Annotated in this window: 215 protein-coding genes, 2 tRNA genes and 3 pseudogenes (2 of these 220 running past the window's edge); 131 read left to right on the top strand and 89 right to left on the bottom strand. The window is 70.8% G+C overall.

The genetic code is table 11. The features are described from left to right. Positions 1–418 carry the 3' end of an acyl-ACP desaturase gene (locus tag ACLJQM_RS31915; RefSeq protein ID WP_247013773.1) on the top strand. Its footprint begins 524 nt before the window's first position, so 418 of the gene's 942 nt are visible here — the last part of the coding sequence; its start codon lies beyond the left edge, outside the window; its stop codon occupies positions 416–418. A gap of 63 nt (positions 419–481) precedes the next feature. Here the strand turns inward: ACLJQM_RS31915 and ACLJQM_RS31910 are convergent, their stop codons facing one another. After that, positions 482–2083: a DEAD/DEAH box helicase gene (locus ACLJQM_RS31910; protein WP_410634045.1), complete on the bottom strand. Its 1602-nt coding sequence runs from the start codon at positions 2081–2083 to the stop codon at positions 482–484. A gap of 234 nt (positions 2084–2317) precedes the next feature. Between ACLJQM_RS31910 and ACLJQM_RS31905 the strand changes: the two genes are divergently transcribed. Genes ACLJQM_RS31905 through ACLJQM_RS31885 form a run of 5 tightly spaced genes read left to right on the top strand, consistent with a single transcriptional unit; the run spans position 2318 to position 6541 of the window. Then, positions 2318–4024, top strand: coding sequence for an acyl-CoA dehydrogenase (locus tag ACLJQM_RS31905; RefSeq protein WP_410634044.1), 1707 nt, complete (start codon positions 2318–2320; stop codon positions 4022–4024). Further along, on the top strand, positions 4024–4470 hold the full coding sequence (locus tag ACLJQM_RS31900) for a nitroreductase family deazaflavin-dependent oxidoreductase (RefSeq protein ID WP_410634043.1): 447 nt from the start codon (positions 4024–4026) through the stop codon (positions 4468–4470). The genes ACLJQM_RS31905 and ACLJQM_RS31900 overlap by 1 nt, the downstream gene beginning before the upstream one ends. Next, positions 4467–5231 carry a 2-keto-4-pentenoate hydratase gene (locus ACLJQM_RS31895; protein ID WP_360774745.1) on the top strand — a complete coding sequence of 255 codons (765 nt, stop codon included), beginning with the start codon at positions 4467–4469 and terminating at the stop codon, positions 5229–5231. The genes ACLJQM_RS31900 and ACLJQM_RS31895 overlap by 4 nt, the downstream gene beginning before the upstream one ends. After that, complete coding sequence (locus ACLJQM_RS31890) at positions 5228–5638, top strand: hypothetical protein (RefSeq protein ID WP_360774743.1); 411 nt, start codon at positions 5228–5230, stop codon at positions 5636–5638. Before ACLJQM_RS31895 ends, ACLJQM_RS31890 begins: the two co-directional genes overlap by 4 nt. Positions 5639–5674: 36 nt before the next feature. Next, positions 5675–6541, top strand: a complete 867-nt coding sequence (locus tag ACLJQM_RS31885; RefSeq protein ID WP_410634041.1) for a YwqG family protein — start codon at positions 5675–5677, stop codon at positions 6539–6541. A 1-nt stretch (position 6542) separates the two neighbouring features. Here ACLJQM_RS31885 and ACLJQM_RS31880 read toward each other — a convergent pair whose 3' ends face one another. Together ACLJQM_RS31880 and ACLJQM_RS31875 are read right to left on the bottom strand one after the other, a co-directional pair. After that, positions 6543–7259, bottom strand: a complete 717-nt coding sequence (locus ACLJQM_RS31880) for a hypothetical protein (protein ID WP_360774738.1) — start codon at positions 7257–7259, stop codon at positions 6543–6545. 214 nt (positions 7260–7473) lie between these two features. After that, the gene (locus tag ACLJQM_RS31875) at positions 7474–9867 is read right to left on the bottom strand and encodes a Tex family protein (RefSeq protein WP_247013756.1); all 2394 of its coding nucleotides are present in this window, start codon (positions 9865–9867) and stop codon (positions 7474–7476) included. 142 nt (positions 9868–10009) lie between these two features. Here ACLJQM_RS31875 and ACLJQM_RS31870 point away from each other — a divergent pair, with 142 nt between their 5' ends. Both ACLJQM_RS31870 and ACLJQM_RS31865 read left to right on the top strand, forming a co-directional pair. Next, on the top strand, positions 10010–11512 hold the full coding sequence (locus ACLJQM_RS31870) for a chitinase (protein ID WP_410634038.1): 1503 nt from the start codon (positions 10010–10012) through the stop codon (positions 11510–11512). A gap of 176 nt (positions 11513–11688) precedes the next feature. Then, entirely contained in the window at positions 11689–13401 is a 1713-nt protein-coding gene (locus tag ACLJQM_RS31865) for a BTAD domain-containing putative transcriptional regulator (RefSeq protein WP_410634037.1), read from the top strand. Here ACLJQM_RS31865 and ACLJQM_RS31860 read toward each other — a convergent pair. After that, entirely contained in the window at positions 13398–13880 is a 483-nt protein-coding gene (locus ACLJQM_RS31860; protein WP_247013750.1) for a pyridoxamine 5'-phosphate oxidase family protein, read from the bottom strand. The genes ACLJQM_RS31865 and ACLJQM_RS31860 overlap by 4 nt on opposite strands. 58 nt (positions 13881–13938) lie before the next feature. On the opposite strand from ACLJQM_RS31860, the gene ACLJQM_RS31855 reads away from it, so the two are divergent. After that, on the top strand, positions 13939–15279 hold the full coding sequence (locus tag ACLJQM_RS31855; protein ID WP_410634035.1) for a hypothetical protein: 1341 nt from the start codon (positions 13939–13941) through the stop codon (positions 15277–15279). Here ACLJQM_RS31855 and ACLJQM_RS31850 read toward each other — a convergent pair whose 3' ends face one another. Both ACLJQM_RS31850 and ACLJQM_RS31845 read right to left on the bottom strand, forming a co-directional pair. After that, positions 15280–16941, bottom strand: coding sequence for a GMC oxidoreductase (locus ACLJQM_RS31850; protein WP_410634034.1), 1662 nt, complete (start codon positions 16939–16941; stop codon positions 15280–15282). It abuts the gene before it with no gap. Beyond that, on the bottom strand, positions 16938–18407 hold the full coding sequence (locus ACLJQM_RS31845) for a flavin-containing monooxygenase (RefSeq protein ID WP_410634032.1): 1470 nt from the start codon (positions 18405–18407) through the stop codon (positions 16938–16940). Before ACLJQM_RS31845 ends, ACLJQM_RS31850 begins: the two co-directional genes overlap by 4 nt. A 146-nt stretch (positions 18408–18553) precedes the next feature. Between ACLJQM_RS31845 and ACLJQM_RS31840 the strand changes: the two are divergent. Further along, a pseudogene (locus ACLJQM_RS31840) lies at positions 18554–18757 on the top strand (barstar family protein); the annotation flags it as partial. On the opposite strand, the gene ACLJQM_RS31835 reads toward ACLJQM_RS31840, so the two are convergent. Next, entirely contained in the window at positions 18735–19829 is a 1095-nt protein-coding gene (locus ACLJQM_RS31835; protein WP_410634030.1) for a winged helix DNA-binding domain-containing protein, read from the bottom strand. The pseudogene ACLJQM_RS31840 and the gene ACLJQM_RS31835 overlap by 23 nt on opposite strands. 79 nt (positions 19830–19908) lie before the next feature. Between ACLJQM_RS31835 and ACLJQM_RS31830 the strand changes: the two genes are divergently transcribed. Beyond that, complete coding sequence (locus ACLJQM_RS31830; RefSeq protein ID WP_410634028.1) at positions 19909–20997, top strand: AraC family transcriptional regulator; 1089 nt, start codon at positions 19909–19911, stop codon at positions 20995–20997. Here ACLJQM_RS31830 and ACLJQM_RS31825 read toward each other — a convergent pair. Further along, positions 20888–21559, bottom strand: coding sequence for a TetR/AcrR family transcriptional regulator (locus tag ACLJQM_RS31825; protein WP_247013743.1), 672 nt, complete (start codon positions 21557–21559; stop codon positions 20888–20890). The genes ACLJQM_RS31830 and ACLJQM_RS31825 overlap by 110 nt on opposite strands. A 194-nt stretch (positions 21560–21753) precedes the next feature. Here ACLJQM_RS31825 and ACLJQM_RS31820 point away from each other — a divergent pair, with 194 nt between their 5' ends. Then, positions 21754–22065, top strand: coding sequence for a hypothetical protein (locus ACLJQM_RS31820; protein ID WP_247013742.1), 312 nt, complete (start codon positions 21754–21756; stop codon positions 22063–22065). A 1-nt stretch (position 22066) separates the two neighbouring features. Here the strand turns inward: ACLJQM_RS31820 and ACLJQM_RS31815 are convergent, their stop codons facing one another. Genes ACLJQM_RS31815 through paaI form a run of 3 tightly spaced genes read right to left on the bottom strand, consistent with a single transcriptional unit; the run spans position 22067 to position 24347 of the window. Beyond that, the gene (locus ACLJQM_RS31815) at positions 22067–22660 is read right to left on the bottom strand and encodes a TetR/AcrR family transcriptional regulator (protein WP_360774713.1); all 594 of its coding nucleotides are present in this window, start codon (positions 22658–22660) and stop codon (positions 22067–22069) included. Continuing rightward, entirely contained in the window at positions 22657–23934 is a 1278-nt protein-coding gene (paaK, locus tag ACLJQM_RS31810) for a phenylacetate--CoA ligase PaaK (protein WP_410634027.1), read from the bottom strand. The genes ACLJQM_RS31815 and paaK overlap by 4 nt, the downstream gene beginning before the upstream one ends. Further along, positions 23931–24347, bottom strand: coding sequence for a hydroxyphenylacetyl-CoA thioesterase PaaI (gene paaI / locus ACLJQM_RS31805; RefSeq protein WP_360774708.1), 417 nt, complete (start codon positions 24345–24347; stop codon positions 23931–23933). The genes paaK and paaI overlap by 4 nt, the downstream gene beginning before the upstream one ends. 169 nt (positions 24348–24516) lie before the next feature. Between paaI and paaZ the strand changes: the two genes are divergently transcribed. The 6 genes from paaZ to paaE all read left to right on the top strand — a co-directional run bounded on the left by paaZ (position 24517) and on the right by paaE (position 30216). After that, on the top strand, positions 24517–26547 hold the full coding sequence (paaZ, locus tag ACLJQM_RS31800; protein ID WP_410634026.1) for a phenylacetic acid degradation bifunctional protein PaaZ: 2031 nt from the start codon (positions 24517–24519) through the stop codon (positions 26545–26547). Continuing rightward, a complete protein-coding gene (gene paaA / locus ACLJQM_RS31795; protein WP_410634024.1) occupies positions 26544–27476 on the top strand; it encodes a 1,2-phenylacetyl-CoA epoxidase subunit PaaA in 933 nt (310 codons plus the stop codon). The genes paaZ and paaA overlap by 4 nt, the downstream gene beginning before the upstream one ends. 68 nt (positions 27477–27544) lie before the next feature. Beyond that, a complete protein-coding gene (paaB, locus tag ACLJQM_RS31790; protein ID WP_247025279.1) occupies positions 27545–27829 on the top strand; it encodes a 1,2-phenylacetyl-CoA epoxidase subunit PaaB in 285 nt (94 codons plus the stop codon). Continuing rightward, positions 27826–28683, top strand: coding sequence for a 1,2-phenylacetyl-CoA epoxidase subunit PaaC (gene paaC / locus ACLJQM_RS31785; RefSeq protein WP_410634022.1), 858 nt, complete (start codon positions 27826–27828; stop codon positions 28681–28683). The genes paaB and paaC overlap by 4 nt, the downstream gene beginning before the upstream one ends. After that, positions 28677–29165 (top strand): 1,2-phenylacetyl-CoA epoxidase subunit PaaD, encoded by a 489-nt coding sequence (gene paaD, locus ACLJQM_RS31780; protein WP_410634021.1) that lies wholly within the window; start codon positions 28677–28679, stop codon positions 29163–29165. Before paaC ends, paaD begins: the two co-directional genes overlap by 7 nt. A 1-nt stretch (position 29166) precedes the next feature. Continuing rightward, on the top strand, positions 29167–30216 hold the full coding sequence (gene paaE, locus ACLJQM_RS31775; RefSeq protein WP_410634020.1) for a 1,2-phenylacetyl-CoA epoxidase subunit PaaE: 1050 nt from the start codon (positions 29167–29169) through the stop codon (positions 30214–30216). 374 nt (positions 30217–30590) lie between these two features. Here the strand turns inward: paaE and ACLJQM_RS31770 are convergent, their stop codons facing one another. The 4 genes from ACLJQM_RS31770 to ccrA all read right to left on the bottom strand — a co-directional run bounded on the left by ACLJQM_RS31770 (position 30591) and on the right by ccrA (position 34984). Then, positions 30591–31727 (bottom strand): adenylate/guanylate cyclase domain-containing protein, encoded by a 1137-nt coding sequence (locus tag ACLJQM_RS31770; RefSeq protein WP_410634019.1) that lies wholly within the window; start codon positions 31725–31727, stop codon positions 30591–30593. 3 nt (positions 31728–31730) lie between these two features. Next, complete coding sequence (locus ACLJQM_RS31765; protein ID WP_247013732.1) at positions 31731–32183, bottom strand: universal stress protein; 453 nt, start codon at positions 32181–32183, stop codon at positions 31731–31733. A gap of 93 nt (positions 32184–32276) precedes the next feature. Further along, positions 32277–33479 carry a chromosome segregation protein gene (locus ACLJQM_RS31760; protein WP_410634077.1) on the bottom strand — a complete coding sequence of 401 codons (1203 nt, stop codon included), beginning with the start codon at positions 33477–33479 and terminating at the stop codon, positions 32277–32279. A 164-nt stretch (positions 33480–33643) separates the two neighbouring features. After that, a complete protein-coding gene (ccrA, locus tag ACLJQM_RS31755; RefSeq protein ID WP_410634018.1) occupies positions 33644–34984 on the bottom strand; it encodes a crotonyl-CoA carboxylase/reductase in 1341 nt (446 codons plus the stop codon). A gap of 205 nt (positions 34985–35189) precedes the next feature. Here ccrA and ACLJQM_RS31750 point away from each other — a divergent pair, with 205 nt between their 5' ends. Together ACLJQM_RS31750 and ACLJQM_RS31745 are read left to right on the top strand one after the other, a co-directional pair. Next, on the top strand, positions 35190–35558 hold the full coding sequence (locus ACLJQM_RS31750; RefSeq protein ID WP_410634016.1) for an SPW repeat protein: 369 nt from the start codon (positions 35190–35192) through the stop codon (positions 35556–35558). A 19-nt stretch (positions 35559–35577) separates the two neighbouring features. Continuing rightward, positions 35578–36150: a TetR/AcrR family transcriptional regulator gene (locus ACLJQM_RS31745; protein WP_247013728.1), complete on the top strand. Its 573-nt coding sequence runs from the start codon at positions 35578–35580 to the stop codon at positions 36148–36150. Between the two features lie 617 nt (positions 36151–36767). On the opposite strand, the gene mce is transcribed toward ACLJQM_RS31745, so the two are convergent. Continuing rightward, positions 36768–37223 carry a methylmalonyl-CoA epimerase gene (gene mce / locus ACLJQM_RS31740; protein ID WP_410634014.1) on the bottom strand — a complete coding sequence of 152 codons (456 nt, stop codon included), beginning with the start codon at positions 37221–37223 and terminating at the stop codon, positions 36768–36770. 137 nt (positions 37224–37360) lie between these two features. Between mce and ACLJQM_RS31735 the strand changes: the two genes are divergently transcribed. Next, entirely contained in the window at positions 37361–38548 is a 1188-nt protein-coding gene (locus tag ACLJQM_RS31735) for an acetyl-CoA C-acetyltransferase (RefSeq protein ID WP_247013726.1), read from the top strand. Further along, positions 38549–39514 carry a methylmalonyl Co-A mutase-associated GTPase MeaB gene (gene meaB / locus ACLJQM_RS31730; RefSeq protein ID WP_410634013.1) on the top strand — a complete coding sequence of 322 codons (966 nt, stop codon included), beginning with the start codon at positions 38549–38551 and terminating at the stop codon, positions 39512–39514. Here the strand turns inward: meaB and ACLJQM_RS31725 are convergent. Beyond that, on the bottom strand, positions 39511–40182 hold the full coding sequence (locus ACLJQM_RS31725; protein ID WP_410634012.1) for a TetR/AcrR family transcriptional regulator: 672 nt from the start codon (positions 40180–40182) through the stop codon (positions 39511–39513). The two genes, meaB and ACLJQM_RS31725, sit on opposite strands and share 4 nt — an antisense overlap. A gap of 121 nt (positions 40183–40303) precedes the next feature. On the opposite strand from ACLJQM_RS31725, the gene ACLJQM_RS31720 reads away from it, so the two are divergent. After that, on the top strand, positions 40304–41860 hold the full coding sequence (locus ACLJQM_RS31720) for an MFS transporter (RefSeq protein ID WP_410634011.1): 1557 nt from the start codon (positions 40304–40306) through the stop codon (positions 41858–41860). A gap of 234 nt (positions 41861–42094) precedes the next feature. Further along, the gene (locus ACLJQM_RS31715) at positions 42095–42820 is read left to right on the top strand and encodes a peptidylprolyl isomerase (protein ID WP_360774673.1); all 726 of its coding nucleotides are present in this window, start codon (positions 42095–42097) and stop codon (positions 42818–42820) included. A 58-nt stretch (positions 42821–42878) separates the two neighbouring features. On the opposite strand, the gene ACLJQM_RS31710 is transcribed toward ACLJQM_RS31715, so the two are convergent. Next, positions 42879–44273, bottom strand: coding sequence for a PLP-dependent aminotransferase family protein (locus ACLJQM_RS31710; protein WP_410634009.1), 1395 nt, complete (start codon positions 44271–44273; stop codon positions 42879–42881). A gap of 46 nt (positions 44274–44319) precedes the next feature. On the opposite strand from ACLJQM_RS31710, the gene ACLJQM_RS31705 reads away from it, so the two are divergent. Together ACLJQM_RS31705 and ACLJQM_RS31700 are read left to right on the top strand one after the other, a co-directional pair. Continuing rightward, on the top strand, positions 44320–44781 hold the full coding sequence (locus ACLJQM_RS31705; protein WP_247013719.1) for a carboxymuconolactone decarboxylase family protein: 462 nt from the start codon (positions 44320–44322) through the stop codon (positions 44779–44781). Continuing rightward, entirely contained in the window at positions 44778–45515 is a 738-nt protein-coding gene (locus ACLJQM_RS31700) for an isocitrate lyase/phosphoenolpyruvate mutase family protein (protein ID WP_410634007.1), read from the top strand. Before ACLJQM_RS31705 ends, ACLJQM_RS31700 begins: the two co-directional genes overlap by 4 nt. A gap of 61 nt (positions 45516–45576) precedes the next feature. Here ACLJQM_RS31700 and ACLJQM_RS31695 read toward each other — a convergent pair whose 3' ends face one another. From ACLJQM_RS31695 to ACLJQM_RS31640, 12 genes are all read right to left on the bottom strand, one after another. After that, positions 45577–47187: a cation acetate symporter gene (locus ACLJQM_RS31695; RefSeq protein WP_247013715.1), complete on the bottom strand. Its 1611-nt coding sequence runs from the start codon at positions 47185–47187 to the stop codon at positions 45577–45579. Then, positions 47184–47531, bottom strand: a complete 348-nt coding sequence (locus ACLJQM_RS31690) for a DUF485 domain-containing protein (RefSeq protein ID WP_247013713.1) — start codon at positions 47529–47531, stop codon at positions 47184–47186. The genes ACLJQM_RS31695 and ACLJQM_RS31690 overlap by 4 nt, the downstream gene beginning before the upstream one ends. A gap of 73 nt (positions 47532–47604) precedes the next feature. Then, the gene (locus ACLJQM_RS31685) at positions 47605–49329 is read right to left on the bottom strand and encodes a cation acetate symporter (protein WP_410634005.1); all 1725 of its coding nucleotides are present in this window, start codon (positions 49327–49329) and stop codon (positions 47605–47607) included. 85 nt (positions 49330–49414) lie between these two features. Continuing rightward, a complete protein-coding gene (locus ACLJQM_RS31680) occupies positions 49415–49765 on the bottom strand; it encodes a hypothetical protein (RefSeq protein WP_247013710.1) in 351 nt (116 codons plus the stop codon). Between the two features lie 37 nt (positions 49766–49802). Next, on the bottom strand, positions 49803–50558 hold the full coding sequence (locus ACLJQM_RS31675; RefSeq protein WP_360774657.1) for a LytR/AlgR family response regulator transcription factor: 756 nt from the start codon (positions 50556–50558) through the stop codon (positions 49803–49805). Beyond that, positions 50555–51607, bottom strand: a complete 1053-nt coding sequence (locus ACLJQM_RS31670) for a sensor histidine kinase (protein WP_410634004.1) — start codon at positions 51605–51607, stop codon at positions 50555–50557. The genes ACLJQM_RS31675 and ACLJQM_RS31670 overlap by 4 nt, the downstream gene beginning before the upstream one ends. Positions 51608–51652: 45 nt before the next feature. Then, positions 51653–52366 (bottom strand): hypothetical protein, encoded by a 714-nt coding sequence (locus ACLJQM_RS31665; protein WP_410634002.1) that lies wholly within the window; start codon positions 52364–52366, stop codon positions 51653–51655. Between the two features lie 199 nt (positions 52367–52565). Next, positions 52566–53561 carry an ABC transporter substrate-binding protein gene (locus tag ACLJQM_RS31660; RefSeq protein WP_410634000.1) on the bottom strand — a complete coding sequence of 332 codons (996 nt, stop codon included), beginning with the start codon at positions 53559–53561 and terminating at the stop codon, positions 52566–52568. A 30-nt stretch (positions 53562–53591) separates the two neighbouring features. Beyond that, the gene (locus ACLJQM_RS31655) at positions 53592–54641 is read right to left on the bottom strand and encodes an ABC transporter permease (RefSeq protein WP_410633999.1); all 1050 of its coding nucleotides are present in this window, start codon (positions 54639–54641) and stop codon (positions 53592–53594) included. After that, the gene (locus ACLJQM_RS31650) at positions 54638–55402 is read right to left on the bottom strand and encodes an ATP-binding cassette domain-containing protein (RefSeq protein WP_360774644.1); all 765 of its coding nucleotides are present in this window, start codon (positions 55400–55402) and stop codon (positions 54638–54640) included. The genes ACLJQM_RS31655 and ACLJQM_RS31650 overlap by 4 nt, the downstream gene beginning before the upstream one ends. Beyond that, positions 55399–56436, bottom strand: a complete 1038-nt coding sequence (locus ACLJQM_RS31645; protein ID WP_410633998.1) for a class I mannose-6-phosphate isomerase — start codon at positions 56434–56436, stop codon at positions 55399–55401. Before ACLJQM_RS31645 ends, ACLJQM_RS31650 begins: the two co-directional genes overlap by 4 nt. Then, a complete protein-coding gene (locus tag ACLJQM_RS31640) occupies positions 56433–57416 on the bottom strand; it encodes a LacI family DNA-binding transcriptional regulator (protein ID WP_247013694.1) in 984 nt (327 codons plus the stop codon). Before ACLJQM_RS31640 ends, ACLJQM_RS31645 begins: the two co-directional genes overlap by 4 nt. Positions 57417–57720: 304 nt before the next feature. On the opposite strand from ACLJQM_RS31640, the gene ACLJQM_RS31635 reads away from it, so the two are divergent. The 3 genes from ACLJQM_RS31635 (at position 57721) to ACLJQM_RS31625 (ending at position 63995) form a co-directional block, all read left to right on the top strand. Continuing rightward, on the top strand, positions 57721–60945 hold the full coding sequence (locus ACLJQM_RS31635; protein ID WP_410633996.1) for a GH92 family glycosyl hydrolase: 3225 nt from the start codon (positions 57721–57723) through the stop codon (positions 60943–60945). A gap of 67 nt (positions 60946–61012) precedes the next feature. Beyond that, positions 61013–63400, top strand: coding sequence for a GH92 family glycosyl hydrolase (locus tag ACLJQM_RS31630; RefSeq protein WP_410633994.1), 2388 nt, complete (start codon positions 61013–61015; stop codon positions 63398–63400). 229 nt (positions 63401–63629) lie between these two features. Continuing rightward, complete coding sequence (locus ACLJQM_RS31625; RefSeq protein WP_086673082.1) at positions 63630–63995, top strand: DUF3817 domain-containing protein; 366 nt, start codon at positions 63630–63632, stop codon at positions 63993–63995. A gap of 48 nt (positions 63996–64043) precedes the next feature. On the opposite strand, the gene ACLJQM_RS31620 is transcribed toward ACLJQM_RS31625, so the two are convergent. Beyond that, positions 64044–64544, bottom strand: coding sequence for a MarR family winged helix-turn-helix transcriptional regulator (locus tag ACLJQM_RS31620; RefSeq protein ID WP_247013688.1), 501 nt, complete (start codon positions 64542–64544; stop codon positions 64044–64046). Between the two features lie 78 nt (positions 64545–64622). Here ACLJQM_RS31620 and ACLJQM_RS31615 point away from each other — a divergent pair, with 78 nt between their 5' ends. Next, complete coding sequence (locus ACLJQM_RS31615; RefSeq protein WP_247013686.1) at positions 64623–64928, top strand: MTH1187 family thiamine-binding protein; 306 nt, start codon at positions 64623–64625, stop codon at positions 64926–64928. Here ACLJQM_RS31615 and ACLJQM_RS31610 read toward each other — a convergent pair. Beyond that, complete coding sequence (locus ACLJQM_RS31610) at positions 64925–65332, bottom strand: hypothetical protein (protein WP_247013684.1); 408 nt, start codon at positions 65330–65332, stop codon at positions 64925–64927. The genes ACLJQM_RS31615 and ACLJQM_RS31610 overlap by 4 nt on opposite strands. 94 nt (positions 65333–65426) lie before the next feature. On the opposite strand from ACLJQM_RS31610, the gene ACLJQM_RS31605 reads away from it, so the two are divergent. Then, positions 65427–66401 (top strand): tetratricopeptide repeat protein, encoded by a 975-nt coding sequence (locus ACLJQM_RS31605; RefSeq protein ID WP_410633992.1) that lies wholly within the window; start codon positions 65427–65429, stop codon positions 66399–66401. A 54-nt stretch (positions 66402–66455) separates the two neighbouring features. Here ACLJQM_RS31605 and ACLJQM_RS31600 read toward each other — a convergent pair whose 3' ends face one another. Then, positions 66456–67889: a neutral zinc metallopeptidase gene (locus tag ACLJQM_RS31600; RefSeq protein ID WP_247013680.1), complete on the bottom strand. Its 1434-nt coding sequence runs from the start codon at positions 67887–67889 to the stop codon at positions 66456–66458. A 131-nt stretch (positions 67890–68020) separates the two neighbouring features. Here ACLJQM_RS31600 and glgP point away from each other — a divergent pair, with 131 nt between their 5' ends. Then, complete coding sequence (gene glgP / locus ACLJQM_RS31595) at positions 68021–70549, top strand: alpha-glucan family phosphorylase (RefSeq protein ID WP_410633991.1); 2529 nt, start codon at positions 68021–68023, stop codon at positions 70547–70549. A 1-nt stretch (position 70550) separates the two neighbouring features. Here the strand turns inward: glgP and ACLJQM_RS31590 are convergent, their stop codons facing one another. After that, positions 70551–70787: a hypothetical protein gene (locus ACLJQM_RS31590; protein WP_360774627.1), complete on the bottom strand. Its 237-nt coding sequence runs from the start codon at positions 70785–70787 to the stop codon at positions 70551–70553. A gap of 337 nt (positions 70788–71124) precedes the next feature. On the opposite strand from ACLJQM_RS31590, the gene ACLJQM_RS31585 reads away from it, so the two are divergent. From ACLJQM_RS31585 to ACLJQM_RS31570, 4 genes are all read left to right on the top strand, one after another. Beyond that, positions 71125–71952: a hypothetical protein gene (locus tag ACLJQM_RS31585; RefSeq protein ID WP_360774624.1), complete on the top strand. Its 828-nt coding sequence runs from the start codon at positions 71125–71127 to the stop codon at positions 71950–71952. 17 nt (positions 71953–71969) lie between these two features. Beyond that, complete coding sequence (locus tag ACLJQM_RS31580; RefSeq protein WP_360774621.1) at positions 71970–72275, top strand: hypothetical protein; 306 nt, start codon at positions 71970–71972, stop codon at positions 72273–72275. A 19-nt stretch (positions 72276–72294) separates the two neighbouring features. Then, complete coding sequence (locus tag ACLJQM_RS31575; protein ID WP_360774833.1) at positions 72295–72891, top strand: putative T7SS-secreted protein; 597 nt, start codon at positions 72295–72297, stop codon at positions 72889–72891. Between the two features lie 63 nt (positions 72892–72954). Next, positions 72955–73941 carry an LLM class F420-dependent oxidoreductase gene (locus ACLJQM_RS31570; RefSeq protein ID WP_410633990.1) on the top strand — a complete coding sequence of 329 codons (987 nt, stop codon included), beginning with the start codon at positions 72955–72957 and terminating at the stop codon, positions 73939–73941. Here ACLJQM_RS31570 and ACLJQM_RS31565 read toward each other — a convergent pair. Then, complete coding sequence (locus tag ACLJQM_RS31565; RefSeq protein WP_410633988.1) at positions 73938–74333, bottom strand: rhodanese-like domain-containing protein; 396 nt, start codon at positions 74331–74333, stop codon at positions 73938–73940. The two genes, ACLJQM_RS31570 and ACLJQM_RS31565, sit on opposite strands and share 4 nt — an antisense overlap. Next, positions 74330–74890: a cysteine dioxygenase gene (locus ACLJQM_RS31560; RefSeq protein WP_410633987.1), complete on the bottom strand. Its 561-nt coding sequence runs from the start codon at positions 74888–74890 to the stop codon at positions 74330–74332. Before ACLJQM_RS31560 ends, ACLJQM_RS31565 begins: the two co-directional genes overlap by 4 nt. Before the next feature lie 341 nt (positions 74891–75231). Between ACLJQM_RS31560 and ACLJQM_RS31555 the strand changes: the two genes are divergently transcribed. From ACLJQM_RS31555 to ACLJQM_RS31525, 7 genes are all read left to right on the top strand, one after another. Next, positions 75232–76053 carry an ABC transporter ATP-binding protein gene (locus ACLJQM_RS31555; RefSeq protein WP_360774608.1) on the top strand — a complete coding sequence of 274 codons (822 nt, stop codon included), beginning with the start codon at positions 75232–75234 and terminating at the stop codon, positions 76051–76053. Positions 76054–76108: 55 nt separating this feature from the next. Continuing rightward, positions 76109–76888 carry an enoyl-CoA hydratase/isomerase family protein gene (locus tag ACLJQM_RS31550; RefSeq protein ID WP_410633985.1) on the top strand — a complete coding sequence of 260 codons (780 nt, stop codon included), beginning with the start codon at positions 76109–76111 and terminating at the stop codon, positions 76886–76888. A 4-nt stretch (positions 76889–76892) separates the two neighbouring features. After that, entirely contained in the window at positions 76893–77858 is a 966-nt protein-coding gene (locus ACLJQM_RS31545; RefSeq protein WP_247013658.1) for a class I SAM-dependent methyltransferase, read from the top strand. A 1-nt stretch (position 77859) separates the two neighbouring features. Beyond that, complete coding sequence (locus tag ACLJQM_RS31540) at positions 77860–79026, top strand: THUMP-like domain-containing protein (RefSeq protein WP_410633984.1); 1167 nt, start codon at positions 77860–77862, stop codon at positions 79024–79026. Between the two features lie 37 nt (positions 79027–79063). Then, positions 79064–79828 carry an HAD family acid phosphatase gene (locus tag ACLJQM_RS31535; protein WP_360774598.1) on the top strand — a complete coding sequence of 255 codons (765 nt, stop codon included), beginning with the start codon at positions 79064–79066 and terminating at the stop codon, positions 79826–79828. Positions 79829–79890: 62 nt separating this feature from the next. Then, positions 79891–80271, top strand: coding sequence for a DUF427 domain-containing protein (locus tag ACLJQM_RS31530; RefSeq protein WP_247013653.1), 381 nt, complete (start codon positions 79891–79893; stop codon positions 80269–80271). 1 nt (position 80272) lies between these two features. Further along, positions 80273–81115 (top strand): LysR family transcriptional regulator, encoded by an 843-nt coding sequence (locus tag ACLJQM_RS31525; protein WP_410634076.1) that lies wholly within the window; start codon positions 80273–80275, stop codon positions 81113–81115. 281 nt (positions 81116–81396) lie between these two features. On the opposite strand, the gene ACLJQM_RS31520 is transcribed toward ACLJQM_RS31525, so the two are convergent. Further along, positions 81397–82107, bottom strand: a complete 711-nt coding sequence (locus ACLJQM_RS31520) for a DUF2306 domain-containing protein (protein WP_410633983.1) — start codon at positions 82105–82107, stop codon at positions 81397–81399. Positions 82108–82217: 110 nt separating this feature from the next. Between ACLJQM_RS31520 and ACLJQM_RS31515 the strand changes: the two genes are divergently transcribed. Together ACLJQM_RS31515 and ACLJQM_RS31510 are read left to right on the top strand one after the other, a co-directional pair. Next, the gene (locus tag ACLJQM_RS31515) at positions 82218–83147 is read left to right on the top strand and encodes a TetR/AcrR family transcriptional regulator C-terminal domain-containing protein (RefSeq protein WP_410634074.1); all 930 of its coding nucleotides are present in this window, start codon (positions 82218–82220) and stop codon (positions 83145–83147) included. 9 nt (positions 83148–83156) lie between these two features. Then, positions 83157–83675: a GNAT family N-acetyltransferase gene (locus ACLJQM_RS31510; protein WP_410633981.1), complete on the top strand. Its 519-nt coding sequence runs from the start codon at positions 83157–83159 to the stop codon at positions 83673–83675. A gap of 8 nt (positions 83676–83683) precedes the next feature. On the opposite strand, the gene ACLJQM_RS31505 is transcribed toward ACLJQM_RS31510, so the two are convergent. The 3 genes from ACLJQM_RS31505 to ACLJQM_RS31495 are packed head-to-tail and all read right to left on the bottom strand — an operon-like array spanning position 83684 to position 86162. Further along, positions 83684–85108 (bottom strand): FAD-dependent monooxygenase, encoded by a 1425-nt coding sequence (locus tag ACLJQM_RS31505; RefSeq protein ID WP_410633980.1) that lies wholly within the window; start codon positions 85106–85108, stop codon positions 83684–83686. Between the two features lie 11 nt (positions 85109–85119). After that, positions 85120–85692: a PadR family transcriptional regulator gene (locus ACLJQM_RS31500; protein WP_410633979.1), complete on the bottom strand. Its 573-nt coding sequence runs from the start codon at positions 85690–85692 to the stop codon at positions 85120–85122. A 41-nt stretch (positions 85693–85733) separates the two neighbouring features. Then, entirely contained in the window at positions 85734–86162 is a 429-nt protein-coding gene (locus ACLJQM_RS31495; protein ID WP_410633977.1) for a MarR family winged helix-turn-helix transcriptional regulator, read from the bottom strand. Positions 86163–86297: 135 nt separating this feature from the next. Between ACLJQM_RS31495 and ACLJQM_RS31490 the strand changes: the two genes are divergently transcribed. Then, entirely contained in the window at positions 86298–87359 is a 1062-nt protein-coding gene (locus tag ACLJQM_RS31490) for an MFS transporter (protein WP_410633975.1), read from the top strand. On the opposite strand, the gene ACLJQM_RS31485 is transcribed toward ACLJQM_RS31490, so the two are convergent. Continuing rightward, positions 87336–87965, bottom strand: a complete 630-nt coding sequence (locus ACLJQM_RS31485) for a winged helix-turn-helix transcriptional regulator (protein ID WP_410633974.1) — start codon at positions 87963–87965, stop codon at positions 87336–87338. The genes ACLJQM_RS31490 and ACLJQM_RS31485 overlap by 24 nt on opposite strands. Positions 87966–88024: 59 nt before the next feature. Between ACLJQM_RS31485 and ACLJQM_RS31480 the strand changes: the two genes are divergently transcribed. Then, complete coding sequence (locus tag ACLJQM_RS31480) at positions 88025–88390, top strand: VOC family protein (protein WP_247013637.1); 366 nt, start codon at positions 88025–88027, stop codon at positions 88388–88390. A 111-nt stretch (positions 88391–88501) separates the two neighbouring features. Here ACLJQM_RS31480 and ACLJQM_RS31475 read toward each other — a convergent pair whose 3' ends face one another. The 3 genes from ACLJQM_RS31475 to ACLJQM_RS31465 are packed head-to-tail and all read right to left on the bottom strand — an operon-like array spanning position 88502 to position 91455. Next, a complete protein-coding gene (locus tag ACLJQM_RS31475; protein ID WP_410633972.1) occupies positions 88502–89344 on the bottom strand; it encodes an alpha/beta fold hydrolase in 843 nt (280 codons plus the stop codon). Between the two features lie 12 nt (positions 89345–89356). Further along, positions 89357–90475: an NlpC/P60 family protein gene (locus tag ACLJQM_RS31470; protein WP_410634073.1), complete on the bottom strand. Its 1119-nt coding sequence runs from the start codon at positions 90473–90475 to the stop codon at positions 89357–89359. Between the two features lie 17 nt (positions 90476–90492). Continuing rightward, entirely contained in the window at positions 90493–91455 is a 963-nt protein-coding gene (locus ACLJQM_RS31465; protein ID WP_360774572.1) for a nucleoside hydrolase, read from the bottom strand. Positions 91456–91508: 53 nt separating this feature from the next. Here ACLJQM_RS31465 and ACLJQM_RS31460 point away from each other — a divergent pair, with 53 nt between their 5' ends. Together ACLJQM_RS31460 and ACLJQM_RS31455 are read left to right on the top strand one after the other, a co-directional pair. Further along, entirely contained in the window at positions 91509–92261 is a 753-nt protein-coding gene (locus ACLJQM_RS31460) for an acyltransferase (RefSeq protein ID WP_410633971.1), read from the top strand. Positions 92262–92305: 44 nt separating this feature from the next. Beyond that, positions 92306–92683 (top strand): hypothetical protein, encoded by a 378-nt coding sequence (locus ACLJQM_RS31455; RefSeq protein WP_247013629.1) that lies wholly within the window; start codon positions 92306–92308, stop codon positions 92681–92683. A 1-nt stretch (position 92684) separates the two neighbouring features. Here the strand turns inward: ACLJQM_RS31455 and ACLJQM_RS31450 are convergent, their stop codons facing one another. Both ACLJQM_RS31450 and ACLJQM_RS31445 read right to left on the bottom strand, forming a co-directional pair. Then, positions 92685–94010: an APC family permease gene (locus ACLJQM_RS31450; protein WP_360774564.1), complete on the bottom strand. Its 1326-nt coding sequence runs from the start codon at positions 94008–94010 to the stop codon at positions 92685–92687. Further along, complete coding sequence (locus ACLJQM_RS31445; RefSeq protein ID WP_410633968.1) at positions 94007–94882, bottom strand: carbon-nitrogen hydrolase family protein; 876 nt, start codon at positions 94880–94882, stop codon at positions 94007–94009. Before ACLJQM_RS31445 ends, ACLJQM_RS31450 begins: the two co-directional genes overlap by 4 nt. A 75-nt stretch (positions 94883–94957) precedes the next feature. On the opposite strand from ACLJQM_RS31445, the gene ACLJQM_RS31440 reads away from it, so the two are divergent. Both ACLJQM_RS31440 and ACLJQM_RS31435 read left to right on the top strand, forming a co-directional pair. Then, the gene (locus ACLJQM_RS31440) at positions 94958–95662 is read left to right on the top strand and encodes a FadR/GntR family transcriptional regulator (protein WP_247013622.1); all 705 of its coding nucleotides are present in this window, start codon (positions 94958–94960) and stop codon (positions 95660–95662) included. A gap of 297 nt (positions 95663–95959) precedes the next feature. Then, a complete protein-coding gene (locus tag ACLJQM_RS31435) occupies positions 95960–97390 on the top strand; it encodes an alpha/beta fold hydrolase (RefSeq protein ID WP_410633967.1) in 1431 nt (476 codons plus the stop codon). Position 97391: 1 nt separating this feature from the next. Here the strand turns inward: ACLJQM_RS31435 and ACLJQM_RS31430 are convergent, their stop codons facing one another. Together ACLJQM_RS31430 and ilvA are read right to left on the bottom strand one after the other, a co-directional pair. Beyond that, complete coding sequence (locus tag ACLJQM_RS31430; RefSeq protein WP_360774552.1) at positions 97392–97961, bottom strand: NADAR family protein; 570 nt, start codon at positions 97959–97961, stop codon at positions 97392–97394. Between the two features lie 21 nt (positions 97962–97982). After that, positions 97983–99239, bottom strand: a complete 1257-nt coding sequence (ilvA, locus tag ACLJQM_RS31425; RefSeq protein ID WP_410633965.1) for a threonine ammonia-lyase IlvA — start codon at positions 99237–99239, stop codon at positions 97983–97985. Between the two features lie 88 nt (positions 99240–99327). Between ilvA and ACLJQM_RS31420 the strand changes: the two genes are divergently transcribed. Genes ACLJQM_RS31420 through ACLJQM_RS31410 form a run of 3 tightly spaced genes read left to right on the top strand, consistent with a single transcriptional unit; the run spans position 99328 to position 102513 of the window. Further along, positions 99328–99816 (top strand): SigE family RNA polymerase sigma factor, encoded by a 489-nt coding sequence (locus ACLJQM_RS31420; protein ID WP_410633964.1) that lies wholly within the window; start codon positions 99328–99330, stop codon positions 99814–99816. Further along, the gene (locus tag ACLJQM_RS31415; protein ID WP_360774543.1) at positions 99813–100793 is read left to right on the top strand and encodes a hypothetical protein; all 981 of its coding nucleotides are present in this window, start codon (positions 99813–99815) and stop codon (positions 100791–100793) included. The genes ACLJQM_RS31420 and ACLJQM_RS31415 overlap by 4 nt, the downstream gene beginning before the upstream one ends. A 49-nt stretch (positions 100794–100842) precedes the next feature. Then, a complete protein-coding gene (locus tag ACLJQM_RS31410; protein WP_410633962.1) occupies positions 100843–102513 on the top strand; it encodes a cation:proton antiporter in 1671 nt (556 codons plus the stop codon). Between the two features lie 7 nt (positions 102514–102520). Here the strand turns inward: ACLJQM_RS31410 and ACLJQM_RS31405 are convergent, their stop codons facing one another. Further along, a complete protein-coding gene (locus tag ACLJQM_RS31405) occupies positions 102521–103945 on the bottom strand; it encodes a short-chain fatty acyl-CoA regulator family protein (protein WP_360774538.1) in 1425 nt (474 codons plus the stop codon). Between the two features lie 228 nt (positions 103946–104173). On the opposite strand from ACLJQM_RS31405, the gene aceA reads away from it, so the two are divergent. Both aceA and aceB read left to right on the top strand, forming a co-directional pair. Then, on the top strand, positions 104174–105454 hold the full coding sequence (gene aceA / locus ACLJQM_RS31400) for an isocitrate lyase (RefSeq protein WP_247013608.1): 1281 nt from the start codon (positions 104174–104176) through the stop codon (positions 105452–105454). A 93-nt stretch (positions 105455–105547) separates the two neighbouring features. After that, positions 105548–107155, top strand: a complete 1608-nt coding sequence (gene aceB, locus ACLJQM_RS31395; protein WP_410633961.1) for a malate synthase A — start codon at positions 105548–105550, stop codon at positions 107153–107155. Here aceB and ACLJQM_RS31390 read toward each other — a convergent pair. Continuing rightward, on the bottom strand, positions 107125–110838 hold the full coding sequence (locus tag ACLJQM_RS31390) for a S8 family serine peptidase (RefSeq protein ID WP_410633960.1): 3714 nt from the start codon (positions 110836–110838) through the stop codon (positions 107125–107127). The two genes, aceB and ACLJQM_RS31390, sit on opposite strands and share 31 nt — an antisense overlap. 141 nt (positions 110839–110979) lie before the next feature. Between ACLJQM_RS31390 and ACLJQM_RS31385 the strand changes: the two genes are divergently transcribed. Then, a complete protein-coding gene (locus ACLJQM_RS31385; RefSeq protein ID WP_410633958.1) occupies positions 110980–111471 on the top strand; it encodes a SigE family RNA polymerase sigma factor in 492 nt (163 codons plus the stop codon). 10 nt (positions 111472–111481) lie between these two features. After that, positions 111482–112342, top strand: a complete 861-nt coding sequence (locus ACLJQM_RS31380) for a hypothetical protein (protein ID WP_410633957.1) — start codon at positions 111482–111484, stop codon at positions 112340–112342. Here ACLJQM_RS31380 and ACLJQM_RS31375 read toward each other — a convergent pair. Next, on the bottom strand, positions 112333–112866 hold the full coding sequence (locus ACLJQM_RS31375) for a TetR/AcrR family transcriptional regulator (protein WP_410633956.1): 534 nt from the start codon (positions 112864–112866) through the stop codon (positions 112333–112335). The genes ACLJQM_RS31380 and ACLJQM_RS31375 overlap by 10 nt on opposite strands. A gap of 90 nt (positions 112867–112956) precedes the next feature. Between ACLJQM_RS31375 and ACLJQM_RS31370 the strand changes: the two genes are divergently transcribed. The 4 genes and pseudogenes from ACLJQM_RS31370 (at position 112957) to ACLJQM_RS31355 (ending at position 114498) form a co-directional block, all read left to right on the top strand. Then, entirely contained in the window at positions 112957–113415 is a 459-nt protein-coding gene (locus tag ACLJQM_RS31370) for a nuclear transport factor 2 family protein (protein WP_410633954.1), read from the top strand. A 56-nt stretch (positions 113416–113471) separates the two neighbouring features. Beyond that, positions 113472–113813, top strand: a pseudogene (locus tag ACLJQM_RS31365) (class I SAM-dependent methyltransferase); the annotation flags it as partial. Between the two features lie 292 nt (positions 113814–114105). After that, positions 114106–114252, top strand: a complete 147-nt coding sequence (locus tag ACLJQM_RS31360; protein WP_410634082.1) for a hypothetical protein — start codon at positions 114106–114108, stop codon at positions 114250–114252. A gap of 117 nt (positions 114253–114369) precedes the next feature. After that, positions 114370–114498: a hypothetical protein gene (locus ACLJQM_RS31355; protein WP_281506188.1), complete on the top strand. Its 129-nt coding sequence runs from the start codon at positions 114370–114372 to the stop codon at positions 114496–114498. Positions 114499–114510: 12 nt separating this feature from the next. Here ACLJQM_RS31355 and ACLJQM_RS31350 read toward each other — a convergent pair whose 3' ends face one another. Beyond that, positions 114511–115788 (bottom strand): glycosyltransferase family 4 protein, encoded by a 1278-nt coding sequence (locus ACLJQM_RS31350; RefSeq protein WP_247013591.1) that lies wholly within the window; start codon positions 115786–115788, stop codon positions 114511–114513. A gap of 111 nt (positions 115789–115899) precedes the next feature. Here ACLJQM_RS31350 and ACLJQM_RS31345 point away from each other — a divergent pair, with 111 nt between their 5' ends. Beyond that, positions 115900–117663: a glycoside hydrolase family 2 protein gene (locus ACLJQM_RS31345; RefSeq protein ID WP_410633953.1), complete on the top strand. Its 1764-nt coding sequence runs from the start codon at positions 115900–115902 to the stop codon at positions 117661–117663. 82 nt (positions 117664–117745) lie between these two features. On the opposite strand, the gene ACLJQM_RS31340 is transcribed toward ACLJQM_RS31345, so the two are convergent. Further along, positions 117746–118861 (bottom strand): ROK family protein, encoded by a 1116-nt coding sequence (locus ACLJQM_RS31340; protein ID WP_410633952.1) that lies wholly within the window; start codon positions 118859–118861, stop codon positions 117746–117748. Between the two features lie 86 nt (positions 118862–118947). Here ACLJQM_RS31340 and ACLJQM_RS31335 point away from each other — a divergent pair, with 86 nt between their 5' ends. Next, positions 118948–120177 carry a YbiU family protein gene (locus tag ACLJQM_RS31335; protein ID WP_410633951.1) on the top strand — a complete coding sequence of 410 codons (1230 nt, stop codon included), beginning with the start codon at positions 118948–118950 and terminating at the stop codon, positions 120175–120177. Between the two features lie 191 nt (positions 120178–120368). Here ACLJQM_RS31335 and ACLJQM_RS31330 read toward each other — a convergent pair whose 3' ends face one another. Genes ACLJQM_RS31330 through ACLJQM_RS31320 form a run of 3 tightly spaced genes read right to left on the bottom strand, consistent with a single transcriptional unit; the run spans position 120369 to position 123142 of the window. Next, on the bottom strand, positions 120369–120857 hold the full coding sequence (locus ACLJQM_RS31330) for a glutathione peroxidase (protein ID WP_247013582.1): 489 nt from the start codon (positions 120855–120857) through the stop codon (positions 120369–120371). A gap of 9 nt (positions 120858–120866) precedes the next feature. Further along, the gene (locus ACLJQM_RS31325) at positions 120867–122372 is read right to left on the bottom strand and encodes a 1,4-alpha-glucan branching protein domain-containing protein (RefSeq protein ID WP_410633950.1); all 1506 of its coding nucleotides are present in this window, start codon (positions 122370–122372) and stop codon (positions 120867–120869) included. After that, positions 122369–123142, bottom strand: a complete 774-nt coding sequence (locus ACLJQM_RS31320; RefSeq protein ID WP_410633949.1) for a methyltransferase domain-containing protein — start codon at positions 123140–123142, stop codon at positions 122369–122371. The genes ACLJQM_RS31325 and ACLJQM_RS31320 overlap by 4 nt, the downstream gene beginning before the upstream one ends. A gap of 53 nt (positions 123143–123195) precedes the next feature. Here ACLJQM_RS31320 and ACLJQM_RS31315 point away from each other — a divergent pair, with 53 nt between their 5' ends. Then, on the top strand, positions 123196–123621 hold the full coding sequence (locus ACLJQM_RS31315; RefSeq protein ID WP_410633948.1) for a hypothetical protein: 426 nt from the start codon (positions 123196–123198) through the stop codon (positions 123619–123621). On the opposite strand, the gene ACLJQM_RS31310 is transcribed toward ACLJQM_RS31315, so the two are convergent. Continuing rightward, positions 123599–124444: a DegV family protein gene (locus ACLJQM_RS31310; RefSeq protein ID WP_360774497.1), complete on the bottom strand. Its 846-nt coding sequence runs from the start codon at positions 124442–124444 to the stop codon at positions 123599–123601. The two genes, ACLJQM_RS31315 and ACLJQM_RS31310, sit on opposite strands and share 23 nt — an antisense overlap. A gap of 242 nt (positions 124445–124686) precedes the next feature. Between ACLJQM_RS31310 and ACLJQM_RS31305 the strand changes: the two genes are divergently transcribed. From ACLJQM_RS31305 to ACLJQM_RS31290, 4 genes are all read left to right on the top strand, one after another. Next, positions 124687–125472, top strand: coding sequence for an electron transfer flavoprotein subunit beta/FixA family protein (locus tag ACLJQM_RS31305; RefSeq protein ID WP_247013572.1), 786 nt, complete (start codon positions 124687–124689; stop codon positions 125470–125472). Positions 125473–125500: 28 nt separating this feature from the next. Then, positions 125501–126460, top strand: coding sequence for an electron transfer flavoprotein subunit alpha/FixB family protein (locus ACLJQM_RS31300; RefSeq protein WP_410633945.1), 960 nt, complete (start codon positions 125501–125503; stop codon positions 126458–126460). A 160-nt stretch (positions 126461–126620) separates the two neighbouring features. After that, positions 126621–127403: a GNAT family N-acetyltransferase gene (locus ACLJQM_RS31295; protein WP_410633943.1), complete on the top strand. Its 783-nt coding sequence runs from the start codon at positions 126621–126623 to the stop codon at positions 127401–127403. Beyond that, positions 127400–128284 carry a lysophospholipid acyltransferase family protein gene (locus ACLJQM_RS31290; protein ID WP_410633942.1) on the top strand — a complete coding sequence of 295 codons (885 nt, stop codon included), beginning with the start codon at positions 127400–127402 and terminating at the stop codon, positions 128282–128284. Before ACLJQM_RS31295 ends, ACLJQM_RS31290 begins: the two co-directional genes overlap by 4 nt. Positions 128285–128335: 51 nt before the next feature. Here the strand turns inward: ACLJQM_RS31290 and ACLJQM_RS31285 are convergent, their stop codons facing one another. Further along, positions 128336–129238, bottom strand: coding sequence for an NADP-dependent oxidoreductase (locus ACLJQM_RS31285; RefSeq protein WP_410633940.1), 903 nt, complete (start codon positions 129236–129238; stop codon positions 128336–128338). A gap of 151 nt (positions 129239–129389) precedes the next feature. Here ACLJQM_RS31285 and ACLJQM_RS31280 point away from each other — a divergent pair, with 151 nt between their 5' ends. The 4 genes from ACLJQM_RS31280 to mnmA all read left to right on the top strand — a co-directional run bounded on the left by ACLJQM_RS31280 (position 129390) and on the right by mnmA (position 134439). Continuing rightward, positions 129390–130673, top strand: a complete 1284-nt coding sequence (locus ACLJQM_RS31280) for a helix-turn-helix transcriptional regulator (protein WP_410633938.1) — start codon at positions 129390–129392, stop codon at positions 130671–130673. 44 nt (positions 130674–130717) lie between these two features. Continuing rightward, positions 130718–132082 (top strand): MFS transporter, encoded by a 1365-nt coding sequence (locus ACLJQM_RS31275; protein ID WP_410633937.1) that lies wholly within the window; start codon positions 130718–130720, stop codon positions 132080–132082. Positions 132083–132146: 64 nt separating this feature from the next. Then, entirely contained in the window at positions 132147–133343 is a 1197-nt protein-coding gene (locus ACLJQM_RS31270) for a cysteine desulfurase family protein (RefSeq protein WP_410633936.1), read from the top strand. A 4-nt stretch (positions 133344–133347) separates the two neighbouring features. Next, positions 133348–134439: a tRNA 2-thiouridine(34) synthase MnmA gene (mnmA, locus tag ACLJQM_RS31265; protein WP_410633935.1), complete on the top strand. Its 1092-nt coding sequence runs from the start codon at positions 133348–133350 to the stop codon at positions 134437–134439. Positions 134440–134446: 7 nt separating this feature from the next. Here mnmA and ACLJQM_RS31260 read toward each other — a convergent pair whose 3' ends face one another. The 5 genes from ACLJQM_RS31260 to ACLJQM_RS31240 all read right to left on the bottom strand — a co-directional run bounded on the left by ACLJQM_RS31260 (position 134447) and on the right by ACLJQM_RS31240 (position 138857). Further along, a complete protein-coding gene (locus tag ACLJQM_RS31260) occupies positions 134447–135721 on the bottom strand; it encodes a DUF222 domain-containing protein (protein ID WP_396126594.1) in 1275 nt (424 codons plus the stop codon). A gap of 215 nt (positions 135722–135936) precedes the next feature. Beyond that, on the bottom strand, positions 135937–136389 hold the full coding sequence (locus tag ACLJQM_RS31255) for a GNAT family N-acetyltransferase (protein ID WP_410633933.1): 453 nt from the start codon (positions 136387–136389) through the stop codon (positions 135937–135939). A 10-nt stretch (positions 136390–136399) separates the two neighbouring features. Beyond that, positions 136400–136801, bottom strand: coding sequence for a GNAT family N-acetyltransferase (locus ACLJQM_RS31250; RefSeq protein ID WP_410633931.1), 402 nt, complete (start codon positions 136799–136801; stop codon positions 136400–136402). Between the two features lie 79 nt (positions 136802–136880). Continuing rightward, a complete protein-coding gene (locus ACLJQM_RS31245; protein WP_410633929.1) occupies positions 136881–137924 on the bottom strand; it encodes an MBL fold metallo-hydrolase in 1044 nt (347 codons plus the stop codon). A gap of 105 nt (positions 137925–138029) precedes the next feature. Further along, the gene (locus ACLJQM_RS31240) at positions 138030–138857 is read right to left on the bottom strand and encodes a phospholipid scramblase-related protein (protein ID WP_360774469.1); all 828 of its coding nucleotides are present in this window, start codon (positions 138855–138857) and stop codon (positions 138030–138032) included. 134 nt (positions 138858–138991) lie between these two features. Here ACLJQM_RS31240 and ACLJQM_RS31235 point away from each other — a divergent pair, with 134 nt between their 5' ends. The 4 genes from ACLJQM_RS31235 (at position 138992) to ACLJQM_RS31220 (ending at position 143493) form a co-directional block, all read left to right on the top strand. Continuing rightward, on the top strand, positions 138992–140029 hold the full coding sequence (locus tag ACLJQM_RS31235) for a methionine synthase (protein WP_360774466.1): 1038 nt from the start codon (positions 138992–138994) through the stop codon (positions 140027–140029). A 77-nt stretch (positions 140030–140106) separates the two neighbouring features. After that, complete coding sequence (locus ACLJQM_RS31230) at positions 140107–140811, top strand: hypothetical protein (protein ID WP_410633927.1); 705 nt, start codon at positions 140107–140109, stop codon at positions 140809–140811. Positions 140812–140822: 11 nt separating this feature from the next. Beyond that, positions 140823–143006 carry an NAD-dependent DNA ligase LigA gene (gene ligA, locus ACLJQM_RS31225; RefSeq protein ID WP_410633926.1) on the top strand — a complete coding sequence of 728 codons (2184 nt, stop codon included), beginning with the start codon at positions 140823–140825 and terminating at the stop codon, positions 143004–143006. After that, complete coding sequence (locus tag ACLJQM_RS31220; protein ID WP_410633925.1) at positions 142999–143493, top strand: GNAT family N-acetyltransferase; 495 nt, start codon at positions 142999–143001, stop codon at positions 143491–143493. The genes ligA and ACLJQM_RS31220 overlap by 8 nt, the downstream gene beginning before the upstream one ends. Before the next feature lie 66 nt (positions 143494–143559). Here ACLJQM_RS31220 and ACLJQM_RS31215 read toward each other — a convergent pair whose 3' ends face one another. After that, positions 143560–144213 carry an amino acid-binding protein gene (locus tag ACLJQM_RS31215; protein WP_247013516.1) on the bottom strand — a complete coding sequence of 218 codons (654 nt, stop codon included), beginning with the start codon at positions 144211–144213 and terminating at the stop codon, positions 143560–143562. 236 nt (positions 144214–144449) lie between these two features. On the opposite strand from ACLJQM_RS31215, the gene gatC reads away from it, so the two are divergent. The 8 genes from gatC (at position 144450) to ACLJQM_RS31175 (ending at position 152500) form a co-directional block, all read left to right on the top strand. Then, a complete protein-coding gene (gene gatC / locus ACLJQM_RS31210) occupies positions 144450–144749 on the top strand; it encodes an Asp-tRNA(Asn)/Glu-tRNA(Gln) amidotransferase subunit GatC (protein WP_247013514.1) in 300 nt (99 codons plus the stop codon). Then, positions 144746–146263 carry an Asp-tRNA(Asn)/Glu-tRNA(Gln) amidotransferase subunit GatA gene (gene gatA / locus ACLJQM_RS31205; RefSeq protein WP_410633924.1) on the top strand — a complete coding sequence of 506 codons (1518 nt, stop codon included), beginning with the start codon at positions 144746–144748 and terminating at the stop codon, positions 146261–146263. Before gatC ends, gatA begins: the two co-directional genes overlap by 4 nt. After that, positions 146260–147765: an Asp-tRNA(Asn)/Glu-tRNA(Gln) amidotransferase subunit GatB gene (gatB, locus tag ACLJQM_RS31200; RefSeq protein WP_410633922.1), complete on the top strand. Its 1506-nt coding sequence runs from the start codon at positions 146260–146262 to the stop codon at positions 147763–147765. Before gatA ends, gatB begins: the two co-directional genes overlap by 4 nt. 8 nt (positions 147766–147773) lie before the next feature. Next, positions 147774–148310, top strand: a complete 537-nt coding sequence (locus ACLJQM_RS31195; RefSeq protein ID WP_410633920.1) for a hypothetical protein — start codon at positions 147774–147776, stop codon at positions 148308–148310. A gap of 341 nt (positions 148311–148651) precedes the next feature. Continuing rightward, positions 148652–149731 (top strand): Gfo/Idh/MocA family protein, encoded by a 1080-nt coding sequence (locus tag ACLJQM_RS31190; protein ID WP_410633918.1) that lies wholly within the window; start codon positions 148652–148654, stop codon positions 149729–149731. After that, a complete protein-coding gene (locus tag ACLJQM_RS31185) occupies positions 149728–150648 on the top strand; it encodes a PmoA family protein (protein ID WP_410633917.1) in 921 nt (306 codons plus the stop codon). The genes ACLJQM_RS31190 and ACLJQM_RS31185 overlap by 4 nt, the downstream gene beginning before the upstream one ends. Next, complete coding sequence (locus ACLJQM_RS31180; RefSeq protein ID WP_410633915.1) at positions 150645–151358, top strand: cupin domain-containing protein; 714 nt, start codon at positions 150645–150647, stop codon at positions 151356–151358. The genes ACLJQM_RS31185 and ACLJQM_RS31180 overlap by 4 nt, the downstream gene beginning before the upstream one ends. Beyond that, positions 151358–152500, top strand: a complete 1143-nt coding sequence (locus tag ACLJQM_RS31175) for a Gfo/Idh/MocA family protein (RefSeq protein ID WP_410633914.1) — start codon at positions 151358–151360, stop codon at positions 152498–152500. The genes ACLJQM_RS31180 and ACLJQM_RS31175 overlap by 1 nt, the downstream gene beginning before the upstream one ends. A gap of 292 nt (positions 152501–152792) precedes the next feature. Here ACLJQM_RS31175 and ACLJQM_RS31170 read toward each other — a convergent pair whose 3' ends face one another. Then, on the bottom strand, positions 152793–154001 hold the full coding sequence (locus tag ACLJQM_RS31170) for a PQQ-dependent sugar dehydrogenase (protein ID WP_410633913.1): 1209 nt from the start codon (positions 153999–154001) through the stop codon (positions 152793–152795). A 64-nt stretch (positions 154002–154065) separates the two neighbouring features. Between ACLJQM_RS31170 and ACLJQM_RS31165 the strand changes: the two genes are divergently transcribed. Further along, positions 154066–154974 (top strand): 2-hydroxyacid dehydrogenase, encoded by a 909-nt coding sequence (locus ACLJQM_RS31165; protein ID WP_410633912.1) that lies wholly within the window; start codon positions 154066–154068, stop codon positions 154972–154974. Positions 154975–155019: 45 nt separating this feature from the next. Further along, positions 155020–155595, top strand: coding sequence for a DoxX family membrane protein (locus ACLJQM_RS31160; protein WP_410633911.1), 576 nt, complete (start codon positions 155020–155022; stop codon positions 155593–155595). Positions 155596–155801: 206 nt separating this feature from the next. Here the strand turns inward: ACLJQM_RS31160 and ilvD are convergent, their stop codons facing one another. Together ilvD and ACLJQM_RS31150 are read right to left on the bottom strand one after the other, a co-directional pair. Next, positions 155802–157646 carry a dihydroxy-acid dehydratase gene (gene ilvD / locus ACLJQM_RS31155; protein ID WP_360774426.1) on the bottom strand — a complete coding sequence of 615 codons (1845 nt, stop codon included), beginning with the start codon at positions 157644–157646 and terminating at the stop codon, positions 155802–155804. A gap of 96 nt (positions 157647–157742) precedes the next feature. Then, positions 157743–158174 (bottom strand): PH domain-containing protein, encoded by a 432-nt coding sequence (locus ACLJQM_RS31150; protein ID WP_410633909.1) that lies wholly within the window; start codon positions 158172–158174, stop codon positions 157743–157745. Positions 158175–158510: 336 nt separating this feature from the next. On the opposite strand from ACLJQM_RS31150, the gene ACLJQM_RS31145 reads away from it, so the two are divergent. The 4 genes from ACLJQM_RS31145 to ACLJQM_RS31130 all read left to right on the top strand — a co-directional run bounded on the left by ACLJQM_RS31145 (position 158511) and on the right by ACLJQM_RS31130 (position 162292). Beyond that, a complete protein-coding gene (locus ACLJQM_RS31145) occupies positions 158511–160403 on the top strand; it encodes an acetolactate synthase large subunit (protein WP_410633908.1) in 1893 nt (630 codons plus the stop codon). A 2-nt stretch (positions 160404–160405) separates the two neighbouring features. Continuing rightward, positions 160406–160912 (top strand): acetolactate synthase small subunit, encoded by a 507-nt coding sequence (gene ilvN, locus ACLJQM_RS31140; RefSeq protein WP_003080760.1) that lies wholly within the window; start codon positions 160406–160408, stop codon positions 160910–160912. 35 nt (positions 160913–160947) lie between these two features. Beyond that, complete coding sequence (gene ilvC, locus ACLJQM_RS31135) at positions 160948–161961, top strand: ketol-acid reductoisomerase (protein ID WP_410633907.1); 1014 nt, start codon at positions 160948–160950, stop codon at positions 161959–161961. Between the two features lie 73 nt (positions 161962–162034). Next, positions 162035–162292 carry a DUF397 domain-containing protein gene (locus ACLJQM_RS31130; protein ID WP_247013481.1) on the top strand — a complete coding sequence of 86 codons (258 nt, stop codon included), beginning with the start codon at positions 162035–162037 and terminating at the stop codon, positions 162290–162292. On the opposite strand, the gene ACLJQM_RS31125 is transcribed toward ACLJQM_RS31130, so the two are convergent. The 4 genes from ACLJQM_RS31125 to ACLJQM_RS31110 form a co-directional block, all read right to left on the bottom strand. Further along, positions 162289–163158 carry a nuclear transport factor 2 family protein gene (locus ACLJQM_RS31125; RefSeq protein ID WP_410633905.1) on the bottom strand — a complete coding sequence of 290 codons (870 nt, stop codon included), beginning with the start codon at positions 163156–163158 and terminating at the stop codon, positions 162289–162291. The genes ACLJQM_RS31130 and ACLJQM_RS31125 overlap by 4 nt on opposite strands. A 70-nt stretch (positions 163159–163228) precedes the next feature. Next, on the bottom strand, positions 163229–164545 hold the full coding sequence (locus ACLJQM_RS31120; protein WP_410633904.1) for an ankyrin repeat domain-containing protein: 1317 nt from the start codon (positions 164543–164545) through the stop codon (positions 163229–163231). 146 nt (positions 164546–164691) lie between these two features. Further along, on the bottom strand, positions 164692–165504 hold the full coding sequence (locus tag ACLJQM_RS31115; protein ID WP_410633903.1) for a TIGR03620 family F420-dependent LLM class oxidoreductase: 813 nt from the start codon (positions 165502–165504) through the stop codon (positions 164692–164694). Next, positions 165501–166400 carry a TIGR03620 family F420-dependent LLM class oxidoreductase gene (locus tag ACLJQM_RS31110; RefSeq protein WP_410633901.1) on the bottom strand — a complete coding sequence of 300 codons (900 nt, stop codon included), beginning with the start codon at positions 166398–166400 and terminating at the stop codon, positions 165501–165503. The genes ACLJQM_RS31115 and ACLJQM_RS31110 overlap by 4 nt, the downstream gene beginning before the upstream one ends. A gap of 90 nt (positions 166401–166490) precedes the next feature. On the opposite strand from ACLJQM_RS31110, the gene ACLJQM_RS31105 reads away from it, so the two are divergent. From ACLJQM_RS31105 to ACLJQM_RS31080, 6 genes are all read left to right on the top strand, one after another. Further along, on the top strand, positions 166491–167054 hold the full coding sequence (locus tag ACLJQM_RS31105) for a TetR/AcrR family transcriptional regulator (RefSeq protein WP_410633899.1): 564 nt from the start codon (positions 166491–166493) through the stop codon (positions 167052–167054). A 125-nt stretch (positions 167055–167179) separates the two neighbouring features. After that, positions 167180–168778, top strand: coding sequence for a phosphoglycerate dehydrogenase (gene serA / locus ACLJQM_RS31100; RefSeq protein WP_247013470.1), 1599 nt, complete (start codon positions 167180–167182; stop codon positions 168776–168778). A 230-nt stretch (positions 168779–169008) separates the two neighbouring features. Then, positions 169009–172371 (top strand): S8 family serine peptidase, encoded by a 3363-nt coding sequence (locus tag ACLJQM_RS31095; protein WP_410633898.1) that lies wholly within the window; start codon positions 169009–169011, stop codon positions 172369–172371. Between the two features lie 228 nt (positions 172372–172599). After that, the gene (locus ACLJQM_RS31090) at positions 172600–173640 is read left to right on the top strand and encodes a 3-isopropylmalate dehydrogenase (protein ID WP_247013466.1); all 1041 of its coding nucleotides are present in this window, start codon (positions 172600–172602) and stop codon (positions 173638–173640) included. Positions 173641–174387: 747 nt separating this feature from the next. After that, complete coding sequence (gene cimA / locus ACLJQM_RS31085; protein ID WP_410633896.1) at positions 174388–176076, top strand: citramalate synthase; 1689 nt, start codon at positions 174388–174390, stop codon at positions 176074–176076. A gap of 9 nt (positions 176077–176085) precedes the next feature. Next, complete coding sequence (locus ACLJQM_RS31080; RefSeq protein ID WP_247013462.1) at positions 176086–176856, top strand: fumarylacetoacetate hydrolase family protein; 771 nt, start codon at positions 176086–176088, stop codon at positions 176854–176856. 15 nt (positions 176857–176871) lie between these two features. Here the strand turns inward: ACLJQM_RS31080 and ACLJQM_RS31075 are convergent, their stop codons facing one another. Continuing rightward, a complete protein-coding gene (locus ACLJQM_RS31075; protein WP_410633895.1) occupies positions 176872–178110 on the bottom strand; it encodes an FAD-dependent oxidoreductase in 1239 nt (412 codons plus the stop codon). 399 nt (positions 178111–178509) lie between these two features. Here ACLJQM_RS31075 and ACLJQM_RS31070 point away from each other — a divergent pair, with 399 nt between their 5' ends. From ACLJQM_RS31070 to ACLJQM_RS31055, 4 genes are all read left to right on the top strand, one after another. Continuing rightward, a complete protein-coding gene (locus ACLJQM_RS31070; RefSeq protein ID WP_410633893.1) occupies positions 178510–179337 on the top strand; it encodes an HAD family hydrolase in 828 nt (275 codons plus the stop codon). A 49-nt stretch (positions 179338–179386) separates the two neighbouring features. Further along, positions 179387–179458 (top strand) — tRNA-Gln (locus ACLJQM_RS31065). 98 nt (positions 179459–179556) lie between these two features. Beyond that, positions 179557–179629, top strand: a tRNA-Glu gene (locus ACLJQM_RS31060). 155 nt (positions 179630–179784) lie between these two features. After that, entirely contained in the window at positions 179785–180432 is a 648-nt protein-coding gene (locus tag ACLJQM_RS31055; protein WP_410633891.1) for a hypothetical protein, read from the top strand. A 75-nt stretch (positions 180433–180507) separates the two neighbouring features. On the opposite strand, the pseudogene ACLJQM_RS31050 reads toward ACLJQM_RS31055, so the two are convergent. After that, a pseudogene (locus ACLJQM_RS31050) lies at positions 180508–180756 on the bottom strand (recombinase family protein); the annotation flags it as partial. A gap of 526 nt (positions 180757–181282) precedes the next feature. Between ACLJQM_RS31050 and ACLJQM_RS31045 the strand changes: the two are divergent. Next, complete coding sequence (locus tag ACLJQM_RS31045; RefSeq protein ID WP_410633890.1) at positions 181283–181444, top strand: hypothetical protein; 162 nt, start codon at positions 181283–181285, stop codon at positions 181442–181444. A gap of 40 nt (positions 181445–181484) precedes the next feature. Here ACLJQM_RS31045 and ACLJQM_RS31040 read toward each other — a convergent pair whose 3' ends face one another. Further along, positions 181485–181727, bottom strand: a complete 243-nt coding sequence (locus tag ACLJQM_RS31040; RefSeq protein ID WP_410633888.1) for a hypothetical protein — start codon at positions 181725–181727, stop codon at positions 181485–181487. Positions 181728–182025: 298 nt separating this feature from the next. Here ACLJQM_RS31040 and ACLJQM_RS31035 point away from each other — a divergent pair, with 298 nt between their 5' ends. The 7 genes from ACLJQM_RS31035 to ACLJQM_RS31005 all read left to right on the top strand — a co-directional run bounded on the left by ACLJQM_RS31035 (position 182026) and on the right by ACLJQM_RS31005 (position 190209). Then, entirely contained in the window at positions 182026–182898 is an 873-nt protein-coding gene (locus ACLJQM_RS31035; protein WP_410633887.1) for a hypothetical protein, read from the top strand. 122 nt (positions 182899–183020) lie between these two features. Further along, the gene (locus tag ACLJQM_RS31030; RefSeq protein WP_410633886.1) at positions 183021–183905 is read left to right on the top strand and encodes a conjugal transfer protein; all 885 of its coding nucleotides are present in this window, start codon (positions 183021–183023) and stop codon (positions 183903–183905) included. A 15-nt stretch (positions 183906–183920) separates the two neighbouring features. Beyond that, positions 183921–184160, top strand: a complete 240-nt coding sequence (locus tag ACLJQM_RS31025) for a hypothetical protein (RefSeq protein ID WP_410633885.1) — start codon at positions 183921–183923, stop codon at positions 184158–184160. Then, positions 184157–184615 carry a hypothetical protein gene (locus ACLJQM_RS31020; protein ID WP_410633883.1) on the top strand — a complete coding sequence of 153 codons (459 nt, stop codon included), beginning with the start codon at positions 184157–184159 and terminating at the stop codon, positions 184613–184615. The genes ACLJQM_RS31025 and ACLJQM_RS31020 overlap by 4 nt, the downstream gene beginning before the upstream one ends. A gap of 5 nt (positions 184616–184620) precedes the next feature. Further along, positions 184621–187179 (top strand): ATP-binding protein, encoded by a 2559-nt coding sequence (locus ACLJQM_RS31015; protein ID WP_410633882.1) that lies wholly within the window; start codon positions 184621–184623, stop codon positions 187177–187179. Positions 187180–187231: 52 nt separating this feature from the next. Further along, positions 187232–189220: a hypothetical protein gene (locus ACLJQM_RS31010; RefSeq protein ID WP_410633880.1), complete on the top strand. Its 1989-nt coding sequence runs from the start codon at positions 187232–187234 to the stop codon at positions 189218–189220. Continuing rightward, positions 189217–190209: an NlpC/P60 family protein gene (locus ACLJQM_RS31005; protein WP_410633878.1), complete on the top strand. Its 993-nt coding sequence runs from the start codon at positions 189217–189219 to the stop codon at positions 190207–190209. The genes ACLJQM_RS31010 and ACLJQM_RS31005 overlap by 4 nt, the downstream gene beginning before the upstream one ends. A gap of 344 nt (positions 190210–190553) precedes the next feature. On the opposite strand, the gene ACLJQM_RS31000 is transcribed toward ACLJQM_RS31005, so the two are convergent. Beyond that, entirely contained in the window at positions 190554–191021 is a 468-nt protein-coding gene (locus ACLJQM_RS31000; protein ID WP_410633877.1) for a hypothetical protein, read from the bottom strand. A 225-nt stretch (positions 191022–191246) separates the two neighbouring features. On the opposite strand from ACLJQM_RS31000, the gene ACLJQM_RS30995 reads away from it, so the two are divergent. Then, positions 191247–191951: a hypothetical protein gene (locus tag ACLJQM_RS30995; RefSeq protein WP_410633876.1), complete on the top strand. Its 705-nt coding sequence runs from the start codon at positions 191247–191249 to the stop codon at positions 191949–191951. A gap of 30 nt (positions 191952–191981) precedes the next feature. Here the strand turns inward: ACLJQM_RS30995 and ACLJQM_RS30990 are convergent, their stop codons facing one another. Together ACLJQM_RS30990 and ACLJQM_RS30985 are read right to left on the bottom strand one after the other, a co-directional pair. Next, positions 191982–192395 carry a histone-like nucleoid-structuring protein Lsr2 gene (locus ACLJQM_RS30990; RefSeq protein ID WP_410633875.1) on the bottom strand — a complete coding sequence of 138 codons (414 nt, stop codon included), beginning with the start codon at positions 192393–192395 and terminating at the stop codon, positions 191982–191984. A 58-nt stretch (positions 192396–192453) separates the two neighbouring features. Beyond that, positions 192454–193014 carry a hypothetical protein gene (locus ACLJQM_RS30985; protein WP_410633873.1) on the bottom strand — a complete coding sequence of 187 codons (561 nt, stop codon included), beginning with the start codon at positions 193012–193014 and terminating at the stop codon, positions 192454–192456. 9 nt (positions 193015–193023) lie between these two features. Between ACLJQM_RS30985 and ACLJQM_RS30980 the strand changes: the two genes are divergently transcribed. From ACLJQM_RS30980 to ACLJQM_RS30930, 11 genes are all read left to right on the top strand, one after another. After that, complete coding sequence (locus tag ACLJQM_RS30980) at positions 193024–194724, top strand: ATP-binding protein (RefSeq protein ID WP_410633871.1); 1701 nt, start codon at positions 193024–193026, stop codon at positions 194722–194724. A 5-nt stretch (positions 194725–194729) separates the two neighbouring features. Continuing rightward, positions 194730–195584 carry a replication-relaxation family protein gene (locus ACLJQM_RS30975; protein WP_410633870.1) on the top strand — a complete coding sequence of 285 codons (855 nt, stop codon included), beginning with the start codon at positions 194730–194732 and terminating at the stop codon, positions 195582–195584. Next, positions 195581–196693, top strand: a complete 1113-nt coding sequence (locus ACLJQM_RS30970; protein ID WP_410633868.1) for a ParB/RepB/Spo0J family partition protein — start codon at positions 195581–195583, stop codon at positions 196691–196693. Before ACLJQM_RS30975 ends, ACLJQM_RS30970 begins: the two co-directional genes overlap by 4 nt. Beyond that, positions 196690–197778, top strand: a complete 1089-nt coding sequence (locus ACLJQM_RS30965) for a hypothetical protein (protein WP_410633866.1) — start codon at positions 196690–196692, stop codon at positions 197776–197778. Before ACLJQM_RS30970 ends, ACLJQM_RS30965 begins: the two co-directional genes overlap by 4 nt. Beyond that, positions 197778–198092, top strand: a complete 315-nt coding sequence (locus ACLJQM_RS30960) for a hypothetical protein (protein WP_410633865.1) — start codon at positions 197778–197780, stop codon at positions 198090–198092. Before ACLJQM_RS30965 ends, ACLJQM_RS30960 begins: the two co-directional genes overlap by 1 nt. 12 nt (positions 198093–198104) lie before the next feature. Continuing rightward, on the top strand, positions 198105–200483 hold the full coding sequence (locus ACLJQM_RS30955; RefSeq protein WP_410633864.1) for a hypothetical protein: 2379 nt from the start codon (positions 198105–198107) through the stop codon (positions 200481–200483). Then, entirely contained in the window at positions 200483–202441 is a 1959-nt protein-coding gene (locus tag ACLJQM_RS30950) for a hypothetical protein (RefSeq protein WP_410633862.1), read from the top strand. Before ACLJQM_RS30955 ends, ACLJQM_RS30950 begins: the two co-directional genes overlap by 1 nt. Then, a complete protein-coding gene (locus ACLJQM_RS30945; RefSeq protein ID WP_410633861.1) occupies positions 202438–202872 on the top strand; it encodes a hypothetical protein in 435 nt (144 codons plus the stop codon). Before ACLJQM_RS30950 ends, ACLJQM_RS30945 begins: the two co-directional genes overlap by 4 nt. A gap of 76 nt (positions 202873–202948) precedes the next feature. After that, positions 202949–203269, top strand: coding sequence for a hypothetical protein (locus ACLJQM_RS30940; RefSeq protein ID WP_410633859.1), 321 nt, complete (start codon positions 202949–202951; stop codon positions 203267–203269). Between the two features lie 65 nt (positions 203270–203334). Continuing rightward, complete coding sequence (locus tag ACLJQM_RS30935) at positions 203335–203568, top strand: hypothetical protein (protein ID WP_410633858.1); 234 nt, start codon at positions 203335–203337, stop codon at positions 203566–203568. Continuing rightward, positions 203565–204020, top strand: a complete 456-nt coding sequence (locus ACLJQM_RS30930) for a hypothetical protein (RefSeq protein WP_410633856.1) — start codon at positions 203565–203567, stop codon at positions 204018–204020. The genes ACLJQM_RS30935 and ACLJQM_RS30930 overlap by 4 nt, the downstream gene beginning before the upstream one ends. 9 nt (positions 204021–204029) lie before the next feature. Here the strand turns inward: ACLJQM_RS30930 and ACLJQM_RS30925 are convergent, their stop codons facing one another. Beyond that, complete coding sequence (locus tag ACLJQM_RS30925; RefSeq protein ID WP_410633855.1) at positions 204030–205028, bottom strand: hypothetical protein; 999 nt, start codon at positions 205026–205028, stop codon at positions 204030–204032. A 213-nt stretch (positions 205029–205241) separates the two neighbouring features. Between ACLJQM_RS30925 and ACLJQM_RS30920 the strand changes: the two genes are divergently transcribed. Further along, positions 205242–206039 carry an N-6 DNA methylase gene (locus ACLJQM_RS30920; protein WP_410633853.1) on the top strand — a complete coding sequence of 266 codons (798 nt, stop codon included), beginning with the start codon at positions 205242–205244 and terminating at the stop codon, positions 206037–206039. A 66-nt stretch (positions 206040–206105) separates the two neighbouring features. Further along, positions 206106–206381 (top strand): hypothetical protein, encoded by a 276-nt coding sequence (locus tag ACLJQM_RS30915; RefSeq protein ID WP_410633851.1) that lies wholly within the window; start codon positions 206106–206108, stop codon positions 206379–206381. Positions 206382–206714: 333 nt separating this feature from the next. Here ACLJQM_RS30915 and ACLJQM_RS30910 read toward each other — a convergent pair whose 3' ends face one another. Beyond that, entirely contained in the window at positions 206715–209123 is a 2409-nt protein-coding gene (locus ACLJQM_RS30910; protein WP_410633849.1) for a LuxR C-terminal-related transcriptional regulator, read from the bottom strand. A gap of 261 nt (positions 209124–209384) precedes the next feature. On the opposite strand from ACLJQM_RS30910, the gene ACLJQM_RS30905 reads away from it, so the two are divergent. Then, a complete protein-coding gene (locus tag ACLJQM_RS30905; RefSeq protein ID WP_410633848.1) occupies positions 209385–210251 on the top strand; it encodes an IniB N-terminal domain-containing protein in 867 nt (288 codons plus the stop codon). A gap of 146 nt (positions 210252–210397) precedes the next feature. Here the strand turns inward: ACLJQM_RS30905 and ACLJQM_RS30900 are convergent, their stop codons facing one another. The 4 genes from ACLJQM_RS30900 to ACLJQM_RS30885 all read right to left on the bottom strand — a co-directional run bounded on the left by ACLJQM_RS30900 (position 210398) and on the right by ACLJQM_RS30885 (position 214989). Beyond that, on the bottom strand, positions 210398–211027 hold the full coding sequence (locus ACLJQM_RS30900; RefSeq protein WP_410633847.1) for a fasciclin domain-containing protein: 630 nt from the start codon (positions 211025–211027) through the stop codon (positions 210398–210400). Between the two features lie 570 nt (positions 211028–211597). Next, positions 211598–212266: a fasciclin domain-containing protein gene (locus ACLJQM_RS30895; RefSeq protein WP_410633846.1), complete on the bottom strand. Its 669-nt coding sequence runs from the start codon at positions 212264–212266 to the stop codon at positions 211598–211600. A 113-nt stretch (positions 212267–212379) separates the two neighbouring features. After that, entirely contained in the window at positions 212380–213960 is a 1581-nt protein-coding gene (locus tag ACLJQM_RS30890; protein WP_410633845.1) for a molybdopterin-dependent oxidoreductase, read from the bottom strand. A gap of 78 nt (positions 213961–214038) precedes the next feature. Beyond that, positions 214039–214989, bottom strand: coding sequence for a beta-ketoacyl-ACP synthase III (locus tag ACLJQM_RS30885; protein WP_410633843.1), 951 nt, complete (start codon positions 214987–214989; stop codon positions 214039–214041). 214 nt (positions 214990–215203) lie between these two features. On the opposite strand from ACLJQM_RS30885, the gene sigK reads away from it, so the two are divergent. Then, entirely contained in the window at positions 215204–215803 is a 600-nt protein-coding gene (gene sigK / locus ACLJQM_RS30880) for an ECF RNA polymerase sigma factor SigK (RefSeq protein ID WP_410633842.1), read from the top strand. Then, a complete protein-coding gene (locus ACLJQM_RS30875) occupies positions 215800–216519 on the top strand; it encodes an anti-sigma factor domain-containing protein (protein ID WP_410633840.1) in 720 nt (239 codons plus the stop codon). The genes sigK and ACLJQM_RS30875 overlap by 4 nt, the downstream gene beginning before the upstream one ends. Positions 216520–216843: 324 nt before the next feature. On the opposite strand, the gene ACLJQM_RS30870 is transcribed toward ACLJQM_RS30875, so the two are convergent. Together ACLJQM_RS30870 and ACLJQM_RS30865 are read right to left on the bottom strand one after the other, a co-directional pair. Further along, on the bottom strand, positions 216844–218553 hold the full coding sequence (locus ACLJQM_RS30870; protein WP_410633839.1) for a beta strand repeat-containing protein: 1710 nt from the start codon (positions 218551–218553) through the stop codon (positions 216844–216846). 56 nt (positions 218554–218609) lie between these two features. After that, entirely contained in the window at positions 218610–219497 is an 888-nt protein-coding gene (locus ACLJQM_RS30865; RefSeq protein ID WP_410633838.1) for a hypothetical protein, read from the bottom strand. Positions 219498–219873: 376 nt separating this feature from the next. On the opposite strand from ACLJQM_RS30865, the gene ACLJQM_RS30860 reads away from it, so the two are divergent. The 5 genes from ACLJQM_RS30860 to ACLJQM_RS30840 all read left to right on the top strand — a co-directional run bounded on the left by ACLJQM_RS30860 (position 219874) and on the right by ACLJQM_RS30840 (position 223110). Then, positions 219874–220875 (top strand): ferritin-like domain-containing protein, encoded by a 1002-nt coding sequence (locus tag ACLJQM_RS30860; RefSeq protein ID WP_410633836.1) that lies wholly within the window; start codon positions 219874–219876, stop codon positions 220873–220875. A 423-nt stretch (positions 220876–221298) separates the two neighbouring features. Next, on the top strand, positions 221299–221589 hold the full coding sequence (locus ACLJQM_RS30855) for a putative quinol monooxygenase (RefSeq protein WP_410633835.1): 291 nt from the start codon (positions 221299–221301) through the stop codon (positions 221587–221589). Between the two features lie 219 nt (positions 221590–221808). Continuing rightward, positions 221809–221955, top strand: a complete 147-nt coding sequence (locus ACLJQM_RS30850; protein WP_410633834.1) for a hypothetical protein — start codon at positions 221809–221811, stop codon at positions 221953–221955. Positions 221956–222245: 290 nt separating this feature from the next. Continuing rightward, a complete protein-coding gene (locus ACLJQM_RS30845; RefSeq protein WP_410633832.1) occupies positions 222246–222545 on the top strand; it encodes a hypothetical protein in 300 nt (99 codons plus the stop codon). Between the two features lie 130 nt (positions 222546–222675). Beyond that, positions 222676–223110, top strand: coding sequence for an ATP-binding protein (locus ACLJQM_RS30840; RefSeq protein ID WP_410633831.1), 435 nt, complete (start codon positions 222676–222678; stop codon positions 223108–223110). An 859-nt stretch (positions 223111–223969) separates the two neighbouring features. On the opposite strand, the gene ACLJQM_RS30835 is transcribed toward ACLJQM_RS30840, so the two are convergent. The 4 genes in view from ACLJQM_RS30835 to ACLJQM_RS30820 are tightly spaced (at most 51 nt apart) and all read right to left on the bottom strand, a layout consistent with a single transcriptional unit that may run on beyond the window. Beyond that, a complete protein-coding gene (locus ACLJQM_RS30835; RefSeq protein ID WP_410633829.1) occupies positions 223970–224464 on the bottom strand; it encodes an NUDIX hydrolase in 495 nt (164 codons plus the stop codon). A gap of 51 nt (positions 224465–224515) precedes the next feature. After that, positions 224516–225331, bottom strand: a complete 816-nt coding sequence (locus ACLJQM_RS30830) for an endonuclease/exonuclease/phosphatase family protein (protein WP_410633827.1) — start codon at positions 225329–225331, stop codon at positions 224516–224518. After that, positions 225322–225954 (bottom strand): dTMP kinase, encoded by a 633-nt coding sequence (tmk, locus tag ACLJQM_RS30825; RefSeq protein WP_410633826.1) that lies wholly within the window; start codon positions 225952–225954, stop codon positions 225322–225324. The genes ACLJQM_RS30830 and tmk overlap by 10 nt, the downstream gene beginning before the upstream one ends. Continuing rightward, a protein-coding gene (locus tag ACLJQM_RS30820; protein ID WP_410633824.1) for a radical SAM protein crosses the window boundary here: on the bottom strand, positions 225951–226004 show its 3' portion. It continues 1056 nt past the right edge of the window; 54 of the gene's 1110 nt are visible here — the last part of the coding sequence; its start codon lies off the right edge, out of view — the gene reads right to left on this strand; it ends in the stop codon at positions 225951–225953. The genes tmk and ACLJQM_RS30820 overlap by 4 nt, the downstream gene beginning before the upstream one ends.

The raw sequence follows: 226004 nt of genomic DNA, 5'->3' as shown, positions 1-226004 counted from the left end.
GCTGGCCGAGAAGCTGCTCGCCCGCGTCTCCACCGACGAGAACCTGCACATGGTCTTCTACCGGAACCTGGTGAAGGCGGCGTTCGAGATCTCGCCGGACGCCATGATGCGGGCGATCACCGACGAGGTCGTCGACTTCGCGATGCCCGGCGCGGTCATCCCGAGCTTCGCCCGCAAGGCGGCGCTGATCGCCAAGGCCGGCATCTACGACCTGCGCATCCACCACGACGACGTCGTGATGCCGCTGCTGCGCTACTGGAGGGTGTTCGACCGGGAGGGGTTCGGCGAGGTCGGCGAGACCGCGCGCGAAGAGCTCGCCGCGTTCATCAAGACCCTGGACACGCAGGCCGCGCGCTTCGAGGAACGTCGTGACGCCGCGGCCGCCCGGGCCGCCGCCCGCGGTCTGCCCGCACTCTGACCTGCGTGAAGGCCCCCTTGCGGAACTTCGAGTTCCGCAAGGGGGCCTTCACGAACGCTGAGCTCAGCGGCCGGTGCGCCGGGCGCCCGCGCGGGTGCCCGACGAGAAAGCCGCCGCGCCGCCGGTGCGGTTGCCCGTGGCCGGGGCGCCCGCGCGACGGGAGCCGCCGGACGCGGCCGCGCCGCCCGTGCGCCGGGCGCCGCCCGAAGCGGGGGCGTCCGACCGGCGGGCACCGCCCGAAGCCGGCGCACCCGAGCGGCGCGAGCCGCCCGAAGCGGGAGCGCCCGAGCGGCGCGAGCCACCCGAAGTGCCACCCGACCGGCGCGAATCGCCGCCGGAGCGGCCCGAACCGGGCTGGTCTTCACGCCGCACGCGGGCCTGCTGACCGCCGCGGTTCTCCTTCGGCGCTCCGCCGCGACGCCCGCGTCCGGAACCGGTACCCGGCGCCGCGCCGGACGCCGTCACCTTCTTCGGGCGGTTGTCGACCGCGGGGGCCTTCGAGAACGTCCGCTCGCCCGGGGCCAGCTCCGCCAGCAGCGGGTGACCCGGTCCGAGCTGGGTCGTCGTCGGCTTGATGCCCGCCTTGCGCGTGAGGTCGCGCACGTCGCGGACCTGCGCATCGGTCATCAGCGTCACCACCGTGCCCGACGCGCCCGCGCGTGCCGTGCGGCCCGAGCGGTGCAGGTACGCCTTGTGCTCGACCGGCGGGTCGGCGTGGATGACCAGCCGGACGTCGTCGACGTGGATGCCGCGGGCCGCGATGTCGGTCGCGACCAGCGTCTTCGCCGTGCCCGAGGAGAACGCCTCGAGGTTGCGCGTGCGCGCGTTCTGGCCCAGGTTGCCGTGCAGTTCGACCGCCGGCACGCCCGAAGCCACGAGCTTGCGCGTCAGCGCCTTCGCGCGGCTCTTCGTCCGGGTGAACACCAGCGTGCGGCCCGGCGCCGCGGTCAGGTCGACCAGCACCGGCAGCCGGTGGGTCTCCTCGAGGTGCAGGACGTGGTGCTCCATCGTCGACACCGGCGACTGCGCCGAGTCGACGCTGTGCGTGATCGGGTCGTTCATGAAGCGCTTGACCAGCACGTCGACGCCGTTGTCCAGCGTCGCGGAGAACAGCATCCGCTGCCCGCGCGAGGGCGTCTGGTCCATGATCCGCCGCACCTCGGGCAGAAAGCCCAGATCGGCCATGTGGTCGGCCTCGTCCAGCACGGTGATCTCGATCGCGTCGAGCTTCACGTGCCCGGAGCGCATGTGGTCGGCGAGCCGGCCGGGGCAGGCGACGACGATGTCGACGCCGTCGCGCAGCTTCGTGATCTGCGGGTTCGCGCTGACGCCGCCGAAGATCGTGGTGGTCCGGAGGCCCAGCGGCTTGGCCAGCGGCAGGATCGACGCCTCGATCTGCGTCGCGAGCTCGCGCGTCGGCGCGAGGATCAGCGCGCGGGGGCGCCCGGGCTTGCGCCGCGTCGGGCCCGCGGCGAGGCGGGTGAGCACGGGCAGCACGAAGCCGTACGTCTTGCCGGAGCCGGTGCGGCCGCGGCCGAGGACGTCCCGGCCGGCGAGGGTGTGCGGCAGGGTCGCCGCCTGGATGGGGAAGGGCTCGGTGACGCCCTGGGAGGCCAGCGCCGCCACGAGCGGGGTGGGCAGGCCGAGTTCAGCGAAAGTACTCATAAGTCGTGCGGGCACGCGGGTGCCCTGGTCTCCGTAACATGAGAAGGGTTGTCCTGCCCGGCGCAGACCGGCGTGCGGCCGCGGCGCGTGGTAGTCGACAACAGCAGCGGGCCGAGGCAGAACTGAGCGGCCCGCATGATCAGTATAGCGGGGAAGGGTGACGTACCCCCAGTGAGATTGCCCGCACTCGCGCCGCCTTGCTAAGTTACCGGTCGGTAATCGAGGAGGACCCCCATGCTGCTGAACCCGCGCGAGTACGACCCGGCGCACTTCGACGCCGAGACCCGGCGCCTGCTGCGCGCCACCATCGACTGGTTCGAACAGCGCGGCAAGGCGAAGCTGACCGAGGACTACCACAGCCGCACCTTCTACGCGGACTTCCTCGAGTTCGCGGGCAAGGAAGGCCTGTTCTCGATCTTCCTGACGCCGTCGGCGAACGCCGGCGGCAACCCGGACAAGCGCTGGGACACCGCCCGCGTCGCCGCGCTCTCGGAAATCCTGGGGTTCTACGGGTTGAACTACTGGTACCCGTGGCAGGTCACGATCCTCGGCCTCGGCCCGGTGTGGCAGAGCGGCAACGACGTCGCCCGCAAGCGCGCGGCGGACGCGCTGGACGCCGGGGGAGTCGGCGCGTTCGGACTGTCCGAAAAGGACCACGGCGCCGACATCTACTCCTCGGACCTGGTGCTGACCGAGGACGGCGACGGCTACCGCGCGACCGGCTCGAAGTACTACATCGGCAACGGCAACTGCGCGCGCACGGTGTCGGTCTTCGGCCGCATCGACGGTGTCGAGGGCCCGGACCAGTACGTCTTCTTCTACGCCGACTCCGAGCACCCGAACTACCACGTGGTCAAGAACGTGGTGCCGTCGCAAATGTACGTCGCCGAGTTCCGGCTCGAGGACTACCCGGTGCGCGCCGAGGACATCCTGCACGTCGGCGCCGAAGCCTTCAGCGCCGCGCTGAACACGGTCAACATCGGCAAGTTCAACCTCTGCTTCGGCGGCATCGGCATGGCGACGCACTCGCTGTACGAGGCCATCACGCACGCGCACAACCGCGTCCTCTACGGCAAGCCCGTGACGGACTTCCCGCACGTGCGCCGCGAGTTCGTCGAGGCCTACGCGCGGCTGACCGCGATGAAGCTGTTCTCCGACCGCGCCGTCGACTACTTCCGCAGCGCGAATCCGGACGACCGCCGCTACCTGTTGTTCAACCCGATCACCAAGATGAAGGTGACGACCGAGGCGCAGAAGGTGATCGGCCTGGTCGCCGACGTCGTGGCGGCCAAGGGCTTCGAAGCCGACACCTACCTGGCGATGTCCAAGAACGACATCGACGGGCTCCCGAAGCTCGAAGGCACGGTGGCGGTGAACCTCGCGCTGATCGCGAAGTTCATGCCCGCGTACCTGTTCGCCCCGCAGGAGTACGCGCCGGTCGGCACCCGCACCGACGCCGCGGACGACGAGTTCCTCTTCCGCCAGGGCCCGGCGCGCGGCCTGTCGAAGGTGCGCTTCCACGACTGGAAGACCGCGTACGCCGAAGCCGCGCACATCCCGAACGTCGCGCTGTTCACCGAGCAGGCCGGGTACCTGGTCAAGCTGCTCACCGAGGCGGCGCCGGACGAGGCGCAGCAGGCCGACCTCGACTTCGGGCTCGCGCTGACCGAGCTGTTCACGCTGATCGTGTACGGCCAGCTGGTCCTGGAGCAGGCCCGGATCACCGGGCTCGACGACGAGGTCGCCGACCAGATCTTCGCGGTGCTGGTGCAGGACTTCAGCGCCGCGGCGGTGGACCTCAACGGCAAGGCGAGCTCGACCGGAGCCCAGCAGGCGATCGCCCTGGCCGCGGTGCGGAAGCCGGTGGTGGACACCGCGCGGTTCGAGAACGTCTGGGCCCGCGTGCGGGAGCTTTCCGGGGTCTACGCTATGACCCCGTGATGGCGAGGAAGTACCGGCTGGGCGTGACGCGGAAGGCCGCGAACGGCGTCGTGACGGCGTTGCTGGCGCTCGGGATCCCGGTCACCGGCGGCACCGGGTTCCTGCTCACCACGCGCGGGCGCCGCACCGGCGTGGACCGGACCACTCCGGTCAACGTCCTCGAGGTCGACGGCGAGCGCTGGCTCGTCTCGCCGTACGGCCAGGTCGGCTGGGTGCACAACCTGCGCGCCGACCCGGCCGCCCGGCTCCGGCGCGGCCGCAGGCGCGAGACGTGGGAGGTCGAGGAGGCCGGTGCCGCCACGGCCGGTCCGGTGCTGCGCACCTACGTCCGCAAGATCCCGGTGACGGCGCCGTTCTTCGACGCGAAGCTCAGCGACCCGGCGGACGTCTTCGCGGCGGAAGCCGATCGACACCCGGTGTTCCGCTTGGCAAGATCAAGAGCGTGAACCGAGAGCGGGCGGCGGAGCTGATCTGGGACGCGTGGCAGACCGGCGAGCGCCTGGACGGGCTGCCGCCCGACGCCCGCCCATGCGACGCCGCGGAGGGCATGGCGGCCCAGACGGCGCTCGCCGAGCTGGCCGGCCCGGTGTCGGGCTGGAAGATCGCCGCGACCACGGTGTACGCCCGGCAGTACCTGGACGTCCCCGGCCCGCTGCCGGGCGCGATGTTCGCGCGCTTCCAGCACACCGAGGGCGAGGCGGTCCCGGCCGACACGATGACGATGGGCGTCGCCGAACCCGAGTTCGCGTTCCGCCTGAAGGCTGACCCGGGCCTGTCGCCGTCCCTGACCGGCGTGCTCGACGCGGTCGACACGATGTTCCTGGCGGTGGAGCTCCCGGACAGCCGCTACACCGACCACCAGCACGCGGGCGGCCCGCAGCTGCTGGCGGACATGGCGTGCGCGGGCCGCTTCGTCGAGGGCCGCCCGGTCCCGGGCTGGCGCGACCTCGACCTCCCCCGCCGCCCGGTGGTCCTGCACGCGAACGGCGAAGAGTTTTCGCGCGGCAGCGGAAGCCTGGTCCTGGGCGACCCGAGGCTGGCGTTGCACTGGCTGGCGATGGAGCTCCCTCGCCACGGCCTCGCGTTGCGCCCCGGCGACATCGTGACGACGGGAACGGCGACCCCGCCGTGCCCGATCCGCGCGGGCGGCCGGGTCCTGGCGGACTTCGGTGAGCTGGGCAGCGTGGAAGTGCGGTTCGCCGCATGACGATCCGGCCCGGCTTCGTGGTGCTCGCTGTGCTCGTCGTGGCGCTCGACGCCGGCCTCTGGTGGTTCTCGCGCGGCCAGCACCAGTCCACCGCGCGGATCGGTTTCCTGGTCGCCTTCGTGCTGTTGCTGGCGTTGCTCGCGGCGGCCGCCGGCGTGGTCCGGTGGGAGGTCGCGGCGCCGCTCGGGGCGGCGTCGACGTCGGGGCTGCTGTTCGTCGGTGCGGCGGCGATCTTCAGCGTCGGCTTCGGTTTCCTGCTGCTGGCGGTGATCGAGGCGGCACTGGTCCGCCGGCTGGTGCTGGACGACTCGCCGGCCGGCTGGCGCAACGGCACCGGGGTGATCAGCTCGGCGGCGGCCGTCGTCCCGGTGGCGTTGTTCGCGATCGGGCTCTTCGCGCTCCGCTGAGCCGTTTTTGTCGGTGCCCCCTGCCACGATGTCCCGGTGACGTCTTGGAGAGATCGACTCAGCGCCCTCGCCGACGAGTGGCTGCCCCCCGAGGTGGCTGCCGCGTGGGCCGGGCTGTTCCGGCCGGGCATCCGGCTGGTTTCCGAAGGGCCGGGCCCTCGCGTGGGCCGGCTGGGCGGGGCACCGGTGCTGCCTGAGGACGTGCCGTGGCCCGAGTGGCCGGGGCGCGGGCCGCTCGACTTCCTGGCGGCGGTGGACTGCGCCGCGCTGCCGCGGGAGTTCCTGAGCATTCCGCTGCCGGCGGCGGGCACGCTCCTGTTCTTCTCCTTCGACGCCGACCGCCGGGAGTCGGACGACACCCCGATGCTCGAAGACGCAGAGGCGAGCCGGGTGGTCTTCGTGCCCGCGGGAGTCCCGGCCGCCGAGCGGGCGGCCCCCGACGGCGTCGACCCCTACCCGGCGCGGGACCTCTTCGGCGAGGTCGTGGCCACGGCCCCGGAGCAGGAGCACATCCTGCTCGACCAGACCGAGACCGCGAGCGGCGAGACCCTGGCCGAGGCGGCCGAGATGGTGGAGCTGCCGGGGGAGTACGTCGGCGCCGAGGTCTTCGGCCAGCTGGTCTGGCAACTGCACGAAAAGGGCCCGCACCACCAGATCGGCGGGTTCGCCGCCCCCGTGCAGGGCGCCGTGGAGATCGAGGTCGCGGCGAACGTGCTCGGCGGCCACCAGGACCCCGGTCTGGTCGAGGAGGCGGCCCGCTGGGTGCTGCTCGCCCAGCTCGACAGCGACGACGACGCCGGCATGATCTGGGGCGACGCCGGGATGCTGTATTGGGTGATCCGGGCCGAGGACCTCGAAGCGGGCCGCTTCGACCGGGCGAGGTGCACCCTGCAGTGCGGGTGACTCAGCGCTTGTGGACGAAGTACACCTTGTCCCCGCCGACGGACCCGACCTGGATGGTCAGGTCGCCCGGGGCGTCCACAAAGGCGATGCGGTAGGTGAGTTCCTTGCCGGGCAGGATGTCCTGGCTGGGAGAGCCCTCGAAGTCCGTGTCGTAGACCTGCTCGGCGGTGGTGCTGCCGGCCGTCGCCTGCATGATGAGCATGGCCGCCGACCACGGCTTGGCGGAGTGGTTCGCGAGGGTGACCTGGAAGCTGGTGGCCGGCGCGTTCTGCTTCGGCGCGGCGACGTCGCTGGTCGTGAAGGCCTTGGCGTCGGCGATGGTGATGTCGACGTCGGTGCCGCGGTGGGTCTGCCCGATCGAGTACGTCTGGCCGCTCGCGTTGTCGTCGGTGGCGGGCAGCCCGAGCTTGTCCTTCAGGTCTTCGACGGCGGCGTTCTGCGCGATGACGGTGAACACGATCGCCAGGACGCTGAGTACGACGCCGATGGCGGCGAGCACCTTCTTGCTGCCGAAGAGGGCGATCACGCCGAGCACGAACCCGACGCCGGCGACGACGGCGGTGAGGTTGTTGAGGAAGATGACCGGCGAGCCGACCACCCCGACGATGCCGAGGATCACCGCGCTCCACGCGAGCGCGGCGAACTTCGCGGGCTTCTTGACGGGCATCGGGGCCGGGTACGGGTAGCCGGCCGGGGGCGGCGAGTACGGAGCGGTCATGGCGGCGTCTCCCGGGTTCGGGCGGAAAATCCCCGGCGTGCGGGGCTGAACGGTGAATAGTTCGGCCCGCTGTCGCGCAGCGTTACGATCTCCGGTCCGCCGTATCCGTTCCGTCACCAATGTTGCGCCGACCGGGTGATTGCTCTCCCGAAACGCCGTGAAGGCCGTCTTGAGGAACTTCGAGTTCCTCAAGACGGCCTTCACGAACCTCGCGCTACTTGTTGCCGAACCCGGCCCGGCGAAGGGCATCCGCCATCGAGCCGCTGCCGCCTCCGGAGTTCCCGCCCCGGCTGCCGCCACCGCCGCCACCGCCCCGCTGACCGCCGCCCGAGCCGGAACCGCCGCGGCGCTGACCGCCACCGCCGCCGCCCTGGCCGCGGTCGCGCTGGCCGCCCCCTCCGCCGCCGCGATTGCCCGACGGGGCGCCCGGCTCGTCGTCCAGGCGCAGCGTCAGCGAGATGCGCTTGCGCGGCACGTCGACGTCCAGCACCTTCACCTTCACGATGTCGCCGGGCTTCACGACCTCGCGCGGATCCTTCACGAAGTTCTTCGACAGCGCCGAAACGTGCGCCAGGCCGTCCTGGTGCACGCCGACGTCGATGAACGCGCCGAACGCCGCCACGTTCGTCACCACACCCTCCAGCCGCATGCCCGGCTTGAGGTCGCCGATCTTGTCGACACCCTCCGCGAACGTCGCCGTCTTGAACGCCGGGCGCGGGTCGCGGCCCGGCTTGTCCAGCTCGGCGAGGATGTCCGTCACCGTCGGGAGGCCGAACGTGTCGTCGACGAAGTCCGCCGGCTTCAACGACGACAGCGTCCGCGTGTTGCCGATCAGCGAGCGCAGGTCCGTGCCGGTCGTCGACAGGATCCGCCGGACCACCGGGTACGCCTCCGGGTGCACCGACGACGAGTCGAGCGGGTCGTCGCCGTCCGGGATGCGCAGGAAGCCCGCGCACTGCTCGAAGGCCTTCGGGCCGAGGCGCGCGACCTCCTTCAGCGCCGTCCGCGAGCGGAACGGCCCGTTCGTGTCGCGGTGCGAAACGATGTTCTCCGCCAGCCCCGTCGTGATGCCCGAGACGCGGGTCAGCAGCGGCGCCGAAGCCGTGTTCACGTCCACGCCGACCGCGTTCACGCAGTCCTCGACCACCGCGTCCAGCGAGCGCGACAGCGAAACCTCGGACAGGTCGTGCTGGTACTGCCCGACGCCGATCGACTTCGGGTCGATCTTGACCAGCTCGGCCAGCGGGTCCTGCAGCCGCCGGGCGATCGAGACCGCGCCGCGCAGCGAGACGTCCATGTTCGGCAGCTCGGCCGAAGCGAACGCCGACGCCGAATACACCGACGCGCCCGCCTCGGACACGATCGCCTTCGTCAGCTTCAGCTCGGGGTGCTTCTTGATCAGCTCGATCGCGAGCTTGTCCGTCTCGCGCGACGCCGTGCCGTTGCCGATCGAGATCAGGTCGACCTTGTGCCGCGCGCACAGCGCCGCGAGCTCGGCGATCGACTGGTCCCACTTGTTCGCCGGCTGGTGCGGGTAGATGACGTGGGTGTCGACGACCTTGCCGGTCGCGTCCACGACGGCCACCTTGACGCCGGTGCGGAAGCCCGGGTCGAGGCCCATCGTGGCGCGGGTGCCGGCCGGCGCGGCGAGCAGCAGGTCGCGCAGGTTGGACGCGAACACGCGCACGGCGTCGTCCTCGGCCGCCTGGCGCAGCCGCATCCGCAGGTCGATGCCCAGGTGCAGGAGGATCTTGGTGCGCCACGCCCAGCGCACGGTGTCGCCGAGCCACTTGTCGCCCGGGCGGCCCTGCTGCGAGATGCCGAACTTCGCGGCGATGCGCGCCTCGTAGTCGGTCGGCCCGACCTGCGGCTCGTCGGTCGGCTCGTCCGGCGACATGGTGAGGTCGAGGACCTCCTCCTTCTCGCCGCGCAGCATCGCGAGGATCCGGTGCGAGGGGAGCTTGGTGTAGGGCTCGGAGAAGTCGAAGTAGTCGGAGAACTTGGCGCCGTCCTCCTCCTTGCCCGCGCGGACCTTGGCGACGAGGTGGCCCTGGCCCCACATCTTCTCGCGCAGTTCGCCGATCAGGTCGGCGTCCTCGGCGAAGCGCTCGACGAGGATCGCGCGGGCGCCGTCGAGGGCGGCCTGCGCGTCCGCGACGCCCTTGTCGGCGTCGACGAACACCGCGGCCGCGGCCTGCGGGTCGGTCGCCGGGTCGCTCAGCAGGCCGTCGGCCAGCGGCTCGAGACCCGCTTCGCGCGCGATCATGGCCTTCGTGCGGCGCTTCGGCTTGTACGGGAGGTAGATGTCCTCCAGCCGCGACTTCGTGTCCGCGGCGAGGATCGAGGCCTCGAGGGCCTCGTCCAGCTTGCCCTGGCTCCGGATGGACTCGAGCACGGCGAGCCGCCGCTCGTCGAGTTCCCGCAGGTAGCGCAGGCGCTCTTCGAGCGTGCGCAGCTGCGCGTCGTCGAGCATGCCGGTGACTTCCTTGCGGTAGCGCGCGATGAAGGGCACGGTCGACCCGCCGTCGAGCAGGTCGACGGCGGCCTTGACCTGTCCTTCGCGCACGCCCAGTTCTTCGGCGATCTTCTGCTCGACCGACACGCTCACTCCAACACGCTCCCGCTTCGCCTGGCTTCGATCGTCACATTCTGCCGTTTCCGCCGCCCCGACTTTCGGATGGGGCTCCTTGACAATCAGATTGGTCTAGTCCATTTTGTGGTGACCTGCCTCACCACAGCGGAGGTCTTCCGTGGTCCCCAAGGTTCGCATCGCTCTGCTTTCGTTACTTTCCGTGGTCACGCTGAGTCTCGGTGTGACGTTCGTGCTCGCCGGCAGCGCTTCGGCGGCGAACATCCTGGCCAACCCCGGCTTCGAAGCCGGTACTTCGGGCTGGACCTGCACCACCGCGCCGACCGCGGTGAGCACCCCGGTGCACAGCGGGAGCCGCGCGCTGAGCGCGTCGCCGTCGTCGTCGGACAACGCGCAGTGCTCGCAGACGCTCACCGTCTCGGCGAACACCGCGTACAAGCTGTCGGCCTGGGTCCAGGGCAGCTACGTCTACCTTGGCGTCTCCGGTTCGGCGACGACCAGCACGTGGACGCCGGGCACCAGCGGCTACCAGCAGCTGTCGCTGAACTTCACGACCGGCTCGAGCACGTCGCTGACGGTGTACCTGCACGGCTGGTACGGCCAGCCGACCTACTACGCCGACGACGTCAACCTCGACGGCCCGGGCACCCCGCCGCCGATGACCCCGACGACGCCGACCACCCCCACGACGCCGACGACGCCGACGACGCCGACGACCCCGCCCACCACGACCACCCCGCCGACGACGACCACGCCGCCGCCGACCCAGGGTGACCTGCCGAAGCACGTCCTCACCGGCTACTGGCAGAACTTCTACAACGGCGCGAAGGCGCTGAAGCTGGCGGACGTCCCGACGAAGTACAACATCATCGCCGTGTCGTTCGCCGACGCCACCGGCTCGCCGGGCGCGGTGAGCTTCACGCTCGACTCCGGTCTGTCTTCGCAGCTCGGCGGCTACACCGACGCGCAGTTCAAGGCGGACGTCAAGACGGTCCAGGCGCGCGGCCAGAAGGTCATCATCAGCGTCGGTGGCCAGAACGGCACGATCAGCGTCAGCGACTCGACCTCGGCGAACAACTTCGCCAACAGCATCAAGTCGCTGATCTCGAACTACGGCTTCGACGGCGTCGACATCGACCTCGAGAACGGCATCAACGCCACCTACATGGGCCAGGCGCTGCGCAGCATCCACAACGGCGGCGGCAAGGTCATCACGATGGCGCCGCAGACGATCGACATGCAGTCCACGCAGGGCGGCTACTTCCAGCTCGCGCTGAACATCAAGGACATCCTCACGATCGTCAACATGCAGTACTACAACTCCGGCTCGATGCTGGGCTGCAACGGCAACGTCTACTCCCAGGGCACGGTCGACTTCCTGACCGCGCTGGCCTGCATCCAGCTGCAGGGCGGCCTGCGCGCCGACCAGGTCGGGCTCGGGCTGCCGGCGTCGTCACAGGCGGCGGGCGGCGGTTACCAGGCACCGGCCAACACGGTCTCGGCGCTGAACTGCCTGGCCAAGGGCACGTCGTGCGGCTCGTTCAAGCCGTCGGCGACCTACCCGGCGATCCGCGGCGCGATGACGTGGTCGATCAACTGGGACGCGACGAACAGCTACGCGTTCGCCAACACGGTCTCGGCCGGGCTCGCGGGCCTGCCGTAACCGTTCTCGCCATGAAGGGGCCCTTCCGGACCAGGTCCGGAAGGGCCCCTTCATGACACCCCCAGCCGGGCGCGCGCCGTCCCCTCGGCACCCGCGCCTGCGCCGCTTACACTGCCGGACGCGGCGTGTGCGAACGTTGCGGAATCGTGGAATCCGCAGGTCGGGGAGGGAGTGCGGTGATCAGCTACAGCGTGCTCGGCACCCTCGAAGCCGAGTCCGGCGGCACGCTCCTCGACGTCGGCCACGCGCGGCGGCGCTACGTCCTCGCGGCGCTGCTGGCCGAGCCGAACCGGCCGGTGCCGCTCGACCAGCTCGTCACGCGCGTCTGGGGCGCGAGCCCGCCGCACCGGGCGGCCGCGACGGTCCGCAGCTACCTTTCGCGGCTGCGCGCCGCCGGGTGCGCGATCGACCGCACCGCGCACGGCTACCTGCTGCGCGTCGACCTGGACGCGCTCGACCTGCACCGGTTCCGGGAGAAGGTGGCGCTCGCGCGCGCCGCGGCGGGCGACGTCACCGCGGCCGCGCTGTTCGACGACGCGCTGGCGCTGTGGCGGGGCGAACCGTTCGCCGGGCTGGATTCGCCGTGGCTGACCGGGGTCCGGGAGGGCCTGGAAGCCGAGCGGCACGCGGCCCGGCTGGACCGCAACGACGTCTCGCTGCGGCTCGGGCGGCACGCGGCGCTGCTGGCGAAGCTGCCCCGGGCCGCCGCGGACCACCCGTTCGACGAGCGGCTGGCCGGCCAGCTGATCCTCGCCTACTACCGAAGCGGCCGGCAGGCGGACGCGCTGGCGCACTTCGAGCGCGTCCGGCGGCGGCTGGCGGGCTCACTCGGCGCGGACCCGGGCCAGGCGCTGCGGGAGCTGCACCGCCGGATCCTGGCCGGTGACCCCGAACTGGACGCGCCGCTCGCGCGGGCCGGCGCCCGGACCGGGTCCCTGATCGAGCTGGCCGCGATCCGCGCGGTCGCGACGTTGCTGATCGTGGCGCGCGAAGGCGACTTCGAGGCCGCGGCGTGGCGGGTCCGTAGCACGGCCGACGCGCTGGAGAAGGAGATCGGCGAGCTGGAAGCCGAAATCGGCGGCGCGCTGGTGGTGTCCGGCGAGGGCGGCGTCCGGCTGACGGAGCTGGGGGAGCGGCTGCGCACGGGCGCCCGCGCGGGCGTGGCCGAGCTGGCGGCGATCTTCACCGAGACCCGGCTGGCCGAGCGCCGCATCGGCGGCCGCCTGCGCGTGGGCTACGTGGCGAGCCTCGGCGGCGACCTGGTGACGCGGGTGACGACCGAGTTCGAACGCCGCCACCCGGCGTGCCGCGTCACCCTGACCCCGACCCGCATCGGCCAGCGCTGGAACGAAACGGACCTGCTCGCCGAGGGCGACCTCGACCTGGTGCTGCACTGGTCCCCGGGCGGCGACACGCGCTCGTTCGCGCAACCCAACCTGCGCACCGGCCCGGCGCTGCTGACGGTGCCCCGCGGCCTCCTGCTGCGCGACGACCACCCGCTCGCCTCGCGCACGACGGTCAGCCTGGAGGACCTCGCGGACCACCGGCTGCTCGACCCGGGCAAGGCCCTCAACCCGGTGGCGCGCGACCTGTGGGCCCCGCCGGTCACGCCGTCGGGCCGCCCGATCCCCCGCACGGAGGAGGACGTCCCGCAGCTGATCGGCCGCACCCGCATCGGCGCGGAGGACATGCTTTCCCTGGTGGCGCGCGGCATCGGCCTGCACATCTCGGTGGTCTCGCTGCTGGAGCGCTACCCGTTCCCGGGGCTGAAGGTGATCCCGGTGCCGGACATCCCGCCGATGCTCGCGGTCCCGGTGTGGCGCGCGTCGGAGGAGAACGAAGCGATCCGCGCGTACGTCTCGGTGGCCGCGGAACTGTCGGCGGGCTAGCCGTTCTTGCGGCGGACCAGCTCTTCGACGGCGCTGGGCAGGGTGGTTTCGAAGTCGATCAGCTTGGCCCACGACGGTGTGACCTTGATCCGCACCATGCCGTCGGCGTAGAGATCGCGGACCTCGGCTTCCCAAGCGGCGGCCTGCTCCGGCGGCATTCCGGCGGCCTGCCGCAGGAACTCGGCGGGGAGGTCATCGAGCGCCTCCTGGGTGCTGTTCCCGCGGATCAGCAGGATCTTGGGCGGCTGCGCTTCGGTGTCGATCGTCAAGGCGACGGCGGGATTCTTCCGCAGCGACCGGACTTTCGCGGCGTTTTTGGCCGTGCAGAGAACGAATTCCGCACCGTTCCAGGTGAACCCGATCGGAACCACCCGCGGCGTCCCATCTCCGGCGACATAACCGAGCCGAGCGATGGTCCGGGCGAGGAGTTCCTGGCTGGCGGGGCGGTTCAGGACGTCGATGACCTCGTTGGGCTGCACGGAGGCGAGCTTAGCGAGAATTGCTCGTGGGCGGCTGGATGTGCCAGGCTCTGCGACCGTGACTCCTTCGGACGCGGAGCAGGATGACGAGCTGGCCCCGGAGTTGCGGGAGATCGCCGATCGTGCGCACGCTGCCGGGCTGAAGGTGTGGACCCTGCGCTGGAACGCTCACCCGGCCGTAGCGATCGTCGGCGAGCCGGAACTGCAGATCGGCTTTCCCGCTGGCCGCATGCCGCGGAAGGTGCAAATATCGAGGCGCGACGCGCCGGACTGGGCTTCGACCGACTTCGCGGACTGGGTTTTCCTCGGCGACTACGACGCTTTCCTCGACCGTTCGTCCGGCACGGTGGTCGCTGCCCTTGACCACCGTGCCGTCGGATTTGGTCTCGGCCTGAAGAAGATCCCGGGTCTGGCGCCCATGGCGGAGGACGACCCGGATCTGACCCCGCGAGAGGACGAGGAGCCGGCTAGGATCGAATTCCGCGAACCGGTCAGGTTGTGTGTCGAACACCCGTCGGTGGAGGGGCTGTCGATCACGATCCAGCGGCCGCCACCGAGGGCGTTGCGAGTGGCTTGCCGGGCATATCCCAGCTCGTGGGGCGTGGTGATCACCGGTGTCACGACGGAACGGCACGACCAGGCACTACGGCTGCTTCAGGAGATCTCCACCTCGTTCTTCATCGACCTCGACCTGAGCTACGGCTTCGCGTTCCGGCTCAAGAAGGACATCCGTGTCGAGTTCGCTTCCGAGCCGAGCGAAGAAGAGCCGTCATCGACTAAGATGCCGCGGTTTCCCGTACTCAAGCACAATGACGACGCCGCGTCCTTATACCTCTACGCGCGCGCGTTGGTGTCGGCACCGTTGCTGGCGTATCTCGCGTACTACCAGGTGCTCGAGTTCTTCATGCCCAAGTACGCCCGAGTGGCTGCCGTCCAGAAGCTCCGCGATGTGCTCAGGGACCCCCGCTTCGACCACGACGACGATATCGCGCTCGGCCGGGTGATCGAGATGGTCAACGACACCGACCGGATCGCGGGCACCGAGCGTGAGCAGTTGAAGGCAACTGTGACGCGTTGCCTCGACGCCGGTGCGCTCCTCGACTACCTCGAATCCCACCCGCGCGGAACCGCCGCGATGGCCGACAAGAAGCGGATCGCCGACATCCGACTGCTCAACCCCAAAGACACCAGCGCGTCACTCGTCGAGCAGGTCGCCGACCGGATCTACGACCTGCGCTGCAGGATCGTCCACGGCAAGGAAGGCGGAAACGGCCGAGGAGAGCCGTTGCGTCCCTTCGGAAGGGAGTCGAAACTGCTCACCTACGACCTCGACCTCATCCGGTTCGTGGCCCAGCGCGTCCTGATCACCTCGAGCGGCCCCGCCACCTGGGGCCGCTGATCACCGCTCCACCACCGGCAACCGCAGCGCTCCCGGCGCGTCCGACGGCACCGCCGGGTTCTTCGGCGCCACCGCCGCCACTCGCCGGTACTCCGCGCCCAGTTCCGGGCGTGGGTCCGCCTCCCCGCGGTTGGGCCAGAACGCCATCGCCCGCTCCGCCTGCGCCGTGATCGTCAGCGACGGATTGACACCCAGGTTCGCCGTGATCGCCGAGCCGTCCACCACGTGCAGTCCCGGGTACCCGTACAGCCGCTGGTACGGGTCGACGACGCCCGTCGAAGGGGAGTCGCCGATCGTGCAGCCGCCGATGAAGTGGCCCGTGATCGGGATGTTCGCCATGTCCGTCCACGCGCCTTGCGGGAGGCCGCCGATCTTCTCCGCCACCCGGCGGGTCACCTCGTGGCCCGCCGGGATCCACTCCGGCGACGGCGAGCCCGCTCCCTGGCGGGTCGTCATGCGGCGGCCGAACAGCCCGCGTTTCGTGTACGTCGTCACGGAGTTGTCGAGCGTCTGCATCACCAGCAGCCCGATCATCCGCTCCGACCAGTGGCGCGGGTTGTGGATCCGGAGCAGGTCGCGGCGAGAACGCCACAGCTCGCGCAACCCCAGCACCCAGCGGCGACGCCCGGGCGAGCCGTCCACCAGGACCGTCGCCATCAGGCCCATCACGTTGCTGCCGCGGCCGTACCGCACCGGCTCCACGTGCGTGACCTCGTCCGGGTGGATCGACGATGTGATCGCGACGCCGCGCGTGTAGTCCGTGTCGCCGCGCAACGACCGCGCCGCCAGCACCGCTTCGGAGTTCGTCCGCGCCAGGAGCCCGAGCCGCGGCGACAGCGAAGGCAGCGTCCCGTTGTCCCGCAGCCGGTGCAGCAGCCGTTGCGTGCCCAGCGCGGCCGCGGAGAACACCACCTGCTGCGCGGTGAACGTCCGGCGCGAGCGGCGGCCGGTGCGGACCGTGTCCACCGCGTACCCGCCGTCGACCGGACGGACCGACACCGCCGTCGTCAGCGGGTGGACCACCGCGCCCGCCTGTTCGGCCAGGTAGAGGTAGTTCTTGACGGTCGTGTTCTTCGCGCCGACGCGGCAGCCGGTCATGCACTCGCCGCACAGCGTGCACGACTGGCGTGCCGGGCCCGCGCCGCCGAAGAACGGGTCCACCCCGGACTGTCCGAAGTAGACGCCGACCGGCGTGCGGCGGTACGTGTGCCCGATGCCCATGTCGTCGGCCACCTCGCGAAGCACCCGGTCCGCGGGCGTCGTCGCCGGGTTCTCGACCACGCCGAGCATCCGCTTCGCCTGGTCGTAGTACGGCGCCAGCTCGGCCTTCCAGTCCGTGATGTGCGCCCACTGCGGGTCTTCGTAGAACTTGTCCGGGGGCTCGTACAGCGTGTTCGCGTACACCAGCGAACCACCGCCGACGCCGGAACCGCTCATCACGAAGGTGTTCTTCAGCAGCGTCAGCCGCTGGATGCCGAAACAGCCCAGCGCGGGCGCCCACAGGTACCTCCGCAGCCGCCACGACGTCTTCGCGAACTCGTCGTCGGCGAACCGGCGTCCGGTCTCCAGCACGCCGACGCGGTAACCCTTCTCGGTCAGCCGCAACGCCGTCACGCTGCCGCCGAAGCCCGAGCCGATCACGAGGACGTCGTAGTCCGTCACGCCACTGCTCCCATGCGGTAGTCCGCGGGGTCGAGCCGCCGGGTCCGGCGGTCGTACTCGGTGACCAGGCCGGGCCAGTTCGTCGTGACGCGGCCGTCGGCCTGGCGGTACCAGCTCGTGCAGGCGCTCCACACGCTGTGGCCCAGGCGCTTCTGCACTTCGTCGTCGTAGCGCTGCTCGACTTCGGGCCGGACGTCCAAATAGGACACGCCGGGACGCGCGAGCTGCTCCACCGCCTGCCGGATGTACCGGGCCTGGCGCTCGATCATGTAGATGATCGACCCGGCGCCGAGGTTGGTGTTGGGGCCGTAGACGCAGAACAGGTTCGGGAACCCGGGCACGGCCATGCCGAGGTACGCCCGCGCGCCGCCGGACCACTCGTCCTGCAGCGATCGCCCGCCGAGGCCGGTCACCGACAGCCGGCCGAGGAACTCCGTCGCGGCGAACCCGGTGCCGTAGACCAGGACGTCCGCTTCGAGCTCGGTCCCGTCCTCGACCCGCACGCCCTTCTCGGTGATCTCGGTGATCCGCCGCGTCTCGACGTCGACGTTCGGCTGGGCGAGCGCGGGCAGGTAGTCGTTGGTGAAGAGGATCCGCTTGCAGCCCAGGGGATAGGACGGCGTCAGCTTCGCGCGCAGCTCCCGGTCCTTGATGTGGCGGCGGCGCAGCTGCGCGGTCCGCAGCTCGAACATCTTCGCCAGCACGGGGTGTTTCGTCATCGCGTAGGTCGCGTACTCGGCGAGCAGGAAGATCCGCAGCCGACCGAGCAGCTGCGTGGGCGGCAGGTGCTCGAAGAGCCAGTGCTGCCACGGCCGGTAGCTCGGATCGGACTTCGCCATGACGTACGGCGGCGTCCGCTGGAAGACGGTGACGTGCTGGGCGCGCTTGCGCAGTTCGGGCACGAACTGCACGGCACTGGCCCCGGTCCCGATCACGGCGACGCGCTTGCCGGTCAGGTCGACGTCGTGGTCCCACCGCGCGGAGTGGAAGGCGTCACCGGCGAAGTTCTCGCGGTTGGGGATGGCGGGCAGCACCGGCCGCGACAGCTGCCCGACGGCGGGGACGAAGACGTTCGCTTCGTAGGTCTCGCCGTCTTCGGTCTCGACGCGCCAGAGCCCGCGCGTTTCGTCGAAGGCGGCGGAGGTGACCTCGGTCCGGTACCGGATGTGCGGCTCGAGCCCGTACTTGGCGATGACGCCGCGCAGGTAGGCGAGGATGTCCGGCTGGTGCGAGAACCGCTTCGGCCACCGCGGGTTGGGCTCGAAGGAGAAGGAGTACAGCGGCGACGGGATGTCACAGGCGGCGCCGGGGTAGGTGTTGTCGCGCCAGACCCCACCGGCCTCGGCGGCGCTCTCCAGGATCGTGAAGTCGGTGAACCCGGCGCGCCGCAGTTCGATCGCCGTCCCGATCCCGCCGAACCCGGTGCCCACGATCAGCACCGACGGCCCCTTCGCCGAACTACTCATGCAGGGGAAGTTACGCATCGGGAGGCTGTGACAACAGGACACGATCGGTCACTCGATCGAGATTTCCGGCCACGATGGGATCGAGACCGAGCTGAGCCCGCTTCGGCTCGACATCGCCGAGTGGGTTCCCGCGCGGTGGCCGCCACGCGGACCTCACGAGCTTCTCCTGCGCGCTCGGTGAAGCGGTGAACGGCCCGGGCGGGTACTTCGGCCGGAACCTCGACGCGCTCGCCGACTGCCTGAGAGGCGGTTCCGGTGCGACCGCCCCATTCACCGTCGTGGGCCCCGAGGTGCCGCGGGTCCGCGAAGTGCTCGAAGCCGCCGGCGTCACGCTGCGGCCAGCACCCTGACCTCCTGGGCCTCCGCGGCCGGCTCGGCCCAGCTCATCAGCTGCCCGGCCGCGCTCTCCAACGCCGCCAAGTCGCGCTTCGGCAGCTTCTCGAACGGCGTCAGCTCCACGACCGCCGCCTTCTTCGCCGTCTTGATCTCCCAGAACCCGCGGACGTACCCGCCCACCAGCAAGGTCCCCTTCACCAGCCCGTTCTGCGTGATCACCCGCTTGCGGTAGTCGTCCGAAACCACCCGGGTCCGGTCCGCGTACGACAGGATCGTCTGGTCGAACGGCCCCAGCAGCCGCGGCGGGGCCGGCACGTCGGGGTCCGGCACCGACAGCTCCGGCAGGTCGAGCAGCTCCCGGCCGTCCGGATCGCGGTAGCGCCGCAGGTCCATCGACGCCGCCACCTCGCCGAGGCGCGTGATGCCCGCCCACGTCTGGACGTCCGCCACCGACGCCGGGCCGAACGCGCGCAGGTAGCGCGAGATCAGCGAAGCCGGCGAAGGGGGCGAGAGCGGCGAGCCCACCCACTCCTCCAGGCACGCGTACGTCGTCTGCCCCGCTTTGCCCCAGATCGCACGCGGCGGGGTCTGCACCAGCGGCAGCCGCCCCCGTGCCAGGTGGGTCAGCGACGCCGCGGGCGCGTCCCACCGCCGCGCGAGCTCCGCGCCCAGGGCCGTGCTCGACAGCGGCGAGCGTGCGAGCAGCTCCCGCGCTGCCGCGGCGACCTCGGTGTGGTCCAGCCCCGCCAGCGGAGCCGCGTGCTGGGTGTTCGACTTCAGGTCGCGCTCGTAGAGCACCTGGACCACCGGGCGCCACGCCAAGGCGTCCGCCGCCGTCACCAGGTGGACCGTGCCGCGCATCAGCGCGATCCGGACCACCTGCCTGCTCTCCAGCAGCGAAGCCAGCTCCGCCGGCCGGAAACCGTGCAGCCGCGGCCACAGCGCGTAGTACGGCGGGAACGGCGCCTGCGCCTGGAGCCCTGCCAGGTGTTCCACCGCTTCGAAAGCGGACATCTTCGCGCGGCGGAGCAGCAGCTGGCGCTCCAGCGTCGCCCGGTTCAGGGCCCGTCGGCTCAAGGTCTCCACGGCGCTCACCCTAACGATCACCCCGGACAGTTCCGGTCCTCGATTGCACGCGGATAGCGCGTGATCCATACTTCCGGCCATGGCCGAGCTCGCCGCGCCCGCCGTCGGGGACTGGGACTTCCCACGCGGCACCGCGAGCATCGAACTGATGACCCGGTTCGCCGCCGAACGCGGCCTGCCCGCCGAAAAGCTGCTCGCCGCCACAACGCTGTCGCCGGAGCTGCTCACCGACGCCGGCGTCCAGGTCGACGCCCGCCAGGAGCTCGCCGTCGTCCGGGCGCTGAGCGAACTGGACGGTTCGGACGCGACGGCGCTGGAGCTCGGCAGCCGCTACCGCGTCACCACCTTCGGCATCTTCGGCTTCGCCTGCATCAGCAGCCCGACGCTGCGCGACGCGATGCTGTTCGCGCTGCGCTACTTCGACCTCAGTTTCGCCTTCTGCATCCCGCGCGTCACGCTCGAAAGCGACCGCCTGACGCTCGAGCTCGACGACACCCGCGTCCCCGCCGACGTCGCCCGGTTCCTCGTGCTGCGCGACCTGGCCGCCATCTTCACCGTGATGCGCGACCTGCTGCCGGAGATCGCGCTGGACGACCTGAGCTTCCGGCACGAGCAGCCCGGGGTACCGGACGCCTACCTGACGACGTTCGGGCTGCGTCCCCGCTTCGACGCCGACGCCTGCCGCGCGACGCTCGACCCGGAGCTGCTGCTGCTCCCGCTGCCGCAGGCCAACGACCAGACCGTCGCCCTGTGCGCCGCGCAGTGCGAAGCGCTCGTCACGCGGCGGCGGCAGCGCTCGGGCATCTCGCAGCAGGTCCGGGAACGGCTGGTCCGCCTGGGCGGGGTCGACGCCGGGATGGACGAGATCGCCCGCCAGCTCACCCTCAGCACGCGCACGCTGCGCCGTCGGCTCACCGAAGCGGGCACGAGCTACCGGGCACTCGTCGACGAAGTCCGCCACACGCTGGCCGAAGAGCTGCTCGACACCGGCGTGCTGTCGGTCGAGGACGTCGCCTACCGGCTCGGGTACGCCGAGGCGTCGAGCTTCATCTACGCGTTCAAGCGCTGGACCGGGATGACGCCGGCGGCGTTCGCCCGTCGCTTCCGCGCCGCTCGGCAAGCACCGCCGGGTAGGTCAGCTTCAGCAGGTTCAGGATCGAGTCGGTGAGGAAGGTGCGCAGGGCCGCGCGGTCGAGCGTGCCGCGGATCAGCCACTCGCGCGACGCCGCCCGCAGCATCCCGCCGAACGACCGGATCATCGCGCGCAGCTCTTCGCGGCCTTCGGTCACGCCGGTCATCAGCGCGGCCTCCAGGACGCGGTCGGCGGCGATTTCGTCGGCCTCCAGCATGATCCGCTCGATTTCGGGGTCGCGTCCGGCCGACTCGGGCCCGATGACGGTCAGCCACGCGTCGCGGTTGCGGTCCACGACTTCGATCCAGCGCTCGACGCCGATCGCCAGCCGCTGCTCCATCGTGGTGTCCGGCAGCGCTTCGGTGACCGGCGCGGGCACGATCATCAGCTGCCGCACGACTTCCAGGTAGAGCTCGCGCTTCCCGCCGAAGTAGTGGTTGATCAGCGGGCGCGCCACCCCGGCGGCCTCGGCGATGTCCGAAGTGGACACCGACGCGTAGCTGCCCGCCCCGAACAGGCGCCGCGCGGCGGCGAGGATCTCCGCCCGCCGCTCGGCCGGTTCGAGGCGGCGCCGCCGCGGCCGGGTGCCACTGGTCATCCGCTCAGCCTCGCGGGGGATCGGCAGCCTGTCAACAAGTAGTTGACCCCTCGTCAAGAGGAGTGGCTCCGGTGGCGGGCACGGCATGTTTCACGCCGGCCGCCGCCGTTACGCAACCGGAACAACCCGCCGGTAACTCCCCGGCACCCGGATGCGACGAGACGGCAGGGACCCGTGACCGGTGGCAGGAGCCGATGACCGAAGAAGACGCGCCGATCCGGCAGGCCGGACGCTGGGTGAGCGTCCGCCTGCAACATCGCCACGTCAGCTTCGACGAGGGCTTCGAGGTCGAAGAGCCACCGCCGGACGGCGACTGCGCGGACGAGGAATCGCTTTCGTACTCGGGCATCGTGATCACCGGCTACGACGAGGGTGCGAAAGTCTCCGAGCAGTGGATCCCGCTCGGCATCGACCCGTCCGAAGCGGACGACGAACGGCTGATCGAGCAGCTGCGCGAGGCGCTGCTGTGGCAGTCGGGCCGTCCCCCGCGGACCGCGGGCGAGTGACTCACGAGCCGGTGCGCAGGCCCTCGAACGCCACCTTGCAGACCGCGTCCGCGACTTCCTCCGCCGACGAGCCGCGCCGGGGGCGGTACCACTCGATCAGCGAGTTCACCATGCCGAAGACCAGCCGCGCGGTCACCGCCGGGTCGACGTCCGGGCGGAGGTCGCCCTCCGCCACCGCCTGCTTCACCAGGTCCGTCACCAGGCGGTCGAACTCGCGCCGGCGGGTGAGCGCGGCGCGCTCCACCTTCGTGTTGCCGCGCACGCGCAGCAGCAGCGTGACGAACGGGAGCCGGTCGGCGAGGACCAGGACGCTGCCGCGGACCAGGTGCTCCAGCCGGTCGATCGCGGGGCCGTCGAGCCGGTCGGTCGACGCCGCCACCTCGAACAGCCCGTCCAGCGCCCGGTCCACCGACAGCCGCAGCAGTTCTTCCTTGCTGGGCACGTGGTGGTAGATCGCCGACTTCGTGATGCCGAGCTTGCGGGAGAGGTCCTCCATGCTCGTGCCGTCGTAGCCGCGCTCGTTGAACAGCTTCACCGCCACCTGCAGCAGCGATTCGAGGTCGTAGCCGGGGCGCCCGCGGCGGGGCGCGGTCACGGCGTCTCCCGCTGGTCGACGATCCGCCGCATCTTGCCCATCGACCGCTCGAGGGTGTCCGGGTCGACGACGTCCACCGACACGGTCACCCCGACGCCGTCCTTCACCCCGCTCACCAGCGCGGCAGCCGCCGCTTCCCGCACGGAGCCCGGAGCGTCGTGGCGCGCCTCGACCAGCACGGTCAGGTGGTCGAGCCGTCCGCGCGTGGACCGGACGAGCTGGAAGTGCGGGCTCAGCCCTTCGGTCCGCAGCACGATCTCCTCGATCTGCGTCGGGAAGACGTTGACCCCGCGCAGGATGATCAGGTCGTCGGTGCGGCCGGTCACCTTGTCCATCCGTCGGAACGCCGGGCGCGCGGTGCCGGGGCGCAACGCCGTGAGGTCGCGGGTGCGGTAGCGGATGATCGGCAGCGCCTGCTTGGTCAGCGACGTGAACAGCAGCTCGCCGGTTTCCCCGCTGCCCAGGACCTCCTCGGAGTACGGGTCGATCACCTCGGGGTAGAAGTGGTCCTCCCAGATGTGCAGGCCGTCCTTCGTCTCGACGCACTCCTGCGCGACGCCCGGCCCCATCACCTCCGACAGGCCGTAGATGTCGACGGCGTCGAGCGCGAACCGCTCCTCGATCTCCGCGCGCATCTGCTCGGTCCACGGCTCGGCGCCGAAGATGCCCACCTTCAGCGAAGAAGAGCGCGGGTCGACGCCCTGGCGCTCGAACTCGTCGAGCAGCGTCAGCATGTACGACGGCGTGACCATGATGATCTCGGGCCGGAAGTCGGTGATCAGCTGCACCTGCCGCGCGGTCATGCCGCCCGACGCCGGGATCACCGTGCAGCCCAGCTTCTCCGCGCCGTAGTGCGCGCCGAGCCCGCCGGTGAACAGGCCGTAGCCGTAGGCGACGTGCACCTTGTGCCCGGGCCGCCCGCCCGCGGCGTGGATCGACCGGGCCATCACCGTCGCCCAGGTGTCGATGTCCTGCTCGGTGTAGCCGACGACGGTGGCCTTGCCGGTGGTGCCGCTGGAGGCGTGGATGCGCCGGACGTCGGCCTGCGGCACCGCGAACATCCCGAACGGGTAGTTCTCGCGCAGGTCCTGCTTGGTCGTGAACGGGAACTTCGCCAGGTCGGCGAGCTCCTTGCAGTCGTCGGGGTGCACGCCGGCGGCGTCGAACTTCCGCGTGTAGGCGGGCACGTTCGCGTAGGCGTGCCTGAGCGTCCACTGCAGACGTTCCAGCTGGAGGGCGGCCAGTTCGTCCGCGCCGATGTTCGCCTCGATCATGCGTCGCCCCGTTTCGCGGAGATGGCGCGGCTGCGGCCGCGGAATTCGGCGACGACCTCGGGCCCGCCGGGGGTCTCCCGGTGCACGGTGACGTCGTAGATGCCGTTGCGGCCGTAGCGGGTGCGCTCGGTGGCCGTGGCGACGAGGTGGTCGCCGAGCCGGCCGGCCGCGACGAACGAGATTTCGGCGCCCGCGGCCACGGTCACCGGGCCGTGGGTGTTGCAGGCGCAGGCGAACGCGGTGTCGGCGAGCAGGAAGACGTACCCGCCGTGGGCGATGTCGTGGCCGTTGACCATCTCGCGGGTGATCGTCATGGTCGCCACGGCCCGGCCTTCGCCCGCTTCGACGAGTTCGATCCCCAGCGCGCGGGAAGCCTCGTCGGCGGCGAACATGGTGTGCGCGGCGTTGGTCATGTGCTCGCTCTCCAGACTGACCGAATGGACGGTCACCTCGCGGTGTCGCTCAGTAAAGGCAGTGCTCGGGGCCGTGTCAAGCACCGCCCCTTCCGATCTCCGGGGCCAGCGGCTACCATGGCAATTACTGAACGTCCGGTAGGTAATTCGGCGGGAGAGGTCGGACCTGATGGCATTGCTGCGCAGTTACGTCTCCGGGGAGTGGCACACGGCGTCCGGCGAAGGTGTCCCGCTGCACGACGCGGCCACGGGCGAGGAGGTCGCCCGGATCTCGTCGGCGGGCGTCGACTTCGCGGGCGCGCTGGAGTACGGCCGCCGCGTGGGCGGCCCGGCGCTGCGTGAGCTGACGTTCCACCAGCGCGCGGCCCTGCTGAAGGCGCTCGCCTCGCACCTGCGCGAGCACCGCGAAGAGCTGTACGCGCTTTCCGCGCGCACCGGCGCCACGCTGGGTGACTCGAAGTTCGACATCGACGGCGGCATCGGCGTCCTGTTCAGCTACGGCTCGAAGGGCAAGCGCGAGCTGCCGAACGACACCGTCTACGTCGAAGGCGCGGTCGAGCCGCTTTCGCGCGGCGGCACGTTCGTCGCCCAGCACATCGCGACCCCGCTGCGGGGCGTCGCCGTCCAGATCAACGCGTTCAACTTCCCCGTCTGGGGCCCGCTGGAGAAGTTCGCCCCCGCGTTCCTCGCCGGCGTCCCGAGCCTGGTCAAGCCGGCCAGCTCGACGGCGTACCTGACCGCGCGGCTGGTCGAGCTGATCATCGAGTCGGGGATTCTGCCCGAGGGCTCGCTGCAGTTCGTCGCCGGCAGCGTCGGCGACCTGCTCGACCACGTCACCGCGCAGGACCTGGTGTCCTTCACCGGCTCGGCCTCGACCGCGCAGAAGCTGCGGGCGCACCCGGCGATCATCCGCAACGCCGTCCGGTTCAACGCCGAGGCCGACTCGCTGAACTGCTCGATCCTCGGCCCGGACGCGGTCAAGGGCACCACCGAGTTCGACCTGTTCGTCAAGCAGCTGACCAGCGAGATGACGGTCAAGGCGGGCCAGAAGTGCACCGCGATCCGCCGCGCGTTCGTGCCCGCGGAGCTGCTCGACGACGTCGCCGCTGCCGCGTCGGCGCGGCTCGCGAAGGTGACCGTCGGCAACCCGGCGGCCGAGGGTGTCCGGATGGGCGCGCTGGCCAGCCTGGAGCAGCGCGAGGAGGTCCGGCGCTCGCTCAAGGCGCTGCTGGACGCCGGCAGCGTCGTCTTCGGCGACCCGGAGAAGGTCGACGTGGTCGACGCCGACGCCGAGCGCGGCGCGTTCATCTCTCCGGTGCTGCTCAAGGCCGACCCGGAGCGCTCGGAGCCGCACGAGGTCGAGGCGTTCGGCCCGGTCTCGACGCTGATGCCCTACACGTCCACCGAGCAGGTCGTCGACTTCGCCGCGCGCGGCGGCGGCAGCCTCGCCGGGTCCGTGGTCTCCGCGGACAAGGAGTTCGTCCGCGAGGTCGTGCTCGGCGCGGCGCCGTTCCACGGCCGGCTGCTGGTCCTGGACGCCGAGGACGCCAAGGAGTCGACCGGGCATGGCTCGCCGATGCCGCAGCTGGTCCACGGCGGTCCCGGCCGCGCCGGTGGCGGCGAGGAGATGGGCGGCATCCGCGGCGTCCTGCACCACATGCAGCGCACCGCCGTCCAGGGCTCGCCCGGTGTCTTGAGCGCGGTCACCGGGCGCTGGGTCACCGGCGCGCCGCGCACCGAGGGCGACGTCCACCCGTTCCGGAAGTCGCTGGCCGAGCTGCGCATCGGTGACTCGGTCGTCGCCGGGCCGCGGACGGTCAGCCAGGAGGACGTCGACCACTTCGCCGAGTTCACCGGCGACACGTTCTACGCCCACACCGACCCCGAGGCCGCGGCCGCGAACCCGCTGTTCGGCGGGATCGTCGCGCACGGCTACCTCGTCGTCTCGTTCGCGGCCGGGTTGTTCGTCTCGCCCGAGCCGGGCCCGGTGCTGGCCAACTACGGCCTCGAGAACCTGCGGTTCCTGACGCCGGTCAAGGTCGGCGACTCGCTGACCGTGACCCTGACCGCCAAGCAGATCACCCCGCGGATCGACCAGGAGTACGGCGAGGTCCGCTGGGACGCCGACGTCACCAACGCCGACGGCGAGTCCGTCGCAAAGTACGACGTCCTGACTCTCGTGTCGAAGGAGCAGCCGTGACCGCTGTCGCATCCCTCGAGGAGCAGTTCGAAGCCGTCATCGAGCGGGACCAGCGCATCGAGCCGCGCGACTGGGTGCCTGACGGCTACCGCAAGACGATGATCCGGCAGATCGCGCAGCACGCGCACTCGGAGATCATCGGCATGCAGCCCGAAGGCAACTGGATCACGCGGGCGCCGTCGTTGCGGCGCAAGGCGATCCTGCTGGCGAAGGTGCAGGACGAAGCCGGCCACGGCCTCTACCTGTACTCCGCGGCGGCGACGCTGGGCGCGGACCGCGCCGACCTGACCGACAAGCTGATCACCGGTAGGCAGAAGTACTCGTCGATCTTCAACTACCCGACGCTGACCTTCGCCGACGTCGGCGTGATCGGCTGGCTGGTCGACGGCGCGGCGATCTGCAACCAGGTGCCGCTGTGCCGGTCGTCGTACGGGCCCTACGCGCGGGCGATGATCCGCATCTGCAAGGAGGAGTCCTTCCACCAACGGCAGGGTTTCGAGCTGCTGATGACGATGATGAAGGGCACCGATCAGCAGCGGGAGATGGTCCAGGAGGCCGTGAACCGCTGGTGGTGGCCGTCGCTGATGATGTTCGGCCCGCCGGACGCCGACTCGCCGAACACCGCGCAGTCGATGGCGTGGAAGGTCAAGCGGCACACCAACGACGAGCTGCGGCAGCGCTTCGTCGACATGTCGGTCCCGCAGGCTTCCGCGTTGGGGGTCACCTTCCCGGACCCCGACCTGAAGTGGAACGCCGAGCGCGGGCACTACGACTTCGGTGCGGTCGACTGGGACGAGTTCAAGAACGTGCTGAAGGGCAACGGCCCGTGCAACGCGTCGCGGATCGCGCACCGGCGCCGCGCGCACGAAGACGGTGCGTGGGTGCGGGAAGCCGCCGTGGCGCACGCGGAGAAGAAGGAGCGCAAGTGAGCGACCTGACGGCCGAAGGCGGCCACGGCGCCGTCCCGCTGGAGGGCGTGCCCGCCGCACCGGGCCCGGTGAAGCACGACTGGCCGCTGTACGAGGTGTTCGTCCGCGGCAAGCGCGGCCTGAACCACGTGCACGTCGGCTCGCTGCACGCGGCCGACGACGAGATGGCGCTGCACCACGCGCGTGACCTCTACACGCGGCGCAACGAAGGCGTGTCGATCTGGGTCGTGCGTGCCGCGGACATCACGGCGTCGTCGCCGGACGAGAAGGACCCGTTCTTCGCGCCCAGCGGCGACAAGGTCTACCGGCACCCGACGTTCTACGACATCCCCGAGGAGGTGCCGCACATATGAGTTTCGACAACGTGTACGAGTCGCTGACCGAGGAGAACGACGCCCGCTGGGCGTTCGGCACCGGCTTCGAGGACCCGCTGTCCGGAGTGGACACTTCGGTGCCGTCCGGTGTGGACGGTGCGCGGCTGGCCGTCTACTGCCTGATGCTGGGCGACGACGCACTGATCTTCTCCCACCGGCTGCAGGAGTGGTGCACGAACGCGCCCGAGCTGGAGGACGAAGTCGCGATCGCCAACATCGGCCTCGACCTGCTCGGCCAGGCGCGGCTGCTGCTCGCCCGCGCCGGCAAGGCCGACGGCTCGTCGCGCACCGAAGACTCGTTCGCTTTCCTGCGCGCGGAAAACGAGTTCCGCAACGTCCGGCTCGCGGAGCTCGGCGGCGGCCACTTCGGGCACCTGATCGCGCGGCTGTTCGTGTTCTCGACGTGGCGGCTGGCGCTGCTGCAGCGGCTGGTGACGTCGGTGGACCCGGTGCTGGCCGCGATCGCGGACAAGGGCGTCAAGGAGCTGACCTACCACCGCGACTACGCGGCGCAGTGGCTCGTCCGCCTCGGCGACGGCACGCCGTTGTCGCACGAGCGGATGCAGGAGGGCCTCGACGCGGTCTGGCCGTACGTCGGGGAACTGTTCCGCACGCACCCGGACGAGCTGGTCGACGCGGCTTCGCTGCGGCCCGAGTTCGACGCGGTGCTGGACCAGGCCCTCACGGCGGCAACGCTTTCCCGGCCTGCCGCCGGTGAGCTGGCCGGCGTCTCGGGCCGCACGGGCCGCGACGGCGTCCACACCGAGCAGATGGGGTTCCTGCTGGCGGAGCTGCAGAGCGTCGCCCGGGCGATGCCGGACGCGAAGTGGTGACCGCGGCGGCCGTCGCGGCGACGGTGACCGACCCCGAGCTGCCGATGCTGACGCTCGCGGACCTGGGCGTGCTGCGCTCGGTGTCCGAGGACGAGGGCCGCGTGGTCGTGGCGATCACGCCGACGTACACCGGCTGCCCGGCGATGGACACCATGCGCGACGACCTGGAGCACGCGCTGCTTTCGGCGGGCTTCGCGGACGTCGAGATCCGGACGCAGCTGGCGCCGGCGTGGACGTCGGACTGGATTTCGGCCGCCGGCCGGGAAAAGCTGGCCTCGGCGGGGATCGCCCCACCGGGTGCGGCGCCCCGGCGGACCGGTCCGATCCCGCTGACGCTGTCGGCGCCGGTCACGCGGGTTTCGTGCCCGCTGTGCGGTTCCCCGGACACCGAAGAGCAATCCCGCTTCGGCGCGACGGCGTGCAAGGCGCTGCGGCGCTGCCGTTCGTGCGCGGAGCCGTTCGAACACGTCAAGGAGATCTGAGGTGGCGTTTCATCCCCTGAAGGTCGCGGGCGTCACGCGGTTGTGCGACGACGCGGTCGCCGTGACGTTCGACGTGCCCCCCGCGTTGTCCGCCGAGTTCGCCTTCGAACCGGGCCAGTCCCTGACCCTGCGCCGGTCGGTCGACGGCCGCGACGAGCGCCGGTCGTACTCGATCTGCGCGGCGGCGGGCACGGCACCGCGGGTGGGCGTCCGCCTGGTCCCGGACGGCCTGTTCTCGTCCTGGCTGGTGAACGAGGTCCGCGCGGGCGACACGATCGACGTGGCCACCCCCACCGGATCGTTCACCCCGGACCTGTCGGCGGGCGGCCACCACGTCCTGATCGCGGCGGGCTCGGGCATCACCCCGGTGCTGTCGATCGTGGCGTCGTTGCTGGACACCCCGGACGCGACGGTGACGGTCCTGTACGGCAACCGCCGCACGGACACGGTGATGTTCGCCGACGAGCTGGCGGACCTGAAGGACCGCGCACCCGCGCGCCTGGAGCTGATCCACGTGCTCTCGCGCGAACCGCGCGAGGCGGAGCTGTTCACCGGGCGCCTGGACGTGCCGAAGCTGCGTGCGCTGTTCTCGTCGCTGGTTCCGGTGTCGTCGGTGGACCACTGGTGGCTGTGCGGCCCGTTCGAGATGGTGACGGGCGCGCAGGAGCTGCTGACGTCCCTGGACGTCCCGCGCGCGCGGATCCACCAGGAGCTGTTCTACGTCGACACCCCACCGGAGCCGGTGACGCACCTCGACCCGGACGTGGCGGGCGAGTCCTCCGAGGTCCGCGTGGTCCTGGACGGCCGTTCGTCGACGATGACCCTGCCCCGGACGACGTCGGTCCTGGATGGAGCCCAGAAGTTCCGCCCGGATCTGCCGTTCGCCTGCAAGGGCGGGGTGTGCGGGACCTGCCGGGCCCGGGTGACGGACGGCAAGGTGGACCTGCGCCGCAACTTCGCGCTGGAGGAGGCGGAGGTCGAGGCGGGCTTCGTGCTGACGTGCCAGTCGTACCCGGTCTCGGAGGAGATCACAGTCGACTTCGACGCCTGAGACTTCGGTCGTCCACAGGCGCGGCCACTTGTGGACAACCAGGCCGGCAAACGGTCTGCCGGCGGGTTTTGTCGGCTGCCGCCGAAAGAGTGGGTCTGTGGACGCCCCCCAAAGGGAGTGGCGGGGGGCTGCGCCGGCCGGTCAGCGGTGGCGGCATGGCTTCGGGTCCGTCACCTGGTCCTCGGGTGGCGTGCCCGGGTCGTCGGCTGAGGCCGGGGCGGATCGGTTCACGCTCCCGGCGGTGGCCCTGCTCGCTCGGATACCGCTCGAGCAGTTCCTCCTCGGGCTTGCCCGTAGCGGCTCTCCGTACTGCGTCGTGAGCCGCGTCCGAGCTGCCGAATCCGGCAGATCACTCCCATGGAATCAGCCGGGAGTCAGCGGCCGCGGCGACGGCGGCGGCGTGGCCTCGGGTCCGTCACCTGGTCCTCCGGTGGCGTGCCCGGCTCCTCCGGCGCCGCTTCCCGGGCGAGCGGGTCCGTCAGGCCCAGCATCTCCGCCGCCAGCTGCTGCGAACTCGCGAACATCCCCGTCGGGGCCTCGCTCGACCGCCGCAGCGCTGCCGGGCGGAGGCGGTTGTAGCCGCGGACCGTCACCGGACGGCGGAGGCGGAGTTCGTACGCCTTCTCGTCCGCGAGCTCCGCGGCCAGTTCGCGGTCGACCAGGATCGTGCCCGGGCGGGCCACCGACGTCAGGCGGGCGGCCAGGTTGACCACCGAGCCGTAGACGTCGCCGAAGCGGGAGAGGATGCGGCCCGACGCCATGCCCGCGCGGACCGCCGGGAGGCTGTCGTCCGCCGACGTGCGCTCGGTCAGGGCCAGTGCGATTTCCGCCGCGTCGGGTGCCGAGTCCGCGACGAACAGGACTTCGTCGCCGATCATCTTCACCACGCGGCCGTGGTGCTCGGCGATCACCTCGGTGGCCAGCGTCTCGAACGCGTCGAGGACCCGGCTCAGCTCTTCCTCGTCGATCTGGCGGGTCAGCCGCGTGTAGCCGACCATGTCCACGAACCCCACGACCTGCGTGCGCGCCTCGACGTTGTCGCCCGAGGCCGCGAACGCGCGGCCGGCGTAGGCCGCCAGGTGGCGGCGCCAGACGAAGTTCTGGACCCGCTCCAGCTCCGGCAGCAGCCGGTCGACCAGGCGGGTCACCTGGCGCTCGCTGCGGCCCAGCTCCGGCTGCTCCCGGATCAGCTCCCACAGCATGTCGACCTGCCACTCGGCCAGTCGCGACAGGTGCTGGCCGAGCGCGCGCGTCACCGAGACCTCGATGCTCGGGTCGATCAGCCCCGACTGGACCAGCTGGTCCGCCGTCCGCATGGCTTCGACGTCGGCGTCGGTGAAGACCACCTCGTCGTCGCGCACCGTCGCGAAGCCCAGCGCGCGCCAGAGCCGGCGTGACCGTTCGTCGGGCACGCCGGCCTTCTCGGCCACTTCGAGCCGGGTGTACTTCCGCCTGCCGCCGAGCAGGACGCGTTCGAGCCGCTGCTGAAGCTCCTCGCTCGGATCGGTCACGGCTCAGGTCGTGTGGACGATCAGCACGTCCACGCCGGACTTGCGCGCCACCTCGGACGGCACCGAGCCCAGGATCCGGCCGGCGATCGTGTTGAGGCCGCGGTTGCCGACGACCAGCAGGTCGGCCTCGCGCTCCTTGACCACCTTGCGCAGCGAGTCGACCGGGTCGCCCTTCACCGCGACCGTGTCGATCTTCTCCGCCCCGGCCTTCGTCGCGCGGTCCCGCGCCGACTGCAGGGTGTCCTCGGCCGGAGCCGAGCCGACGACCTGGTACGCCTCGTCACCGAGGGCGTCCTGAGCCTTGTCGACGTCGGACTGACTGGCCGGGTAGAACGCACACGCGATGACGAGCGTGGCGCCCGCGTCGCCGGCCACCGCCGCCGCGCGGTCCACCGCCGCGAACGAAGACTCCGAGCCGTCCGTGCCCACCACCACGGTCCGATATGCCGCACCCATGCGCAAAACCTCCAGGTGATCCCGCGTGAGCAGGGACGATAGCCGGTCGGTACCGACCGTGCCGGCTCGTCCGCGCCCGTGTCGGGTGGAAGGTTACTCGCCAGTCGCTTTCTGCGCTCCGCTTGCCCGCGGAGTCGGCTTCGGCGTCGGCTTGGGGGCCTGTTTGGGAGCCTGCTTGGGCGCCGGCTGCGGCTTCGGCACGTCCGACGCCTTGATCCGGATGGTTTCCTCGACGTCGCCCACCGGCGCCGTCTTCCCGGTGCCGGCCGCCGGCTTCTCGACCTTGAGGTCGGACGCCTTGAGGTCGGCCGTGACGTCCGCGGGCACCTTGACCTCGTCGCCGAGGACCGTGTGCGCCTCGGCCAGCACCGCCCGCGCCGCGCGGACCTGCTCGGCCAGCCCGCCGCGGACCTTGCGCAGCGCGTCGACCCGCTCGTTGGCCTGGGTGATCCGCCGGTTCGACTCGTCGGTCGCCGTCGTCACGCGACGGCGCGCCTCGTCGGCGGCCTCCGCGAGCCGGGCGTTCGCCTCGGTGATGGAGTCCTGGCGGCGCTTGTTCGCGTCCGCGACCGACTCCCGCTGGCGGCGGTCGATGTCGGCCTTCGCCGACTTCTCCTCTTCGATGATCTTCGCGCGGATGTCGGCGGCGTCCTGCGTGGCTTCCTGGACGCGCCGTGCGGCCTCGGCCTTGCTCGCCGCCTCCTGCTCGGCCAGCACGCGCATCGCCTCGGTGCGGCGCGAGGCCATCGCGATCTCGAAGTCCTCTTCGACCTTGGTGCGGCGGTCCTGCGACTCGGTGTCGAGGCGCGTGCGCTCCGCCTCGGCCTTGTCGGTGATCTCCTTGGCCTGCGCGCGGGCGTCTTCGAGGACCTTGCGGTGCTCGGCTTCCATCTCCTTGCGCCGCAGGTCGAGCTCGGTGAGCAGCTGCTCGTAGCGGGCGCGCATGGCGCTGGCGTCCGTCTCGGCCTTGGCCCGGATGTGCCCGGCCTCGGCTTCGGCGCGGGCGCGCGTGTCGGCGGACTCGTCCTGCGCGAGGCGCAGCATCCGTTGCAGCCGCTCGGACAGGCCTTCGACGCTCGTCGGCGGCTGGGCGAGCCGGTCGACCTGCCCGCGCAGGTCCGCGATCTCACCGCGCGCGATCTCCAGCTGGCGAGCCAGGTCGCCGGCCTGCGCGATGGCGGCGTCCCGGTCCGCGGTGAGCATCTTCAGGTCGGCGTCCAGCCGTTCGAGGTGCTCGTCGACCTGTGCTCGGCTGTACCCGCGCTTCGCCACGTCGAAGCCGGCTCCCAGCGGCACAAGCTCCCGTTCATCGCCAAGGCTCATGCGCCTACCGTAGTCGCAGCCGGGTCACGGAAGGGTGAGCACCCGTGCGGTGCGCCGAACGAGCCGCGTGGCGCGGCGAGAGGATCTTGCCGCACGCGGGCGACCCGGCGGCCGGGATCGCCTGCGTGCGGCCGGTTTCAGGCGCCGCGGAAGGCGTTGATCCCGTCGATGTGCTTCGCCCGCTTCTCTTCGTCGCGGACGCCGAGACCCTCCTGCGGGGCGAGCGCGAGCACGCCGACCTTGCCCTGGTGGGCGTTGCGGTGCACGTCCAGCGCGGCCTGCCCGGTCTCTTCCAGGGAGTAGGTCTTGGACAGCGTCGGGTGGATCAGCCCCTTCGCGATCAGCCGGTTCGCTTCCCAGGACTCGCGGTAGTTCGCGAAGTGGGAGCCGATGATCCGCTTCAGGTTCATCCACAGGTAGCGGTTGTCGTACTGGTGCATGTAGCCCGAGGTCGACGCGCAGGTGACGATCGTGCCGCCCTTGCGCGCGGCGTAGACCGACGCGCCGAAGGTTTCCCGGCCCGGGTGCTCGAACACGATGTCGGGGTCGTCGCCGCCGGTCAGCTCGCGGATCTTGGCGCCGAAGCGCTGCCACTCCTTCGGGTCCTGCTCGGTTTCGGACTTCCAGAACTTGTAGTCCTCGGCACTGCGGTCGATGATCAGCTCGGCGCCGAGCTTGCGGCAGATCGCGGCCTTTTCCGGGCTGGAGACGACGCAGACGGGGATGGCGCCGCCGTTGAGCGCGTACTGCGTCGCGTAGGAGCCGAGGCCGCCCGAGGCACCCCAGATCAGGACGACGTCGCCCTGTTTCATGTCGGCGCCGTTGCGCGAGACCAGCTGCCGGTAGGCGGTGGAGTTCACCAGTCCGGGTGAGGCGGCCTCTTCCCAGGTGAGGTGGTCCGGCTTGGGCATCAGCTGGTTCGCCTTGACCAGCGCGATCTCGGCGAGGCCGCCGAAGTTGGTTTCGAAGCCCCAGATCCGCTGCTCGGTGTCGAGCATCGTGTCGTTGTGCCCGTCGGGGCTCTCGAGCTCGACGTTGAGGCAGTGCGCGACGACCTCGTCGCCGGGCTTCCAGTTGTGCACGCCGACGCCGGTGCGCAGGACGACGCCGGAGAGGTCGGACCCGACGACGTGGTAGGGCAGGTCGTGCCGCTTGGCCAGCGGCGAGAGCTTGCCGTACTTCTTGAGGAACTTGAACGTGGGGATCGGCTCGAAGATCGACGTCCACACGGTGTTGTAGTTGATCGCGCTCGCCATCACCGCGACCAGTGCTTCGCCGGGCCCGAGTTCGGGGACGGCGACCTCGTCGACGTGCAGCGACTTGCGCGGGTCCTTGTCCCGGCTTTCGAGGCCTTCGAACATGTCGACCTCGTCGGCGTGGACGGTCACCCCGCGGTAGCTCTCGGGCACGGGCAACGAGCCGAGGGCGGCGGACTCGCCGTTCAGGATGGCCTGCTGGATCTCGCCGAGCTGCGTCATCGGTTCCTCCGCGGAGATGGGGGTCAACGGCGTTGGCGGCAGAAATTACTCGCCGGTAACTCGCGTCCACAACTGTACGAGACGGACAGCACCATTACACGCCGAACTGTGACCGGACTATCTTGACCGGCTGGCCAGTCAAGCGGATCATTGGCGGTGGGTACACCCACCCGACCAGCAGTTTCACCGACGGAGGTGAGCACGAATGAGTGAAGTCTCTACGCGCGCCTGGGCTCGGCCGCACGACTGGGCCGAGGTCGTCATCGGGGTGGTCGCCGCTCTTTCACCCCTTTGGCTGAGCACGGACTCGACCGCGATGTGGACGATGGTCGTCCTGGGCGCCTTGATCGCACTCGACGGCCTGGTCTCGCTGGCCGTGCCGGGCATGGTCTACGGCGAAGGCATCCAGATCGCGCTCGGCGTGCTGCTGTTCATCGCGCCGTGGGTGATGGGGTACACCGAGTTCAACGGCGCTTCCTGGACGTCCTGGATCGCCGGGGTGCTGGTGGTCGTCGCCGGCGCGGCGGCGATGCCGGTCGCGACCGCCGCGCACCGCACGGCAGGCCAGCACTGACGCTGTAGGAGGCACCGGAATGACCGAGGATTCGGCGAAGGAGCGCATCTTGTGCGCCGCCGAGGCGCTCTTCGCCGAGTCCGGCTTCGACGCCACCCCGACGTCCCGCATCGCGGAGCGGGCAGGAGTGCCGAAGGGGCTGGTGCACTACTACTTCCGGCACAAGCCGGACCTGCTCACAGCGCTCGTCGAGCGCCTGCCGGACGAACGCATCGAGCCGGCGGTGGTCGTCGTCCCCGGCGACCTGGCGGGCAGCCTGCGCAAGCTCGTCCGCGAACTCGACCACCGCTTCAGCCGGTCGTTGGGCTTGTCACACCTGTTGTGGCGCGAGGCGGACACGCACCACGTCGTCCGCGACGCCCTCCACGAGCGCTTCCAGCTCCTGGTCCGCCAGGTCCGCGCGGTGATCTTGGCGGCGACCGGGGGTGGCCTTCCATCGGCGGACGTGGAGCGCGCATCGGGCTTGCTGGCCCGCGCGGTCAGCCACCGCCACGCGACAGCCCGCCACTCGGACGACGACCTGCCGGCCGAGTTCGACGGCGAGCTGACGTTCATCGCCGACGCCCTCGCCTCGAAGGCGGCCCCGGCTTAGCGGCCCCGCGCCTGCGCGGGTTCTGGCTTGGGTGTGCGGGCGGGCTTGGTACGGCGGGTTCTGGCGTGGGTGTGTGGGCGGGCTTGGTACGGCGGGTTCTGGCGTGGGTGTGTGGGCGGGCTTGGCGCGGCAGGGTTCGGGGGCGGACGAGCGGGCGAGCTTGGAGCGGCGAGGTTCCGGCGCGGCTGCGCGGACCGGTGCCGGCCCGGTCAGATCGCCGGCGCCCACGGGTGCCTGCCAGGGCGCGCGGACCGGCCCAGCACCGGCGGATCCCGGGCGGTCGCGCGGAACGGGTCGGCGTCAGCGGATCCCGGCGCGGACGTGCGGACCGGTGCCGGCCCGGCCATCGATGGTCCGGGGCGCAGGGTGCCCGCAGGTACCGGCGCGGCCCGTCGGCGCTCGCGGTTCCGGCCAGGCCCGTGCGGCCCGGCCCAGCGCTGGCAGATCTCGGCGTGCCCGTGCGGACCGGCCCCAGCTCCGGCGGATCCTGGCGCGGGTGTGCAGACCTGCCCGGCGCCGGCGGGTCCCGGTGCGCGGACCGGCGCCGGGACCGGCCAGGTGTCAGGCGGGTGCGGTCCGGGCCGGGTGGAGTTGTTATGCCGGAACGGGTTCGGGGTTCAGTGTGCGTCGCCGTTCTTCGCCGGCTCCACCAGTTCCACCAGGACGCCGCCCGCGTCCTTCGGGTGGACGAAGTTCACCCGGCTGTTGGACGTGCCTCGCTTCGCCTCCTCGTACAGCAGGCGCAGGCCCTGGCCGCGCAGGGCCGCCGCCGCTGCGTCCACATCGGACACGCGGTACGCCAGCTGCTGCAGGCCCGGGCCGCTCTTGGTCAGGAACTTGCCGATCGCCGAGTCGTCGCGCAGGGGGGCCAGGAGCTGGATCTGGGTCTCCGTGCCCGCCGTGCCGGGGGCGCGCAGCATCGCCTCGCGTACTCCCTGCTCCTCGTTCACCTCCTCGTGCGCGACCTCCAAGCCGAAGTGCGCGCGGTGGAACTCGATGGCCGCGTCCAGGTCCGGGACCGCGATGCCGACGTGGTCGATGGCCGTCACGAACGGCCGCAGGGCGTCATTCATGGAGGCAGGATAGGGGGCCGCGGGGCGGCGTCGAGGCGGAATCGTCGCGTGCCCCGCCTCACACTGGCTCCATCAAGAAGGCCGCCTCCCGGGTATGGTCGGCAAAACTGCCCATGCGCCGATGCTTGGAGGACGCCGTGTCCGGTTCCGTGATCCTGGGTGCCGCCCGTACGCCGATCGGGCGCCTGCTCGGCTCCCTCAAGGACTTCACGGGAGCCCAGCTGGGCGGGTTCGCGATCAAGGCGGCCCTCGAACGCGCCGGGGTCTCCCCGGACGCGGTCCAGTACACGATCATGGGCCAGGTGCTGACCGCCGGCGCCGGCCAGATCCCCGCCCGCCAGGCCGCGGTCGCCGCGGGCATCCCGATGAGCGTTCCCGCGCTGACGATCAACAAGGTCTGCCTCTCCGGCCTCGACGCCATCGCGCTCGCCGACCAGCTGATCCGGGCCGGCGAATTCGACCTCGTCGTCGCGGGCGGCCAGGAGTCGATGACCCAGGCGCCGCACCTGCTGCCGAAGTCCCGCTCCGGGTTCAAGTACGGCGACACCACGCTCGTCGACCACATGGCCTACGACGGCCTGTTCTGCGCCTTCGACCAGGTCGCCATGGGTTCCTCTACGGAGAAGTACAACTCCCGCTACGGTGTCACCCGCGAGCAGCAGGACGCGTTCTCCGCCCGCTCCCACCAGCGCGCCGCCGAGGCGATCAAGAACGGCTACTTCGCCGACGAGATCGCGCCGGTCGCCATCCCGCAGCGCAAGGGCGACCCGGTCGTCTTCGACACCGACGAGGGCGTCCGCGCCGACACCACCGCCGAGGGCCTCGCCAAGCTGCGCCCGGCGTTCGCTTCCGACGGCACCATCACCGCGGGCTCGGCTTCGCAGATCTCCGACGGCGCCGCCGCCGTCATCGTGGCCAGCAAGGCGAAGGCCGAGGAACTCGGCCTCACGCCGCTCGCCGAGATCGGCGCGCACGGCGTCGTCGCCGGGCCGGACGCGAGCCTGCACGAGCAGCCGTCGAACGCCATCCTCGCCGCGCTGGCCAAGGAGAAGCTGACCGCCGACGCGCTCGACCTCGTCGAGATCAACGAGGCCTTCGCCGCCGTCGGGCTCGTCTCGACCGAGAAGCTCGGCCTCGACGCGGACAAGGTCAACGTCAACGGCGGCGCGATCGCGCTCGGCCACCCGATCGGCGCCTCCGGGGCCCGGCTCGCCGTGCACCTGATCCACGAGCTGCGCCGCCGCGGTGGCGGCCTCGGCGCGGCCGCGCTGTGCGGTGGCGGTGGCCAGGGCGACGCCCTGCTGCTGCGGGTGCCGTCCGCGTAAGTGGCCGGTTCCCTCGACCTCGACGACCTGGTCGGCCGCGCGCGGGACGGGCAGCCCCGTGCCGTCGCGCGGCTGCTGTCGCTCGTCGAGGACGCCCACCCCCGCGTCGCCGAAATCGCGCGGGCGCTGACCCCGCACACCGGGCGGGCCCGGGTCGTCGGGCTCACCGGGCCGCCCGGCGTCGGCAAGTCGACTTCGACTTCGGCGCTGCTCACCGCGTTGCGCGCGGAGGGCAAGCGGGTCGGGGTGCTCGCGATCGACCCGTCTTCGCCGTTTTCGGGCGGCGCGCTCCTCGGCGACCGGATCCGGATGACCGAGCACGCCACCGACCCGGGCGTGTTCATCCGCTCGATGGCCACCCGCGGCCACCTTGGCGGGCTCTCGTGGGCGACCCCGCAGGCCGTGCGCGTGCTCGACGCCGCCGGTTTCGACGTGGTGCTGATCGAGACCGTCGGTGTCGGACAGTCCGAAGTGGACGTCGTGAAGCTGGCCGACACCACCGTGGTGCTGCTCGCCCCGGGGATGGGCGACGGGATCCAGGCCGCGAAGGCCGGGGTGCTCGAGATCGCCGACGTCTTCGTCGTGAACAAGGCCGACCGCGAGGGCGCGGACGCGACGGTGCACGACCTCAAGCAGATGATTTCCCTGGCGCGCCGGGAGATCCGGGGCGCGAGCTGGCGCCAGCCGATCGTGCGGACCGTCGCGGCGAAGAGCGAGGGCGTCGACGAGGTGGTGCGCGCGCTGGCTTCGCACCACGAGTGGCTGGTCGCCCACGACGAGCTGGCCCGGCGCCGGGCGGCCCGGGCACGCGACGAGGTCGAAGCCATCGCACTCAGGCAGGTGCGAGCCGAGCTCGTGGACCTGCGCGGCGGGGGACGGCTCACCGAGGTCGCCGAGCGGGTCGTGGCGCGGGAGCTGGATCCGTTCGCCGCCGCGGACGAGCTGATCGCGGAACTGCGGAGCTAGCGCCGTCGCCCGGCGGGGGACGGTGCTTTCCGCTCTCCGGCCGAGTAGTAGGCGAGGAACATGTCCACGCCGCGGTCGATCAGGTCGTGGGTGCGCTCCTTTCCGATCCGTTCGCCGTAGGCGGCGTGGGTGAAGTGCGGGTAGAGGACGAGGGCGTAGAGCTGGACCAGGGCCAGCTCGATGTCGGGGATCTCGAGCTCGCCGGCGTCGATGCGCCTGCGGAACTCCTCGGTGAGGATGGCCGACGTCAGGTCGGGGCCGTTGGCCTTCCACGCCTGGCCGAGTTCGGGGAACCGCTGCGCTTCGCTCGCGACGAGCGCGCGCAGCGCGAGCACCTGGGGCTGCGCCATCCCGGCCACCCACCCCCGCGCCGTCCGCACGAGGATCTCCCGGATGTCCTCAGATTCGGCCAGGCTCTTCTCGAGCGCCGACGTCGACTGCTGGAGTGCCTCCTTGAGAGCGTCGTGGATGACCGCGTGGAACAGCTCGTTCTTGCTGCCGAAGTGGTTGTAGATCGTCACCTTCGAGACGTCGGCCCGGCGCGCGATGACGTCGATGCCGGCTTCGAAGCCGCGAGCGAGGAAGACCTCGCGAGCGGCGTCCACGATCGCCCGTCGCTTGAGGTCGGCGCGCTCGCCGGTGGGTGTGCGCCGTCGCGTGTCCGTCATGCGCTCAGCATAGCGACCTCCTGAACTGCTCAGTCCAGTTCATCTGAACTGAACAGTTGAGTTCATGTGTACTGAAGCGTACAGTTCGGCAGCGTCCAGTGGTGACCATCGGGAGGCACACATGTTGTTCGAGCCGGAGCTGACCGCCGTGCACCCCGCGGTGGCGCGCCACGACCACCGCGGTGCGCTGCTGGCGCTGCTGGCGTTCGCGATGCTGATCGTTTCGCTCGATCAGTACATCGTCGTGGTCGCGCTGCCCGCGATCGGCTGGGATCTGGGGTACTCGGCCCAGACGCTCCAAGCGGTGATCAGCACGTACGCGATCGCCTCCAGCGGTTTCCTGCTGTTCGGCGGGCGGGCCGCGGACCTGCTCGGCCGGCGCCGGGTGCTGGTGGCCGGCATGGCGCTTTACGCGGTCGCTTCGGTGCTCGGGGGCCTGGCCACGGTGCCGCTGTGGCAGCTCGCCGGCCGCGCGCTGCAAGGCCTGGGCGGCGCGCTGGTCTTTCCCACCACCCTGGCGATCATCAACACGACCTTCGCCGAGGGACGCGACCGCAATCGCGCCCTGAGCGTGTGGGGCGGAGCCGGGGCCGCCGGCCTGGTCATCGGGGTGCTGCTCGGGGGCGTGCTCACCCAGGCTTTCGGGTGGCAGGCGGTGTTCTTCGTCAACGTTCCGCTGGCCGGCTGCGCGATCGTGCCGGCGTTCGTGCTCATCGCCGCCGACCGGCCGCGTGCGCGGAACCGGAGATTCGACCTGGCCGGCACGCTGAGCGTCACCGGCGCGGTGACCTTGCTGGCGTTCGCGCTGGTCCGGGGGCCGGACGCGGGGTGGGGTTCGCCCTGGATCGTGGCCTCCCTGGTCGCGGGAGCTCTGCTGCTCGGGGCCTTCGCGGTGATCGAGCGGCGCGGCGCGGACCCGCTGCTGCCCCGCAGCCTGCTGCGCACCCCGAGTCTCGCCCTGGCTCTGGTGGTCGCGTTCATGTTCACGGCCACGTTCGGATCGCTGCTGTACTTCCTCTCCCTCCACTTCCAGGACGTGTGGGGCTACGACGCGCTGGCCACCGGGCTCGGGTTCCTGCTGCCCACTGCGATCGTGGTCGCCGGCTCGGTGCTGGCCGGTCCGGTCGTGACGCGGATCGGGGTGCGGCGCACCCTGCTCGGCGCGCTCGCCACCGGCGCCGCGGGCACCTGCCTGCTCGGCTTCGCGCTGACGCCGGACGGCTCGTACGCCTGGCTGGTGCCTGGTTTGATCGTGGTCAGCGTCGGTGACGGGATGGTCTTCACGGCCATGTACATCGCCGCGGCGACGGGCGTGCCCGCCCACCGGCAGGGTGTTGCCTCGGGGATCGTCACCACCGGTTCCGGCGTGGGTGCGGCGGCCGGGCTCGCGGTGCTCGTCCTGATCGCCACCACCACCGCCGGCGCCCGGCGGCCGGACGGCGAAGCGCTGAGGATCGCGACCGGTGAAGGGATCCGGGCGGCGGTGTTCGTCATCGCCGCGGGAATCGTGCTCACCTTCCTGATCGTGCTGGGGTCTTTCCGGCGCGGCTCTCGACCGGCCACGGGCGGGTCGTCCACTCGCCGCTTTCCGTTGCCGCGTAACGGCGACCGCGCCGGCCAGCGACTTCAGGGCGAGTCCCTGCGCGGCGCACAGGAACCCGGCGACTGCCCGCGCTAGCTGCCGAATCCCTGCTGCACCAACTGTTCCGGTCACGTCGTGCCCCTTTCGCCGGGCGGCGCTCTGCCGCGTGATCACCATCGTGCGCCGGGGGTCCGACAATTTCCGGGGGTGCCCGCCGCGGGTTCACCCGATGGGCTGACACGGGCGACTTTCGCCGGTTATTCCTGTCGGGGGTGGGCCCTAGACTGCGGGACGCTCCGGAAACGGGCGATCACTGGGAGGGCGTGCAGGATGAAGAAGACACTCGTCACCGCGCTGGCGGTGGGTGCGTTGTTCGCGGCGGGCACCAGCGTCGCCTCCGCGGCCGATGCGCCGCCGCCGAAGACGACGCACGGGCCTTGTCAGTACACCGAGACGCCGGATGAACCGGCGTCGCGGCCGGTGCCCCTGCCGCCCGATCCGCGGTGGACGCCGGACCACGGCAAGGTCGGCGTGGCGATCCCGACCAGCCAGGGTTCGTTGCCGCTCAAGCTCGACCGGGCCAAGGCGCCGTGCACCGTGCAGAGCTTTTTGCACCTCGCGCGGCACCGGTTCTACGACCACACCGTCTGCCACCGGCTCACTTCTTACCCGACGCTGAAGGTGCTGCAGTGCGGCGACCCGAGCGCGACCGGCGAAGGCGGGCCGGGCTACAAGTACAAGGACGAGCTCCCGGTGGACCTGCCGCCGGCGCCGACCGACCCGACCGGGGCGCGACGGGTGTACGCGCGCGGGTTGCTGGCGATGGCCAACGCGGGGCCGGACACCAACGGTTCGCAGTTCTTCGTCGTCTACGGCGATTCCGCGCTGCGGCCGAACTACACCGTGTTCGGGACCGTCGGGGCCGAGGGGTTGAAGACCCTCGACAAGGTCGCCGCCGGTGGCATCGAGCCGACGGCGGAGGATCCCGCGCCCGTCGACGGGACGCCCGTGCTGCGGACCGAACTGCTGCGGGTCCGGCCGGACTGCTGGTTCTGATGACGTCCGCGGGCCACCCGGTCAGGGTGGCCCGCGGCTTCACCGGAGAAGGGAGAGCTCAGCTGGTGATCTCGTGCAGGGCCTCGATCAACGTCTGGGCCGCGCCGGCGAAAGCGTGCTTCGCCGGGGCCGCGTAGCCGACGATCAGGCCGCCCGGGCGGTTCGCGTCCATCCAGTGGCTGCCCAAGCCTTCGATGCCGATCGCTCGGCGGCGGCAGGCCGCGAGGGCCTGAGTCTCCGTCGGGCCGCCCGGTGGCAGCACCAGCAGCAGGTGCAGCCCCGCCGAAATGCCCTGGGGGCGGACCGAATCCGGCAACGCGGCCAGCAGGCGGGTGCGGCGCGAGCGGTACTCCGCGCGGCTGCGGCGGACGTGCCGGTCGTACGCGCCCGAGTCGATCAGCTCCGCCAGGGCCAGCTGGTTCAGCACCGCCGGGCGGGAGCCGCTGTCGGCCATCGCCGCGCGGACCGGCTCCACCAGCGACCTCGGCAGCACCAGCCAGGCCAGGCGCAGGGCCGGGGCGAGCGTCTTGCTCGCCGTTCCCGCGTAGACGACTCGCTCCGGGGCCAGCGCCTGCAGCGCGCCGACCTGCTGGTGGTCGAACCGGAACTCGCCGTCGTAGTCGTCCTCCAGCACGTACGCGCCGGAGCGGGTCAGCTCGGCCCGGCGGTGCGGGGCGAGCGTGACGCCGGTGGGGTACTGGTGTGCCGCCGTCACGACGACGGCCGGACTGTCCAAAGCGGACACGTCGAGGCCGTGCTCGTCGACCGGCACGCCGACCACCCGCGGGCCCTGGGCCGCCGCGATCGAGCGGTACATGCCCAGTGACGGGTTTTCGAACGCCACTTCGCCGACGCCCAAGCCGAACAAAGCACGGGACAGCACCGCGATGGCGTGCGAATACCCGTGGCAGACGACGATCCGCGCCGGGTCGGCCACCACCCCGCGGGCGCGGGCGAGGTAGCCCGCGAGGGTGTCCCGCAGCTCCGGCGCGCCCAGCTCCGACTCGTAGCCGAACGCCGACGCCGGGGTGCGCAGCAGGGCGCGGCGGGTCGCGCTGAGCCACGCCTGACGCGGGAACGCCGTCAGGTCCGGGCGGCCCGGCCGCAGATCCCAGCGGGGCGCGGGATCGCGGGGCACTTGGCGCGGAGCGGACTGGGGGAGCGAACCCGCCGTCGCGACGCGGGTCGGTGCGCCCTGGGCCGTGCGCAGGTAGCCCTCGGCGGCGAGGTCGGCGTACACGCGCGTGACCGTGCCGCGGGCGACGCCCAGGTCCTGGGCCAGCGCGCGGGTCGAGGGCACCGCCGCGTCCGGTTGCCAGCGGCCCTCGCGGATGGCCGCGCGGATCGCCGCCGCGAGACCGCTCCGGCCGGTCGCAGGCTGCCAATCGAGGTGGACGTCCAGGCCGCTCGACGGGCCGCCGTCGACACCGGAACTGGACCACAGATCTGCCATGTCACTGGACCATACCCGTGGACCAGTTCGGGCTAGCGTGAACGTCATGACCAAGCGAATCGGACTCGGGGGCGCCCCCGAGCTCTACCAGGCGATGGCGAACCTGCAGGCCGAAGTGAACAAGGCCGGGGCCAACGCCGGGCTCGACCCGAAACTCCTCGAACTCGTCAAGACCCGCGCGTCGCAGATCAACGGCTGCGCGTTCTGCCTCGACATGCACTCCCGCGACGCCCTGGAGCTGGGCGAGTCGCCGCGGCGGCTGTTCGTCCTCGACGGCTGGCGCGAGACGGACCTGTTCACCGAGCAGGAGCAGGCCGCCCTCGCCCTCACCGAAGCGATGACCAAGCTGGCCGCGACCCAGACCGTCCCCGACGACGTCTACGAGCAGGCCGCGCAGGTGTTCACCGAAGACCAGTACCGCGCGGTGGCGTGGGAGATCATCGCGATCAACAGCTGGAACCGGATGACCATCACCAGCCACACCCCGCTGCCGAAGCGGGACTCGTGACCGCCGCCGCACTCAAGGCGCTGCACGTCCCCGGCAAACCGCTCGTGCTGCCAAACGCCTGGGACGCCGACACCGCCAAGCTCGTCGAAGCCGCCGGGTTCGCGGCCGTCGCGACCAGTTCGGTCGCCGTCGCCGCCGCGCTCGGGTTCGCCGACGGGGAGCAGGCGCCGGCGGACGAGATGTTCGCCGCCGCCGCGCGGATCGCCAAGGCGGTCGGCGTGCCGGTGACCGTCGACGCCGAGTCGGGCTACGGCCTGTCCGGCGCCGAGCTCGCCGGACGGCTGGCCGACGCGGGCGCGGCCGGCTGCAACTTCGAGGACACCGACCACGCCACCGGCGGGGTGCGGCCGGTCGCCGAGCAGGCCGCGCGGATCGCCGCCCTGCGCGAGGCGGCGGGCGACGGCCTGGTGATCAACGCCCGCGTCGACTCCTTCCGCGGCGTCGACGCGAAGGAAGCGCTGGCCGGCGGCGTCGCCCGGGCGAAGGCCTACCTCGAAGCGGGCGCCGACTGCGTCTACCCGATCCACCTGCGCACGCCGGAGCTGATCGCGGAGTTCGTGCAGGGGGTCGGCGGCGCCGTCAACGCGCCCGCGTGGCCGGGCAGCCCGGGCCTCGAAGGCCTCGCCGAACTGGGGGTGGCGAGGATTTCGCTCGGCGGCGGGCTGTGGCAGTACGCCCGCAAGCAGCTCGAAGCGGCCCTTTCCGGGGTCGCAGAAGGCAAGCTGCCCTACTGAGAATGGCCGAAGGCCGCCGCGAGGGTGACTCACGACGGCCTTCGGTGTTTCAGGGGAGGGGTCAGTGCGCGACGGCCTTCTCGGCACCCGCGCCGGTCAGCGACCGGACCTCCATCTCGGCGTACTTCTTCTCGTCGTGTTCCTTGGACAGGACCGTGCCCAGCCAGCCCAGGACGAACGCGGCCGGGATCGAGACGATGCCCGGGTTGCTCAGCGGGAACCAGGCGAAGTCGGCGTTCTTGAACATCGACGTGCTCTTGCCGGACACCGCCGGCGAGAAGACGATCAGCACGATCGTGATGGCCAGGCCACCGTAGATCGACCAGAGCGCGCCCTGGGTGTTGAACCGCTTCCAGAACAGCGAGTACAGGATCGTCGGCAGGTTCGCCGACGCCGCGACCGCGAACGCGAGCGCCACCAGGAACGCCACGTTCTGCCCGTTGGCCAGGATGCCGCCGCCGATCGCGAGGGCGCCGATCACCAGCGCGGTGATCCGGGCGACCTTGACCTCGGCGTCCGGCGACGTCTTGCCCCGCTTGACGACGTTCGCGTAGACGTCGTGCGCGAAGGACGCCGACGCCGTGATCGTCAGCCCCGCGACCACCGCGAGGATCGTGGCGAACGCGACCGCGGAGATCAGGCCCAGCAGCACCGGCCCGCCCAGTTCGAGCGCGAGCAGCGGCGCCGCGGAGTTGACCCCGCCGGGCGCCTTCTTGATCGTGTCCGGCCCGACCAGCGCACCGGCGCCGTAGCCGAGCACCAGCGTGAACAGGTAGAACACGCCGATCAGCACGATCGCCCAGACGACCGAGCGGCGCGCGTCGCGGGCGGTCGGCACGGTGTAGAAGCGCATCAGGACGTGCGGCAGGCCGGCGGTGCCCAGCACCAGGGCGATGCCGAGGGACAGGAAGTCCAGTTTGGACGTTCCGGTGGCGCCGTACTGCTTGCCCGGGCCGAGCAGCGTCTCGCCGGCCTTGCCCGCCTTGTCGACGGCGGCCTGCAGCAGGCTGGAGAAGTTGAAGCCGTACTTGCCCAGCACCCACAGCGTCATCGCGAGCGCGCCGACGATCAGCAGCGCCGCCTTGATGATCTGGACCCAGGTGGTGCCCTTCATGCCGCCGATCAGCACGTAGGCGATCATGATGATGCCGACCACGGCGATGACCAGAGCCTGCGCGCCGGAGCCTTCGACGCCGAGCAGCAGCGCGACGAGACCGCCGGCGCCCGCCATCTGCGCGAGCAGGTAGAAGAACGACACGATCAGCGTCGACGTCGCGGCCGCGGCCCGCACCGGGCGCTGCTTCATGCGGAACGCCAGCACGTCGCCCATCGTGAACTTGCCGGTGTTGCGCAGCAGTTCCGCGACCAGCAGCAGCGCGACGAGCCACGCGACCAGGAAGCCGATGGAGTAGAGGAAGCCGTCGTAGCCGTTGATCGCGATGGCACCGGCGATGCCGAGGAACGACGCCGCCGACAGGTAGTCACCCGAGATCGCGACGCCGTTCTGCGGGCCGGTGAAGGCGCGGCCGGCGGCGTAGTAGTCCGATGCCGTCTTGGAGTTGCGGCTGGCGCGGAACACGATCACCAGCGTGATGAGCACGAAGAGGGCGAAGATGCCGATGTTGAGGAGCGGGTTGCTGCCCTCGACGCTCGCGGCAAGTGTCGCGGTCATGCCTGCTCCTTCTCGATGTCTTCCCGGATCTTCTCGGCCACGGGGTCGAGCTTCCGGTTCGCGTACCGGACGTACAGCCCGGTGATGACGAACGTCGAAACGAACTGCAGCAGGCCGAAGACCAGCCCGACGTTGATGTTCCCGAAGAGCTTGGTGCTCATGAAGCCGTGCGCGTAGTCCGCGAGCAGCACGTACAGCAGGTACCAGACCAGGAACAACGCCGTCATGGGGAAGACGAACCGGCGCAGGCGGCTGCGCAGCTCCCGGAACTCGGTGCTGTCGTGTGCGTGTTCCCAGACCGTCTCAGACGTTTCCGGGGGCCCGCCGGTGTCCGTAGTGCTCATCGCTGCTGCTCCCTGCGACGCTGCGGAAAGTGACGTGCGACACCGTAGGGACGTGTGAGTCTCGCGTGAAGATTCAGCGGCTCAACAGCCGGGCCAGACGACGAACGGTTGACGAACGGTCACGCGGTTCCGTCGAACGGGGTTCGTCCAGGTGCAACCGGAGCATCGCCGCCGTCGACCAGGTGGGTGGCCTGCCCCGCAGGGAGACCAGCACCATTGCGCCGAATGCCAGCGGTACCGACCAGGGTGCCGGTTGCTGCACCAAGATCGCCACCCAGCCGTGCAGGTCCGGCCCGGCGAGGGCGAACAGGATCGAGCCCGACGACGCGACGAGCCCGGTCAGCACCCCGGCGATCCCGCCCGCCGCGGTCAGCCGCGGCCACCAGATGCCGAGCACGAGCAGCGGGCAGAACGTCGACGCGGCCACGGTGAAGCCCCACGTGACGAGCACCCCCGCGTCGAGCTCGGCCGAGCGCAGCGCCAGCAGCACCATGATCGCGGCGACGCCGAACACCGCGATCCGCAGCCGGCGCAGCCCGCCGGGCACGAGGTCGTGCGCGATGGCGCCGGACATCACCAGCAGCAGGCCGAGCGACGTCGCGAGGAACGCGGCGAACGCGCCCGCGGTCAGCAACGCCGTGAAGAGGCCGCCGGCCCAGCCACTGTCCACTTGGTACGGCAGCGCGACGACCACTGTGTCCGTCGCGCCGGAGAGGTACAGCCCGGGCACGAGCACCCGGCCGAGCACGCCGTAGATGCCGGGGAAGAGGTAGAAGATCCCCAGCAGCGCCACGGTGATCGCGGCGGTGCGGCGCGCGGCGCGGCCGTCCGGGCTCGTGTGGAAGCGCATGAGCACGTGCGGCAGGCCCATCGTGCCGAGCATGGTCGCGATGAGCACGGACCAGGTGCCGAGCAGCGGGTAGCCCTGGTCGCCGAGGTCGAGCAGCGGGCGCTGCCAGTCGGCGCCGCCGAGCGGGGCACCGCCGCGGACGGCCGGGACCGCCGCGCCCGCGCCGAACACGACCTCGTCCTGGCTGTGCGCGGTGAATTCGCCCGGCGGCAGGGTTTCCCCGACGCCGTTGCGCCGCACCGGGGTCGGCTCGCGGATCTCCATGGTGACGTCGACTTCGAAGCGCACCGGGGTTTCGCGGGCGAAGTGGGTGAACTCGACGGGGTTGAGCGCGTCGGTCCGGTTGACCGCGCCCGCCTGGAGGACGAGCCAGATCGCCGGGATGAGGAACAGCAGCAGCTTGAGCACGAACTGGAACGCCTGGACGTACGTCGCCGCGCGCATCCCGCCGAGCGCGAGCGTGACGCTGACCGCGGCGCCCGCCAGGACCACGCCGACCCAGTACGGCGTGCCGCCGACCGCGGTGAGCACCAGCCCGGCGGTGCGGAACTGCGGGACGACGTAGATGGTGCCGATCACCAGGACCACGACGGCGGTGAGGCGGCGCAGCGCGGGGGAGTTGAGCCGGGCTTCGGCGAAGTCCGGGACGGTCAGGGCGCCCGAGCGCCGCATCGGGGCGGCGACGAGGACGAGCATCGCGATGTAGCCGGCGGTGAAGCCGACCGGGTACCACAGGGCACCGATGCCGTCCTTGACGACGAGGCCCGCGACGCCGAGGAAGCTCGCCGCGGACAGGTATTCGCCGGAGACGGCGGCCGAGTTGACCAGCGGCGAGATCCGGCGGGACGCGACCAGGAAGTCGGACGTCGTGCGCATCGCCGCGACCCCGCGGACGCCGATGAGCAGCGTCACGAGGACGACGGGGGCGACGGCGAGCGCGATGCCCACTAGCGTGCTCCGCCGGTTCCACATTGGGTGCGCTGGATGCACCCAACGCCACATTGGGGCGCTCGGGGCCGGAGGGGGAGGCGGGTCATCGGTCGTCCTCGAGGCGCTCGGCGCGGCGGAGCTGCCAGCGGGCGAGGAGGGCCATCGCGGGGTACGGGAGGACGGCGAGCATCAGCCAAGAGAGGGGGATGCCGAGGAGGCGCACGGTGTCCAGGGCGGGGAAGAGCGCGAAGACGCCGGGAAGGCCGAGCAGCAGGGCGAACATCAGGACGAGGGCGGGGATGCCGCGGCGGCGCTGGGCGCGGTAGAGGGTGGTGGCGCGCTGGGTGTCGCCGACGGGGAGGCGGGACTGGCGCCAGCGGTGGCGGGAGCGGCGGCGGGCGTGGGCGAGCCGGGTTTGTGGGCTGGTGACGGCGACGCGGCGGATCTTGCTCATCGCGGGCCCGGCCGGGGGTGGGTGGCGGCTGCGCGGTTCATCGCGGGCCCGGTCCGAGCTGGCCGCGCTGGGCCGCCTCCAGCAGCCGGTCCCGCAAGTCCCGTGCGTGCCGTCGGCTCACCGGTACGTCGCCGGCCTCCGTGTGGGCCAGCAAGCCGCCCGCGCTGTCGCTGCGCAGCTCCAGCACCGCGCCCACCGCCAGCAGGAACCCGCGGTGCACCCGGCTGAACCCCGTTCCCTCCCAGTACTCCTCGAGCCGCGAAATCGGCATCCGCACCAGGTGCACGCCGCCGCGGGTGTGCAGGCGGACGTAGTCGCCGTGGGCCTCCACGAACAGGACGTCGTCGCGGCGGACGTACCTCGTGCGCCCGCCGGACTCCACCGGCAGCGCGGCCATCGCGTCCGGGGTCGAGCGGGAAGCCGGTGTCGCCATCCGCAGCACCTTCGCCAGCGCCGCCGAAAGGCGTTCCGCGCGGACCGGCTTCAACAGGTAGTCCACGGCTCCGATGCCGTACGCCGCCACCGCGTGGCCGTCGTGGGCCGTGACGAACACGATCACCGGGGGCTCGCTCAAGCGCGCCAGCAGGGAAGCCAGTTCCAAACCGTCGAGGCCCGGCATCGAGATGTCCAGGAACACCGCGTCGAACCGATCTGCCTGAAGCAGCTTCAACGCCTTCAGCGCGTCGCCCGCACCGACGACTTCGCCGACTTCGGGCGCCTCGCGCAGCATGCGGCAGAGCTCGTCCAACGCGGGCGGCAGGTCGTCGACGGCGAGTACGCGAAGCGACGTCACGGCAGCACCCCCGGCTGGAACCGCGGGACCCGCACGACCACGCGGGTGCCCGCGCCGACCTCGGTCTCCACGGTCAGCCCGTACCAGGCGCCGTAGACGTCCCTCAGCCGTCTGTCCACATTGGCCAGTCCGAGGCCGGCCGGGTCGTCGTCGCCGGTGCGGCCGGCGAGGAGGTCCGCCGCGCGCTTCGGGTCCATGCCGACGCCGTCGTCCTCGACGAAGATCACGCAGTCGTTCCCTTCCGCCTGGCCGTGCACCTGGACGAAGCCGGTGCCCGAGCGCGGCTCGATGCCGTGCCGGATCGCGTTCTCCACCAACGGTTCCAGCACCAGGTACGGCACGGCGACGGCGAGGATCTCCGGCGCCACCCGCACCTGGACGCGCAGTCGTTCGCCGAGCACCGCGCGCTGCAGCGCCAGGTACGTCTCGATCGCGCGGAACTCCTCCGCCACCACCGTGTACTCGCCGTGGCGCGCCAGGCTGTAGCGGGTGTAGTCGGCGAAGTCGAGCATGAGGTCGCGGGCGCGGTCGGGGTCCGAGCGCACCAGCGACGCGATCACCGTCAGCGCGTTGTAGACGAAGTGCGGGGACATCTCCGCCCGCAGCGCCCGCAGTTCGGCCTGCGCCGCCTGTTCCGCCGACGCCTCCAGCCGGCCGCGCTCCAGCGCCTGCACGACCAGGTCCGCCGCCTGGGCCGCGTTAGCCTCGCGGACGTCGCCGACCACCAGCAGCGCCCCGGCCAGTTCGTCTCGGACGTGCAGCGGCAGCACCAGGACGTCCGGTGCGGAGCCGGGTTCCTCGGTGTGCAGCACGCCGTCGAGCACCGTCGCGACGACCGCGTCCGGCCCGGGCCGTCCCGACCAGAGCAGCGAACCGGACAGGTCGGTGAGGCCGAGCCCGGGGAAGCCGAACAGCCGGCGCAGGCCGTGCGCGGCGCGGCGCGCGCGGGTGCCGGAGAGGCCGTCGCGCAGGTCGCCGGTGATCCGGCGGGCGGCGGCGAGCACCGGCAGCGGGTCGGCGCGCGACGCCGGGCGCAGGTGCACGGTCATCGGGCCTCCCCTCGGCGGCGGTGTCCAGGGGAACAGATCCTACGGCTACCCCGGTTCCCCGCGATCGGCCAGCACCTGGGCGTGGCGGCGGAAGCGGCGCCAGGTCCGGTAGTCGTCGAGGCCGGTGACCTCGGCGGGTTCCGGCACCCGCACCAGCAGGCTCGCGTCGGCCGGGTAGGGCCGGTCGGGCAGCGAGATCCAGCCCGTCGTGCGGGTCTCCTTCACCGCCACCCGCACCGGCCGGAACGTCGTCGGGTCCAGCCCCTCGCTGTGCCGGACGACCTCCTCGAAGAACCACGCCGACGTGATCAGCCCGAGCACGCCGGGCGACGCCTTGAGCGCCTCCTTCAGCGGTGCCGCGTCCAGGAGCCGGAACGCGTGGTTGATCGCCGGCGCGGTGACGCCGTGGTCGTCGTAGGCCACCTCACCCGCGTGCAGCGCCATCCGGAGCCGGATCCGGGCACCGGCGTGGTGGTTCAGGTTGTGCCGGTGCAGCGCCACCGCGAGCGCGTTGGGCAAGAACTCGACGAAGAGCCGCTTCGGGATCTGCGGCGGGGCCAGGACGAAGACGCCGTCGCCGCAGTCCTCGCTCCGGCAGGCCGTCCAGGGGACGCCCACGTCGTCGAACGCCCGGCACAGCGCGCGGTACAGCCCCTCGCGCAGCGCCAAGCGGTGTGGTGTGGTCCTGCTCCGGTCGCCGTAGCCCTCGACGTCCACGGCGAAGATCGTCCGGTGCACGGCCGATCGTTCGTAGTTCATCGCACCCTCCCTGCGATCATGCATGTGTAAATGCATGTGCAGATGAGTGTGACGGGCGGCACCCGTCCGTGAAACGGGCCGTGCGGTGAGCGGTTGCCCCGCCGCGGTGACCGGCGGTGACCGATCACCAGCGGTGAAACCGCTGGTCAATGCCCCTACGGGAGGTGCGCGCACCCCTCGCAGGGACCTGACGGACCGATCAGCAGGACTGCTTGTAGAAGTACTGGGAGTTGGCTTCCATGTCCGCCTTGGTGATCGAGTGCAGCTGCGCGGTCAGGTTCCGCGTCACCGGCTTGCCCTCGATCGCGGCGACGGCCTGGTCGACGCCCTGGGTGCCGATCGACGCCGGGTCCTGGGCGATGAGGGCCTGGTACTGGCCGCTCTTCAGGCCCTCGACCTCGGACGGGCTGGCGTCGAAGCCGATCAGGTTCACCGCGCCGGCCTTGCCCGCGTTGCGCAGGCCGGTCGCCGCGCCCTCGCCGGTGTTGAGGTTGGTCGCGAAGACGCCGATCAGGTCCGGCGTCGACGACAGGGCCGCCGTCACCTTCGCCGCGGCCTGCTCCGGCTCGTTCTGGGTGAACTGGACGCCGATCGACTTCAGGTTCGGGGTGTTCTTCAGCTCGTCCTCGAAGCCCTTCGCGCGCGCCGCCGTCGTGGACGTGCCGGCGATCGTGTCGAGCACCAGCACCGAGCCGCTCTTGCCGTTCGCGAGCTTCGCCATCGTCTGGGCGGCCAGCTTGCCGCCCGCGGCGTTGTCGGACGAGACGGACGACGCGGCCACGCCGGTGTCCTTGAGCGCGGTGTCGACCTCGACGATCTTGCTGCCGCGGGCCTTGACCTGCTGGATCGGCGCGAGCATCGCCGTGTCGTCGGTCGGGGCGATGAGCAGCGCCGCCGGCGGGTTCGAGCCGAGGGCGTTGACCAGCTGGGTCTGCAGGGGAGCGTCGAACTTCTGCGGCGCCTGCGTGGTCAGCTCGTAGCCGAGCTTCTTCGCCTCGGCCTCCGCGCCGCACTGCAGCGAGATGTAGAACGGCTCCGCCTGCACGCCGGGGATCAGCGCCAGCTTCTTGCCCCCGACCGGCTGGGCCGAGTCACCGGACCCGGTCTGCCCGACCGTGCCGGACCCGCACGCGGTGAGCAGGGCCGCGGCGGAGACCACGGCACCCATGGCGGTGAGAGACTTGGTCAGCTTCATGCGTAAGCACCTCTTTGTACTCGGGGGGACTCAGCGGGAGTTGCGGCGACGGCGGCGGCGCTGGTCGAACCAGACCGCGGCGATCAGGACCCAGCTGACGATGAACATCTGCCAGAAGTCCTGGACGTGGATGATGGTGAAGCCCTTGCGCAGCACCGCGGGGATGAACACCCCGATCACCGTGCCGAGGATCGTGCCGACGCCGCCGAAGAGGCTCGTGCCGCCCATCACGACCGCGGCGATGGCGTTGAGGTTGTCGGTGGTGTGCCCGGAGATGGTGGTCGAGTTGTAGTAGGCCAGCGACAGGAACCCGGCGATCCCGGCCAGGACACCCGTGAGCGTGTAGACCTTCAGCAGGTGGGCGGTGACGCCGATGCCCACCCGGCGCGCGCCCTCGGCGTTGGAGCCGACCGCGAACGTGTACCGCCCGAACTTCGTCGTCCGCAGCAGCCACGCCCCGATCACGGTGATCACGATCGCCACGATCACCAGGTTCGGCACGATGCCGAAGGAGGTGCCGTAGCCGAGGGTCTGGGTGAGGGCGGCCGGCACGGTCCGCAGGTCCGAGCCGCCGTTGAGCAGGTAGGCGGTGGCCAGCGCCGCGCCCATGGTGCCGAGCGTGACGATCAGCGGCGGGAGCTTCGCCAGCGCGACGAGGGCGCCGTTGATCAGCCCCCAGATCGTGCCGGTGACCACGGCGACGACGAACCCGACGGCGATCACCCCCCAGCCCGCCTTCGACGCGTCGCCGCCGGAGAGCGCCTCCATCGTCTTGCCGCCGACCATGCCGGAGAGGATCAGCACCGAGCCGACCGAGAGGTCGATGCCCGAGGTGATGATCACGAAGGTCATGCCGACCGAAAGGATCAGCAGGACCGAGGATTCGATGAACAGCGTCTGGAAGGTGAACAGCGTCGGGAAGGTGTCCGGCGCGATCACGCTGAACAGCACGACCAGGCCCAGCAGGACCAGCCCGATCCAGAACGTGTTGGCCTCGACCAGGCGCTTGCCCAGCGGCCGCTTGCCGAAGCCCGCTTCGGGCGACTCCTGGATGTCCTTCGGGGGAGTGGACACGCTCACGCGGCTTCCTCCTGCACGAGTGCGCCGGTCATCGCGGCGACGAGGTCTTCGAGCTTCGTGTCCGCCCCGGTGAACCGGGCGACGCGCTTGCCGAGCCGCAGCACCTCGACGCGGTCGGCGACCGACAGCACCTCGGGCATGTTGTGGCTGATCAGCACCACGGCGATGCCCTTGTCGCGCACCTTCTTGATGACGTCGAGGACCCGCTCGCGCTGCACGACGCCCAGCGCCGCGGTCGGCTCGTCCATGAACACGACCTTCGACGCCCACACGACCGAGCGCGCCACCGCGACGCTCTGGCGCTGCCCGCCCGACAGCGAGCCGATCGGGACGTCGGTGCTCTGCAGCGTCACGCCGAGGCGCTGGAACTCCTCGACGGCCCGCCGCCGCATCTCCGCCTTGTCGAGCATGCCGAGCTTGCCGAGGATGCCCTTGCGGTGGATTTCGCGGCCCAGGAACAGGTTCGCGGCCGGGTCGAGCTCGGGGGCGACGGCGAGGTCCTGGTAGACGGTCTCGATGCCCAGGCGCCGCGCGGTGGTCGGCGAGTCGAAGTGCGCTTCGGCGCCGTCGAGGAGGATCTTGCCCGACGTCGGCTGCTCCGCGCCGGAGAGGCACTTGACCAAGGTGGACTTGCCGGCGCCGTTGTCGCCGATCAGCGCGGTCACTTCGCCCGCGCGGGCCTGGAAGGACGCGCCGCGCAGAGCTTCTACGGAGCCGTAGTGCTTGGTCAGGCCGACCGCTTCCAGGAGGATTTCGCTCATCCGTTCCTCTCTTCCGGCGCCGGCGGGCGGCAGCGGATGGCCGTCGCCGTGCCGGACAGCTCGGTCTGGCCGGCGTCGAACGGCACGACGTAGGTGTCGCCCTTGGCCAGCGCGTACTCGCCGCCGTGCTCGGTGCGCAGGGTGCCTTCGCCGTCGAGCACGACCAGAACCGCGAAGGACGGGTCCAATGACAACGTTGTCGCCTTGTCGGTGCGCAGTTGCTCGGCTCGGAAGAACCGCTCCGAACCGGTGGCCAGCAGGTCGACCGTCGAACCCCTGTCGCCGGCGGTCCGCTTGATGATCGTGTCCAGCCGCCCGGTGTCCCAGCCCGAGGTGTCCAGCGCCTCGATCGCGGTGTCGAAGCCCAGGCCGAGGTGGCCCTTTTCGGGCGAGGCGAGGAAGTCCCGCCATTCGATGGTGAGCGAGAAGTCCGTCGGCTGCTGCAGTTCGACGACGAACACGCCTTCGCCGATGGCGTGCGGCAGGCCCGCCGGGATGTAGACGGTGTCGCCCGCGCTGACCGGCACGCTGTTCAGCGCGCCCAGCATCGACGGCACGTCCTGCTCGCGCGTCCACTCGGACACGGTGGCCTTCGACAGCGTCTCCTTGAACCCGGGGTAGACGCGCGGGTCGTCGCCGTAGGTCCCGACCACGATCCACGCTTCGGTCTTGCCGAAGTGCGAGTCGAAGTGCCGCTTCGCGAACGTGTCGTCCGGGTGGAAGTGCACGGGCAGCCGCTGGCCCGCGTCGAGCAGTTTCACCAGCAGGCCGGTCGACGTCCCGAGCGCTTCGACGTGCTTGGCGCCGAGCCACGCCGGGGCGTCGCGCTCGACGGCGTCGCGCAGCCAGGCGCCGTCCGGGAGCCGGGTGAGGCCGTTGGTGTCCTGCCCGAACATGGTGCTCACCGACGCGACCCAGTCCTCCGGGCCGAACTTCTTGTCGGACGACGCCCCGCGCAGCGCCGCGATGGCGTCGCCGCCGCGGTAGAACTGCGGTGGCTGGTTGGCCGGGAGGCGGATCGGTTCGAGGGTCACGGGGCGACCTCACCGGAACCACGGGCGACGAGATGCACGGGCAGGACTACCTTTCTGGGCGGGGACTGGTCTCCTTGGACGCGGGCGAAGAGCAGCTCGGCCGCGGCGTGGCCGAGCGCGCTCACGTCGTGCGCGATCACGGTGACCGGCGGGTCGAGCAGGTCCGCCAGCTCGAAGTCGTCGAAGCCGACCATCGCCGGCCGCTGCTCGGCGTGGGCCAGCGCGCGCAGCACGTGCACGGCGATCCGGTTGTTGCCCGCGATCACCGCGGTGGCCGCGTCCGGGCCGTGCAGCAGGCGCTTCACCACGTCGCCGATGTACTCCGGCGTCGGCGTGCGCATGGAGACGAGCGACTCGTCGTAGGAGATCCCGTTGCGGACGCAGCCTTCGCGGAAGCCGCGCAGGCGCTCGGCCGCGGTGAAGATGTCCGGGCTGTCGCCGAGGAACGCGATCCGCCGGTGGCCGTGCTTCGCCAGGTGCGTGACGGCTTCGATGGTGCCGCCGAGGTTGTCGACCAGCACCGTGTCGGCGACGATGTCGCCGGCCGGGCGGTCGATGAACACCACCGGCGTGCCCGCGCGCATCTCCGGCACCAGGTAGCCGTGCTGCAGACCGGCCGGGACGACGAGGATGCCGTCCACCCGCCGCGCGCAGAACTCGAGGACGAGTTCGCGCTCGCGGTCGGAGTTCTCCTCGGACGAGCCGGTGAGCACCTGGCGCCCGAACGACGTCGCGATGCGCTCGACCGCGCGGTTCAGCTCGGAGTAGAAGGGATTGCCGACGTCCTCGACGATCAGCCCGATGGTGCCGGTGGTCGACCCGCGGCGCAGGTTGCGCGCGCCCAGGTTGCGCCGGAACCCCAGCTGCTCGATGGCCGCCATGACCCGCTCGGCGGTGTCCGGGTGCACCGCCGGCTCGTCGTTGACCACGCGCGAGACGGTCTTGATGCTGACGCCCGCCAGCCGGGCCACGTCACTCATGGTGGCGCGCCTGCTCGCGGTGCGCGCGGCGCCGTCCCGGTCGCGGCCGGGTGGAGACAACGTTGTCATAGTGACCGGGATTGAACGCCACCCGCCCGTGGCTTGTCAACGCCTGCTGCGTGGATTGTGCCGATTCGGCTACCGACGTCGTAGGTCAGACGGCTGATCATGGTGTCCTTAAGTGGACAGGTCTTGACGAGAACCTTGACTGTCCGGTGGGCCGCTGCCCAAGGTGACCCGGTTCGACCGACTGCGCGACAAGGTTGTCATTTCGGTCGCGCTGACGACGTGAGAGGCGATGGCCATGGCGCGATTGCGCTTAAGAGCCGGTTTGACCTTTTTGACCTTGGCGGTGACGGCAGCGGTGGCTCCCGCTTTGCCCGCCGCGGCAGCCACGAGCACCGATTTCGCGAAGTGGGTCAACCCCTTCGTCGGCACCCGCCCCGGCGGCGCCGACCACGGCACCGGCGGCGGTGCCGGCAACACGTTCCCGGGCGCGGTGGCGCCGTTCGGCATGGTCCAGTGGAGCCCCGACACGGTGAAATCCCAGCCGGGCGGGTACTTCTACGACGACAACGCCCTCACCGGGTTCAGCCTGACGCACCTTTCGGGCGCGGGCTGTTCGACCTATGAGGACATCCCGTTCATCCCTTATGTCGGTGAAGTGACGACTTCCCCGGCGACCGACCCGTCCCACTACACCTCGAAGTTCTCGCACACCAACGAACACGCGACCGCGGGCGCCTACGACGTCACCCTCGACAGCGGCGCGAAGGTCGAGCTGAGCGCGACCCAGCGCACCGGCTCCGCGCGGCTGACCTACCCGGCGGGCGCGTCCTCGACGTTGCTGGTCAACACCTCCGGCTCGGTCAACGGCACCGACGACGCGTCGATCACCATCGGCAAGGACACCATCAGCGGCTGGGCCACGAGCGGCCGCTTCTGCGGCGCGCAGAACAGCTACCGCGTCTACTTCTCGGCCAAGTTCGACACGCCGTTCGCCTCGATCGGCACCTGGAAGAACGGCGCCGTGACGCCGGGCAAGGCCGCGGAAACCGGTGGTGCCAAGGCGAAGGTCGCGCAGCCCAACGGCGTGAACGCCTCGATCGCGCGCACCACCACCGCCAAGCAGCAGAACACCACCGTGTCCGGCCCGGGCAGCGGCGGGTACGTCACCTTCGCCAACCTCAACGGCGCCCAGGTGAACGTCCAGGTCGGACTGTCCTTCGTGTCCGTGGACGGCGCCAAGGCGAACCTGAAGGCGGAGAACACCGGGAAGTCGTTCGACAAGGTGGCCGCGGGCGCGCGGAAGGCGTGGAACGACCAGCTCGGCAAGATCGCCGTCACCGGTGGCTCCGACGCGGACCTGACGACGTTCTACACCTCGCTGTACCACTCGCTGATCCAGCCGAACGTCTTCTCCGATGTGGACGGTCAGTACATCGGCTTCGACGGGCGGATCCACAAGGCCGACAAGGGCCATGCGATGTACACGAACTTCTCCGGCTGGGACATCTACCGCTCGGAGGTCCCCCTCCTGGCGACGATCGACCCGAAGGAGACGTCGGACATCGTCCGGTCGATGATGGCCTACGCCGAGCAGGGCGGCTCGTGGGACCGCTGGACGGTGGCCAACGACTACACCGGCGTCATGAACGGCGACCCGTACCACATCATCGTGTCCAGTGCGTACGCGTTCGGCGCGCGTGACTTCGACGCGCAGAAGGCGTTGCTGCTCATGATCAAGGGCGCCACCCAGCCGACGCAGGGCTACACCGAGCGGCCGGGCCTGGAGGACTACCAGAAGCTCGGGTACGTGCCGGGCGCCGGCGCGGACACGCTCGAATACACCAGCGCCGACTTCTCCATCGCCCAGTTCGCGAAGCGGCTCGGCGACAGCGCGACGTACACGACGTTCATGAAGCGCGCGCAGAACTGGCAGAACCTCTACAACCCCGGGACCGGCCACCTGCAGCCGCGCAACGCGGACGGTTCGTTCGCCGGCACCTACGACCCCGCCAGCTCGCAGGGCTGGGTCGAGGGCAACGGCGCGCAGTACGAGTGGATGGTGCCCTACGACCTCGGCGGCGTCGTGACGGCGTTCGGCGGGAACACCGCGACCCAGTCCCGGCTGGACACCTTCTTCACCGACCTGAACGCGGGTACGCAGGAGCCGTACGCCTTCATGGGCAACGAGCCGAACTCCAACGCGCCGTACGTGTATTCGTACGCGGGCGCCCCGGCCAAGACCCAGTCGATCGTGCACCGCTCGATGGACGAGCTGTACAACCCGCGTCCGGAAGGCCTGATCGGCAACGACGACCTCGGCCAGATGTCGGCCTGGTACGTCTGGTCCGCGCTCGGCATCTACCCGGAGATCCCGGGCCGCGCCGAGACGCTGCTGGTCACCCCGCGCTTCGAGCACGCCGTGCTCACCACCGGCGCGGGCAAGAAGGTCACCATCAACGCGCCGGGCACCGGCGACTACGTGGGCAGCCTGAAGGTCAACGGCGGCACGGCCGCGAAGGCGTGGCTGCCGGAGGCGCTGATCTCCGGTGGCGGCACGCTCGACTACACGCGGTCCGCCACGGCGACCGCGTGGGGCAGCGCGGCGGCCGACGCCCCGCCGTCGTTCCGCGAGCAGGAGAAGCCGAGCCTGTCCTTTGTGGACCCGGCCCGCGCGGTGACGCCCGCGGGGTCGACGTCGAAGGCGTCCGTGGGCGTCCAGGACCTCTCCGGCACCGCCCGGAGCTGGACCTACAGCGCGGGCAGCGTCGACGGGATCACGCTGACCCCGGCGGCGGGCAGCATCGCGGTCCCGGCCGGTGGCAAGGGGAAGGCCGATCTGACGGTTTCGGTGCCGGCGGGACTGGCCGACGGCGCCCGCCGCATCCCGGTGACGTTCTCGTCCCCGGGACTCGCGAGCACGCAGGCCGTGCTGACGGTGCTGGTGGCCCAGCCGAACAGCTGGCTCGCCACGGTGGACAACGCCGGCATCTCCCCGGATTCGAACTCGGGCGCGGCCAACTTCGACGGCGGCGGCTGGAGCTACTCGGCCGACGCGCTGGCCGCGGCCGGCGCCACCCCGGGCGGCACGGTGACCAGTGACGGCATCAAGTTCACCTGGCCGTCCTTCCCGGTGGGCGACCCGGACAACGTGGTGGCCGGCGGCCAGAAGGTGAACGTGACCGGTTCCGGGCGGCTCGCGCTGCTCGGCTCGGCGTCCAACGGCAACGCGTCCGGCACGCTGACGGTGACCTACACCGACGGCACCACCTCCACCGCGACCATCGGGTTCTCCGACTGGACCCTCGGTGGCGGCGGCGCGCAGCCGGCGTTCGGCAACCGGATCGTGCTGTCCACGCCGTACCGCAACGCTTCGGGCAGCGACCCGCAGCAGATCCGCACGATGGTGTTCGGCACCAACCCGATCACCCTCGACGCGGGCAAGACCGTGGCGAGCGTGACGCTGCCTTCGAACGTGAGCGGCGGCGCCCTGCACGTGTTCGCCATCGGCATCGGCGCGTAGTGATCCCCCTGTGAAAGGCCGCCCGCCTCGCGCGGGCGGCCTTTCCTGGCATCGAGAGGAAAGCTCAGTGAAGAGCAAGGTCCTGGCGGGCGCGTTGACGCTCGCCGTGGTGGCGACGGGGGTGAGTCCCGCGGTCGCTTCGGCGTCCGGCGGGGACGCTCTCGACGCCGTGAACACGTTCATCGGCACGCAGGACGAGGGGAACACCTTCCCGGGTGCCTCGGCGCCGTTCGGGATGACGCAGGTCAGCCCGATCACCTCGCACTACGCCGGCTACCGCTACACCGACACCGCGATCCGCGGGTTCGGGCACTTCTTCCTGTCCGGCGCGGGCTGCTGGGAGCAGGGCGGCCTCGTCTCGACGCTGCCGACGACCGGCGAAGTGGGCCCCGGCAAGGCGTTCGACACGAGTGCGCCCGAAACATTCGACCAGAAGCAGTACGCGGCGCCGTTCACCCACGACGGTGAGGTCGGCAAGCCCGGCTACTACAAGGTCCACCTGACCGGCTACGGCGGCGTCGACGTCGAGACGACGGCGGCCACCCGCGCCGGCGTCGAACGCTACACGTTCGCGAAGCCCGGTGATGCCAACGTCTTCGTCAACGTGGGGCAGGCCAACGACAAGGAACCGGTGACGGGCAGCAGCATCCGCGTCGTCGACGACCGGACCGTCGAAGGAACCGTGGAGTCGCAGGCCTTCTGCGGCGGCAAGGCCTACACGACCTACTTCACGACGAAGTTCGACAAGCCCTTCAAGTCCTCGGGCACGTGGTCGCCGACCGGCGGCACGCCGGGCTCCCGCTCCTCCGAAGGCGGGGCCGGCCTGCGCGGCGCGTGGCTGACGTTCGCGGGCGGCGGCCAGGTCACCGCCACCACCGCCATCTCCCAGGTGGACGCCCGAGGCGCGCGGGTCAACCTGGCGTCGGAGCGCATCCGGTCGTTCGACGCGGCCAAGGCCGACGTCCAGCGCACCTGGCGGCACGAGCTGTCCACTGTGGACATCAAGGGCGGCACGACCGACGACCGCACGGTGTTCTACACCTCGCTCTACCACGCCTTGCTGCAGCCGCTGACGGCCAACGACGCCGACGGCCGCTACTACGGCTTCGACAAGAAAGTCCACCGCGCGGTCGGCTGGACCTACTACGACTTCTTCTCGCTGTGGGACACCTACCGGTCCCAGAACCAGCTCCTCGCGCTGCTGCGGCCGAGCCGGGCGAAGGACATCGCCAAGAGCGTCCTCGCCATCCACGACCAGGGCGGCTGGCTGCCGCGGTGGGCGTACGCGAGCCAGGAGACGAACACGATGACCGGCGACCCGGTCACGCCGTTCCTGGTCGACCTCTGGCGCTTCGGGGCGCTCTCGGGCGAGGAAGCGCGCGCCTACCAGGCGTTGCTGCAGAACTCGACGCAGATCCCGCCCGCGTCGTCGCCGTTCCAGGGCCGCTCCGGCAACGCGAGCTACCAGGCCGACGGGTTCGTGCAGTACGACCCGGACTTCCCGAAGAAGGGCCAGGACACCGACCCGAACCACGGCGCTTCGGCGACGCTGGAGTACGCGCTCGGTGACTGTTCGCTGTCGGTCATGGCGGCCGCGCTCGGCAAGAAGGACGACGCCGCGGCGCTGGCCGAGAAGGGCCGGACCTACCGGACGCTGTGGGACGAAACGCAGGCTGACCGCGGCTTCACCGGCTTCTTCCGGCCCAAGGTGGCCGGTGGTGCCTGGTTCAGCCCGGCCGACAAGCCGTACAGCCCGCAGAGCCAGGACGGCTTCCACGAGGGCACGGCCTGGCAGTACCAGTGGCTGGTCCAGCAGGACGTCCCCGGCCTGGAGCAGCGGATGGGCGGTCCGGCGGCCACCGGGAAGCGCCTCGACGACTTCTTCGCCTACGACGAACTGGTGAAGAACCCGGCGACCGCGGTGCGCGAGAACTGGGTCGTCGGCCCGTACGACTACTACGACCAGTTCCGCTACAACCCGAACAACGAGCCGGACCTGCACTCGCCGTGGATGTACGCGCTCACCGGGCAGCCGGCGAAGACGTCGACGGTCGTGCGGGCCGCGCACACGCTGTTCACGAACGCGCCCAACGGTGTCACCGGGAACGACGACCTCGGCACCATGTCGGCCTGGTACGTCTTCAGCGCCCTCGGTCTCTACCCTGCCGTCCCGGGGACTGGGAACTTCGTGCTCAACGCGCCGCGGTTCGCCAAGTCCGTGCTGCACCTGGAGAACGGGCGCGACATCACGATCAAGGCCCCCGGCGCGGACGGCGCGAAGCTGCAGTACGTCGCGGGGCTGAAGGTCGGTTCGAAGCCGAGCGACAAGGTGTACGTCGGCTTCGACCAACTCGAGCGCGGCGCGACGCTGGACTTCTCCCTGACTGCTGACGTCGCGAAGGCGACGTGGGGGACTTCGCCGTCCGCAGCACCGGTTTCCCCGTGTTCTGACTAGACAGCGGCGCTCACGGACGTGGTCTTGACCACAATGGACCACGTTCGTGAGCATCGTCACGGGACCCGGTGTTCCGGTGAGGGCCGTCACGCCTCACACTGGTATCAGCACGTCCGACGACGCCGTTGACGTACAAGGCAAGTCCGCCTTGGACGGTGTGTCGGGCGTTTTTTTGTGAACACAGCTCGTGTGTAGTGACCAACGTGGTGAGACCCCACAGGAGGAAGACGTGTCCAGCAAGGCCGCTCTAGTATTCCGCGTGGCCGCAGTAGCCGAAGCCCTTTCCTGGGCGGCGCTGCTTGTCGGGATGTTCCTCAAGTACGTCGTCCACTCCTCCGGCGAGGGCGGCGTGCCCGTCATCGGCATGGTGCACGGCGTGATCTTCGTCCTCTACGTGGTCGTCTCCCTGTCCGTGGCGAAGCCGCTCGGCTGGCGCCCGAAGACGCTGGTCCTCGCCCTGCTCGCGAGCATCCCGCCGCTGTTCACGTGGCTGTTCGAGAAGTGGGCGCTGCGCAACGGCAAGCTCGACGGCCCGCAGCGGCTGTCCCACGGCGGTGTCGGCCTGTTCCAGGTGCGCGAACCCGTCGCCGCCTGATCCCAAGACGTGAGAAAGGCCCGCACCGCCCGGTGCGGGCCTTTTTCGTCATTCCGTGAAGTCGCCGGCCGCCCGGCGCACCTTCGTCAGCAGGTCGGTCAGCTGCTCGGTCTGCCGCTCGGTGAGCCCGGACAGTCCGAAGTCGATGGTCGTCACGGCCTCGGTCGCGGTCTCGCGGCGCTTGCGGCCTTCGTCGGTGATCTCGACGAGCGTGGTGCGGCGGTCCGTCGGGTGCGGGACGCGTTTGACGAGCCCGTCGCGCTCCAGCCGGTCGACTATGTTGGTGACACTGGTGGGGTGCAGCTGGAGCCGCTCGCCCATCACCCGCATCGGCAGGCTGTCGCTGCGGGCGAAGGTGAGCAGCACCAGTGCTTCGTACCGGGCGAAGGTCAGGCCGTGCGGCTTGAGCGCGCCGTCCACCGCGGACTGGATGATCTGCTGGACCCGCATCACCCCGGTCACCGCGGCCATGGTCCCGGAGGGGCCGATCCGGTCCTCCCAGAGCGCGGCCGCGCGGGCGATCGGGTCGAACGGCAGCGGACGGTTCATGACACGCGAAGTTACCAGCGGGTACCGGCGCGTGTCGCCCGACCGGCGGAAAGAGCACCGAAGAAGGGACTTCCGACCATGATCGTCGCGTTCAGCGTGAGCCCGTCCGGCGGGGAGCCCGACGGCGGGGTGAGCGAAGCCGTCGCCAAGGCCGTCAAGGTGGTCCGCGACTCCGGGCTGCCCAACTCGACCAACGCGATGTTCACGAACATCGAGGGCGAGTGGGACGAGGTGATGGACGTCGTCAAGCGCGCGGTCGAGGCCGCGGGCGAAGGCTCGGCGCGCGTCGGGCTGGTCCTCAAGGCGGACATCCGGCCGGGCTTCGAGGGCCAGCTGGAAGCCAAGGTGGACCGGATCGAAGCGCACCTCCGCGACGCGGACTAGGGGAGTGGCGGGGTGAAGGCGACCGTCCAGCGGCCGTCTTCGCTCGTCACCGTCAGCGGGTAGCTGAACGGCTGCCCGTCTCCGAGCGTGCCCGTCACCGTGGCGCGCGAGGGCGCGGCGGCGTCCGGCCCCAGCGCCACCCGCACGTCGTGGGCGCCGTGGTCGGCGAGCACCGCGACGTAGTCCTTCGCGAAGTCGCCGCCGCCGGAGCCGGGGTAGTCGAGCAGGCCGCCCAGCGCGTCCGCGTCGTGCCCGGAAAGCGCCGTGGCCAGGCGATCGCGCAGCTCGGCCGGGGAGGCGGCGCCCGGGTCCGGCTCGTGCACGATGAGCAGCGTCACCGCGCCGATCCACGCGACGGCGGCGGCGATCGACAGCCCCACCTTCACGTCACGCCGGATGTGCACCGGCCGAGCCTGCCCCAGCGGGGGCCGTCCTGCCAAGCGGACCGGCCGGGGCACCCGGTGAAACTCCTCCGGCGCGCGTGCCAGGATGGAGGGCGTGACACAGCCACGCGGATCTGCAGCGAAGTCAGCGGCCTTGTCGGCCGCCCTCTCCGGCGCGGTCGACCTGTCCGCGCTCAAGGCCCGCGCCGACTCGGCGCAGCGCCAGCCGGCCCCGCAGGCCGGGCCGCCCGGCGGCGACGGGCCGCCGCCGCCCGTCTCGACCGACGCCGTGATCGATGTCACCGAGGCGACCTTCCAGACCGAGGTCGTCGAGCGGTCCCTGCGCCAGCTGGTGATCGTCGACCTGTGGGCCGAGTGGTGCGGCCCGTGCAAGCAGCTGTCCCCGGTGCTGGAGCGGCTCGCCGCCGAGTCCGCCGGCGCGTGGGTCGTGGCGAAGGTCGACGTCGACGCCAACCCGCGCATCGCGCAGCTGTTCGGCGCCCAGTCCATCCCGACGATCGTCGCCATCGGCGGCGGCCAGCCGGTCGACGCGTTCTCCGGCGCGCTGCCCGAGCCGGAGATCCGCAAGTGGATCAACGCGCTCCTGGACGCCCTGCGCGACAAGCTCCCGTCGATCCGCGAGGCGGAGGCCAACGGCGGCGGCCCGGTCGAGGAGCCCGAGGACCCGCGCTTCACCGAAGCGGAAGAGGCCTTCGAGCGCGGCGACTTCGCCGCGGCCCAGGCGGCGTACGAGCGCATCCTCGACGTCGAGCCGGCCAACGAGCTGGCGAAGAACGCCCTGGCCCAGGTCAAGTTCACCGCCCGCACGGAGAGCGCGGACCCGGAGGCCCTCGCCAAGGCCGACGCCGACCCGACCGACCTGACGTCCCAGCTCGACGCGGCCGACCTGGAGATCGCGGCGAACGACGTCGAGGCGGGCTTCAAGCGCCTCATCGACGCGGTCCGCCGCACGGCGGGGGAGGACCGCAACCGGGTCCGCGAGCACTTGGTGGCGTTGTTCGACCTCTTCGACCCGGCCGACGACCGCGTGATGAAGGCCCGCCGCGACCTGGCGAGCGCCCTCTTCTGAGAACTCACGAAAGAGGCCCCCACCGCGCGGTGGGGGCCTCTTTCACGCTTCCGCTCAGCCGTACTGCTTCGAGCAGACCGACGAGCCCTCGAGATAACCCTTCCGGAGCGACTCGACCCGGTCGAAACCACTGTCCGGGCGCTTCCCGTTCACGTCCGCCGACACCAGGCTCTCCGGCTGCAACAGATCCGCGATGGCCTCATCGAGGTCACCAGCCGACAGCCGCAGGTCGCCCGGCCGGTTCGTGAATGCCGCCCACGCGCCGACCAGGCACGCCGTGCGCAGGCCCGCGTTCGCGTTGTCGATCGACGCGCCGACGCCCTTCTGGATACCGAGCGCGTACCGCGAAGCGACCTCCGAGAACGCCGCGAAGTCGCCCATGCCGCCCGGGTCCTCGCCCTTCATCTCGGCCTCGCGGTCGATCGGCTGGGCCAGCTGCGACAGCTTCGCCAGGTCGATGCTCACCGTGTTGTCGCCCGGGCAGTACGACGCCGGCGGGGTGGTCTGGCAGCTGCCGCCGTCGGTGATCTCCGGGCCGGCGACGCCGGCGCCCTTGAAGGCCTCGTCGAGGCTCTTCTTCAGCAGCTCGACGGCCTGGTCGGTGAACTTCGCGTCGCCCTTGCCGGTGTCGCCCTTGTCGAACGGGCGCTCGGTGAGCCGGGCCTTCACGTTGTCGGCGTTCATCGCCGCGCACTCCTTCGGGCCCTTCTCGAACCCGGCCTGGAACGCGTACGTGCGGTCGAACGCCGTGCCGTGCGCGCCCTTGTCGGCGGCGCTGGTGCCCGCCTGGTCGCGGATCAGGAACATCGACGCCATCACCTGGTTCAGGCCCTCGGACGTCGACACCCGGTAGAACTTGCTCTTGTCCTCGGCGACCCAGCGGAAGTAGCCGCCGGCGAAGCAGTCGGCCTGCTGTTCCTTGACCACGGTCGGGGTGCTCTTGGTGATCCCGGCCTTGTCGCCGAGCCGGTACTGGACGGCGTGGCCGAACTCGTGCGCGAGCACGACGACCACCGACATCGGGCCGAACCGCTGGCGCAGCATCGGCAGCAGCACGCCGCGGTCCCACGCCACCGAGTCGTCGACCGGGCAGTAGAACGCGTTCACGAGCTTCTTCACGCTGCCGCAGCCGGTCTTCTCGGTGTCGGTCTGCGCGTCGTAGGACAGCAGCGACTTCACCGGCTCGAACTGCTGCCCGAAGTCGGCCTTCAGGTGCTCGCCCCAGTACGTCTGGACGTCGGCGATGGCGGCCGTGGCGAGCTTGTCGTCCTCGCCGCCGTCAGCGTTGCGGACGTCGAGATCCGGCGACGGCGCGTCCGGCTTGAGGCCGCTCTCGAAGTGCGTCACCGGCAGCCCGGACACCGAACCGGCGCCGTTGTCCCGGACCGGACCGCTTCCCGAACCGCCCTTGTCGTTGCACCCGCTCACGGCCACGGCCGCGACGGCGAGCAACGCGACCAGCGCGCGCCGTCCTCCCCCATGGATCATCTGTTCACTCGCTCTCGTACCCACCCGGACCCGACGGGCAGGACCATACCCAGGGCTTACGCGGAGCGTGCACGTTATCCCCGAACTACTGCCTGCGCACGACGGGCCGCGGCCCGATATCGTCGCTTCCCATGCGTGCAGTCCGCCGGTTCACCGTCCGCGCCAGTCTCCCGGAGTCCCTGTCCGGCCTCGGCGCGCTGGCCACCAACCTGCGCTGGACCTGGCACCCGCCCACGCGTGACCTGTTCGCGTCGATGGACGCCGAGCTGTTCAACGCCGTGCGCGACCCGCTGCGGATGCTCACCGCGCTGCCGCCGGCCCGGCTCGACGAGCTGGCCGTCGACGACGACTTCCTCGCGCGCGCCCGCGCCGCGGCCGAGGACCTGCAGCGGTACCTCGACGAGCCGCGCTGGTACCAGCAGCGCGGCGACGCGGACCTGCCGCCCGCGGTCGCCTACTTCTCGATGGAGTTCGGCGTCACCGAAGCCCTGCCGAACTACTCCGGCGGCCTCGGCGTGCTGGCCGGCGACCACCTCAAGGCTGCCTCCGACCTGGGCGTGCCGATGGTCGGCGTCGGGCTGCTCTACCGCAACGGCTACTTCCGGCAGTCGCTCTCGCTGGACGGCTGGCAGGTCGAGCACTACCCGGTGATCGACCCGAACGCGTTCCCCCTGGAGCTGCTGACCGCGGGCGGGCGGCCGGTGCTGATCGGCGTCGCGATGCCGGGCGGGCGCGAGCTGTGCGCCCAGATCTGGCAGGCCCGCGTCGGGCGCGTGCCGCTGCTGCTGCTCGACACCGACGTCGAGGCCAACGACGAAGACTTGCGCGGCGTCACCGACCGCCTCTACGGCGGCGACGCCGACCACCGGCTGCGGCAGGAGATCCTGGCCGGCATCGGCGGGTTCCGCGCGGTGCGCAAGTACTGCGAGCTGACCGGCCACCCGCAGCCGATGGTGTTCCACACGAACGAAGGCCACGCGGGTTTCCTGGGGCTGGAGCGCGCCCGCGAGATCGTGCAGGCCGACGGCCTCGCGTTCGACGAAGCCATGCCCGCTGTCCGCGCCGGGACGCTGTTCACCACGCACACCCCGGTCAGCGCGGGCATCGACCGGTTCCCCGTGGACCTGGTGCAGCGTTACTTCAACGACGGCAGGCTGGTGCCGGACATCGACCCGAGACGGGTGCTCGCGCTCGGCGCCGAGGACAACCCCGGCCTGTTCAACATGGCGCACATGGGCCTGCGGCTGGCGCAGCGCGCGAACGGCGTCTCCCAGCTGCACGGGCGCGTCACGCGGCGGATGTTCTCCCGGCTGTGGCCCGGCTTCGACCACGACGAGGTGCCGATTTCGTCGGTGACCAACGGCGTCCACGGCCCGACGTGGGTGGCGCGCGAGCTGAGCACGCTGCTCGGCCGCGAGTGGGGTCTCGACGTCGGCGAAGGGCCGTTGCGCGACGGCGTCTCGGACGCCCAGCTGTGGGGGCTGCGGCGCGAGCTGCGCGAGAAGCTCGTGCACGAGGTCCGGCGCCGGGTGCGCGCGGCGTGGCTGCAGCGCGGCGCGTCCCCGCTGGAGCTGGGCTGGGTGGACTCGGTCTTCGACCCGGACGTGCTGACGGTCGGGTTCGCCCGCCGCGTCCCGACGTACAAGCGGCTGACGCTGATGCTGCGCGACCCCGAGCGCCTGCGCACGCTGCTGCTCAACGAGGAGCGGCCGCTGCAGGTCGTCGTGGCCGGCAAGTCGCACCCGGCCGACGAGAACGGCAAGCAGCTGATCCAGCAGATCGTCCGCTTCGTCGACGGCGCGGACGTCCGGCACCGGATCGTCTTCCTGCCGGACTACGACATGTCGATGGCGCGCTACCTCTACCGCGGCTGCGACGTCTGGCTGAACAACCCGGTGCGCCCCCTGGAGGCGTGCGGGACGTCGGGCATGAAGTCGGCGCTGAACGGCGGCCTCAACCTGTCGATCCGCGACGGCTGGTGGGACGAGTGCTACGACGGCAGCAACGGCTGGGCGATCCCGACCGCGGACGGCGTCACCGACCCCCTGCGCCGCGACGACCTCGAGGCGGCGGCGCTGTACGAGCTGCTCGGCCAGCAGATCGCCCCGCTGTTCTACGACCGCTCGGCCGACGGCGTCCCGACCGGCTGGCTGTCGATGGTGTGGCACACGCTGGAGACGCTCGGCCCGCGCGTCCAGGCGTCCAGGATGGTCCGCGAGTACGTGGACAACGGCTACCTCCCGGCTTCCCGCATGGTGGCCGAGGCAACGGGCGACGGCTACCGCGGCGCGCTGTCCCTGGCGGACTACCGCACGAAGCTCGAGGTCTCCTGGCCCCGCCTGCGCATCTTCGACTCGGAACTGCTGGTGGAGCAGACCGAGCCGCTGGTGGTCGGCACGGAGGTGACGATCCGCGCCCGCATCGACCTGGCCGGCCTGAACCCGTCCGAAGTGGACATCCAAGCGGTGGTCGGCCAGGTGGCCGACGACGACGAACTCCGCGACGCGGTGACGGTCCCGATGACGGAGGACGGCATCGGCGCGTTCGCGGCCCGCTTGAAGCTGCCGAGGCCGGGGTCGATCGGGTACACCGTGCGGGTGCTGCCGAAGCACGGGTTGCTGGCGACGCCGGCGGAACTGGCGCGGGTCGTGCTGGCCTGAGTCACCAGTACGGCGGCGGCACCACGGGCCCGGCGAAGGGCGGCGGAATCCGGTGCGGCCCCGACGGCGGCGGCGGAAGCACGGGCCGGCCCGTGCGGTAGGCGTACTCGACGGCCTGGAGCCGGGCTTCGAGTTCGGCGACCTTGCGGTCGCTTTCGTGCTCCTTCGGCCGCGGCAGCCACGCCGACACGCGTGCGGTGACCAGGCTGCCGACCAAGCACGCGAGAATCGCGATCAAGATCAATTCCACTGTGGTGCTCCCGTTGTCTTGCGGCCGCCGGAGAACGGGCCGTCGAAACCAACGTACGTGTGGTGATCCATTGTCGGGCCGCTGATCTGCGCTTTCGCCAGAAACAAGTCAAGGACGACCGTACGGTTTGGACTCTTGCGCTATTCCGCTTGACGAGTTTTTGGCGAGAGTGGTGCCGGAAAGTTGTCCAAGATCTGTCAAGAAGTTGGCGGAAACCCTGGTGGTGCCCGGTTTTGAGTGGCGACACGCGTGGGTAATGGAGTTGTGCGCGCGGTTTGCACGACCTTTATGATGCGGACTCCGTTCTGGATGCTGGGGAGTGACGATGGCCGGGCGACACCCGACTGCGGATGGAGGCAAGGACCCCGGACTCCTGCGCGCGGAAAACGCCGCCAGCCGGTTGCACAAAAACGCCGGTGTCCGGGGCGCGGGCCTGCCGGGGAAGCTCGGTGCCGATCTGCGCCGGATTTGGGCGATCGAAACCGAGGCCCCGCCCGTGCGGGTCTGCGCGATCGTGTGCCTGCGGTTGCTGCAGGTGCTCGACTCGATGGTCGAGCCGAAGCCCGAACTGGTGCACGCCGCCTACAACATCGGGCCGGAGCCGCTGTCGGCGAACTTGGGCACGCGGCTCGAGAGCCTCCCGGGCCGCTCGGCCCGGAGCCACACCCGCGACCTCGAGCACTTCCAGGAGGCCCTGTACCTGAGCCTGCGGACGCCCAAGTCCCCGTTCGGCGAGCGGGAGATCATCCGGGCGCAGCAGCGGCTGGCCGGCCGGACCGTGCCGCCGCCCAGTCCCATCGAGGGCTTCCACGCCAACGCGGACGACGTCGTCCGGTGGTTCCTCGACCAGTCCTGGTGCGCGCCGGCGGACCTGGCGCGGGAACCGATCGTCGTCGACCTCGGCCCGCGCGGGGCCTGGCTCTGCGTCTTCCGCGACGAGCACACCCTGGCCGGCTACCGCGACGCCGTCGGGTGCCACTGGCCCAGCGGGCTCCAGGCGACCGGCCGCGAGTTCGTCGGCCGCGCCGGCCGGCGCGCCACGCCCACCGGGCTGCTCGTCGACCCGAGCGCCCGCCGCGGCACCGGCGCCGAGCGGTCGTTTTCGCTGCCCCCATCGCTGATCGCCGAGCTGAGCCCCGGTTCCCCGGGCTGACCCGAAGGACGACCTGAATGAACGGCTTCGAAGCCGACCCCGCGCTGCTGCGGGCCGCCGGCCTCCGGATCGGCGCCCAGGCGGCCGGCACCGGCCGGTCCGAACTGGGGTACAAGGCCAAACCGGAGCAGGCCGGCGACGTCCTGCTCGGCCGCGCGCTCGCCGACCTGCAGGAGGCGTCCGCGCGCGCGGCGAAGCTCGTCTTGGGCGAGGCGCGCGAGCTCGGTGCGCGGTTGGAGCGGGCGGCGGGCCAGTACGCCCGCCAGGACGAGAACGTCCGCGACATCCTCGGCCGCTCCGCTACCGGCACCGAGCTCGGCTGAGCGGCGGGCGAGCACCGTGATGTGGGACGCCGGCTGGTCGCCGGGCACGATCAAGCTGGTCCGGGGCGAAGCCACGCGGCTGGGGGAGCTGGCGCGCGCGTTCGACGCCCTCGACGCCGAGCTGCGGCTCCTCCTGCCCGAAGGCTGGGCGGGCCGCGCGTACGACACCTTCTCGGACACGCGCGGCCGGCTGGCCAAGCACGCGCGCTCGGTCGCCGATGCGCACGAGACGGCGTCGCAGGCGCTGGAGGACTACGCCGACACCCTGGCCGAGCTGGCCGAGCGGCGCCGGTACGAGCAGGCTTCCGACGGCCTCGCCCGGCTGGAGGTGCAGCGGGTCGAAGCGGCCGCGCAGGCGGAGAAGGCCTGCCGGAAGGCTGCCGAAGAGCTCGACGGGGTGCGCCCGGCGCTGCCCGAACTCGCCGCGGCCGCGGTACCGGCCCCGCCCGGACCGGCGGGCGACCGGGGCGGGCTGCCGTTCCTCCGGGAGAGGCGGCCGGCCGGTGCCGAGCGCGAGCGCGAAGACCCGCGTCTCGGCGACGTCGACCGGGCCGGGTACCGCTCCGCGCTGCAGGAGCTCTGCGACGCCGTGCTCGACCACCTTTCGGCCGCCTGACCTGGAGTTGCTCCAGCCCGAAATCGTTGCGCGCTCCGCTTCCCCCGGCGTTAGGTTGGCTGCATGCGCTTCGGAATCTTCGTCCCGCAGGGCTGGCGGCTCGACCTCGCCGGCATCGATCCCGCGGACCACTGGAAGACCATGCTCGGCCTCGCGAAGCACGCGGAGGCCGGGCCCTTCGAATCGATCTGGGTCTACGACCACTTCCACACCGTGCCGGTCCCCACCGAGGAGGCCACGCACGAGGCCTGGTCGCTGATCTCGGCCTTCGCCGCCGCGACGGAGACCGTGCGGCTCGGGCAGATGTGCACCTGCATGGGGTACCGCAACCCGGCCTACCTCGCCAAGGTCGCCGCCACCGCCGACACCATCGCCGGCGGGCGGGTCGAGATGGGGATCGGCGCCGGGTGGTACGAGCACGAGTGGCGGGCCTACGGCTACGGCTTCCCCGGCGCCGGTGAGCGGCTCGGGCAGCTCGACGAGGGCGTGCGGATCATGCGCGACCTCTGGACGACCGGAACGTCCACACTGGACGGCAAGCACTACCGGACCGACGGTGCCATCCTGCGTCCGCTGCCGCCGCAGGAAGGCGGGATCCCGTTGTGGATCGCCGGTGGCGGCGAGAAGAAGACGCTCAAGATCGCCGCGAAGTACGCGAAGTACACGAACTTCGCCGCCGATCCGGAGACGTTCACCCGCAAGTCGGAAATCCTCGCGCAGCACTGCAAGGACGTCGGCACCGACTACGACGCCATCGTGCGCTCGGCCAACCACAACGTCGTGCTCGGGGAGACCGAGAAGGACGTCCAGGACAAGCTGGCCTGGCTGAAGTCGCACCTCGACAAGTACGCCCCGGCCGAAGCCGCCGAGCGCTGGCACGGCAACTTCGTGAACAGCCCGACCACCGGCACGCCCGAGCAGGTCACCGAAAAGCTCGCCGCGATGGGCGAGCTCGGTATGTCCTACGCGATCTTCAACTTCCCCGAAGCCGCGTACGACCGCTCCGGCATCGACCTGTTCACCGAGAAGGTCGCACCCGCGCTCGCCTAGGGCACCGCGGGGCTGCCGCCGGTCTGCACGGGCAGGCCGGCGGCGGCCCACGCGCGGAAGCCGCCTTCGAGGTCCGTCGCGTTCGGCAGGCCCAGCCGCTGGAGGTCGGCCGCCGCGAGGCTCGACGAATAGCCCTCGTTGCACAGCACGATCACCGTCGAGCCGGCCGTCACCGACGGCAGCCGCCATTCGCTGTCCGGGGCCAGGCGCCACTCCAGGTGGATCCGCTCGACGATCACCGCGCCCGGGATTTCGCCCTCGGCCTGGCGGTTCTGATGCGGCCGGATGTCGACCAGCAGCGCACCCGCTTCCTGCAGTTCGCGGGCGCGCGGAGGAGCCACCCGGTCCAGCCCGGACCGGGCCGCGGCGAGGAACGAATCGACAGCGCTCATGGCCGGACGATAGCGGGCAGCGGCGGGATTTCCGCCGGGACGTCGGCGAGCGTCGTGTACTCGCGCGTCGCGACCAGCGGCGGCGAGTACGCGTGGACGCTCGCCGCGGGCTGGTCGCCGGCGCCGGTGACCTGGTGGGCGCGGCCGGCGCCGAAGCCGAGACCCTGGCCCGCGACGTGCGTGCGGCGCCGGATCGGGCCGCCGGGGTAGCGGTACTCCTCGCCGATCTCGCCCTGCAGGACGGTGAACGAGCCGGACGCGCCGCCGTGGTCGTGCGGCTTCGTGTGCTGGCCGGGCAGCCACGACAGCAGCCACAGCTCGACGCCGTCGGTGAGGGCCAGCCGGGCCCACCACCGCCGGTCTTCGTCGAAGCGCAAGATGCTCCGCAGGTTCGCGGTCAGCTCGGTGGTGACGGTGGCGGTCAGGTCGGCCAGCTCACGCGGGGTCCAGAGCAGCCGCGACGGGTGCAGCAGCTCGGGCAGCAGCGGGTCGGTCAGCTGCGGGTCGGTCAGCTGCGGGTGGATCTCGACGGGCGGGCGGACGATCGAAGTGGTCAACGCGGGTGCTCCTCGGACGCGAAAGGTGATTCGGGACACGGGGGCAGCGCGGCACGCGCACGCGTCGAGAAGCCGTGAAGAGGACGCGTGGGATCAGCGGAGCCGCGCCCGCGTACACCCGGCCGAGGCGACGAGGAGCAGGTCGATGGTGCGACGGCGCCAGAACGAACCCCGGGTGACTCCGGTGGCGGGCGCGTCGGCTGACATGCCAGTGATCGTGCCACAACTCCGGCGCGAGCTGCTCTCCCGCGATGCTGCGTTCCACGAAGTGGGCACGCTCCGACCTGCCGGATCGCCCACTCACCCGGGCGGGTGCGCACGCGCGCGCGACGACAGACAGAATGGGGCTCGTGAGCGAGCCGATCCAGCCCAGCGAACTTGACGACCTCGTGGTCCGGATGGCCGGTGTCGGCGTCCGCCGGGGGACCAACGACCTCCTCAAGGGCCTCGACTGGTCCGTGGAGCTGGACGAGCGCTGGGTGGTGCTCGGGCCGAACGGCGCGGGCAAGACCACCCTCCTGCGCCTCGCCGCGGCCGAGCTGCACCCGACGACCGGCGAGGTCGACCTGCTCGGCGAGCGCATCGGCCGGGTCAACATCTTCGACCTGCGCCCGCGCATCGGCTTCACGTCGGCGGCGATCGCCCAGCGCGTGCCGGGCGACGAGCTGGTCAAGGACGTCGTGGTCAGCGCCGGCTACGCGGTGCTCGGCCGCTGGCGTGAGGAATACGACACCCTCGACACCGCCCGCGCGACCGAGCTCTTGGACGCGATGGGCATCGGCAACCTCGCCGAGCGCACCTTCGGGACGCTGTCGGAGGGCGAGCGCAAGCGGGCCCTGATCGCGCGCTCCCTGATGACCGACCCGGAGATGCTGCTGCTCGACGAGCCGGCGGCGGGCCTCGACCTCGGCGGCCGCGAAGACCTGGTCGCGCGGCTCTCGGCGCTGGCCCTCGACCCGGACGCGCCGGCGCTCGTGCTGGTCACCCACCACGTCGAGGAGATCCCGCCGGGGTTCACCCACGCGCTGCTCCTCCGCGACGGCGGCGCGGTGGTCTCCGGCCTCGTCGACGACGTCATCACCAGCGAAAACCTGTCGAAGACGTTCGACCAGGACCTCGTGCTGGAGCGCTCCGGGGATCGCTTCTTCGCCCGCCGTCGCTAAGCTGACGCTTACCGGCCGGTAGCCTGCTGGCACTTCGTCAACGAGGAGGATGGGCGTGGGAGAGTTCGCAACCCTGGAGGTCAAGGACGGGGTCGGCACGATCCGGCTCGACCGGCCGCCGGTCAACGCCCTGAACGCCCAGGTCACCGCCGAGCTCGCGGAGCTGGCGAAGGAGGCCACCGAGCGCGACGACGTCCGCGCGGTGATCCTCTACGGCGGCGAGAAGACCTTCGCGGGCGGCGCGGACATCAAGGAGATGGCCACCCGCACGTACCCGGAGATCGCGAAGTTCGGCGCCACCCTCACCGGCACCCTCGCGGCCATCGCGAACATCCCGAAGCCGGTCGTCGCGGCCGTCACCGGCTACGCCCTCGGCGGCGGCCTCGAACTGGCGCTGACCGCGGACTGGCGCGTCGCCGGCGACAACGTCAAGGTCGGCCAGCCGGAGATCCAGCTCGGCGTCATCCCCGGCGCGGGCGGCACCCAGCGCCTGGCGCGCCTGATCGGCCCGAGCAAGACCAAGGACATCGTCTACACCGGACGGTTCGTCAAGGCCCAGGAAGCACAGCGCCTCGGGATCGTCGACCAGGTCGTCGCCCCGGACGACGTCTACGCGGCCGCCCACAAGTGGGCGGCCCAGTTCGCGAACGGTCCCGCCGTGGCGCTGCGCGCCGCGAAGGCGGCCATCGACGGCGGTCTCGACACCGACCTCGCGAACGGGCTCAAGCTCGAATCGCACCTGTTCGCCGCGCTCTGGGCGACCGAAGACCAGCGGAACGGCATGAAGTCGTTCATCGAAAACGGGCCCGGCAAGGCCACTTTCGAAGGGAAATGACGCCTTGACCGACGTGAACGACCCGGCCCCGAACCCGCACGCCACCGCGGAAGAGGTCCAGGCGGCCTACGCCGACCCCAAGCTCGCGAATGTGCTGTACCACGACTGGGAAGCCGGCACCTACGACGAGAAGTGGTCGATCTCGTACGACGAGCGCTGCATCTCCTACGCCACCGACGTGTTCAACGCCGTCGCGGGCGACGACGGCCAGCCCTACCAGCACGCGATGGAACTGGGCAGCGGCACCGGTTTCTTCCTGCTGAACCTGATGCAGGGCGGCGTGGCCAAGAAGGGCTCGGTCACCGACCTCTCGCCCGGCATGGTCCAGGTCGCGCTGCGCAACGCCGAGAAGCTCGGCCTCGACGTCGACGGCCGGGTCGCCGACGCCGAGCGCATCCCGTACGACGACAACACGTTCGACCTCGTCGTCGGGCACGCGGTGCTGCACCACATCCCGGACGTCCAGGCGGCGTTCCGCGAGGTGCTGCGCGTGCTCAAGCCGGGCGGCCGGTTCGTCTTCGCCGGCGAGCCGACCAAGATCGGCGACTTCTACGCGCGCAAGCTCGGCCAGTTCACCTGGTTCCTGACCACCCGCGTGACGAAGCTGCCGGTGCTGAGCGGCTGGCGGCGCCCGCAGGAGGAGCTCGACGAGTCCTCGCGCGCGGCCGCGCTGGAAGCCGTGGTCGACATCCACACGTTCGACCCGTCGGAGCTGGAGTCGTGGGCCCGCGGGGCCGGCGCGCAGGACGTCCACGCGGTCACCGAGGAGTTCGCCGCGGCGCTCGCCGGCTGGCCGATCCGGACGTTCGAAGCCGCGGTGCCGCCGGAGAAGCTGACCGTGCGCTGGCGGCTGTTCGCCTACAAGCTGTGGCTGCGGCTGTCCGCTGTGGACAAGAAGGTGCTCGCGAAGGTCCTGCCGCGCGAGCTGTTCTACAACGTCATGATCACCGGGACCAAGCGGCCGTCCTGAATTGGGATATTCGTTCAGCCTCGGCGACGTCGCCTACCTGCGCTCCGGCGCGGGGACGGCGGCGCTCGCCGAGGTTTCGTCGCTGCCGCTGACCGACCGGATCGCGTCCGTCGCGCAGGTGCGCCGCGTCGTCGGCGAGGAGCGCGCGGCCGCCGTCCTGGAAACGGTGCTGCTGCGGCGTAAATCGGTGTCCAAAGTGGATGCCGGCGGCTGGCTGTTCACCTCGGACGCGCTCCAGCAGGCGAGCGCCACCCCGGTCGCCCGGCACCGGGCCGCGCGGCTGGCGGGGCTCGACGTCCACGACGTCACCTGCTCGGTGGGCGCCGACCTCGTCGAAATTGCGCGGGTGGCCCGGCGCGCGCTGGGGTCCGATGTGGACCCGGTGCGCCTGGAAATGGCCCGGCACAACGGAACGACGGCCGGTGTCCCGTTCGGACTCGCGCGCGCCGACGCGCTGGCGCCGGTGAGCCGCTCCGGCGTCGTCGTCGCCGACCCCGCCCGCCGCGACTCCGCCGGACGCCGCGCGTGGAAGCCCGCCGACTTCGCCCCGCCGCTCGACGGGCTGGTCGAGGCCTATCCGGGGCGTCCGCTGGCGATCAAGTGCGCGCCCGGCCTGGACTTCGCGCTGACGCCGTGGGCCGACGAGGTCGAGCTGGTCTCCCTGGACGGCCAGGTCCGCGAGTCCTGCCTCTGGCGCGGACTCGGCGAGGGCGTCACCCGCCGGGCGACCGTGCTGCGCTCGGACGGGACACAGTGGACGGTCACCGACGCCGAACCGGACGAACTGCCCTCGCGGGCACCGGGGGAGTGGATCGTCGACCCCGACGGCGCCGTGGTCCGGGCCGGGCTGGTCCGCCACTACGCGGCACGGCACGGGTTGTGGCAGCTGGACGAGCGCATCGCCTACCTCACCGGTGACACCCCGCCGCCGGGCGTGCGGGCGTTCCGGGTGCTGGAACAGGCGCCCTACAGCGAGAAGGCGCTCAAAGCCGTCCTCAAGCGACACGACGTCGGGCGGCTGGAGATCCTGATCCGCGGCCTGGACGTCGACCCGGACGCGTTGCGCCGCAGGCTGAAGCCGCGCGGCGAAACGGAAGCTTCGGTGGTTTTGACGCGGATCGGCCGCGCGCCGACGGCTTTCGTCTGCCGAGCCGAACGCGTGACGTAGGTTTCCCGGGTCGTTCGCATCTTCGTGGGAGGTTCCCGTGCTCCGGAACTGGTCAGGTCTCGTCAAGCTCGCCGCCGCCGCGGCCATCGGCGCCACCGTCGCTTCGGGAGCCACCGCGCTCGCCGGCTCGGACGACGCGACCGCCGCCCGCGCCAAGGAACCGGCCAACATCGGCCAGGTCAAGAACGACGTCAAGGCGTACTACGGCGACTACCTCGACGCCGCGGGCAAGCACCACTACTCGGACACGAGCCGGTTCGTGAAGGACACCGGCCGGGTCGTCTCCGACGCGAAGCGCTTTCTCCAGCAGCAGCTGGGCCGCGTGAAGAACCCGGCGGTGGTGCTCGACGTCGACGACACCTCCGAAGTCACCTACGGCTGGGAGGCCGACAACGACTTCGGCTTCGACCCGGTCAAGCAGCAGCAGGCGATCGACAACGGCACGTTCGTCGCCAACAAGCCGGTGCTGGAGCTGGCCAACTGGGCCGCGCAGCACGGCGTCAAGGTGTACTTCCTGACCGGCCGCAACGAGCTGCAGGGCCCGCAGTCGCTGAAGAACCTGGCCAACGAGGGCTACCCGGCCCCGGCCGGCGCGTTCTTCAAGCCGAAGGTGACCGCGCCGGACTACCTGCCGTGCGGGCTGACCTGCACCACCGTCCAGTACAAGTCGGGCACGCGGGCGCACATCGAGGCGACCGGCGCGAAGATCGTGCTGAACGTCGGTGACCAGTTCAGCGACCTCGAAGGCGGCTACGCACTGCGCCCGGTCAAGCTGCCGAACCCGATGTACTACCTGCCCTGACGCGGAATAACCGCCGGGTCCGGGGTGCTGCTCCTGGTACACGACCTTTTCGAGGAGCGGACATGCCGGAGAAGAAGGTTCTGGTCCCGGGCCCGGACCACCCCATCACCGTAGAGCCGACCCGGGCCCGCGTGGTGGTCAAGGCGGGCGGGCGCGTGGTTGCGGACAGCCGCAACGCGCTGACGCTGCAGGAATCCACGTACCCGGCGGCGCAGTACATCCCGCGGGCGGACGTCGATTTCAGCGTGCTGGAGCGGACCGACCACGAGACGTACTGCCCGTACAAGGGCGACAGCAACTACTACAGCCTGAACGTCGGTGACGTGCGGGCCGAGAACGCGATCTGGACGTACGAGAAGCCGTACGACGCGGTCGCGGCGATCAAGGACCACGTGGCGTTCTACCCGAACGTCGTGGACTCCATCGAGCTGGTCGAGGACTGAGCTGGACCTCGACCTGCTTCGCACCTTCCTCGCGGTTCACCGCGCGGGCTCGCTGACCGGTGCGGCACCGTCGCTGGGTTTGTCCCAGCCGACGGTGACCGCGCAGGTCAGAGCCCTGGAGGAGGAGCTCGGGCAGCAGCTGTTCGTCCGCCGGGCCCGGGGCGTGACCCCGACGTCGGCCGCCGACGAGCTGGCCGCCCGCATCGCCCCGCACGTGGACGCATTGGCGACGGTGGCCGTCGGCGACGACCCGTTCGCGGCCCCGGTGCACCTGGCCGGACCCGCCGAGCTGACCACCACCCGGGTCCTCCCGGCGCTGGCCGGCCTGGTCGCGTCCGGACTTCGCTTGCGCGTGACGTTCGGCCTGGCCGACGACCTCCTCGCGGGTCTCGCGCAACGCCGGTTCGACCTCGTCGTCTCCACGATCCGCCCCCGCCGCCGAGGCCTGGCGGCAACCCCGCTGACCGACGAGGAGTTCGTCCTGGTCGGCCCCCGCGACTTCAAGGGCGACCCGCGCACGGCGCCGCTGGTGGCCTACGCCGAGGACCTCCCGATCATCCGCCGCTACTGGCGGTCGGTGCTGGGCGTCCGCCCACCACCCGGCCCCGCGGTCGTCGTACCGGACCTGCGCGGCGTCCTGACGTGCGTGCTCGCCGGCTTCGGCGTGAGCGTGCTCCCGCGGTACCTGTGCGCGGAGGAACTGGCCGCGGGCTCGCTGATCGCGTTGCTCGAGCCGGAGGAACCCCCGATCAACACGCTCTTCGCGGTCACGCGCGCCGAGCCCTGCCGAGCGGGGCCCGCGGCGGTGCGCGACGCACTGCTCGCGGACGCCGCCCGCTGGTGACTCAGCCCGGGTAGCCGCCGAAGATCTTGCCGAACAACGGCCTTCTCGGGGAATGCGGACCTGGACATCGGCGAAACGCAGCCAAGGTCGCGGTGAATCCGCAAAATGCTGCGGGCTCATGCGGTCGACGGGTGCGCGTATCGCCGGCTACCGGTGCATGCGGGAGGGAGAGTTCGGGCGCTATGCGACTGTGGGCGAACGGCGGCCGTCGATAACGCTGCCGCGCCGACGCGCTTCGACTTCAACGGTGCCGTGCGCTGAGCCTCGTCTCCGAAGAGGGCTCAGGCCGGGGACGGCGCGCGGCGGCGTCCCCGGCTCCGGCCCAGCCACCACTCGGCCGCCAGCAGCGGGAGCACCCAGCCGGTCCACGTCGTCAGGCCCGCGATCGCCTGGCCCATCGCGAGTTCGCTGCCGCCGAACGTCGTGTCCAGCTGCCCGGGCAGCACCGAAGCCCAGACGATCGCCCACACGCGGTTGCTGATGATCGACATGCACAGCGCGAAGCTGCGGATCATCCACCGGCGGTGGTCGCCGAACCGGCGGGCTCGCGCGCTGCGGTAACCCTGCACCGTGCAGGTGAACCAGAGTGTCGCGAGCAGGACGTTCGACACGGCGCCGACCGGGCCGAACGGGGCCGCGAGCCCGATCGCGAGCCCCGCGATCGACGCCGGGACCGCGCCGGCGAACACGTACACGCGGCCGGTGCGGCGGTGCACCACCGGGTGCTTCTGCCGCAGCCACGGCCAGATCTGCAGTGCGCAAGTCACCATCGCGATCGTCGCGAACCCGATGTGCGTCACCAGTACCGGGTAGTACCAGCCGGTCGGCGCCGGGATCCGGGACTCCGCGGGGTTCAGCCCCAGGTACGGCGGCAGCGAGTACACCAGGAACACCGTGACGAGCAGCCCCAGCGGGAACACCCACGGGCGGCGCCACCACGGCGTCGCCCGCTTGGCTCCACCGATGCTCGTCGCGGTCTGAGTCGTGCTCATGGGATCCCCCTGTTTCATGACGCTGTATCCGCACCGTATGAACACGGCCAGGCAGCGGCAATCCTTCTTGGCGACATTGGGGGAGTACCCTGAAACCGTTCTAGGTGACGATGGCAAGTGTTCTAGTACGGATCGGGGTGTTCGTGGCCGAGACGGCGCCGTACCTGCGGATCGCGGCCGACCTGCGTCGCCGGATCTCCGCCGGTGAGCTGCGGCCCGGCGACCGCGTCCCGTCGACGCGCACGCTGGTCCGCGAGTGGGGTGTCGCGATGGCGACGGCCGCGAAAGCGCTGTCCGCGCTGGGGGAGCAGGGCTGGGTGCGCGCGGTGCCGGGCAGCGGCACCGTCGTCGCCGACCGGACGCCCGTGAAACCGCCGCTGGGCCGGGACGGCCTGGTGCGCGCGGCGATCGCGCTCGCCGACGCCGAGGGGATCGCCGCGCTGTCGATGCGGCGGCTGGCCGCGGAGCTGGACGTCGGGCCGATGGCGCTGTACCGGCACGTGCCCGACAAGGACGAGCTGCTCCGGCTGATGGCCGACGTCGCGCTCGGCGAGGCGGAGCTGCCGGAGCCGGGCCCGGTGCCGTGGCGGCCGCGGCTCGAGCTGGCCGCCCGTTCGCAGTGGCGCGCCTACCGGCGGCACCCGTGGCTCGCGCCGATCCTGCTGAATTCGCTGGTCCGGCCGCCGGTCCTGGCGGCGGGGCTGCGGCTGCTCGACTGGTCGCTGCGCGCGCTGGCCGGCACCGGCCTGCGGCGGCGGGTGAAGCTGCAGGTCGTCATGACGCTCAACGGCTGGGTCGGCGGCCTGGCGGTGAGCAACGCGTTCGAGGTCCAGGCCGAGCACGACACGGGCATCACCGGCGACCAGCGGCTCGCGGCGGACATGACGCTGCTCGCGGACTACCTGGGCTCGGGCCGCTTCCCGGTGCTCGCCGAGGTGATGACCGGCGTCGAGGACGTCGACCTCGACGAGGCGTTCGAGTTCGGGCTGCGCCGCCAGCTCGACGGAATCGCCGTGCTGCTGGGCGAACAGCACGCCTAGAGTGGGCCGGTGCTGATCACCACGGAACGCCTCACGCTGCGCGCGTGGTCCGAAGACTGCTTCGACGCCTTGTTCGCGCTGGCCCAGCTTCCGGAGACGGTCCGGTACGTGGGCACCGGCGAGCCGTGGAGCCACGAGTACACCCTGGGCAAGCACCAGGCGACGCTCGCGCACTGGGCGTCCCACGGCTTCGGCTGGTTCGCGGTGTCGGCGTCCCCGGGTTCGTTCGACGGCGTGGTTTCGCTGGTCCGCCGCAGCGCCGCGGAGTCGGGCTTGGCCGCGCCGGCGGTGGAGATGGGCTGGTGGATCGCCCCCTCGGGCTGGGGCCGGGGTTACGCGACCGAAGCGACGTCGGCGGTGCGGGACAAGGCTTTCGCGGCCGGCTGGGCGGATCGGCTGCTGGCGGTGTACGAACCGGTGAACACGGCGTCGGCCCGGGTGGTGGCGAAGCTCGGGTTCACGCCGCACAGCAAGTTCACCCTGGACGGCCGGGTCGAGCAGCGGGCGGTGCTGGACCGCTCGCGCTGACCCCGGTGCTACGCCGACGCCGGAATCGGCACGTCGCCGATCCACTGCCGCACGGCTTCCGCGAGCCCGGTGTCGTCCGTGCCCGTCGTCACCCAGGCCACGTGCCCGTCCGGCCGCAGGAGCACCGCTCCCGTGTCCGAAGTGGACGAAGCCGCGACCACGTCGAGGCCCGGTGCCCAGCCGCCGAAGGTCCCGGCCAGGTCCACCAGCACCGGCCGGCCGGGATGCAGCAACTCCGCCAAGTGCGTCGATCGGCCCGAGACCGTCAACGCGATGTCCGGTGCCAGCCGCCCGAGCCACGGGTGCCCGTCGTCCGCGTAACGAGCGTCCAGCCCGGTGATGATTTCGGCCAGCGCCCGGTTGCCGTCGGGGTGCGCGGCGACGCGGCGCATCAGGTCCGCCCACGGCTCCCCGGCCGCTTCTTCCAACGCGACCTGGGCCCGGGTGTTGGCCAGAATCCGTTCCCCCGCGGCGTGTCGCTCGGCGTGGTAGGTGTCGAGCAGCCCCTCGGGAGCCGTCCCGCGCACCGTCGCCGCCAGCTTCCAGCCGAGGTTGAACGCGTCGTCCAGCGCCACGTTCACCCCGATCGCGCCCGCCGGCGGGTGGATGTGCGCCGCGTCGCCGGCCAGGAGCACCCGGCCTTCGCGATAGCGCGACGCCAGCCGTGCCGCGTCGCCGAACCGGCTCAGCCAGCGCGGGTTCCGCAGCGGAACGTGCCGCCCGAGCACCGCGTCCACCTGTGCCTGCAACGACTCCAGCGTGACCGGCGTGTCCTTGTCGGCGGGCGGCTCGTCCTCCCGGACGATGATCCGGACGTACCCGGGCCGCGGGATGACGAACACCGTCCGGCCGTCCGGACCGGCGGAAGGTCCGTACGGCAGCTCGCATTCGACGTCGCCGAGCAGCGCGAACCACCGGGCGTTCACGCCGGGGAAGCCGATCCCGGCCTGCTTGCGCACGGTGCTGCGCCCGCCGTCGCAGCCCACCAGGTACCGCGCCCGGATGGACAGTCCATTGTGGAGCTCGGTCGTCACGCCGGAATCGTCCTGGGTGAAGGAAAGCAGCTCGTGGCCGCGCAGGATCTCGGCGCCGAGTTCGCGCGCTCGCGCTTCCAGGACCTCCTCGACGCGGCTCTGCGGGATGCCCAGCGAGAACGGGTGGTCGGTCGCGGCGCCGTCGAGCAGCAGCGGGTTGGGCAGGCCGGTGACCGGGGCGTGCGGCACCTGGTGCCCTTCGGCGACCAGCCCGTCGGCCAGCCCACGCCGGGCCAGCAGGTCGAGCGAGCGCGAGTTCAGGTTGAAGCCGCGGCAGTACGGCGGGCGTTGCGGGTGGCGTTCGACGATCGTGGTCCGGACGCCCGCCAGCGCGAGTTCCGCGCCGAGCAGCAGGCCGGCCGGGCCGGCGCCGGCGATGAGGACTTCGGTTTCGAGCACGGGACTTCCCCTCAGAAGTGGTCGGGCCAGGGCAGCGAGCCGGCGCGGATTTCGGCGGCCGTGGCGCGGGCCCAGTCGAGCTCCGCCTGCCACGCGTGCCGCACGAACTCGACCTCGATCATGAACAGCCGCGGTGCGCCCTTGCCGACCGTGTCGGCCAGCGCGGTGTCGGCGCCCTCGATGCGGTCGGCCAGGTGGCGCGCCCGTTCCTCCAGTGCGTCGGCGGCGCGGTCCGGGCCCAGCGCGCCGAGGTAGCTCACCGCCGCGACGAACTTCGGGTACTCCGCGACCGGCTCGCGGACCAGTTCGTCGAGCCACGCGAGGAACTCCTGGCGGCCGAGCTCGGTGTGCGCGTAGACGGTCCGCTCGGGCCGGTTGCCCTCGCGGACCGTCTCGACCGGCTCGATCCAGCGGTGCTTCGCCAGCGACTCCACGGTGTCGTAGAGCGAACCGGGGTTGATCTTGAAACTCGTGTCCTTGTACCGCTCGCGCAGCGTGGACGCCATTTCGTACGGGTGCATCGGGCGTTCCAGCAGCAGGCCGAGCAGCGCGAGGGCGAGGGTGTTGCGGATCTTGCGCGCCACTAGTCGCTCCCTATCAGTCGGAACCGACTATACGACGGGCGTCAAGCCAGGTTGTCGACGCAGGTCCGCAGCAGCTCGGCCAGCAGGTGTCGCTGATCGGACGGCAGGTCGCCGAGCATCTGGGCTTCGACCTGCGCGACCGCCTCTTCGGCGACCCCCATCTGGGTGCGTCCCTGATCGGTCAACGCCACCGGCCGGGCGCGGCCCGTCGACGCCTGTTCGGCCACGGTCACCAGCCCCGCCGACCGCAGGCCGACCAGGACGTCCCGCAGCGACTGCCGGGTGACGAAGGTGATCCGCGCGAGATCGGCCGACGACGCGCCGGGGTGGTCGTAGAGCGCGCGCAGCACGGCGTACTGCGACATCGACAGGCCCAGCGGCCGCAAGCGGTCGGTGCACACCTGGTGCAACGCCTGCTGGGCGCGTTTCAGCAGGTAACCGGGCCGGTCACCGGTCTGGGGGTGATCCATGTCAGGGACCTTACACACCCGCCGTTCGTAAGGTGGCGGGGTGACGGGTGAGATGAAGCGCGCCCGCCTGGGGGTCTCGGTCGTGTTCGCGGTCTGCGGCGCCGCGTTCGCGACCTGGCTGGCCGGGTGCCGGCGGTGCAGGAGCAGCTGGGACTGAGCACGGGGGCGCTCGCGACGGGGCTCTTCGGCCTCGCCTTGGGGTCGGTCGTCGCGCTGGTGGGTGCGGGTGCGCTGCTGACCCGGATCGGCAGCCGCGCGGCCGTCGGGCTGGGCGCGGTCGTGCTGTGCGCGGGGCTGCCGCTGGTCGCGTTCGCCTGGTCGGCGCCGGTGTTCGTCGCGGCGCTCGTCGTGCTCGGCGTCGGCAACAGCCTGCTCGACGTCGCGATGAACGCGCACGCCGCCCGCGTCGAGGAGGGCTACGGGCGCCCGATCTTCGCCGGCTTCCACGCGTTCTGGAACATCGGCGGCCTCGCCGGTTCCGGCGTCGACGCGCTGATGGAGGCCGCGCACGTCCCGGTGTCGGTGCACTTCCCGCTCGCCGGCGCGGTGCTGCTCGCGCTCGCGCTGTGGGCCTCCCGCACCCGCTTCCTGACCGGCGCCGACCGCGGCCAGGGTGAGGCGGCGTTCGCGTGGCCGAGCCGCGCGCTGGTGCCGCTGGGGGTGATCGCGTTCTGCGGGTTCGTCGCCGAAGGCGCGGTCAACAGCTGGAGCGCGGTGTACCTTGCCGACGTCACCGGCGCGACGCCCGCGTTGGCCTCGTTGGGCTACTTCGCCTTCTCGGCCACGATGATCGCGGTCCGCCTGGTCGCCGACCGCGTCGTGGCGCGGACGGGGCCGGTCCGGTTCGTCCGCGTGGCGGCCGCGGTCGCGGTGCTCGGGTTCGCGGTGGTCCTGGCTGTGCCGTGGCCGGTCGCGGGCGTCCTCGGTTTCGCGGTGGTGGGGCTCGGCGTGGCGGGGATCGTGCCGATCGCGTGGAGCGCGGCGAGCCGCAAGCAGGCGGACGCGCCGGGCCGCGCGGTCGCCGCGGTCGCGGCCTGCGGCTACCTGGGCTTCCTGGTGGAGCCGGTGCTGGTGGGCGCGCTGGCGACCCGCGTCGGCCTGCACTGGGCGCTGTCGTCGGCGGTCGTGGTCACGTTCGGGATCGTCTTCCTCGCCCCGTCGTTGCGCGTCCGGTCACGCCAGCCGCTCGCGCAGTAGCCGCCGGACGGCTTTGCGGTCGCCGCTCGCCGCCACGAGACCGCCCGCGATCGCGGCGTCGAGGTCCGACGGCTTCTCGAGCAGTGCGTTGAGCGTCGGCGGATCGGTGCGGATCGTGGCGTCCGGCGCTTCGGGCGCCCCGGGCTCGACCGTGAGCCGGCCCGGCTCGGTGCGGACCGTCCACACACGAGCGTCGAGTTCGACGCGGTAGCAGGCGGCGCGGCGGGGACGCGCGCCACCGCGGAGGAACAGCAGCACGGACGTCGTGCCGAGGTGCGCGTCCGGTGGCCGCGGAAGGCCGCCGCCCCAAGCCCCGAGAGCGAGCACGACGGGCTCCAGCTCACGACCCCGGCCGGTCAGCTCGTAGACGGTGGACCCGGCCGGCGGCGGCAGTTTCCGCCGTGTGACAACGCCGTGAGCTTCGAGTTCCCGCAGCCGGTCGGTGACGAGGTTGGAGCTGGCACCCGGCAGCGCGCGCCGGACGTCGGAAAACCGTTGCGGCCCGAGGAGAAGCTCGCGGATGACGAGCAGCGCCCACCGCTCCCCGACGACGTCCAGCGCGCGGGCGATCGTGCAGGCGTCCCCGTAGCTCCGGCTCGTCGGCATGCTTTCAAACTACAACCTTGAGGTTGTTTTTAACAACTACAGCGGCGTACGGTGCCGGTATGAGCCGACCTGTCGTGCACTTCGAGATCATCGGAACCGACCCGGCAACCCTGCGCGGGTACTACGGCGAGCTGTTCGGCTGGGAATTCGACACCTCGGCCCCGGTGTCCGCCGAGGTATCGGAACCCGGCTACGGCTTCGTGGAATCCGGAACCATCCCGGGCGGCGTCGGCGGCGGCGCGGGGTACGAAAGCCACGTGGTGTTCTACGTGGGCGTCCCGGACGTCGCGGCGGCACTGGCGGAAGCCGAGCGCCTCGGCGGCACCCGCCGCCTGGGCCCGGCCCGCGCGCCGGGCCGCGACCTGGTGGTCGCCCAGTTCACCGACCCGCAGGGCAATCTGGTGGGCTTGGCCGGCCCGGCTTGAGCTTCAAGGCCCAGCCGCAGGCTGGGTGACGTCCATGCTTGGCTACCCCACCGAATCCCGTTGTCGGCGGGGCTGAGCATCGTGGCCGCCTGGGCTGACCGTGCCCGGCGCTCAGCGCGCGAGCATCGCCGCGGCCACCTCGCCGGCAGCCGCGTCCGGGATCGCGATCGCGGCCTCCTCGAGCACCAGCAACCGCGCGTCGGGAATCTCGCGCGCGAGCGCCTCGCCGTTGCCGACCGGGAAGAACCGGTTGTGCCGTCCGTGCACCACGAGCGTCGGCACCGCGAGCCCCGGCAACCGTTCCCGCCAGCGCGGCGTGCAGTCCAGCCGGGAGAACACCATGCCCAGCTGGTTGGCCGCCTGGACGGCAGCCGCCGTCCCCGGCGTCCGGTCGAAGATCCGCTCGGCGGTCGCCCGCGCGACACCGGGGTCGTCGCCGAGCACCGCTGCCCCGGCGGCGGCGAACTCCGCCACCGCCGCACGGTCGGACCAGTCGGGCATCGGAAGCGCGAACCGCCGCTTCATCGTCGGCCCGTCGTGGTCGGGAAGATCGTCGTCGACCGGTCCCGGCGCGACCGGCCGCGTCCCGGCGAGAGTCAGCGCCGAGAACGCCTCCGGGTGGTCGAGCGCGGCGACCTGGGCGACCATCCCGCCGACGCCGAAGCCCGCCAGGTGCGCAGGCCGATCGTCGAGCCCCCGGGCGAGCGCGGCGGCGTCCGCGGCCAGGTCACGCAGCGTGTAGTCCGGCGCCTCGGGATCGACGGTGGTCGACCCGCCCGAGTCACGCAGGTCGTAGCGGACGACATGGCGTCCACCCCGAGCGAGCGCCTCGCACAGCGCGTCGGGCCAGGACAACATCGTCGTGCCGCCCGCGAGCAGCACGAGGGGCGCCGCCGCGTCGCCGAAGTGCTCGACCCCGAGCGTGACGCCCTCGGGAGTCCGGAACGACTGCATCGCCACCACCCGTCAGGCCGTCGGGCGGCCGGCTCCCGCGTAGTCGTCGCCGTCCTTGCGGTACGAGTGGACCTGGACCGCCTGGCCCGTCTGCGGGGCGTCGATCATCTGCTGGTTGCCGATGTAGAGCCCGACGTGGTGGATCTTCGTCGCCGGCTCGCCGTAGAAGATCAGGTCGCCCAGCTGCGGGTCGGTCACGTGCGGCACGCTGCGGAACTGCGTGTCGGCCGTGCGCATCAGCTTGACCCCCGCGCTCGCGTACGCCGCCGTCGTCAGGCCCGAGCAGTCGAAGCCCGGGTCGTTGCCGCCGGTGCCGTTGCCGCCCCAGATGTAGGGGAGGCCGATCTTGTCGATGGCGAAGTTCACCGCGCTCAGCACCGCCGCGTTCGGCGCCGACGCGCCCTGGCCGACCGTGCCGTAGACGTTGACCGTGGCCAGCGTGCGGTGCAGGAACAGCGGCGCCGCCTGCAGCGTGCTGACCGAGTCCCACCACACCTGGCCCTGGGACAGGTCGTGGCCGTCGGCGCAGAGCGCGCGCCCGGTGGTCAACGCCGCGTCGTCGATGTTCTGGACATCGGGCTTCCCGGCCGCGTAGCTCGCCTGGTACTTGCCCCAGATCGACGGCGCCAGCTGCAGCGGCCCGGCGGCGTTCGCCGTCGAGACGACCTTGTTGTAGAAGTCGCGCACCTCGATGGTGCCGAGCGCCTTGTCCAGCACGCCGGTGGTGCCGAACTGCCCGCCCTGCGCCCGGCCGTGGTCCGTGGTCACTTTTCCGACCGCGGCCAGCGTCACCCAGGACAGGTGGCAGCCGGGGACGTCCTTGGCGAGCTTCGTCGTCGCCTTCGCGTAGCCGACCATCGCGCGCAGCGGGATGTCGAGCCACTGGCTGGTCTTGGACGCCCACGCGTCGAACTCGCTCGCCTCCGGCACCTTCGGCGGCGCGGACGTCCGCGGCGGCGTGGTCGTTTTCGCGACAGACGGCGGGGGCGTGACCGTCGCGGCCGCGTTCGTCGTCTCCTGCTGCTTCGGCGCGAACTGCACGCCGACCACCAGCGCGGCGGCGACCACGACCACCGCGGCCACCACGACCGCGGTCTTCCGGCGACGGGGCTCGGGCGTCTCCTCGGGCACGATCTCGGGCTCGTCGCTCACCGCGCGGCCCCGGTCAGCCGGTCGAGGACGAAGCCGCGCAGGCCATCGAGGTCGGTGTCCACCGCGACCTCGATCGGGCGGCCGGGGGAGAACTGCGGATCGTCTTCGCCGAGCCGTCGCCGGTCGACGAGGGTCTGTCCGCGCGCCGGGCCGAGCCCGCAGTCGACGTCGACGCGGTAGGTCTCGGTGCGCAGGATCCCCGGCGAGATCGCCTCGGCGACCGCGACGGCGTCGTGCATGACCATCCGATCCTCGCCGAACACGCGCGTGTAGTGCTGCCGGTAGGTCGAGGTGAGACCTTCGAGGGTGGCGCCGACCGGGCCCGACGCCGCGAGCTTCGCCAGCCATTCGGCGTCGACGGCGCAGCGGTGGGTCAGGTCGAGCGGGACCAGCACCACCGGCACGTCCTCCTCGACGAGCACCCGCCGCGCCGATTCCGGGTCGCTCCAGATGTTGAACTCGGCGGCGGTCGTGCTGTTGCCGAACGTCACCCCGCCGCCCATGATCACCAGCCGCGCGATCTTCGCCGCCGCGCCCGGGTGGGCCGCGAGCAGCGCGGCGATGTTCGTCAGCGGCCCGATCGGGGCGATGGTCACCGGCTCGCCGGCGGCTTCGAGCAGGTCGAGCATCAGGCTGACGGCGTCGCGCTCTTCGAGCGGACGGCTCGCCTCGGGCAGCGTGTAGGAGTGGCCCGACAGGCCGTCGCCGCCGTGGACTTCCTTCGCGTCGCGCGGCTTGGAGTACACGAGCGGGCGCGCCGACCCGGCGGCCACGGGCACGTCCGCGCGGCCGAACAGCTCCAGCAGCCGGCGCGCGTTCGACGTCGTGCGGTCGAGGGGAACGTTGCCGAACACCGACGTCACGCCCAGCAGGTCGACGTCCGGTGACAGCGCCGCCAGCGCGATCGCCAGCGCGTCGTCGACGCCCGGGTCGGTGTCGATGATCAGCTTCGTGCCCATCCACGCTCCCCTTGCCTGTGAACCCGTCCCGTACACAGGTTACGGTCACGGGCATGACGTCGATGTGGGGTGCACCCGCGCTGTCGCGGGTGCGGGCCTGGCGCCGCGCCCGGCAGGACCCGCGGCAGGCGAAGTTCCTGACCGCCGACTCGCTGCGCTGGGTGCTGCGCAACCGCGCGTACACGCCTTGGTACCTCGTCCGGTACTACCGGCTGCTCAAGTTCCGGGTCGCCAACCCGCACATCATCCTGCGCGGGATGCTGTTCCTCGGGAAGAACGTCGAGATCCACTGCCGCCCCGGCTACGGGCGCCTGGAGATCGGCCGCTGGGTCCACGTCGGCGACGGCAACGCCATCCGCTGCCACGAGGGTTCGCTGCGGATCGGCGACAAGTCCGTGTTCGGCCGCCAGAACGTCATCAACTGCTACCTCGACATCGAGCTCGGCGCGGCCACGCTGGTCGCCGACTGGGTGTACATCTGTGACTTCGACCACGTCATTTCGGACATCCACGTCCCGATCAAGGACCAGGGCATCGTGAAGTCGCCGGTGCGCATCGGCCCGGACACGTGGCTCGGCACGAAGGTCAGCGTCCTGAAGGGCACCCGCATCGGCCGCGGCAGCGTCTTGGGCGCGCACGCGGTCGTCCGCGGCGACATCCCGGACTACTCGATCGCGGTCGGCGCGCCCGCCCGCGTGGTGCGTAACCGCGAAGAGGATTACGCGGCCGACGCGGCTCGTCGTGAGGCCGTCGCCGACATGGCGCGGAAGGCGAACAAGGCCCTGCAGAAGACCCTCGAGCAGTAGATCTACTCAAGCGGGTTCGTCGCTTTTCCGGACAGACTGTTCCGGTGGGAGAGATCCGGACCGCGTGGGCCACGGTCGTGCTGGCGTTGTGTGCCGTGGGGCTGCTGCTCGTCGTCCCGTTCCTGGTGCTGCTGGGCTTCCTGGCGAGCATCCCGGTGTTCGGCGAGGCGGGCCACGGCGCCGGCGGCTACCTGACGTGGGCGGCGGTGCTCGGCGCCGGGCTGCCGCTCGTGGGCGTGGTCGTTTCCGCGACCACGCGCCGCCGCGGCTGGACGTGGTTCTTCGGCATCTGCCTGACCGTGGCGGCAGCGGTCGCGGTGCTCGCCTGGGCCGACGACGTACGGCACGCCCCGCCGCCACCGCCGGGACCGCGCCACTGCGTCGAGCGCAGCGGCGGCGGCAACGACTGCCCGGGCGGCTGAGTCACTCCTCGAACGTCATCTCCGGCGGCGGCCGCCGGAAGCCGCGGGTGATCGCGGCCAGGACGACGATGCCGATCGCCAGCCAGACCAGGCCGAAGACCAGCGCGATGCCGTCGAGGTTGACCAGTAGCCACAAATCGACCACGGCGCCGATCACCGGGAAGACCACCCAGGTCAGCACGCGTTTCCCGGCGCGGTCGCGCAGCCACGTCGCCAGCACGCTGACGTTGACGAACGTGAACGCGGTGAACGCGCCGAAGTTGATGAACGACGTCGACGTGCTGACGTCCAGCGACAGCGCGACCAGCCCGACCAGTCCGGTGAGGACGATCCCGAACACCGGCGTCGCGAACCGCGGCTGCAGCTTCCCGAAGACCCGCGGCAGGACGCCGTCCCGCCCCATGGCGAACATCAGCCGCGACGCGCTCGCCTGCGCGGCGATGCCGGAGGCGAACTGGGCCACGACGAGCCCGGCGAGGAAGAACGACGCGAACAGGTTGCCGCCGATGGTCGTCGCGATTTCGAACGCGGCGGACGACTCGTCGGTGAACGTGCTGCCCGGGTGCGCGAGCTGGGTGAAGTAGGCCAGCACGATGAAGATGCCGCCGCCGATCAGCGCGGTCAGCAGGATGGCCCGCGGAATCGTCTTGCGCGGCTCGGTGGTCTCTTCGGTCAACGTCGTCACGGCGTCGAACCCGAGGAACGAGTACGTCGCGAGCGCGGCGCCGCCGGAGATCGTGCCCAGCGTGGCGCCGGGGTGGAAGAACGGCTGCGTGCTCGCGAGCGAGCCGCCGACGTGCAGGACCTGTTTGACCGAAAGAACGACGAAGAACCCGATCACCAGCAGCTGGAAGGCCATCAGGACGAAGTTGGCTTTCTCCGCGATCTGGATGCCCAGGACGTTGAGGATCGTCGTCAACGCGATAAATGTGATCAACCAGAGCCAATTCGGCACCGACGGGAACTCGGCGGAGAGGTAGGCGCCGCCGATCAGCCAGATCACCATCGGCAGGAAGAAGTAGTCGAGCAGCACCGCCCACCCGACGAGGAAGCCGGCGCGCGCGTCGACCGATTTCCGGACGTAGGTGTAGGCGGACCCGGCGACCGGGTGCGTGGCGGCCATCTTCCCGTAGCTCGCGGCCGTGAACAGCATGGCGACCAGCGCCAGCAGGTACGCGGAGGGGACGGTGCCCTCGGTCGTCGTCGCGACGATCCCGAAGGTGCCGAGCACGATCAGCGGTGCCATGTAGGCGAGCCCGAACAGGACGACACCGGGCAGCCCGAGCCGGCGCTGCAGCGCGGCGGGGGCCGCGGCCGTGGAGGTCATCGGTCGTCTCCTTCTCGTGGGCGCCAGCGGTCCGGCTCGATCCGGCCCTGGTAGAGCGGCAGGTCCAGGGGCGCGTCGTCCGGCGTGAACTGCGCCCACACGCGGTTGGTGCCCGCGGTGCCTTCCCGGCGAACGCGCGCCACCTCGTCGAGGTCGATCGTGTGGGCGAGGACGCCGTGGTCGTTTCCCGGCAACGCGGCGAGGACGTCCCCTTCAGGCCCGACGAGCAGGCTCTCGCCCATCCCGATCGGCCCGGCCGTGTTCACGCTGGCGACGAAGACCTGGTTGACGATGGCGTTCGCCCGGGCTAGCACGAGCTCTTGGGCGCGGTCCCGGGTCGTCGTCTGCACCGGGTTGAGCACGACCTCGGCGCCCATCCAGGCGAGGTGCCGGGTCACTTCGGGGAACCAGGCGTCGTAGCAGATGGAGAACCCGACGCGCCCGGCGTCGGCCAGGTCGGCGACGACGAACCGGTCACCGGGGTCGTACGGCTCGTACGGCCGCCACGGGAAGACCTTGCGGTACCAGCCGGCCAGCTCGCCTCGCGGGGAGAAGACGAGGGCGGTGTTGAAGAGCTCGCCGTGGTCACCTTTTTCGCAAACGGTGCCGGGCGCGAGCCAGATCCCCAGGTCACCGGCCAGTTCGGCGAGCTCTTGGGTTCGTCGTCCCCGCAGCGGCTCGGCGGCGGCCCGCAGCTGGGCCGTGCGGTCGTCGCCCTCGCCGCCGACGCCGCAGAGGTGCAGCTCGGGGAAGGCGGCCAGGCACGTGTCCGGAAAACGGCGAAGGACGTCCTCGACCTCACCGGCGAACCCGGCGCCCCCGGCCGGTCGGGGCGGCGCTTGCACCAGGGCGATCGGCAGTGGTCGCGGCATGGACGAAAAATAGTCCATTTTGAACAGTTAAACAAGAGTGCTCAAGATGAGCAGTTTGTGCGGTACGGTCGTTTCATGGCGACGGCAGACCTGAGCGCCCCCGCGCTGACCGGAATCCGGCGGCTGTCTGCACTGGATACGGTCCGCGCCCGCATCGCCCTCGCGGTGGAGCTCGGCTTGCTGAAGCCTGGGGAGCGGCTGCCGCCGAACGGCGAAATCGCGCGAGCGCTCGGCGTCGCGGAGATCACTGTTCGCCGGGCCCTGGAGTCCCTGGCCGAGGACGGCCTGATCGAACGCCGCCGCGGCCGAGCCGGCGGAACGCTGGTCGCCGAGCACCCACCGGCGTCCCGGGTGAGCGAGGTCGGCGCCTACCGCGAGTCGGCGGGCGAGGTCCGGGAGCTGATCGACCACCGCCTGGTGCTGGAGTCGGGGCTGGTCCAATTCGCGGCGAAACGCCCGCCGGACCTGGTGCGCCTCCGTGCGTTGGTCGCCCGGATGGACACGGTGCCGGACTGGGCGGAGTTCCACGAGCTGGACGCGGAGTTCCACCGAACGGTGGCCGCCCCCGGCCCGGCCGCGGCGGTCGTTCAGTACGAGACGGTGCTGGCGGAGCTGTACCGCTTTTACCTGCCGTACCCGATGGAGAAGCTGCGCGAGTCGAACCGCGAGCACGCGAGCCTGGTGAAGGCCCTTTCGGCGGGCGACCCGAACGCGGCGGCCCGAGTGACGAGGAAGCACGTGGGCGGCCTCCACCGCACGATGTTCGTCGGCCTCGGCTGAGCTGTCGGCCGTCGCCACAAATCGACCACGGCTTCGGTGCCACGCGGCTTGGTCGAATTCCGCCCACGGCCCGGCTGCCCGCCGGAGGGATCCGGCGGCGGCTCCGCTTCGCGCTGGACGATGGTCAGGAATCGCCCACGCCCTGCTGTACCCCGGCTTGGTCGAGATTCGCCCACGACGCTGCCCGCGCGAGCCCTGGTCACAAACTGACCACCGCTCTCATCCCGGCCGTTCGGCGGGCAGCATCGGCTGATCGGCCGATCTCGCCACCGACCCCCGCCCGGCAGCCTGAGCCCCATGTCGATCACCCGGTTCGCCGTCCCGCTGCTCGCCGCCGTGGCGTTGCTTCCCGTCGTGCCCGCGGTCGCCGCCGCCGAGGGGGTCTCCTGGCAGCCCTGTGCCGCCGTCGCGAAGGGCTGGGATCCCGAGGACCACCGGACCGAGTGCGCGCTCGTGCCGGTTCCGCTCGACTACGCCGATCCCGGTGGTCCGGAAATCGACATCGCCGTCAGCCGGATCCGGGCGACCGGGGTGCGGACCGGGGCCGTGCTGCTGAACCCCGGGGGCCCCGGGCAGTCCGGGCTCGACATGCCGCGCAGCATCGCCGACAGCCGCGCCGGGGGCATCGGCGTGCACCACGATCTCGTCGGGTTCGATCCCCGCGGGGTCGGCTACAGCGCCGACGTGCCGTGTTCCGTCGACGTCCAGGAGCCGGACCCGGGCGTTCCCGACAAGGCGAAGGCCCGCGAAGCCGCGGAGCGGGCGGCCCGGGCCAACTGGCGTTGCGTCGCCGCCCACCCGGAGTTCGTCCGGAACCTGACCACGCCCACCATCGCCCGGGACCTCGACCGTATCCGCGTCGCGCTGGGCGACGACAAGATCGGCTACTACGGCGTCTCGTGGGGCACCGCGCTCGGCGCGCAGTACCGGACGCTCTTCGACGCGCACGTCGACAAGATGCTGCTCGACTCCGTCATGGCGCCCGACCTGAACGTCACCGCCATGGACGACGGTCAGGCGACCGCGGGCGAGAACACCTTTCACGACTTCGCCTCGTGGATCGCCAGGTACGACGCCGTTTACCGATTCGGGACCACGGAGCCGGCCGTCGCGAAAGCGCTGCTCGACCTCCGGGCCGAACTCACCGCGCACCCGCGTGGGGACGTGAACGGCGCGACCGTCAACGGCATGCTCGCCAACCCGCGCCGCGAATGGGCGGGGCTGGCGCGGCAGCTCGCCCAGATCCGCGACGGCGGCGCGACTTCACCCGAAAGTGCGAAACAGCCCGGGCAGCTCGGCTGGGACGGCGAACCACACGCGTTCAACCACTTCCAGCAGACCGCGCTGCTCTGCAACGAGTCGCCGAGCCCGCGGGACTTCGAGACCGTCTGGCAGCACCGGCTCGAGCGGATGAAGCGGCTGCCGGTCGCGGGCGGCTACGGCTTCTACGAACAGCTCTGCGTCGGCTGGCCCCTGCCCGCGCGGCCGTGGGCGCTCGCCGCCGGCCGGAGCCCGCTGCAGCTCGTCGGCCACGCCTACGAGCCCGTCACGCCGATCGGCTGGGCGCTCGCGATGAAGCAGCGGGTCGGCGGTGCGCTCATGACCGTCGAAGACGACGCCCACGGCTCCCTGAGCTCGCTGACCTGCGCAACCGCCGCTGTCACTTTTTTCGACACGGGCAAGACGACGTCGGAGTCGTGCCCCGGCGCGCCGATCCCGGCCCCGTGACTCAGATGCGGGCGCGCAGCTGCTCGCGGACCTCCATCAGCGCGAAGCCGAGCAGGTTCAGCCCGCGCCAGTAGTCCGGCTTGGTCGCGTTCTTCTCCTCGCGGGCCAGCCCCGAACCCCACACGAGGTCCTTCTTCGACGCCTCGACGATGACCGCGTCGCCGGTGCCGAGCAGGAAGCGCCGCAGGTCGCGGTGTTGCCGGAACTTGGCCAGGTTGCCGTCGACGGCGATGTCGAACCGATGGCGCTCCCAGACCGCGGAGTCGAAGTCGGCGACCTCGCGGCCGAGCACCTTCGCCGTCTTCGGGTCGGGCGCCGAGCGGATCAGCGCCGCCTTCTCGTGGTCGCCGAACAGCTCGGCCTTGCCGGCCATCATGTAGTGCTCGGCGGTCGGGTAGACGACGCCGTCGTCCTCGAACGGGTCGAGCCACCACTGGCTCAGGCAGCTCGCGGTCACCCGCCCGGACGTCGAGGGCGCGTGCCCGTAGAACAGCAGGTATTCGGGCTCCGCACCCTCGTGGACCTTTTCGCGCAACGCCTCGACACTGCGGATCCCGTCGACCTTCACCATCCGCCTAGTGGACCACAACCCTCACAGCAGGAAGTGGAACAGGGGGCTGCCCGGCTCGATCCGCTCCACCTGAAGCGGGCTCGCGGCCATCCGCACCAGCAGTCCGGGCAGGTCGGACGGCCGGGCGATCTCGACGCCGACCAGCGCCGGGCCCAGCTCGCGGTTGGTGCGCTTGACGTACTCGAAGCGCGTGATGTCGTCTTCCGGCCCGAGGACCTGCTCGAGGAACCGCCGCAGCGCGCCCGGCTCCTGCGGGAAGCCGACCAGGAAGTAGTGCTTCAGCCCTTCGTGCATCAGCGAGCGTTCGAGGATCTCGCCGTAGCGGCTGACGTCGTTGTTGCCGCCGGAGACCACGACGACGACGGTCTGCCCCGGTTCCACCTGGACGACCGAGCCGAGCGAAGCGGCGGCCAGCGCGCCCGCGGGCTCGGCGATGATGCCGTCGGACTGGTACATCGCGAGCATCTCGGTGCAGATGGCGCCCTCGGGGACCGCGGTCAGCTCGGCGCCGCTGTCGCGGATCAGCGGGTAGGTGACCGCGCCGGCTTCGCGCACCGCGGCGCCGTCGACGAACGAGTCGAGCTCCGGCAGCCGCACCGGGTGACCGGCCGCCAGCGCCGCCGCCATGCACGCCGCGCCCGCCGGTTCGACGCCGACGACCCGGACGTCCGGATGCCGTTCGCGCAGCCAGCTGCCGACGCCGGCGAGCAGCCCGCCGCCGCCGACCGGGACGACCACGACGTCGGGGACGAAGCCGAGCTGCTCGATCACCTCGGACGCGACCGTGCCCTGGCCGGCGACCGTGCGGACGTCGTCGAACGCCGGGACCAGCGTCGCGCCCGTGCGCTGGGCGTCCTCGTTGGCCGCGGCGAAGGCGTCCTCATAGGTTTCGCCGACGACGATGACCTCGATGTGCGCGCCGCCGAGCGTCGCGATGCGTTCGCGCTTCTGCCGCGGCGTCGTGCCCGGGACGTAGACGCGGCCGTTCGCGCCGAGCCGGCGGCACGCGTACGCGACGCCCTGGGCGTGGTTGCCGGCGCTCGCGCAGACGACCCCGAGGGCGCGGGTCGCTTCGTCGAGCTGGACGATGAAGTTGTAGGCGCCGCGGATCTTGTACGACCGGACGGTCTGCAGGTCCTCGCGCTTCACCCAGACCTGGGCGTCCACCCGGGACGACAGCCGCGCGCTCGGTTCCAGCGGCGTCCGGGTCACCACCCCGGCCAGCCGCTCGGCGGCCTTCTCGATGGTCGCCGCGGTCACCGTGTCGATGTCGTGCACCCCGCTGAATCTACGACTCGCGCGTCCCGGGCAACCTGCCGGGCTCCCGGGCGCATCAAAGGGGTGACGAACAGGATGGGGGACGCCGGTGGACGACTTCACCGAGTACGTGACCGCTCGCGCGGGCTGGCTGCGCAAGGTCGCGTACCTGCTCTGCGGCGACTGGCACCGGGCCGACGACCTGGTCCAGTCGGCGATCACGCGGCTCTACGCGAACTGGGCACGGGCGTCCCGTGCGGACAACCTCGACGGTTACGCGCGCCGCACGCTGGTCAACACGTTCCTCGCCGAACAGCGGACGTCGTGGTGGCGGCGGGTGGACCTGCGCGGCACCGAGCACGAGCGGTCCGAGCCCGGCGAGGACGTCGACGCGGCGCTCGACCTGCGGGCCGCACTCGCCCGGCTGCCCGCCCGGCAGCGCGCGACCGTCGTCCTCCGCTACTTCAGCGACCTGCCGGTCTCGGAGACCGCGCAAGCGCTGGGCTGCTCCGAAGGAACCGTCAAGAGCCAGACGTCGAAGGCCGTGGAAACGCTTCGCGAGCTGCTGGGCACACCGATCCGGGAGGGACGGGCATGACCGACCACGAGCTGGCCACCAAGCTGAAGGAACTCGCCGACGTGCCCGCCCCGCCGCTCCGGCTCGACATCGACGGCGCGCGCCGGGAGGGGGGACGTCGTCGTCGCCTGCGGACCACCGCGCTGGTCGTGGGCTGCGCCGCCGTGGTGACGGCCGGCGGGCTGACGGCGGTGTCGGTGTTGCGGCCCCAGCCCGCTCCCGCGCCGCCCGCTGTCCAGCCCCAGCCTCAGCCCGTCGCGCCCGCGCCCACCGACAACCCGCTGGTGGCGAAGGCGAGTTTCGGCTGGCTCCCGGAGGAGGTCACGGGCGTCGAGTACGCCGCCGGCGGACACGGCGACACCGCGCTGGCCATCGGCCGCGGTGAGCTGCCCCCGATGCTGTGGCTCACGGTCTCGGACCGGGAACCGGCCCCGCCGCGCGATCTGAGCGGCGAGCCGAAGAAGGTCCCGCAGCGCGTGGGCGACCGCGACGGCCACTGGGTGACGGCCGACGCGACCGACCCGCTCAACCACGGCGACAGCTACCTGCGCTGGCCGACCGCCGACGGCCGCTGGGCCCAGCTGCACACCTACTACCTCGCGCGGCCCGACCTGCAGCAAGCGCTGCTGCGGGTCGCCGAAGGAGCGACGTTCGCGAACCGGGGAGTGCCGCTGCCGCTGCGCATCACGAGCCTGCCGCCGTCGTTCCACCTGTCCGACGCCTACACGTCGCGGCGGCCGGACCAGGACGGCGTCCCCTGGAAGCTGGTGCTGCAGTACTCCGCGAACGGGGCGCTGGTGACGATCAACGTCGCCCCGCCGGGGTCCACCGGCAAGGACGGCCTCGGCGTGCCCCGGTGCGTGAAGAAGAACGGGCTGGAGGCGTGCGTCGGGATCGACAAGGAGAAGGCCGCGGGCGTGACGGCGCAGGAGCTCCTGAGCCGGATCACCCTGCTGGGTCCCGACGAAAAGGCGTGGACCCCGCACGTGCTCGGCTGACCGGCCGGTCCCGAGTGGACGGTGGGCGGCGATCTGCGAGGGTTGTGGCGTGACGGAACTGCTCGTCGTGCTCGTGACCGGCTTCCTCGTGATCGCCGCGGCCACCGTCGTCGGCCCGCGCCTGGGGGTCGCCGCCCCGCTCGTGCTGGTCGTGCTCGGCGTCGCCGCGAGCCTGCTGCCGATGTTCGCTTCGGCGCACATCGAGCCCGAGTGGATCCTCGAAGGCGTCCTGCCACCGCTGCTCTACTCGGCCGCGGTGTCGATGCCCGCGATGAACTTCCGGCGCGAGTTCGGCGCGATCAGCGGGCTTTCGGTGCTGCTCGTCGTGGGCAGCTCGCTGGTGCTCGGCCTGTTCTTCGCGCTGGTCCTGCCCGGGCTCGGGTTCGCGTGGGGCGTCGCGCTCGGCGCGATCATCAGCCCTACCGACGCCGTCGCGACGGCGATCGTGAAGCAGACCTCGCCGTCCCAGCGCGTCGTGGCGCTGCTCGACGGCGAGAGCCTCCTCAACGACGCGACCGCGCTGGTCGTGCTGCGGACGGCGATCGTCGCGACGGCCGCGTCCTTCTCCTTCTGGGGCGCGCTCGGCACCTTCGCCTACTCGGTCGCCGTCGCGGCCGTCCTCGGCTGGGCCGTGGGACGGCTCAACCTGCTGATCCGCCGCCGGGTGACCGACTCGACCGTCAACACGGTCATCTCGTTCGCGGTGCCGTTCGTCGCCTCCGTGCCCGCCACGCTGCTCGGGGCGTCCGGACTGGTGGCGGCCGTGGTCGCGGGGCTCGTGACGGGCATCCGCGCGCCGCGGGAGCTGTCGCCGCGCAACCGCCTCTCCGACGCGCAGAACTGGCGGACGGTCGAGCTCGTCCTCGAGGGCGCGGTCTTCCTGACGATGGGCCTGCAGATCAAGGCCATCGTGTCGAACGTCCAGCACGACCACGGCGGAGTCGGGACGGCCGTGGTCATCGCGGCCGTCGCGCTCGCGGTGACGGTGCTGGTGCGTGCCCTCTACGTCGCCCCGCTGCTCAGGTACCTCATCGCGCGCGTCCGCCACGGCGAGCGCATGCAGGCCCGGCTGCGGGACATGTCGGAGCGGATGGGTACGCCCGAAGGCAAGCAGCGGGCGTTCGAAGCGGCCAACTCGCGCGGGCGCAAGGTGTCGGAGCGGGACCTCGACCGCTTTTCGGCCAGGGTCACCCGGGGGCTGGCCACCATCGACTACTTCCTGCGCGAGCCGCTCGGCTGGCGCGAGGGCGTCGTCGTCGTGTGGGCGGGCATGCGCGGCGCGGTGACGGTGGCCGCGGCGCAGACCCTGCCCGAAGACACCCCGCAGCGCTCTGAGCTCGTGCTCATCGCGTTCACCGTGGCGATCCTGTCGCTGCTGCTGCAGGGCAGCACGATCGGCCCGTTGCTGCGCCGGCTCTCCCCGAAAACCGATCCGGAGCAGGCCGCGAAGCAGGCGGAAGCCGAGCGAACCCAGATCTTCGAGCTGCTGCGTTCGAGCGTGGACGAGATCCCGAAGCCGTCGGAACGCGAAGGCGATCCGGTCCAAGCGGACTTCGACGCCGCGATGCGCTACCAGCTGACCGTCCTGGACAAGCAGCGCACCGCTCTGCTCGACGCCCGCGACAACGGCACGTTCGACGCCGACGTCCTCGCGAACGCGCTGGTCAACCTCGACGCGTCGCAGATCGCCCTGGAGATGCGCGGCAAGCCGACCGGCTGAGCGGGGATCAGCCCTTCGGCACCGCCGGGTAGGGGACGAACGTGCTGGTGTTCTCGTCGACGGTCAGCTGCTTGCCGATCGTCGGGAACGCGCGCTGCGAGCACGCCGGGCGTTCGCAGACTTTGCAGCCCATCCCGATCGGCGTCGCCGCGGCGGGTTCGTCCAGGTCCAGGCCGGTCGAGTAGACGAGCCGGCCCGCGTGCCGCAGTTCGCAGCCCAGGCCCACGGTGAACGTCTTGCCGGGGCTGCCGTAGCCGCCGATGTTGCGCGAGATCGTGCGCGCGATCCAGAAGTAGCTCTTGCCGTCGGGCAACGTCGCGATCTGCGTGAGGATCTTGCCCGGCTGGGTGAACGCCTCGTAGATGTTCCACAGCGGGCACGCGCCGCCGACGCGGGAGAAGTGGAACCCGGCCGCGGACTGCCGCTTCGACATGTTCCCGGCCCGGTCCACCCGCACGAACGAGAACGGCACACCACGCTGCTTCGGCCGTTGCAGGGTGGACAGCCGGTGGCACACGGTCTCGAAGCCGACGCCGAAGTGGTCGCACAGCCGCTCGATGTCGTAGCGGAACCGTTCCGCCGTCGCCAGGAACGGTCCATAAGGGAGGATCAGCGCCCCCGCGAAGTAGTTCGCCAGGCCGACGCGCGCGAGCGAGCGGGCGGCCGGGCCGGAGAACGCCCACGAGTCGGCCAGCTCGGTGATCAGGTCGTCGTACTCGAGCAGCGCGATCTGCGAAGCCATGCGAAACGCCTGCTGCCCGACGCGCAGGCTCGGCGCCAGCCGCAGCACCCGCGTCACCGGCTCGTAGCGGTGCTGCTGACCGGCGGATTCGTCGATGCCGTCGCTGGTCACCTCGACGCCGTAGCGCTGCCAAAGCCGTTCCTTCAGCGCGCCCAGCACCTGGCCGCGCTGCAGCGGGATCTCCGCGGCCATCTTCTCCGCGCGGTCGTCCAGCTCGGCGACGTAGTTTTCGCGCTCGTAGAAGAAGTCGCGGACCTCCTCGTGCGGCAGCGGCGCGGCGGCGCTGCCGTGCAGGCCCAGGCCGTTTTCCGTGGTCAGCGCGGCGGTGCTCTCGACGGCGTTGCGGTAGCTGCGGTGCAGCTTGACCAGCGCCTGCGCGATCGCCGGCAGGTTCGTGGCCAGGTCGTTGAGCTCGCCGGTGGTGACGTCGACGCCGAGCACCTCGTCGAGCAGCGCTTCCTTGACGTCGGCGACCAGCCGGGACGTGTCGTTGTTGGCGAAGAACTCGGTGTCGACGCCGAACGCCTGCGTGATCCGCAGCAGCACGGGGACGGTCAGCGGCCGCGAGTTGTGCTCGATCTGGTTGAGGTAGCTCGGTGAGATCTCCAGCACACGAGCGAGGTCCGCCTGGCTCATCGAGCGGCTTTCGCGGAGGTGCCGCAACCGCGCGCCGGCGAAAGTCTTCTCCATTCGAGCCCTCCTTCCCGGAAGGTTTCCGGCCCTGAACGGTTACGTGAACGGTCAAGAACGCGGATTTTCGATCAGTTGCGAACCGGGCGATTCGCAACCTTTGCAAAGAGCGTACGTACCCTTCGCACAAATTGGCAACTTGGCCAACTGGACCGCGTTTTCCCTGGCGTGCGAGGGTCGTTCCAGGCAAGGCGAGCAATCGCAAACTTCGCAACACCGGGAGTACCGATGACGGAACAGGCCAAGCAGGCGGCCGCGGAGCTGGCGGCGCAGTGGGCGAACGACCCCCGCTGGGCGGGCGTGCAGCGCTCCTACTCGGCTGAGGACGTCGTCAAGCTGCGCGGCAGCGTGGTCGAGGAGCACACCCTGGCGCGCCGCGGCGCGGAGAAGCTGTGGGACCTGCTGCACACCGAGGACTACGTCCACGCGCTCGGCGCCCTGACCGGCAACCAGGCCGTCCAGCAGGTCCGCGCGGGCCTGCAGGCCATCTACCTGTCCGGCTGGCAGGTCGCGGCCGACGCCAACCTCTCCGGCCAGACCTACCCCGACCAGAGCCTCTACCCGGCCAACTCCGTGCCGGCCGTGGTCCGCCGCATCAACAACGCGCTGGGCCGCGCCGACCAGATCAACTGGGCCGAGGGCAACACCGACATCGACTGGTACGCCCCCATTGTCGCCGACGCCGAGGCCGGCTTCGGTGGCCCGCTCAACGCGTTCGAGCTGATGAAGGGCATGATCGCGGCCGGCGCCGCGGGTGTGCACTGGGAAGACCAGCTCGCGTCCGAGAAGAAGTGCGGCCACCTCGGCGGCAAGGTCCTCATCCCGACCAAGCAGCACGAGCGCACGCTGAACGCCGCCCGCCTCGCCGCGGACGTCCTGAACGTGCCGTCGCTGATCGTCGCCCGCACCGACGCGCAGGCCGCGACGCTGCTGACCAGCGACGTCGACGAGCGCGACCAGCAGTTCCTCACCGGCGGCCGCACCGCCGAGGGCTTCTACGAGGTCACCAACGGCATCGACCCCTGCATCGAGCGCGGCCTGGCCTACGCCCAGTACGCCGACCTGCTCTGGATGGAGACCTCGGAGCCGGACCTCGAGGTGGCGCGCAAGTACGCCGAGGCCATCAAGGCGAAGTTCCCGGACCAGATGCTGGCCTACAACTGCTCGCCGTCGTTCAACTGGAAGAAGCACCTGGACGACGCGACGATCGCGAAGTTCCAGCGCGAGCTCGGCCACATGGGCTACAAGTTCCAGTTCATCACGCTGGCCGGCTTCCACGCGCTGAACTACTCGATGTTCGACCTGGCGCACGGCTACGCCCGCGAGGGCATGACCGCCTACGTCGACCTGCAGGAGCGCGAGTTCGCTTCGGAGAGCCGCGGCTACACCGCCACCAAGCACCAGCGCGAGGTCGGCACCGGCTACTTCGACAACGTCGCGACGGCGCTGAACCCGGAGAGCTCGACCACCGCGCTCAAGGGCTCGACCGAAGAAGCGCAGTTCCACTGATCCCGGTCGCGGCCTGACGACGGCACCCCCCTCCGCCGTCAGGCCGCGTCCCTCCCCTTCTTCCCTTCCCTGCACAGCTCGTGGAGGCACCCCATGGTTGATCGGCTGAACTACCGCATCGAGGTCACCGGGCCGGTCGAGGGCCGGTTCGCGGAGATCCTGACCCCGGCGGCACTCGACTTCCTGGCCAAGCTGGACAACACGTTCGCCGGTCGCCGGCGCGAGCTGCTCGACGCCCGCCGCGTGCGGCGCGAGGAACTGCAGTCCGGCGAGAAGCCGCTCGGCTTCCTGCCGGAGACCCGCGGGATCCGCGAGGACGAGTCGTGGCAGGTCGCCCCGACGGCGCCGGGCCTGGAGGACCGCCGCGTCGAGATCACCGGGCCGACCGACCGCAAGATGACGGTCAACGCGCTGAACTCCGGGGCGAAGGTGTGGCTCGCGGACTTCGAGGACGCGACGTCGCCGACGTGGCACAACGTCATCGACGGTCAGCTCAACCTCTTCGACGCGATCCGCCGCAACATCGACTTCACCACCGAGGCCGGCAAGCACTACACCATCGGCGACGACCCGGCGACGATCGTCGCGCGGCCCCGCGGCTGGCACCTGGTGGAGAAGCACATCCGCATCGACGGCCGCCCGGTTTCGGCGAGCCTGGTCGACTTCGGCCTTTACTTCTTCCACAACGCGCGCCAGCTGCTCGCCCGCGGCGCCGGCCCGTACTTCTACCTGCCGAAGCTGGAGAACCACCTCGAAGCGCGGCTGTGGAACGACGTCTTCCTGATGGCGCAGCGCGAGCTGGGCGTCCCGCGCGGCACCATCCGCGCCACCGTGCTGATCGAGACGATCACCGCCGCGTTCGAGATGGACGAGATCCTCTACGAGCTGCGCGAGCACGCGGCGGGCCTGAACGCCGGCCGCTGGGACTACATCTTCAGCATGATCAAGAACTTCGCCGCGCACGGCGCCGACTTCGTGCTGCCGGACCGCGCGCAGGTCACCATGACCGTGCCGTTCATGCGGGCCTACACGGAGCTGCTGGTGCGCACCTGCCACAAGCGCGGCGCGCACGCCATCGGCGGCATGGCCGCGTTCATCCCGAGCAAGGACCCGGAGGTCAACGCGACCGCCGCCGAGAAGGTCCGCGCCGACAAGGAACGCGAGGCGGGCGACGGGTTCGACGGCTCGTGGGTCGCGCACCCCGGCCTGGTCCCGATCTGCCGCGAGGTCTTCGACGCCGTGCTCGGCGGCTGGCCGAACCAGCTCGGCAAGCTGCGCGAGGACGTCCACGTCACCGCCGAGGACCTGCTCGACGTGGCCAGCGCCGGCGGCGAGGTCACCGAAGCGGGCGTGCGCGCGAACATCAACGTGGCGCTGCGGTACGTCGACGCGTGGCTGCGCGGCACCGGCGCCGCCGCGATCCACAACCTGATGGAGGACGCGGCCACCGCGGAGATCGCGCGCTGCCAGGTCTGGCAGTGGATCCGCAACGGCACGAAGCTCGAGGACGGCACCGCGCTGACCCGCGAGCTGGCGGTCGAATTCCTGGACGACGAACTCGCGTCGGTGCGCGCCGAGCTGGGTGCGGGCAACCGACTCGCCGACGCGTACGAGATCTTCACCGAAACCGCGCTGGGCGAGAAGCTGCCGAGCTTCCTCACCACGGGTGCCTACGCGCGGTACCTCACGGACGCCCGGTAGCAGGGGCCCCGCCCGCCCCTACCTGACGAGGGGCGGGTGGATTCCACACTGTTGGGATGGTGTGGTCGAACTGGTCCGGCGACGGTGGCTCCCCGTCGCCGGACCAGTTCATTTTCAGCCCACCGCGTACGCCCGGACCACCGTCTGCCGCACGGTGTTCCCGCGGTCGTCGGCCGCGCTCGCCCGCAGCGAGACGAACCCGCTCGCCGGGTTCCGGACCACGACCGTCCAGTGGTCGCCGGTCTTGACGGCCGGAGCGGGCTGCCAGCTGCGTCCGTCGTCGGTGGACGTCTCGACGGCCAGTTTCGTCCCGCTGCCACCGCCTGCCGCTCGACGAAGGCCGGGAACGTGACGACAAGGTCGGCCGGCGCGCTGTTGCGCAGGTCGACCGCCGGTGCGAACCGGGCCGTCAGCAGGGGCAGCGCCTGACCGTCCGCGGCGGCCGAGGAACGGAACCCCCACTCCGCGGAGACGTCCGTCCACAGTGGCCACCAGTCGGTGTGCCGGTGCGCCTCGGCGGTGAGCCGGTACGCGCCGCCGGTGTCCGGCACCGGGATCCGCGCCAGTGTCGGTTCTCCCGACGGCTCCACCGGAATCGCGACGCCGTCCTTCGCGAGGGTCACCGAACCCGTGTCGCCGGCCACGGATTCGGGCTTGCGCGGGCGGCCGGCGGCGTCGCCGAACAGTGGCAGCCACACGTCGAAAACGCCGTCCTTGCGCCACGCCCACGGCCGTGGCTGCTCACCCGGGTGCGTCACGGTCAGCCCGCGCAGCGACGGCCCGGCGGCCGCTTCGTTCCAGCTCAGCCGGTACTTGCGTCCCGCGGCCAGGTCGAGCTGTTCGCCCAGCTCACCGCGGAAGCCGCCCGTCCACAGCGAATCCCACTTGCCGGGGGAGTAGTACTCGACGCGTTCCTGTTGCGCGGCAACGGGTTGGGTGTAGCCGTAGCCGACCATGCGGCCGAAGAACTCGCGCCCGGCGACGTACCGGACCTCGCCGGGGTCGTTGTCGTGGTAGGCGGTGCGCACTTCGGCGAGGTCGCGGGTCTTCGGCCGCTGCACGCGCGGAGCCGTCACCTGCCCCTCGACGCCGTCGCCCAGTTCGTAGCGGAAGCGCGGGAACGGACGGCTGACGACCGTCGCCGAGGCGTGGCCGGTCTTCGCCAGCTCCGCGAACCGCTGCGCGGTGACGTTCTGCCCGCCCCAGACGACCGGCAGGTGCAGCGTGGGCAGCCCGCCGCCGAGAATCGTGGTCCCGGCCGCGCCGCCGTCGAGCGTGACCAAGCCGAGCTTCGCGCCGGCGTTCTCGACGTTCACCAGCCGCTGGTACGCCTCGTCGATCCGGATGCCGGGCGGCAGCCGGACGACCACGAGCTTGCCGCGCGCGTCGATCCCGGCCAGGTCCCCGGGTGTGCCCGCGCCGCCGGACACCACCGGGAGCGTGCTGGTCCCGGCCAGGGCGGCCGAATTCAGCCAGCTGCCGCGGACGGCGAACGGCTGCCCGTCGTCCGCGGTCAGTTCCAGGTCCGGCTCGGTGGCGCGGCGTTCCTGGCTGAAGGCGAAGGTCGCCGACGACGTACCCGGGACGGTCGCGGCGAACGCCTCCTGGAACCGCGGGTCGAGGTCGAAGCCGTCGGCGAACACGCACGAGCAGCTCGTGATCCGGCTCAGCCGTTCGACGCTCTGCGTGCCCCCGCGCGCGGCCGGGTTGTCCGGTTCCAGTGACACCGGCTTGCCGTCCCGCGCGTCCAGGGTCTGCGTGACGGCGTGGTCCAGGACCAGTTCGGGCTGGCTGATGAAGCTGTACGAAGGTTCCTGCCCCGGCCGGGGCGTCTCGATGACGCCGTTGACGACGTAGCGGCCGCGCGGCAGCCGGAAGGTGCCCGGCTCGCCGTTGGTGAGCGCGCCCGTGTCCAGGTCGAGGATCGACAACGGCGGGTAGCCCGTCGGCGCCCACGGCCGGCCGTCGCGGTCGACGAGGCCGATGGTCAGGTCGTAGAACTCGTCTTCTTGCCGCATCGACAACGCGGTCCGCGTGGTGACGCCGTCGCCGCTGGCCGTCAGAATGCCGGATCGGGTGCCCGGGTGGCCGTCCTGCGCGGTGAAGGTCAGCTCGACAGGGGTGCCGCCACCGGCGGGAACGGTGACACTCGGCGGAAAGCCCACGCCTTCGACGGACGCCGCGAGCGTCAGCGTGACCGGCGTGGCGCTGGAGTTGTACCAGGTGACGGTGGCTTTTTTGGTCGTCCCGTGGTTCGGCCACGGGAGGTAGGCTGACGCGCTGCCGGTGGCGGTCACCGCGGTGGCCGTCGCGCGGGCGACGTCGACGCGGCCGGTGCCGACCGCGGCCGGCCCGGCGTCGACCGGGGCCGCGGTGCTGGTGAGGGCCGCTTTGAGCCGGTCCGCGCGCCAGTCGGGGTGCTGCTGGGCGAGGACCGCGGCCGAGCCCGCGACGTGCGGCGTCGCCATCGATGTCCCGCTCAGCTCCTGGTAGCCGCCACCGGGCCAGGCCGCGGTGATCGACTCACCGGGCGCCGCGACGTCCGGCTTCGCGGCGCCGTCACCGACCCGCGGGCCCCGGCTGGAGAACGGGCTGAAGATGTCCTTTTTGGACACACTGGCGACGGCGAGCGCCGTGTCGGCCGCGGCCGGGCTCGCCACGGCTTCGTCCGCGCCGAAGTTGCCCGCGGCGACGACGAAGAGCGTGCCGTACTGCCGGGTCAGGGTGTTCACGGCTTCGGACACCGGATCGGTCCCGTCGGACGGGTCGCCACCGAGGCTCATGTTCACGACGCGGGCGTGCGCTTCGGTCACCGCCCACTGCATGCCGGCCAGGACCGTGGCGAGCGTGCCGTCGCCGGAGTCGTCGAGGACCTTGCCGACGGCCAGCGACGCGTCGGGCGCCACGCCCTTGTACTTCCCGCCGGAAGCCGCGCCGGAGCCGGCGATCGTCGACGCGACGTGCGTGCCGTGCCCTTGGCCGTCCTCGAAGCTGCCTTTGCCGGTGAAGTCCTTGCCCAGCGCGACCCGGCCGGCCAGGTCCGGGTGCGCGGCGGCGATGCCGGTGTCGAGCACCGCGACCGGCACGCCGCGGCCGGTCAGGCCCGCCTGCCACGCCGCGGGCGCGCCGATCTGCGGCACGCTCTGGTCGAGGCTCGCGCGCACCTTCGCGTTCAGCCACACCTTCGCGCCGCCCGCGGCGAGCGTGGCGGGTTCGGTGGCGAGCCGGTTCCAGAACGCCGCGGCGCCGGACTTCGGCTCGTCGAGCGCGGTGTAGCCGAGTGCGGAAGCGTGGGCGGCGACGCCGGCCAGCGCCGGCCCCGCCTGGCGGACCAGCAGCGGCACGTGCGGGGTGTGCGCGTCGTCGTAGCCCTGGCGCAGCAGGCCGGTGACGTTGAACAGCTGCTCGTCGAGCCGTCCGGCGCGCACCAGCTCGGCGGCGTCGCCGGGCAGGACGTACTGGTCGCCGTGGCGGACGTACTGGCGGAACGGCACCGGCCGGTCGCGGCGGGCCGGCAGCACGCGGACGTCCGCGCCTCCGGCCAGCACCTGGTCGCCGGTGACCAGCGTGATCTTCGTCGGCGCAACGGGTGGACCGCCGGTCGGGGCGGCTGCCGCGGCGGGTGCGGTCAGCACGCCCGCGCCCAGTGCCACCGCGACGAGCGCGATGATCGGTTTCCTCATGGGATCGTTCCTCACTGTCGGGGTCCTCGGCTCGTGGAACGGCCCCGGCGCGCCCGCGGGTTGCCCGGATTTCGATCCCGGAGCAACCCGGGAGGCCGCGCACCCCGTTCCACCGGGTGTGGGGGCGACGAGGAGGAATCGGTGAAACGGTCCGAAGAAGCGGGGTACCGCGACTACGTGACGGCGCGGATGGAGGTCATGCGCCGCACGGCCTACCTGCTGTGCCGGGACTGGCACCTCGCCGACGACCTGGTGTCGATCACGATCGGCAAGCTGTACCGGCACTGGCCGCGGGCCCGCCACGTCGAGCACCTCGACGCGTACGTTCGCCGCATCCTCGTGCGGACGTGGCTGGACGAGAAGGCCAGGCCGTGGCGGCGCGAGGAACCGGCGGACACGCTGCCGGAGCCGGCGGTGCTGCCGACCGACGACGTCGTCGAGCGGCTCGGCCTGCTGGAACTGCTCGACGCGCTGCCGCCGCGGCGCCGGGCCGCGGTCGTGCTGCGGTACTACTGCGACCTTTCCGTCGAGGAGACCGCCGAGGTCCTCGACTGTTCACCCGGAACCGTGAAGAGCCAGACCGCGCGCGGGCTCGACTCGCTGCGCGCGCTCGTCGCCGCGAGCCAGAGCTGAAGGAGGCGCCATGAGCAAGGACCAGTTCGACGCGGCGATCGGCGTCGTGCCACCGTCCACAGTGGACGTCGAGGCGGTGCTGGACCGCGAACGCCGCCGGGCGCGGGTGCGCCGCGTGGTGAACCCGTGGACCGCCGCGGGGGCGGGGGTGACGGCGATCGCGGCCGGGGTGGCGGTGGCGTTCGTGCCCGGGGATCCCGCGCCGGTGCTCGTACCGCCGGCGGCGAGCAAGCCGCCGTCGGAAGATCCCTGCGCGGTGCTGCCGTACCCGCCGCAGACCGGCGCGCCGATCCCGGAGACGTCGGCGGCTGCGTCGAGCCGGCTCACGGCCGTGCTGACCGCCGCCGCCCAACAGCGGCTGGCCGCGGGCACCACGCTCAGCACCCACGACGGCAGCGACTTCCCGAAGGGGGTCGAGCACGGGCCGCTGGCCTTCTACCACGTGTTTTCGGCGCCGGTGCCCCACGAAAGCACCTGCAGCGGCGGCGAGGACTACTTCACTTCGACGGCCACGACGGCGAAGGGGAATCGCAAGGGCAACCTGCTGGCGATCGTCACCCGGCTGGGCGGCAACGCGACGCCCACCACCCAGTGCGGTCCGCCGCCCGAGCGCACCGAGGGCTCGTGCCAACGGCGGATCGGGCCGCACGGCGAAACGATCGTCGAGATCACGTTCACCCTGCGCGGCGGCGGGCCGACGGTGAACGAATCGAACGTCACCAAGCCCGACGGCACCGGCATCATCCTCGAGGCGGAGAACGTCGCCGGCGACGCCAAGCGGGGTGGTGCGCCCGACATGCCGTCGCCGCCGCTGAGCATCGCCCAGCTGACGGAGATCGCGCTCGACCCGGGGCTGACGCTCTACCCCTGAGCGGCCAGCAGCACCTTCGCGGCTTCGCGGGCCGTGTTCGCCTCGCCCGGGTCACCGGTGATCGCGGCGAGCACGGTCGCGCCCTCGACCAGCGCGAACAGCTGGTCGGCGAGCTTCTGGCCGGAAACGAGACCACGCAGGTACGCGCGGACTTCGTCCTTGTGCAGGCGGATCGCGGCGGCGATGCCCGGCGCCGGTTCGCCGAACTCGCCGAAGGAGTTGATGAACGCGCAGCCGCGGAAGCCGGGTTCGGCGAACCAGTTCGCGAGCCAGCCGAAGACGGCGAGGGGATCGTCGCCGCGGGCGTGGACGAATTCGCGCAACGACTTCCGCCAGCGCTCGTCCCGGCGTCGCAGGTAGGCCTCGACCAGGTCGTTCTTCGCCGGGAAGCACTGGTAGAGCCGCTTGAGCGAGACGCCGGAGCGCTCGCGGACGGCGTCCATCCCGACCGCTTGCACGCCGTGCGCGTAGAAGAGGTCTTCGGCGGCTTCGAGCAGCCGGTCGGTCGCTTCCGTGGAATTCATGGCACCTGCCCCTGGCGTGGAGAATGAGCGTTCTCTAGGGTAGCGGACGTAGTGGAGAACGCACGTTCTCCGCGTCCGGAAGGAGCTGCCATGACCTCGCGACCCCCGTTCCCGCCCTTCGACGAATACACCGCCCGGCAGAAGGTCCAGGCCGCCGAAGACGCGTGGAACACCCGCGACCCGGAGAAGGTCTCGCTCGCCTACACCGAGGACTCGGTCTGGCGAAATCGCGACCAGCACGTCGTCGGGCGCGCCCGGATCGTCGAGTTCCTGACCGCGAAGTGGGAGCGCGAGCTGGAGTACGCGCTGCGCAAGGAGCTGTGGGGCTTCCGCGGCAATCGCATCGGCGTCCGGTTCCAGTACGAATCGCGGAACGCCGAGGGCCGGTGGTTCCGCAGCTACGGCAACGAGCTGTGGGAGTTCAGCGACGAGGGCCTGATGCGACGGCGCGAGGCGAGCATCAACGACGTCCCGATCGCGGCGGCGGACCGCCGCATCTTCGGTCCTCGTCCGGAGTCCGAGCACGGCCTCCTGCTGCCGGTGTTCTGAGTCCGCCTCGAGCGGAACGGGCCCCGTCCGCCCAGCGCCGGGGGCATGGTCGAAAAATGACGACACCGGCGTTCGGCGGCGAAGTGAGCGAGTTCTACCAGCGGTTCCGCCGCGGCTACCCGCCCGAAGCGGCGGACGAGCCGGCCGCGGCGTTCACGCTGACCCGCGACGACGTCGTCCTCGACCTCGGCTGCGGCACCGGCCGGCTCACCCGGGTCCTGGCCGCCCGGACGGGCGCGGTGCTCGGCATGGACCCGGAGCCGGCGATGCTCGCGCAGGCCCGGCAGGCGACGTCGGCGCCGAACGTCGGCTGGCTGCTCGGCGCGGACACCGACGTCAGCGCGTTGTCGCCGTTTTTCGGCCACGGCCGCCTGGCCGCGGTGACGGTCGCCCAGGCCCTGCACTGGATGGACCACGAACGGCTGTTTTCGGCCGTCCGCCCGCTGCTGCGCCCCGGCGACGGGATCGCGGTGGTGACCAACGGCGAGCCGCTGTGGCTCCAGGACACCGCGTGGTCGGCCGCCCTCCGGGACGTCGTTTCGGCGTATCTGGGGACCCCGTTGCGCAGCACGTGCGGCACCGACACGGCGAGCCAGGAGCGGTACGCGGCCGCGCTCTCGGCCGCCGGATATGCCGTCGACCAGCGGGTTGTCGAATACGCGACGACGCTGACCGTCGAGGAAATCGTCGGTGGCGTTTTTTTCGGCCATGAGCCCCGGCCGGCTGCCGGCCCTCGACGCGCGACCGGCGTTCACCGACCGCGTCCGGGCGGCGGTGGCCCCGCACGGCCCGCTCCGCGAGGCGGTCCGGGTGCGGCTCCTCACCGGAACCCGGTGAACGGTCACTCATGGCGAATGCGTAGGCACCCCTACTGTTCCGCTTATTGTTTCGCCGGGGAGCGGCGCGGATGCTCGCTGCGAGGCGCCCGTCGCGCCGTCACCCCGAGGAGTCCCCATGACCAGCAAGTGGAGAACGGCCGTCGCCGTCCTCTTCGTCGTGTTGTCGTTTTCGTCCGGCGCCGTGGTGATCACGGCCGCCCCGTCCACGGCGCGGCCCGACTGCGTCCGGCCCTGCCGCTTCTGAGCCGTCCGCTACCTACAGTTCCGGGATCCCGGCCGCGACCGGCTCGAACGCGTTGCCGGTGGCGATCTTCGGCCGCGGCAGCTCCACCGGTTCGGCCGGCTTCGCCCGCCGGTAGACGTCGGCGGTCGCCTCGGCGATCCGGCCCCAGTCGAAGTCCGCGGCCAGCCGCGACTGCGCTGCCTTCGCCCGCTTCGCCGCAGCCGGCGCGTCGCTGAGCACCGCCGTCACGGCAGTGGTCAATTCCGCGACATCGCCGGGGCTGAACGCGAGCCCGGTCTCCCCGTGCACGACGACCTCGCCGAGCCCCCCGGCGGTCGACGCCACGAGCGGCGCCTTCGCGGCCGCGGCCTCCAATGCGACGATCCCGAACGGCTCGTATCGGCTCGGCAGCACGACGGCATCGGCGGCGGCCAGCGCCGCCCGCAGATCGCGGTCGGAGAGGTGCCCGACGAAGTCGACCGCCCGCCGCACCCGCAGCTTCCGCGACTGTTCGACCAGCTCGTCGAAGTGTCGTCCTTTTCCGGCCACGACCACGCGGGTGCCCGGGTGGCGCCGCCGGATGCGGGGGAGCGCGGCGAGCAGGTCCTGCACGCCCTTCTCCCACTCGAGTCGTCCGAAATAGAGCAACAGCGGCGCCCCGGCCGGGCTGTAGACCTCCCGCGCCCGGGCGATCTCCTTCGCCGGCACCTGCCAGCCGCGCTCCTCGATGCCGTTGTGGATCACCGTGACGTCGGCGGCCTCGACCTCGAAGAGGTAGGAGACCTCGCGGCGCATGGCCTGCGAGCAGGTGATCAGCGCGTCGGCGCGGTTCGCCAGCCACCACTCGACGGAGTGCACCTGCTGGTTCAGCGGGTGCGAAAGCCAGCCCGAGTGCCGGCCGGCCTCGGTCGCGTGGATCGTGCCGACAAGCGGCACCCGCGCGGCCTCGGCGATCGCGATCGCCGGGTGCGCGACCAGCCAGTCGTGCGCGTGGACGACATCGGGCTGCCAGGTCCGCAGCAGGTCCTGCGCGGCGCGGATCATGGCGTGCCCCATGGCCAGCGTCCAGGCGACGAGGTCCCGCTCGAACGTCACGTGCATCGGGTCTTCGGCGACCCGCACGATCCGCACGCCTTCGACGACGCGGTCGGTGCGCGGGTGCGTCCCGGCATCGGTGCCGGCGGCGTGCCGGCAGAGCACGACGACCTCGTGGCCCTGGCGCACCAGGTGGGTGGCGAGCGCGTGCACGTGCCGGGCCAGGCCTCCGATGGCCACTGGCGGGTACTCCCACGACAGCATCAGCACACGCATGCGCAGAGGTTACTCGCGAGTCAGAACGCCCGGCGCGCCCGTGCTGGCGAAGTGTTCACATGTGATCCCGATCACTGGCGAGCCCGCCGAACTCTGCCACCATCGGCCGGGATGACTTCTCCCGAGGACCCCGGCTGGCGCCGGCTCGACCCGCCCCTGCCGACCCCGTGGAGCGGCGAGGTCGCTCCGGACCACGCGCTGCCCGAGTACCCGCGGCCCCAGCTGACCCGGCCCCGCTGGCTGAACCTCAACGGCGTCTGGGAGTACGCGGGCTGGCCTTCGTCGCCGGACGAACCACGGCCGTCGGGTTATGCGGAGCGGATCCTGGTGCCGTTCCCGCCGGAGTCGGCGTTGTCCGGAATCGGACGACGCGACGAAGTCCTCTGGTACCGCCGGCTCTTCGAGGTCCCGCTCGACTGGACAGGTTCGCGGGTCCTCCTGCACTTCGGCGCGGTCGACCAGACGGCGAAGGTGTGGGTCAACAACCAGCTCGTCGCAACGCACAAAGGCGGCTACACGGCGTTCAGCGCGGACATCACCGACGTCCTGCGCGCGTCGGGCCCGCAGGAGCTGACTGTGCGCGCTGAAGATCGCACCGACATCGAGCCCTTCCCGGTCGGCAAACAGCGCAACACCCCCGGCGGCATCTGCTACACGGCGTCGTCCGGAATCTGGCAAACGGTCTGGCTGGAGCCGGTCCCCACGCACCGCGTCGACCGGCTCGACCTGACCCCGGATCTGACCGGAGTGACGGTGTTCCCCCAGGTCACCGGCGGCGCCGAGGTCGTTGTCGTTCTTTCGGCAAACGGCACGGAGGTGGCACGCGCATCAGGCCCGGCCGGGACATCGGTCCGCGTGGACGTCGCCTCACCGCGCCTCTGGACCCCCGACGACCCGCACCTCTACGACCTGCGCGTCGAGCTCCAGGACCGGCACGGCGCCCTCCTCGACGAGGTCGGCGGCTACGCGGGCCTGCGGACGATCGGCCTGGTCCCGGACGGGCAAGGCCGCCCGCGGATCGCCCTCAACGGCCGTGTCACTTTTTTGCACGGACCGCTCGACCAGGGCTATTGGCCGGACGGCATCTCCACCGCGCCCACCGACGAAGCCCTCTGCTTCGACCTCGAGAAGACGAAGGAACTGGGCTTCAACTTCGTCCGCAAGCACGTCAAGGTGGAGCCGGCCCGCTGGTACTTCTGGGCCGACACGCTGGGCTTGGTCGTCTGGCAGGACATGCCGTCCTTGACGGTGTCCTTCGACGGCCCACCCGGGATCGCGCCTGACCCGGTCCCATCGGCGCGCGAGCGGTTCGAAGCCGAATTGATCAAAATGATCACCCAGCTGAAGGCGGTCCCGTCGATCGTCGGCTGGGTGCCCTTCAACGAGGGCTGGGGCGAGTTCGACACGGCCCGTGTCGCGGAACTGGTCAAATCCCTCGACCCGACCCGGCTGGTGATCGCGAACAGCGGCGTCAACTGCTGCTTCTCCCGCCCTGACACCGGCGCGGGTGAGGTCTACGACGACCACACGTACGTCGGCCCGGGCGCTCCCGCGGTCCAAGACGCCCGCGCGATCGTAGACGGTGAGTACGGCGGCCTCGGCCTGGTCCTCGACGACCACCGCTGGCCGGGCCCACCGAACGCGTACGAAATGACGCCGACGCGCGAGCGGCTCACCGAGCGCTACGCAGAAGTGAGCGCGGCCCTCGAGCGCGTGGTGGCGGAGCGCGGGCTGTCCGGTGCCGTGTACACCCAGACGACCGATGTCGAGAACGAGGTCAACGGCCTCCTGACCTACGACCGCCGGGTGGTGAAGATGGACCCGGCCGTGGTCGCGAAGTGCGCGAGGGCGGTGATCGAGACTGGCTCGGCCTGAGCCACGCCGGACCCTGGTCGATTTTCGACGACGTCGCTGACCAGCGCTTTCATCCCGGTGTCGACCCCGCCCGGGCCCGTGGTCAACTTTCGGCAACCGCCCGGAGCAGCCCGTCGCGCCCGTGGTCGAGCGCCGACAAGAGCGCCCCGCGCAGCGCCGCCGAGTCGGTCACCTCGCCGGCTTCGACCCGGACCGGGCCGGGCGTCATCGAACTGACCGTTCGCCGGATTTCGGCAACGAGGTCCGCCCGGCTCCCGGCCGGCCCGCCCAGCAGCACGAGGTCCGGGTCGACGATGGTGCAGATCGCGGCCACGGCCCGCCCGAGCGTCGCGCCGAGCAGCCGCAGCCGTCCCGCGGCGACGGCGTCCCCGGCGGCCCGGTCGAGCGTGGTCAAAATTTCGCCGACGTCCAGCGAAGGCGCATCCGGCCGGCCGAACCCCTGGTCAGCGAGCGCGGAAGCCAACGTCGACCCCGAGCTGTCCAAGTACCCGATCTCACCTGCCAGCCCGTGCGCGCCCCGGACGAGCTGGTCGCCGACGTAGAGACTCACGCCGAGCCCGGCACCGACGTAGACGTAAACGAAGCTCGTGACCTCCCGCGCGGCGCCCTCCCGACGTTCCGCAAGGGCCGAAAAGTTGACGTCGTTGTCGAGCAGCACGTCGGCCCCGACCTCCCCGGCCCGGAGCCTGCCCTCGGGGAACGGCGACCCCGGCAGCGCGACCACCTCGTGCGTGACCGGGTCCACCGGGTTGGCCACCGAGACCGCGGTCGCCCGCACCGGCCCGGTTCCCGCGGCGCTCGCCGTGGCGACGGCCGCGCGGACGGCATCGGTGATCGGCTGTCCGTCCGGCGCGTGCCGCTCGGTGGCCAGGACGGCCCCGGTCAGATCGGTCGTCACCGTGCGGACGCCCTGCTGGTTCACCTCCGCTGCGACGACGCGCCCGGCGTCTGCGGCCAGCTCGTAGAACGTGGCGATCCGGCCGCGGCGGCCGGTCTGGTCGGTGCCGGTGGCCCGCAGCGCGCCCGCCGTCTCCAGCCGCCGGACCGACTCGGAGATCGTCGGCTTCGAGATCCCGGTGGCTGCGGCGAGCTCGGCGCGCGTGGTCCGGCCGTGGACGAAGACCTGGTCGAGCACCGCGCGGTCGGTCATGGCCCGCAGCATCGCCAGGCGCGGGAGCGGCCGGTCGGGGTCGGACATCGCACCTCTTGTGGCGGGGAAGGAACTGGGGTTACCGTAGCCGGGACATTCTAGTAAGGAGTCCTAACTTAAAGCGGAGGACGTCGATGACCACCACCGAACTGCCCGCGAACATGGCCGAGGCCGTCACCCGGACCAAGCAGGAGCTGCGCGCCCGGATCGGCGACGTCGCCGGCGAGTTCGCCGGGGTCCGGGACTGGGTGCGGCGGGAGGTGGACGCCGTCGCCGCCGATCCGGACGCCTTCCCCGTGGTCCGTTTTCGCGACATCGCCGACGGAACCGTGCCGCAGCGGACGTCCGACGCGATCCGGCGCCGCGGCTGCGCCGTCGTCAAGGGCACCTTCGCGCGCGAAACGGCCGAAACCTGGGACGCCGAGCTCGCCGCCTACCTCGCGGACAACGACTTCGGTGGCACCTACCAGGGTCCGGCCGACGACGTCTTCGCCGGCCTCGCCTCCGGTCAGCCGCAGATCTACCCCGTCTACTGGTCGAAGCCCCAGATCCAGGCGCGCCAGCACGAGCACATGGTCGCCGTCCGGCGGTTCCTCAACTCCTTCTGGCGGCACGAGTCCGAGGGCCGCGTCTGGTTCGACCCGGATCGCGACACGGCCTACCCCGACCGCATCCGCCGCCGCGCACCCGGCTCGGCGTCGCTCGGCCTGTCCGCCCACACCGACTCCGGCTCGGTCGAACGCTGGCTGCTGCCCGCCTACCAGCAGGTCTTCCGCCACGTCTTCGACGGAGACTGGCGCGCGTACGACCCGTGGGACGGCGCCCACCGCACCGAAGTCGACGAGTACCCGTCCACGGTGATGTGCTCGGCCTTCCGCACCTTCCAGGGCTGGACCGCGTTGTCGGAAATGCGCCAAGGCGACGGCGTGCTGCACGTGGTGCCGATCCCGTCGGCGATCGCGTACGTCCTGCTCCGCGCACTCCAGGACGACATCCCCGACGACGACCTCTGCGGCGCGGCCAACGGCCAGGCGCTGCCCGTCAACGACAAGTACCACGACGACCTGCTGCCGGCGTTGACGTCGATCCCCGACGTCGAGCCGGGCGACACGGTCTGGTGGCACGGCGACGTCGTCCACGCGGTCGCCGACGGCACCAATCCGGACCGTTGGGGAAACGTCATGTACATCCCCGCGAGCCCGCATTGCGCGAAGAACGCCGCGTACGCGGAAAAATGCGGCCGCGCGTTCCTGACCGGCGCGAGCCCGGGCGATTTCGCCCCCGAAGACTACGAAAAGAACTGGACCGGCCGGGCCACGATCGACGACCTCAGCGCCGTCGGACGCGACCAGCTCGGGCTGTGAACGGGAGCCGCGCCGGCGCGGAGGCCATCGCCCCGGCGCGGCGGGCCTGCTACAGGTGCAACCAGAGCCCCAGCACGTGGATGTGCCCGTGGTGATGGTGGTGGCCGCCGCACCGCAGCAGGCACTGGCGGGCCTGACCCGATCCGGTGAATCTCGGCGACGGCGGGGGACCGGCGTCCCCCGCCGTGGTGTCAGGCCGGGAGCGCCGCTTCGATGGCCTTGACGACCGTCTCGTCCTCGGGCTCGGTGCGCGGCCGGAACCGCGCCAGGACCTCGCCGTCGGCGCCGACGAGGAACTTCTCGAAGTTCCACTGGACGTCGCCCGCGGCACCCTCGGCGTCGGCGGTCTTGGTCAGTTCCGCGTACAGCGGGTGCTGCCCGTCGCCGTTGACGTCGATCTTCTCGAACAGCGGGAACGTGACGCCGTAGGTCGTCGAGCAGAACGTCTGGATCTCGTCCGCGCTGCCCGGCTCCTGCCCGGCGAACTGGTTGCACGGAAAACCGACCACGGAAAAGCCCTGGCCGCCGAAGCGTTCCTGCAGCCGCTCGAGGCCGGAGTACTGCGGGGTCAGGCCGCACTTCGACGCGACGTTGACCACGAGCAGCGCCTTGCCGGCCAGGGAGCCCAGCGAGCTGTCCTGCCCGTCGAGGGTCTTGACCGGAATTTCGTGGATTCCCATGGATTCCTTTCAGTCGTGCTTCAGCGTCCGGGCGTCGAGGTGCCCGAACGGTCCGTCGTCGGCGCGGTAGGCGGCCGCGAGTTCCGCGGCCCGCGCGCGGTCACCGCGGCGCAGCAGCCCGGCCAGCGCGTCGAAGCGCTCGGTGTGCACCGCCGCGCGGCGCCGGGCGTAGTCCGCGGCGGAGTCCTTGGTGACCATGAACGCCCAGTCGCTTTCCAGCGCCAGCATCGCCTCGGCGACAGCTTGGTCGGCGACGGTGTCCCGGGCCGTCGTCCCCAAATCGGCCACGAGGTCGAGCAGCCGCCGCTGCAGCGCCGCGTTCGCCTCGACCATGTCCTTGACCTGCTCGCCGTCCCAGACGCGCCAGTCCTTGCCCGAGCCCCACGACGACACCGGCAGGTCGATCGGCTCGCCGACGTGGCCGGCCTCGATCGCTCCCTTCAGCGTCGTCACCCGGACGCCGGCCTCGGGCAGCGCCCGCAGCACGCCTTCCAGCCACGCCGGTCCCTCGTGCCACCAGTGCCCGAACAGCTCCGTGTCGTACGCGGCGACCACGAGCGCTTCACGCCCGTGCTGCTTCTTCAGCGAACGCAGCCGCGCCACGACGGTTTCGACGAAGTCCTTGACGTGCTGCTGCAGGACGTCCGCGGCGAGCGCGGGGTCGTACGGCGCCTTGTCCTGCGGCTCGACCGTCTTGCCGGTGACCCGCGCCGCCTTCAGCCCGACCTCGTGCTGCCAGGTGTGGAAGTCGCGGTACGCGGCGTGTCCGGGGTAGCCGGCCTTCGGCGACCAGACGCGGTAGGTGACTTCGAGGTCTCGTCCGAAACTGACCACGTCGCTCGTGCCGACCGGGCGCGCGGCCCAGGTCTCGCCGCGCAGCGACGGGCCGTCGACCATGAACCGCCGGACGCCGGCGGCGGCGTAGTCGTTTTCCATCCCGGGCGCGTAGCCGCACTCCGGCGCCCAGATCCCCTCCGGTCGCGCCCCGAGCCGCAGCGCCGTGTCGTCGAGCCCGGCGTTCAGCGCGAACTCGCGCACCCGCGGGTCGAGCAGCGGCTGGAACGGGTGGGCCAGCGGGCCCCCGAGCAGCTCGATGGTCGAGTTTTCGACCAAGGACCGCAGGATGGGGGAGAAGCCGTGCCGCCAGCGCGTGCCCAGCTCCTCGGCGGCGCGGACCGCCGTCCGGTGCTCGGCCGCCGCGAGCTCGCGCAGCAGCGGGTCGCCGCCCCACAACGTCGCCGCGTGCTGGGCGCGCAGCTGCCAGTGGCCGAGCCAGTCGTGGAACGCGCGGATGCTGTACGGGTCGTCGAGCTGCGCGGCGAGCACCGGCGTCACGCCCAGCGTCAGCACGTCCCGGCGCCCTTCGGCGGCGAAGCGCTCGAGCAGGTCGACCATCGGCAGGTACGAATGCGCCCACGCCTGGTACAGCCATTCCTCGCCGACCGGCCAGGTCCCGTGGTGCGGCAGCCACGGCAGGTGGCTGTGCACGACGAGGCAGAAAGTTCCTTCGCTCATCGGCGCACCGCCACGGCGATCAGGTCGAGGCTCGCGTCGAGGTCGTCCCCGTGGACGTCGAACCCGGACGCTTCGATCGCGGCGACGTCGGCGAGCAGCGCCGCCGGCCAGACGGCCTGGCCGGGCAGCTCGCCCATGACCACGTCGAGCTGGGCGTCGATGATCGAACCGCCGTAGCGCTCGTCGAGCGCGCGCACGGCCTCGCCGTGGTGCAGCCCGTGCAGCGTCTCGACGTCGAAACCGGCGTCTTCGAGCAGTCCGGCGAGCTCCGACGGCGCCAGCTCGCGGGTGTGGAACGGGTTCAGCGGCGTGTCGCTGTCCGGCGTGAACGTCAGCCGGTTCGGCGTCGTGACCAGCAGTTTGCCGTTTTCCGGCAACACCCGCCGGCACTCGGCGAGGAACCCCGCCTGGTCCCACAGGTGCTCGATGACCTGGAAGTTGGCCACGACGTCGACCGCGCCGTCCCGCACCGGCAGGAACGCCAGATTCGCCCGCGCGACGGCGAGCTCGGGGTAGCGGCGGGCGACGTGCTCGGTGGTCGGGACGTCGTAGTCGAGCGCGAGCACCCGGCGGGCTTCGGTCGCGAGGAGACTGGCGCCGTAGCCCTCACCGCAGCCGGCTTCGAGCACCGTCGCGTCCGCGCAGTGGGGGAGCAGGGCGGCGTACGCGGCTTCGTGGCGCCGGAACCAGTAATTTTCCTCGGCGATGCCGGGGACGGTCCGTTCCCCGGTCAGGTGCAGCGCCTCGGACCGGGTGGCTGGGGTGGTCACCTGCGCGACCATAGCTGGTGTCACGTCCGGCCCGGCCGGCTCGTTCCGTGGTCATGCAACGGACCATCACCCGCCTTCTGCTCGTCTTCTCCGGCCTCGTCGAGGCCGTGGTCGGAATATGGCCACTGGTGTCGCCCATAGGCTTCTACCAGGACTTTCCCGGCTTCCGCACCGGCTGGGTCGCCATGGACGGCGCCTTCAACGAGCACCTCCTGCGCGACTTCGGCGGCCTCACCCTGACCCTCGCCGCGCTGCTGGTCGGAGCCGCCGTGATCGGCACCACAGCGGTGGCGCGGCTCGCCGGCGTGGCGGGGCTGCTGTTCGGCCTGCCGCACTTCCTCTACCACCTCGGCCATGTCGCGCACTTCGAGCGGATCGACCAGGTGCTGATCATCGCGACGACCGGGCTCGGCGTCGTCGTGCCGCTCGTGGTCCTGCTGGTCCCGGGCCGGCGCGTCAGCCCACCGGCGACACCGTGATGCCGAGCGCGCCGGGGCCGAGGTGCGCGCCGATGACCGTGCTCGCCTCGACGACCATGCTCTCGGCCATCGCGGGCACCCGGCGTTCGATCTGCCTGCCGATCTCCAGCTCGTGGTCGCTGGCCCCGAACCGGGTCACGGCGATGTCGGCGCGGAACCCGCCGGACTTCTTCACCGCGAGGTCGACCATCTTGGCCAGCGCCCGCCGCGTGCCGGGGACCCTGGCCAGCGGCGCGACCTCGCCGTCCTTGACCGTGAGCAGCGGCTTGATCGAGAACGCGGTGCCGAGCATCGCCTGTGCGGCGCCGATCCGCCCGCCCCGGCGGAGGTACTCCAGCGTGTCGACGTAGATGAACTCGGTGCTGGTGGAGCACCGGCGTTCGGCGGCTTCGATGACGCGCGCGGCGTCCGCGCCGGCCGCGGCCGCCCGGGCTGCCGACACCACCGCGAAGCCCAGGCTCATCCCCGTGGTTCGGCTGTCGAGGACGTGCACCGGGATGCGGACCTGCTGCGCGGCGTCCCGGGCCGCGCGGACCGTGTCGGACATGCGGCCGGAGATGTGGATGCTGACGATGGCGGTCGCGCCGGCGGCGGCCGCTTCCTGGTAGGTCCAGAAGAACGCCCCCGGATCCGGGGGCGCGGTGGTGATCATCTGTCCCGATCTCATCGCGTCGATGACCTCGCCGCGGTCGTAGCGGTTTTCGTCGTCGAGGTGACCACCCAGGTTCAGCTGGATCTGGACGACCCCGATGGCCCAGCGGGACGCGACGATGTCGGGCAGGCAGGAACTCGAGTCGGTGATGACGGCGATGCGCGCGGGCATGGTGGGGGAGGTTAATGCCTGACACCCACCGCGAGTAGGCCGTGGTTGGTCCGATCGGACGAACGGCAGTTCAAGCGGGGTAACCGGTCGACTACCGGGACGATAGTCCCATTAGATTGCTCATCCAGGTGAATGGCGTCACCTCGGCGGGTACTCAGGGCGGAATGGCCCTAATCTACCGGCCAGTAGAGCACTGACCCGTGGTCGTCCGCGGGGCACAACCGGGAGGTCGAAGCAGACCCATGACGAACATCGTTGTCCTGGTCAAGCAGGTACCGGACACCTACTCGGAGCGGAAGCTCAACGGGACCGACCACACCCTTGACCGTGAATCCGCCGACGCCGTGCTCGACGAGATCAACGAGAAGGCCGTCGAAGAGGCGTTGAAGATCAAGGAAGCCGGCGAGGGCGAGGTCACCGTGATCTCGGTGGGCCCGGACCGCGCGACCGACGCCATCCGCAAGGCGCTGTCCATGGGCGCCGACAAGGCCATCCACGTCTCGGACGAGGCGCTGCACGGCTCCGACGCGATCGCCACCGCCAAGGTGCTCGCCGCCGCGATCGGCAAGGTCGAGGGCTTCGACCTGGTCATCGCCGGCAACGAGTCCTCCGACGGCCGCGGCGGCGCCGTCCCGGCGATCCTCGCCGAGCTGCTCGGCCTGCCGCAGGTCACCTACGTGCGCGAGCTGAGCGTCGACGGCTCGACGATCAAGGCGACCCGCGAGACCGAGGACGGCCTCACGCACCTCGAGGCGAGCCTGCCCGCGATCGTGAGCGTCGGCGAGAAGATCAACGAGCCGCGCTACCCGTCCTTCAAGGGCATCATGGCCGCGAAGAAGAAGCCGGTCGAGACGTTCACCATCGCCGACCTGGGTGTCGACGCGGGCGAGGTCGGTCTCGGCAACGCATGGTCCGCCGTGACCGAGTCCGCTCCGAAGCCGCCGCGCACCGCGGGTGAGAAGGCCGAGGACGAAGGTGACGGCGGCACCAAGGTCGCCGAGTACCTGGTCGGCCAGAAGCTCATCTGACAACGGCTCTTCGAGGAGGAACAAGAACATGGCTGAAGTACTCGTCCTCGTCGACCACGTCGACGGTGAGGTCAAGAAGGTCACGCTCGAGCTGCTGACCGCCGCTCGCGCGCTCGGTGAGCCGTCGGCCGTCGTCGTCGGCCCGACCGGGACCGCCGCCAAGGCGAAGCAGGCGCTGGCCTCGCACGGCGCCGCCAAGGTCTATGTCGCCGAAGGTGACGACGCCGCGAACTACCTGGTCACGCCGAAGGTGGACGTGCTCGCCGCGCTCGCGCAGCAGGCGTCCCCGGCCGCCGTGCTCGTCACCGCCAGCGGTGAGGGCAAGGAGGTCGCCGCCCGCCTGGCCGTGCGCCTGGGCTCCGGCCTGATCTACGACGCCGTGGGCGTCAACGGCGACGGCGTCATCGACCAGTCCATCTTCGGTGGCGCGTTCTCGGTGAAGTCCAAGTCCGTGAAGGGCGCGCCGGTCGTCTCCATCCGCCCGGGCGCGGTCGAGGCCGAGCCGGCCGAGGGCGCGGCGGCCGAAGAGACCGTCGAGATCCCCGCGGTCGACGCGGCGAAGGCCACCAAGATCACCGGCATCGAGCCGGTGACCGGCGGTGACCGTCCGGAGCTCACCGAGGCCTCGATCGTGGTCTCCGGTGGCCGTGGTGTCGGCTCGGCGGAGAAGTTCGACGTCGTCGAGAAGCTGGCCGACTCGCTCGGCGCGGCTGTCGGCGCCTCGCGTGCCGCGGTCGACTCCGGTTACTACCCGGCGCAGTTCCAGGTGGGCCAGACCGGCAAGACCGTGTCGCCGCAGCTGTACATCGCGCTCGGCATCTCCGGCGCGATCCAGCACCGCGCCGGCATGCAGACGTCGAAGACGATCATCGCCGTCAACAAGGACCCGGAGGCGCCGATCTTCGAGATCGCCGACTTCGGCATCGTCGGCGACCTGTTCAACGTCGCGCCGCAGCTGACCGAAGCGGTCGCGAAGCGCAAGGGCTGATCCTGCACGTCGGAAGGGCCTCCCGGGACGTCCCCGGGAGGCCCTTTTCGCGTTTCCAGGACCTGAGAGAAGCCTGAGAACCCGCCATTAACTGAACGTGCACCAATCGGTCATCGGATGGCACTCTCCGCGGCTTCCGACGCGCGGGTACACCTTGACCATGACGACGTCACAGCTCCTCGTCAGCACTGATCAGGCGGGTGCCGAGCTCCCCGCGGACGCTCCCCGGTACTCCCTCCTCGTCGCTCACGCGAACGATGAAGTGGTCGCCGCGCAAAGGCTGCGGTACCGCGTTTTCGCCGAGGAAATGGGGGCGCGCTTGCACTCGCTCCGGCCCGGTCTCGACGTGGACGAGTTCGACGAGTTCTGCGACCACCTGGTGGTCCGCGACGACAACACGGGCGAGATCGTCGGCTGCTACCGGATGCTGCCGCCGGAGCGCGCCGCGCGGGCCGGGAAACTCTACGCCGACAGCGAGTTCGACCTGGGCGCGCTCGACGGGATCCGGCCGCACCTGGTCGAAACCGGCCGCTCGTGCGTGCACCCCGACCACCGCAGCGGCGCCGTCGTCAGCCTGGTCTGGGCCGGCATCGCCCGCTACATGCTCCTTTCCGGCCACCGGTACCTCGCCGGCTGCGCGTCCGTCCCGCTGGCCGGCGACGGGTCCTTCGCCGCCGGCGTGTGGGACCTCCTGCAGGCCAAGCACTACTCGGACGAGGCCACCCGCGTCTCGCCGCTGACCCCGTGGGACGCGTCGGCGATCGAACGCCCGGCGCGCGCGACGCTGCCGCCGCTGATCAAGGGCTACGTCCGGCTCGGCGCCAAGGTCTGCGGACCGCCCGCCCTCGACGCCGACTTCGGTGTCGCGGACTTCTTCGTCCTGCTGGACCTGCACAACGTCGACGAGCGGTACCTGAAGTTCTTCCTCGGGACCCAGGGATGAGCCACTCCTGGATGCCGACGTCCCCCTGCGGCGACGGCTGCCTGACCGACGGCGACGCGGTCGTCGGCCTCCCACGCCGGGTCCTGCGCTTCGCGGCGGCGATCACCGCCGTGCTCGCGGCGCTGCTGTCGGCGCCGCTGCTGCTGGTGCCGTGGGGCCGCGAACGCCGCATCCGGCTGATCTTCCGCGGCGTGCTGCGGGCGTTCGGCGTCCGCCTGGACGTCCACGGCGGCGCCGACTTCCTGACCGCGCCCGCCGGCCGCGGCGCGCTGGTCGTCAACAACCACATCTCGTGGCTGGACATCGTCGCGATCAACGCGCTGCGCCCGATGCGCGCGCTGGCCAAGAAGGAGATCGCGGGCTGGCCGGTGCTCGGCGGCCTGGTCCGCCGCGGCGGCAGCATCTTCCTCGACCGCGAGCGGCTGAAGACGCTGCCCGCCACGATGGCGTCGCTCGCCGACGCGCTCCGGACGGGTTCGCTGGTCAGCGTCACCCCGGAAGGCACCACGTGGTGCGGCCTGGCCTCGGGCCGCTTCACGACGGCGACGTTCCAGGCGGCCATCGACGGCGGTGTCCCAGTGCGCCCGATCGCGCTCCGGTACCGCCTCGCCGACGGCCGCGAGACCAGCCGCCCGGCGTTCATCGGCCCGGAGTCGCTGATCGCTTCCCTGCGCCGGGTCGCGGCCCTGCGCGGACTGGTCCTGGAACTCCACATCTGCCCGGAGATCGCCCCCGGCCGCGCGGAGGACCGCCGCGAGCTGGCGGCCCTCGCCGAGGCGGCGGTCCACTCCGCGCTGGGCACGGTCCGGATCCCGGCCCAGCAGCGCCGCCGTACGCCGCGCCGTCAGCCGGCGCCCCTGGCTTCGCCTCCCGCGAAGTGATCCGGGCCCTGTCGCCGCGATCCGGCGACAGGCCCGGGTCGGCCGGCGTCCTCAGCCGACGGTGATCGTGAGCTTCCCGCCGGGGTGCCCACCCTCGCTTTCGACCTGCGCGGCGGCCGCTTCGGCGAGTGGGTAGCTCTTGCCGTGCGCGAGGCCGACCCCGCGCTCGGTCACCCAGCCGGCGATCCCGGTCAGGACCTCGCGGGTCTGCTCGCCCCCGCTGGAGAACGGGATCCCCAGCTCGAAGGCAGCCGCGTCGGCGATCGTGATGACGCGCTCCTGGGAGCCCCGCAGCTCGACGGACCCGGGCAGCACCCCGTGCCCGGCGGCGTCGAACACGGCGTCGATCGGCCCGGACGCGGCCTCGCGGACCCGCTCCTGCCAGCCGTCGCCGTAGAGCACCGGAACGACGCCCAGCGACTTCAGGTCGTCGAGGCTCCGGCTCCCACCCGTCCCGATGACGGTCACGCCCTGCGCGACGGCGACCTGCGCGGCGAACCGCCCGACCGTGCCGCTGGCGCCGTGGAGCAAAAGCGTCTCGCCTTCGCGGACGCCGAGCAGCCCGAGGACGCGTAGCGCGGTCTCCCCGGCGACCGGCAACGCGGCGGCGTCCGCCCACGAAAGGCTCGAGGGCTTCGGCGCGAGCGTCTTGGCCAGCGCGTACTCGGCGTAAGCGCCGGTCTCGGACCAGCCGAACACCTCGTCGCCGACGGCGAAGTCCGCGCCCGCACCGACGGCGTCGACTACCCCGGCGACCTCGAGCCCGGGAGTGTGCGGGAAGGGCACCTGGAAGTTCTGCTGCATGAAGCCGTTGCGGATCTTCCAGTCGATCGGGTTGACGCCGGCGGCCCGCACGGCCAGCCGCACCTGCCCCGGTCCGGGCTCCGGCACCGGCACCTCGGACAGCTGCAGGACGTCCGGCCCGCCGTAAGCGGAGAAGGTGATCGCTCGCATGGTGTTCGGCACTCCTCGGTTGGTGAGTCTTCGAATGTCCTCTGCACCTCAGTCAACTCGCCCTGCCTGCTCTACCGAACCACCCGGACGAGCAGTGTTCACTAGCCGGACGAGCAGGCCGTCCGCCGCCGGACGCGCCTACCTTGGGGCCATGGACGCTTCCTGGTCGGATCCGCGGCACGTGCTCGACGTCGTCGACCGGCTGCTGTCGGCCCCGCGCCCCCAGTTCTTCAGCCGGTTCTCCACGGAGCTGGGGCGGCTCGTCCCGCACCGCGCCGCCGCGATGCAGACCGGCGACTGCCCGCGCAGCCCGCTCAAGGTCATCGGCGACGAGACGATCACCGCCGCCGTGACCAGCGCCGAGCTCCAGCGCCTGGTCGACCGCAGCGAGCCGGGCAAGGCCCTGGTCATCGACGGCGACCTCGGTGGAACCGAACGCCGCATCGTCCTGCTCGCCTCGACGCCGGCGATCGGCAAGGGCTCCGTGCTCGCCGTGGTGCCGGAAGCCGGGGAACTGCGGTCCGCCGACCTGGAGCTGGCCGCGCAGCTGTGGCACATCGTCAGCACGGACGCGGCCCAGCGCGCGACGGACCCGGGCCCCGACGTCCTGGCCAGCAGCCTCGCGGCGGCCTCCGCCCGAGCCCAGGCGATCACCGACCTCGGCCAGACCCACGCGGCGACGTTGGCCACCCTCCTGGCGGTACTCCGCTCCGGCCGCCTCTCCGACACGGTCGCCCGCCGCACCGCGGTCGACGTGGCCGCCGACGCCCTGCTCGCCCTCAGGGGCGTGGTCGACCGCGACCAGGCCCTGTCGGCGGAACAGGCCGACGCGGCCTTCGCGGTGCTGAAGGCGCAGCTCGCCGACCTGGTCCGCCACACGGAGGTCGACGTCGACCTCGCCGACCCGATCGGCGACGCATCCCTCCCGCAGGACATCGCCCACACGGCCCGCACCCTGACCCGCGGCCTGGTGCTCGCCGCGTTGGACCGCCCGACGACCACCCGCCTGCGAGCGTCCTGGCGCCTGGACGGAACCCTGCTCCGCATCACGGTCCGTGACAATTGCCCGGAGGTCGCGGACGCGATCCCGGCCCGCGGCCTGACGGACCGCCTCACCGCCCTCGGCGGCCACTGGGAGCTCGACGCGGTCCCCGGCTGGGGCACGACGGTCACGGCGGTCCTCCCGCTCGGCGTGGCCGAACCCCCGGAGCTGCGCCCGCTGGACCGCCTCAACCCACGCGAGCTCGAGGTCTTGTCGGGAATCTCCCAGGGCTCGCGCAACCGGCAGATCGCCGAACAGCTGCAGCTCAGCGAGCACACGGTCAAGTTCCACGTCCGCAACATCCTCGACAAGCTGAACGTCACCTCCCGCGGCGAGGCAGCCGCCCTGGCCCGCGACCTGCCCCTGGAACCGGCGGCCCACCGCACGGCCTGAGGAGGCTTGACCTCCAGCGCGCTGGAGGTTGCACGCTGCCGATCATGGCCTCGACGATCGGCTCCGCACCCCGCCGCAGCGTGCTTTGGAGTGCGGAACACCGGCTGACCACGATCGCTCTGTTGTTGGTGGTCACGTTGGTCGCTTTCGAGAACATGGGCGTGGCAACGGCGATGCCGACCCTGGTAGCCGACCTCGACGGCCTGGCGCTGTACTCGTGGCCGTTCACGATCTTCCTGATCTCCAGCGTGGTCGCCACGGTGCTGTCAGGCCGCATCGGCGACCGCCGCGGCCCCGCCCCGGCGCTGCTCGCCGGCCCAGCACTGTTCGCGGCCGGCCTCGTCGTCGCAGGAACGGCGAACGTCATGCCGGTGTTCCTTCTCGGCCGCGCCCTGCAGGGCTTCGGCTCGGGGCTGCTCCTGGTCTCGGTCTCACTCCTGATCGCCCTGACGTTCACCGACCACGAACGCCCGGTGATCTACGCCGCCAACGCGGCCGCATGGGTCCTGCCGGCGGTCATCGGCCCACCGGTGGCCGGCCTCCTGACAGTGACCATCGGCTGGCGCTGGGTCTTCCTCGGCCTGGTCCCGCTCGTGGTCATCGGAGCGACCATGCTGACCGTGGTCGTCCGACGACTACCCACGCACACGCCCGCGGTCGACGGCCGCCGCGCAAGCGTGCCCCAGGCAATAATCGCCGCCCTCGGCGTCGCAGCACTGACGTGGGCGGCCCAGCACCACTCCTTCCTCGCCCTCGGCTACGGCACGGTGGGCCTCCTGGCCCTGGCCTACGCCCTCCGAACCCTCCTGCCGATCGGAACGCTGACCGCCCGCCCCGGCCTGCCGACAGTCGTCGCCTCCCGCGCCTTGATCGCGGGCGCGTACGCCGGAATGGAGGCCTACCTACCGCTGACAATGAGCGCAGTCCACGGCTACAGCCCGGCTCTCGCCGGCCTACCCCTGACGATCACGGCTCTGGGCTGGTCCGCAGCTTCGGCAGCCCAGGGCCGATACCTCAACTGGTCGAGAGAGGCCTCGCTGCGCACGGGGTTTTGGCTGGTCGCGGCCGGACTCATCGGCTTCGGCCTGGTCTCCCAACCTTGGTGCCCCGGCTGGCTCGCATTCGTGGCCTGCGCAGTCGGTGGCGCCGGCATGGGCATCGCGATGCCGGCGATATCCGTTCTCCTGCTGCGCTACTCACCCGAGGGTGAACGCGGGTTCAACACCTCGGCGATGCAGCTCGCCGACTGGGTGGGCTCGGCCTTGCTGATCGGCCTGGGCGGCGTCCTGCTCGGCGTGGTCGGCTCGGTCCTCGACCCCTCCCCGGCGATGGCCCTGCTCACAGTGGCATTGGTGGCACTCGCGCTACTGGGGGTCCGGCTGACCGGGCGGTGGCCGTCGAAGGTGTGACAGCCCACTTACAGGACCAGGGTGGGCTTGGTCACGCGCCGGAGCGGACTACCCTGATGGAGCGATGACCTATCTCGACCACGCGGCGACCACTCCGATGTTGCCCGAAGCCATAGCGGCGATGACCGAGGCGCTGTCCACCGTGGGCAACGCCTCCGCGCTGCATTCTTCGGGCCGCCGGGCTCGGCGCATGGTCGAGGAAGCCCGCGAAACGATCGCTGACGCGCTGGGCGCTCGTCCCTCCGAGGTGATTTTCACCGGCGGAGGCACCGAGAGCGACAACCTCGCGATCAAGGGCATCTACTGGGCCCGTAGCGAGGAACGAGAGCAGCGCCGTCGGGTTTTGTGCGGTGCCGCGGAGCACCACGCAGTGCTCGATACCGTCGAATGGCTCGAGGACCACTGCGGCGCCGAGGTCGTCCTGCTCGACGTGGACAGCCAGGGACGCGTCTCGCCCGACGTCCTCCGCGCTGCCATCGCCGCGGACCCCGAATCCGTGGCCCTTGCCACCGCGATGTGGGCCAACAACGAGGTCGGCACGATCAACCCGATCGCCGAGCTGGCGGCGATTTGCGCCGAGTTCGAAATCCCGTTCCACACTGATACGGTTCAGGCTGTCGGCGCTGTTCCGGTCGATTTCGCCGCCAGCGGTGCGTCGGCGCTGACGCTGACCGGGCACAAGCTTGGTGGTCCGCTCGGTGTGGGAGCACTCCTTCTCGGGCGGGATGTGACTTGCGCGCCCCTGCTGCACGGCGGCGGTCAGGAACGCAACGTCCGCTCAGGCACCTTGGACGTTCCGGCGATCGTGGGTTTCGCGGCCGCAGTCCGAACCAGTGTCACCACCCGATCTGACTACGCCAAGCGCGTCGAGGGGCTGCGGGACGAACTCGTCGAGGCTGTCCAACGCGAAGTGCCTGACGCTGTCCTCAACGGGGGAGAGGGCGAAAGGCTGCCCAGCCACGCTCATTTCACCTTTCCAGGATGTGCCGGCGACAGCCTGCTGATGCTGCTCGACGCCAAGGGCATTGAATGCTCGACGGGATCGGCGTGCACTGCAGGCGTCGCCCAGCCGAGCCACGTGTTGCTCGCCATGGGAGCAGATCCGGCGGCGGCCCGTGGTTCCCTTCGTTTTTCCCTTGGCCACACATCCACTGCCGCGGATGTCGAGGCAGTGGCTAGCGAGATCGGTGGAGTCGTCCTGCGCGCACGGCAGGCCGGTCTCGCCGGAATGCGCAAGCAGACCCAGAAGCAAGAGGTGTAAGGCAATGCGGGTTTTGGCCGCGATGAGCGGAGGAGTGGACTCGGCGGTCGCCGCGGCGCGCGCGGTGGACGCCGGGCATGACGTCGTCGGCGTACACCTGGCGCTGTCGGCCAAACCGGGGACGTTGCGGACCGGCTCGCGCGGGTGCTGCACGATCGAAGACTCGCACGATGCTCGACGAGCCGCGGATATTCTCGGCATCCCCTTCTACATCTGGGATTTCGCCGAGCGCTTCACCGAGGAGGTCGTCGAGACCTTTGTCGGTGAATACGCCGCCGGACGCACTCCCAACCCATGCGTGACCTGCAACGAGAAGATCAAGTTCGAGGCTCTTCTCGAGAAGGCGATGGCGCTTGGGTTCGACGCTGTCGCCACCGGCCACTACGCGCGCCTCTCTGTCGTCGACGGCGTGCCTGAGTTGCGTCGTAGCGCGGACAGCGGCAAGGACCAGTCCTACGTGCTCGCCTCCCTCACGGCTGAACAGCTCAGCCACGCCATGTTTCCCCTTGGTGATTCCTGGAAGTCAGATGTCCGGGTCGAGGCGGAGCGGCGTGGCCTGTCCGTTGCCAACAAGCCCGACAGCCACGACATCTGCTTCATCCCGGACGGTGACACCAAGAAGTTCTTGGAGAACCGTCTGGGTCAGCGTCCCGGTGAGCTCGTCGACGCGGAGACGGGTGCGGTCCTCGGCCGGCACACCGGAGTGCACGGATTCACCATCGGCCAGCGCAAGGGCCTGGGGATCGATGCTCCGGCGCCGGACGGCCGCCCGCGGTACGTCCTGTCGCTCGAGCCGGTGTCCGGCTCCGTCAAGGTCGGCCCTGTAGCCGAGCTCGGCGTTGATGTGATCGAGGCCGATCGGGCGATTTGGCCCAGCGGCAGGCCGCTGACCGAACCGACCGAGTGCGTGGTTCAGGTCCGGGCCCACGGAGGCATCGTCGACGCGGTCGCCGACGTGGATTCCGACACCATGACAGTGCACCTGCGTGAGCCGCTGCGTGGAGTCGCTCCGGGCCAGGTCGTCGTTCTCTACCGGCCGGATTCCGAAGACGGTGACCTCGTTTTGGGCAGCGCGAAGATCTCGGGTACGCGCTGACCACCCATCACTTCCGAGCTTTCTTCCGGCTTCGGTTGCCTCGACGTCGATCCGGCTGGATCGACGGTGGTGTCGTCGAATGCACCTGCCCCGCCGGCGTCGCGACGTTCACGGTGCCGTCCGAGCTGACTTCGTAGTCCCAGCCGGGCTGCCTCTTCAGGTTGCGGTGCCGTGAGCAGTAGGTGACGGGCTGATCCGGCGTCCCTTCGGGCCCGCCCTCGGGACGCGTCGCTTCGACCCCGCAATTCTGTGCGGGACGTGTGCATCCCGGCTGCCGGCATTCCTGATCCCGGACCCGGATGAACTCGTCCTGGTGGAGGGGATAGCGCGTCGGCGAGAGTTCGAGTGCCTGGCCGGTACGCGGGTCGGTTAGAACCCGTCGCAGTGCCGTGTCGGGTCCGCCGATGATGTGGCGGGCCACCGCGGCGGCGATAGGCCCGCGACCGGCCAACGCCGCCGGCGTTTCGCTGATGCCGAGGTAGGTGTCCAGGTCGATGTGCAGGAAGACCTCGGTGCGCTCGCTCGGACCGCCTGTGCCGCTGAGCAGCAAATCCATGGCCACATCCGCGCGGAGCTGATCGAGGGTGCGCGCCTCCTCCGGAGTCTTCAATGCCCGAGCGGCCCGATCGATGCGGGCATAGGCGGCGGTCGCCTTCTCGGTGGGTGCGTTGTTGACCGAAAGGTGGGTCACGCCGGTGTCCTGGTGATGCAGTACGAATCGCCGCTCGACCAGTTTCTGCTCGGTGCGGAGCGCGGCCCCTTCCGGATCGGCTTGCGCGGCCGCGTAGGTCGCTGCGCGGCGAACCTGCGTGGCGTTCCTTCCCTGCACTCGATCTTCGAGCGTCGCGTCGACGGCGCCTACGTGTTCTTGGGACAGCCAGGCCGTCGCGTCGGTGACCTTCATGGCGCGGTACAGGTCGAGTCTGCCGTCGTCCATGAGGTTCAACATGCGGGGAAGCCGGACGATCAGTGCGCTGGCCGCGGAAACGATGGCTCTGGCGCGGTGTTCCGTTATGGACAGGGCGAGTGCTACTTCCGAAGCCGCGCTGGGCGCCCGTCTCCGTCGCACGCTCAAATTTGCGATCGCTCTCAGCTGAACAGCTTGCAGCTTGGAGATCTCCGCGTCGGTGTCGCGGATGAGGTCGACGACTTGGTCGTCTTTCATACGCTGCAACGATTCCGGATCACATCGGACCGATCGCAGCATCATGGGGAGTCTGTCGTCACTGCCCGAGGGGTCGGTTGCAGGGACGAGCTTGTGGACTGGTTGTGAAGGTGCCATGAGTCCGACCGTACGACGGCTCGCAACGAAAGTCATCGAGATTCGCGGGAAAGGGTGGTGAAAGGGCGCGAACGGTCCGTTCGCGCCGTTCGCGGCTTGACGTAATAAGATTCATTCGGAATCGTCGCGTGCGTGGGCGTCCGTGTCTGGGCGTACACGAGGCGAATTGAGCAGCTGAGAGTCCGAAGTGGACTGATTCGAGGTTGGTGGGTGGGTTAGAGCTTGAGTTTGAATCCCGTGTGGCTCGGTGTGAAACCAAGGCGCTCGTAGAAGCGATGTGCGTCGGTTCTGGAGGTATCCGACGTGAGCTGCACGAGTGCGCACCCGCGACGCCGTGACTCGGTGATCGCCCAATGCACGAGGTCGGCGCCGAGTCCGGAGCCGCGGTGGTCGGCGTGGATCCGTACGGCCTCGATCTGACCGCGAAGCGCCCCTCGTCGGGCCAGTCCGGGAATGATCGTCAGTTGGAGTGTTCCCACTGGTTGGTCACCGTGCGCGACGACGACCAGGAGTTGGTTGGGGTCCGTGACGATTTCATCGAAGGCACGTAGGTAGGGATCGAGGTCGGTGGGATCGTCTCGGGTAGCACCTAACTGGTCGTCCGCCAGCATGCGCACGATCGCACCGATGTCCTCACGTCTTGCCTTGCGGATCACGTATTCGGTCACGGCGCCAGTATCACAGCGCGCGGGTGAACCCTTCATAGCTGTGCTCGAAACCGAAGCGTGCGTAGAACTCTCGTAGATCGCCACGGGTGAGGCCGGAATCCAGGTGGACGCGCGTGCAGCTTCGTCGGCGGGCCTCGTTGATGCCCCAGGACAGAAGTGCGCTCGTCACGCCGCGCCGGGAAGCGCGGATGCCCTCGAGGAGGCCGCGGGCTGCTCCGTCCCACGAGAGCCCTCGAAGCACCGTCAGCTGGGCGGTGCCGACGATGCCGTTGTCGTCCTCGGCCACGACCAGCGTGACATGAGGGGTGTTCATGAGCTCACGGAGTGTGGCTGTCAGCTGCTCGCCCGATGCGCCGAACAGGCGCACGAGCGCCTCGATGTCCGTGGCACGGGCGCGTCTGATGACATCCATTTCACCCAGTATGCAGGACACCAGGCGACAGCTGACGCTGTTACGAGGCAGCTACTCCCGGTGCTGCCCTACGCTGTCGTCAAGCCACCGAGTAGTGCCGAACGCCGTCGACGATCTGCATGTTCAGTTTTCCTTGCGATGCCAGCAGGTCGAGGTGAGCCGCTGTTTCCAGCACCGCGAGCATCTGGTTGAACGAGTCCATTTCGGACAGTTTGCGGTTCCGGCGGGTCCAGCCGACCCGGTGCGCGGCTTCGTTGGCGGTCGTGGCCCCGGCGGCGATCTGCGAGCCCATCGTCTCGAGACGCTGCCGATGATGTTCCAGCAGTTCGTCGACTCGTGTGTGCACGCTGTCGGACACAGGGCCATGCGCGGGCAGCAGCCGGCGGTCCGGCATCGCGCGAACCAGGCGGAGGGATTCGATGAAGTCGTTGAGCGGCAACTCGGCGGGTACGGGCTGAAACCCGATCGAGGGCGTGATGTGCGGCAGCACGTGGTCGCCGGAGAACAACAGTTCGGCGGTGTCGTCGATGAAGACCACGTGCCCGGCCGTGTGTCCGGGAGTGGCGACGACGTCGAAGTCGCGACCGGGCAGGATCGGCCGGCGGCCCGGTGTCAGCCATTCGTCGGGCGCTTCCCAGAGATCGGCCTCCGTGTGGCGCCGGTCGGTGCCGAATTCCCGGGCGAGCGCTTCGACGACTTCGCCTGCCCCGGCCTGGAACAAGAGGTCGACCTGGGCCTCCATGGGCAGGCGGTCGGGATTGCCCGATGCCTTGAGCGAGGGCTCCTCGTCCTGGCCGAGGGCGATCTTCGAGCCGAATTCACGGCGGAGGACCACCGCCTGCGAATAGTGGTCCCGGTGCACGTGGGTCACCAGGAATTCGCTTACGTCACCGAGTTCCGCGCCGATGCCGCCGAGGGCATCCGCAAGCTGTTGCCGGGCCACGGTCAGCGCCCAGCCCGAGTCGACCAGGACCAGCTTCTCGCCATCGGTGACCGAGTAGACGTTGACCGCGCGCAGACCGTCGTTCGGCAGCGGCAGGGGGATCCGGTAGACACCGGCCGAGACTTCGTAGATCCCGGGCTCGGTCCAGTTCCTGTCGCTGTTTTCCGGCAACGGTTCCATGGTGACCTCCCGTCCCGGCGAGACTGCGGTGTCCCGGCCTTTCTTCACATTGAGCCGTGCCGGGCCCGCTGTCCACCTGGAGAAGATGAGACACCGGTCACTCGATCAGTCGGTGTCCTGCTTCAGCGCGGTGTCGATCGTGAGGGCCGCGGCGACGACCATGCTGGCCAGCGGATCCGGCAGCGGGTGGGGGATCTCCACGACGTAGTTGTCGGCTGTCGTGAAGGCGGCCTTGATGAAACCGCCCCACGTCTTGGTCACCCGGGCGACTTCGGTGCCGGCGTGGTCGCGGATCGAGAAGTTCCAGGCTCGCCAGTTTTCGGCGAAGATCCCGCCGACGGAGCGGCCGTCCACGACGAAGCCGAACCGGATCTTCCCGAAGACGTTCTCCTGGACGATCTCGCCGATCGGGGTCTCGTCGGCCCGCGTGACCAGGAAGCGTGACTTGAACACCTTGGCGGGGCGGGTCACCTTCAGCACGGTGCTGTGGTTGGCGTCGCGGACCTCGAACTTGTGGGTCAGGAACTGGTCGTACTTGGTCAGGAGCCGGATGGCCTTCTTCAGCGTGCTCTGGCCGACTTCGACGACGCCGCCGAGGCGGTTGCCTTGCTGGTCGAAGACGCCGAACTCGTTGGCCATCTCGATCAGCTTGGCGCGCTGGTTGACCACCAGCACCGGCTCGGTGAACAGGGTCCCGCCGCCGTTGTGCGCCGCGCCGCGGCCGCGTGTCGCGCGGGCGACCTGGTTCTGGATCCGACCGGGGTCGTGGCCGCGTTCGATGTCCAGCTCGATCGGCGTCGAGTCGCTCGGTGGTGGGGGCGCCTGGTGAGCGGGCCGGGTGTTGGCGGTCCAGGCCTGGCCGTCCCACCATCGGTGCAGACGGGGGTCCCGCGCGTCGGGGTACCAGCCCGGCTGCGGTGGCGTACTCGTCATGGCCGGTCAGCCTATCCGCGCGGACCCGCTTGTGGCGGCGGTAAACGGAAATGCGGCGAATGTCCGCATCGACGACGGCGGGCGAGGTGGCCCGGTCGGTGTCGTCGGCTGGTGGTCGACCAGAATGAGCGGTCGTGAGTGAGCGACTTTGGCCCCTGGGTGCCGCGACAGCGATCGGTTCGATGCCTGGTACCGATCCCGCGGAAGCGGCGGCGGTCGTGTTCGGCGAGCTGCCCGACTTCCCGCACCTACCCGAGCTGCCGGCCCGCGGTGTCGGGGCGGACATGCTCGGCCGGACCGCTGCGCTGCTGGTCGACCTGGCCGTCGACGTCGTCCCGAGCGGCTATCGCGTCGCGCCCCGGCCTGGTCACGAGCATCGCCGTGCGGTCGACCTGCTTCGCTGGGATCTCGACGCGGTCCAGGAGGTGCGCGAGAAGACCGGGGCCACCCCGCCGGTCTTCAAGGTCCAGCTCGCCGGGCCCTGGACGCTCGGTGCCGGGATCGAGCTGCCCAGGGGCCACCGGGTGCTCACCGACCACGGTGCCTTACGAGATTTCACGTCGTCCCTGCTGGACGGACTCGCAGTTCACGTCGCGGAGGTGCAGGCCAGGACGGGAGCGCCGGTGGTCGTCCAGTTCGACGAGCCGTCGTTGCCGACCGTGCTCGCCGGCGGGCTGTCGACGCCGTCCGGCTACGGGAACGTTTCCGCGGTGCCGGAGCCCGAGGCCCGTGACCTGCTCGCCACCGTGATCGAGGGCGCCCGGCGGATCACCGGCCGACCGGTGATCCTGCACTGTTGCGCCGGCAAGCCGCCGCTCGGTCTGCTGCGCGAAGCCGGGGCGGACGCGCTGGCCTTCGACCTGAACGCGCTCGATGGTGCGTCCGCCGCTTTCCTGGACGAGATCGGCGAGGTCTGGGACGGCGGGGCGACGCTGTTCATGGGAGCGGTCCCCACCACGGCACCTTCGTCTCCGATCAGCCTCAAGGACGTCGGCGAGCCCGCGTTCCGGCTGGCCGACCGGCTCGGCTTCAACCGCAGCGTCCTCGCGGAACGCGCCGTTCCCACACCCGCCTGCGGTCTCGCCGGTGCGACGCCGGACTGGATGCGCCGGGCCCTCGCGCTCACGCGCGATCTCGGCAAGGCCTTCGTGGAGCCGCCGGAGGGCTGGTGACGGATTCCGCTGACGTCCGCTTCGTCCGGCCAGTAGCGTGGCGGGGGTAGCCGACCTGACGAGGACCGTCCGCAACCATGCGCCTGTTTCGCCGCAAGAACGCCGTCGCCGACCCGCCCGACCCCCGTACCGCGTGGCCCGAGCAGCACGTGCCGGAGGACCCGGCTGCCGCCGCGGAGGCGTTCTGGCAGGGGTGGTTCGAGCTGCTCCCGCTGGTCAGCGCCGCTCTTGGCGAGGGTGAGCTGCACCGCGTGGAGCACGAGCTCTGCCAGCTGGTCGAGGCGCTGCACCCGCGGCTGCACTTCTCGCTCGAGCGTGGTCGTCAGGCGATCTACGCCCTGGTCGTGACCGGTCAAGAGGATCCGGAGATCCGGCCGTTCACCGACGCGTGGCGGGCCGCCGGGCCGCCGGACGACGCGATCTGGGAGTACCACGACTCGGTTCCGCCGGTGCCCGATCCGACCGAGGTCACGGTGAACCTCGGCGAGCGCCGGATCGCGCTGGCCGATGTCCGGGTCGTCGCGCAGGTCGACGAGGGCGAGCGCGTGGTCGACGTCGCCGTCTACCACCCGGGGTTCTCCGACCTCGACGACGTCACGCGGCGGACCATGACCTTCCTGCCCCTCGACGCCACATTGGGTGAACGTCTTGCCGCCGAACGACTACGGCGCGTCGAGACCGCGGAGGTCGAGCCGGCCGGTGCGATCACCCTTCTGGAGCTCCGTGAACTGGTCCGTGGGCTGGCCAGCGGGCCCGGCGAAAATGTCGGTGCCCCCGGCTAGGCTCACCACCCGTGAGCAGCACCGAACTCCCCCAGGACCAGATCGCGGCGGTCGACGCTCCGGTCGCCGCCGAGGACGTCACCGACGTCCCGGCCGACGTGCGCGAGCGGCACAGCGCCCTCGCCGAGGAACTGCGGAACCACCAGTTCCGCTACTACGTCCTGGACTCGCCGATCATCTCCGACGGGCAGTTCGACGAGCTCCTGGGCGAGCTCCAGCAGCTCGAGGAAGCGCACCCGGCGCTGGTCACGCCGGAATCGCCGAGTCAGCGGGTCGGGGGCACGTTTTCGACCGAATTCACCGCGTACGACCACCTCGAACGCATGCTCAGCCTGGACAACGTGTTCGACCGGGACGAGTTCCTCGCCTGGGTGGAGCGCGTCGAGAAGGAGGTCGGGCGCACCGAGTTCCTCGCCGAGCTGAAGATCGACGGCCTGGCGATCAACCTCTTGTACGAAAACGGCCACCTCACCCGCGCGCTCACCCGGGGTGACGGCCGGACCGGCGAGGACGTCACGCTCAACGTCCGCACGCTCGACCAGGTACCGGAGACGCTGACCGGCTCCGACCAGTTCCCGGTGCCCGCGCTGGTCGAGGTTCGCGGCGAGGTCTACTTCCGAGTCGAGGACTTCCTCGAACTGAACGCGAAGATGGTCGAAGCGGGGAAGCCGCCGTACGCGAATCCGCGCAACACCGCGGCCGGCTCGCTGCGGCAGAAGGACCCCAAGATCACCCGGGAGCGGCGGCTGCGGCTGATCTGCCACGGGCTCGGCAAGCGCGAGGGCTTCGAGCCCCAGCGCCAGTCGGAGGCGTACGACGCGCTGGCGGCGTGGGGGCTGCCGGTGTCGCCGCACAGCAAGGTCCTGTCGACGGCCGACGAGCTCACCGAGCACATCGTCTACTGGGGCGAGCACCGGCACGACGCCGAGCACGAGATCGACGGCGTCGTCATCAAAGTCGACCAGGTGACGTTGCAGCGGCGGCTGGGCACGACGTCGCGCGCGCCGCGCTGGGCGATCGCATACAAGTACCCGCCGGAAGAGGCCATCACCACGCTGCTGGACATCCAGGTCGGCGTCGGGCGCACCGGGCGGGTGACGCCGTTCGCGGTCACCGAGCCGGTCAAGGTCGCCGGGTCGACCGTGGCCAGGGCCACGCTTCACAACGCGGAAGAGGTCAAGCGCAAGGGCGTGCTGATCGGCGACCGGATCGTCATCCGGAAGGCCGGCGACGTCATCCCCGAGGTCCTGGGGCCGGTGGTGGACGCGCGCACGGGCGACGAGCGCGAGTTCGTCATGCCGACCCACTGCCCGGAATGCGGTACCGAGCTCGCCTACCAGAAGGAAGGCGACAAGGACATCCGCTGCCCGAACACGCGGTTCTGTCCCGCGCAGCTGCGGGAGCGGCTCTTCCACCTGGCCGGGCGCGGCGCGTTCGACATCGAGGTCCTCGGGTACGAGGCGGCGGTCGCGCTGCTCGACGCGCGCGTGGTCGCCGACGAGGGCGATGTCTTCGATTTGAACGAAGAGAGCCTCGCCGAGGTGGAGCTGTTCCGCACGAAGGCCGGCGATTTGTCGGCAAACGCGCGAAAGCTGATCGCCAACCTCGACGCGGCGAAGGACCGGCCGCTGTGGAAGGTGCTCGTCGCGTTGTCGATCCGGCACGTCGGGCCGACCGCGGCGCAGGCGCTGGCCCGCGAGTTCGGCTCGATCGAGCGGATCGAGCAGGCCACCGAGGAAGAGCTCGCCGACGTCGACGGCGTGGGCCCGACCATCGCCCGCGCGACGCGGGAGTGGTTCGAGGTGGGCTGGCACTGCGAGATCGTCGAAAAATGGCGACGCGCCGGCGTGCGGATGGAAGAGGAGCGTGACGAGTCGATCCCGCGCAACCTCGAAGGGCTGTCGATCGTGGTGACGGGCTCGCTCGACGGCTTCTCCCGCGACGAAGCCAAAGAGGTCATCATGGCGCGTGGTGGCAAGGCCGCCGGGTCGGTTTCGAAGAAGACCGCGTTCGTCGTCGTCGGCGATGCGCCTGGTTCGAAATACGACAAGGCCGTGCAGCTCAAGGTGCCGGTGCTCGACGAAGCCGGCTTCCGCGTCCTTCTGGAGCGGGGGCCCGAAGCGGCGCAGGAGATGGCGCTGCCGGCCGGCGACGAGACCGAGGAGACCGACGAGTCCGGGGAGACGGATGGGTGACGTCGAGATCCGGCCGCCGCGGCCCGAGGAATACGCCGCGGCGGGGGAGGTCACGGTGCGGGCGTACGACGTCGATGGTCACCTGGGCGGTGACGTCGGGTACGACGCCGTGCTGCGTGACGTCGCGCGGCGGGCCGAGCAGGCCGAGGTTCTCGTCGCCGTCGATGGCGTGGGGGAGGTGCTCGGGACCGTGACCGTCGTGCTGCCGGGGTCGGGGTTCGCCGAAATTTCACGTCCCGGCGAGCTGGAGTTCCGGATGCTGGCGGTGGCGCCGTCGGCACGGGGACGGGGCATCGGTGAGGCGTTGACCAGGGCCGTGCTCGACCGCGCTCGGGCGCTGGGCGTTCCGCGGGTCGTGCTGAGCAGCCTCGAGGGCATGCGCAGCGCGCATCGGCTCTACGAGCGGCTCGGGTTCGCGCGCCTGCCGGAGCGGGACTGGCGGCCGTTTCCGCACATCAGCCTGATCGCCTACCAAATCGACGTCTGACCTGGGGCTGGTCGAAAAAGGGACGAGCCTGCGTGGGCTCGTCCCCTGATCGATCCGCTCCGCGGGTCAGCCGTCGAGGACGACCGCGACGATGCCCGCGAGGTGGGCGAGCCGGGCGACTTCGGCAGCGCGGAAGGCGGGGCCGCCCGGGCGGGCGACCAGCAGTGCCTTGCCCGGCTTGCCGAGCGGCGTGGCGGCCAGCTCGGTGCCGAGCTCCTTCCACGTCTCCGGGATCCAGGCCTCTTCGCCGTCGAGGACCGTCGCGCGCTCCAGCGGGAGCCACGGCAGGTCGGTGATCGGCGTCTCCGGGGCGGCGCTCGACGACGCCAGCCGGACCGCGCCGGTTTCGGCGTGCTCGACGATCATCGCCCAGCCCGCGCGCACGATGCGGGGCACACCCTCGGCCAGGATGTCCAGCCCCGACTTCGGCTGGGCGGCGATCTCTTCGACCAGTTCGAGCTCACGATGCGTGTCCAGGACACCCGCGTAGGGCCGGACCGCGTCCACCTCGACGCCTTCGACACTTTCCGCCGCCGTGATCAGCGCGTCGGGCAACCGGCCCGATGGCAGCTCGACGACCAAGTCGTCCACGGCCACTCCGGTGCCGCGCTCGACGACGTCCACGCTGAGGATGTCGGCGCCTACCGTGCCGAGCGCCGTGGCGACCGCGCCGAGGGTCCCGGGGCTGTCCGGAAGGAGGACCCGGATCAGGAACGACACCACGCGCCCCTCTCGCCTATGGCGTCCCAGCCTTGCCGTGGGACGCTCGATGCCGGTCGCCGATTGTGACAGACCCGCCCGGCTCGCGGGACCTGCTGTCCGGCGGGCGGGACGCGAGCGTCGCCGGACGGCACCCGGCCTGCGCCGGGCGTAACCCAGTCGAGTCCGCCCACGCCGTCACCATAGACTTGCAGCTTCCGAGACAACCCGCACAGCACAACCCGGGAGTCACCCGCGTGCCCAACATTTCCCGAGACGAGGTCGCGCACCTCGCGAAGCTGGCCAGGCTGGCCGTGACCGACGACGAGATCGACGTCTTCGCCGGCCAGCTCGACCAGATCCTGGACTCGGTGGCCAAGGTGAGCGAGGTCGCCGCCGCCGATGTGCCGCCGACGTCGCACGCCGTGCCGCTGACGAACGTCTTCCGGCAGGACGTCGTCCGTCCCGGGCTCACGCAGCAGCAGGCGCTGGCCGGTGCGCCGGCCGCCGAGGACGGGCGTTTCCGGGTGCCGCGGATTCTGGGGGAAGAGCAGTGACCGAGCTCATCAAGCTGACCGCCGCGGAGCTGGCGGAGAAGATCCACACGCGCGAGGTGTCCGCGGTCGAGGTCACGCAGGCCCACCTGGACCGGATCGCCGAGGTCGACGACCACGTCCACGCGTTCCTGCACGTCGACACTGACGGTGCGCTGGCCGCGGCCAAGGCCGTCGACGAGGGCATCGCCGGGGGCAACGCGCCCGCGTCGGCGCTGGCCGGCGTGCCGCTCGCGCTGAAGGATGTCCTCACCACCGAGGGCATCCCGACGACCTGTGGTTCGAAAACGCTCGAAGGCTGGATCCCGCCGTACGACGCGACCGTGACGCGCAAGCTGCGCGAGGCCGGCGTCGTCATCCTCGGCAAGACCAACATGGACGAGTTCGCCATGGGGTCGTCGACGGAGAACTCGGCTTACGGCCCGACGCACAACCCGTGGGACCACGCCCGCATCCCGGGCGGGTCGGGCGGTGGCTCGTCGGCGTCGATCGCGGCCTTCGAAGCGGCCATCGCGATCGGCACCGACACCGGTGGCTCGATCCGGCAGCCGGGGTCCGTGACCGGCACGGTCGGGGTCAAGCCGACCTACGGCGGCGTGTCGCGCTACGGCCTGGTCGCTTTTTCGTCATCGCTCGACCAGGCCGGGCCCTGCGCGCGGACGGTGCTCGACGCCGCCCTGCTGCACGAGGTCATCGCCGGGCACGACCCGCTGGACGCGACCTCCATCGACGCGCCGGTGCCGCCGGTCGTCGCCGCGGCCCGGCAGGGCATGACCGGTGACCTCAAGGGCGTCAAGGTCGGCGTCGTGAAGGAGTTCGGTGGCGAGGGCTACCAGCCGGGTGTGGAGCGGTCGTTCCAGGCCGCGGTCGAACAGTTGCGGGCGCTGGGCGCCGAGGTCGTCGAGGTCTCTTGTCCGCATTTCGTCTACGCGCTGCCCGCTTACTACCTGATCGCGCCGAGCGAGTGCTCGTCGAACCTCGCGCGGTTCGACGCCATGCGCTACGGCTTGCGCGTCGCCGACGACGGCACGCACAGCGCTGAAGAGGTCATGTCGCTCACCCGTGAGAAGGGCTTCGGCGCCGAGGTCAAGCGGCGGATCATGCTGGGCACCTACGCGTTGTCGTCCGGCTACTACGACGCCTACTACGGCTCGGCGCAGAAGGTGCGCACGCTGATCACGCGTGACTTCGCGGCCGCCTTCGAAAAGGTCGATGTCCTCGTTTCGCCCACGACGCCGACCACGGCGTTCAAGATCGGCGAGCGCGTGGACGACCCGATGGCGATGTACCTCGCCGACCTGTGCACGATCCCGTCGAACCTCGCCGGCAACGCCGCGATGAGCGTGCCGAGCGGGCTGTCCGACGAGGACGGCCTGCCGGTCGGCCTGCAGATCATGGCCCCGGCGCTCGCCGACGACCGGCTCTACCGGGTCGGCGCCGCCTACGAGGCCGCTCGCGACGCCGCCGCCGGCGGGGCGCTCATCCACAAGGTCCCGGAGCTGGGAGGAACCAAGTGACTGCCGTGGCCGAGCTGATGGACTACGCCGACGTCATCGAACGCTTCAACCCCGTGCTCGGGCTCGAAGTGCACGTCGAGCTCAACACGAACACGAAGATGTTCTGCGGCTGCGCCAACGAGTTCGGCGGCGAGCCGAACACGAAGGTGTGCCCGACCTGCCTGGGCCTGCCCGGCGCGCTGCCGGTCGTCAACGGCAAGGCCGTCGAGGGCGCGATCCGGATCGGGCTCGCGCTGAACTGCGAGATCGCCGAGTGGTGCCGGTTCGCCCGGAAGAACTACTTCTACCCGGACATGCCGAAGAACTTCCAGACGTCGCAGTACGACGAGCCGATCGCCTTCAACGGCTACCTCGACGTCACGCTCGACGACGGCGAGGTCGTGCGCGTGGAGATCGAGCGCGCGCACATGGAGGAAGACACCGGCAAGTCGCTGCACGTCGGCGGGGCCACCGGCCGCATCCACGGTGCCGAGCACTCGCTGCTCGACTACAACCGGGCCGGCGTTCCGCTGATCGAAATCGTGACGAAGCCGATCGAGGGCACCGGTGAGCGGGCTCCCGAGGTCGCGCGGGCGTACGTGAGCGCGTTGCGTGACCTGCTTCGCGCGCTCGACGTGTCGGACGTCCGCATGGACCAGGGCTCGCTGCGGTGCGACGCGAACGTTTCGCTCATGGCGAAGGACGCGACCGAATTCGGTACGCGCACCGAGACGAAGAACGTCAACTCGCTGCGGAGCGTCGAACGGGCCGTTCGCTACGAGATGACCCGGCAGGCGGCCATCCTCGCCGAGGGCGGTTCGATCAAGCAGGAGACGCGGCACTTCCAGGAGGCCGACGGCACGACGTCGGGGGGCCGGACGAAGGAGACCGCGGAGGACTACCGGTACTTCCCGGAGCCCGACCTGGTCCCGATCGCGCCGTCGCGCGAGTGGGTCGAGGAGCTGCGCGGCACGCTGCCGGAGATGCCCTCGGAGCGGCGGAAGCGGATCCAGCAGGAATGGTCACTTTCCGACGAAGCCCTGCGTGACCTGCTGAACGTCGGCGCGGTCGACCTCGTCGCGGCCACCGTCGAGGCCGGTGCGTCGCCGGACGAGGCGCGCGGCTGGTGGGTCAACACGCTGGCGCAGGAGGCGAACAGCCGCGAGGTCGAGCTGGCCGACCTGCCGATCACGCCGAAGCAGCTGGCGGAGGTCATCGGGCTGGTTTCGTCCGGTGAACTGACGAACAAGCTCGCCAAGGAGGTCGTCCAGGGCGTGCTCGCCGGTGAAGGCGAGCCGCGTGAGGTCGTCGAGAAGCGCGGGCTGAAGGTCGTTTCGGACGACTCGGCCCTGCTCGCGGCGATCGACGAGGCCCTGGCGGCGCAGCCGGACGTCGCCGAGAAGATCCGCGGCGGCAAGGTCGCCGCGGCCGGCGCGATCGTCGGTGCGGTCATGAAGGCGACCAAGGGGCAGGCCGACGCGAAGCGGGTCCGGGAACTGATCATCGAGCGCGTCGGCTCCTGACCGTTTTCATGACATCGCCGTTTTCCGTCAAAAGCGTCACCTGGCGCGAGTGGCTCGGCCTGGCGGCCGGGCTGCTCGCGCTGGCGTCGACGTTCCTGCCGTGGACCACGCTGGACACGAACAAGCCGGACATCGAGGCCGTGCTGGCGCAGCTGCCGCACAGCGACGTCGTCCGGAACGCGTGGAACTCGAGCTTCTTCGCCTGGTGCCCGCCGCTGCCGTTGCTGCTGGCCGGGCTGGTCGTGGTCGTTTTCGGGCGAATCCGCAAACTGCGGGTCGGCGGCCTGCCGCACCTGTGGCTGGTGGTGGCCGCGGCGTCACTGCTGCTGATGGTGCTCGGCTGGTTCACGCTCGACTGGGAGTTCGACGCCGACCAGCGGGGCATCTTCGACGTCGCCGGGATCGCGATCGAACCCGGCTTCGGGCGGTTCCTCGGGCTGTTCGCGGCACTCGTTTCGGTTGTTGTCGCTTTCTTGGACATCCGCGCGGTGCGCGCCGAGAGCCGGCAGCCGCGGAAGCGTGAACCCAAGAGCAAGTCTCGCTGACCGACGGCGCCGGAGTGAGTCGGCGTTCGGTGGAACCGTGGCCGTTCGACGCGGCGGGGGCGGGGTGTCGAGGCTGACCGTTCCGGGGCTCCGCGATGGAAGCCCCGGTAAGTGGCCGGGTGTCGGCGTTGACGGCGTGAAGCCTTGGTGGCGTTGAAGTCGTGTTGCCAGCCGCTGTCGTCAGGGCTGTCGTCCGTTCCGGTTGACCACTCTGGGTGACAACGTTGACATCCTGGTCGGCCGTTGCGTGAGAAAGCGCTTTCTGGAACGGTCGGCAGGAGCGGCCCGGCCGGGCGGGGACGGCCCGCTGGGAGGCGTGTCACCGAGGAGGGAGACCTGGGTTGACTCACGGAAAGCGCTTACGGGTCGCCGTTGTCGGCGCTGGGGGGATCGCGGACAGCCATCGGAGCGCCTTCGAGGCGCACCGCGACGACGTCGAGATCGTGGCCGCCGCCGATGTCGATGAAGCCCGGGCCGTCGCGTTCTGCGCCGCGACCGGCGACGCCAAGCCCTACGGCGATCTTGACACCCTGCTCGCCGAGCAGGAGCCCGATCTCGTCTCGATCTGCACGCCGCCCGGGTTGCACGTCGAACAGACCATGAAAGCCCTTGCCGGCGGCGCCTGGGTCTGGTGTGAGAAGCCGCCGTGCCGGTCGCTCGCCGAGTACGACGAGATGGCCGCCGCCGAACGGGACGGCGGGCCGTACGTTTCGTTCGTTTACCAGCAACGGTCCGGATCGGGTGCCGCGCACTTCCGGAACCTGCTCGACGCGGGGGAGCTCGGACGGCCGCTCGTCGCGCACTGCCAGACCACCTGGTACCGCGACGGCGCCTACTACGCGGTGCCGTGGCGCGGGCGCTGGGAATCCGAGGGCGGCGGGCCCGCCATGGGCCACGGCATCCACCAGATGGACCTCCTGCTCCACCTGCTCGGCGACTGGGCCGAGGTGCGCGCGATGACCGCGCGGCTGGTGCACGACGTCGAGACCGAGGACGTCTCCACCGCGCTCGTCCGGTTCGAGTCGGGGGCGCTCGCGACCGTCGTCAACAGCGTCCTTTCACCGGACGAGGTGAGCCGGATCCGGGTCGACTGCGAAAACGCCACCGTCGAGCTCACCCACCTCTACGGCCACAGCGGCAAAGACTGGCGCTACACGCCGGCGCCGCACGTTGCCGAAAAAGCGACGAAGCGCTGGACGCCGTCCGAGGACGTGGCCAGCTCGCACGCCGCCGCGTTCGCGCCCGTGCTCGCCGCCTACCGGGCCGGGCGGCGGCCGCCGTGCAGCGGGGACGACGGGCGGCGGGTGCTGGAGTTCGTCGCGGCTTTGTACAAGTCCGCGGCCACCGGGGCCGGGGTGCGGCGCGGGGAGATCGTCGCCGGTGATGCCTTCCACCGGTCCATGGCGGGAGCGGGGGCGTGAGCGCGGCGATCACCGTCACGCACCGGCACGGCGAGCGCGTGACCGTCGAGGCCGGCGGCGTCCAGCTGATGTCCTATGTGTACAAGCCCGACCCGGTGGCCTTCGAATCGCGCAAGCCCTACACCCACCCGCTGCGGACCCTCGGCGGCCGCGGCGTGAGCGGGTACCGGCCCGCCGACCACCGGTGGCACAAGGGCCTGCAGATGACGTCCAGCCACCTGTCCGGGCAGAACTTCTGGGGCGGCCACACCTACGTTCCCGGCCATTGGTACCAGGACCTGCCCGACCGCATCGGCTCCATGCGGCACGACGACTTCGCCGCCTTCGCCGTCGGCCGCGACCGGCTCGGGTTCACCGAACGGCTCACCTGGGTCGCCAACGGCGGTGACGAGTGGGCGCGGGAGCGGCGCGAGCTCGTCGTCCACTCGGTCGAGCCGGACGAAGGGGCCTGGGCGCTCGACTGGGGGATCGAGCTGACCAACGTCCGCGACACCCCGCTCGAGTTCGGCAGCCCGACGACCGCCGGCCGTGAGCTGGCCGGGTACACCGGGCTGCACTGGCGGGGGCCGCGCGACTTCAGCGGCGGGCGCGTCCTCGGGCCCGGTGAGCTCGGCGGCGACGACATGATGGGTGCGCAGGCGCCGTGGCTGGCTTTCGTCGGCGAGCACGACGACGTCGACGCGCATTCGACGCTGGTCTTCGCGCATTCGCCGGAAAACGACCAGGCGATCCACGAGTCGCACTGGTTCGTCCGCTCTCGGGAGACGCCGATGGTCGCGTTCTCGTGGGCGTTTTTCGACGAGTTCGCGCTGGAGCCGGGAGAGAGCTTCACCTACCGCTACCGGATCGTCGTCGCGGATGGGGCGTGGGATCGCGATCGGGTGACTCACTACCTCGATCGGCACGGGTGGTCATGAACGCGTTCCCACTTCCAGGTGGAATCGGGGTCTCGCACCTGCGCGCCTACGACTGGGCGGCGGAGGATGGGGCGTGCGGCGGGAGCCCGCACCTGCACCTCGCCTGCACCGAGGCGTACGTCGTCACGGGCGGGCGCGGGGCGGTTCAGACGTTGAGCGCCGGCGGCTACGACGAGACACCGCTGGAGCCCGGGGTGATCGCGTGGTTCGCGCCGGGGACCGTGCACCGGATGGTCCAGGAAGACGGGCTGTGCGTCACGGTGCTGATGCAGAACAGCGGGCTGCCCGAGGCGGGGGACGCGGTCTTCACCTTCCCGCCCGACGTGCTCGCCGACCCGGCCGCCTACGCCGGCGCGGCAGCGTTGCCGAAAACCGACCAGGCCGCTCGGCAACGCCGTGACCTGGCGATTCGCGGCTACCTGCCGCTGCGGGCGGCCCTGCGGGACGGCGACGCGGAGCCGCTGCGGGCGTTCCACCGGGCGGCCGTCGCGCTCGTTTCGCCGAAAATCGGCGACTGGGTTCCGCGCTGGCGGGCCGGGGCGTTGCGGGCCGCCGAGCTGACCGGGGCGCACCTGGAGGCGCTCGCCCGCGGCGACGGGAGCCACCTCGAGCAGTCCGGGGTCCGGGTCGCGGTCCCTTCGAGCCCGGACGGCTACGGCATGTGCGGACGTCGCGCGGAATACGACATCGACCAGGAAGGCCGGCAGTGATGAACCAGCCCAGTATCGGAGTGCTGCTCAACGGGGTGACCGGCCGGATGGGCTACCGGCAGCACCTGCTCCGGTCGGTCTTGTCGATTCGCGACCAGGGCGGCGTCGCGCTGCCGGACGGCAGCCGCGTGCAGCTCGAGCCGATCCTCGCCGGCCGCAACGCCGCGAAGCTGAAGGACATCGCCGGTCGGCACGGGCTGACCGCGTGGACCACCGATCCGGACTCCGCGCTGGCCGACGTCGGCATTTACTTCGACGCGCAGCTGACGTCGGCGCGGGAGCCGTCGGTGCGCGCGGCGATCGCCGCGGGCAAGCACGTCTACGCCGAAAAGCCCCTTGCCGAAAAACTGACATCGGCGCTGGAGCTGGCCGGGCTCGCGCGGGACGCCGGGATCTGCCACGGCGTCGTGCACGACAAGCTGTTCCTGCCCGGCCTGCGGAAACTGCGGCGGCTGGTCGACGGCGGGTTCTTCGGGCGGATCCTGTCGGTGCGCGGCGAGTTCGGCTACTGGGTGTTCGAGGGCGACTGGCAGGAGGCGCAGCGCCCGAGCTGGAACTACCGCGCCGATGACGGCGGCGGGATCGTGCTCGACATGTTCTGCCACTGGAACTACGTCCTCGAGAACCTCTTCGGCCGCGTCGAGGCCGTGACCGCGAAAGCGACAACGCACATCCCGCGCAGGTGGGACGAGCAGGGCGACGCCTACGCGGCGACGGCCGACGACGCCGCGTACGGGATCTTCGAGCTGGAGTCCGGGGTCGTCGCGCAGATCAACTCGTCGTGGTCGACGCGGGTGTTCCGGGACGAGCTCGTCGAGTTCCAGGTCGACGGCACCGAGGGCAGCGCCGTCGCCGGGCTGCGGCGGTGCCGGGTGCAGCACCGCTCCGCGACGCCGAAGCCGGTGTGGAACCCCGACCTGCCGGCGACCGAGGCGTTCCGCGACCAGTGGCAGGAGGTCCCGGACAACACCGAGTTCGACAACGGCTTCAAGGCGCAGTGGGAGGAGTTCGTCCGGGACGTGGTCGCCGGGCGGCAACACCGCTACGACTTCTTCTCCGCGGCCCGCGGGCTCCAGCTCGCCGAAGCCGGGTTGACGTCGTCGGCCGAAGGGCGGCGGGTGGAGTTGAAGCCGCTGAGCTGACGTCGTCGGCGGAGGGACGGCGGGGCGGCGGGGCGGAGCTAAGCCCTGGACCCGGCGAACCCGGGGCCCTTCGAGGACGAGGTGGCTAGGAGTTGCTGCCGGTGTGGTCGATCAGCACGCGGAAGCCCGCCTCGTGCAGGGCGCTGCTCAGCGCGCGGACGCGCCGTGCGGCGGCCAGGACGGTCACCGGACTCCGGCACGACGGACGCCGTGAAGCCCATACTGCTCTCGCCATTCGGCGACCACGTCCGGCGTGACCCGGTAAAGCGGGCCGTCGTGCAGGTGCAGCCGGTCAGTCTTTGCCGTTGCCGCCGCCGGAGGTCGCCGGGGTGATCAGGACGACGCGGTCGTCGCTCGAGACCGGGGCGCCGCCGTCCTTGTTGACCGTGCCGGCCACCGCGAGCTGGGGGTTGATCATGCTCATCCCGGCGAGGCGCCCGTACGTCACCGGCGGTTTGCCGGTCTTGCCGTCGAGGCTGATCGTCGGCTTGCCGCTGACCGCGCCCTCCGGGGTCACCGGGAGGTTCTGCAGGTCGCCGGCCAGGGACGTGCCGACCGAGATCGAGCCGTTGGCGTCGACGAAGTCGGCGCAGCCCGCGACGCCCGGCTTGTCCGGCCACGTCCACGCCGGCGCCGTCAGCGGCTGCCCGGCCTGCAGCCGGTAGAGGGCGTCCTTGTCGGCGAGCCGGTCGGTGACCCAGACGCGGCCGCCGTCGGCCGAGGCGCACAGGCCGCCCGGGGCGTGCAGGCCGGCCGCCACGGTCAGGGCGCCGTTCGGGTTGCCCGCCGCGGCCTTGCCCGACGTGTCGATGCGCAGCACCTTCCCGGCGAGGGAGTTCGGGTCGGCGGCGGCGTTCGGGTTGCCCGCGTCGCCCGTCGCGACCAGCAGCGCGCCGCGGTTGTCCGTCGCGATCGCGCCGCGGTTGCCGGACGCGCCCTTCGGGATGCCGGTGAGCACCGGCTTCGCGGCCTGGCCCTTCGCGAAGCGCACGACGCGGTTGTCCGTCGCCGTGGTCACGTAAGCGAACACCAGCTGGTCTTCGACGTACGACGGCGAGAGCGCGAGCCCGGTCAGGCCGCCGTCGCCGGCTGCCTGGACGTCGAGCTTCGCGAAGTCCGTCGCGTCCTTGCCCGCGGTCGCGAGCTGCACGCGGCCGCTCTTGCGTTCGCCCGCGAGCGCGCTCGGCGTCGAGCCGTCGCCCGGCAGGCCGGCGACCGCCGCGACGGTGTCCAGGCAGGTCGAGATGACCGACGGGTCGAAGTCCTTGCAGCCCTGGGGCGGCGGCACCGGCGTGGCGGACTGGCCGGGGCGCGCCTGCTTGCCGTCGCCGCCGGAGTCCGCGCCGGGGCCCTGGACCTGGGGCGGCGATTCGGGGCTCGGGACGGGCGCGGGGCTGAACGACTGATCGGCCGCGGTGTCGTCGAACCGCGCGCAGCCGGCGGGCAGCAAGACGCCGCAGGCCAGGATCGCCAGCAGGGCCGACCGGTACCGAGTGCGCATGATCCCCCAGCCTAGGGGCCGCCGCGTGAACCATGGGTGAGTACTCCTGGATTACGTTGGGATCATGACGCTGACCGTGCTGGTGCCCGACGACGAGGGCATGTCCGTGCTCGCCGAGGTCCCGCGGGTCCTGCCCGTGCGCTACCAGTGGGGCGAGCCCGTGCCGCCGGAGGCCGCGAAGGCCGAAGTGCTCATCCCGGGCAAGCACCCGCCGGGTGAGGAGCTGTGGCGCACGCTGCCGAACCTCAAGCTGATCCAGCTGCTGTCCGCCGGCGCCGAGGACTGGGTCGGGAAGGTGCCCGACGGCGTCCTGCTCTCCACCTGCCGCGGCGCGCACGGCGGGAGCACCGCCGAGTGGGTCGTCGCGGTGCTGCTGTCGATGTACCGGAAGCTGGACGTCTTCGCGACGGCGCAGCGCGAAGGCCGCTGGGAACGGCAGACGGCCGACACGCTGCAGGGCAAGCGCGTGCTCGTCATCGGCGCCGGCGACCTCGGACGGCACCTGCGGCGCCGGCTCGAGCCGTTCGACGCGCGGTGCACGATGGTCGGGATGACCGCGCGGGAGGGTGTGCACGGGGTGCACGAGCTGCCCGCGTTGCTCCCCCTGCACGACGCCGTGGTGCTGATGGTGCCGCTGACCTCGCGCACCCGCGGGATGGTCGGCGCGGAGTTCCTGGCCGAGATGCGCGACGGGGCCGTGCTGGTCAACGTCTCGCGCGGCGCCGTCGTGGACACCGGTGCCCTGGTCGCCGAATTGACCACGGGACGGCTGCGCGCCGCGCTCGACGTCACCGATCCCGAGCCGCCGCCGTCCGGGCACCCGCTGTGGACGGTGCCGGGGCTGCTGCTCACGCCGCACATCGGCGGGTCGGTGCGCGGGGTGCGGGGGCGGTCGTACGCGGTCGCGGCGGCGGAAATCGCCCGGTACGCCGGTGGCGAGCTGCCGGACAACCTCGTGCACGGCGAGTACTGAGCGCGGCGGCTCGCCAGGCCCCGGTGGATCCCCTACCCTTCGCGCGTGAGCAGTGGAGACGATTTTTCGCAGCAGCCCACCAGCCTCCTGTCCGGCGTCGAGGACGACGGGGGTGACGACACCCCGCGCCAGGGCGGGCTCGGTCTCGGCCTGCTGATCCTGCGGCTGGCGCTCGGCGTCACCATGGGCGCGCACGGCCTGCAGCACCTGTTCGGCCTGTTCGGCGGGCCGGGCATCGGCGGGTTCGCGCGGGTGCTGGAGACGTTCGGCTACCACAAGCAGACGACGCTGCTGTCGTGGATCACGGGCGTCGCCGAGCTCGGCGGCGGGGTGCTGGTGGTCGTCGGGCTGTTCACGCCGCTCGCGGCGGCGGCGCTGCTCGGGGTGGCGGCGAACGCGGTGTACGCGAAGTTCCACGGCGGGTTCTTCGAGCAGCAGGGGCAGGGGTTCGAGTTCGAGCTGCTGCTGGGGGCGGCCGCGCTGAGCCTGCTGTTCACCGGTTCCGGGCCGATTTCGCTGGAGCGGAACACGCCGTGGCGGAAGCGGCCGCTGCCGCTGGGGCTGGTGTCGCTGCTGCTGGCCGCCGCGGCGGCCGTGGTGGTCATCGTTTTGACGCGGTAGGCGGCTGTGGGCTTGGGGACAACTCAGCCGTGCGGGGCGGCCTGGGGACAACTCGGGTCCGCGGCAACCACCGGGCCCGGAATTGTCGGTGCTCGCCGGTAACGTTGAAACCGGGGGTCCCCCTCACCGGCCGGGGCCAGAACGCGGAAAGGGCCGCCCCGTCAGGCGGGGGCGGCCCTTCGCGTTGATCGAGCCGGCCGAGCGGGCTACTTGTTCACGTCGCGGACCGCGCCCGTGTCCGCCGACGTCGCCATCCGGGCGTACGCGCGCAACGCCGCCGTCACCGGGCGCTGGCGGTCCTTCGGCTGCCACGGCCGCTCGGACGCCTCCATCTTCGAGCGGCGCTCCGCCAGGATCTCCGCGTCCACCAGCAGCTCCAGCCGGCGCTCGTGGATGTCCAGCAGGATCCGGTCGCCGTTCTCCACCAGGCCGATCAGGCCGCCCGCCGCCGCCTCCGGGGAGATGTGGCCGACCGAGATGCCCGACGAGCCACCCGAGAAGCGGCCGTCCGTGATCAACGCGCACTTCTTGCCGAGGCCCGAACCCTTCAGGAACGCCGTCGGGTGCAGCATCTCCTGCATGCCCGGGCCGCCCGCCGGGCCTTCGTAGCGGATCACCAGGACCTCGCCCGGCTGGATCTCCTTCTTGAGGATCGCCGAGACCGCTTCCTCCTGGCTCTCCAGGACCCGCGCCGGGCCCTCGAAGTGCCAGAGGTCCTCGTCGATGCCCGCGGCCTTGATCACCGCGCCGTTCTCCGCCAGGTTGCCGCGCAGGATGGCCAGGCCGCCGTCCTTCGTGTACGCGTGCTCGACGTCGCGGATGCAGCCGCCCGCCGCGTCCGTGTCCAGGGACGACCAGCGGTTCTCCGTCGAGAACGCCTGCGTCGTGCGGACGCCGCCCGGGGCCGCGTGGAACAGCTCGAGCGCGACCGGAGAAGGCGACGAGGCCCGGATGTCCCAGGTCGAGAGCCAGGAGTCGATGTCGGGGGAGTGGACCGACCAGACGTCGGTGTTCAGCAGGCCGCCGCGGTACAGCTCGCCGAGGATCGCCGGGATGCCGCCGGCGCGGTGGACGTCTTCCATGTGGTAGTCGGAGTTCGGCGCCACCTTCGACAGGCACGGCACCCGGCGGCCGATCGCGTCGATGTCGGCGATCGTGAAGTCGACCTCGCCCTCCTGCGCGGCGGCGAGGATGTGCAGCACCGTGTTCGTCGAGCCGCCCATCGCCATGTCGAGGGCCATCGCGTTCTCGAACGCCGCCTTCGAGGCGATCGACCGCGGCAGCGCCGACTCGTCGTCGTTTTCGTACCAGCGCTTGCACAGCTCGACGACCGTGCGCCCGGCCTCCTCGAACAGCGCGCGCCGCGCCGCGTGGGTCGCCAGCGTCGAGCCGTTGCCCGGCAGGGAAAGCCCCAGCGCCTCGGTGAGGCAGTTCATCGAGTTCGCGGTGAACATGCCGGAGCACGAACCGCACGTCGGGCAGGCCGAGCGCTCGACGATGGACAGCCCGTCCTCGTCGACCTCCGGGCTCGCGGACGCCGCGATCGCGGTGATCAGGTCGGTCGGGGCCTGGGCGACGCCGCCGACGACGACCGCCTTGCCCGCCTCCATCGGCCCGCCGGAGACGAACACCACCGGGATGTTCAGCCGCATGGCGGCGTTGAGCATGCCCGGGGTGATCTTGTCGCAGTTGGAGATGCACACCAGCGCGTCGGCCTGGTGCGCGTTGACCATGTACTCGACCGAGTCGGCGATGATCTCGCGCGAGGGCAGCGAGTAGAGCATGCCGGAGTGGCCCATGGCGATGCCGTCGTCGACGGCGATGGTGTGGAACTCGCGCGCGACGCCGCCGGCTTCCTTGACCGCGCCGGCGACGATCTCGCCGAGGTCCTTGAGGTGCACGTGGCCGGGCACGAACTGCGTGTAGGAGTTGGCGATCGCCACGATCGGCTTGCCGAAGTCGCTGTCGGTCATGCCGGTGGCGCGCCAGAGCGAGCGCGCGCCCGCCGCGTTGCGGCCGTGGGTGGTGGTCCGGGAACGGAGAGGCGGCACGGCGAAACTCCCAGGTCGGATGGTCGGCGGGAACACTCCGCCAAAACTGGTCCTACCAATTTAGGCCAGTCTTGGGGAGCCCGTCCATCGAGGGTGCTACGAGCCGGGCTTGAGGTCTTCCTCTTCGAGCAGGCCGCTCGGGTCGGCGACGAGCCCTTCGCTCACCAGCGAGAGCACCGGCAGGTGCCGGGTCCGGACCGTCGGCAGTGACACCTTCGTGTCGTCCTTCAGCACCGCCTGGACGCGGGACTTCTTGGTGATCGCGAGGCCCTTCAGCGCCGACCACGGCACGTCCCGCTTGCCGAACACCGTCCGGATCGCCAGACCCTCGCGCGTGGCGATGGTGCGGTGGCGGACCACGAAGACCGCGAGCGCGATCGGGAAGACGTAGAGCCACTGCAGGTACGGGATTTCCCCGAGTGCGATCGGCGTCACGCAGACGGTCAGGAGCGCGATCGCCATGAACGACGTGCGGGGGACGCGGAAGACGGCTTTCCGGCCCTCGTCCTGCTGAGCTTTTTCGGCCACCCCGAAATGGTGCACCGCCGCCCCGACCGGCCCGGACCCGGGTCGCGCAGGCGTGACGCACGACCCTCGGGGTGTCCAGCATCCGGACACACCGTCCCGCAGAGTTGACACCCGCGCGGCGTTGCGGCTAGCGTCGTGGCCGTGACACCGCTGACCGGCCTCGTACTTCCCAAGCGCGTCGACGCTTAGGGAAGTCCTTCCGCTGCGTCGACGCGCGACCCTCGTGCGACCTTACGGTCGGCGAGGGTTTTTTGTTGCCCAAGGAGAAGAGCTCCTTCGCCCGACCGCATCAAACTGACCCGAACGAGTGACACCGAGACCCACGAGGCAGAACCGATGACCAGTGCCACGTCGCGCAGCAGCGACGCGAAACCCGGGCCGACGCCCGGTACGTCCGGAGCTCGTCCGAAGCCGGCGCCCCCGGCGGGAACGCCGGTGCGCGTCACCGGCGCCCAGTCACTCGTGCGCTCGCTCGAGGCCGTCGGCGCCGAAGTGGTCTTCGGCATCCCGGGCGGCACCATCCTGCCCGCCTACGACCCGTTGCTCGACTCGACGAAGGTCCGCCACGTCCTGGTCCGCCACGAACAGGGCGCGGGGCACGCGGCGACCGGCTATGCCCAGGCCACCGGCAAGGTCGGCGTGTGCATGGCCACGTCGGGCCCCGGCGCGACCAACCTGGTCACCCCGCTCGCCGACGCCAACATGGACTCCGTCCCGGTCGTGGCCATCACCGGCCAGCAGTCCCGGGCGCTGATCGGCACCGACGCGTTCCAGGAAGCCGACATCTGCGGCATCACCATGCCGATCACCAAGCACAACTTCCTCGTGACGGACCCGGCGGAGATCCCGCGGACCATCGCCGAGGCGTTCCACCTGGCCGCGACGGGCCGGCCCGGCCCCGTCCTGGTGGACATCCCCAAGGACGTGCTGCAGGAGATGACCTCGTTCTCCTGGCCGACCGAGCTGCGCCTCCCGGGTTACCGCCCGACGCTGCGCCCGCACGGCAAGCAGGTCCGCGAAGCCGCGAAGCTGATCGCGAAGTCGCGCCGCCCGGTGCTCTACGTCGGCGGCGGCGTGATCAAGGCCGAAGCGCACGAGCAGCTCAAGCAGCTCGCCGAGCTGACGAACATCCCCGTCGTCACCACGCTGATGGCGCGCGGCGCGTTCCCCGACTCGCACCCGCAGCACCTCGGCATGCCGGGCATGCACGGCACGGTCGCCGCCGTCGCCGCGATGCAGCGCGCCGACCTGCTGATCGCGCTCGGTGCCCGCTTCGACGACCGCGTCACCGGCCAGCTCTCGTCGTTCGCGCCGGACGCCGCGGTCGTGCACGCCGACATCGACCCGGCCGAGATCTCCAAGAACCGCAAGGCCGACGTGCCGATCGTGGGTGACTGCAAGGAGATCATCGGCGAGCTGATCACCGCCGTCACCACGGAGTTCGAGCACGGCGGCAAGCCCGACCTCGCCGACTGGTGGACCCAGGCCGACGACTGGCGCGAGAACTACCCGGCCGGCTACGAGTGGCCGGACGACGGTTCGCTGTCGCCGCAGTACGTCATCGAGCGGATCGGCCGGATCGTGGGCCCCGACGCGGTGTACGCCGCCGGTGTCGGCCAGCACCAGATGTGGGCCGCGCAGTTCGTCAAGTACGAGAACCCGCGCACCTGGATCAACTCCGGCGGCCTCGGCACCATGGGCTACGCGGTGCCCGCCGCGATGGGCGCGCAGTTCGGCGTCCCGGGCACGCAGGTCTGGGCGATCGACGGCGACGGCTGCTTCCAGATGACGAACCAGGAGCTGGCCACCTGCGCCATCGAGGGCGCGCCGATCAAGGTCGCCGTCATCAACAACGGCAACCTCGGCATGGTCCGGCAGTGGCAGAACCTCTTCTACTCGGAGCGGTACTCCAACACCGACCTCGGCACGCACAAGCACCGCATCCCCGACTTCGTGCTGCTGGCCGAAGCGCTGGGGTGCGCCGGCCTGCGCTGCGAGACCAAGGAAGATGTCGACGCCACCATCCGCCGCGCGATGGAGATCAACGACCGCCCCGTCGTGATCGACTTCGTGGTCGGGAAGGATGCCCAGGTGTGGCCGATGGTCGCCGCGGGCACCGGCAACGACGAGATCATGGCGGTCCGGGGCATCCGGCCGCTGTTCGACGACGACGAGGTTTCGGTCGAGACGACCGAAGCCGTCGAAGCTGCCGCGGAAGGTGAGCGCTGATCATGAGCGTCCACACGCTGAGTGTCCTGGTCGAGAACAAGCCCGGTGTGCTCGCGCGCGTCTCGGGCCTGTTCTCCCGCCGCGGATTCAACATCGAGTCCCTTGCCGTCGGGCCCACGGAGAACCCCGAGGTGTCCCGGATGACGATCGTGGTCGCCGTGGAAGAGCTACCGCTCGAACAGGTGACGAAACAGCTCAACAAGCTGGTCAACGTGATCAAGATCGTCGAGCTGGAGCAGTCGACCGCCGTGCAGCGCGAACTGCTGCTCGTGAAGGTGCGCGCCGACAACACCGTGCGCAGCCAGGTCCTCGAAACCGTCCAGCTCTTCCGCGCCAAGGTGGTGGACGTCTCCCCGGAGGCGCTCACCGTCGAGGCGACCGGGACGTCGGACAAGATCGGTGCGCTGCTGCGGATGCTGGAGCCGTATGGCATCCGCGAGCTCGTTCAATCCGGCATGGTCGCGGTGGGGCGGGGCGCCCGTTCCATCACCGCCACATCACCGCGCTAAGAAGAAGTAAGTCAGGAAAGGAAGCAGTAACCCCCATGGCAGTGGAAATCTTCTACGACGACGACGCCGACCTTTCGATCATCCAGGGGCGCAAGGTCGCTGTCATCGGCTACGGCAGCCAGGGCCACGCCCACTCGCTGAGCCTGCGCGACTCCGGCGTCGACGTCCGCATCGGCCTGCCCGAGGGGTCCAAGTCGCGGGCGAAGGCCGAGGAGCAGGGCCTGCGCGTGCTCACCCCGGCCGAGGCGTCGGCCGAGGCCGACCTGATCATGATCCTGGCGCCGGACACGAAGCAGCGCCACATCTACGAGCAGGACATCGCGCCGAACCTCCAGGACGGCGACGCGATCTTCTTCGGGCACGGCTTCAACATCCGCTACGACCTGATCAAGCCGCCGTCCAACGTGGACGTCGCCATGGTCGCCCCGAAGGGCCCGGGTCACCTCGTGCGCCGCCAGTTCGTCGACGGCAAGGGCGTCCCGGCGCTCATCGCCGTGGAGCAGGACGCGTCCGGCAACGCCCAGGCGCTCGCCCTCTCCTACGCCGCCGCCATCGGTGGCGCCCGCGCCGGCGTCATCAAGACGACGTTCAAGGAAGAGACCGAGACCGACCTCTTCGGCGAGCAGGCCGTGCTCTGCGGTGGCGCGTCCGCGCTGGTGCAGACCGGCTTCGAGGTGCTCACCGAGGCCGGCTACGCCCCGGAGATCGCCTACTTCGAGGTGCTGCACGAGCTGAAGCTGATCGTCGACCTCATGTACGAGGGCGGCATCGCGCGCCAGCGCTACTCGATCTCCGACACCGCCGAGTACGGCGACCTGACCCGCGGCCCGCGCGTCATCTCGCCGGCGGTCAAGGAAGAGATGAAGAAGATCCTCGGCGAGATCCAGGACGGCACGTTCGCCCGCGAATGGGTCGCCGAGGACGAGGCCGGCCGGCCGAACTTCACCAAGCTCGAGGAGCAGGGCAACAAGCACCCGATCGAGGAGACCGGCAAGAAGCTGCGCGACCTGATGTCGTGGGTGGACCGGCCGATCACCGAGACCGCCTGATCTTCACCCGCAGGACACCGGAGGGGACGCCGTCGCGGCGTCCCCTCCGGCGCGTTTTGGCTACGCTTACCGCATGACCGACGACAAGGCGCACATCCGGCACCACCTCGACCTTTCCGGGGCCGAGTGGATCCGGGGCGAGCCCGCGGGCGTCACCCTCGACGAGGTCGTCGAGTACGCGTTCGTCGAGCACACCGACGGTGCCACCTACGTCGCGATGCGGCGCTCGCCGGACGTCGACGGCACGGTCATGGTCTTCACCATGGCGGAGTGGGACGCGTTCACGAAGGGCGTCGAAGACGGCGAGTTCAACGACCTCGGCGAGGCCTAGAACGTCAGTTTCGCGGCCAGTTCGGGGATCCGGCCGAGGTCGCCCGCGACGGCGAGGTGGTCGCCGTAGTCGCGGGACTCGACGATCAGCCCGTCGCGGACCCGCAGGACGAAGATGTTCGCGATCCGCACCGGGCGCCCGCCGTACTCGCCCTGGTAGGCGAATTCGCCGATCAGCACCTCGGGGTCGGTGCCCTGGTAGGTGACCAGGTCCGCGACGGTGAAACCCGGGTTCAGCGCCTTGCCCGCCGCGAAGTGCGCCCGCAGCTCGTCGCGCGTGCGCAGCACCTCCGAGCCCGGCAGGAACGGGTGCGTGACGTGGGTTTCCGCCGCGTACAGCTCCGGCAGCTCGTCCCAGCGCCCGCCCGCCACGCCGTGCACGAGCCGCTCGAACACCGTGCCCGCGCTCTCCGGCGTGACCGGCGAAAGCTCGCGCGGCGGCGCCTGCTCGTACGCCTCCACCAGCTGGTCGACGCCGTCGCGGACGGCGGCGAGCTTCAGGTAGTCGTGGTAGTCGCGGGAATGGACGATCAGGCCGTCGCGGACGCGCAGCACGTGGACGTTGGCCGCCTCGATCGTCCGGCCGGTCTCGACGGACTCGGCGTCGTAGTCGTATTCGGCGACGATCACCTCGGGGTCCGTCGTCTCGTGCACCACGACGTTCTTGCGCTTGAGCCGCAGCGCCCCGACGAGCGGGCTCGCGAACCGCTCGTGGACCGCGGCGCGGCCGGTCAGGCGCGTCGGCCGGGGGACGGCCTGGGGGTGTTCGACGACGGTGTCTTCGGCGTAGAGCGCGGAAAGCTCGCCGAAGCGGCCTTCGCCGATCCCGTCGGACAACGCGGTGAAGACGTCGCGGGGTGTGGTCACGGTTCCTCCCAGAAGGCAAAACGGAGTCTGTAGTCCGTCTCCGAAGATACGGACTACAGACTCCGGTTGTCTAGCGGAGCAGCTCCCAGGCGGCCGGCTGCCCGCACACCTCCGCCCACGACCCGGGCGTGCTGCCGAAGTTCGCGTCCCGCGCGCCGCGGTCGGCGCCGTTTTCCAGGAGCACCCGGATGACGTCGAGGTGCCCGGACTCCGCGGCCAGGTGCAGGGCCGTGACGCCTTCGCCGTGCTTCGGGCCGCCGAACGTGCCCGGGTGATTCACGTCGGCGCCGAGCTCCAGCAGCGTCCGGACGGCGGCGAGCCTGCCCTTCGCCGCCGCCCACGCCAGCGCCGTGCCGCGGTAGACGTCGGCGTCCACGCCGGCTCCGCGCGAGACGAGGGTGCGCAGGGCTTCGGTGCGGTCGTTGCGGGCGGCCCACGCGAGGGCTTCGTCGCGGGCTTCCGCCGGGTCCTCGCTCGGGTGCCAGGCCGGGAAACCGCTGTGGGGCCGGTAAAAGCCGCGGTGCTCACCGCCGCGGCCCGACGTCAGGAGTTCGTCCAGGAGCCCGGTGTCGCCGAGCCCGGCCGCGACGCGCAGGTTGCCCGGTGCCCGGCTGTGCGCGGCCAGGGTTTCCGCTGCTTCGCGGTGGCCCCAGAACAGGGCGACGACCAGGGGAGTGCCGCCGTCGCCGCGGGCGGAGACCTCGACCGGGGCGCTCGCTTCGAGCAGCAGGCCGAGCAGCAGCGGGAGGTTGCTGTACGCGGCTTGGTGCAACGGCGTCCAGCCGTGGACGTTGCCGCGCGCGGGGTCGGCGCCGTGGGCGAGCAGGACGCGGCTGAGCCGCTCGTCGCAGGTCGCGCCGGCCATGCCGAGCAGGTCGTTGCCGTTGGTGCCGCGGGCGGTGACGAGCCCGGGGAACTCGCCGAGGAGCGTTTCGAGCCGGTCGACGTCCCGGTCTTCGACGGCCCGGTACGCGCGGGCGAACGGCTCACCACTGTCCACAAGTGACCGAACGTGGGTGAGAAGTCCCTGCCAGGAGCCGAAACCGTGCTCACGGGCGACGACCACGCGGGCGCCGTCGCGGGTCGGCGGCTGGCCCCAGCGGTCGAACGGCTCGCGGGCGCCGGGCGTCTCGTCCTCGGCCGAGGCGAGCAGGCCGAGCGCGCGCCCGGCGTAGTATTCGACGTCCTGGTGGTACGGGTGCTGCAGGGTTTCGCCGTGCTCGGTGACGCGCCGGACGTAGGCGCGAAGCTTCGGCCAGCTCGGGAACCCGTGGTCCCGGGCGATGCGGAACTGCGCTTCGGACAGCTTGACGCCTTCGGCGCGCGCGAGGTCTTTCGCGCGGTTGCGCAGCTGGTCCAGGCTGGGTTTGGCGGGCAGCACGCCCATGGTGCCTCCTTCCCTCGTCGCCCGTGGTCCGCCGGCACCGGGCAGGAAAGAAGGTGCGGAGCTGGTGGTGCGGTGCTGCGGGGGTGGGCTCGGCCCTTTCCGCGGACGGGACGCGGCCCTCACCGCGTCCCGCCAGCGTACCCCGGTCAGGGCAGCAGGTCCGCCAAGCGGCGGTAGGAGTCCTTCGTCCGGGCGAGGACCTGGACGCAGACGTGGTCGGCGCCCGCGTCGAGGTGCGCCCGGATCCGGTCGGCGATCCGCTGTTCGCCCGTGACGACGATGGCGTCGACCAGGCGGTGGCTGCCGCCGTCGGCGAGGTCGTCGTCGGTGAAGCCGAGCCGCCGCAGGTTCGTCCGGTGGTGCGGTGCCTGCCGCACGTAGAGACCGGCGTGCTCGCGGGCCACCTCCGGGGCCGCGTCGAGCACCACCGCCTGCTCGACGGCGAGGTACTTGCCCGGGCCGAGCCGTTCGCGCGCCATCGCCGTGTGCTCCGGCGGGACGAAGTACGGGTGGGCGCCGTCGGCTCGGTCGGCCGCCAGGTCCAGGAGTTTCGGGCCCAGCGCGGCGAGAACCCGCCTCGGCCGGGGTGACGGCTGGGGCAGGCCCGGCAGTTCGGCCGCGTTCATCCCGGCCAGGTATTCGCGCAACGCCGTCAGCGGGCGGGCACCGGGCCGGTGCCCGCCGAGCCCCGCGACGAACCGGCCCGGGTAGGCCTCGCCCAGCGCCCGGATCGCGCCTTCCGCGGCGAGCGGCGAACGCTGGTCGAAGCGCGCGACCCCGGTGGCGACGGTCAGCTTCGACGTCGCCGCGAGCAGCAACGCCGCCTGCGTGAACGCTTCCCGGCCGGCGTACTCGCCGAACCAGAGCGCGGCGAAGCCGAGTTCCTCCACCTCGGCGGCCGTTTCGCGGAGCTCGCCGACCGGGACGCCGTCGAAGAACTGCCAGACGCCGACGCTCATCGGAGCACCGCCGGGGCCAGCTCGACCAGGGTGTCCACAGTGGACTCGAACGACGTCGCGGACGGCGTCAGCAGGACGTGGTCCGCGCCCGCGTCGAGCACTTCCCGCACGCGTTTCGCGATGGTCTGCGCGTCGCCCCAGAGGACGAGGTCGTCGACGAACCGGTCGCTCGGGCCGTCGATGTCGGCTTCGGTGTAGCCGAGCCGTTTCCAGCCCGCGAGGTAGGCCTTCACCTGGAACTCCCGTGATTGCGCCACGCTGCGCCGGACGCTCGCCCGGGCGTCCTCGCGGCTGCCGGGCAGGACGGTCTGGTGGGGGATGAGCAGCTTGTCCGGCCCGAGGATTTCGCGTGCGTACGGCGTGTGCGAGACCGGCTGGGCGAACGGGTGCGCGCCGTCGGCGTGGTCGCGGGCGAGCTCCAGCATGCGGGGCCCGACCGCGGCGAGCACACGGGGAAACGCCACCGGGGCGGGGTTTTCCGCCGCCGCGGCGTCCATTTCGGACAGGTAGGCGCGCATCCGGTCCAGCGGCCGGTACTCCTCGCCGTACTTCGCCGCCTGGAACGCGTGCCCGATGCCGATGCCGAGCACCAGCCGGCCCGGGTGGGCGTGCGCGAGCGTCGCCCCGCCCTTTTCGGCGGTCCGCCCGGGCCGCGCCCAGGTGTTGGCGATGCCGGCGCCGAGCACGACGTCCGGCACCGACGCGAGCAGGTCGCCGAAGGCGGCGAACAACTCGCGGCCGCCGGGGCCTTCGCCGCTCCAGACCGAGCCGTAGCCGGCCTCGGCGAGCCGGCGCGTCGCCGCGCGTTCGACGGCCGGGGGCGGGGCCAGCGGTGCGCTCGGCAGCCAGGCGCCGATCGCGCCGAGCCGGGCGCGGGTGTCTTCGATCAGAGTCATCCTCGAAATTCCTCCCAGTAAGATGAGGCTGCCTCCGGTTAATATACGGAGGCGGCCTCCTATTGGCTACCGGGTAAGGTCGGGAGGGCGATGACCGACGTGAAACCGATGCGCGCGGACGCCCGCCGCAACTACGAAGCCCTCCTCGCGCAGGCCCAGCGCGCCTTCGCCGAACACGGCGTCGAGGCGTCGCTGGAAGACATCGCGCGTCGCGCCGGCGTCGGCATCGGCACGCTCTACCGGCACTTCCCGACCCGGGAGGCGCTGCTCGAAACGCTGCTGCGCGCCCGGTTCGACGGCCAGGCCGGCCGCGCCCGCGAACTGCTGACCCACCCCGAGCCGCTGACCGCGCTGCAGACCTGGCTCGCCGGGCTCGGCGAAGCCATGGGCACCTACCGCGGGCTCGTGGAGCTGACCGCCGACGCGCTCAGCGACGAAACATCCCGGTTGTACGCGTCCTGCCACGCCATGCGGGACGCCGGTTCCCAGCTGGTGGAACGCGCGAAGGAAGCGGGCGAACTCCGCGCGGACGTCACCACCCACGAGCTCCTTCTGTTGCTGCACGCGGCATCCTGGGCGGGCGGGCACCTGCCCGGCCCGGGGGGCATGCAGCGCCTGCTGGCTCTTGTTTTCGAGGGATTACGAGCGAGTTAACACCATGGGAAGCCAGGGGGCGGCCCAGCGGGTTAAACTCCGCCACGACCGGGGCACAACGACGTGCTTATGACCGTTTGTCGACCCAAGCGTCCTGGAAGTGACCAGATAGTGGGAGCCGCATCGTGAGCAAGCCCAGCAAGCCCGTCGTCCTCATCGCGGAGAAGCTCGCTCCCTCCGTGCTGAGCGTCTTCGGTGACGAGGTGGAGGTCCGGCACGTCGACGGCACGGACCGATCCGCGCTGCTCGAGGCGGTGAAGAGCGCCGACGCGCTCCTGGTCCGCTCCGCCACCAAGGTCGACGCCGAAGTCTTCGGCGCCACCTCGCAGCTGAAGGTCGTCGCCCGCGCCGGTGTCGGCCTGGACAACGTCGAGGTCCCCGCGGCCACCGAACGCGGTGTCCTGGTCGTCAACGCCCCGACGTCCAACATCGTCTCCGCCGCCGAGCACGCCGTGGCGCTGCTGCTGGCCGTCGCGCGCCGGGTCCCGGCCGCCAGCCAGAGCCTGCGCGCCGGCGAGTGGAAGCGCAGCTCGTTCTCCGGTGTGGAACTGCAGGGCAAGACGGTCGGCGTGGTCGGCCTCGGCAAGATCGGGCAGCTGTTCGCCCAGCGCCTGGCCGCCTTCGACACCAAGCTGATCGCCTACGACCCCTACGTCTCGGCCGCGCGCGCCGCGCAGCTCGGCATCGAGCTCGTCACCCTCGACGAGCTGCTCACGCGCGCCGACGCGATCTCCATCCACCTGCCGAAGACGCCGGAGACCAAGGGCCTCATCGACGCCGAGGCGCTGAAGAAGACCAAGCCGGGCGTCATCATCGTCAACGCCGCCCGCGGCGGGCTGATCGTCGAGGAAGACCTCGCCGACGCGCTGCGCTCGGGCCACGTCGGCGGCGCCGGCATCGACGTCTTCGTCACCGAGCCGACCACGTCGAGCCCGCTGTTCGCCCTGGAGAACGTCGTCGTGACGCCGCACTTGGGCGCTTCGACGGCCGAGGCGCAGGACCGCGCGGGCACCGACGTCGCGAAGTCCGTGCTGCTGGCGCTGCGCGGCGACTTCGTGCCGGACGCGGTGAACGTCTCCGGCGGCGGCGCGGTCGGCGAGCACGTCCGCCCGTACCTGTCGCTGACCCAGAAGCTGGGCACGCTGCTGACCGCGCTGAACCCGAAGGCGCCGACGTCGGTGACCGTGCAGGTCAAGGGCGAGATCTCCAACGAGGACACCGCGGTGCTGCAGCTGGCGGCCCTGCGCGGGGTGTTCACCGGCGTGGTCGAGGACCAGGTCACGTTCGTCAACGCGCCGCAGCTGGCGGAGAAGCTGGGCGTGCAGGTCGAGCTGACCACCGAGCCGGAGAGCCCGAAGTTCCGCAGCCTCGTCACGGTCCGCGCGGTGCACTCGGACGGGCAGGCGCTGACCGTGTCCGGTTCGGTCACCGGCAAGGACGAGGTCGAGAAGCTGGTCGAGGTCAACGGCCGCGGGTTCGACCTGCGTGCCGAGGGCACGGTCCTGCTGGTCGAGTACCCGGACCGCCCGGGCGTGATGGGCCGCGTCGGCACGCTGCTCGGCGAGGCCGGCATCAACATCGAGGCCGCGCAGATCAGCCAGACCACCGACGGCTCCGACGCGGTCATGCTGCTGCGCGTCGACCGCCACATCGACGCGCACCTGCTCGACCCGATCGGCGCCGCCGTCGGGGCGCACACGATCCGCGCCGTCGACTTCAGCTGACGTAACCCTTTCGAAGGCCCCCTGTCACCCGGCAGGGGGCCTTCGTGCGCAATCACAACTACATAACGGAGTCCTTTGCCTACGTAAGTAGGTGTTTTGGGGCATTAGGTTCTCCCCGCGAGGTTGAACCACGCGCCGTCGAGGGCACGGCGCTTTGCCGCGCTTCACCGTCGGGGGTGTCAGGAGCGGCAGGCAGGTTCGGGTCCAGACCTCGAGTAAGGGGCCGACTCATGAGCAGATCCCGCTTACCCGCTCGCGCCACGACGGCGTTCTTCGCCGTCGTGCTGGCGGCCGCGCTGGGCGCGCCGGTCGCGAGCGCGGCGGACGCTCCGCTCGCCGACGGCGTCTCGCCGGCGAAGATCGACGACGCGAAGCTGCAGGGCAAGCTCTCGCCCCGGCTCGGCGCCGCGCAGGGCCGCGTCACCGCGTTCGTCGAGCTGGCCAAGAAGCCCGCCGTCGACGCGTTCACCGCCACGCAGCCGCAGGGCAAGGAGCAGGCCAAGCGAGCCGCTCGCGCCGCCAAGGCGGACACCGCCGCCGCCGTGGACTCGGTCGTGAACCAGCTGCGCTCGGGCAACGCCCAGCCGCAGGTCGTCACCCAGACCGCCAACGCCGTCCCCGGCGTCGTCGTCACCGCGGACGCCGCGAAGCTGCGCGAAGTCGCGAAGCGGGCGGACGTCGTCGCGATCCGCACGGTCGTGCCGAAGACCCGCACCAACGCCAGCTCCGAGCAGCTGACCAACACCCTCGCGGCGTGGCAGCAGACCGGCAAGTTCGGCGACGGCGTCCGCGTCGGCGTGATCGACGACGGCATCGACTACACCCACGCCGACTTCGGCGGCCCCGGCACGCCGGCCGCGTACAAGAGCGTCGACAGCACGAAGGCGACCCCGCTGTTCCCCAGCGCGAAGGTCGTCGGCGGCACGGACCTCGTCGGTGACGACTACGACGCCGCGACGGCGGGGAAGACCACCCCGAAGCCGGACCCGAACCCGCTCGCCTGCGGTGAGCACGGCACCCACGTCGCCGGCACCATCGGCGGCTTCGGCGTCACCGCCGACGGCAAGACCTTCAAGGGCGACTACAAGAAGCTGGACGCCAAGAAGGTCGACGCGATGCAGATCGGCCCGGGCACGGCGCCGAAGTCGCTCCTCTACGCCATCAAGGTGTTCGGCTGCGCGGGCTCGACGAACGTCACCTCGCAGGCGCTGGACTGGGCGCTCGACCCGGACGGCGACGGCGACTTCACCGACCACCTCGACGTCGTCAACCTGTCGCTGGGCTCCGACTTCGGCGCCCCGGACGACCCGGACTCGCTGTTCGTGCGCAAGCTCGCCGCGAACAACGTGCTGCCGGTGATCTCGGCGGGCAACGGCGGCGACATCAACGACATCGCCGGTTCGCCGGGCAACACCCCCGAAGCGCTCACCGTCGCCAGCACGCGTGACGCGGGCATCCTGCGCGACGCCGCCGAGGCTACCGCGCCGACCGCGGCCAAGGGCCAGAAGACGGGGCAGTACAGCCAGAACTACACCGGCTACGACACGCTGAACCTGACCGCGCCGGTCGTCGCCCTGTCGGCGGCGAACAGCGCGGGCTGCGCGCCGTACTCCGCCGAGGACAAGGCGAAGGCGGCCGGCAAGTTCGTCTGGCTGGAGTGGGACGACAACGACTCGACCCGCGCCTGCGGTTCGGCCGCGCGTGCCAACAACGCTCAGGCGGCCGGGGCGAAGGGCGCCCTGCTTTCGTCCACTTTGGAGCACTTCAGCGCCGGCATCGCGGGCAACGCGGCGATCCCGATGTTCCAGTTCACCGGCTCCGCCACGAAGACGCTGCGCGCGGCGCTGACCGCGGGCACGCTGCAGATCCGGCTCTACGGCACCGGGCGCGCCTCGGTCCAGACCTACGACAAGACGATCGTGGACACCCCGAGCTCGTTCACCTCGCGCGGCACCCGCGGCCCGGCCGTCAAGCCGGACGTCGCCGCGCCGGGTGACACGATCACCTCGGCGTTCCGCGGCAGCGGCAACGGCCGGACGGTCCTGAGCGGCACGTCGATGGCGGCCCCGCACACCGCGGGCATCACCGCGCTGGTCCGCCAGTCCCACCCGGACTGGTCGGTCGAGGAGGTCAAGGCGTCGGTCATCGACACCGCCGGCCACGACGTCTCCGACGGCGCCGGCCACACCTACGCGCCGCAGCGCGTCGGCAGCGGCCGGATCGACGCCAAGGCGGCGCTGGACAACCAGGTGCTCGCCTACGTCCAGGACGACCCGGGCGCGGTCAGCGTCAGCTTCGGCACGGTCGAGGCGTCCGGGCCGGTGACGCTGTCGAAGACGATCAAGCTGGTCAACAAGGGCGTCACGCCGGCCGAGTACACCGTCGCCTACCAGGCGGTCACCGCGCTGCCGGGCGTCGAGTACACAGTGGACAAGCAGACGGTGAAGCTGACCCCGCGCGGCACCGCCAAGGTCAAGGTGACGCTGAAGATCACCGACCCGAAGGCGCTGCGCAAGGTCATGGACCCGACCATGCAGGCCACCCAGGCCGGCCTGGCCCGGCAGTTCGTCGCGGACGCCTCCGGCCGCGTCGCCTTCACGCCCACCAGCGGCGCCAAGGTGCCGCTGCGGGTGTCGGTCTACTCCGCGCCGAAGCCGGTTTCGACGATTTCCACGCCGCAGTCGGTGAAGTTCGGCGCCGACGCCACCCAGGCCGTGCTGAACCTGGGCGGCAAGGGCGTCGACCAGGGCTCCGGCGCGCAGCGGTACCGCTCGCTGATCAGCGTGCTCGAGCTGCAGGCGGAGTCCCCGCAGCTGGCCGAGTGCGACGCGGACGTGGTCACCGACTGCACGCTGAACAAGACGGCCAAGGGCGGCGACCTCCGCTACATCGGCGCGGCTTCGACCGCTCCGCTGGCGAAGGCGCAGGGCGAGCCGGAGAACGCGCTCCTCGCGTTCGGCCTCTCCACGTGGGGCGACTGGGCGAACATCGGCAGCAACACCTCGCCGTTCGTCGACATCGACACCACCGGGGACGGGCAGCCGGACTTCGAGACCTACGTGACGAAGGCGACCGCCACGGACGCCCTGCTGGCCGTCACGGTCTCGCTGGGCGCGGGCTTCCCGACCGTGGACGTCCAGGCGGTCAACGGCCAGCTCGGCGACGTCGACACCAACGTGTTCGACACGAACGTGATCACGTTGCCGGTCTCGCTGTCCGCGCTGGGCATCGACGCGAACGCCGACAGCCACCGCATCTCCTACACGGTGGGCGTCAGCGGGTTCTACGTTGCGCCGGGCACGACGAACGGGCTGATCGACTACGCCGGCACGCCGCTTTCGTTCGACGCGCTCGCCCCGGGCTACTCCGTCCAGGGCGGCGGTGACGCGGCGCTGGGCTACGTCGCGAAGCCGGGCACGGCGCTGGTCGTCACCCGCAACGCGGCCTCGGCCGCGGCGGACAACGCGCTCGGGCTGCTCGCCATCGAGCACCACAACGCCGCGGGCAACCGGGCGAACGTGGTCAAGGTGGACGCCGCGCAGGGCGGGCAGGCGGCGCACGGCCGTCAGCCGATCGGGGCTGGTCACCACTAGTCCCCGGCAAGATCGATCTGTGCAGGACAGGGGCGTCTCCGGTGGTTTTCCGCCGGGGGCGCCCTTGCCCGTATTCACCCGATTGGGTGTCTCACCCTGCGGGAGGATGCGGCATAAGGGTGGTGCGGCTACGGCCATTTGTCTACGGCCGGTAACCTTCCGGCTGCTGGCGTTTTGTTGCGGTGGGCCATCGGTGCGTCCGGTGGCCTGGTCGACGGAGGTGTGTGGATGCGGCTCGCGGTGATCCCAGGTGACGGGATCGGGCCCGAGGTGGTCGCCGAAGCGCTGAAGGTGCTCGGCGAAGTGGCACCGACAGCGGAGATCACGAACTACGACCTCGGCGCCGCCCGATGGCACTCGACGGGGGAGCTGCTCCCCGAGTCGGTGCTCGGCGAGCTCCGCCAGCACGACGCGATCCTGCTGGGCGCGGTCGGCGACCCGACGGTGCCGAGCGGCATCCTCGAGCGCGGGCTCCTGCTGCGCCTGCGGTTCGAGATGGACCACCACGTCAACCTGCGCCCGGCGCGGCTGTACCCGGGTGTCCGGGGACCGCTGGCCGACGCGGGTGACGTCGACATGGTGGTCGTGCGTGAAGGCACCGAAGGCCCGTACGCGGGCACTGGCGGCCTGATCCGCAAGGACACCGAGCACGAGATCGCGACGGAGGTCAGCGTCAACACGGCGTTCGGCATCCGGCGCGTGGTGGCGGACGCGTTCAACCGGGCCGAGGCCCGGCCGCGCAAGCACCTGACGCTCGTGCACAAGACCAACGTGCTCTCGTTCGCCGGTTCGCTCTGGTCGCGGATCGTCGAAGAGGTTTCGCTGGAGCACCCGGAGGTGACGGTCGCCTACTCCCACGTGGACGCGGCGACCATCCACCTGGTGACGGACCCGTCCCGGTTCGACGTGATCGTGACGGACAACCTGTTCGGCGACATCATCACCGACCTGGCGGCGGCGGTGACGGGCGGAATCGGGCTGGCGGCGAGCGGCAACCTGGACATGACCCGCCGCAACCCGAGCATGTTCGAGCCGGTCCACGGTTCGGCACCGGACATCGCCGGCCAGGGCCTGGCGGACCCGACGGCGGCGGTGCTGTCGGTGTCGCTGCTGCTGGACCACCTGGGCCAGAAGGAAGCGGCGCGGCGGATCGAGGCTTCGGTGGCGTTCGACCTGGCCACACGGGACCAGGCTTCACCGGGCGCGACCACCGCGATCGGCGACCGGCTGGCGGCGTTGGTTTCGTCCAATGTCCGGACGGCGGGCTGAGTTTCGTTCTCCGGGAAGGCCCCGCGTTTCGGCGCGGGGCCTTTTTCGTGCCTTCGGGTGGGCTTTGTACTACGCGCTTTGGGTGCCGGCGAAGTCGTTCCCCGTCCGTTCGGGCGCCGGGACGCGTAGCGGTCTTGAATGAGTCGTTCAGGTCGCCGGAGGTCCTGAACGACTCGTTCAAGACCTTTCAGGGGAGTCTTGCCGACGGGCGGCCAGTCTCGTCCGGCGGTGCGGGCCGGATCGGTCCGATGGCGCGGGTCGGGCCTGTCCGATGGCGCGGGTCGGGCCTGTCCGATGGTGGGGGCCGGGCCTGTCCGATGGCGCGGGCGGCTTGTCCGACGGTGCGGGCCGGTCCTGTTCGACGGTGCGGGTCGGTCCTGTCCGGCGGTGCGGGCCGGTCCCGTCCGATGGTGCGGGCCCGCTTGTCCACATGCCCGCCGTGATGTGGACAAGCCGCCCGCCCAACGGCTTTCCGGCCGGTTCTGTCGGGGGCCGCCGATAGACTGGACCGGGGTCAGCCCCCAGGGAGCGGTGGGGCCTGTCCGGTGGGGGTGTTCCCGGATCGTGGGAGCTTGACCCAGTTTGTGGACTTCGCGCGAAACCCTGTGGCATGATGCGACCGTGACCAGCTTCGCGATCATTATCGACGAGCGCGCCGGACGGTAGCTCCACAAGAGCACCCGGCGCGCAACCTCTCGCACCCTTGCGGGAGGTTTTTTTGTTGCCTCGAAACGCTAGGAGATGACCGTGACCCGCCAGGAGCCCGCCGATACGCCGCTGGGTGACGCCTTCCACCTCTACGACACGACGCTTCGCGACGGGGCGCAGCGCGAAGGCATCACCTACTCGGTCCAGGACAAGCTCGCCGTCGCGCGGCTGCTGGACGAGCTGGGCGTCGGGTTCATCGAAGGCGGCTGGCCCGGTGCGCTCCCCAAGGACACCGAGTTCTTCGCCCGCGCCGCGAAGGGCGAGCTCAAGCTGAACCACGCGGCCCTCGTGGCGTTCGGCGCCACCCGCAAGGCCGGCACCACCGCCGACGCCGATCCGCAGGTCCGGGCCCTGCTCGACAGCGAAGCGCCGGTCATCACGCTCGTCGCGAAGTCCGATCTGCGCCACATCGAACGCGCCCTGCGCGTCGACGTCGACGAAGCCTGCGCGATGGTCAGGGACACCGTCGAATTCCTCGTCAAGGAAGGCCGCCGCGTTTTCCTCGACGCCGAGCACTTCTTCGACGGCTACGCGCACTCGCCCGAGACCTCGCTGCGGGTCCTCGACGCCGCCGCCCACGCGGGCGCCGACGTGCTCGTGCTCTGCGACACCAACGGCGGGCAACTGCCGCTCGACCTCGCCGGAACCGTCCGGGAGATCAAGGAAAAGACCGGATTCCGCCTCGGGATCCACTGTCAGGACGACACTTCCTGCGCCGTGGCGAACTCCGTCGCGGCGGTGCAGGCCGGCGTGACGCACGTCCAGTGCACCGCCAACGGTTACGGGGAACGGGCCGGCAACGCCGACCTCTTCGCCGTGACAGGGAACCTCGTGACCAAGCTCGGCATGGACGTCCTCCCGACCGGAGGAGCGGCCGAGCTGACCCGGGTCTCCCATGCCCTTGCCGAAATCGCTAACCTCGCCCCCTACACCCACCAGGCTTACGTAGGGGCGTCGGCTTTTGCCCACAAGGCAGGACTGCACGCGAGCGCGATCAAGGTGGATCCGTTGCTGTACAACCACATCGATCCGTCTTCCGTCGGCAACGACATGCGGGTGCTGGTCACCGAGATGGCCGGCAGGGCCAGCCTCGAGCTCAAGGGACGTGAGCTCGGGGTCGACCTTGCCGGCCGGCCCGAAGCGCTGACGAGCGCCATCACCAAGGTCAAGCGCCTCGAATCCGAAGGCTGGTCCTTCGAGGCCGCCGACGCCTCCCTGGAACTGCTGCTGCGCCAGGAGGCCGACGTCCCCGCCGAGGCGCCGTTCGAGCTCGAGTCCTACCGCGTGGTGCTGGACCACCGCGCCGACGCCGAAGTCGTGTCCGAGGCGACGGTCAAGGTGCACGTCGGCGGCCAGCGCGTCATCGCCACCGCCGAGGGCATCGGCCCGGTGCACGCGCTCGACGCGGCCCTGCGGAAGGCGCTGTCGCCGCACCTGTCCTGGTTGGACAGTGTGGAGCTCGCCGACTACAAGGTCCGCATCCTGCAGGGCCACCCGGGCACCGACGCCGTCACGCGCGTGCTGGTCGAAAGCACCGACGGCGAACGCGAGTGGACCACCGTCGGCGTGCACGGGAACATCGTCGAGGCCAGCTGGCTGGCGCTGTGCGACGCGCTGGTCCACAAGAGCTCGACCGTGGCCCCGGTCACTGTGACATCCGGGCCCCCGGCCCGGGCCGGGGGCTCCGCCACCCGGAACCCCCGAAGGTCGTCGAGTGGGCGGACGTAGACTGACGAAGTGCGCCTAGCCCGTATTGCTCATCCCGGTGGTGTCGCGTTCGCTTCGGTCGAAGGGGACGGCGACGACGCCCAGGTCCTGGAAATCGCCGAACACCCCTTCGGCAACCCCAACTTCACCGGCAAGCGGTGGCCGCTGGCCGACGTCCGGCTGCTCGCGCCGATCCTGCCGTCGAAGGTGATCGCCGTCGGCCGGAACTACGCCAAGCACGCGGCCGAGTTCGGCAACGAGGTGCCCAGCGCCCCGATGCTGTTCCTCAAGCCGTCGACCACGGTCGTGGGCCCGAACGCGCCGATCCGGCGCCCGTCCGGTGTCGGCCGCGTCGACTTCGAGGGCGAGCTGGCCATCGTGATCGGGCAGCCGGTGAAGAACGTGCCGGCCGCCCGCGCCGCGAGCGCGATCCTCGGCTACACGGTCGCGAACGACGTCAGCGCGCGCGACCTGCAGAAGTCCGACGGCCAGTGGGGCCGCGCCAAGGGCTTCGACACGTTCTGCCCGCTCGGCCCGTGGATCGAGACGTCGCTCGACGCGTCCGACCTGTCCTTGAAGGCCGAGGTGGACGGCGAGCTCAAGCAGGACGGCCGCACGTCCGACCTGGTCCACAAGATCCCCGAGCTGGTCGAGTTCGTGTCCGGCGTGATGACGCTGCTGCCCGGCGACGTCATCCTGACCGGCACCCCCGAGGGCGTCGGCCCGATCGAGGGCGGCCAGAGCGTCTCGATCACCATCGAAGGCATCGGCACCCTGACCAACCCGGTCGAGAACGTCTAGTCCCCGCTTTTCGATTCAGCGCCGGGCCGGCTCCATCGGCCGCCGGGCGAACGCCGGAGCGTGCTCCGGCCGCAGCCCGAGGCCGAGGAGCCGGGCCGGGAAGTACGACAACCGCGGGAACCGCGCGAACAGCTTGATCATCGGCGCCGGCGGGCCGTTGCGCTTGCCCGCCATCACCGCGCGCATCACGGTCCGGTGCAGCAGCCGCTGCAGCCCCTGCACCAGCAGCGTCGGCGCCAGCCGCCGTCCGCGCACCTTCGCCAGGTCCGCCGGCGACGGGCGGCCCCGGCGCAGCGGCTCGGCCAGCAGCGTCGCCGCCGCGACCGCGTCCTGCACCGCGAGGTTGATCCCGACGCCGCCGATCGGCGACATCGCGTGCGCCGCGTCGCCGATGCAGAGCAGCCCGTCGACGTGCCACCTGCGCAGCAGGTTGAGCCGCACGTCGAGGAACTTGACGTCGTCCATCGTCTCCAGCTCGTGCACCCGGCCGGCGAACTCCGGGCAGATCTGCGTGACGTTGTCGCGGAACGCCTCGATGCCCTGCTCGCGCAGGTCGTCTCCCTTCGGGCCGAGGTAGGCGACCTGGAAGAAGTCGGGCCGGGGGAGCGGCACGGCGAAACGGCGGTCGCGCATCCTCGGCATGAGCATGCCGCCCACGTCGCCGTCCTCGCGCGAGAGCCGGAACCACCAGACGTCGAACGGGCAGTCGTACTCCCGCGGCACCAACCCGGCTTCGCGGCGCGCGAGCGACCAGCGTCCGTCGGCGGCGATCACCAGGTCGGCGCGGATTTCCCCGGTCTCGCCGTCCTTCGTGCGGTAGGTGACGCCGGCGACGCGGCCGTGCTCCCGGACCAGGCCGGTGCACTCGGTCTCCATCCGCTGGACGAACGTCGGCTCCTTGCGTGCGCTCTCGGCGAGCAAGTCGAGGAAGTCCCACTGCGGCACCATCGCGATGTACCGGTGGGCGACCTTCAACCGGGTGAAGTCGGCCAGCTTCATCACCTCGCCGTTCTCCTGCGGGAACCCGGCGGAGGTCAGTTCGCTGTGCGGCAGCGCGTGGAACTTCTCGCCGAGGCCCAGCTCGTCCAGCAGCGTCAGCGTGGACGGGTGCACCGTGTCGCCGCGGAAGTCGCGCAGGAAGTCCGCGTGCTTCTCCAGCACTGTCACCTCGACGCCGGCCCGGGCCAGCAAGAGCCCCGTGACCATCCCGGCCGGCCCGCCACCGATGACGACGCAGCCCGTGCGTTCGGTCATCTCGACCATCTCCCCATCTATTCATCACTTGTTGAATAAGTTGAGGATGCACCCGCGAGAGGTCGGCGTCAAGGGCTGTGACCGGGGATACGCTGATCGGGCTACGGCCCGGTGGTTGCCGGAAACCGTCCAAACGCGACTGTTGGTCGACTTTGCCCGGCCATGCCGCGGGATTGCCGGTCCGCGCTTGTGGACGGAACGGATCTCCAAGCACCGCAAGGGTTTTCGCGGAGTGGGAACAGTCCGCACCGGAGGAGTCGACGTCGCCCGCGATCGGTGTCAGGTAACCGGCAGAAGACGGTTCGCCAACTGGGAGTAGAGCGGCTGCGCCGGAACGGGCGTGCGCCAATCACCTCTTTGGCAGCGTCGCGAACGCGGCGGTTGCCCTAGCCTCACTGGGTGGATTTCGCCTTGGCACCCCGGACCCCTTCGCGAACCGCCTCGCCCGCCGCGGGAGCGTCCGAGCCCTGGGCGCCGCCCGAGTTGCGGCTGGTGTGCCTGGACATCGACGACACCCTGATCGACTGCACCGCCGCGATCCGCCGCACCCTCCACATCCTCACCGGCCGGGGCGACCTGTGGCCGCTGTGGGACTTGATCACCGAAGAGCACGTCGCCTTGGTCGTCGCCGGCGAACTCGACTACGCGACCATGCACCAGCGGCGCACGGACTGTTTCCTGGCCGAGCTCGGCATCTTCGCCGACGCCGAGCAGGTGAGCTCGTTCGAGCGCCGCCGAAGAGAGCTGCTCGATCATTCGTGGCAGCTGTTCGACGACGTCCTCCCGTGCCTGGAGTGGCTCCGCGCGGCCGGCCTGGCCCTGGCGGCGGTGACGAACGCCTCGGGCGTCCACCAGCGGCGCAAGATCGCCGACCTCGGCCTGGCCCCGTTCTTCGACCACGTGGCCATCGCGGGCGAACTGGGCGTGGCGAAGCCCGACCCGGTGATGTTCCACACGGTGTGCCTGGGCATGGACTGCGCCCCGGCCCAGGCGGTCCACATCGGCGACAAACTGGACACGGACGCGATCGGCGCCCGCGACGCGGGTCTCGGCGCGATCTGGCTCGACCGCGACGGCATCGGCGAGCGCGCCCCAGCGGGCGTCCACATGCTGGCCGGCCTCGCCGAGCTCCCTGAGCTGCTGGTTTCCGAGTACGCGACGATCGGCGTCCCCGCCCAGCGCCGAGCCGAGACCCCCGCTTTCACGGTCGGGAACGGCGTGCTCTAGTATTTCTCCTCGTGCGGTGCTGGACCGGCAAGCCGGGAAAGTACCTCACTGGGGTATGGTGTAATTGGCAGCACGACTGGTTCTGGTCCAGTTAGTCTAGGTTCGAGTCCTGGTACCCCAGCTGCGGAGAGTGACCCCCCTGCAGAGCGAGAAATCGCCTCTGGTAAGTTCTCTCCAGCAAGAAAAACCGAAAAGCCCTGGGAAACCAGGAAGTTCCTAGCCCCCGTCGTCTAGCGGCCTAGGACGCCGGCCTCTCACGCCGGTAGCGTGGGTTCGAATCCCATCGGGGGTACAAACAGCATCCACGGAAGCCGTGTTGACCGAGGTCAACGCGGCTTTTTGCTGTGTGGATGCCATGGCGTCAGAGATCCTTTCCGCGGTTTGTGCGGTAGTGGGCAAGTGGTCAACAGGTAGTTTAACCGTGATCGTCACCTCATCACCCGGCCCGTGCACGTAGACACTGAGTCGGGTGACTTCGAACAGTTCGTGCAAGAGTTCCCGAGGTGCCTTCACCAGGTTTACGGCGAGGTAGGGCAGTGCGTCCAGGCGGCCGATGTCGGCCGCCGTCCGCTCGCCGGGCAAGTCCGCCGCATCCAGCCGGGCGATGTTGGCCAGCGAGCCGTTCTTCTGCTTCTCGAGATCGTTGTACTGCTGGCGGAGACCGAGGGTAAACGGGTCATCCGGGTCGCCTTCCCGGGCCTGCCTCATGATCGAATCCTGCTGGCGGGCGATCGTCGCCAGCGCTTTCTGCTCGCGCGATCGTTCGGCCTCTCGCTCCCGGGCTGCGGTGTCGTCGACGCAGTCCAGCTCAGCTTCGAGGATCGCTTGTCGTTCCGAGCCGAAGAGGCGGTCGGCGTAGAACCGGCAGATGGCTTCGAGCAGCTCGTCCTCGCGCACCCTGACCGAAGAAGGGAGGCCGGGGTGGAGTTCGGGCGTGGCTTGGTTGTTCTTGCGCGGCCAGCACAGGTAGTACGCGGCAGCTGTTGGCTTCTGATCGCCGGTCATGCGGCGGCCACAGCTGTGGTGCACTCGCCCGCGCAAGAGGTATTTGCGAGTGGTGAGCGGGTGGTTGTTGAGAGAGTCGCTGTCGCGTGACCCGCGGCCCAGCGTGCGGTTGCTGTTGATCGCGTCGAACATCCACTTGGGGATCAAGGGCTCGTGGACGGGGTTCGGCGACCAGACCCACTTGTACGGCTCGTTGACCCGGCCGCGCTTGGACGTCGTCGCGCGCCGGTTGAAGACCTGGTAGCCGGTGTACTTCGGGTTGCCGAGGATGTTGTACACGGCACTTCTGGTCCATGCGCCACGAGAACGAGCTTTGCATGGGGCTTCGGGGGGTGGGTACTTCTCGGGGTCTGTGTTGAGCCGCCGGGCGATCGCTGTGCATCCGAGACCCTCGTAGTGACGCCACAAGGCCATCTCCGTGACCGCTTGGCCGCGCATACCGTCCGGCTCGAGCCTGGACTTGGTCTTGCCCTTCTCGGCCTTGACCGGGCTCGGGTGCGGGACGATGTTCGCCCGGTACCCGTATGGCGGCTGACCGATGTTCCAGCCGTCGCGGACGTGTGTGCACAGCCCGCCCCACGACTGCTCCAGGGTGTTGAGGACCTCGTACTCCGCGATCGACTGGTTGATCCGGCGTTGGAGGATCCGCTGGGCCCGGCTGCCCGAAAGCGTCAGCGGCTCGTTCGACGCGAACAGCGGGACGTCGGCTCGCTCCAGTTCCCGCTCGACCGAGATTCCCTCGAAGGCCCGCCGGGCGACTCGCGCGATGTTCTCGCAGATGACGACGTCGAACCGGCGGTTCGGCCTCGCCGCCTCGTCGAGGAGGTCGGCGATCCCGCCGGCTCGGGGGACCGGAATGTTGAAGCGCTCGTAGCCCTGCCCTTGGCCGCGTTGGTCGAGTTCCAGGCGTCCGGACTCGACGTCGAAGAAGTGGGCGGTGATGACCCACGAAGCCGGGATGGCGTTCTTGCTGTTGGTCAGCTGCCGGATGATGGATTGGCGGGGGTCCTGGTGGTCCTCGGTCGAGGTGCGAGCTAGGAACGCGACGCGGACGTCGTCGTTGAGCAACGCCTTCGGCATCCCCAGCGGGGACACGGCGTAGTCGGACAGCCCAGCTGAAGGCGGCGTCCAGTCCTGGACGGTCATGGTTGCTTGCCCTTTTCGGACGTCTCGTGAAAGCGCGTCTCGGCCCAGCCGAGCAGTTCGTGGGTGATGGCCGCGATCCGGCGCCGGACCCGGGCGCCTTCAGCACCGGAGATGAGTTCGACGTGAACTGAGTAAGTTCGCTCGCACGTTAACTCGGATTTCTCCGCCGCTGCAAGCACAGGGTCTTCCTTGCCCGTGGAAGTCCGTTGGCAGGAAACGCTTTCGGAAGGCTGGTCCACGAGAGCACCTCCGCGGCCGGCGAGACTGTCTTCGAAACTGCGAGAAAGACACGCTCGTCACGGCCTCGGCTGATTCTCGAAGCCAACGGTCCCGACGTCCTGGCTCGGGCGGCGAGACCTGCTCCGAGGACGGGTCTCGCCGCTGTCTCGACCCCGCACTCGTGGCCGCGAGGATCCACTCGGAAGAGTGAATATCGGCTTGCTCTCGGCCCGGGGCAAGGATCCGGCCCAGGGAGGGAGCGAGCACCGGTTCCGACGCTGGCCCGGATCTTGTCATCCGAGCGAAGGAGCCGGCGTCATGTCGTCGTCGAGCAGTCGATCCACCGCGAACAGTCCGCTCACCATGCTGCAGAAGCAGTTCAACCAGGACCGCGCCGTCGCGAGGTTCGACGAGGCGCTGAACAGCTGGGCCGGAAAATCAGCCGCGCTGTCCGGGATCACGTGCCACCAGGACCTCGTCGCGATCCTGGCGACGCGCGACTACGCCCGTCACGACGAGGTGCTGCACGCACTCCTCAGCCGCGCGGCCGAGCCCGGGAGCTCAGGTGTCGTCGCGACCGAGATCGTCGTGAACGCGATGCTCCCGGCGGTGCCGGGCATCGTCGGCCGGGTCGTCCACGCGGCCCGGGCGGCCGCCGGCGGAGTCGGTGTCAGGCGCGGTGTGACGGGCGGCGGTGTCTCGGCGGCGGAGGACAGCCGAGACATCCAGGCGTCGGTCATCGGGCACCTCTGGGAGCAGACCCGCTGCTACCCGCTCCGGCGCCGGAACCACGTCGCGGCGAATCTCGTGCGCGAGACCCAGCGGGCCGCGCAGCGAGACTTCGGTGTCGATCACGGCCAGGTCGCAGCGGACGTGGTGAGCATGGACGACGACGAAGTGCACCGACCTCTCGCGGCGGTCCCGGCCGAAATGGACGCCTCGGAGGAACTGCTGGGACTGCTGTCGTGGGCGGTGTCCGAGGAGCGGCTGGACGAGCACGCCGCGACCATCCTGACCACCCGCTACTTCGGCGATCCGGTCGGCCGGGACGGCGTGGCCACGGACCGGCAGATCGGCACGCTCCTGAGCCTGAGCCAGCCGACGATCACCCGGCACCGGCAGCGTGCGTTCGAGCAGCTCGCAGCGGCCGCGGCCGAGTTCCCCGGCCGCGATCTGCCCTGGGCCGGCTGAATCACAGCTGTTCTCCGCCTGCGTGACTCGGGGGCTGAGGAAAGCGTTTGCGGCGAGGGCGGAGGTGAACGGTGATCAGGGTGCGAAGCCATGCCGAATCCGGACGGAGTCCACTGGTCAAGATGTTGCCGGGCGCCGATGCCGACACCGTCTTGCGGGGCGCGACGCGGCGTGGCGGCCGCGCGCTCGCGTGGCTGGCCGTCCTGGCCAGTCCCGCGCTGACGATCGCCGGTCTCGTCGTCCTCCAGCCAGCGGGTGCGCCACCGACGCGGGACGGTGGCGCGCCCGCGTCCTCGGCGGCGCCGGAGGGCTGGGCCGAGATGTACGTCCGGTCCTGGCTCTCGGCGACCCGCGAAGACTCGGCCGGGATCGAGACCTTCTTCCCCGCCGGGGTCGAGCTGCAACGACCACCGGGCACGCTGGTTCCGATCGACACTGCCGTGGTCTCGGCGGTCTCGCCGGACCCCGGCTCGTGGTCCGTCGTGGTGGTCGCCGACGTACTTGTCCTCCAGCCGGACGGAAAGCGTCGAGCGACCTTGCTCTGCGCCCAGGTCGCGATGACGGGCGGCGAAGGCGCGTACGTGGCCATCTCGCTGCCGTCGCCGGTCGCTTGCCCCGGAACCCTCGGTGCGGTCGATCCGGCCTACGACGAGACCGCCGATCCCGCCGGGCCCATCGGGCAATCCGTCTCCGGCTTTCTGGCCGCCTACCTGGCGGGGCAAGGACAGCTCGACCGGTTCGTCAGCCCCGGAGCGAGGCTTGCCCCGCCGCTGCCCCCACCCTTCACCGCGGTCGAGCTGACCGAGCTGAGGACGCACGAAAAGTTCGAACCCGGGCAAGCCGCCCGTCCCCCGGACGGGACGGCCGTCCACGTACTCATGCGCGCCGGGGCTTTCGACGCCACCGGGCAGACCATGCCGGTCGACTACGCGCTGACCCTGGTCGCGCGGGCCGGCCGGTGGGAGATCAACCGCATTGACCCGGCGCCGCTGCGCGCGGGCCGCTAGGCCGAGGAGGCCCCGATGACCGTGCTCGCCGCGGACGTGAAGTCCTGGATCGACACGAACCTGGCGTGGGGCGACCAGTCCGTCCGGCGCCTCATCCTGCTCGCGGCCATCGTCGGCGGGATCGGCCTGCTGATCGGCACCCGCGGGAACTTCACCCGGGCCATCAAGTACGGCGTGATCGCGGCGATCTTCCTCGGCATCCTGCTGAACATCGACGCGGTGGCCGGCATGTTCGGCGCCTGGTTCACGCATTGACCGCGCCGAAGTCCCGCGGTGACGTCCTGGTCGGCCGCTCGTACACGCGGTCGCGCCGGTTCCCGCGGATGTTCGGGCGCATGCCCGGCCGTGACGGCGGATACCTGCCAGGCGGCCCGTACACCCTGACGCAAGGCGTCCTCTTCCTGGTCCTGCTCGTGGTGGTGTGGAAACTGCCGCTGCTGGACTGGCTCGGTCCGGCGCGCTGGTGCTTGCCGCTGTCGGCGGTGTTCGTCCGCCGCGCCCGGATCGAGTCGCGTACGCCGCTGGGCTGGCTCATCGGGCTGGGCGCGCACCTGCTGACCCCGGCGGAAGGGATGCTCGGCCACCGGCCGTACCGGCCCGCGAAGCCGATCCGGACGCGCGGCCGGCTCTACCTCCACCCGGTCGCCGAGGCGGCGGAGCCCGCTGAATCCCCGCTGCAAGCAGTCCTCGCTCAGGCACGCGGGAGGTAGTGGCGATGGACGGTCCGGTGACCGACGTGGCGGGCAACCTGCTCTTCTGCGCCGACGGCTCGACCTGGGCGGTCTGGCGGGTCCAGCCCCACGAGAGCGCCCGGTCGACCGGGCGGCAGCTCAAGGAGCTGTACGACCGCACGGTGACGTTGATGAAGTCGTTGCGCGGTGAGGTGCTGATCGCGTCCTTGTGCGAGCAGGTCCAGCCGCACGCGATCGTCCGGCGCTGTCTCGACGGCGTCGACCTGGACGCGAACCCGCACTGGGCCGAGACCGTCCACAACGCTTGGGACCAGCTCGACTCGCTCGACGTCCTCGGCCGCAGCTACTGGATCGCCAAGCCCCTCAGCGGACACGGCTGGAAGGAATCGGCGCAGTCGCTTCTCCGCACGACGGCCGCGGCCCTCGGCGAACAGCTCGGTCTGCCGTCCCGGCCGGCGACACCCGCAGCGATCGAGTCCGGCCGGGAGCGCGCCCGGGTCGCCGGGCAAGAACTCGGTGGTGCAGTGCCCCTGCGTCCGGCAACCGAGGCCGAAGTGCTGTGGTGGCTGTGCCGGGCGCCGGTGCGTGGAGTCAACGAGCCACAGCTCGAACGGTCTTCGGTCCTGCACAACAGCGGACTCACGCTCCGGCGCGGGAACAGCCGGGCTCAGCTGGCCGTGGCCCGCAGCTGCGTTTTCGACGAAGGCGGCCGCACCGATCGACGCGGCTGGGCGCCGTTGGAGATGCTGAGCCGCCGGTTCCTGAAGTGCGTGACGCCGTCCGACGACGGCTCGGTCGCCAGCTACCAGGCGTACCTCTTGCTCGCCGAGATGCCGCGGGCGTTCACCTTCCCCGGGCACGAGATCTTGGCGCGGCTGGCGGAGATCGGCTTCGGTGTCGACTACGCGCTGAGGATCACCGCGCACACGAACGAAGACGCTCGCGCGGCGAACCGGCGCCGCACCCGCGACCTGATGGGGCAGGACGAGGAGCACGCCGGCGACGCGGCCGGAGTCCCGGCGGACGTCGTCTCGGCGCAGGAGGAGATCCAGCACAAGAACGCCCGTCTCGGCGCCAGCTCGACCGAGATCGAACTCGAGGTCGGCGTGCTCGCGTGCGTCTGGGGGACCACCCCTCGTGAGGCGGACACCAAGGCGAAGGCGCTCAGGCAGGCGTTCCTCGGCGGCGAATACCGCTGGGAGCGGCCGCTGGGTGGCCAGCGGCAGCTTTACCAGGCGATGTTGCCCGGCAGCAGCACGCCGATGGTCGTCCGCGAGTGCAGCCAGAACCTCCTGGCCAGCGACTGCGCGATGCTGCTGCCGGTATCGGCGACGGACTTCGGCGACCCGGCCGGCGCACTGTTCGGCTTGACGTTGGACGGCGGTGCGATCGCTCCCTTCCTGCTCGACCCGACGTACGGACCGACCCACGACTCGTCCGGCGGGATCGCCGTCATCGGTGAGCTCGGGGCCGGCAAGTCGGTGATCCTCAAGAACGTCGCGGCGGTCGTCCGGTTGATGCTCGACGGCCGCGTCATCGTGATCGACCGGACGCGCAGCCGCGAGTGGGAACCCGTTGCCGCGGCGCTGCCGGGTGAATCCCAGGTCGTCGACATCGTCGACCCCACGCTGGACGGTTCCGACGCTTCGCGGTTGCAGCACTCCTGCGATCCGCTGCGGGTCTTCCGCAGCACCAGCAAGTCGAGCACCGGAATCGCGGAAACGTTCTTCGCGGCCTGGTTGGATCTGGAGTCCAACTCGGCGGAGCGGGACGCGCTCGGCCGCGGTCTGGACGCCGTCAGCGGCAAGCCGGACGCGTCAAGTAATCGACTTGTCGACACATTGCGGGTTCATGGCAAGCGCGATCCCGCTGCAGGTGCGCTGGCGGACCGGCTGGAACGCCTGCGCCGCGACCCGATCACCCGCCCGGTCTTCGACGACGACCTGGAGCCGGTGGACCTCCTTGGTGCGGACATGGTCGTGTTCTGCACCAACGAGATCCCGCTGCCCACCGCGCTGGAGACGGTTAATGAGCGGATGGCCGCGCGGATCCCGCCGCGGAAGCTGTTCGGCCGGGCGTTCCACCTGCTGATCGCGGCGATCGCCAAGGAGATCTGCTTCACCACCGATCGGTGGGGCGAGTTCATCTGCGACGAGGCGTACAACGTCACCGGGACCCCTGAAGGGCAGCAGATCGCGCTGGAGTTCGTCCGGGACGGACGCAAGCACGCGGCGGACGCAGCTTTCGGGTCGCACGCCCCGCGCGACCTCGGCGACGACGTGCTGCGCGGCTTGATCGCGGTCCGGTTCCTCGGCCGCCACCGCGACGAGGGCTTGGCGCGCAGCGGTCTAGCTTGGCTCGGAGCCGACCCCGGCGACGCGCGCTACCTCGACGTCGTGACCAAGGAACTCTCGCCGCTGGCGCCTGGCGGGGGAGAGGCGGAGCGCCGTGCGCGAGCGGGGGAGTTCCTGGTCCGCGACCACTCCGGTCGGGTCGGCAAAGTCAAGGTGACGACTCAGCCTTACCGGACGCTGCCGGAAGCCGTACTGACGACCCCGGCCATCCTGCGTGGCCCGCATTGAAGTACCGCCTGCTGCGCCGTGCCTGAAGCGGAAGTCCGGCGCTGGAGGGCAGATGAGGATCGCATTGGTTTTGGTGGTCGTCGCCGCGATCACCTTCTGCGCGCCGGGAATCGCGGGCGCGCAGACCGCACCCAACCCGTGCGAGCCGTTCCCGACTTGCCTGTGGATTCCCGGCGGCCGGCCACCGAGTCCGGCGCCGGATCCGGATGCCCCGCCCTTGCCCCTGCAGGACGATCCGGGGCACCACGTCCACCTGGGCGGCATCTTCAGCATCGACGACGGCTACGGCCGGGATCTGCACAACTACGACCTCTTCGCGAACCTGCCCTCGCTGCTCGACAACCCGATGCCCGCGATCTGGCTCTGGCTCGCGAACATCGGCTTCGCGGCCGGGAAGTACGCGGTCGGGTTCTCGGTCTGGTTCACCGAATGGGCCGCCTCCACCGAGGTCACCGACTGGATCAAGGCGCCGGCGCGCAGCCTCGAAAGCATCTGGCAGGCGTCCGTCATCGGCGAACTGAGGCTCCGCGAGATCGCGATGCTCATCGCCACCTGCTACCTGGGCCTGCTCTTCGCCCGTGGCCTCACCACCCGAGCGTGGCGCGAGACGGCGTCCACCATCGCGGTGAACGTCCTCGCCTTCGCGATCCTCACGCACCCCGTTGACTTCCTCGTCGGTGACGACGGCGTGCTGTCGCTCAGCCGGGATCTCGGCGCGGACGTCTCCAGCGTCATCATGGGGCAGGAGCCAGGCGGCACTGGGAATCCGGCCGCGCCGATTGGGCAGGCACTGATCGACAACTTGCTGATCACGCCGTGGGAGACGCTGAACTACGGCACCCCGATCAGCCGGGTCGACGGCATCGACGGTGCCTGCCAGTACTCGGTCAAGCGGATCCTCGACGACGGCCCCTGGTCGGGCAAGGACGACAGCACCAAGGCCCGCGAACTCGACGGCTGTCCCGGTGACTACGGCAAGTACAACGAGGTCGCTGACGGCGATCGAGCGTTGGGTGCCTGGCTGTACGCGATCGCGATGCTGCTTTTCGCGATCCTGACGATCTGCCTGAACGCCGTCCAGGTCCTCGCGCCGTACCTGCTACTGTTCGAAGGGCTGCTGCTGGCGCTCGCCCTGGTCGTCGCGCTGGTGCCGTCCATGCAGCACCAGCTCACGTACCGGGTCAGCTCTATCGCCGCCACTCTCGCCCGGCTCCTGGCCGGCATGGGTTTTCTGGCCGTGATGACGGTGCTGCTGCGCACCCTGATGGTGGCCGACCTCGGCCCCCAGCTCGTCCGGTTCGCCGTCATCGATCTGGTCGTCTTCTCCGGCTTCCTGTTCCGCAAACGCCTCGCCGCCAACCTCCAGCGCGTCCGGGCTCGAGTCAACTCGAGATTGCAGCGGCTGGCGCGGCCTCGCGGCGTCCCGAAGGCGCTGCCGGCTCCGGTGGTGCCGCCGGGGCCGGACCGCCTTGCCCGGACCGTCAAAGCAGGGACGTCGGCGTTCACCGAGACGATCGCACCGGTCGGGCGTCTCAAGGACCGATTGGTCACGGCGGGCCGGGCTGGTGGGCGCGCGGGTGGCAAGGTCCTGAAGTACACAGTCGGTGCGCCCGTCTCGTGGCCGGATGCCGCTCACCGGGCGCAGACGGCGCTGACCGCCAAGGCCGGAGTGGCCAAAGCTTCGCTGGCGCGCCGGGCCGAGAAGGCGAAGACCTACTCTGCAAGTCTCGTCGCGGTTCCCGGTGCCTTGCCTGCCTGGCGCGCTGCCACCGCTGTGCTCTCGACCATCAACACCCGAGCGGCGCGGCAGAAGCCGCTGCCGTCGACGCACCTCAAGCCCGACATCAACGCTGTGACACCTCCTGCCGCCGGCCGGAAGCCGGACTTCACCGGTACGGATCTCGCGGCCAAGGCGGGCAATCGCGGGTTCGTTGCCAAGCCGGGCAATTTGCCCTCTCACACCCTGTTGCCGCCAGCGATGATTCCGCCACCCAATCCTTGGGCGCAGCGACTGCGTGACCGGCTCGGCAGTGGACGATGAACCCGCTGCTTGTCCTGCGCGGAGCCGAAATCGCTCGAGAACAAGTCCGTGAGCATCCCGCTCGCTGGGGCTGTTTGGCCGCACTGCTGCTGTTCGGGCCGCCCGCGGCTTGCGTTCTGGTTGTCGTCTTCATGTTCACCGCGCTGTCTGGAGCGGACGACGAGCGCGCGGCGTCTGCCCCGGCGCCGGGCGCGGTGGCTGACATCCCGGCCGAATATTTCGTTCTGTACCGGGAGGCGGCACGAACCTGTCCCGGCCTCGATTGGTCGATCCTCGCGGCGATCGGCAAGATCGAGACCGATCACGGACGCTCCCGGCTGCCGGGTGTCCACAGTGGTGTCAACAGCGCGAAAGCCGGCGGTCCGATGCAGTTCTTGCAGTCCACGTTCGACAGCGTCGTCGGCCGCCACCCGATCCCGCCCGGGGGAGCCCATCCGCCGTCGAGGTACAACTCGCATGATGCCATCTACACCGCCGCGGCCTACCTCTGCGATTCCGGAGCGCGCGACGGCCGTGATCTGCACGGGGCGATCTTCGCCTACAACCACGCCGAGTGGTACGTGGGGAAGGTTCTCGCCCAGGCGCAGCAGTACAGCTGCGGGGCAACGCAGGCGCCCAGCGCGGCCGCGCAAGCTGCGATCGCGTTCGCTTGCCGGCAACTCGGCTTGCCCTACGTCTGGGGTGGCGACGGGCCGGGCAACGGCGACCGGGGCTTCGACTGCTCCGGCCTGACCAAGGCCGCCTACGCCGCAGCGGGGATCGGCCTGCCACGCACCGCGCAGACCCAGTACTCCGCAGGACCGCGAATCGGCGTCGATCGGCTTCTGCCGGGGGACTTGGTGTTCTTCGGAAGCGGCCCGAACCACGTCACCCACGTCGGGCTGGTCATTTCGAACGATGCGATGGTCAACGCCCCCGACTTCGGCAAGCCGGTCCGGGTAGACCGCATCGGAAATGCACTCGGAGCCACCCGGCCCGCGGGATCGTGATCGATTTGATGACCCTCGCCGGAAAGTGCGAAGATCAAAGCTTGTGGGGCGAAGGGAAGTCGCACGGCCGCCGGTGGTCGCCCTGACTGCTGTGGTCACGCTGGCGATCGCCGGGTGCAGCACCGAGGTGTCCGGTACCGCTGTGCCCGGTGCGGCTGGTGGTCGGCCGTCCGGATCCGATGCGTCGCCTGGTGTGCTGCTGCTTCAGCAGCCGAGTACCGGGTCGGCCAAGGGTTGAGCTGCCTCGTCAGCATGGGCGGCGGGCTACGTCGCCGCTGGCGTTCAAAGTCGGCCGCAGCACGGCCGAGATCAGCGTGTTCTCCGTGAAGAACCTCAAGGGCAACTTAGCTCGGCTTCAGCTGCAGAATGCGGACACACGGCTGGTGGTCTTGCCATGGTTGAAGTCGGACGTAACCGGTGACGGCGCGCTTGTGTGTCGTGCCGGTGACATCCACTTCGATCACCGGATCGTGGAAGCGCACTTCGCCGTCGGCAGGAATCGCCAGCTGCGTCGGAGCTTCGACAGCCAGCATGACCGTGCCGCCGAGAAGTGACTCCGAATCAGGGCAAGCCATGGCTTTCGCGCCGTCCGCTCCTTCGATGACGTCGGCATTGAGCCGCCGCAGGAATTCTTCGGTCACGGTCTTGGCGGCCTGGAGCTGGCTGTCGCCGTTGCGTGAGAAGGACGACGGTGTGGACGTCTCGGTCGGTGACTGTGTCGTCGTGTCCGGCGCCGGGGCCGCCTCTCGGTCATGACTGAGGATGAATCCCGGCGCCGCGAACCCGGTCACCAGCACCACGACGATGACCAACCCCAAAGCTGCGAGTACGACCCAGAGGCCGGTACGTCGCCGCCGCGGCGGCACCGGATTTCCGCCCAGAAAGGGGCGAGGGCCATATGCCGGACCCTGTGCATCAGACCAACCCGGTGGCGGCCGGCCCAGCCGCCCATGGAGCCGTGCGGCGCGCCGGGGCACCGTATTGCGTATGCTTCGGCAACGGTCCGTTTTGCGGGTGCGACATGACTGCCTCCCCTGGTGGCTGATCGAAAGAATACTGTGCGCCGGGGTTCGGTGCATGTAAATCCGCGGGTCGGCGACCTGTCTCAGCTGTCACAGGACAAGCGTGAAGAAAGGCCCACTGAGATGAACGTTGACCCCTGCATCGGCGCAGCGTTCGCCCGTCCCGGACGACGAGGACGGGCTGCCGGTCACGCGGGGATTTCGACGTTGCCTCCTGATGCCGACATGTTCCCCGGTACGCACGGCCGGCAGGTCGTGCCGGAACACAGCGCGCCGGAGGCGCTCCGGCTGGGAGAACTGCTCGCGAGCGGCGCGTTCTGGTGGATGACCGCCGCGGCTGCCGCGATCCTGATCGCGGTCCTCGTCCTCCACCGACTCTTCCGTTCCCGCCACCTCCGCAACCGGGTCCGGTTCGACCTGTTGCCGACGTCGGCCTTCGATCCGTCGTCGCAAGCGGTGCTGGGGTTCGCGCACCAGCTGGGCCGGGTGCGGCCGGTGCACGGGTGGGTGCCGAAGTCGGCGGTCGGGGTGCGAATCCGGTTCAGCACGGATCCAGAATTCGGGAAGGTCGTGATGAGTGTGGAGGGGCGCGAATCGGTGACCGGCGTACTCAGCAAGCTCGTCTATCCCGACGTCGAGATTCGCCGGGTGGTAACCGAAGGTGCCGTCGTCGACGGCGAGGGTGGTTCGTCCTCGCCGTCGACCGGACGGCAGCGGTGATCTCTCCCCCGTGATCTGCTGGCCACATTGCTACTTCCGCGCGGCGGCGACCTTCTTGCGAGGTGTGCGCTTCCGCGGAGCCGGGGCAGGAGACGCGGCTTCTGCCGCCTGGGCCGCTTCGTAGGCCGAGATGACCTCGGAGGAGAGACGTCCCCGTTCGGAGACCTCGTAGCCGTTGGAGTTGGCCCAGGCGCGGATCTGCTGGTTGCGCTCGCGGTCGCTCGCGGTGGTCGTGGTCGACTGGCCGGTCGCCACCCGGACCTTCCGGCCACCGACCCGGCGGGCGGTGGTGATGTAGCGGGCGAACTCGTCGCGCAGGGCGGTACCGTTTTCGTCCGACAAGTCGATCTCGTAGGTCACGCCGTCGAGACCGAACTGGACGGTCTGGGTCGCGGCACTGCCGTCGATGTCGTCGAGGATCTCGACGAGGACTTTCTGAGCCACTGAATACTCCTCGGCTGGATGAGCGTTGGTGAACGCGACCGCTTGGTCGTATGGCAATTTACCCCGCGGATTCTGCCGCATGAAAATCCTGTGACATCTCCCATGTCTGGTGTTGCGAGTTGCGGACAAGGAGCTCGTGGGAGGAGAACCCGCCGTGCATCACGAACCGAAAGCGCCTGATTTGCACGTGGCGCGCGCCGAGCTGGTGCTGGCGGGGCCGGCCAACGTTCCCCTGCGTGCCTTGCCGATCCGGCCGGACGATCCACTTCAGACTCTGGCAAACGCCGTCGGTGACGTCCGGCCGGACCTCGGTGAATCGGTGGACGTCTGCCTCGACCTCATTCCGTTGACGCCCGCCAGGATCCGCCATCACGCACGGGACGTCGGCTGGAAGGACGGGCGAAAGGAGACAGGGTCGTTCGGCGCAGTCGCGGAGTTCGCGGCCGAACTGCTCGGCGAGTTCTTGCCGGTCGCGCGTCCGGCAGCCGGAGGCCGTGTGCGGAAAGCGACGAACTCTGCTCAGCGCGTGGTGAACAAGTTCGTGACCGACGAGCCGGTTTTTGCTGTCCAGGTTCTGATTCGATGTGTCTCGGAAATCCCTGGCCGCGCGCAGGCCCACCTGCGGAGCGTGATCGGCGCGTTCGACGTGTACCGCGGCGAGAACTACTGGCGGGTGCGTGGCCCCCGGGTGTTCGGCTGGCACTTCGGCGCGGACACCGTCCTGGTGCGCAAGGTTTTCGACCGGCGCTTCCGCACCGGGATGGCGAAGCCCAGGGCGAATTCCCTCGTCACGACGCGCGAGATCGCCGCGCTGCTGAAGCCGCCGTCCGGCCGGTGCCAATCGCCGGCGATCGCGCGCAGCCGCGGTTGGGTCCTGCCGGCTCCACGGGAGGTACCGACGTACCGACCGGGGACCGGATTGGTCCGGCTCGGCTACGTCACCGACGTCAACGGTGACGAGCGCCTGGTCGGGGTGCCCCTGCGGGAGCTGCTGTTCTCGGCCCGGTTCGGCAAAGCCGGGTTCGGGAAGACCGAGGAAGCATTGGGGCAAGCCATCGAGATCGCCCGCCTCGGTGGTGGCGTCTGGTTCCTCGACCCCCACGCCGACGGGTGGAAGCGCGCCAAGCCCTACCTGTCGGATCCCGGCCTGCGTGGCCGGCTCTGGGAGGTCAACCTCGACGTGCGTGGCCGAGGTAAGCGCTTACCCGGGTGGAACCCGCTCAGCATGGCCGGCTTCTCCGAGGCCGACATCGAGGACCGCGTCGACGCCGTGGTGACGTCGTTCGCCGCCGCGCTCGGCTGGGGCGATGCGGCGCCACGCGCGAAGTCGATCCTCACCAAGGCCTGCGAGGCTCTCTGCTACCTCGCGATGCGGCTCCCGGCGGAGTGCGCGCCGACGATCTTCCAGATTCCCACGATCCTGGACGACGAAACTTGGCGAGAGTCGGTCCTGCCGGTGCTGAAGCCGAGTGTGCGCAGGTACTGGACGGATTCGTTCCCGAAGCTCGCGCCCGACGCGACGACGGTCGTCACGAACATCATCAACCGGCTGCGCACGAGCCCGACGCTGTCGGCGTTCCTGGGCTCGTCCGTGACGACGTACGACGTCCGGAAGGCGATGGACACCGGGCGGATCGTGTTCGTGTGCACGACCGGCACCGGCGAGACGAACAAGCTGATCACCTCGTTCATGATCTACGACCTGTTCCGGGCCGGCCGTTCTCGCGCGGACACCCCCGTGGAGAAGCGGCGCAGGTGCGACGCGTTCGTCGACGAACTCGCCGCGGTCGACGGTGCCTCCCGCGGCTACCTCGCGGCGATCCTGGAGCAGCTGCGCAAGTACCGGGTCGCACTGCACGCGATGAACCAGATGCCCGACCGGCTCGCACCCGAGACGCGCAGAGCGTTGCTGCAGAACCAGTCGTTGCTGATGACTTCGGCGGCCGCGATCGATGGCGCTCGGACCGTGGCCCGCGAGTTCGGCGGCCTGGTGCAGCCGTCGACCGTCACCGAGCTGGAGCAGTTCCACCACGTCGTCACCGTCACCCTCGGCGGGCAGCGCACCACGCCGTTCAAGATCCGCGGCCTGCACGTCGACGACGAATACGCGGAGCACTTCCACCCCGAGTGGAACCGCGACGTCGACGAAGCTCTCGACCTCAACCTCGCCCGGCGGCCGATCGGTGTGGTGCTCGACGAGCTCGAGGACCTGGACGACCGGATCCTCGCGACGCTGCAGGCCCGCCGGCCGGCTCCTCCTGCGCGTAGAGGACGCCCGCCGACCCGGGGGAGCGGTGCGGCCATCGACCTGACCTCGACAGTGGAGTGATCGCCGTGGACACCTTCCAGCGCGACGCGCTGACCACCCTGTACTGGCACCGGCTGGTCTCAACGGACCAGGTGGCGCGCTTGGTGAACCCAGCCCTGTCCCCGATCACCGTCCGCGCGAAGCTCGCCGGCCTCCGAAGCGCGGGCCTGGCCGACCGGATCACCCGGGAGCACCGGCCCCGCACCTGGCACGTGACGTCCGCCGGCGCGGAGGTCGTCGAGGCCGCGGGCGGCGTCGACGCACGCGCGTACCGCCTCCCCAGCGCGACCGTGGCTCATCTGCTGCAGGAGCACACGCTCGACGTCGTCGAGACCGGTCTCGCTTTCGTCGAATGCGCTCGGCGGCGCGGCGACGAATGCGGTCCGCTGTCGTGGACTCCGGAGGTCGCTCACCCGTTCCAGAACCGGACCGGGGAACGGCGTGGCGTCGTGATCGCCGACGCGGTCCTGCATTACGTGCTCGAGGAAGCCGGCCGTCGGTCCCAGCGCACGCTGTTCGTCGAGCTGGACCGGGCGACGATGCCGGTCGCGCGGCTGGCGCGCAAGCTCAGCGGCTACATCCGCTACCACGACCACGCGCCGGCCGAAGCCGGTGGCCGTCCGCTCTGGCGACAGCGTTACCCCCGCTTCCCGCGGCTCCTCATCGTCCTTTCCGGAGCGAAGGAGCACCTGCTCGAACGCCGGCTGGCCGACCTGCGGGCGCACGCCGACGCCATGCCGGCGGTGATCGCGGCCGCGGGCCGGGTCGACATGATCGCGACGACGCTCCCGAGACTGCGAGCGGATGGACCGCTGGAGCCGGTCGCGATGCCGCTACTGGGCGATCCGCGGCACGTCACGGTGTTCGGCAGGCTCTCATGACCGAAGAACCGATCGAGGTCGTGGCGCAGTTCGGGCTGTCGCCGCGGTTGCGGCAGCGCCGGTTCGCGCTGTTGCCGCTGCGCGGCGAGGGCACGCCGTTCACCGAACTGCAGGGCCGGCTGCCCGGTGACGCCACCACACCGGCCGACCTCGCCGACCTGATTTCCTCGATCGCGAGCGTCGGCGTGCTGCAGCCGGTGCTGGTCGAGGAGATCGACCCCGGCGACGGGACTCACCCGGCGATGAAGCTGGCCGCGGGCGAGCGGCGGCTGCGCGCGTGCCGTTGGGGCGCGGTCAACCGGCCGGACAACCCGCACTTCGCTTCGCTGCCCGCGGTCGTGTGCCCGGGCCCGCTGTCGGACGAGGAACGGCGGATCTGGCAGCTGGTCGAGAACCTCGCCCGCGAGAGCCTGCGGCCCGGTGAGCTCGCCGCTGCTCTGGTGCTCGACCGCTGCGCTGTCCTGCTGGGCAAGCTCCTCGCCGGCGGCCACGCCGTTCCGGCCGAGGTCTACGCGATCGACGACCCGATCGCCCGCTTCACCGCGATGGAGCGGATCCGCGGGAACGACAACCGCTGCGCCGCGCCGTGGGCGGAAGTGCTGACCCGGCTCGGCCTGCAGCTGAGCCCGCGCAAGGCCCGGGAGCTGGTGCGCGCTTTCGCCGAGATGCCCCGCGACGTCGCGGAGGAGATGGACGAGGCCAAGGTGTCCCTGCACACCCGCATCCGGTTCGTCGAGCTGCGCCGCGGCCGGGAGCAAGCCGCCCAGGACATCTGGGCTGCGGTGAAGGACACCGGCCGCACCCGGCTGCTGCCCTCCGCGCTTGCCGCTGCTACGGCCGACACCGAGCTGAGCCCGGAGCAAGCGCTGGACGAAGCCGAGCGTGTCCAGGAGCAAGCCGACGCTGCCCGCGCCGACAAGCTCCGCGCGAAGCCCGAAGCGCAAGTCGCCGGCGTTGACCCCCGGCTCGTCGAGCGCACCCTCGCCGCCCTGCGTCAGTTGCTGCTGGCCCTCGTCCAGGGTGCCGAGCTCGGGGACCACGACCGCGGCTCGGTCGCGCTGTTGCTGGATCAGCTCGGCGACGTCGTCCACAAGGGAGCAGTCGCATGAGTGCCTTCCTCGGCATGCCCGGCGCGCCGGCGGCGCGCTGCGATTGCCGGCGCTGCCCCTGGTACGTCGACGCCGAAGAGGAAATCGCCATCGCGCCGTTGTGCTCCGGCTGCAACTCCGACTGCGCCTACTGCGGCTGCGCCCGCACGGACTGCCGGTCGTGCCCGATCCGCTGTGGCTCCCGCACCGACATCGACGCTTGGATGCGTGACGTCGGCGGAACCCTCGAGTTCGACGACCTTGCCGTCGGCGCGCCGTTGCCCTCGCTGCCGGCGTTCATCCCGCAGATAGACGGCTCCAGCGTGGCCGACCTCGACGCGGTGGTGCGGTGGCCGGCGTACGCCGTCGGGCTGCGGCGGGTCTTTTCTCCCCGTATCCACTCGCTTTACCCGCGCTGGACCGACGGCCGTACCGCCGCTGAGATCATCGAGGTGCCGGACACGACGCTGACCGTCCTCAGCGGATACGGCGAAGACCCGCTCGTCGAAGCGTTCTGGACCGCCCGGCACCGCGACGAGCTGATCACCCGGATCGCCGCCCTGCGGTTCGGGCTCGTGCTGGCGCCGAACTACTCGATCTACGGCAACTGGCCCCGCGCCGAGCATCTGATCAACATGCGCCGCTCGCTGATCGTCGCCGCCGAGTTCGCCGCGGCCGGGATCCCGGCCGTGCCGAACCTTTACTGGTACCGCCTCGAAGACCTGCGCCGCCTGGCCGGCTGGGCCATCGAAACCGAGCCGGCCGCGGTCGCGGTGAACGTCCAGACTGTCCGGGAGACCGGCAATTGGCAAAGCTGGTCGCTGCCCGGCTTGTCCTGGCTGGCCGAAAACCTGCCACCGAACCTCGTCGTGATCCTCAACGGCCTGTCCCGGCGGGATCGCATCGAGACCGCACTCGACCTGTTCGGCGCCCGCCTCGTCGTGATCAGCCAGAACCCGGCCCAGTACGCGCTGCACGGGGCGGTGATGACCGCGGCGGGGCGCCAAGACGTCCATGCTCGAATCCCTGACGCCTTCGCACACTCCGTCCGGTTCATGGCGTCGCTGCTGCCGCACGGCACCGTCACGAGCGGGGGAGACGCGTGATGGCGCGTCAGATTTGGGTGCTGCTGGGCTGGTCATCGACCTACGGGGTGGCGAGCACGCCGGTCGGTGTTCTCGGCTTTGACACCGACGTACCCGAGTTCTTCGTCGAGTGGATTCCGCGTGAGCACGTGGCCGCCCGGATCTGGCGAGGACGTCTGACCGGTGCAGACGCCGGCGAACTGCCCGAGCGGATACCGGAATGGGTCGAGTCGGTGATCGCTCCCGCGGTTGGCGTGGATCCGTTCGCGACCGGTGGGGTGCTCGCCGACGCGGTGCGCGCGCAGGTCGACGACGTTCTCGGATCGGCACGCTGACCGGAGGCGGCCATGGGGACCAACGTCAAAGCGGGCCACGCCGCCTACGCCATCGCACCGACCGGTGTCTCCCAGGACGTCGCGTCGGCGAACGACGCGCTCGTGCAGCACCTGGCCGCTGTCTGTGCACACGCCGAGGAACCGGCCAACGCCGCGGAGGAAGACCTCAAGTTCGTCGCGGGCATCGTGGCCGGCGGCGTCGATCCGGACGATCCGTACGGGCCGCCGGCGATAGACCTGCCGGACGATCCGGTCGAAGGCTACGGGGTGTTCTCGGCTGCCGTCGCGACGGCGCTTGCCGCCGAGAACCAGCTTCCCGACATCGCAGCGGAGCCGTACCAGCAGCAACTGCAGTTGCTCAGCGCCGAGTACTTGGCCGGTCTCACCTCCGATGAGCTTCAGGCGGTCGCCGCGGCCACCGGGTTCGAGAACCCCGCGCTGGTCGGGTTCACCGGGCAGGCGCCACACCCACTGGCCGTGTGGCTCGATCCGGCCGTGCCTGCGGAAGCGAAGAAGAAGATCCAAGCTCTCGCGCAGGCGCGGCACGACGCCCTGTGCGCCGGCCAAGCGATCAACGGGAAGGTCCTCGGGCAATGGGATCTCGCGACGACCGCCACTGCGTTGCCGGACGGGTTTGACAGCTGGCCGGCGACCGAAGCCGACCTCGCTGAAGTACAAGCCCACTTCGACGACGCAGCCACTCTGGTCGCCCAGCACGGTACGGACGCGGAACCCGGGGAGATCGCGCACCTGATCCACTGGGAGAACCGGATCGCCACCGCCCAGAACACCGAGCCGGGTGCCGACTACGGCACTGCCACTGCGGCGGCTCGTCACCACGTCGACGAGCTCCTCGGCGCCGTCACCGCGGCTCAGCTGGGCAATGCCGTGATCGCGGCGAAGCAGCAGGGACAGATCACCGACGCGCAGTTGCAGACGCTCAGCACGCACCAGGTGCTTCAACTCCTTCGCGCGTCGACGCCGGCCGCCGAGCGCCAGGACATCGCCGAGACCGTCGCCGAACGGACCGCCTTGCTGGCCAACTCGGCCACGTGCGCCGCCAACGTCAGCGCCGCGCTCGCCAACGGTCTGATCGTCACGTCGAACGCCGGAGCGTTGACCCAGGAACTGAAAGCGATCGCCGAGGTCCACACCACCGCCGGGTCGTGGGAACCCTTCGCCGTCGCCCCGCTCAACGAGGCTGTGATGTACGCAGGACAAGCGAAGGTGCTCGCCTGGGCCGACGACCAGAAGATCAGCGATCTGCGGAAGTTCGTCAGCGACACGGGGATCGCCACCACGGCGGAAGCCGCCAAGGCGACCAAGTCCAAGCTCGGCAAGCTCTTGCAAGGCCACCTCAGTGCGTCCGCTGCGGCGGTCAGCACCGACCAGAACGAGCTTGCGCCCAAGCCGGCCGTGTCGAAAGGTCCGTCTTGGAACGCCAAGCCGGCCAGCCGGTTCGGGCGGCAGCACGCTCAGCTCGTCGCTGCTCTGCAGCAAGCCCAGGCCGCCCACGCTGCCGTTCCCAAGCCAATGGACGCTGCCACGGTTGCGGCCTGGGATTTCGGACCGGGCATGCCGGCGAACCTCGGGGGCATCCACCCGAAGACCCTCCACACCGGACCCGACGGCGCGACCTGGATGGCGAAACGCGAAGGGGACCCTCACGGAGGAGCCATCACCCAGACCGAGGCAGCGGCTTCCCGGCTCGCCGCCCGCGCCGGGCTTCCGGCCGTCCCGGTCTACGCCACCCAAGTCGACGGCCAGCCGGTCAGCGTGCAGCCCTTGGTCGCGGGAGCGAAGCCGATTTCGGGGACCGCATCGAGCTGGTCGCAGGCCGATGTGGACGAAATCGTGCGACTCCACGTCACCAGCTGGGCACTGGGGAACCACGACGCCTACGCCGACAACGTCCTGCGCACGAAGACCGGCGGCCTCGTACCCATCGACCAAGGCCAGGCGTTCAAGTTCTTCGGCAGTGACAAGCTCGGCCTCGGTTACCGGCCAGGCCCGACGGCGGTCTACCAGAAGGTCTACGACGCGCACCTCTCCGGCCAGCTCGGGCAAGGCGTGCAGGTGAACCCCGCGGCTGCGCACTCGGTCATCCGCCGGCTCGAAGCCGTCCCCGACGCCGAATGGCGAGCCACCTTGCACACAGTCGCCCACGCCGGTGCAGCGCAGAACCTCACTTGGATCGCGCCGATGCGTACTCGCGCGGCGAAGGCCCACGGCGTCGCCGAGTCCGCTGTGACCACCAGGCAGATCGCCGAGGCGTTCCTCGACCACGCCGTCGAGCGCAAGAAGAACTTGAGGCGTGACTTCGTCGGCTTTTTCACCAAAGACCTGAAGATCGCCTCTGCCGCGGCGCTGCAGCACCTCGGCAAGGGCTGATGGGCACCAACGCCAAGACCACGCACACCCCGTACGCCATCGTTCCCGCGGGCGGTGGCGAACCCGGCGAGGCCGAAGAGCCGGTTGCCCCCGTCGAGCCGTTGTCGCTGGTCACCGAAGAACCGGCACCGGTCGAGCCGGGCCAGTTCCCGGTCACACCGATCCCGCTGACGCCGGACGTCGGGCACGCGTACGGCGAGCCCGTCCTCGTGGGTGGCGCCGACCTGCTCGCCTCGACCGCCACGCTGGTCAGCTACGTCAGCGATCAGGGCCCTCGGACCGTGCTGCACGCCCGTGTCGACGAGGACGCCGAGCCCAAATTGCTCGAAGCGCTCACCATCAACCCGGAGATGGTGCCGACGCAAGTCGAGCAGCAGGTCACCGGCCGGCTGCCGGCCGACGAGCAGCACAACGCCGCCGAGAAGATCATCACCGCGGCCAAGAGCGTCAACCACCACATCGCGAATGGCACCCTGGCCGCCGGGGGTCAGGTGCCCGAGACGACCGCGAAGAAGATCGCCGCCGCGGAGACTGTCATCAAGGAACTCGCGGAAGACATCGGTGACGCGTCGCCGATCGAACAGGCGATGCTCGATCACTACGCTGGCCTGCTTCAAGCCATTCAGCAAGCCGTCGCAGCCGGCACCCAGGTCGAGCACGCCAAACCGTTCCTGCACGACGGCACCGCGATGGTCACCGTCATGGTCCCGGCGATGCCGTCGGAGGCTTGCGGCGGGGCTGCGGTCGCAGTGTTGCGCGACGCGACACGCATCAAGCCGGCACTGGACGATGCCACCGGACAGGCCAGCTGGACCGGCGCGCGCTCCACCGATGTGCTCGGCAAGGAGTACGCCATCGATCTCGGCGAGGGCTATCAGGCCGTCTACCGTCCCTACGGCGTCAACGACCCGGCGAACACCGAGTACAGCCTGCGCGGCCGGCTCGAGATCATCGCTCCCGCCGGCGAAGGCCAAGGCCCGGAAGTCGTTCGCCGGCTCGGACAGCTGAACCTGGCCAACCGGCCGATGACCCGCGACGAAGGCGAGCACAGCTACCTCGTCGCCAACGTCACCGCCCAGGGCTTGGGCAAGCACTCCGAGGTCGTGGCCGCCCAAGTGACCGGGGATCATCTGGAGGAAATGGTCCGACAGGAAATCTTCCACGAACGCGCCCACGAAGCAGTCGGCATGAGTGACCTGCAGGTGGCCAAGTTCGCCAAGGACATCCAGCTCGAAGCGCACACCCGCGCGCTGCCGGCGAAGGTGCGGGTCTTGCGCGACGCGGTAGCCAAAGCCACCGGCTTCGCCGACGGCGCCGCGCTCGCAACGAGCCGCGGCTACGACCCGGCACCTCGCCGCTCTGCCGGCTGGCTTGCCTGGACCCGCTTTGATGTAGGGAACGCCAACGACAAGCTCAAAGCGGCGATCGCCGGTCGATCGCTGACACACTCGACGTCTTTCGCCGGGTTGAAGGCGATGCTCGCCACCGGCGTTCTGGCGTCGACCGAGCGCCGCACGACGATGGGGACGGCAACAGGCATCGGGAAGAGTGAACACGCGGACAAGCTCACCGGCGGTGCGACCTCGGTCTTCTTGCGCTTGAGGCAGAGCGCGTCGCTCGAGCATTCGACCACCTTGGTCTGGGACCAGCCGGAGCGATTGCTCGCCCGTGCCGACTACTACGGTGCGAACGCCGACACCTTCGGTGTGATCAACCCGGCGAAAGCCGGTGAATACGGCAAGTCGCCGTCGACACGTGATCCGTTCAAGATCGCGAAGTTTTCCAGCGCCGGCAACGAGGTCATGTTCGGCGACGGCATCCACCTGCTCGGGAGGGAAGGTCCCAGCCGCATCCTCTGCAGGAACGCTTCCCAGCGCAATGAGATCAAGACGCTTTTGAGAGCCAAGGGCGTCACCACCATCGCCGGAAGACCGATCGAGGAGGTCGTGACGCTGTGAATCACGAATGCTGGAACGCGTTCACGAATCTGCTTTCGGGGCGCGGGCAAGACCCCGGTGAGGACCTGCCGGGAGCCGAGCTTGTGGTTCTCGAGGGCGACCGAGAAGTCTTCCGCAGTGCCCTGGCGCGGCACGTCCGTCGTGACCGGGACGACCCTGAGGTGATCTGGATCCGTCCGCTCGTGGTGCCCGCGGCGTTGCAGACTGGTCTCCCGGGTTTCGACGTCGAGGCCGTTCGCCGGCGCGCGCTTCACGTCGTCGGCGCGCGGCTTGACGGCGAAGTTCTGTCGTTGGCCCTGGCAAGCGGCCAGCATGCGCGAATCGAACCCGCCCGGGCCCATCGGCTTGCCCGGCTGCAGGACTTCGACACCTGGATGACCACGCTCGCGGCCGAGCGGCGTGCCGAAGTCGAGGCCCTCGATCACGACTGATCGACCGGGTTGTATCGGCCGATGTCCTCGCGAGCGTGTCTCCGGTGAGTCGATTACGAGCCGGGTGGTGGTGGCGATGCAGCAAGTCGCGGACGTCGAGTGGGTCGCCGGCCATCTCGAAGCCCATGGCCATTTTCTGGTGCACGGCTCGACGCCGGCCGAAGTCGCGTCCCGGATCCGTGCTGTGCTCGGCGAGCGAACCATCGCCGGGCTGCGGGTGCGGTTGCGCATCCTGCACATTGGCTGGTGGCGGGTCGAGCAGTGCCGGTGCCGGCGGTCGCTGGCGTGCTCGAACCACCCGGCTTGGCACTTCCGCCCGGCAGCGGCCGGGGAGGCCTCGGCGTTCCGAGGTGCCGAGGTTCGGCTCGCGCTGGAGGCTCGCCGGCCGGGAAGGTGAATCATCTTGGTGTCGCGGCGACGTGACTCGTTCGTCCGGAATCCGGCCGAGTCAAGGAGCCGATGATGAACGAGTACTCCGATCACGAACTCGACCAGGCGGCGGTCTCCGCGGCGAAGCGGTTCGACCTTGACGGCCCGGAAGCCCGGGAGCTGGTCGACCTCGTCGCGAGCGCGTTTTCGGACGGCGGGGACGCGCTCGGCGATGCGGCATGGGATGTCCAGGACCGCGATCCCGGCGTCGACGGCGACGACTTCGTGCAGGATGTAGCGGACATCCTGGGGTACGACCTCCCATGACGACAGGTATCGGGCCGGACGACGGCGCCGATCGCTACGTCGTTGTCCAGCGCAAGAGCGTGCTGTTCCCCGAGGTGGTGGCGGCGTCTTACCGGCTCCACGACCTGCCGATCTGGAACGGTCGCGATGCCGTCGATCCGGCCTCGCTCTCGGCTGCGGTCGAAGACGCCGTTCTCCGGACCGCGTTCTTCTGCGGTGAAGAGCTGAATGCAACGCTCGATCGACTGCTCGCGGCCGCGCGAGCCCGGGTCGAGATCACGCGGGACATCCACGCGAGCAGCCGGCCCGCCTTCGGTGGGCGAGTCCACGAAGACTTCCGCGTCGACGACGAGTCCGGGCGCCGGGAGCTGCGGCGTGCGGTGACCGCTTTCGCCGATGCCGCCAGAGCGGACTTGCGCATCAGCGGTACGTGGGGTGTCCGATGGCCCGTCGGCGAGTTCGGGGCAAGCTGACCTGGTGGTTCATTCGGAACCTGGTGTCGGCGCGGTGTCGACGACGTTGACTTTCTGCGTGATGCGTACCGGGGCGTCCAGCGGGCCACGCCAATGGCCCGCTATCGGGATCAGCTTCCGAAGCTGATGGCCTGGCCCGTAGGCCTGCCGCCGGAAGAACGGCGCGACCGGGAACTGGACGCTGACCTTCCGGCCGGTCGGCTCGCCTCGACGAACAGACCTCGGCGAAGATTTCCGGCTGATGGAGACCACTCTTACGGGTGAGGCGCGGTGTCCGGCCCGCTCGGCGCGGATGCGCTGTGTTCGCGGTAGGTGCTCCTCGGTGGTTTCGGTCAGGGTGTTCGGGGTGCTGAAGATCCAACCGGCGTGCACGGTCTGCAGCCAGCCGAGCGTCGTCTCCGCGGCCGCGATGGAAGTCGGGTCGATCACCCGGCCGCCCTCGCCGGGCGCAATGGTGACGGAAGTGGATCCCCACGGCAGGTAGAGCTCGTTGTCCCAGGTCAATTCCGCGTTCTGCTGATGGGCTGTCAACTCCGCCTCGGCCGCGCTCGCCCCTGCGGCGCGCGCCAGGCGCCTGATGGCCGCGAAGTCGGTGACGGTCCAGAACGTCACCCACAGCCCACCGGTGCCTGAAGTGACCAGCTCGGTCCCGCCCCACGACACCGCGACGACGTCGATGCGCTTTCCGTCTTCGCGCACGTACTCAGCCATCGGCTCGGCGAAAAGCATGAAGCCTGTCGGGGCCGGAAGATCGTGTGGCTGAATGTCCCACTTGTTTCGGAGGCTTGGTGCGGCTTGGCGCACCAGCCGGGTGATGTCGGCGGTCACGTAGAACAGCTCCGCCTCGCTCAACCGCCGGTGTTCGTCCTCCAGCAGGAGACCGGCTCCGACCTCTGGGCTGGCCATCGGCCGGAGCGTCCCGCGTCCGCGGCGCAGCGCATCCGCGACGAAGAGGCGCGCCGGCCAGGTCGTCACGTATCCGGCCAGGTGCTCGCGCAGCGCGGGCAACTGGCGAGGTGACGGCGGGGACCAGTCAGTCGATCGCGGAGACATCAGAACCTCCCGTCAGAACGTTGTGAACTTTGTGCTCTAGGTTTACGGTAGGCAAACATTGAGTACTTAGTCAACAAGGAATGGCGGGGAGGTATCCGGCATGGCGCGAGGGAAGTACCGGTCCGGCGAGCCGGCGAAACGCGGGCCGATCAATTTGAGGTGCACGCTTTGAAAGTCGCTGTCCAGGTCGCTACGGCCTGGCACAAGGGCGGTGGGCCTGATCAAGCCGAAGTGCCGTTGGGCATCGTTGCGACGATCGCCCTGGCAGGACTTGTCGAGGGAGCCGGCGGACCGGCTGAAAAGGTCCGCTCAGCGTCACCGGCCGGGTTCATCGACGACGCTCGCCGGATCTGGGGCACCTCACTGGCGCGTCGTCCGGACCTGGCACTGTGGGTCCGCCCGCTGCTCGGCTGGTTGTTCGCGGAGCTGAGTGAACCTGCGCGCCAGCGGATCAAGCACGTTGCCGACGCTGCGCTGGAGGCCGGTCAGCTGGACCTGACCGCCACCGAACGCCGGTTCGACTGCGACCTGTTGGGTCCATTGCTGGGCGCACTCCGGTCGCGAAATGCCATGAAGGTCAACGCGCAGATGTACACGCCCGGCGACGTCGCACGTGCGTTGACCGCGGTCGCACGCGGCGACCTCAAGGCCGGGCAGTCGTTCTGCGACGACACCGTCGGCACCGGCGGGATCTTCCGCACCGCCGCAACGATCGTTTGCAACCGCGGCCTTGATCCGGCTGAAATGCTCTGGTTCGGTGCGGACGTCGACGAACTCGCCGTTGCCTGCGCCGCGGTCAACAGCCTGCTCTGGGGCCTCGGACCACGCGTGGTCCTGTACGTCGGTGACGTCCTGGCCCATCCGAATTGGCCTGACGAAGCGTTGCGTCGGCGAGCGACGTTTCTAGAGCAGATCGACAGCCTGAAGCCGGGGATCCAAGCGCTCGCCTTTCTTCGACGGCTCTGACCTGTGCCGACGCGCCAAGCCCGTCGAATCCCGGCTCCACCTGGTTGTTCCTGCTAATTTCGCCCGGTGGAGTACTCGGACGGCCCGGCCGCACCGCCGGGCACGACCTTCCGCTACGTCGACATGGTCGAGATCGCGTCGTGGTTCGACGTCGGCCACCGCGCCGTGGCGAACTGGCGTTCCCGCTACGCAGGCTCTCACCCTTTCCCGGAGCCCGACGTCGTCATCGGCCGGACGCCTGGTTGGGCTCCTGGCCGGAAGGCGGAAATCGAGCAGTGGGCCGCTGCACGTCCCGGCCAAGGCGCCGGCGGTGGGCGGCCGCGCAAGGTGGATTCAGATTGAGGTCGACTCCATGCCCGGAGGGCTCTCGGTTCGAGTCCAAGGGAGCAGAGCAACGCGAACACCGCGGTCCGGGTTCCCGGGCGATCGACGGGCACCCCAATTCTGGGCGGCCGCAACGCCACCTTTGAAATCGTCGACCCGCGGCCGGATCGAGATCAGCTGGGCCATCCACCTCACCCCCGAGAACGGCGGCACCCGGGTTCACCTCCGCTTCCGCCTGGCCGGCGCCCGCCGCCCCCGCCTGGTCGAGTACGGCGGCGGGTTCGTCGACCTGCTGACCGTCGCCGGTCTTGCCGCCGGGCTCCGCGAACGGGCTCACGCGGTGAATGAGCCTCAGCTCGCATCGCCCAGCATGCCGCCCAGCAACGTCGCGAGGGTGCGGCGGTCGGAGACGCCGAGCTTGGCGCGGATGCGGGCCATGTGGTGTTCGACGGTCTTGCCGGAGATGTGCAGCCGTTCGCCGATCTCCTTGTAGGTGTGCCCGGCGACGAACAGCCGCCCGATGTCCCGCTCGCGCGAGGTCAGAACCGGCGGTTCGCCGGCTGCCGACGAGGCGGGCGCGGTCACGGCCGAGCTCGCCGGGAACTGCTTCGCCGCGCGCAAGAGCGTGACCATGTCCGCACGGTCGGTCGCGCGGACAGCCGCCTGGCCGGCCAGCCTGGCCGCGTCCCACCGCAGCCCGGCGCGGTTGAGCAGCTCCGCGGCGGCCAGGACCGCCTCGACCTCGACCGAGCCGCCGAGGACGGCCAGCCACTGCGCGCCGGCGGCGGCGAAAGCCTGCGCGAGCCGCCCGGAAGCAGCGGTCGCGGCCAACGGGTGCAACGCCTCCCGCGCGGTGTCGGCGTCGCCGGAAACGATCGCCGCGTGGAACGCGGCCCAGTGCAGCCACGCCGACCACAGCACCGGGGAGCCGTGGCGATCGAGCAAGGTGAAGGCGCGGTCCCGGTGCATGCTCACCCGGTAGCCCTCCTCGATCCGCGCCGCGGCCACGAGTACCTCTCCCAGCGGCAGCAGGGCGAACAGGTCGACCGGTTGCCGCATCACCGCTTCGTACGCTGCTCCCCAGCGCTCTCGCACGGCCTCGGGCGTCCCGCCGCGGCGAGCCAGTCCCAGCTCCAGCCCGTGCAGGAACAGCTCGTCGCGCGGCGCGAGGCGGACCCCGGGCCGGTGCACCGCGGTTCGGTGGGCTTCCGCGGTGGCGAGGTCGCCCTGCAGCATCGCCGTCCAGCCGAGCAGCAGCACGTGCCGCTCTCCTCCGGCGGCCCGATCGAGCACACCACGGGCGAGGTCGAACTCGGCCGTGTGCAGTGCGACCAGCGCCGTGAGCACCGCGGGTGAGTCCGGCAGGAGGCGCCCGGTCCCGGTGGCCGCTGCCGAATCGGCCGCGCCCAGCAACGTCGCGAGGGCGGCTTCCGCCCGGCCGGCCACCGAGTCCCGGATGCCGTCGAGCAGCTGCGCGGCGACGTGACCGTAGGCAGCAGCCGGGTCGGGCGTCGCCTCGAGCGCGCCGTCGACGGTCTCCCCGAGCGCGATCGCGGCCAGGTTCGCCAGCCGGGCCGCTCCGGGATCGGCGGACCAGCGCAGCAGCTCCGCGCCGCGGGCGAGGTCGCCGCGGCGGGCGATCACCGTGCCGGCGACGAGCGCTCCCTGTGTCCGGGCGTGCGGCTCGGCGGTGCTCAGCAGTTCGTCGCCGAGCCGCAGCGCCGTGTCGAGCCGCCCGCTCAGCATCGCCGCGCGCGCCCAGTCCGGCGCCAGGCGGATCCGCGAGCTGCCGGCGTGGGCCGCGGCGGCGTAGAGGTCGTAGGCGAGCGCGGGGTCCTCGGCGACGGCTTCGGCGGCAGCCGTCTCGAAACCGGCGCGCACGAGACCCCCGGCCGCATCGAGCCGCAACAGCGCCTGCGCGATGGCCAGCACCGGCCGCCCGGCGGCCAGCTGGACTTCCAGCATCCGCACCAGCACGGTCAACCGGCGATCGGCACCGGTGTGCTCGCGCACCGCGCGCGCCACGACCGGCGGCACCGCACCGTCGGCGGCCAGCAGGCCGGCTACCCGGACCTGCTCGACCACGGCGGACACCTCATCGCGGGACCGGTCCAGGGCGACCGCGAGCAGTTCCAAATCGCCCCGGCCACCGGCCTCGGCCGCGACGAGGTAGGTGAGCCCCGGTTCGCCCAGGCCGTCCAGCTCGGTCCGCAGCTGGTCGATCAGTTCCTCGACGGCGGCGACCCGCAAGCACCGCGTCACCAGTCGCGGGACCCCGCTCGTGGCCCGTTGCAGCGTCACCGCCCGCTCCCAGGTAAGCGGCCGCCCGAGCACGTCGCCGGAAAACCGGACGACGTCGCCCGGGCTCCACGGTGCCAAGCGCAGGTACTGGGCCGGCACCCCGGCCGGCACGGGGACGACCGGCCCAGCCACTCCCGGCGTGTGGGTGAGCACCAGCCGGGACGCGCTCTCCGCGAGCCTGAGCAGAGCCGCGCGGGCTTCGCCGGTCAGCGTCTCGGCGTCGTCGAGCAGCACCGCCGAATCCGAGGCCGGCACAGCCGTGGCGAGGTCGTCCCTGCCGATCACCGCGACGCCGGCCGCGCGGTACCGCCGGCCGATCGCGTTCAGGACCGTCGACTTGCCGTGCCCATGCGCACCGGTCAGGACCAGTCTCACCGGGTCACCCGGACGAGCGTCGATCCCGGCCAGCACCTCTCGCAACCGGGCCGACAGCAGCTCCTCCACGACACCTCCCGTCACGGCGCCATGGAATGGCCACCCGCAGGGGATTCGTGCCTGCGAACCGAAGCAGATGGGCGGCCCGGCCCCCGGTTTTCGAATGAGACCCGCGTCACGCGAACGAGTTACCCCCTAATGGGTCATAGGACCCCCCCAGGGATTACGAAGATCACCGATAGGCGTCACACCCGATGTCCGCGGGCCGGCCGACGCCCTAGCGTCGGTGCGGTCGGTGATCCCCGAGGTCGCGACGCCACCCGTTCCCCAGAGAGAGCCTGGTCGATGAACCCCGCGCAGTCGCTGTACGAATTCACGCTCAACCTGCTCAACGACTCCTCCGCCCGCAGTGCTTTCGGCAACGACCCGCAGGGCACGCTCGACGGCGCGGGCCTCGGCGACATCTCCGGCGCCGACCTGCACGACATCCTCCCGCTCGTCCTCGACTTCGCCCCGGTCGGCAACCTCGGCGGCGAGAACGGCCTGAACCTCGACTCGCTCACCACCGGCCAGGCCGGCGCGATCGAGCAGCTCAAGGCCCTCACCCAGAACCTCTCCCTGAGCGACGCCGGCTCCGAGAACAACGTGCTGGGCGCGGTCAGCGGCATGACCGCCCTGACCCAGAACATCGCCGACCCGTTCACCGCGGCGGGCGACCTGGCCGGCAGCATCGACCACATCGGTGGCGGCCAGGCCGACCCGGTCACCGCCGTCACCGGAACCCTCGGCGACGTCACCGGGCACGTCACGGGCGGCGACGTCACCGGCGCCCTCGACGGCGGGAACCTGACCTCGGGTGTCCAGGACCTCTCCGGTCTCACTTCGACGGTCGGCAACGCCCAGGGCGTCGGCTCGACGATCGGTGACCTCACCGGCAACCTCGGCGCGAACACCGGCATCGAGCACACCGTCGGCGACGTCGTGAGCCAGGCGACCGTGCACCTGGGCGACGTCTCGCACAACGCGACCGTCGGCGACGTCACCAACCACCTCGGCGACGTGACCAACCACGTCGGCGACATCGCCTCGGGCAGCGGCAACGTCCACGACGTCGTCGGCAACATCGGCGAAGGCGCGCTGAGCGGGAACATCGGCGCCGACCTGAGCCACCTGACCATCGGCTCCGGCAACGACTTCCACCTGCTTCACTAGGCGACAGGGCGACCTGGGGACGCCGCCGCGTTCGGCGCCGCCAGGGGCCGGCGGCCGCCGCGGTTCCCGTGATCGAGGAACCGCGGCGGCCGTTCTCGCGTTCCGGGCCATCCGCAAGGGAACGGCGCTCGGCCCGGAAACCTCCGCTACCCGATGGCGCCGGGGGTCAGGACCCTGTCGATCACGAAGACCGTGGCGTTCTTGGTGGGGATGTTGCCGCACAGGATCTTCGCGCCGTTGACCGTCATGCTCTCGCCCACCCCTTCGATCGTCAGCGGGCCGGCTGCGGTGTCGACCGAACCCGCGGTCGCGAGACCCTTGGCGTCGTAGCGCTTGCCGACGACGTGGTACTGCAGAATCGGCGCCAGCTCGGCGAACTTCACGTCTCCCAGCGCAGCGAACGCCGGATCGGCGGGCGCGAACACGGTGATCGCGGGCTCGCTCTCGAGGGTGTCGCCCAGATGGGCCGCTTTCACCGCGGCGACCAGCTTCGTCAGGAGCGGGTTGGTCGCGGCAGCCGAAACGACCGTCTGCGGGCTCATCGAGTCCAGCGAACCGGGCGCGGGCCCCCGCGGCAGCCGCGAGCAGGCCGGTCCGAACACGTCGGCGTTGGTCGTCACGCCGTCCGGGGTCCCGGTCGTCCCGGCAATGCTCGGCGCCGGCGGCATCGCCCTGCCGGGCCCACCCGGGGAAACGGTGTCATGGCCGCCGCACGCGGTGAGCGTGAGCACAGTGGCCGCGGCCAGGCCGATACCGGCGCCACGAACCTTCGTCACGAAACACTCCTGAGTGAGCTGGAAAGTCCATTGTGAGTCGCAACCGGTGAGGAATTGGCGCGGCTTACCCACCGGATCGCCGGAGCTGCCGAAATCCGGGTCACGGTGAGCGGATTTCCGGATCTGCGTCAGGTGCGGACCCTGATTGCCGATTCGTTGACGTTGCCCCCGGGGACCGCCGGTGCGCGCCTGCCGTGCGGGATCCGGCCGAAGCGGGTTCCGGCTGGTCGGCAGTTGTCCCGCAAGTGGGGCTTACGCGCCGACAGCGACGGCAAAGTGGTCGGGGCGCCCGTGCCGATCAGGGTCTTTCCCGCAACCTCGCCGTGAATCCCCGGTGCCGGCGAAAAAGGGCCGGTCGCCGCCACGACCCTGGAGTGATCCGGCGGTGGCGACGACCGACGGACGCCGCCGCTTCGGCGTCCCCGGCGGCGGATGTCCTGCTACCCGCCGCCAGACTGCGGTCGCTGTCCCCGCTGGGACAGCGAAGGACGGCCACTTCGGACTCCAGGAGGCTGGGGGAGCCCGAAGCGGCCGTCCGGGGCCGGCCACCCGTCGGTGGCCGAGCCGGTGTTACTTGTTGGTGCCGGGGGTCAGCACCTTGTCGATCACGAAGACCGTGGCGTTCTTCGTGGGGATGTTGCCGCAGAGGATCTTCGCGCCGTTGACGGTCATGTTCTCGCCCGAACCCTCGATCTTCAGCGGGCCACCGGCGGCGTTGAGCGAGTCCAGCGAACCCGCCGACGCGAGCCCCTTGGCGTCGTAGCGCTTGCCCACGACGTGGTACTGCAGGATCGGCGACAGCTCGGCCGGCTTGCCCGCCAGCTCGGCGAACTTCGCGTCGCCCAGCGCCGCGAACGCCGGGTCCGCCGGCGCGAACACCGTGATCGCCGGCGCGCTGTTGAGCGTGTCCACCAGGTTGGTGGCCTTGACCGCGGCCACCAGCTTGGTCAGCAGCGGGTTGGTCGAGGCGGCCGAGGCGACCGGCTGCGGGCCCATCGAGTCCAGCGAACCCGGGGCGGAACCCTGCGGCAGCTGGCTGCACGCGGGACCGAACACGTCGGCGTTGGTGGTCACGCCGTCCGCGGAGGCCGCGCTGGACGACGGCGCCGCCATCGACGACGACGGCGCCATCGAGCTGCTGGAGCTGCCCGACGAAGCGGTGTCGCTGCTGCCGCAGGCGGTGAGGGTCAGCGCGGCGGCCGCGGTCAGGCCGATACTGGCAATACGAAGGTTACGCACGAGAATTCACTCCAATTGATTACACGGCTGAGGCTGCCGAAGCGGCGAGAACCTCTTGTTGCCCGTGATTCGGGGCCCGGCGGGAATCGGATTGGTCGATCGGGAAGAAAATCTCAGGCTGCGGTGAAGGTGACGTTGTGCCACCCTGTCGCGCCGTCGGGCACGGTGCCCGCGCGCTGGTCCGTCTGGGTGTAGCCGGCCTTGTCGGTGGCGCGGCAGAAGACCTGGTGCACCCCGGCGGACAGGTCGACCTCGGTCCACCACATCCGCCACGTGTTCAGGTTGACCTCCCGTGACAAGGTGGTCTCCTGCCAAGGCCCCTGATCGACGCGGACTTCGACCTTCTCGATCCCGGTGTGCTGGGCCCACGCGACCCCGGCCACGCGCACCTTTCCTTTTTGGACGTTGGCGAACCCGCGGTGGGAGTCGAACCGCGACTCGGTCTTGATCGGCGCTTCGCGGGCCCAGCTGCGCTTGAGCCAGTACGCCTGCCGGGCGGCCCAGGTCGTGACCTCGATGTCCACCACCCACTTCGTCGCCGACACGTACCCGTACAGCCCGGGCGTGACGAGCCGCGCCGGGAACCCGTGCTCCAGCGGCAGCGGCTCGCCGTTCATGCCGATCGCGAGCATCGCGCCGCGGTCGCGGTCGGCCGCCGCGGCGACCGGCGTACCCGACGTCCAGCCGTCGACGCTCGTGCAGAACAGCTGCTCCGCCCCCGGTTTCACGCCGGCTTCGGCGAGCAGGTCGGCCAGGTCGACGCCGATGAAGTTGGACGTCGACACGTAGTCGCCGCCGACCTCGTTGGACACGCAGGTCATCGTGACCGTGCGCTCGACCAGAGGCCGGTTGCGGATGTCGTTGTAGCTGTAGCGGATTTCGCGGTCGACCATGCCGTGCAGGCGCAGGCTCCAGTCTTCGGTGCGCAGCTGCGGCACCGACAACGCGGTGTCCACGCGGTAGAACTTGTCGTTCGGCGTCAGGAACGGCGGCGTGCCGAGCTTGGCGAAGTCCGCGTCCGCCGGGATCATCGGCGCGGTCCGCGCCGGGATCAGCTTGCCGACCGCCGCCCTGGACGCCGTCGCGTCCCGCGACGAGCCGACCAGCTGGCCGCCGAGCCCGGCCGCACCGGCGCCGACGACGACCCCCGCGCCGCCGAGCAGGAACGCCCGGCGCGACGTGCCGGTCTTCTCGCCGTCGGCGTCGCGCCACACCCGCGGCGCGATCCGGTGCAGGAGCAGGAAAACGGCGATGCCGACGATTAGGCTGGTGAGCGGCGCGAGCAGCGCGACCGCGGTCAGGTCGGGGCGTTCGAACACGGCAAAGGCACCGACCAGGCCGAACAGGGCGATGAGCACGGTGCCGGGGACGGGCGAGCGGCGCGAGAGGACTCCCGCGAGCGCGGCGACACCCAGCATGACCACGGCCATGCTGCCCAGCAGCACCAGTTTGTCGTAGGTGCCGAAGGTGCGGACGGCGAAGTCCTTCAGCTCGACCGGCGTGAGATCGATCGCGCCGTTGCCCACCGCGAGGTAGGGCGAGGCGTTGACGCTGATGAACCCGGCCACCAGGTGCCCGGCCGCCAGCGCGGCCGCCAGCGCCAGGACTCCCACGAACGCGGCTGCGAAGAACCTCAGCCGGGCACGCGGGGGTGCTGACGGAGCTTCCGGGACGTCGCGTTCGGTGGCGGTCATACCAGGGGTTCGAAGCAACTCGATCGCAGTATTGGTCGCGCTGGCCCATCACACTGGATCAGGTGAAAGAACAGAATCTCACGGGCAGCTGATGACCTGACCGGCGTACGTCAGCCCGGCGCCGAAGCCGAAGAGCAATACGGGCGCGCCCACCGCGATTTCCCGGCGCTCGATGAGCTTCGACAGCGCCAGCGGGATGCTGGCGGCCGAGGTGTTGCCGGACTCCGCCACGTCCGTCGCGATCACCGCACCGGTCGCTCCGATCTTGCGGGCCAGCGCTTCGATGATGCGGACATTCGCCTGATGGGTCACGACACCACCGAGGTCGGCCGGTTCGACACCGGCACGCCGGCACGCCTGCCGGGCGATCGGCGCGAGCGCCGTGGTGGCCCAGCGAAACACCGCCTGGCCCTCCTGCCGGAACACCGCGGGCAGCACGCCGGGCCCGGCGGCCTCGAGCGTGATGCAGCGGCCCTTCGCCGGATCCGAACCCCACACCACCGGCCCGATCCCGGCGGGAGCCCGTTCGACGACGGCTGCCGCGGCGGCGTCACCGAAGATCACGCACGTCGAGCGGTCGGTCCAGTCGAGGAAGTCGCTCATCTTGTCGGCGCCGACCACGATCGCCCGGGTCGCGGCGCCGGCCCGGATGGCGTGGTCGGCCGCGGCGAGCGCGTAGGAGAAGCCCGAGCACGCGGCGCTGAGGTCGAACGCGCCGGGCGCGGTGATCCCCAGCCGCTCGGCGACCCGGCAGGCGACGTTGGGCATCCGGTCGAAGGCGGTGCACGTGGCGACGAGCACGAGGTCGACGTCGGCGGCGCGGCGGCCGGACCGCCGCAGGGCAGCTTCCGCGGCCGCCGTGGCCATGTCGGCGACCGACTCGCCGGGAGCCGCGATCCGGCGGCTGTGCACGCCCACCCGGTCGCGGATCCACGCGTCGGATGTTCCGAGCCGGTCCGCGAGTTCGTCGTTGGTGACCGTCCGGGCGGGTTGGTAGTGCCCGAACGAGACCGCTGTCGAGCCGGTCATCACATTCTCCTCATCGGTTTCCTCCTGTTCGGAGCGACCGGCACCGCGGCTTGCTCGATCCACTGTGGACAAGGAGTTCTCGCTCGTCCTGGTAAGTGACCAGATGGGTTTCTCTTCACCGCACCAATCCGCGAGGGCCGGCTGGGACGAACTCCTCGTGACACGCCGCTGAGCGCGGCACGCGACTCGGCGCCCGCCGGGAAGGACAGGTGCCATGACCGCTCACGCAGCCGCGCTCCGCACCGGCACCGGCACCGGCACCGGCGCCGAGCCGGATCCGGAACAGCTGCTCGCGCGCACCGCCCTCGGCGACGAGCAGGCCTTCGCCGTGCTCTACGACCAGCTGGCCGGGCCGATCTTCGGCACCGTGCTGGCGGTGCTGCGCTCCCGGGCACACGCCGAGGAGGTCACCCAGGAGGTCCTGCTCGAGATCTGGCGCAAGGCGGCGACGTTCGACGCCGGGCGCGGGCGGGTGCGGACCTGGGCGCTGACCATTGCGCACCGGCGCGCCATCGACCGGGTCCGGTCCGAGCAGTCCGCGGCCGACCGGCAGGACCGGGCCGACCGGCTGGACCTGCGTCGCCCCTACGACGACGTCACCGAGACGATGCTGGGCCGCCTCGACCGCGCGCAGGTCCGCGCCGCGCTGGCGGCCCTGACCGAGCTCCAGCGGGAGTCGATCCTGCTCGCCTACTTCCAGGGCTACACCTGCCGGGAGGTTTCCGAAAAACTCGGTGTCGCGATCGGCACCGTCAAGACCCGCATGCGGGACGGACTGATCCGCCTGCGCGACGCTCTGGGAGTGCACCGATGACCACCGCCGACGCCCACATCCTCGCCGGCGCGTACGCCCTCGACGCGGTCGACGACCTCGAACGTGCCGCGTTCACCCGGCACCTCGGCGAATGCCCGGTCTGCGCCGAGGAAGTCGTCGGCTTCCGGGAAACCGCCGCCCTGCTGGGCACCGCGGCCGCCGCCGGCCCGGACGAGAGGTTCCGCCGGCGCGTGCTCGCTGAGATCTCCCAGACGCGGCAGCTTCCTCCCCAGGTCGACGCCGGGCCCGCCGTCGCGGCGCGGCACACCCCGTGGCGTAAGCGCGCGCTGATCGGGATCGCGTCCGTCGCCGCGGCGGCGGCCGTGCTCGTCGGCGGCATCAGCATCGGGCTGGACCAGTCGGTCCCCGGCAATCCGGTGCCGGTGGCCGACGGCGGCGCGGTGACGTCCGCGGCCGACGCGACCACCGCGCGCACGGCCGCGGCCGGCGGCGGCTCGGTCTCGGCCACGGTCTCCCGGCGGCTGGGCAAGGTCCTCGTCGCCGCGCAAGCACTCCCGCGGCTGGATGCCGGCCACGCTTACGAGGTGTGGCTGACCGGACCGGGCGCACCGCGATCGGCGGGACTGGTCGGGCCCGACGGCACCGTCGAGACCGCCCTGCCCACCGGCGCCGACGGAGTCGCGGTGACCATCGAACCTGCCACCGGATCGCTGCAGCCGACCACGCCACCGGTCGCCATCCTCGCGGCCAGCTGACTTCGGTATGAAGGCCCGGTCACCGTGGTGACCGGGCCTTCGTCGTGTTACCCACAGGCGTGGTCCGGCGCCGGAGACCTGTCCGCCGGCGCGGCGTCCGCCTCCGACCACGCCCGCCCCGGCGGTCGCGCAGTCCTCCGGCGAAGGACACCATCACCACCACGGCTTGGGCCTGCAGATCAGCGGCCACGGCAGCTGGAACGACGGAGACGACTGCGACGGCGGTCTCCTGGTCGACGGCCTGGTGCTTGGCGACTGACGTTCCGCGCAAAGAGCGGGGCACCGGATTCCTCCGGTGCCCCGCTCCTTGTTCTCCGCGAACCGTCAGACGGTGTGCGGGGTGTGCGCGACGGTGTTCCAGCCCGAGGCGTGGACGTCGGCGTCGCCGCCGTTGCCCGCCCAGCCGGAGTTCCCGCCGGTGGTGCTGCTGTGGTTCCAGGCGTCACCGGTCGAGCCGGTGGCGCCGGTGGCACCCGAGTTGCCCGAGGTCACCGCGGTGTGCGACTTCGTGCTGTTCTCGTGGTTCCAGCCACCGTGGTGGCGGCCCTGCTGCTCGTGCCCGCGGGTCGACGTGACGGCGGTGTTGCCGCCGGTCGAGCCCGAGTCACCCGAGTTGCCGGACGTACCGGTCACGGCGTTGTTCTTGCTGGTGGCGTTCCCGGCGTCGCCGGAGTTGCCACCGTTACCGCCCTTGGCGGTGCCGGTCACGACACCCAGGACGCTAGTGCGGCCGCCCTGCTCGTGCCGGTTCCAGCCCCAGCCGTGACCGCTGGTGCCGTTCGCGGCGGAGTTCCGGCCGGTGCTCACGACGGTGGCGTCGCCACCTTTGCCCGCCCAGCCCGAGTTGCCGCCGGTCGTGGTGCTCCAGTTGCCCGCGTCACCGGTCGAACCGGTGGCGCCGGTGGCACCCGAGTCGCCCGACGTCACCGTGGTGGCCGACTTCGTGCCGTTCTCGTGGTTCCAGCCGCCGTTGTTCCAGCCACCGCTGTGGTTCCAGCGGTTGTCCTGACCGCCCACGGTCCACACGATGGCGGTGTTGCCGCCGGTGGAACCGGAGTCGCCCGAGTTGCCGGAGTTCCCGGTCACCGCGCTGTTGTGGCTGTTCGCGTTGCCGGCGTCGCCGGAGTTGCCTCCGTTGCCGCCCTTGGCGGTGCCGGTCACAACACCCAGGACGCCCGTGTTGCCGCCCTGGTCGTGACGGTTCCAGCCGTGTCCACCGTTGTTCGTGGCGGAGTTGTGGCCGGACGCGGCCGTGGTGGCGTCGCCACCGTTGCCCGCGTTGCCGGAGTTGCCGCCGGTGGTGGTGCTGGTGTTGGTCGCGTCGCCGGTCGAGCCGGTGGCGCCGGTGTTCCCGGAGTCACCCGAGGTCACCGTGGTGGAGCACTGCGCCAGCAGGCACAGGCCGTAGGCGCTGTTCCCGCCGGTGGAACCGGAGTCACCCGAGTTGCCGGAGTTGCCGCTGACGGCGTTGTTGCTGCTGGTGGCGTTCCCGGCGTCGCCGGAGTTGCCACCGTTGCCGCCCCTGGCGGTGCCGGTCACCGAGCCGAGGACACCGAGGACGCCACCACGCGACGAGTGCGAGCCGGCGGTGTTCTTGCCGGACGTCGCCGTGGTCCCGGAGCCGCCGTTGCCGGCGTTCCCGGAGTTGCCGCCGGTGGTGGTGCTGTGGTTCGAGGCGTTCCCGGTCGAACCGGTCGCGCCCGTGTTCCCGGAGTTGCCCGAGGACACCGAGGTGCTGCACTGGGCCAGGACACAGACGCCGTAGGCGCTGTTGTGCCCGGTGGAACCGGAGTTGCCCGAGTTGCCGGAGTTCCCGCTGACGGCGTTGTTGCTGCTGTTCGAGTTCCCGCCGTCACCCGAGTTGCCGCCGTTGCCGCCGGCCGAAACGCCGGAGACCACGGAGTGCAGGGTGCTGCCGAGCCCGCCCAGCGGGCCCGAGTTCCCGGTGTCCGCACTGGCCACCGCTGACCCCAGCAGGACGAACCCGCCGGAGATGAACGCGGCGGTCAGGCCGCGTCGCACGTACTTGTGCATGACTTCCCTTTCCTTACTCTCTGTCCATTGTGGATTTTGAGGGTGGAAAGGGTCAGTCAGCTCGGGTGGTCGTTGCCGTAGTACTCGAGCCAGTGCAACGACCACGCGCCCGCGGGCGGTGCCCGCCACGTGCGATCGGTACCGGGAACAGCGCTCCCGGCGGCGGTCACGGCGTATTCGCCACCGTGCCGGCCACCCGGACTCGCCGACATCGCCCCGCTCGCGCCGGAGACGTCGGCGGGCAGGCCGCCACCGCCCGATCCGGACACCGGACCGGCCACCCCGATCCGCGAACCGGACTGCCCGGCAGCTGATCGCGGGGCAGCGTGCACGTCTCGCGGACGCTGCGGGCCGGCCGTGCTGACCGTGACCGGAGCACTGCCTCCGGCTGGTGCGGCCGCGCTGCGTGAAGACACCACGTCTTCACGCGGCACCGGACGGTCGTTCTCCGGAGTCCCGGTCGCCTCTCGGACCACGTGCTCGGCCTCGACCGCCCGCACCACCGGCGCGGTCAGCGGAGCCGTGGCGTGCAGCACCGGAGAGGTCACCGGGGACAGCGCGTGCAAAACGGGCTCGGTGACGGGCCGAAGAGCCGACAGCACCGGCTCCGCCGCGCGCAGCACCGGACGCGTGACCGGCGCGAGCACGGGCTCGAGCCCGTGCGTCACCGGCTTCACGACCTGAGCCACCTGCGACGTCACCACGTGCACCGGCTCGGTGACCGGCGTGAGCACCGGCTCGACCGGCTTGAGCACACCGTGAGCTGTGCTCCCGATGTGGCCGAGCAAGCCGGACCGATCCGGGGGCGGGCCCTCGGACGCGTCCGCGGCCTGCGACACCGCCAAGGCCACCAGGGTGAATCCGAACAACGCGCCGGCCACGACCAGCACCCGGACAAGCAGCGGGTGCCGGATCGGCGTGTCATCCGTCAGGGAAATATCCATCTATCTCACCCCCTTTCGAGGCTGGACTTCACCGTCAGTCAATGTTCGGGGCGGCGATCATCACTGGATTGGGGGTAAATCGAAGTTTTTTCTTTCACTCCAACAAGGTTTGCTACCACCGAGTAGCGGGTAAACGTCGCGATTTTCGTCGGCACGGAGAGGGGATACCACTCTTCCGGCAACCGCGACCACCCGGCTGGACACCCTCGGTCGCCGCCCTTCGGCAGCCCGTTCGCCATCCCGTCGGGGAATCGACCCATCCGCCCCGCGATCGGTCTCGAAAGGGAAACGTCCACGAAGGATCCATCCCCAGCGCCGGGAGCCGGTGGTGGGTGACGCCCGCCGCCTCCGCGCGCGGGCGGGGAGGAGTTCGTCCGTGTTTGGCAAGCGCTATGCCGCTTCGATGATCAACCGAAGCGCCGAGAACGACCAGGACCGCCGCCGCTTCCTCAAGGCCGCCGGCATGACCGGCCTCGGCGTCGTCGGTGCCGGTGCCCTGGGCGGTCTCGCCACCGGGACCGCGTCCGCCGCACCCGCCCGGCCCTCCGCGACGGCCGCCGCCGCGTCGGCCGGAGTCAGCGACGGCGCGGTCCTCAACTTCGCCCTCAACCTGGAATACCTCGAAGCCGAGTTCTACCTGCACGCCGTCACCGGCAAGGGGCTCGCCGACTCGATGACGACCGGCACCGGCACCCGCGGCGGCGTCACCGGCGGCCGCGCGGTGCGGTTCAAGACCAAGGCTGCCAAGCAGTACGCCCAGGAGATCGCGGGCGACGAGAAGGCACACGTCCAGTTCCTGCGTTCCGCGCTGGGCTCGGCCGCGGTCAGCCGGCCGGCGATCGACCTGCGGTCCAGTTTCACCGCCGCCGCCCAGGCCGCCGGGCTGGTCAAGCCGGGTCACAGCTTCGACGCCTTCGCCTGCGAAGAGAACTTCCTGCTCGCGGCGTTCCTGTTCGAAGACGTCGGCGTCACGGCCTACAAGGGTGCTGCGCCGTTGATCAGCAACAAGACCTACCTGGAGGCGGCGGCCGGTATCCTCGCCGTGGAGGCCTACCACGCGGGCAACATCCGCAGCGCGCTCTACCAGCACACCGACGGCATCTTCGGGCTCGGCCTGCTCGGCCGTGACCTGCGGGAAGCGAGCGTCAAGCTGTCCAACGCCCGCGACAGCCTCGACGGCCCCACCGACGACGACCAGGGTGTGATCGACAGCCGCGGCAACGCCAACATCGTCCCCACCGACGCCAACGGCATCGCCTACAGCCGCTCGCCGGGACAGGTCCTCAACATCGTCTACCTGACCAACAAGGCTGCCACCTCCGGCGGGTTCTTCCCCAAGGGAGTCAACGGCGAAGTGAACACCAGCGCCGCGAACTGATCCGGAGGGGTGCCGGGCCGCTGTCGGGGCGGTCCGGCACCCGCTCCGCCCCACCGGAGGACACGATGCTGGGACTCAGCCCGGAACACCTGCTCGTCCTGATGGTCGCCGCCCTGTTCATCCTCGGCCCGGAACGTCTCCCCGGTGCCATCGCCACGGTGCGCAAGACCGCGCAGCGGGCCAAGGACGCCCTCGCGAACGCCCACGAGCAGATCAGCAACGAAATCGGCCCGGAGTTCGAGCAGCTGCGCAAACCGCTGGGCGAGCTCAACCAGCTTCGCACCTTGGATCCCCGTACCGCCCTGACACGGTTCGTGCTGGAGCCGTCGGCCGCCGAACCCGCCCACCCCGGCGCTGTCGCCGACCGGGCGGGTGTCCGGTGTGGACAGGGAAGCCACCTGACGCACAACCGAAAGGAACCCGATGGCTGTCGACCGAGGACTTCTCGCGACTCTCAAAGCCAAGCCCGGCAGGGGCGACGAGCTCGCCGCGTTCCTCGAGCAGGGCCGCGCACTCGCCGCCGCCGAGACCGTCACCTGGTACGCGTTCAAGATCGACGACACCACCTACGGCATCTTCGACACCTTCGAGACCGAAGAAGCCCGCCAAGCCCACCTCGCCGGACAGATTCCCGTCGCGCTCGGGCAGGTCGCCGCGGACCTGCTGGCGGCCGATCCGGACATCCGTCCCGTGGACGTCATCGCGGTGACCTGACCCTCGCCTGGGTCCTCCGCCCCGGCGAAGCAACCATTCGGCGCGTCCAACCGGGCCGCCGGTGAACTGTCCGGACGACAGGTCGAGCCGCCCGGCCCGGCTTTTGCCACCGGGGCCGCCCTTTCCCGGCCTGCTCGGCTTCCCCCGGCGAAGCGAAGACCACTCGCGGCGCGAGCAGCGGACCCGGCCGCCGGAGTCGCCTTCGGCGTGGTGATGATCGTGGGCTGGATACCGGCCGGTATCGGCGGTGCGAACGTCGGCCCCGGCACGGTCGACGCGGTGGCCGGTCTCGCCGCCGGTGAACCGGACTGGAGGCTGACGTCGTTCCTGCCGGGCACCGCCTGCGTGCCGCCGTCGCCCGGGTGAGCGGAGAACTCCACATCCGAGGCCGAACGACAGCTCCGGCTGATCGCCGGTGGGTCCTGCTCGGCGGGCGGCCGACTCGCCGGCGGCTGCCACCCTCGGCCACGGACTCTCGGGCGTCGCGCCGTTCACCGTGTCCTCGCGGGTCGTCCTGGCCGCCGGCAACGGCGGGACCGCGCTCGCACGGTCCGCGCGCCCTCTCGACCGGGACCACCGGACACCGGTAACCGCGCGGTAAGAATCACCGGGTCCGGTTCGTGTGAGACTTGAGTGATCCGACGAGGAGGTCACCCATGACCCGCAGTCACCCGCACCCGGCCTCGACCGGCGGAGCGACCGGGCACCGGTGGGCCCGCGCAGGAGTCTCGATCGTCTTCGCCCTGATCGTCGCCGGCGGCGCGAAAGCCGCCTTCGATCTCAGCGGCACCATGATGACGCACCTCGCCTTCGTGGGCGCCTGGATGATGTTCGCGCTGGGCCTGGCCTACGCGGGCGTCCGGATCCGGCCCGGCATCGGCGGTGCGCTCTTGACGGGCTTCGGAATCGGGGCTCTGCTGGTGGTGTTCTTCGGCGGCATGCAGATGTTCGCGTAACCGAGGACGAACCCGGTGAGAACGGGCCGACCACCGAGGAGACCGGCGGCGGGCCCGGACACCTTCGGCTGATCCGGTGATCCCGGATCCGGGCACCAATCCGGACGATGAACCGGCCCGAACCCCGAACATGGATTTCGACCGGGAGTTGGCGCGCCTCACCGATCGGCTCGCCGGGGCGGCCGAAACGACGGTCGCGCTGAGCGACCGCCCCGATCTGCGCCGGGTTCGGTCCGTGGTCGCCGAAGCCCTGACGTTCGGGGCGTGCCCCGACGATCGTTACGGCGGCGTGCTCCTGGTGATCGACGAACTGGTCGGCAACGCCTACCAGCACACCACCGCCGTCCACGAGTTGCGTGTCACCCGCTCCGCCGAAAACCTGCTGGTCGAAGTCAGCGACGCGGACCCGGACGTCACGCCGGTGCGGGCCTGCGGGCCGGGATCCGGCCGATTCGGGCTCCGGCTGGTGGGCCAGCTGACCGTGGACTGGGGCGTGCGGACCGACAGCGCGGGCAAGGTCGTGTGGGCGCTGGTACCGCTCAAGATCTTTCCCGCCGCGCCCTGACTGTGCACGTCCACGTCGGCGTGCCCGACCGCGCCGCGGCGTGGTCTTCCTGTGAGCAAGCTGCCGTTGGGGTTCACGCTCTTGTTTAAAGGCGTGACGAACACACTCTTGCCGTTGGTGCCGTGAGCGCCCTTTTCGACACGGGTTGTCCCAGGTCATGCGCCCGTGTCCCGAGAGGTTTAGCCGCTGCCGCCGCATCACCTGATCGCAGTAGCGTTCGGAAAAGAGCATTGGCGACATGCCGCGCGCGCCCGGGCGCAGTCGCCGAGACCCACCACAGCGGCCGTCATACAACAATCCTGCAGCCGGCGTCCGGCCGACGCTGGGGCAGCCGCCCGGTCTCACCCTTCAGCTCGGGCAGCTTCCAACCTCGCGCCGCCCGTGGGTAGGCGGGTCAGCAACTGCGCTCGGCGCGCCACCTGATCAGCGGTATGTGAGCTTTGCCTGTGCGGGGCGACCGAGGAACAGTGCGGGCGCCGCGAGTGCCAAGCCCACCGCGAGCGGCAGGCTCTGGTGCCACACCGGGACCGCGTGCGGCCGGAGGAAGCCGCGTGCTGCGCGCTGACGTCGCTGATGATGGTGTCTCAGCACGATGGCGACAAGACGATGAAGCGTGCCTTGCCGATCACGTTGTCCACCCGTACCGCGTTGGTAGCGCGAATCTTTCGAGGCGTTGCGATCGTTGCCGCTCTCGCGACGGAAAGCTCTTGGCCAACCTGGCCGACGTCAGCAACCTCCGAAGCACCTGACTCGGCTGACCGAGGCGCGCCCCTTGCACAGCGACGAGTTCGCATCGCCCGCGCGGATCGCCATGCGCCGCGCCGGAGTTGTCCTGCATCCACGCCGGCCGAGGCCGACCTCAAGCGGTGAGTGCCAGGGGAGCGGCTGGGAAGCGGTCGTCGAGGACTGCCAGCAGCAGTTCCGGAAGCTCGTCGGGCAGGAGCTTGTCCGCGCATTCCGCGAGCGCCGTGATCGACCACCAGCGGCGCTCGACGAGACCGGCACGCTCGTTCGCCGAGTGCTGCAGAGACACTTGCGGGGCCGTGTCGTCGATGCGGGCGAGGAAGACGTGGTCGAGGCGATGATGCTCGCGGCCGCGGTAGGCGAACCGGCTTTCACGGGTCCAGAGTTTCCGGCCGATCTGGACCACGATCAGCCCGGTTTCCTCGGCGATCTCCCGTCGCGCGGTGTCCTCGAGCGATTCGCCGGGGTTCCGGCCCCCGCCGGGGAGTTCCCACCAGCGGTGGTCGGGCTTGTCGGGGTCGCGGGCGCGGATGAGCAGGACTTCGTCGTCGCGGTTGAGGAGCAGGACGCGGGCGCCGACCCGTAGGTCCGGTTCGCTGGCAACGGTCATCCGGTGGGTCCCCTGGTGCTCGGCGGCGTGCTGGTGGCCGCGAACCGAGGTTCAGAAGAGCGTTGCCTCGCGGTCCGCTGCCGGGTCGGACGTTATCAGCGACGCGGTCGCGGCCAGGGTCAGCTCGACCGCCAGACCCGAATGATCCGTCAGCGCCGGATCGCCTTGGCGGGTGTCGTGGACGTAGGCGCAGCTCGCGACATGGTTGATCAGTGGGCTGGAGGCGTGGGCGTGGTCGTAGCGGTAGCCGAGTTCGGCGCGGCGGGCCCAGCTGTGCTCGACCGCGGTCGGGTGCAGTGCACGGAAGGCGTCGGTGAGTCCGTGGCGCTGGGTCAGCTCGGTGTAGAAGGCGGTTTCGAACGGCGCGAACTGACCCGGGTGGGGCGGGATGTGCCCGGGTTCGAGGACGTTGAGATCACCCAGAAGAAGGACGGGTGCGTCGTCGGTGGTGGTGTCATAGGCGTGGTGAAAGGCGTCGATCCACGCGCGTTTGCGGGTGGTTTTCGCTTCGGTGGCGTCGCGGGAGGGGACGTAGGCGCCGAGAATGCGCAGCGGTCCACGGTCGGTGCGCACGATGATGCCGGCCAGCCGGGCCGGGAGGTAGGTCATCGCGGCGCCGATGGGGTCCACCGTGGACTTGTATTTGGAGAGCAGCATGACGCCGCGTTCCTTGTCGGGGTGGTCGGGGTAGGTGACCGACCAGCCGGCGTCGCGGTAGGAGTCGGCGATGAGGTGGGAGCCGGGTCCGGAGCCGGTTTCGGTGAGCACGAAGACGTCCTCGGTGCGGTGGGCGAGCCAGTCGCGTTGGCGGCGGGCGCGTTCGACGGCGGGGTTGCCGACGTTGAGGGTGAGGACGGTCAGGGGCATGCCGGGCTCTCCGTGAGGATGGGGCGGATCAGGTCGATGATGGTGCCACCTGTGATTTGGGGGTTGTCGGCGCAGTCGACGACGTGGACGGGCCAGCCCTGCTCGTGCAGGAACGTGGTGGCCGCCTGGTAGCCGTGGGTTTCGCGGAGGCTGTTCCCGGGCGTGCGTTCGAAGCGGCTGTGCCCGCCGCGGGCATGCAGGCGGTCCTCGACGTCGGCCGGGGCCGCGCTCAGCGCCACCACCAGGTCGGGCCGGTAAGCGCCGTGGTTGAGGGCCCAGACGACGTCGAGCGGGATGTCGTCGATTCCCTGTAGGACCAGCGACGAAGCCACGTACCGGTCGCAGAGCACCAGCTTGCCTTCGGCGAGGGCCGGGAGGATTTCGGTGGCCAGTTGGTGGTGGCGGTCGGCAGCGCAGAGGCAGGCCAGGGCCATGCCGCGGTAGGTGTCGGTGCCATGCCGCGCCAGGTCGCCCAGCGGAGCGCGGGAGGGCTGGACGGCGGCGTGGACGGCGACGCCGTCAGCGTTGAGGAGGTCGGCGACCAGCGTGACGATCGTGCTCTTCCCGACGCCGCCGGGGCCTTCGAAGGTCACCAGTGTGCCGGGCAGCCGTGGCGCGGTCATGCGACGTCCAGAGGCAGCAACCGGTGCTCGTCGGCGGCGGTGACGGGGCA

Origin of the sequence: Amycolatopsis sp. cmx-4-83 (assembly GCF_046548815.1) — a bacterium.
In the GTDB taxonomy this organism is placed as follows: domain Bacteria; phylum Actinomycetota; class Actinomycetes; order Mycobacteriales; family Pseudonocardiaceae; genus Amycolatopsis; species Amycolatopsis pretoriensis_A.
This window is presented reverse-complemented; position numbering and strand designations above follow the sequence as displayed.

What these genes read in the sequence shown, in the direction of transcription:
- ACLJQM_RS31910 (WP_410634045.1), bottom strand. Translation starts at nt 2,083, where the DNA reads ATGAGTACTTTCGCTGAACTCGGCCTGCCCACCCCGCTCGTGGCGGCG.
- ACLJQM_RS31905 (WP_410634044.1), top strand. Translation starts at nt 2,318, where the DNA reads ATGCTGCTGAACCCGCGCGAGTACGACCCGGCGCACTTCGACGCCGAG.
- ACLJQM_RS31900 (WP_410634043.1), top strand. Translation starts at nt 4,024, where the DNA reads ATGGCGAGGAAGTACCGGCTGGGCGTGACGCGGAAGGCCGCGAACGGC.
- ACLJQM_RS31890 (WP_360774743.1), top strand. Translation starts at nt 5,228, where the DNA reads ATGACGATCCGGCCCGGCTTCGTGGTGCTCGCTGTGCTCGTCGTGGCG.
- ACLJQM_RS31880 (WP_360774738.1), bottom strand. Translation starts at nt 7,259, where the DNA reads ATGACCGCTCCGTACTCGCCGCCCCCGGCCGGCTACCCGTACCCGGCC.
- ACLJQM_RS31845 (WP_410634032.1), bottom strand. Translation starts at nt 18,407, where the DNA reads ATGAGTAGTTCGGCGAAGGGGCCGTCGGTGCTGATCGTGGGCACCGGG.
- ACLJQM_RS31830 (WP_410634028.1), top strand. Translation starts at nt 19,909, where the DNA reads ATGGCCGAGCTCGCCGCGCCCGCCGTCGGGGACTGGGACTTCCCACGC.
- ACLJQM_RS31825 (WP_247013743.1), bottom strand. Translation starts at nt 21,559, where the DNA reads ATGACCAGTGGCACCCGGCCGCGGCGGCGCCGCCTCGAACCGGCCGAG.
- ACLJQM_RS31820 (WP_247013742.1), top strand. Translation starts at nt 21,754, where the DNA reads ATGACCGAAGAAGACGCGCCGATCCGGCAGGCCGGACGCTGGGTGAGC.
- paaK (WP_410634027.1), bottom strand. Translation starts at nt 23,934, where the DNA reads ATGATCGAGGCGAACATCGGCGCGGACGAACTGGCCGCCCTCCAGCTG.
- paaI (WP_360774708.1), bottom strand. Translation starts at nt 24,347, where the DNA reads ATGACCAACGCCGCGCACACCATGTTCGCCGCCGACGAGGCTTCCCGC.
- paaZ (WP_410634026.1), top strand. Translation starts at nt 24,517, where the DNA reads ATGGCATTGCTGCGCAGTTACGTCTCCGGGGAGTGGCACACGGCGTCC.
- paaC (WP_410634022.1), top strand. Translation starts at nt 27,826, where the DNA reads ATGAGTTTCGACAACGTGTACGAGTCGCTGACCGAGGAGAACGACGCC.
- ACLJQM_RS31765 (WP_247013732.1), bottom strand. Translation starts at nt 32,183, where the DNA reads ATGGGTGCGGCATATCGGACCGTGGTGGTGGGCACGGACGGCTCGGAG.
- ccrA (WP_410634018.1), bottom strand. Translation starts at nt 34,984, where the DNA reads ATGACGCAGCTCGGCGAGATCCAGCAGGCCATCCTGAACGGCGAGTCC.
- ACLJQM_RS31750 (WP_410634016.1), top strand. Translation starts at nt 35,190, where the DNA reads ATGAGTGAAGTCTCTACGCGCGCCTGGGCTCGGCCGCACGACTGGGCC.
- ACLJQM_RS31745 (WP_247013728.1), top strand. Translation starts at nt 35,578, where the DNA reads ATGACCGAGGATTCGGCGAAGGAGCGCATCTTGTGCGCCGCCGAGGCG.
- mce (WP_410634014.1), bottom strand. Translation starts at nt 37,223, where the DNA reads ATGAATGACGCCCTGCGGCCGTTCGTGACGGCCATCGACCACGTCGGC.
- ACLJQM_RS31725 (WP_410634012.1), bottom strand. Translation starts at nt 40,182, where the DNA reads ATGACGGACACGCGACGGCGCACACCCACCGGCGAGCGCGCCGACCTC.
- ACLJQM_RS31720 (WP_410634011.1), top strand. Translation starts at nt 40,304, where the DNA reads ATGTTGTTCGAGCCGGAGCTGACCGCCGTGCACCCCGCGGTGGCGCGC.
- ACLJQM_RS31715 (WP_360774673.1), top strand. Translation starts at nt 42,095, where the DNA reads ATGAAGAAGACACTCGTCACCGCGCTGGCGGTGGGTGCGTTGTTCGCG.
- ACLJQM_RS31710 (WP_410634009.1), bottom strand. Translation starts at nt 44,273, where the DNA reads ATGGCAGATCTGTGGTCCAGTTCCGGTGTCGACGGCGGCCCGTCGAGC.
- ACLJQM_RS31705 (WP_247013719.1), top strand. Translation starts at nt 44,320, where the DNA reads ATGACCAAGCGAATCGGACTCGGGGGCGCCCCCGAGCTCTACCAGGCG.
- ACLJQM_RS31695 (WP_247013715.1), bottom strand. Translation starts at nt 47,187, where the DNA reads ATGACCGCGACACTTGCCGCGAGCGTCGAGGGCAGCAACCCGCTCCTC.
- ACLJQM_RS31690 (WP_247013713.1), bottom strand. Translation starts at nt 47,531, where the DNA reads ATGAGCACTACGGACACCGGCGGGCCCCCGGAAACGTCTGAGACGGTC.
- ACLJQM_RS31680 (WP_247013710.1), bottom strand. Translation starts at nt 49,765, where the DNA reads ATGAGCAAGATCCGCCGCGTCGCCGTCACCAGCCCACAAACCCGGCTC.
- ACLJQM_RS31670 (WP_410634004.1), bottom strand. Translation starts at nt 51,607, where the DNA reads ATGACCGTGCACCTGCGCCCGGCGTCGCGCGCCGACCCGCTGCCGGTG.
- ACLJQM_RS31665 (WP_410634002.1), bottom strand. Translation starts at nt 52,366, where the DNA reads ATGAACTACGAACGATCGGCCGTGCACCGGACGATCTTCGCCGTGGAC.
- ACLJQM_RS31660 (WP_410634000.1), bottom strand. Translation starts at nt 53,561, where the DNA reads ATGAAGCTGACCAAGTCTCTCACCGCCATGGGTGCCGTGGTCTCCGCC.
- ACLJQM_RS31650 (WP_360774644.1), bottom strand. Translation starts at nt 55,402, where the DNA reads ATGAGCGAAATCCTCCTGGAAGCGGTCGGCCTGACCAAGCACTACGGC.
- ACLJQM_RS31640 (WP_247013694.1), bottom strand. Translation starts at nt 57,416, where the DNA reads ATGAGTGACGTGGCCCGGCTGGCGGGCGTCAGCATCAAGACCGTCTCG.
- ACLJQM_RS31635 (WP_410633996.1), top strand. Translation starts at nt 57,721, where the DNA reads ATGGCGCGATTGCGCTTAAGAGCCGGTTTGACCTTTTTGACCTTGGCG.
- ACLJQM_RS31620 (WP_247013688.1), bottom strand. Translation starts at nt 64,544, where the DNA reads ATGAACCGTCCGCTGCCGTTCGACCCGATCGCCCGCGCGGCCGCGCTC.
- ACLJQM_RS31615 (WP_247013686.1), top strand. Translation starts at nt 64,623, where the DNA reads ATGATCGTCGCGTTCAGCGTGAGCCCGTCCGGCGGGGAGCCCGACGGC.
- ACLJQM_RS31600 (WP_247013680.1), bottom strand. Translation starts at nt 67,889, where the DNA reads ATGATCCATGGGGGAGGACGGCGCGCGCTGGTCGCGTTGCTCGCCGTC.
- glgP (WP_410633991.1), top strand. Translation starts at nt 68,021, where the DNA reads ATGCGTGCAGTCCGCCGGTTCACCGTCCGCGCCAGTCTCCCGGAGTCC.
- ACLJQM_RS31585 (WP_360774624.1), top strand. Translation starts at nt 71,125, where the DNA reads ATGGCCGGGCGACACCCGACTGCGGATGGAGGCAAGGACCCCGGACTC.
- ACLJQM_RS31580 (WP_360774621.1), top strand. Translation starts at nt 71,970, where the DNA reads ATGAACGGCTTCGAAGCCGACCCCGCGCTGCTGCGGGCCGCCGGCCTC.
- ACLJQM_RS31575 (WP_360774833.1), top strand. Translation starts at nt 72,295, where the DNA reads ATGTGGGACGCCGGCTGGTCGCCGGGCACGATCAAGCTGGTCCGGGGC.
- ACLJQM_RS31570 (WP_410633990.1), top strand. Translation starts at nt 72,955, where the DNA reads ATGCGCTTCGGAATCTTCGTCCCGCAGGGCTGGCGGCTCGACCTCGCC.
- ACLJQM_RS31565 (WP_410633988.1), bottom strand. Translation starts at nt 74,333, where the DNA reads ATGAGCGCTGTCGATTCGTTCCTCGCCGCGGCCCGGTCCGGGCTGGAC.
- ACLJQM_RS31555 (WP_360774608.1), top strand. Translation starts at nt 75,232, where the DNA reads ATGGGGCTCGTGAGCGAGCCGATCCAGCCCAGCGAACTTGACGACCTC.
- ACLJQM_RS31530 (WP_247013653.1), top strand. Translation starts at nt 79,891, where the DNA reads ATGCCGGAGAAGAAGGTTCTGGTCCCGGGCCCGGACCACCCCATCACC.
- ACLJQM_RS31520 (WP_410633983.1), bottom strand. Translation starts at nt 82,107, where the DNA reads ATGAGCACGACTCAGACCGCGACGAGCATCGGTGGAGCCAAGCGGGCG.
- ACLJQM_RS31515 (WP_410634074.1), top strand. Translation starts at nt 82,218, where the DNA reads ATGGCAAGTGTTCTAGTACGGATCGGGGTGTTCGTGGCCGAGACGGCG.
- ACLJQM_RS31495 (WP_410633977.1), bottom strand. Translation starts at nt 86,162, where the DNA reads ATGGATCACCCCCAGACCGGTGACCGGCCCGGTTACCTGCTGAAACGC.
- ACLJQM_RS31485 (WP_410633974.1), bottom strand. Translation starts at nt 87,965, where the DNA reads ATGCCGACGAGCCGGAGCTACGGGGACGCCTGCACGATCGCCCGCGCG.
- ACLJQM_RS31480 (WP_247013637.1), top strand. Translation starts at nt 88,025, where the DNA reads ATGAGCCGACCTGTCGTGCACTTCGAGATCATCGGAACCGACCCGGCA.
- ACLJQM_RS31475 (WP_410633972.1), bottom strand. Translation starts at nt 89,344, where the DNA reads ATGCAGTCGTTCCGGACTCCCGAGGGCGTCACGCTCGGGGTCGAGCAC.
- ACLJQM_RS31465 (WP_360774572.1), bottom strand. Translation starts at nt 91,455, where the DNA reads ATGGGCACGAAGCTGATCATCGACACCGACCCGGGCGTCGACGACGCG.
- ACLJQM_RS31460 (WP_410633971.1), top strand. Translation starts at nt 91,509, where the DNA reads ATGACGTCGATGTGGGGTGCACCCGCGCTGTCGCGGGTGCGGGCCTGG.
- ACLJQM_RS31450 (WP_360774564.1), bottom strand. Translation starts at nt 94,010, where the DNA reads ATGACCTCCACGGCCGCGGCCCCCGCCGCGCTGCAGCGCCGGCTCGGG.
- ACLJQM_RS31445 (WP_410633968.1), bottom strand. Translation starts at nt 94,882, where the DNA reads ATGCCGCGACCACTGCCGATCGCCCTGGTGCAAGCGCCGCCCCGACCG.
- ACLJQM_RS31440 (WP_247013622.1), top strand. Translation starts at nt 94,958, where the DNA reads ATGGCGACGGCAGACCTGAGCGCCCCCGCGCTGACCGGAATCCGGCGG.
- ACLJQM_RS31435 (WP_410633967.1), top strand. Translation starts at nt 95,960, where the DNA reads ATGTCGATCACCCGGTTCGCCGTCCCGCTGCTCGCCGCCGTGGCGTTG.
- ACLJQM_RS31430 (WP_360774552.1), bottom strand. Translation starts at nt 97,961, where the DNA reads ATGGTGAAGGTCGACGGGATCCGCAGTGTCGAGGCGTTGCGCGAAAAG.
- ACLJQM_RS31415 (WP_360774543.1), top strand. Translation starts at nt 99,813, where the DNA reads ATGACCGACCACGAGCTGGCCACCAAGCTGAAGGAACTCGCCGACGTG.
- ACLJQM_RS31405 (WP_360774538.1), bottom strand. Translation starts at nt 103,945, where the DNA reads ATGGAGAAGACTTTCGCCGGCGCGCGGTTGCGGCACCTCCGCGAAAGC.
- aceA (WP_247013608.1), top strand. Translation starts at nt 104,174, where the DNA reads ATGACGGAACAGGCCAAGCAGGCGGCCGCGGAGCTGGCGGCGCAGTGG.
- aceB (WP_410633961.1), top strand. Translation starts at nt 105,548, where the DNA reads ATGGTTGATCGGCTGAACTACCGCATCGAGGTCACCGGGCCGGTCGAG.
- ACLJQM_RS31390 (WP_410633960.1), bottom strand. Translation starts at nt 110,838, where the DNA reads ATGAGGAAACCGATCATCGCGCTCGTCGCGGTGGCACTGGGCGCGGGC.
- ACLJQM_RS31380 (WP_410633957.1), top strand. Translation starts at nt 111,482, where the DNA reads ATGAGCAAGGACCAGTTCGACGCGGCGATCGGCGTCGTGCCACCGTCC.
- ACLJQM_RS31375 (WP_410633956.1), bottom strand. Translation starts at nt 112,866, where the DNA reads ATGAATTCCACGGAAGCGACCGACCGGCTGCTCGAAGCCGCCGAAGAC.
- ACLJQM_RS31370 (WP_410633954.1), top strand. Translation starts at nt 112,957, where the DNA reads ATGACCTCGCGACCCCCGTTCCCGCCCTTCGACGAATACACCGCCCGG.
- ACLJQM_RS31355 (WP_281506188.1), top strand. Translation starts at nt 114,370, where the DNA reads ATGACCAGCAAGTGGAGAACGGCCGTCGCCGTCCTCTTCGTCGTGTTG.
- ACLJQM_RS31350 (WP_247013591.1), bottom strand. Translation starts at nt 115,788, where the DNA reads ATGCGTGTGCTGATGCTGTCGTGGGAGTACCCGCCAGTGGCCATCGGA.
- ACLJQM_RS31345 (WP_410633953.1), top strand. Translation starts at nt 115,900, where the DNA reads ATGACTTCTCCCGAGGACCCCGGCTGGCGCCGGCTCGACCCGCCCCTG.
- ACLJQM_RS31340 (WP_410633952.1), bottom strand. Translation starts at nt 118,861, where the DNA reads ATGTCCGACCCCGACCGGCCGCTCCCGCGCCTGGCGATGCTGCGGGCC.
- ACLJQM_RS31335 (WP_410633951.1), top strand. Translation starts at nt 118,948, where the DNA reads ATGACCACCACCGAACTGCCCGCGAACATGGCCGAGGCCGTCACCCGG.
- ACLJQM_RS31330 (WP_247013582.1), bottom strand. Translation starts at nt 120,857, where the DNA reads ATGGGAATCCACGAAATTCCGGTCAAGACCCTCGACGGGCAGGACAGC.
- ACLJQM_RS31325 (WP_410633950.1), bottom strand. Translation starts at nt 122,372, where the DNA reads ATGAGCGAAGGAACTTTCTGCCTCGTCGTGCACAGCCACCTGCCGTGG.
- ACLJQM_RS31315 (WP_410633948.1), top strand. Translation starts at nt 123,196, where the DNA reads ATGCAACGGACCATCACCCGCCTTCTGCTCGTCTTCTCCGGCCTCGTC.
- ACLJQM_RS31310 (WP_360774497.1), bottom strand. Translation starts at nt 124,444, where the DNA reads ATGCCCGCGCGCATCGCCGTCATCACCGACTCGAGTTCCTGCCTGCCC.
- ACLJQM_RS31305 (WP_247013572.1), top strand. Translation starts at nt 124,687, where the DNA reads ATGACGAACATCGTTGTCCTGGTCAAGCAGGTACCGGACACCTACTCG.
- ACLJQM_RS31300 (WP_410633945.1), top strand. Translation starts at nt 125,501, where the DNA reads ATGGCTGAAGTACTCGTCCTCGTCGACCACGTCGACGGTGAGGTCAAG.
- ACLJQM_RS31295 (WP_410633943.1), top strand. Translation starts at nt 126,621, where the DNA reads ATGACGACGTCACAGCTCCTCGTCAGCACTGATCAGGCGGGTGCCGAG.
- ACLJQM_RS31290 (WP_410633942.1), top strand. Translation starts at nt 127,400, where the DNA reads ATGAGCCACTCCTGGATGCCGACGTCCCCCTGCGGCGACGGCTGCCTG.
- ACLJQM_RS31285 (WP_410633940.1), bottom strand. Translation starts at nt 129,238, where the DNA reads ATGCGAGCGATCACCTTCTCCGCTTACGGCGGGCCGGACGTCCTGCAG.
- ACLJQM_RS31280 (WP_410633938.1), top strand. Translation starts at nt 129,390, where the DNA reads ATGGACGCTTCCTGGTCGGATCCGCGGCACGTGCTCGACGTCGTCGAC.
- ACLJQM_RS31275 (WP_410633937.1), top strand. Translation starts at nt 130,718, where the DNA reads ATGGCCTCGACGATCGGCTCCGCACCCCGCCGCAGCGTGCTTTGGAGT.
- ACLJQM_RS31270 (WP_410633936.1), top strand. Translation starts at nt 132,147, where the DNA reads ATGACCTATCTCGACCACGCGGCGACCACTCCGATGTTGCCCGAAGCC.
- mnmA (WP_410633935.1), top strand. Translation starts at nt 133,348, where the DNA reads ATGCGGGTTTTGGCCGCGATGAGCGGAGGAGTGGACTCGGCGGTCGCC.
- ACLJQM_RS31260 (WP_396126594.1), bottom strand. Translation starts at nt 135,721, where the DNA reads ATGGCACCTTCACAACCAGTCCACAAGCTCGTCCCTGCAACCGACCCC.
- ACLJQM_RS31250 (WP_410633931.1), bottom strand. Translation starts at nt 136,801, where the DNA reads ATGGATGTCATCAGACGCGCCCGTGCCACGGACATCGAGGCGCTCGTG.
- ACLJQM_RS31245 (WP_410633929.1), bottom strand. Translation starts at nt 137,924, where the DNA reads ATGGAACCGTTGCCGGAAAACAGCGACAGGAACTGGACCGAGCCCGGG.
- ACLJQM_RS31240 (WP_360774469.1), bottom strand. Translation starts at nt 138,857, where the DNA reads ATGACGAGTACGCCACCGCAGCCGGGCTGGTACCCCGACGCGCGGGAC.
- ACLJQM_RS31230 (WP_410633927.1), top strand. Translation starts at nt 140,107, where the DNA reads ATGCGCCTGTTTCGCCGCAAGAACGCCGTCGCCGACCCGCCCGACCCC.
- ACLJQM_RS31220 (WP_410633925.1), top strand. Translation starts at nt 142,999, where the DNA reads ATGGGTGACGTCGAGATCCGGCCGCCGCGGCCCGAGGAATACGCCGCG.
- ACLJQM_RS31195 (WP_410633920.1), top strand. Translation starts at nt 147,774, where the DNA reads ATGACATCGCCGTTTTCCGTCAAAAGCGTCACCTGGCGCGAGTGGCTC.
- ACLJQM_RS31180 (WP_410633915.1), top strand. Translation starts at nt 150,645, where the DNA reads ATGAACGCGTTCCCACTTCCAGGTGGAATCGGGGTCTCGCACCTGCGC.
- ACLJQM_RS31175 (WP_410633914.1), top strand. Translation starts at nt 151,358, where the DNA reads ATGAACCAGCCCAGTATCGGAGTGCTGCTCAACGGGGTGACCGGCCGG.
- ACLJQM_RS31170 (WP_410633913.1), bottom strand. Translation starts at nt 154,001, where the DNA reads ATGCGCACTCGGTACCGGTCGGCCCTGCTGGCGATCCTGGCCTGCGGC.
- ACLJQM_RS31165 (WP_410633912.1), top strand. Translation starts at nt 154,066, where the DNA reads ATGACGCTGACCGTGCTGGTGCCCGACGACGAGGGCATGTCCGTGCTC.
- ACLJQM_RS31145 (WP_410633908.1), top strand. Translation starts at nt 158,511, where the DNA reads ATGACCAGTGCCACGTCGCGCAGCAGCGACGCGAAACCCGGGCCGACG.
- ilvN (WP_003080760.1), top strand. Translation starts at nt 160,406, where the DNA reads ATGAGCGTCCACACGCTGAGTGTCCTGGTCGAGAACAAGCCCGGTGTG.
- ilvC (WP_410633907.1), top strand. Translation starts at nt 160,948, where the DNA reads ATGGCAGTGGAAATCTTCTACGACGACGACGCCGACCTTTCGATCATC.
- ACLJQM_RS31130 (WP_247013481.1), top strand. Translation starts at nt 162,035, where the DNA reads ATGACCGACGACAAGGCGCACATCCGGCACCACCTCGACCTTTCCGGG.
- ACLJQM_RS31120 (WP_410633904.1), bottom strand. Translation starts at nt 164,545, where the DNA reads ATGGGCGTGCTGCCCGCCAAACCCAGCCTGGACCAGCTGCGCAACCGC.
- ACLJQM_RS31115 (WP_410633903.1), bottom strand. Translation starts at nt 165,504, where the DNA reads ATGAGCGTCGGCGTCTGGCAGTTCTTCGACGGCGTCCCGGTCGGCGAG.
- ACLJQM_RS31110 (WP_410633901.1), bottom strand. Translation starts at nt 166,400, where the DNA reads ATGACTCTGATCGAAGACACCCGCGCCCGGCTCGGCGCGATCGGCGCC.
- ACLJQM_RS31105 (WP_410633899.1), top strand. Translation starts at nt 166,491, where the DNA reads ATGACCGACGTGAAACCGATGCGCGCGGACGCCCGCCGCAACTACGAA.
- ACLJQM_RS31095 (WP_410633898.1), top strand. Translation starts at nt 169,009, where the DNA reads ATGAGCAGATCCCGCTTACCCGCTCGCGCCACGACGGCGTTCTTCGCC.
- ACLJQM_RS31090 (WP_247013466.1), top strand. Translation starts at nt 172,600, where the DNA reads ATGCGGCTCGCGGTGATCCCAGGTGACGGGATCGGGCCCGAGGTGGTC.
- ACLJQM_RS31075 (WP_410633895.1), bottom strand. Translation starts at nt 178,110, where the DNA reads ATGACCGAACGCACGGGCTGCGTCGTCATCGGTGGCGGGCCGGCCGGG.
- ACLJQM_RS31045 (WP_410633890.1), top strand. Translation starts at nt 181,283, where the DNA reads ATGACCCACGAAGCCGGGATGGCGTTCTTGCTGTTGGTCAGCTGCCGG.
- ACLJQM_RS31035 (WP_410633887.1), top strand. Translation starts at nt 182,026, where the DNA reads ATGTCGTCGTCGAGCAGTCGATCCACCGCGAACAGTCCGCTCACCATG.
- ACLJQM_RS31030 (WP_410633886.1), top strand. Translation starts at nt 183,021, where the DNA reads ATGTTGCCGGGCGCCGATGCCGACACCGTCTTGCGGGGCGCGACGCGG.
- ACLJQM_RS31025 (WP_410633885.1), top strand. Translation starts at nt 183,921, where the DNA reads ATGACCGTGCTCGCCGCGGACGTGAAGTCCTGGATCGACACGAACCTG.
- ACLJQM_RS31015 (WP_410633882.1), top strand. Translation starts at nt 184,621, where the DNA reads ATGGACGGTCCGGTGACCGACGTGGCGGGCAACCTGCTCTTCTGCGCC.
- ACLJQM_RS31010 (WP_410633880.1), top strand. Translation starts at nt 187,232, where the DNA reads ATGAGGATCGCATTGGTTTTGGTGGTCGTCGCCGCGATCACCTTCTGC.
- ACLJQM_RS31005 (WP_410633878.1), top strand. Translation starts at nt 189,217, where the DNA reads ATGAACCCGCTGCTTGTCCTGCGCGGAGCCGAAATCGCTCGAGAACAA.
- ACLJQM_RS30970 (WP_410633868.1), top strand. Translation starts at nt 195,581, where the DNA reads ATGACCGAAGAACCGATCGAGGTCGTGGCGCAGTTCGGGCTGTCGCCG.
- ACLJQM_RS30965 (WP_410633866.1), top strand. Translation starts at nt 196,690, where the DNA reads ATGAGTGCCTTCCTCGGCATGCCCGGCGCGCCGGCGGCGCGCTGCGAT.
- ACLJQM_RS30960 (WP_410633865.1), top strand. Translation starts at nt 197,778, where the DNA reads ATGGCGCGTCAGATTTGGGTGCTGCTGGGCTGGTCATCGACCTACGGG.
- ACLJQM_RS30955 (WP_410633864.1), top strand. Translation starts at nt 198,105, where the DNA reads ATGGGGACCAACGTCAAAGCGGGCCACGCCGCCTACGCCATCGCACCG.
- ACLJQM_RS30950 (WP_410633862.1), top strand. Translation starts at nt 200,483, where the DNA reads ATGGGCACCAACGCCAAGACCACGCACACCCCGTACGCCATCGTTCCC.
- ACLJQM_RS30940 (WP_410633859.1), top strand. Translation starts at nt 202,949, where the DNA reads ATGCAGCAAGTCGCGGACGTCGAGTGGGTCGCCGGCCATCTCGAAGCC.
- ACLJQM_RS30935 (WP_410633858.1), top strand. Translation starts at nt 203,335, where the DNA reads ATGAACGAGTACTCCGATCACGAACTCGACCAGGCGGCGGTCTCCGCG.
- ACLJQM_RS30930 (WP_410633856.1), top strand. Translation starts at nt 203,565, where the DNA reads ATGACGACAGGTATCGGGCCGGACGACGGCGCCGATCGCTACGTCGTT.
- ACLJQM_RS30905 (WP_410633848.1), top strand. Translation starts at nt 209,385, where the DNA reads ATGAACCCCGCGCAGTCGCTGTACGAATTCACGCTCAACCTGCTCAAC.
- ACLJQM_RS30890 (WP_410633845.1), bottom strand. Translation starts at nt 213,960, where the DNA reads ATGACCGCCACCGAACGCGACGTCCCGGAAGCTCCGTCAGCACCCCCG.
- ACLJQM_RS30885 (WP_410633843.1), bottom strand. Translation starts at nt 214,989, where the DNA reads ATGACCGGCTCGACAGCGGTCTCGTTCGGGCACTACCAACCCGCCCGG.
- sigK (WP_410633842.1), top strand. Translation starts at nt 215,204, where the DNA reads ATGACCGCTCACGCAGCCGCGCTCCGCACCGGCACCGGCACCGGCACC.
- ACLJQM_RS30875 (WP_410633840.1), top strand. Translation starts at nt 215,800, where the DNA reads ATGACCACCGCCGACGCCCACATCCTCGCCGGCGCGTACGCCCTCGAC.
- ACLJQM_RS30870 (WP_410633839.1), bottom strand. Translation starts at nt 218,553, where the DNA reads ATGCACAAGTACGTGCGACGCGGCCTGACCGCCGCGTTCATCTCCGGC.
- ACLJQM_RS30865 (WP_410633838.1), bottom strand. Translation starts at nt 219,497, where the DNA reads ATGGATATTTCCCTGACGGATGACACGCCGATCCGGCACCCGCTGCTT.
- ACLJQM_RS30855 (WP_410633835.1), top strand. Translation starts at nt 221,299, where the DNA reads ATGGCTGTCGACCGAGGACTTCTCGCGACTCTCAAAGCCAAGCCCGGC.
- ACLJQM_RS30845 (WP_410633832.1), top strand. Translation starts at nt 222,246, where the DNA reads ATGACCCGCAGTCACCCGCACCCGGCCTCGACCGGCGGAGCGACCGGG.
- ACLJQM_RS30840 (WP_410633831.1), top strand. Translation starts at nt 222,676, where the DNA reads ATGGATTTCGACCGGGAGTTGGCGCGCCTCACCGATCGGCTCGCCGGG.
- ACLJQM_RS30835 (WP_410633829.1), bottom strand. Translation starts at nt 224,464, where the DNA reads ATGACCGTTGCCAGCGAACCGGACCTACGGGTCGGCGCCCGCGTCCTG.
- ACLJQM_RS30830 (WP_410633827.1), bottom strand. Translation starts at nt 225,331, where the DNA reads ATGCCCCTGACCGTCCTCACCCTCAACGTCGGCAACCCCGCCGTCGAA.
- tmk (WP_410633826.1), bottom strand. Translation starts at nt 225,954, where the DNA reads ATGACCGCGCCACGGCTGCCCGGCACACTGGTGACCTTCGAAGGCCCC.